The organism is Devosia sp. Root436 (assembly GCF_001426345.1).
Classification (GTDB): domain Bacteria; phylum Pseudomonadota; class Alphaproteobacteria; order Rhizobiales; family Devosiaceae; genus Devosia.
Genome location: NZ_LMEM01000015.1, coordinates 1 through 172,896 on the forward strand (window position 1 = coordinate 1; position 172,896 = coordinate 172,896).

General features: G+C 63.5%; 146 protein-coding genes and 1 pseudogene. 52 read left to right on the forward strand and 95 right to left on the reverse strand.

The features are described from left to right. The first annotated feature begins 126 nt into the window (after nucleotides 1-126). From ASD04_RS17510 to ASD04_RS17540, 5 genes are all read left to right on the forward strand, one after another. Nucleotides 127-1,035, forward strand: coding sequence for a tyrosine-type recombinase/integrase (locus ASD04_RS17510; protein ID WP_056259842.1), 909 nt, complete (start codon nucleotides 127-129; stop codon nucleotides 1,033-1,035). Nucleotide 1,036: 1 nt separating this feature from the next. Next, nucleotides 1,037-2,239, forward strand: coding sequence for an IS91 family transposase (locus ASD04_RS17515; RefSeq protein ID WP_200940295.1), 1,203 nt, complete (start codon nucleotides 1,037-1,039; stop codon nucleotides 2,237-2,239). Between the two features lie 1,341 nt (nucleotides 2,240-3,580). After that, nucleotides 3,581-4,543 carry an ABC-three component system protein gene (locus ASD04_RS17530; RefSeq protein ID WP_056259850.1) on the forward strand — a complete coding sequence of 321 codons (963 nt, stop codon included), beginning with the start codon at nucleotides 3,581-3,583 and terminating at the stop codon, nucleotides 4,541-4,543. After that, on the forward strand, nucleotides 4,530-4,778 hold the full coding sequence (locus ASD04_RS17535) for an ABC-three component system middle component 8 (protein ID WP_056259852.1): 249 nt from the start codon (nucleotides 4,530-4,532) through the stop codon (nucleotides 4,776-4,778). The genes ASD04_RS17530 and ASD04_RS17535 overlap by 14 nt, the downstream gene beginning before the upstream one ends. Continuing rightward, complete coding sequence (locus ASD04_RS17540; RefSeq protein ID WP_056259854.1) at nucleotides 4,765-6,558, forward strand: DUF2326 domain-containing protein; 1,794 nt, start codon at nucleotides 4,765-4,767, stop codon at nucleotides 6,556-6,558. Before ASD04_RS17535 ends, ASD04_RS17540 begins: the two co-directional genes overlap by 14 nt. A 38-nt stretch (nucleotides 6,559-6,596) precedes the next feature. Here ASD04_RS17540 and ASD04_RS17545 read toward each other — a convergent pair whose 3' ends face one another. Next, the gene (locus ASD04_RS17545; protein ID WP_056259856.1) at nucleotides 6,597-6,998 is read right to left on the reverse strand and encodes a hypothetical protein; all 402 of its coding nucleotides are present in this window, start codon (nucleotides 6,996-6,998) and stop codon (nucleotides 6,597-6,599) included. 399 nt (nucleotides 6,999-7,397) lie between these two features. Between ASD04_RS17545 and ASD04_RS17550 the strand changes: the two genes are divergently transcribed. Next, nucleotides 7,398-8,249: a hypothetical protein gene (locus ASD04_RS17550; RefSeq protein WP_056259857.1), complete on the forward strand. Its 852-nt coding sequence runs from the start codon at nucleotides 7,398-7,400 to the stop codon at nucleotides 8,247-8,249. A 128-nt stretch (nucleotides 8,250-8,377) separates the two neighbouring features. Here the strand turns inward: ASD04_RS17550 and ASD04_RS17555 are convergent, their stop codons facing one another. Next, a complete protein-coding gene (locus tag ASD04_RS17555) occupies nucleotides 8,378-9,235 on the reverse strand; it encodes a hypothetical protein (protein WP_056259858.1) in 858 nt (285 codons plus the stop codon). A 120-nt stretch (nucleotides 9,236-9,355) separates the two neighbouring features. Then, nucleotides 9,356-10,009, reverse strand: a complete 654-nt coding sequence (locus ASD04_RS19550) for a hypothetical protein (protein ID WP_156461319.1) — start codon at nucleotides 10,007-10,009, stop codon at nucleotides 9,356-9,358. Between the two features lie 400 nt (nucleotides 10,010-10,409). Here ASD04_RS19550 and ASD04_RS17560 point away from each other — a divergent pair, with 400 nt between their 5' ends. Continuing rightward, the gene (locus ASD04_RS17560) at nucleotides 10,410-10,808 is read left to right on the forward strand and encodes a hypothetical protein (protein WP_156461320.1); all 399 of its coding nucleotides are present in this window, start codon (nucleotides 10,410-10,412) and stop codon (nucleotides 10,806-10,808) included. 186 nt (nucleotides 10,809-10,994) lie between these two features. Here the strand turns inward: ASD04_RS17560 and ASD04_RS17565 are convergent, their stop codons facing one another. The 6 genes from ASD04_RS17565 to ASD04_RS17590 all read right to left on the reverse strand — a co-directional run bounded on the left by ASD04_RS17565 (nucleotide 10,995) and on the right by ASD04_RS17590 (nucleotide 21,224). Further along, the gene (locus ASD04_RS17565; RefSeq protein ID WP_056259862.1) at nucleotides 10,995-11,996 is read right to left on the reverse strand and encodes a tyrosine-type recombinase/integrase; all 1,002 of its coding nucleotides are present in this window, start codon (nucleotides 11,994-11,996) and stop codon (nucleotides 10,995-10,997) included. Between the two features lie 593 nt (nucleotides 11,997-12,589). Beyond that, nucleotides 12,590-13,789 carry a GIY-YIG nuclease family protein gene (locus tag ASD04_RS17570; protein WP_056259864.1) on the reverse strand — a complete coding sequence of 400 codons (1,200 nt, stop codon included), beginning with the start codon at nucleotides 13,787-13,789 and terminating at the stop codon, nucleotides 12,590-12,592. Further along, complete coding sequence (locus ASD04_RS17575; protein WP_056259867.1) at nucleotides 13,782-15,848, reverse strand: pseudomurein-binding repeat-containing protein; 2,067 nt, start codon at nucleotides 15,846-15,848, stop codon at nucleotides 13,782-13,784. The genes ASD04_RS17570 and ASD04_RS17575 overlap by 8 nt, the downstream gene beginning before the upstream one ends. Then, the gene (locus ASD04_RS17580) at nucleotides 15,845-16,057 is read right to left on the reverse strand and encodes a hypothetical protein (RefSeq protein ID WP_056259868.1); all 213 of its coding nucleotides are present in this window, start codon (nucleotides 16,055-16,057) and stop codon (nucleotides 15,845-15,847) included. The genes ASD04_RS17575 and ASD04_RS17580 overlap by 4 nt, the downstream gene beginning before the upstream one ends. After that, a complete protein-coding gene (locus ASD04_RS17585; RefSeq protein ID WP_056259870.1) occupies nucleotides 16,050-18,866 on the reverse strand; it encodes a DNA methyltransferase in 2,817 nt (938 codons plus the stop codon). The genes ASD04_RS17580 and ASD04_RS17585 overlap by 8 nt, the downstream gene beginning before the upstream one ends. Before the next feature lie 114 nt (nucleotides 18,867-18,980). Continuing rightward, on the reverse strand, nucleotides 18,981-21,224 hold the full coding sequence (locus tag ASD04_RS17590) for a DUF262 domain-containing protein (protein ID WP_056259871.1): 2,244 nt from the start codon (nucleotides 21,222-21,224) through the stop codon (nucleotides 18,981-18,983). Nucleotides 21,225-21,535: 311 nt separating this feature from the next. On the opposite strand from ASD04_RS17590, the gene ASD04_RS17595 reads away from it, so the two are divergent. The 4 genes from ASD04_RS17595 to ASD04_RS17610 are packed head-to-tail and all read left to right on the forward strand — an operon-like array spanning nucleotide 21,536 to nucleotide 28,723. Beyond that, complete coding sequence (locus ASD04_RS17595) at nucleotides 21,536-23,392, forward strand: MotA/TolQ/ExbB proton channel family protein (RefSeq protein WP_244488355.1); 1,857 nt, start codon at nucleotides 21,536-21,538, stop codon at nucleotides 23,390-23,392. After that, entirely contained in the window at nucleotides 23,392-24,327 is a 936-nt protein-coding gene (locus ASD04_RS17600; protein WP_056259874.1) for an OmpA family protein, read from the forward strand. Before ASD04_RS17595 ends, ASD04_RS17600 begins: the two co-directional genes overlap by 1 nt. Then, on the forward strand, nucleotides 24,324-25,628 hold the full coding sequence (locus ASD04_RS17605; protein WP_056259876.1) for an EH signature domain-containing protein: 1,305 nt from the start codon (nucleotides 24,324-24,326) through the stop codon (nucleotides 25,626-25,628). The genes ASD04_RS17600 and ASD04_RS17605 overlap by 4 nt, the downstream gene beginning before the upstream one ends. A gap of 8 nt (nucleotides 25,629-25,636) precedes the next feature. Continuing rightward, nucleotides 25,637-28,723, forward strand: coding sequence for a DEAD/DEAH box helicase (locus ASD04_RS17610; RefSeq protein WP_056259878.1), 3,087 nt, complete (start codon nucleotides 25,637-25,639; stop codon nucleotides 28,721-28,723). 400 nt (nucleotides 28,724-29,123) lie between these two features. Here ASD04_RS17610 and ASD04_RS17615 read toward each other — a convergent pair whose 3' ends face one another. The 10 genes from ASD04_RS17615 to ASD04_RS17660 form a co-directional block, all read right to left on the reverse strand. After that, nucleotides 29,124-30,194, reverse strand: coding sequence for a saccharopine dehydrogenase NADP-binding domain-containing protein (locus tag ASD04_RS17615; RefSeq protein WP_056259880.1), 1,071 nt, complete (start codon nucleotides 30,192-30,194; stop codon nucleotides 29,124-29,126). A 12-nt stretch (nucleotides 30,195-30,206) separates the two neighbouring features. After that, complete coding sequence (locus ASD04_RS17620) at nucleotides 30,207-30,974, reverse strand: amino acid ABC transporter ATP-binding protein (RefSeq protein WP_056259882.1); 768 nt, start codon at nucleotides 30,972-30,974, stop codon at nucleotides 30,207-30,209. A 32-nt stretch (nucleotides 30,975-31,006) separates the two neighbouring features. Beyond that, nucleotides 31,007-31,672, reverse strand: coding sequence for an amino acid ABC transporter permease (locus ASD04_RS17625; RefSeq protein ID WP_056259885.1), 666 nt, complete (start codon nucleotides 31,670-31,672; stop codon nucleotides 31,007-31,009). A gap of 52 nt (nucleotides 31,673-31,724) precedes the next feature. After that, nucleotides 31,725-32,555, reverse strand: coding sequence for a transporter substrate-binding domain-containing protein (locus tag ASD04_RS17630; RefSeq protein ID WP_056259887.1), 831 nt, complete (start codon nucleotides 32,553-32,555; stop codon nucleotides 31,725-31,727). A gap of 139 nt (nucleotides 32,556-32,694) precedes the next feature. Continuing rightward, the gene (gene dapA / locus ASD04_RS17635) at nucleotides 32,695-33,594 is read right to left on the reverse strand and encodes a 4-hydroxy-tetrahydrodipicolinate synthase (protein WP_056259889.1); all 900 of its coding nucleotides are present in this window, start codon (nucleotides 33,592-33,594) and stop codon (nucleotides 32,695-32,697) included. A gap of 27 nt (nucleotides 33,595-33,621) precedes the next feature. Then, a complete protein-coding gene (locus ASD04_RS17640; RefSeq protein WP_056259891.1) occupies nucleotides 33,622-34,356 on the reverse strand; it encodes a dihydrodipicolinate reductase C-terminal domain-containing protein in 735 nt (244 codons plus the stop codon). Between the two features lie 72 nt (nucleotides 34,357-34,428). Continuing rightward, a complete protein-coding gene (locus ASD04_RS17645) occupies nucleotides 34,429-35,820 on the reverse strand; it encodes an aldehyde dehydrogenase family protein (protein ID WP_200940297.1) in 1,392 nt (463 codons plus the stop codon). A 14-nt stretch (nucleotides 35,821-35,834) separates the two neighbouring features. Then, nucleotides 35,835-37,151, reverse strand: a complete 1,317-nt coding sequence (locus ASD04_RS17650; protein ID WP_056259895.1) for an FAD-dependent oxidoreductase — start codon at nucleotides 37,149-37,151, stop codon at nucleotides 35,835-35,837. Further along, nucleotides 37,148-37,408 (reverse strand): 2Fe-2S iron-sulfur cluster-binding protein, encoded by a 261-nt coding sequence (locus ASD04_RS17655; RefSeq protein ID WP_056259897.1) that lies wholly within the window; start codon nucleotides 37,406-37,408, stop codon nucleotides 37,148-37,150. The genes ASD04_RS17650 and ASD04_RS17655 overlap by 4 nt, the downstream gene beginning before the upstream one ends. After that, nucleotides 37,405-38,595 carry an FAD-binding oxidoreductase gene (locus tag ASD04_RS17660; protein ID WP_082531329.1) on the reverse strand — a complete coding sequence of 397 codons (1,191 nt, stop codon included), beginning with the start codon at nucleotides 38,593-38,595 and terminating at the stop codon, nucleotides 37,405-37,407. The genes ASD04_RS17655 and ASD04_RS17660 overlap by 4 nt, the downstream gene beginning before the upstream one ends. 165 nt (nucleotides 38,596-38,760) lie before the next feature. On the opposite strand from ASD04_RS17660, the gene ASD04_RS17665 reads away from it, so the two are divergent. The 3 genes from ASD04_RS17665 to ASD04_RS17675 all read left to right on the forward strand — a co-directional run bounded on the left by ASD04_RS17665 (nucleotide 38,761) and on the right by ASD04_RS17675 (nucleotide 42,465). Then, entirely contained in the window at nucleotides 38,761-39,660 is a 900-nt protein-coding gene (locus tag ASD04_RS17665) for a LysR family transcriptional regulator (protein ID WP_056259899.1), read from the forward strand. A gap of 66 nt (nucleotides 39,661-39,726) precedes the next feature. Next, on the forward strand, nucleotides 39,727-40,656 hold the full coding sequence (locus tag ASD04_RS17670) for a helix-turn-helix domain-containing protein (RefSeq protein ID WP_056259901.1): 930 nt from the start codon (nucleotides 39,727-39,729) through the stop codon (nucleotides 40,654-40,656). A 297-nt stretch (nucleotides 40,657-40,953) separates the two neighbouring features. Continuing rightward, a complete protein-coding gene (locus ASD04_RS17675; RefSeq protein ID WP_056259902.1) occupies nucleotides 40,954-42,465 on the forward strand; it encodes an alpha-N-arabinofuranosidase in 1,512 nt (503 codons plus the stop codon). A 55-nt stretch (nucleotides 42,466-42,520) separates the two neighbouring features. Here the strand turns inward: ASD04_RS17675 and ASD04_RS17680 are convergent, their stop codons facing one another. From ASD04_RS17680 to ASD04_RS17750, 15 genes are all read right to left on the reverse strand, one after another. Continuing rightward, complete coding sequence (locus ASD04_RS17680) at nucleotides 42,521-43,039, reverse strand: GNAT family N-acetyltransferase (protein WP_056259903.1); 519 nt, start codon at nucleotides 43,037-43,039, stop codon at nucleotides 42,521-42,523. 177 nt (nucleotides 43,040-43,216) lie between these two features. Next, nucleotides 43,217-44,317, reverse strand: coding sequence for a Xaa-Pro peptidase family protein (locus tag ASD04_RS17685; RefSeq protein ID WP_056259904.1), 1,101 nt, complete (start codon nucleotides 44,315-44,317; stop codon nucleotides 43,217-43,219). A 165-nt stretch (nucleotides 44,318-44,482) separates the two neighbouring features. After that, on the reverse strand, nucleotides 44,483-47,959 hold the full coding sequence (gene putA, locus ASD04_RS17690) for a bifunctional proline dehydrogenase/L-glutamate gamma-semialdehyde dehydrogenase PutA (protein WP_056259905.1): 3,477 nt from the start codon (nucleotides 47,957-47,959) through the stop codon (nucleotides 44,483-44,485). A gap of 204 nt (nucleotides 47,960-48,163) precedes the next feature. Then, nucleotides 48,164-49,744 (reverse strand): peptide ABC transporter substrate-binding protein, encoded by a 1,581-nt coding sequence (locus tag ASD04_RS17695; protein ID WP_056259907.1) that lies wholly within the window; start codon nucleotides 49,742-49,744, stop codon nucleotides 48,164-48,166. A 218-nt stretch (nucleotides 49,745-49,962) separates the two neighbouring features. Next, entirely contained in the window at nucleotides 49,963-50,940 is a 978-nt protein-coding gene (locus ASD04_RS17700; protein WP_056259909.1) for an oligopeptide/dipeptide ABC transporter ATP-binding protein, read from the reverse strand. 193 nt (nucleotides 50,941-51,133) lie between these two features. After that, nucleotides 51,134-52,135 carry an ABC transporter ATP-binding protein gene (locus tag ASD04_RS17705; RefSeq protein WP_056259911.1) on the reverse strand — a complete coding sequence of 334 codons (1,002 nt, stop codon included), beginning with the start codon at nucleotides 52,133-52,135 and terminating at the stop codon, nucleotides 51,134-51,136. A gap of 106 nt (nucleotides 52,136-52,241) precedes the next feature. Next, a complete protein-coding gene (locus tag ASD04_RS17710; protein WP_056259912.1) occupies nucleotides 52,242-53,414 on the reverse strand; it encodes an ABC transporter permease in 1,173 nt (390 codons plus the stop codon). Then, nucleotides 53,411-54,340 (reverse strand): ABC transporter permease, encoded by a 930-nt coding sequence (locus ASD04_RS17715; RefSeq protein WP_056259914.1) that lies wholly within the window; start codon nucleotides 54,338-54,340, stop codon nucleotides 53,411-53,413. The genes ASD04_RS17710 and ASD04_RS17715 overlap by 4 nt, the downstream gene beginning before the upstream one ends. A gap of 267 nt (nucleotides 54,341-54,607) precedes the next feature. Continuing rightward, on the reverse strand, nucleotides 54,608-55,099 hold the full coding sequence (locus ASD04_RS17720; protein WP_056259915.1) for a hypothetical protein: 492 nt from the start codon (nucleotides 55,097-55,099) through the stop codon (nucleotides 54,608-54,610). Beyond that, a complete protein-coding gene (locus tag ASD04_RS17725) occupies nucleotides 55,096-56,718 on the reverse strand; it encodes a GGDEF domain-containing protein (protein ID WP_156461321.1) in 1,623 nt (540 codons plus the stop codon). Before ASD04_RS17725 ends, ASD04_RS17720 begins: the two co-directional genes overlap by 4 nt. Before the next feature lie 232 nt (nucleotides 56,719-56,950). After that, the gene (locus ASD04_RS17730) at nucleotides 56,951-57,988 is read right to left on the reverse strand and encodes a sulfate/molybdate ABC transporter ATP-binding protein (RefSeq protein ID WP_056259919.1); all 1,038 of its coding nucleotides are present in this window, start codon (nucleotides 57,986-57,988) and stop codon (nucleotides 56,951-56,953) included. 16 nt (nucleotides 57,989-58,004) lie between these two features. Continuing rightward, nucleotides 58,005-58,877: a sulfate ABC transporter permease subunit CysW gene (gene cysW, locus ASD04_RS17735; RefSeq protein ID WP_056259921.1), complete on the reverse strand. Its 873-nt coding sequence runs from the start codon at nucleotides 58,875-58,877 to the stop codon at nucleotides 58,005-58,007. Next, nucleotides 58,861-59,727 carry a sulfate ABC transporter permease subunit CysT gene (gene cysT, locus ASD04_RS17740; protein WP_056259923.1) on the reverse strand — a complete coding sequence of 289 codons (867 nt, stop codon included), beginning with the start codon at nucleotides 59,725-59,727 and terminating at the stop codon, nucleotides 58,861-58,863. Before cysT ends, cysW begins: the two co-directional genes overlap by 17 nt. Nucleotides 59,728-60,119: 392 nt before the next feature. Beyond that, entirely contained in the window at nucleotides 60,120-60,611 is a 492-nt protein-coding gene (locus ASD04_RS17745; RefSeq protein ID WP_200940291.1) for a group III truncated hemoglobin, read from the reverse strand. Next, nucleotides 60,608-61,210 (reverse strand): MarR family transcriptional regulator, encoded by a 603-nt coding sequence (locus ASD04_RS17750; protein WP_200940296.1) that lies wholly within the window; start codon nucleotides 61,208-61,210, stop codon nucleotides 60,608-60,610. The genes ASD04_RS17745 and ASD04_RS17750 overlap by 4 nt, the downstream gene beginning before the upstream one ends. Nucleotides 61,211-61,395: 185 nt before the next feature. Between ASD04_RS17750 and ASD04_RS17755 the strand changes: the two genes are divergently transcribed. From ASD04_RS17755 to ASD04_RS17770, 4 genes are all read left to right on the forward strand, one after another. Further along, nucleotides 61,396-61,998 carry a superoxide dismutase gene (locus tag ASD04_RS17755; RefSeq protein WP_056259925.1) on the forward strand — a complete coding sequence of 201 codons (603 nt, stop codon included), beginning with the start codon at nucleotides 61,396-61,398 and terminating at the stop codon, nucleotides 61,996-61,998. Between the two features lie 140 nt (nucleotides 61,999-62,138). Further along, on the forward strand, nucleotides 62,139-62,477 hold the full coding sequence (gene fdxA, locus ASD04_RS17760; RefSeq protein ID WP_056259927.1) for a ferredoxin FdxA: 339 nt from the start codon (nucleotides 62,139-62,141) through the stop codon (nucleotides 62,475-62,477). Then, complete coding sequence (locus ASD04_RS17765) at nucleotides 62,474-63,025, forward strand: flavin reductase family protein (protein ID WP_156461323.1); 552 nt, start codon at nucleotides 62,474-62,476, stop codon at nucleotides 63,023-63,025. The genes fdxA and ASD04_RS17765 overlap by 4 nt, the downstream gene beginning before the upstream one ends. 90 nt (nucleotides 63,026-63,115) lie before the next feature. After that, nucleotides 63,116-63,400, forward strand: a complete 285-nt coding sequence (locus tag ASD04_RS17770) for a hypothetical protein (RefSeq protein ID WP_056259932.1) — start codon at nucleotides 63,116-63,118, stop codon at nucleotides 63,398-63,400. Nucleotides 63,401-63,474: 74 nt separating this feature from the next. Here ASD04_RS17770 and ASD04_RS17775 read toward each other — a convergent pair whose 3' ends face one another. Continuing rightward, the gene (locus tag ASD04_RS17775; protein WP_244488359.1) at nucleotides 63,475-64,452 is read right to left on the reverse strand and encodes a sulfate ABC transporter substrate-binding protein; all 978 of its coding nucleotides are present in this window, start codon (nucleotides 64,450-64,452) and stop codon (nucleotides 63,475-63,477) included. Between the two features lie 361 nt (nucleotides 64,453-64,813). Between ASD04_RS17775 and ASD04_RS17780 the strand changes: the two genes are divergently transcribed. From ASD04_RS17780 to ASD04_RS17815, 8 genes are all read left to right on the forward strand, one after another. Further along, nucleotides 64,814-69,490: an NAD-glutamate dehydrogenase gene (locus ASD04_RS17780; RefSeq protein ID WP_056259935.1), complete on the forward strand. Its 4,677-nt coding sequence runs from the start codon at nucleotides 64,814-64,816 to the stop codon at nucleotides 69,488-69,490. Between the two features lie 160 nt (nucleotides 69,491-69,650). Continuing rightward, on the forward strand, nucleotides 69,651-70,601 hold the full coding sequence (locus tag ASD04_RS17785; RefSeq protein WP_056259936.1) for a class 1 fructose-bisphosphatase: 951 nt from the start codon (nucleotides 69,651-69,653) through the stop codon (nucleotides 70,599-70,601). Between the two features lie 152 nt (nucleotides 70,602-70,753). Further along, a complete protein-coding gene (locus ASD04_RS17790; RefSeq protein ID WP_082531331.1) occupies nucleotides 70,754-72,025 on the forward strand; it encodes an AGE family epimerase/isomerase in 1,272 nt (423 codons plus the stop codon). Nucleotides 72,026-72,205: 180 nt separating this feature from the next. After that, entirely contained in the window at nucleotides 72,206-73,078 is an 873-nt protein-coding gene (gene nadC / locus ASD04_RS17795; protein ID WP_056259938.1) for a carboxylating nicotinate-nucleotide diphosphorylase, read from the forward strand. A gap of 1 nt (nucleotide 73,079) precedes the next feature. Continuing rightward, complete coding sequence (gene cysQ / locus ASD04_RS17800; RefSeq protein ID WP_200940292.1) at nucleotides 73,080-73,910, forward strand: 3'(2'),5'-bisphosphate nucleotidase CysQ; 831 nt, start codon at nucleotides 73,080-73,082, stop codon at nucleotides 73,908-73,910. Between the two features lie 132 nt (nucleotides 73,911-74,042). After that, on the forward strand, nucleotides 74,043-74,591 hold the full coding sequence (locus ASD04_RS17805) for a PadR family transcriptional regulator (RefSeq protein ID WP_056259942.1): 549 nt from the start codon (nucleotides 74,043-74,045) through the stop codon (nucleotides 74,589-74,591). Nucleotides 74,592-74,606: 15 nt separating this feature from the next. Continuing rightward, nucleotides 74,607-75,875, forward strand: coding sequence for an efflux RND transporter periplasmic adaptor subunit (locus tag ASD04_RS17810; protein ID WP_056259944.1), 1,269 nt, complete (start codon nucleotides 74,607-74,609; stop codon nucleotides 75,873-75,875). 2 nt (nucleotides 75,876-75,877) lie between these two features. After that, nucleotides 75,878-79,213 (forward strand): efflux RND transporter permease subunit, encoded by a 3,336-nt coding sequence (locus ASD04_RS17815; protein WP_056259946.1) that lies wholly within the window; start codon nucleotides 75,878-75,880, stop codon nucleotides 79,211-79,213. A gap of 300 nt (nucleotides 79,214-79,513) precedes the next feature. Here the strand turns inward: ASD04_RS17815 and ASD04_RS17820 are convergent, their stop codons facing one another. From ASD04_RS17820 to ASD04_RS17865, 10 genes are all read right to left on the reverse strand, one after another. After that, nucleotides 79,514-81,409, reverse strand: coding sequence for an ABC transporter ATP-binding protein/permease (locus ASD04_RS17820; protein WP_056259947.1), 1,896 nt, complete (start codon nucleotides 81,407-81,409; stop codon nucleotides 79,514-79,516). Beyond that, nucleotides 81,409-81,729, reverse strand: a complete 321-nt coding sequence (locus ASD04_RS17825) for a metalloregulator ArsR/SmtB family transcription factor (protein ID WP_244488356.1) — start codon at nucleotides 81,727-81,729, stop codon at nucleotides 81,409-81,411. The genes ASD04_RS17820 and ASD04_RS17825 overlap by 1 nt, the downstream gene beginning before the upstream one ends. A gap of 160 nt (nucleotides 81,730-81,889) precedes the next feature. Then, complete coding sequence (locus tag ASD04_RS19765; protein ID WP_056259949.1) at nucleotides 81,890-83,608, reverse strand: LysM peptidoglycan-binding domain-containing protein; 1,719 nt, start codon at nucleotides 83,606-83,608, stop codon at nucleotides 81,890-81,892. A gap of 176 nt (nucleotides 83,609-83,784) precedes the next feature. Continuing rightward, the gene (gene cimA, locus ASD04_RS17835) at nucleotides 83,785-85,401 is read right to left on the reverse strand and encodes a citramalate synthase (protein ID WP_056259950.1); all 1,617 of its coding nucleotides are present in this window, start codon (nucleotides 85,399-85,401) and stop codon (nucleotides 83,785-83,787) included. 14 nt (nucleotides 85,402-85,415) lie between these two features. Beyond that, nucleotides 85,416-85,901 (reverse strand): GFA family protein, encoded by a 486-nt coding sequence (locus ASD04_RS17840; RefSeq protein ID WP_056259952.1) that lies wholly within the window; start codon nucleotides 85,899-85,901, stop codon nucleotides 85,416-85,418. Next, nucleotides 85,901-86,374, reverse strand: coding sequence for a GFA family protein (locus ASD04_RS17845; protein ID WP_056259954.1), 474 nt, complete (start codon nucleotides 86,372-86,374; stop codon nucleotides 85,901-85,903). Before ASD04_RS17845 ends, ASD04_RS17840 begins: the two co-directional genes overlap by 1 nt. Further along, nucleotides 86,371-87,006, reverse strand: a complete 636-nt coding sequence (locus ASD04_RS20040) for an endonuclease domain-containing protein (protein WP_082531332.1) — start codon at nucleotides 87,004-87,006, stop codon at nucleotides 86,371-86,373. The genes ASD04_RS17845 and ASD04_RS20040 overlap by 4 nt, the downstream gene beginning before the upstream one ends. Further along, nucleotides 86,988-88,400: a cysteine--tRNA ligase gene (gene cysS / locus ASD04_RS17855; RefSeq protein ID WP_056259961.1), complete on the reverse strand. Its 1,413-nt coding sequence runs from the start codon at nucleotides 88,398-88,400 to the stop codon at nucleotides 86,988-86,990. Before cysS ends, ASD04_RS20040 begins: the two co-directional genes overlap by 19 nt. A gap of 313 nt (nucleotides 88,401-88,713) precedes the next feature. After that, nucleotides 88,714-89,163, reverse strand: coding sequence for a cytochrome c (locus tag ASD04_RS17860; RefSeq protein WP_056259963.1), 450 nt, complete (start codon nucleotides 89,161-89,163; stop codon nucleotides 88,714-88,716). Between the two features lie 187 nt (nucleotides 89,164-89,350). Next, a complete protein-coding gene (locus tag ASD04_RS17865; RefSeq protein ID WP_056259965.1) occupies nucleotides 89,351-90,397 on the reverse strand; it encodes a fumarylacetoacetate hydrolase family protein in 1,047 nt (348 codons plus the stop codon). Between the two features lie 141 nt (nucleotides 90,398-90,538). Between ASD04_RS17865 and ASD04_RS17870 the strand changes: the two genes are divergently transcribed. After that, nucleotides 90,539-91,690 carry a DUF2865 domain-containing protein gene (locus ASD04_RS17870; protein WP_156461324.1) on the forward strand — a complete coding sequence of 384 codons (1,152 nt, stop codon included), beginning with the start codon at nucleotides 90,539-90,541 and terminating at the stop codon, nucleotides 91,688-91,690. Here the strand turns inward: ASD04_RS17870 and gltX are convergent. The 3 genes from gltX to ASD04_RS17885 form a co-directional block, all read right to left on the reverse strand. Then, complete coding sequence (gene gltX / locus ASD04_RS17875) at nucleotides 91,635-92,960, reverse strand: glutamate--tRNA ligase (RefSeq protein ID WP_056259969.1); 1,326 nt, start codon at nucleotides 92,958-92,960, stop codon at nucleotides 91,635-91,637. The two genes, ASD04_RS17870 and gltX, sit on opposite strands and share 56 nt — an antisense overlap. Beyond that, a complete protein-coding gene (locus ASD04_RS17880) occupies nucleotides 92,957-94,672 on the reverse strand; it encodes an NAD+ synthase (RefSeq protein WP_056259971.1) in 1,716 nt (571 codons plus the stop codon). The genes gltX and ASD04_RS17880 overlap by 4 nt, the downstream gene beginning before the upstream one ends. A 277-nt stretch (nucleotides 94,673-94,949) precedes the next feature. Next, entirely contained in the window at nucleotides 94,950-95,915 is a 966-nt protein-coding gene (locus ASD04_RS17885; protein WP_056259973.1) for a hypothetical protein, read from the reverse strand. Between the two features lie 220 nt (nucleotides 95,916-96,135). Here ASD04_RS17885 and ASD04_RS17890 point away from each other — a divergent pair, with 220 nt between their 5' ends. After that, complete coding sequence (locus ASD04_RS17890; protein ID WP_200940293.1) at nucleotides 96,136-96,549, forward strand: response regulator; 414 nt, start codon at nucleotides 96,136-96,138, stop codon at nucleotides 96,547-96,549. A 2-nt stretch (nucleotides 96,550-96,551) separates the two neighbouring features. On the opposite strand, the gene ASD04_RS17895 is transcribed toward ASD04_RS17890, so the two are convergent. The 5 genes from ASD04_RS17895 to rpiA form a co-directional block, all read right to left on the reverse strand. After that, nucleotides 96,552-97,685 carry an HWE histidine kinase domain-containing protein gene (locus ASD04_RS17895; protein ID WP_056259974.1) on the reverse strand — a complete coding sequence of 378 codons (1,134 nt, stop codon included), beginning with the start codon at nucleotides 97,683-97,685 and terminating at the stop codon, nucleotides 96,552-96,554. Nucleotides 97,686-97,792: 107 nt separating this feature from the next. Then, nucleotides 97,793-99,172, reverse strand: coding sequence for a 3-deoxy-7-phosphoheptulonate synthase class II (locus ASD04_RS17900; RefSeq protein ID WP_056259976.1), 1,380 nt, complete (start codon nucleotides 99,170-99,172; stop codon nucleotides 97,793-97,795). A 106-nt stretch (nucleotides 99,173-99,278) separates the two neighbouring features. Then, nucleotides 99,279-100,658 (reverse strand): glutathione-disulfide reductase, encoded by a 1,380-nt coding sequence (gene gor / locus ASD04_RS17905; RefSeq protein ID WP_056259978.1) that lies wholly within the window; start codon nucleotides 100,656-100,658, stop codon nucleotides 99,279-99,281. Between the two features lie 261 nt (nucleotides 100,659-100,919). Next, nucleotides 100,920-101,462 carry a DUF2059 domain-containing protein gene (locus tag ASD04_RS17910; protein ID WP_056259980.1) on the reverse strand — a complete coding sequence of 181 codons (543 nt, stop codon included), beginning with the start codon at nucleotides 101,460-101,462 and terminating at the stop codon, nucleotides 100,920-100,922. Further along, nucleotides 101,462-102,163: a ribose-5-phosphate isomerase RpiA gene (rpiA, locus tag ASD04_RS17915; protein ID WP_056259982.1), complete on the reverse strand. Its 702-nt coding sequence runs from the start codon at nucleotides 102,161-102,163 to the stop codon at nucleotides 101,462-101,464. Before rpiA ends, ASD04_RS17910 begins: the two co-directional genes overlap by 1 nt. A gap of 364 nt (nucleotides 102,164-102,527) precedes the next feature. Between rpiA and ASD04_RS17920 the strand changes: the two genes are divergently transcribed. The 6 genes from ASD04_RS17920 to ASD04_RS17945 all read left to right on the forward strand — a co-directional run bounded on the left by ASD04_RS17920 (nucleotide 102,528) and on the right by ASD04_RS17945 (nucleotide 105,900). Next, entirely contained in the window at nucleotides 102,528-103,010 is a 483-nt protein-coding gene (locus ASD04_RS17920) for a L,D-transpeptidase (protein ID WP_348271030.1), read from the forward strand. 130 nt (nucleotides 103,011-103,140) lie between these two features. Further along, on the forward strand, nucleotides 103,141-104,154 hold the full coding sequence (gene moaA / locus ASD04_RS17925; protein WP_056259986.1) for a GTP 3',8-cyclase MoaA: 1,014 nt from the start codon (nucleotides 103,141-103,143) through the stop codon (nucleotides 104,152-104,154). 1 nt (nucleotide 104,155) lies between these two features. After that, complete coding sequence (locus tag ASD04_RS17930) at nucleotides 104,156-104,830, forward strand: dienelactone hydrolase family protein (protein WP_056259988.1); 675 nt, start codon at nucleotides 104,156-104,158, stop codon at nucleotides 104,828-104,830. Beyond that, entirely contained in the window at nucleotides 104,823-105,251 is a 429-nt protein-coding gene (locus ASD04_RS17935; protein WP_056259990.1) for a hypothetical protein, read from the forward strand. The genes ASD04_RS17930 and ASD04_RS17935 overlap by 8 nt, the downstream gene beginning before the upstream one ends. A gap of 12 nt (nucleotides 105,252-105,263) precedes the next feature. Further along, nucleotides 105,264-105,491, forward strand: a complete 228-nt coding sequence (locus ASD04_RS17940; protein WP_056259991.1) for a DUF4160 domain-containing protein — start codon at nucleotides 105,264-105,266, stop codon at nucleotides 105,489-105,491. After that, nucleotides 105,484-105,900: a DUF2442 domain-containing protein gene (locus tag ASD04_RS17945; RefSeq protein ID WP_056259994.1), complete on the forward strand. Its 417-nt coding sequence runs from the start codon at nucleotides 105,484-105,486 to the stop codon at nucleotides 105,898-105,900. The genes ASD04_RS17940 and ASD04_RS17945 overlap by 8 nt, the downstream gene beginning before the upstream one ends. Here ASD04_RS17945 and ASD04_RS17950 read toward each other — a convergent pair. The 3 genes from ASD04_RS17950 to ASD04_RS17960 form a co-directional block, all read right to left on the reverse strand. Beyond that, the gene (locus tag ASD04_RS17950; protein ID WP_056259996.1) at nucleotides 105,897-106,307 is read right to left on the reverse strand and encodes a VOC family protein; all 411 of its coding nucleotides are present in this window, start codon (nucleotides 106,305-106,307) and stop codon (nucleotides 105,897-105,899) included. The two genes, ASD04_RS17945 and ASD04_RS17950, sit on opposite strands and share 4 nt — an antisense overlap. Beyond that, a complete protein-coding gene (locus ASD04_RS17955) occupies nucleotides 106,304-106,783 on the reverse strand; it encodes an Lrp/AsnC family transcriptional regulator (protein ID WP_056228174.1) in 480 nt (159 codons plus the stop codon). Before ASD04_RS17955 ends, ASD04_RS17950 begins: the two co-directional genes overlap by 4 nt. A 208-nt stretch (nucleotides 106,784-106,991) precedes the next feature. Beyond that, the gene (locus tag ASD04_RS17960; RefSeq protein ID WP_056259998.1) at nucleotides 106,992-107,465 is read right to left on the reverse strand and encodes a thermonuclease family protein; all 474 of its coding nucleotides are present in this window, start codon (nucleotides 107,463-107,465) and stop codon (nucleotides 106,992-106,994) included. Nucleotides 107,466-107,646: 181 nt separating this feature from the next. Between ASD04_RS17960 and ASD04_RS17965 the strand changes: the two genes are divergently transcribed. Beyond that, nucleotides 107,647-109,173, forward strand: coding sequence for a HAMP domain-containing sensor histidine kinase (locus ASD04_RS17965; protein ID WP_056260000.1), 1,527 nt, complete (start codon nucleotides 107,647-107,649; stop codon nucleotides 109,171-109,173). Here ASD04_RS17965 and ASD04_RS17970 read toward each other — a convergent pair. Genes ASD04_RS17970 through cobT form a run of 3 tightly spaced genes read right to left on the reverse strand, consistent with a single transcriptional unit; the run spans nucleotide 109,170 to nucleotide 110,850 of the window. Then, entirely contained in the window at nucleotides 109,170-109,478 is a 309-nt protein-coding gene (locus ASD04_RS17970; RefSeq protein ID WP_056260002.1) for a HigA family addiction module antitoxin, read from the reverse strand. The two genes, ASD04_RS17965 and ASD04_RS17970, sit on opposite strands and share 4 nt — an antisense overlap. An 8-nt stretch (nucleotides 109,479-109,486) precedes the next feature. Then, a complete protein-coding gene (locus ASD04_RS17975; protein WP_056260004.1) occupies nucleotides 109,487-109,777 on the reverse strand; it encodes a type II toxin-antitoxin system RelE/ParE family toxin in 291 nt (96 codons plus the stop codon). Nucleotides 109,778-109,827: 50 nt separating this feature from the next. Continuing rightward, a complete protein-coding gene (gene cobT, locus ASD04_RS17980) occupies nucleotides 109,828-110,850 on the reverse strand; it encodes a nicotinate-nucleotide--dimethylbenzimidazole phosphoribosyltransferase (protein ID WP_056260006.1) in 1,023 nt (340 codons plus the stop codon). Between the two features lie 65 nt (nucleotides 110,851-110,915). Here cobT and ASD04_RS17985 point away from each other — a divergent pair, with 65 nt between their 5' ends. Both ASD04_RS17985 and ASD04_RS17990 read left to right on the forward strand, forming a co-directional pair. Then, nucleotides 110,916-111,746, forward strand: a complete 831-nt coding sequence (locus ASD04_RS17985; RefSeq protein WP_156461325.1) for an adenosylcobinamide-GDP ribazoletransferase — start codon at nucleotides 110,916-110,918, stop codon at nucleotides 111,744-111,746. A 93-nt stretch (nucleotides 111,747-111,839) separates the two neighbouring features. Beyond that, the gene (locus ASD04_RS17990) at nucleotides 111,840-112,526 is read left to right on the forward strand and encodes a TIGR02281 family clan AA aspartic protease (protein WP_056260010.1); all 687 of its coding nucleotides are present in this window, start codon (nucleotides 111,840-111,842) and stop codon (nucleotides 112,524-112,526) included. A gap of 139 nt (nucleotides 112,527-112,665) precedes the next feature. Here ASD04_RS17990 and dusA read toward each other — a convergent pair whose 3' ends face one another. The 8 genes from dusA to ASD04_RS18030 all read right to left on the reverse strand — a co-directional run bounded on the left by dusA (nucleotide 112,666) and on the right by ASD04_RS18030 (nucleotide 120,998). Next, nucleotides 112,666-113,679, reverse strand: a complete 1,014-nt coding sequence (gene dusA, locus ASD04_RS17995; RefSeq protein ID WP_280137689.1) for a tRNA dihydrouridine(20/20a) synthase DusA — start codon at nucleotides 113,677-113,679, stop codon at nucleotides 112,666-112,668. Nucleotides 113,680-113,801: 122 nt separating this feature from the next. Next, nucleotides 113,802-114,647, reverse strand: a complete 846-nt coding sequence (locus ASD04_RS18000; RefSeq protein ID WP_056260012.1) for a fumarylacetoacetate hydrolase family protein — start codon at nucleotides 114,645-114,647, stop codon at nucleotides 113,802-113,804. After that, nucleotides 114,644-116,311, reverse strand: coding sequence for a dihydroxyacetone kinase family protein (locus ASD04_RS18005; protein WP_056260014.1), 1,668 nt, complete (start codon nucleotides 116,309-116,311; stop codon nucleotides 114,644-114,646). The genes ASD04_RS18000 and ASD04_RS18005 overlap by 4 nt, the downstream gene beginning before the upstream one ends. Nucleotides 116,312-116,330: 19 nt before the next feature. Continuing rightward, the gene (locus tag ASD04_RS18010; RefSeq protein WP_056260016.1) at nucleotides 116,331-117,470 is read right to left on the reverse strand and encodes an iron-containing alcohol dehydrogenase; all 1,140 of its coding nucleotides are present in this window, start codon (nucleotides 117,468-117,470) and stop codon (nucleotides 116,331-116,333) included. A 16-nt stretch (nucleotides 117,471-117,486) separates the two neighbouring features. Then, nucleotides 117,487-118,473: an Ldh family oxidoreductase gene (locus ASD04_RS18015; RefSeq protein ID WP_162245158.1), complete on the reverse strand. Its 987-nt coding sequence runs from the start codon at nucleotides 118,471-118,473 to the stop codon at nucleotides 117,487-117,489. 8 nt (nucleotides 118,474-118,481) lie between these two features. Then, entirely contained in the window at nucleotides 118,482-119,111 is a 630-nt protein-coding gene (locus ASD04_RS18020; RefSeq protein WP_056260019.1) for an NIPSNAP family protein, read from the reverse strand. A 1-nt stretch (nucleotide 119,112) separates the two neighbouring features. Beyond that, the gene (locus ASD04_RS18025) at nucleotides 119,113-120,108 is read right to left on the reverse strand and encodes a peptidyl-alpha-hydroxyglycine alpha-amidating lyase family protein (RefSeq protein ID WP_056260022.1); all 996 of its coding nucleotides are present in this window, start codon (nucleotides 120,106-120,108) and stop codon (nucleotides 119,113-119,115) included. Further along, complete coding sequence (locus tag ASD04_RS18030) at nucleotides 120,105-120,998, reverse strand: SMP-30/gluconolactonase/LRE family protein (RefSeq protein ID WP_056260025.1); 894 nt, start codon at nucleotides 120,996-120,998, stop codon at nucleotides 120,105-120,107. Before ASD04_RS18030 ends, ASD04_RS18025 begins: the two co-directional genes overlap by 4 nt. Before the next feature lie 232 nt (nucleotides 120,999-121,230). Between ASD04_RS18030 and ASD04_RS18035 the strand changes: the two genes are divergently transcribed. Continuing rightward, on the forward strand, nucleotides 121,231-122,286 hold the full coding sequence (locus ASD04_RS18035) for a LacI family DNA-binding transcriptional regulator (protein ID WP_056260026.1): 1,056 nt from the start codon (nucleotides 121,231-121,233) through the stop codon (nucleotides 122,284-122,286). Between the two features lie 11 nt (nucleotides 122,287-122,297). Here ASD04_RS18035 and ASD04_RS18040 read toward each other — a convergent pair whose 3' ends face one another. Beyond that, nucleotides 122,298-123,194 carry a LysR family transcriptional regulator gene (locus tag ASD04_RS18040; protein ID WP_056260028.1) on the reverse strand — a complete coding sequence of 299 codons (897 nt, stop codon included), beginning with the start codon at nucleotides 123,192-123,194 and terminating at the stop codon, nucleotides 122,298-122,300. Between the two features lie 150 nt (nucleotides 123,195-123,344). Between ASD04_RS18040 and ASD04_RS18045 the strand changes: the two genes are divergently transcribed. From ASD04_RS18045 to ASD04_RS18075, 7 genes are all read left to right on the forward strand, one after another. After that, entirely contained in the window at nucleotides 123,345-124,964 is a 1,620-nt protein-coding gene (locus tag ASD04_RS18045) for a GMC family oxidoreductase N-terminal domain-containing protein (protein ID WP_056260031.1), read from the forward strand. Further along, the gene (locus ASD04_RS18050; RefSeq protein WP_056260033.1) at nucleotides 124,961-125,632 is read left to right on the forward strand and encodes an amino acid ABC transporter permease; all 672 of its coding nucleotides are present in this window, start codon (nucleotides 124,961-124,963) and stop codon (nucleotides 125,630-125,632) included. The genes ASD04_RS18045 and ASD04_RS18050 overlap by 4 nt, the downstream gene beginning before the upstream one ends. A gap of 3 nt (nucleotides 125,633-125,635) precedes the next feature. After that, the gene (locus tag ASD04_RS18055; protein ID WP_056260035.1) at nucleotides 125,636-126,283 is read left to right on the forward strand and encodes an amino acid ABC transporter permease; all 648 of its coding nucleotides are present in this window, start codon (nucleotides 125,636-125,638) and stop codon (nucleotides 126,281-126,283) included. 32 nt (nucleotides 126,284-126,315) lie between these two features. Continuing rightward, a complete protein-coding gene (locus tag ASD04_RS18060; protein ID WP_056260036.1) occupies nucleotides 126,316-127,131 on the forward strand; it encodes a transporter substrate-binding domain-containing protein in 816 nt (271 codons plus the stop codon). A 62-nt stretch (nucleotides 127,132-127,193) separates the two neighbouring features. Further along, nucleotides 127,194-127,973 carry an amino acid ABC transporter ATP-binding protein gene (locus ASD04_RS18065; protein ID WP_056260038.1) on the forward strand — a complete coding sequence of 260 codons (780 nt, stop codon included), beginning with the start codon at nucleotides 127,194-127,196 and terminating at the stop codon, nucleotides 127,971-127,973. After that, on the forward strand, nucleotides 127,970-128,848 hold the full coding sequence (locus ASD04_RS18070; RefSeq protein ID WP_056260040.1) for an MBL fold metallo-hydrolase: 879 nt from the start codon (nucleotides 127,970-127,972) through the stop codon (nucleotides 128,846-128,848). Before ASD04_RS18065 ends, ASD04_RS18070 begins: the two co-directional genes overlap by 4 nt. A 23-nt stretch (nucleotides 128,849-128,871) precedes the next feature. After that, the gene (locus ASD04_RS18075; protein ID WP_056260042.1) at nucleotides 128,872-129,825 is read left to right on the forward strand and encodes a D-2-hydroxyacid dehydrogenase family protein; all 954 of its coding nucleotides are present in this window, start codon (nucleotides 128,872-128,874) and stop codon (nucleotides 129,823-129,825) included. Here ASD04_RS18075 and ASD04_RS18080 read toward each other — a convergent pair. Beyond that, nucleotides 129,820-130,763 (reverse strand): annotated as a pseudogene (locus ASD04_RS18080) (DUF5054 domain-containing protein); the annotation flags it as partial. The gene ASD04_RS18075 and the pseudogene ASD04_RS18080 overlap by 6 nt on opposite strands. On the opposite strand from ASD04_RS18080, the gene ASD04_RS18085 reads away from it, so the two are divergent. Beyond that, the gene (locus ASD04_RS18085) at nucleotides 130,737-131,105 is read left to right on the forward strand and encodes a hypothetical protein (RefSeq protein ID WP_056260047.1); all 369 of its coding nucleotides are present in this window, start codon (nucleotides 130,737-130,739) and stop codon (nucleotides 131,103-131,105) included. The pseudogene ASD04_RS18080 and the gene ASD04_RS18085 overlap by 27 nt on opposite strands. Nucleotides 131,106-131,108: 3 nt before the next feature. Here the strand turns inward: ASD04_RS18085 and ASD04_RS18090 are convergent, their stop codons facing one another. The 7 genes from ASD04_RS18090 to ASD04_RS18120 all read right to left on the reverse strand — a co-directional run bounded on the left by ASD04_RS18090 (nucleotide 131,109) and on the right by ASD04_RS18120 (nucleotide 138,335). Then, nucleotides 131,109-131,723, reverse strand: a complete 615-nt coding sequence (locus tag ASD04_RS18090) for a flavin reductase family protein (RefSeq protein WP_056260049.1) — start codon at nucleotides 131,721-131,723, stop codon at nucleotides 131,109-131,111. A gap of 21 nt (nucleotides 131,724-131,744) precedes the next feature. Continuing rightward, the gene (locus ASD04_RS18095; protein ID WP_162245159.1) at nucleotides 131,745-132,653 is read right to left on the reverse strand and encodes a 2-hydroxyacid dehydrogenase; all 909 of its coding nucleotides are present in this window, start codon (nucleotides 132,651-132,653) and stop codon (nucleotides 131,745-131,747) included. Then, nucleotides 132,643-134,169, reverse strand: coding sequence for a tripartite tricarboxylate transporter permease (locus ASD04_RS18100; RefSeq protein WP_056260053.1), 1,527 nt, complete (start codon nucleotides 134,167-134,169; stop codon nucleotides 132,643-132,645). The genes ASD04_RS18095 and ASD04_RS18100 overlap by 11 nt, the downstream gene beginning before the upstream one ends. Nucleotides 134,170-134,172: 3 nt before the next feature. Then, nucleotides 134,173-134,634 (reverse strand): tripartite tricarboxylate transporter TctB family protein, encoded by a 462-nt coding sequence (locus tag ASD04_RS18105; RefSeq protein WP_056260055.1) that lies wholly within the window; start codon nucleotides 134,632-134,634, stop codon nucleotides 134,173-134,175. Further along, a complete protein-coding gene (locus ASD04_RS18110; protein ID WP_082531338.1) occupies nucleotides 134,631-135,152 on the reverse strand; it encodes a hypothetical protein in 522 nt (173 codons plus the stop codon). The genes ASD04_RS18105 and ASD04_RS18110 overlap by 4 nt, the downstream gene beginning before the upstream one ends. A 45-nt stretch (nucleotides 135,153-135,197) precedes the next feature. Next, nucleotides 135,198-136,172, reverse strand: a complete 975-nt coding sequence (locus ASD04_RS18115) for a tripartite tricarboxylate transporter substrate binding protein (RefSeq protein WP_056260060.1) — start codon at nucleotides 136,170-136,172, stop codon at nucleotides 135,198-135,200. 102 nt (nucleotides 136,173-136,274) lie between these two features. Continuing rightward, nucleotides 136,275-138,335: a 3-hydroxyacyl-CoA dehydrogenase NAD-binding domain-containing protein gene (locus ASD04_RS18120; RefSeq protein WP_056260063.1), complete on the reverse strand. Its 2,061-nt coding sequence runs from the start codon at nucleotides 138,333-138,335 to the stop codon at nucleotides 136,275-136,277. A gap of 140 nt (nucleotides 138,336-138,475) precedes the next feature. On the opposite strand from ASD04_RS18120, the gene ASD04_RS18125 reads away from it, so the two are divergent. Continuing rightward, on the forward strand, nucleotides 138,476-139,237 hold the full coding sequence (locus ASD04_RS18125; protein WP_056260065.1) for an enoyl-CoA hydratase-related protein: 762 nt from the start codon (nucleotides 138,476-138,478) through the stop codon (nucleotides 139,235-139,237). A 95-nt stretch (nucleotides 139,238-139,332) separates the two neighbouring features. Next, complete coding sequence (locus ASD04_RS18130) at nucleotides 139,333-140,061, forward strand: GntR family transcriptional regulator (protein WP_056260066.1); 729 nt, start codon at nucleotides 139,333-139,335, stop codon at nucleotides 140,059-140,061. Here the strand turns inward: ASD04_RS18130 and ASD04_RS18135 are convergent. From ASD04_RS18135 to ASD04_RS18180, 10 genes are all read right to left on the reverse strand, one after another. Beyond that, nucleotides 140,053-141,324, reverse strand: a complete 1,272-nt coding sequence (locus ASD04_RS18135; RefSeq protein ID WP_056260068.1) for an aconitase family protein — start codon at nucleotides 141,322-141,324, stop codon at nucleotides 140,053-140,055. The two genes, ASD04_RS18130 and ASD04_RS18135, sit on opposite strands and share 9 nt — an antisense overlap. Before the next feature lie 29 nt (nucleotides 141,325-141,353). Then, a complete protein-coding gene (locus ASD04_RS18140; protein ID WP_200940294.1) occupies nucleotides 141,354-141,968 on the reverse strand; it encodes a fumarate hydratase C-terminal domain-containing protein in 615 nt (204 codons plus the stop codon). Between the two features lie 4 nt (nucleotides 141,969-141,972). Continuing rightward, the gene (locus ASD04_RS18145) at nucleotides 141,973-142,842 is read right to left on the reverse strand and encodes a fumarate hydratase (protein ID WP_056260072.1); all 870 of its coding nucleotides are present in this window, start codon (nucleotides 142,840-142,842) and stop codon (nucleotides 141,973-141,975) included. Further along, nucleotides 142,839-143,468: a hypothetical protein gene (locus ASD04_RS18150; RefSeq protein ID WP_056260074.1), complete on the reverse strand. Its 630-nt coding sequence runs from the start codon at nucleotides 143,466-143,468 to the stop codon at nucleotides 142,839-142,841. Before ASD04_RS18150 ends, ASD04_RS18145 begins: the two co-directional genes overlap by 4 nt. 2 nt (nucleotides 143,469-143,470) lie before the next feature. Beyond that, nucleotides 143,471-144,655: a CaiB/BaiF CoA-transferase family protein gene (locus ASD04_RS18155; RefSeq protein ID WP_056260076.1), complete on the reverse strand. Its 1,185-nt coding sequence runs from the start codon at nucleotides 144,653-144,655 to the stop codon at nucleotides 143,471-143,473. Continuing rightward, nucleotides 144,655-145,320: a glutathione S-transferase N-terminal domain-containing protein gene (locus tag ASD04_RS18160; RefSeq protein WP_056260077.1), complete on the reverse strand. Its 666-nt coding sequence runs from the start codon at nucleotides 145,318-145,320 to the stop codon at nucleotides 144,655-144,657. The genes ASD04_RS18155 and ASD04_RS18160 overlap by 1 nt, the downstream gene beginning before the upstream one ends. A gap of 69 nt (nucleotides 145,321-145,389) precedes the next feature. Then, nucleotides 145,390-146,106, reverse strand: coding sequence for an alpha/beta fold hydrolase (locus ASD04_RS18165; RefSeq protein ID WP_056260080.1), 717 nt, complete (start codon nucleotides 146,104-146,106; stop codon nucleotides 145,390-145,392). A 153-nt stretch (nucleotides 146,107-146,259) separates the two neighbouring features. After that, on the reverse strand, nucleotides 146,260-146,934 hold the full coding sequence (locus ASD04_RS18170) for an RNA polymerase sigma factor (protein WP_244488358.1): 675 nt from the start codon (nucleotides 146,932-146,934) through the stop codon (nucleotides 146,260-146,262). 77 nt (nucleotides 146,935-147,011) lie between these two features. Further along, the gene (locus ASD04_RS18175; RefSeq protein WP_156461326.1) at nucleotides 147,012-148,412 is read right to left on the reverse strand and encodes a nitronate monooxygenase; all 1,401 of its coding nucleotides are present in this window, start codon (nucleotides 148,410-148,412) and stop codon (nucleotides 147,012-147,014) included. A 1-nt stretch (nucleotide 148,413) separates the two neighbouring features. Continuing rightward, nucleotides 148,414-148,779 carry a DUF488 domain-containing protein gene (locus tag ASD04_RS18180; RefSeq protein ID WP_056260083.1) on the reverse strand — a complete coding sequence of 122 codons (366 nt, stop codon included), beginning with the start codon at nucleotides 148,777-148,779 and terminating at the stop codon, nucleotides 148,414-148,416. Nucleotides 148,780-148,980: 201 nt separating this feature from the next. Here ASD04_RS18180 and ASD04_RS18185 point away from each other — a divergent pair, with 201 nt between their 5' ends. Then, on the forward strand, nucleotides 148,981-150,372 hold the full coding sequence (locus ASD04_RS18185; RefSeq protein WP_156461327.1) for an FGGY family carbohydrate kinase: 1,392 nt from the start codon (nucleotides 148,981-148,983) through the stop codon (nucleotides 150,370-150,372). Here ASD04_RS18185 and ASD04_RS18190 read toward each other — a convergent pair. Together ASD04_RS18190 and ASD04_RS18195 are read right to left on the reverse strand one after the other, a co-directional pair. Further along, the gene (locus ASD04_RS18190; RefSeq protein ID WP_082531341.1) at nucleotides 150,346-151,263 is read right to left on the reverse strand and encodes a DMT family transporter; all 918 of its coding nucleotides are present in this window, start codon (nucleotides 151,261-151,263) and stop codon (nucleotides 150,346-150,348) included. The two genes, ASD04_RS18185 and ASD04_RS18190, sit on opposite strands and share 27 nt — an antisense overlap. Before the next feature lie 284 nt (nucleotides 151,264-151,547). Further along, nucleotides 151,548-154,022: a glycoside hydrolase family 2 protein gene (locus ASD04_RS18195; RefSeq protein WP_056260087.1), complete on the reverse strand. Its 2,475-nt coding sequence runs from the start codon at nucleotides 154,020-154,022 to the stop codon at nucleotides 151,548-151,550. 261 nt (nucleotides 154,023-154,283) lie between these two features. Between ASD04_RS18195 and ASD04_RS18200 the strand changes: the two genes are divergently transcribed. Then, nucleotides 154,284-156,260, forward strand: a complete 1,977-nt coding sequence (locus ASD04_RS18200) for an EAL domain-containing protein (protein WP_156461328.1) — start codon at nucleotides 154,284-154,286, stop codon at nucleotides 156,258-156,260. A gap of 153 nt (nucleotides 156,261-156,413) precedes the next feature. Here the strand turns inward: ASD04_RS18200 and ASD04_RS18205 are convergent, their stop codons facing one another. Together ASD04_RS18205 and ASD04_RS18210 are read right to left on the reverse strand one after the other, a co-directional pair. Further along, complete coding sequence (locus tag ASD04_RS18205; RefSeq protein WP_056260091.1) at nucleotides 156,414-158,273, reverse strand: ABC transporter ATP-binding protein; 1,860 nt, start codon at nucleotides 158,271-158,273, stop codon at nucleotides 156,414-156,416. Between the two features lie 335 nt (nucleotides 158,274-158,608). Beyond that, a complete protein-coding gene (locus tag ASD04_RS18210) occupies nucleotides 158,609-160,459 on the reverse strand; it encodes an ABC transporter ATP-binding protein (protein ID WP_082531343.1) in 1,851 nt (616 codons plus the stop codon). 309 nt (nucleotides 160,460-160,768) lie between these two features. Here ASD04_RS18210 and pepN point away from each other — a divergent pair, with 309 nt between their 5' ends. Together pepN and ASD04_RS18220 are read left to right on the forward strand one after the other, a co-directional pair. Next, complete coding sequence (gene pepN / locus ASD04_RS18215) at nucleotides 160,769-163,408, forward strand: aminopeptidase N (RefSeq protein ID WP_056260095.1); 2,640 nt, start codon at nucleotides 160,769-160,771, stop codon at nucleotides 163,406-163,408. Between the two features lie 297 nt (nucleotides 163,409-163,705). Beyond that, on the forward strand, nucleotides 163,706-165,262 hold the full coding sequence (locus tag ASD04_RS18220; protein WP_162245160.1) for a PAS domain-containing sensor histidine kinase: 1,557 nt from the start codon (nucleotides 163,706-163,708) through the stop codon (nucleotides 165,260-165,262). Nucleotides 165,263-165,372: 110 nt separating this feature from the next. Here ASD04_RS18220 and ASD04_RS18225 read toward each other — a convergent pair whose 3' ends face one another. The 5 genes from ASD04_RS18225 to ASD04_RS18245 form a co-directional block, all read right to left on the reverse strand. Beyond that, complete coding sequence (locus ASD04_RS18225; RefSeq protein ID WP_056260099.1) at nucleotides 165,373-165,768, reverse strand: hypothetical protein; 396 nt, start codon at nucleotides 165,766-165,768, stop codon at nucleotides 165,373-165,375. After that, a complete protein-coding gene (locus ASD04_RS18230; protein ID WP_056260101.1) occupies nucleotides 165,769-168,651 on the reverse strand; it encodes a bifunctional [glutamine synthetase] adenylyltransferase/[glutamine synthetase]-adenylyl-L-tyrosine phosphorylase in 2,883 nt (960 codons plus the stop codon). It lies immediately after the preceding gene. Nucleotides 168,652-168,857: 206 nt separating this feature from the next. After that, nucleotides 168,858-170,273, reverse strand: coding sequence for an ATP-binding protein (locus ASD04_RS18235; RefSeq protein WP_056260103.1), 1,416 nt, complete (start codon nucleotides 170,271-170,273; stop codon nucleotides 168,858-168,860). A 3-nt stretch (nucleotides 170,274-170,276) separates the two neighbouring features. Then, entirely contained in the window at nucleotides 170,277-170,948 is a 672-nt protein-coding gene (locus ASD04_RS18240; protein WP_056260105.1) for a response regulator transcription factor, read from the reverse strand. Nucleotides 170,949-171,097: 149 nt separating this feature from the next. Then, the gene (locus ASD04_RS18245; RefSeq protein ID WP_056260107.1) at nucleotides 171,098-172,624 is read right to left on the reverse strand and encodes a Do family serine endopeptidase; all 1,527 of its coding nucleotides are present in this window, start codon (nucleotides 172,622-172,624) and stop codon (nucleotides 171,098-171,100) included. Nucleotides 172,625-172,896 lie beyond the last annotated feature (272 nt).

Below are 172,896 nucleotides of genomic sequence, written 5' to 3' on the forward strand. Positions count from 1 at the left end.
GAACTAACCCGCTGCGCGGGAGGGTGCGCGTGGTGAGGTGATGGCAAGGCACCAGCGTCACGGCTTGATTGAGGATCGCCTGGTTCAGGCGTTCCCTTTTGGCTCCTTCAACCCAGGAGCCCAACGATGACAACGCCCCTTCCCAATAGCCCTGTCAGCCCGCTGCGCCAGAAGCTGATCGACGATATGACCATGCGCCACTTCTCGGTGGCGACCCAGCGCAACTACATCCGTGACGTGGGGCGCTTCGCCAGCTTCCTGCGGCGATCGCCGGACACGGCGACCAGCGAGGATGTGCGCCAGTTTCAGCTCGCCCAGAGCGAGGCCGATGTTCCCGTGCCGACCATGAACAGCGTGGTCTCGGCGCTGCGGTTCTTCTTCACCAACACGCTCGACCGACCCGATCTGGCCCGCAAGCTGGTGCGCGTGAGCCGGCCCCGTAACCTGCCGGTGGTATTGAGCCGCGACGAGGTGGCGCGCCTGCTCAACGCAACCACCAGTCTCAAGCACCAGGCGGCGCTGTCGGTCGCCTATGGCGCCGGATTGCGCGTGGGTGAGGTCGCGATGCTCAAGGTGCGCGATATCGACAGCGAACGCATGCTGATCCGGGTCGAGCGCGGCAAAGGTGGGCAATATCGCAATGCCATGCTCTCGCCCGATCTGCTCACCCTGCTGCGCCAGTGGTGGCAGGTCGGCCATCGCCAGGGCGTGCTGCACCGCGACGGCTGGCTGTTTCCGGGCCAGCACGCCCTCAAGCCGATCAGCACCAGGCAACTCTATCGTGTGGTCGTCGAGGCGGCTCATGCGGCCGAGATTACCAGGCGCGTTGGGCCGCACACATTGCGGCACAGCTTTGCCACCCATCTCCTGGAGGACGGCGTCGATATCCGCATTATCCAGGCGCTGCTCGGTCACGCCAAGCTGGAGAACACCGCCCTCTACACCAAGGTGGCAACGCGCACGGTGCGGGCTGTGACCAGTCCGCTCGACCGCCTGGGCATCTTCGTTCCGACGGAGGAACCACCCGACCCCTGAGCTGGTGCGCACCACCATCGAGGTTGCCGATATCTTCCGGGCTGCCGGTCCAGCCTATCGCGCGGCCCAAGCCGGGCATCTGAGCCTCAGCCAGCTCAAGGTCATGTCGGCGATCGAGACCTGCCGCACTGCAGCTCTGGGCGGTCACGTCGAAGCCTGTTCCGACTGCGGGCATCAGCGGATCGCCTACAACTCCTGTCGCAACCGGCACTGTCCGCGGTGCCAGGGCGCGGCGGCACGCACATGGTTGGAGGCCCAGGAGGCCAATCTCCTGCCGGTCGGCTATTTCCACGTCGTGTTCACCCTGCCGGCCGAGGTCGCCGATATCGCCTTCCACAACAAGGCGCTGGTCTACGACCTGCTGTTCAAGGCGGCGTCCGAGACCATGCTGACGATTGCCGCCGACCCAAAACATCTGGGCGTCCGCATCGGCATCACCGCCGTGCTTCACACTTGGGGTTCGGCCATGACCCACCATCCCCATATCCACATGATCGTGCCCGGTGGCGGCATAGCACCGGATGGGCGGTGGCTCTCGTCGCGCCCGGCCTTCCTGCTGCCGGTCAGGGTTCTGGGCGCGCTGTTCCGCCGGTTGTTCCTGATCAGGCTGCTCGACCTCCATGATGCCGGAAAGCTCGGCTTCTTCGGCAAACTGGCAGGGATCAGCGACCGCCGTGCCTTCGTCCGTCACCTCGCCCCGGTCCGCAGAAAGCGTTGGGTGGTCTATGCCAAAGCGCCCTTTGCAGGGCCTGAGGCTGTGCTCGCCTATCTCTCGCGCTATACCCACCGGGTCGCCATCTCCAACAGCCGCCTCATCGCGTTCGACGAGGCCGGGGTGACCTTCCGCTACAAGAACTATCGCCGCAGCGGCGCCGATCGGCAGCAGGTCATGACCCTGACCGCCGACGAGTTCATCCGCCGTTTCCTGATCCACGTTCTGCCGCGCGGGTTCCACCGCATCCGGCATTACGGCCTGCTCGCCGGCTCATCCCGTAAGGACGCTCTCGCCCATGTCCGCGATCTGCTTGAGGTGGCGCCGGCGCCGGACGAACCGCCGACCGCCGAGACTTCAGACCCGCGCCCCCCTTGTCCCTGCTGCGGTGGCACCATGGTGATCATCGAGACCTTCGCTGCATGGTGCCAGCCGCGGGCGCCGCCAACCGCCCGACCACCAACCCGGGAGACCGTCCATGACCCGGCTTAACCGATCACGTCCTCAGACCGCGATAACACCATCGCAGCCTGCGAGAGACCTCGCGCCCCTCCATACATGGATCGTCATCACCCGCTCGCTCGGCCCTATCTGTCGCGGCAGACTCCAACTCAGCGGCCGCAACATTGACCTATCCAACCCTGGCGCTGCAGCCCGATCACACCATTTGGGCGGCCCCCAGACTGGCCAAATCGGGAAAAACCCATAGCTCCCATCCCGTGGCTCGCGGGTTCGTTCTTCGGGGACTTTCGGGCGCCTGCCGGCAGCCGAAACTCTTCACGGAAGCTCTATCTGTCGCGGCAGACTCCAACTCAGCGGCCGCAACATTGACCTATCCACCCCTGGCGCTGCAGCCCGATCACACCATTTGGGCGGCCCCCAGACTGGCCAAATCGGGAAAAACCCATAGCTCCCATCCCGTGGCTCGCGGGTTCGTTCTTCGGGGACTTTCGGGCGCCTGCCGGCAGCCGAAACTCTTCACGGAAGCAGCCTGTCCGCTTCTAGGCAGCGCGTGTTGGAAAGCAGCCATCCGGGGAGCGTTGATCCCGACGGTTCATATGGACGTACGAGAGACTGTCCGCGGTGGGGCGTTCCGCACGCTAACGGACTATGCCAACGCGATCACTGCTGCTGCTGCCGCGGTGCCGGACAGGGTGGTTGGACCGCCGGTGGAGCTTAGGGTGAAGGGAGGCCTGTACGCCGATCTGTTGCGCGCCAACGAACTGACTTCGGCCTAGGGCCACGAGGCCAGCACGCGGTTCCCCCGTTTTGGCCCGTACGAGAAAAATGAGGGTCGCCGCCTTGATTGAGCGGCGGCTCTTTGCCATGCAGGCTCGGCTCGGCTCGGCTCGGCTCGGCTCGGCTTTCGGTGTTGAAATGCCCAGCGTCTCGGGATGCGAGTCGTTGCCGAAGGCGTTGAGACTCCCGATCAGGCGGATCGCCTGTAAGAGTTGGGCTGCGTCCTGGACCAGGATATCTCTACTCGAGACCGTATCTGCGTGCGACCTCGCGCTAATCCTTGTTCATGAATACCTCCTTCGTCCCAAAATTGAGAGCTCATGGGAGATGTCCCGCGAGTAACGACATATCTAACCGCCTGTTGGAAACCGGTTGTGGGCAGAACGGAACGGTGTCCGAGTATTGAGGCCTCAACGACCGGGCAGTAACAGGCAGGCGATTGATGTAGTTGGGACAGCACCCACGCCAGCGGGCCGTTCAGTTGCGCGTGATCAGCCGGCCTCTCTCGACCCCACTGGAAATTTTGCTCAACGATGAAACCATGTTAGCCCATGGTTGGCATAACGAGGCTCGGAATCGACAAGCGGGGGCAATGTGAAGTTCGCATATGAGGACCTCAGCGAAGATCAGTTCGAGGAGCTGATCGTGCTTCTCTGCCAGCATCTGCTCGGCAGTTCTGTCAAAGGTTTCGCAAAAGGACCCGACGGCGGCCGAGACGCCAAGTTCGTCGGCACGGCCGAACTTCATCCCAGCAAGGCCTCTCCCTGGATCGGCACGGTCATCATCCAGGCCAAGCACACGAATGGATATAACCGCCATTTCAGTGAGACCGACTTCTTTAGTGCAAATTCAGCGGACACCGTGGTCGGCAAGGAGGTCCCGCGTGTGAGCAAGCTACGCGCGGCCAACCAGTTGGACCATTACATGCTGTTCGCCAATCGGCGTCTCTCGGGGAATGCCGATCAGGCTATCACCGGGCACATCGCCAAGGCGTGCGGCATCTCCGAAAGCTCAATCTACCTCTGTGGTACCCAGCAGCTTGAATCATACATGAAGCGGTTCCCCAAGGTTCCGGCCCTTGCCGATCTTGACCCGGTGGACTCGCCCCTGATCGTTTCGTCGGACGAGTTAGCCGTTGTCGTGGAGGCCATTGCTGGCCATCAAGCGGACCTGACGGCTGTCCTTGACGCTCCTCCAAGCGAGCGGACCTCCTATGAGCTGAAAAACAAGCTCAACAATATGAGCGAGCAATACGCCAAGGAACTCCGGAAACGTTACCTCAAAGACACGGCGCAGATCCGGGCGTTCCTGGCGGCACCGGAAAACCTGGACATTTTGAAATCATACGAAGTGACTGCAGAAGAATTCCAGTTGAAGATCATCACCAAGCGGAAGGATTTCCAAAATTTCGACTCTGTGATGGAGTATCTGCTCGACCTGTTGTTCGCTCGAGACCCGGTCCTTAGGCAAAAGCAACACAAGCGACTGACGCGCGCTGTGCTGTTCTACATGTACTGGAATTGCGACATTGGGGAGGTCGCCGATGCTGAAGCCTAGCAAACACGCCCATCCCGATCGCACCGTGGTCAATGTCGCTCTTATGATACTGACCCGGCTGCGCGCACTGCGCCTCTGTGGTTACGAGGCGCTGCTCGCTTTTATTCGCAAGAATGTGGTCGGCGGCGACGTCCTGTTCTTGCCCTCGCTCAATTTCCTCTTTCTGCTCGGTCTGATCGAGTACCATCCCAAGACCGACGCGATCGAATATGTAGGGCAGAATGAAGCCATCTAAGCTTTATTCCAGTCGTCCCGACGTGTTCGGGGCCGTGCTGTTCGAACCGGATCTCAACGTAGTCCTGGCCGAAATTCGGCTGCCGGAAAATCGCGATCGCGACACGCATAACCTCGGCAAGAGCACATTGGGGAGGATGCTGGACTTTGGCTTTCTCGCCAGTCGAAACGCCAAGTTCTTCCTGTTCAAACATCTCGAAACTTTTGAAGACTTCGTTTTCTTTCTCGAGATCGAATTGCTCGACGGAAGCTATGTGACGGTCCGGCGCAGCGTTGCGGAAGCCACCAAGATAGCGTTCAAAAAGCATCTCGCGCGCGATCAGGACTTCTCGACGCTTCCTGACCTCGAATGGGACCATTGCGATGTTCCATTCGACCGGGCCAAGGACCTTCTGGACAGTTTCCTCGACTTCCGCGCCGTGAAGCCGTGGCCCTATCGTAAGGGCCTGGGGTATTTCCTGCGGTCGCAGGAAGACTACGGTGACGTTTTCCAGCTAAGCAAATTCGCCAACGCTCATGCCGAATGGAAGCCCTTCCTTGCTCACATTCTCGGTTTCGATGCTGACCTGCTGACGCGGCACTACGCCAAAGAAGCTGAGCTCGAAGAGACCGAGCAAAAGGCTCTGACTATCCGGCAGGAAATGGGCGGTGAAATCGAGGACGCCGGCAAGGTGGATGGCCTCCTCCTGCTTAAGCGGCAGGAAGTCGAGAAGAAGCAGGGGTTGCTGGATGCCTTCGATTTCCGTGGGCAGGACAAGACTGTCACCAAACAGCTCGTCGATCAGGTCGACGAGCGCCTGGCTCTGCTCAATCAACGTCGCTATTCGCTTACCCAGAACCGGAAAAAAGTTATCGCCTCGCTCGAAGAGGATCAAATCCTGTTCGATCCCGAAGACGCCGCCGAATTGTTCCGCGAAGCCGGCGTGCTGTTCGCGGGGCAGATAAAGCGGGATTTCAAGCAGCTCATCGACTTCAACAAGGCGATAACCGAAGAACGGCACGGCTATCTGGTTGAAGAGCGCGCCGAGATCGAGGCGGAGCTGAAATCGTTGAATACCGAGATCAACACCCTGGGCAAGCGACGTTCGGGAATGCTGGCTTTCCTCAGCAGCACGGACGCCTTCGACAAATACAAGCGTCTTGCCAACGAACTGGTCACATTGCGTGCCGATATCGAAGGTTTGGAACGCCAACGCGGCTTCGTGCAGCGCCTGGCCCAGCTCCGGACGGACATCCGTAATCTCAAGGATGACAAGAGCCACCTCCAATCAGCGATTGAGGCCGAAGTGGAAGCGAAGAATGCCGACGAGCAGAGCTTGTTCTCTCGCATCCGCATCTACTTCAACGAAATCGTTCAAGACGTCATCGATCACCAGGCCCTACTCAGCGTCGTCGTGAACCAGTACGGACACTTGGATTTCAGGGCAGAGTTGCTGAACGACGCTGGCATCGCGACCAGTGCAGATCGCGGTTACAGCTACAAAAAGCTATTGTGCATCGCCTTCGACCTTGCAGTATTGCGTGCCCATCTCGACGAAGCGTTTCCGCGCTTTGCTTTCCATGACGGCGTGTTCGAGTCCCTGGACGACCGGAAGAAGGAAAACCTGCTCGCCGTAATCCGCCGCTACACAGGTATGGGCCTGCAGTCGATCATCACGTTGATCGATTCCGACCTGCCTCCGCGTGAAGCGAACGATCCAGTGTTCACGCCGTCGGAGATCGTGCTCCGCCTCCACGATGAAGGTGACGATGGCAGGCTTTTCAAAATGAGCTCCTGGTAGTCCATTGACGCTGGACGCCCGGGAGCCCGGCTGGAGGATCACTTCAGGTCAGACGGCGTCGTGTGGAAAGGGAGTTGCAGCTTCTCGCGTTGCCGGATGTCACGAAGTGCTGCGGCGAACGTCCGTTCGACCTCTTCCAGGCCGTCCAGTGTCCAATGATGCAGGGCCATCTCGTGGACTTGGTCTGTGGTGCGTCCAGGACCGGCGCGCTGGACTACCAAACCGATGAGGCTGTGGATCGTCTCCTCTGTCCTGTACCTCTCAACAAGCGATGCGGACAAACGGCCGCTCGTCGACATGTCCACCTCGTCGATGATGTCGTCGATTTCGACATCCCCGCCGTCGAGTGCCGCCGTCAAGGCCGTGCCGGCGATCTCGGCAAATTCAGTGCCGTCGAAATCACCCAATTGTATGGCTTCTAGAATTTCGTCCTTCGTCATGCTGACCTCCAACAAGGAGGGCTAGAGTGGGTCGCCGGCACTGAGCCGTAAACCTCGCTCGGACCCTCGCGAGACCCTCACAACCCTCTCTTTCCACAGCAATCTCGGTTAAGGACACGCTGCTTGCCCACGGTGACAAGCCATTCCCGTAGCAAGAACCGAGGAACGTAGTGATGTCCCATATCGTCGATGCATCCCCTTGTCCCACCGACAGAGTTCGCACAACCGGGATGGCAAACGAAATGGCAAAAGCGCATCCGTGTCTACTTGCGCCGATGTGTCGGTTATGACGCCTACAATTGAGGCTCGCGAAAGCGATTGCGGTGGCCGAAAGAACTGGCTCAATGAATAAGCTGATCAGCTCATTTTCCGATTCACTAGAATTCTTGAAAAACTGCAATGGCCGAATTCAATCGAATGACTATCGTCGCCGCCGCGGAAGTAATTTCGGACACCCATTCCCATTCCGACATCAACGTCATCGAAGTCGAGTGGAACCTTGCGCATCGCGGTGGTGGCAGCAGTAAGTCTGACAGGATCGCGCGACTATCAAGTGCAGCGATCGAAGAGTTGGGCAAGGTCATCACCACTTCAGGACTCGTTACGATCGAGCGGGCACTGGTAGAGCGAGCGCTGGAAAATTACTCCGGCGCCTACGACAAGCCGTCATGGCTCCGGCTAAAGGCAGGACTTCGTTTCGATGGCTTCGATGTCATTGAACCTGCGCCGCCGGCCCAAACGTTTGGCTTCGGCCGCATGCCGTCGGAACCCGCTACCCTGGTCAGGATGTTGCCGAACGACATCCCAGGTCTCAACATGCGGGAGGCTGAAAGCGAAGTACTGCAGCTCCTTCAGAAGCATGGTCTCGTTGTTGCCGCCGGCCATTTGTCGCGGGCAACGTCCGCCTTTCAGCGCGGCGAATGGTCTGGCGCGAACGGCGAACTCCGCAACTTCTTCGAGAGCTATCTCAACGAGACCGCCGACAGGTTGGGTGCCACCGCCGGCATGGACAGCAAGCAAAAACGGGATTTCCTGGGGTCTGGTGTGACCCCTCCATTCCTTCTTTCAGATTACAACGAATGGCACGCCAACAGTCAAAAGCCGCAGTTCGTCCAAGGATTGATGAATCGCATGCATCCACATGGCGGACATCCGGGTTTGTCGGAGGAGGAGGACGCCACTTTCCGCCTTCAGGTCAACCTGATCACTGCACGCCTGTTTTTGCGTCGGCTGGACCGAGGTCCCTACTGAAGGTAGTCGCCTAAGGATTTAAGATCGCCTTGCCTCGCTTTTCCCCCTCGAAGCGCTCGACGGACGACCTTGCTCGAGGCTCCGACCCCGTAAAGCGATCAACGCGATCGAGGAGCCCGACATGCAGGCTATGCGGTTCGCTCTGCCCTTCCCATCCGGGGCGCTTCCACCGACGGGCTGTCAGGTTCAACGGCAATGTTTATGTGTCGATAGACACGCCCGTCCCTTGGGTGATCGGCGGGCATCAGCATCTTCTTTTGCGAAACGATGACGATGTATCGCAATGTCCTGAGTTCAGTCCCGCCCAATAGGCTGGAGGAGTACGCTTCCGCCTGCAACACCGCATCATGTGCCAAATTTTCTATCTTTTGAGAACGAGCAACCTTCCACTCGGTAAGGATAGAGCCTTGTGTGAACCCCAACGAACCAGTCGAAGGCTGCTCGCCCAACACTAGATCGGTGGCCCTGCCACTCACTGCCTTGAAAGCATAGATTCCGTGCCAAAGCAGGTGGGCGGCACCTAACTTTTCACATTGCGTCTCACCAGAATTGAAAGCCTCCGACCATTTCCTTTTGGCGTCCGGGTCGGCAGCGATAAGCCATTGCAGATGGAGGAAGGCGCGCTCCGAGAGAGACCGAATAATCGCGTCCCGATCGGATATTAGGTAGTTTGTCTCGGCAACAATGCTGTGGAGGAGAACTGCAGCTTCACCGACAAATCCCTCGAGATTGGTTTGCATATCGACCTCGAAGATCGCGCGAAGCCGCAACATTGAGGCCCAATTTATCGAGGTCGAAGGAAGCACAGCTCCTGGCGAACCGGCGTATGCGATCAAAGTGCCGTAGATGCTTTTGGCGATCGGGAACAGCTGCTTTCCCTGGCTGCCATTGGCAATCCCACCGTGGAAGGATGACCACAGCCGCACCGCATCGACAAAACCCTCTACCCTAGCAGCTATCGCCTTCCATTCGCTATTTTCTGTCATCACGCCCCCATGCAAACCAGTTTGTCCGCTTTTGGTTTATCTCAATAACGGTCTCAACGGCTGAAATGGGGCGCTTTACCGCCTAGGTCATCCCAAGCTACCAATTACTATTTGTCGCGCTTATGGAACCTGCGTGCGTTTACGCCTTCGAACAGGAACCATCAGCGCCAGCCCAACCGACCATGATGCGGATATCAGGAACGGCTCAAGGCCAGACCACAAGGGCCAAGCCTGAACGTGTAATTGGGAAAGCGCTTCTAGAGCGGCCGCATGTTCCGCCGAAGCCTCTTCGAGCCGTTCGATGGACTGTCTCCATATCCTGTCGGTGATTTCACTCAAGCCATCATCTGTGGGTGCAAACGGTGAGGATGCAGAATCCCACTGCGTCGTCGCATAGCTTCCAATTTGTTGGAACACATGACAGGCAAGGACCCGCTCCGCGTTGATCTCGTCGAAATCTGAGGGCGACGAAGATGTCTTCACTGCCGGAAAGTTACAGAGATAGTCTTCCGACCATGCAACCCGATCGAGAATTTCCCTGCCTGCCCGGCCCAATCTATCCTTTGCCAATTCCTCTCTGACTGCGTTGACGTCTGTTAGTCCCGAGTGAAAACTCGTGATTAGCGCAGCTCCGCCCAAGAAAAGAGAGCCGTATCCTACCCAAAACCGGAGCTTTTTGTAACGCACGAAGTGAGCCAAGACATGACTCGCGGCAAACACTGACGCTGTGAACCAAAGCAGGGTCCAGCCGTCACCCATCCAGTCAGGGAGCAATTTCAATCTCGTTCGATGTTTGCAAGATGATCGAAGGTAGTAGGACGGCAGTTCATTTTAAGACAGGTTAAGATGACCGAGACACGACGGTGGCGTGTCCCTTGGTAGGTAGTCGCGTGACCCGACTGAACGGCTGGAACGGGGCGCGAGGCTGCTAAGAGCGGTCTCTGGAGACACTGGCTGCCTTGCTGTTGGGCAGCGATGTGATTCGGATATTGCTTCTCCCAGAGCGTGTGGCTTCGCCAATGTGTGTCATTGACGCAACATCGTACTCCTTTGTGACATGTAACTGCATATGCATTTAGTGACAGGAGGGCGTACATCGTCCCTTTGAGGGCTTTACCGAAGGAATATTCTCAGCAAGCTCTTCCTTGGCTACGATATTTTTGGGGCTTGCTGAATGATTGACCACCCAGAATCCCTTTATCCCTCGTTGACACCACTGGCGGTCCAGGCGCGATGGAAGGTGCCAACCGAATTCCCATGCTGCCCAGATGAGTTCACGGACGACGGTCTGATGCTCTACGCCTCAAGATTGTCGTTCGGCACGATTTTCGCCCAGAATAATCTTTCCACCAGCCTAGTGGTGGAACACCGGCTTCGGGACGACGATTTGATCGTGCTCACGCGCTTTGATGGCGAGGCCATGAAGGATTGGGCAGTGGCCCACATCTCTGTCCTCGAAGGCCGCTTCCTTCACCGCAGTGAGTTCACCTTTTACACCCTCCAAGGCGCGTTGAAGCACTTTTGCGCACTGGCCGGGGAGCAGTTTGGGGAATCCATGGACGACTACTGCTAGAGGCCTGCAATCGGCGAAGCGCTGATGCAAGAACGTCACAGCTGTATCAGCCTAATGCTGTCGCCTCTAACCCACTCTGCCGGTAGCGGCCGGTGGGGTGGGACGTCTGCTTTCAGGCATCAGCCAGGGGTGCCTGAACGGCTCAAATGGGCGGGATGAGAGAAAACTCAATCTGTTGTACTTTAACTACGGCTCCGGCTCCTCAAAGGCCAACACATTGGACTTTGGACTTCCCAATTTGGCGTATTCTTCCGGTGTTGGCTTGCCGAACTCCCTCACCTCCCCCGACGTCCACACTGCCGTCATGCTGCCGGTGCCGCTTCCGCCCGATTGCTTTCGAGCGTATCTCCCGCCAGTCCTTGTGGACGCATGCCCCATAGCTTTTGCTACCTCAACGGGTGACCAACCTGCTTTCTTTAGGTCCGCAGAGAACCGGTGACGAAGCGTGTAGGGGCTGATGGTTAGCGGCAACTTTGCTCTCGCGGCTGCTCTTTTGATGTCGTCGCGCAGCAAGTCGGGCCTACGAGAAAACAGCAACTTACCGCCGGCTTTTTTTACCAAAGCCAAAAGCTTTGCGGTGAGGTTCCACTTGCGCGCATCATGCCGTTGAGCGCGGCGCTCGTGACCAGTGGCTTCGGTATGCTTTGCCCCACGTATGTGGATATCCAACCCGTGGTCACCGGACGCCTGCAGCGTAACGCCTCTTTCAATCTCTGCCGGGCGCACACCCGCGATCGAAAGAACAAGTATGCCAATGAGCCCCGCTTTCCCTGCCGCTTCAACAAGTCGGTCCCGAAAATCTCCCGTCTTGCTCAAAGCCTTCAGGCCGATTTTTTTGCTTTTGCCTTTTTGTGAGCGAGACTGTTTTCGGGTTTCAGCCGCTATGCTCTTGACCAGCTCTGCGTACACACGCGCCTGGTCCAGGCGCCACCCGAGGTTGGTCTCACCTCGGGCCGAGGCTTCATCGATGTCGGCTATGCTCTCCGCCAACGAGAACCTTAGGCGCCAAAGGAGTGCAGCTTTCCTTTTGTAGAAAGTGCTGTTGGGTGCCGAACGGAGATAGGCCACGAAGTCACCACCGACCGCCCTATTGATGCGCCCGTAGTCCGCCTGGGTGCTCAGAGCCAAGTCGAATTTCATGTCCTTGATCTGGTCCGCCGAAAATTGGCGTAGCTCGTCGAGCGTCATAACACCCTCGGTGTTTGTCTCTGTGTAAACCAGATAACTCCAGATCTCAGGGTTTCAAGTTTCGCCGCAAATTAATCTGCTCACTCGTAAATTTCGGTCAGCCTGTTCCTGAACCAAGCCCATCTTACCCGACTGCAAAAGGGCATCTTACCCGACTGATAGAAGGTGTTCTTCAGCTCAAAAGCCGGTGTTCTTCCTGGCCGTATTGTCGTGGCGGGAAACCCCACGAGAATACGGCCATTACGATGTCAAACGAGCTTCTTTAGCGAGCTTGCCGCCCTGCTTGCCGAAGGTAAGCGAAGGGCGGTTTGACATTGGAATGGACAGCATCTTTCCCCTTCGGAAAGATGCTCGGATGACCGGCATGACGAACGAAGAGAGCTTGCCGCCCTGCATCACATTGTGATGCGAAGGGCGGTCGTGTCGGGCATTCGACGGCTGGCTCGAACCGGCGAAGCTTGCCGCCCTGCGCATCGCGCGAGGGGCGGCCGGTTCGAGACAGACGCAGAAAGAACACCTCGATCACACCAGAACACCTCACCCATGAGGCGTAGCCGAGAAAGAGAGATGCCCTCTATTGTGAGGAGCAAGCCTCAGTCGACCACAAGCTTGGCGGTCTGGGGATCGTATCGCACCTCAGCAATGGAGCCGTCCTTGATCCGCTCGACAGCCTCGTCAATGACGAACAGTGGCACGAGGAACCACTCCCGCGGCACCACGGGGTTGCCGAACCGATCAGCTATCGACAGATCCAACCGCGCGTGCCGGAACACCCTGTGAATGATATTCTCCAGCTTCGTGCGGTTGATGTTGAACAGGCGATAAGTGGCGACGACTTCGACATCGGCGAGAAGGAACGTCGCATCGAGCCTGGCATTGGCAATACGTTGCTGAACGTCGCCCCCGGTCACCCCTATCTTGTGCAGGAGATCGCGATGCTGGGAGACGTAAGGCTCATCCGACTTGCTGCGCAAGACATAGATGGTGCCGCTTGCCAGGTCATCTTCATCGCGCGTGTCGGCGAAAAGCGGTCCAGCATTGGGCTCGGTTATCCGCCGACCGCCTTCGTCCTTGTACAGTGCCCGCTGCAGCGAACGCAGCAGCAGATTACTCTCAGTGCCATTGGAATAGACGACACGGAGCCTGGCGTCGGTTTCCCCATTGGGTGCCTTGATCGGCTCGCCGACGTCGGCAACATAGGCAACCTGGCCGCCCAAAACGAAGAACTGCCCTTGAGTGATGTCGGCCTTGAGGAACCCGGCGTCCTTCACGAACGGCCGCGTTACCCGGGCTCCAGTGTCGAGATCGTCCTGTACCGCGTCGAACAGCGGCGCAAACCGCTCGAAGTCCTCGCACTTCTCGCGATTGGCGATCTCCTCGGCGGCACGTTTTTCGGTACCTGAGCGCACGAAGCGCAGATTGGTGACGTCGTCGTTACCGATGCCATCCACGCCGAGTTCGGCTAGCAGGGCATCGTCGTCCAGATCCTTGACCGCGGCCGGCGTCGCGGCGACAGAAGACAATATGCCCTGCCGATCGAGCGGCTCCAGCAGTGCGCGACAGTCCGGGAGTTCACGCAAGCGATCCAACCGGACCGCGTACAGCCGCTCGAAGATGTCTTGGTCCTCGCCGTGCAGGGGCGCGCGGCCATGCTCATCGACGAAGCGCTGAATATCCTCAAAGCCTGCGATGATGCGCTCCTCCTTGGGGGAGCGGCTGGCGTGTTGCTCGAGCTCGACCTCGACGCCGAGTTCGCCCAGAAGCGCATCGTCTTCGTCGGTGAATTTAGACACGGGCGGCCTCGGCCTTCATGCGGGCGAGGAAGGCGACGCCTTCGGCCATGCGCTTTTCCCATGGGTCCTGCGCCGCGATTGAGGGCAGCCGTCCCCGCTCCTGCTTGAACCGCAAGGCTCGGCGCGCAAGTTCGCGCGCTTCCTCGGGCGTCAGGCTGGCCTTTTTGCCCGCGATGACGGCAGCAACCTGCTTGAGGCTTTCTTCGCTCATGGCCTTGGCGAGGATCGCATAGGCTTCCCCGAAAGGATTGATGCGGTCGATCAGGTCAATATCGAGTTCTTTGACGCTCATCGCGAAGCGGCGCACGCCCTGAATAAACGCGGTGTTGAGCATTTCCTCATCCCCGCCACCGACAGCGGGACCACCGATCAATGCACCCTTGGCCTGCTGGGTGATGTTCAGTGCGGCAATGGCGTGCTGGCGGATGGCCTCTTGATCTTCCTCGTCGCGCTCGGGGTACATGTCCTTGATGATCTTGCCCATGCGCGCGACCGTCAGCTCTTCGGGCACCATCTCGCTGTCGAACAGGCCGCGCTCCAGGCTGCGCTTATCCTGCACGAAGGTGGCGATGACCTCGTTGAGGTCCTCGCGGCAGATGCGCTTGGCTTCTTCGCTCTTTGGCTCGGCCAGGCCCTTGATTTCGATCTGGATGCGGCCCGTATCTTCGTTGAAGCCGATATTGGCCTTGTCCGGGTCGTAGCCACCCTCGCCATAGTCGAAGCCCGGTGCCGCCTCGTTGTTGGGGTTCTTCGGTCTGAACTCGAAGCGTGGCGTCAGCACCTGCTCCATCAGCAGGCTGGCGGCGATGGCCTTGAGTGTGTCGTTGACCGCCTCGGTCACGGCTTCGCTCGTAGCATCTGGTTCAGCGATCAAATTGCTGAAGCGCGCGCGCGTCTTCCCGGGCGCATCCCGTGTGGCGCGGCCGATGATCTGGACGATCTCGGTGAGGCTGGATCGGTAACCGATGGTCAACGCGTGTTCGCACCAGATCCAGTCAAACCCCTCCTTGGCCATGCCCAGCGCGATGATGATGTCGACATGGTCGCGGTTGTTCTTCTGGGCCGAGTCCTTGAGCGCCGACGAGACGACGTCGCGCTTGCCTGGATCGTCGGTGACCAGGTCGGCTATGCGCAGCAGCTTGCCCTCGCCGGTGCGGACCAGTTGAAAGCCGGTCTTGTCGTCGACGCCCTCCCAGGCGCCCAGCGCGTCGATGATGTGCTCGACCTCCCGGATCTTGTCCTTTGTGCTCTCGCGCGAATTGACGCTAGGGATATGGATGATGGTCTTTTCGTTCGGGTTCAGCACCTTAAGGATGTCGTCGGCATAGGCGCCCGAGTAGAAGAAATAGCCGATGTCGAGGTGCTTGAGATACTCGTAGCCGTTGAGCTGCTCGTAATAGGTGTAGGTCACCGTTTCGAACTTGTCCTCGTCGGTCGGCGACAGGACAGCCTCGGAATCGCCTCGGAAATAAGAGCCCGTCATGGCCACCAGGTGCACCCTGCCGCGGGCTATGAAGGCGCCGAGATGGGCGCCAAGCTTGTTGTCCGGGTTGGACGAGACGTGGTGGAATTCGTCCACGGCGATCAGTCGGTCGTCGAAGGCCTCGATGCCGAAGCGATCAACCGCGAATCGGAAGGTGGCGTGGGTACACACCAGGATACGGTCATCGCTGTCGAGGAAGGCGCGGACCGAATTGACCTTGCCGCCGTCCTCGCCCGGGGCATTGCAGAGGTTCCACTTCGGCACCACCGCCCAGTCGGCCCAGAACCCGTATTGGCTTAAAGGCTCATCGTTGAAGCTCGAACCAATGGATTTTTCGGGCACGACGATAATGGCCTGCTTGAGCCCCTGGTTGTGCAGCTTGTCGAGTGCCACGAACATCAGCGCGCGGCTCTTCCCCGAGGCGGGTGGCGATTTGATCAGCAGATATTGCTCGCCGCGATGATCATAGGCGCGCTCCTGCATCGGGCGCATACCGAGTTCATTGGCCTTGGTCGAGGTGCCATTGCGGGCATAGGAGACCGAAACAGACGGGACGGCTTTGGTCTCAATGCTCATACCTTGTCCTTGCTGAAATGGGCCTCGAAGGCGCGGACGCTGCCATAGCTTTCGACCACGCGGGCCTGAACCTTGCGCATCATATCCGCACCGCGTTCGGGCCAGCCATGATGTTCGAACATCTTGGCATAGTCGTCACTGAAATGGGTTTTGGCGATCTCGGAAATGGCCTTGGCGTCGCCGCCGGGTTGGTAAGTGCGGTCAGCCATCGGCGCGGGCTTTCCGGGCTTTGCCCTTGAGCTTGGCTGCGTCGTTGGCAACCATTTTGGTGTAGAGTTCGAACAGCTTTTCCAGCCGCTCAGTATCGTTGCGGAAGCGGCGGCCGATGTAGATGCGCTCCAGCACTGCGTCATTGCGCTCATGAGCGGCGCGCAGGTCGGCGGGCATGGCTTCGGGGTCGTAGAGATCGGCAATGGTGGCCGGGAAATGCGCCTCGCGGGCGAGGAGGATGTCCTCCGCGCAGCGAGTGAGGTCGGCCTTGTTGCGCTCGGTGAGGGGTGGGACGGGGAAGGTGTTCCAGCCAAGAGTATTGGAGTAGCGGTAGCGAGTCTCTAGCTTGCCACACACAGTAGCAATCCAAATCAAATGCATCCGCGAAGCGATTAATGCCAAATTCCAAGTTGGGGCATCATATAAAGCAAAAGCGTTGTCGGAGACGATTGAATTGCTAGATAATAAACCTACGGGCAAATAGGGACGATTTTCAGAAGTAACTTTTGGCACAACGATAGTTGACCTTACGCCTCGACCCTGAATCTGTTTGAAGCGATGAGGCCTGCTGGCGAAGGCGCGGGTTGACTCTGCGTCACTTGCGAGGCGCATATCGCGCACGTCGGCAAGTCGCTTATCAATGAAAGCGGATTGTCGTGCTTCCAAAACCTGCGAGTCTTCGATCCACAGACAGCGGCGGACGATGCCTTTCACAAACTCCTGCGAACCGACAAAATCCAGAATGAACTTCGCGATCGACGGATCGGCATGTGCAGCTTTATCTGCCTCGTCAGCGGATAGGATAAGGTTGCCTCCGTCCTTGGGCATGTTCCCCAAGTCCATGTATGCGTTCGAAGCTATGGAATAGCGCGATGGTTGAATTTCAATCCCGACACCAGGAATAAGATAGGAGTTGATGTAAGGAACATCTTTGACAACGGTTTGACCATTGTCATCGAGCGAAAATAGACGACGTCTATTTGAACCACGGTTAGATATAGCTACGATCACGACCGTAACTCCAGCATTGTGGCTGGCCAGATTTGCCCACTTAAAACTTGTATGTGCAAATTCGATCTCGTAACCGCACGAAAACAATATGGGCCACAAATACGGAACCTGGACCCCTTGGCAAATTGAGTTGGTTGAAACAAGTGCGGCAACAGTTTTTGTCCGCGTGCCGTATTCCGCTGATTTTAGAAACCAGCCAGCAACGTAATCCAATGACCGCCAGGCGTCCGTATAACTTTCGAAAATGGCCCGAAGATCATCTTTCTGTTGCGCTGATTGCCACTTGCTACCCAAATAAGGAGGATTTCCGCAAATATATGTTTCCCCGCCCTCATTCTCAAAATCAATCTGAGCTTGGTTCAAAGGCGTCTCGAACAGATCATCCGCCCGATGCTTCACGCCGGTGCCCGTCGGCGGACATACGCTTAGCCAGTCCAGCCGTAGTGCATTGCCCTGGACTATCCAGTTTTCCTGATCGAGCGGCAGGAATGCCGCTAAGGCTTCCTTCTGGCCGCGATAGACCACGTCGGCCTGGTATTCGGCGATGATCAGCGCCAACCGCGCAATTTCGGCGGGGAAGTGGCGGAGTTCGATGCCGCGAAAATTGGTCAGTGGGATATCGCTGGCTCTGCCCTCCTCGCCGCGCCGCCGGTTGATCTCGGCCTCAATCTCGCGCATCTGCTTGTAGGCAATGACCAAAAAATTGCCCGAGCCACAGGCCGGGTCGAACACCCGAATGCGGGCCATGCGGTTGCGCAGGTTGAGCAGCTTGCGGCCGTTGTCGCCGGCTTCGTCCAGCTTATCGCGCAGGTCGTCGAGGAACAACGGATTGAGCACCTTGAGGATATTCGGCACCGAGGTGTAGTGCATGCCCAGCGCGCCACGCTCCTCGTCGTCGGCCACCGCCTGGATCATCGAACCGAAAATATCGGGATTGATCCGGGTCCAGTCGAGGCTGCCAATATTGATGAGATAGGAGCGCGCGATCCGCGAGAAGCGCGGTACGTCGGTGCTGCCGGAAAACAGCCCGCCATTCACATAGGGAAAGGCATCGGCCCAGGGCCGCAGGCCCGCCGCCTTGCGATAGCGGCCATCTGGCGCGCCGTCGTGCTGGGTCGGCGTGTTCATAGCGGTGAAGATGGCGCCGATCACCTCGTGGGTGTTGCCGCCATCGCGCTCGGTAAACTGCTCCACCGTGGCCGTGAACAGGCGCTTGCCGTTGAAGATGTCGGTGTCTTCGGCAAAGCAGCAGAAGATCAGCCGGGCCATGAAATGGTTCATGTCCGGCCGCCGCGCCGCCGTGCCCCAATCCGGATTGTCCTTGAGCAGCTCGACATAAAGCCGGTTGAGACGGCTAGTGGCACGAATATCAAAGGTGCTTTCGCGCACCTGCTTGACGGTGGAAATGCCCGCCAGCGCCAGAAAAGACCCGAAGTGGTTAGGAAAATCTGCGAAGGCGCAGATCACCGGCGCCTCATCCGAGGTCAGGTCCTCGGCATAGAGCTCGACCCCATCGGTGGCGAGCACGAACCTCGCCTTGAACCGCTTGGCGGCTGGGCTGGCCTTCAGCGCCTCGAACGCGGCCGCGACAGTGCCGGGCTCGGCGACCTTGATATGGATATGATTGGTCTGCAGCACGCCGTCCAGATCGGACTTGTTGGACTCGCCCGAGCGCAGGCGCTTGATCGTGGTGTCCTTGTTGCCAAAGGCGCGCAGGAACGCGAACGGAAATTCCGCTGCGTCAAATGGCTGCTCGGTCAGCTCGGATACGGCCTGTTCGATCTCGACCGCGTTCATACTGCAAAAATCCTCAACTCATAGCTGTCGTGCCGGACCATTGTCCGGCACCACAGGCAAATCGATAACTAGATGGTCCCGCGACACGGTCCGAACGGCACCGAATCCGATGGATCACGGGAACCTTACCTTCACATAGTCTGTCACGGCATTGCCGGACAACTCGGCAGTCGCATTAGCACCGCGTACGAAAAATCGATGGGCCGCTCCATCCTTGATGAAGGCGGCTTTTGGCCCGGCCTCACAGTGAACCACCATCACCCTTTCGCCCTCCTGCTCATCGAAGTGGGGATGGATGTAGGGCAAGAACAGGTCGCCTATTCGGTCACGGATCAGATTGACCAGGTGAAGCGCCATCTTGTCCTCGCTGGCGAAGCCATCGGCGCTGAGACCAACGACCTTGCCGTCGTCAGCCACACCGATCATCAGCGTGCCGCCCTTGGCATTGAGAAAGCCCGCGAGGGTCTTCAGCATCGCCATGTGCATTTTTTCGTCCACCTCGCCGGTGTGCAGATTGGTGCGCAGGGTAGACTTGTACTCGACGGTGTCTGTTTCACCTGATGCCAAAAGTTCTTGGACTGACAGCTTTACCGCTGCCTCTGGTTCGATATCGCCGCACAACTTCCGATACGCGTCATGGACCAGCTTGCCCATGAGGCTGCGCCGCTCGCGCAGGAAATCCTGGTACTCCATGTTCCACCACTCGGCCGGCAGGGCATGCCAGCGCATCATGTCGGTCCTATCCTTAGAGGAAAGGGCTGCATGCCAGCTCGGCGCGTAAGTGGACGGCGCCTGGTCACTGATCTTGCCGTTGTCCGGCCATTCCACGAGCGCGAAGTTGGCGATCTGGTTGACCTGGCGGAGATCCGTGATCCCAATCTTGGACAGATAGCCACGAGGGAACAGGTGGTGTTGTTCGAACGTGGCCTTCGTCCCTTTGACAGACGGGTCGATCATGTCCGAGATCTTGAGCGGGCTGAACAAGGCCCGAGCGCCCAGCAGGATCAGCGAGGCCTGATACGCAAAGCGCGATGGGCTACGGGATGCCGACGTCGCCAGATCACTGGGCAGGGATATAGACCAGTAATCGCTCGTCAGCGTCGTTGCGCAAATTTCTCGGAGCTTGGCCAGGTATGCCTTCCCGTCCGGAATGCCGCGCAATTGCGCCAGGTCAAAATCGAATTTGGTCTCCGGGCTGCTGGTGTAGCGGCCAGTCAAGGACGCCATGAAAAAGAACTCGGCAATGGCCTGTCGGAGCTCCTGCTTGTCGATCCCATGGTCGACCAATCCGATTAGGTAGAGGACATAGGCATAGATGATCGAAGTTTCAGATGAGATCATACCTTCGTGCCGGTAGCCAGCAAGATTGAGCGCGCTCAGGAAATGGTGCCAGTTTGAGAGGTTGAGGGAGCGAGCTTGGGCCTGTGTGAGCAGATCGAACTGGGCGTCACGCTTGGCGACATCAACCTCGCCTGTCACGGCGTCGCGGCCGCGCAGCACGCTGTAAACGTTCTGGAGACGCGCCCTTTTCAGCCCAAGCCCTACCGTCGCGCGCAGCAACTGGTCGGGTGATGGCTTGAGGTAGTGGTTGAAGCCCGATGGCGTCCCTTGGCCAGCAACAGCTGCCGCTTGGGCAAAATCCTCAAGCTCGGCACGGCCTTTGTCCCAAAACACCGACATCAGCGTCATGATGAAATCGGACTGGTTGAGCTTCTTGCCCTCGCCATTAATGCGGACAAAGACCTCGGCGACCTCTTCCGGCTTGACGGACGCGTTGAGCGTTAGGGCGGTGAATGCATACGAGGTCAAAGCATGCAGGCGGCCTATGGCCTCTTGGGCTAGTTCTTTTTCGGCGTCGGTGAGGGCACGTACGTTCGCCAATTCACTGACATAGGCGCCCGCAATTTTGAATAGGCTCGCTCCAGGCGCCCACAAGACCGAAATGTCGGGAATATAGGCCTTGTCCTTCAAGATCGAAGCATCGGTGACCTCAAAGGTCTCCACCAGCGGATTGAAGGCAATGCGTATGCGCTCTCGCTTGAAATCCGCACGCAAGACCTCTCGTCCCTTAACGACGGCAAAGAGCGATGTCAGTCGCTGCTGGCCGTCGACTATCGCAAGGGCGGGAGCTGAGTGGTGACTACCTTGCCCAATTGTCCTGGCGGTGCTGTCCGCCCCGGTCTCCCAAAATAGCAGGTAGCCGGCAGGATAGCCGCGATAAAGGGAATCAAAGAGGTTTCGGACGTTCTTGTTGGGCCAGACAAAGGGCCGCTGGATATCTGGCAGACCAATCTTGCCGAGCGCAATGTCTTCAACAAGCGAGATAAGCGGATACGCAGTCGTCGTGAATATAGCCAAGAAACACCCCCCTGAAGTGTTGGCACTATGCGCAGGATTCGGATTGGGGTCGAGACAGGCTCCGACAGATTCACGAGTCCGAACTCGCGGACAGGTCGAGAGATTTCGCCCGTTGACCGCGTATAATCTCCTGGAGGAAGCCGGCTGCAGCTTGCGCCGCCCAATCGTAAGGCAATACTAATTCACCGTTGGGTGGGGTCATTATTTTGGATTCATTGGTTTCAATCGGGCTGTATGTCCGCGCACTTGTACTCGGCGTCGCTGGATGGCTCCGGGAGGAATATGCCCCTGGCTTGGTTAGCCTAGCGTTGGTGGCTTTCCTCGCCCTAGCAGTAGGCCTGTTCCTCTTTAGGGTCGGCAGTAAAAGGCGGGCACTGGCCCGCCTTCGGGCCGAGGTGCGCAAATACAAGGACGGAGCCGAGCTGAGCCGAAACATTGCGGAGCTCGACAGTCGGATCAAAAGCTTCGGGCGTCGAGGATCGGCAAAGAGCGTCGCTGAACACTGGACGGAGTTCAGGGAAACCTTGGTCGCTTACGAGACCGGAGAAAATGAATACGTCCTGCGCAATGCGGCACGGCCGTCAATCTTTTTCAACGTTGAGGACTTGGGATTTGGCGCCGGATTCTGGCGGATCGTCCCCGGGCTTTTCGTGACCGCGGGGCTATTCCTTACCTTCCTCGGACTAGTCGCGGCGCTGCAGGGGCTGTCTGACATCAATGAGGAAAGCATGAGCCGGTTAATGAATGTGGCTTCGGCCAAATTCATCATGTCCCTTACCGGCCTGTTTTGCTCCATCATTTTCACGATTGTGCTGCGTATCGGCATGTCTCGCCTGGAAGATACGGCCCACAGCGTCTCAAACAGCCTGGAGCAGCGGCTTTCGTTCATCAGCCTCGAGTCCTTGGCGGTTGAGCAGCTTGCTGCGGTTCGAGAGCAACGGGAGCATTTCCGCGCCATCGGTATGGAACTGGTTGCCGAACTTGGGCGGCCCCTGCGAGAGGATATCCCGCTCGCCATTTCCAATAGCATTTCAGCCGCCATGGCGCCCCTTCTTGACCAAGTGGGCAAAGCGGGGACCGAAGGCGTGGGCAGCTTGGTCCAGGACCTGTCGTCTCGATTTTCTGACGACGTGGGCAAGGCGCTTGGTCAGGCCAGCGACAAACTCGCCCAGGCCGGCGAGCGGATTGGAGCGCTATCGGAGCGAATGGACGCCAGCTCTGGCCGGATGGGCGGCGAGATGGACGCTGCCGTGGCCCGAGTGGCCCAAGCGGTGGACGATCTGCGTTCTACTATGACAGCGGCGGCCGACGCTACCGGTGGTGCATTCAGCCAAGGCGCCGATCGCATGCTGTCGATCATGAACGAGACGCTTCAGGGCATCCGTGAAAATACTGGTGAGGGCGCACGGGCCATGAGCGCGGCCGCAGCGGACTTGAAACAAGCCGGTACCGCATTCAAGGAACAGATGGAAAGCGCTTCGCTGAGTGGAAGCGCAGCGGCGCGCGAGCGGATCGAAGCCTCTGGATCGGAAATAGCCCGCCTGACGGGCGAGCTGACGTCAAAGGCGTCCGAACAATTGCTGGCGCCGCTGGGCGAAATCGCCCGCCAGATGGATGGGTTGGTCGGCCAAGTCGCCGGCGCCAGTTCCGAAATGCGAATGCTCTCGGAAGGCGTGCGCTCGGGCGCCGAGGCATCGGTACAGGCGGCCTCAACTTTCCGCACGGCCAGCCAAGACTTGGTGACAGCCGCTGTCCCGATACGCGCGACCAGCGAGCGGATCGAAGGTTCAATACGGCAGTTGGCAGACAGTACGCAAAATGTCGCCACGACGGTCTCGCGTTCAGCAGAGGCCACCGCCAGCAGCGCGCTCGATGCGCTCAACGCGGCCAAGCAAATCCTTAGCACCGAGGCTCGCGCGATCGAGGCTGGACTCGAGGGCGTGTCGGCAATGTTGGAGCGCCTAAAGGGTCAGGGCGACCGGCTCGACGACATGGATAGCAAGCTCGGTCAGGCTTTCGAGATCTATACCACGCAGGTGGCGAGTGCTGTGGACTCCATGCGCGGCCATGTCAGTGAACTGCAGGGTCGCCTCAATCCGGCGCTTGATGTGATGCAAGCAATTGTCGATCAGGCCGAGCAGTTCGCCCCGCAATCCAGGAAATCCTGATGCGCGGCGGCGCTCGTCGACAACATCGCGAGGAGGAAGAAGAATCTGCTTTCGTGTCGATGACCGACATGACGGTGAGCTTCCTCTTTATCATCATGATCCTGCTCGCCTTCTTCGCCAGCCAGTTCAACCCTGAGGAAACCGTCCTCAAGTCAGACTATGACAAGGCGCTGGCGACAATCGAATTGCAGAAAGTCTTTATCGCCCAGAAAGATCAAACGATTGCTGATCAGACCAGTCAGATCGAAGAATTGCTCAAGCGTATCGCTGAGCTGGAGCTTCGACTGGTGGAAGCGGAGAAGATCGATCCTCTGGAAGTCTATATCGGCCAGACCGCGAGTGAACGTAGGAACATTCTTGAGCGGTTGCGTGACCAATTACTGCAAGAATTTCCTGACCTCAATGTGGTGATCAGTGCCGAGAATGATGCGCTTCGCTTTCAGGGTGATGGCCTGTTTGCCAGTGGCTCATCGGCGTTGCGTGATCAGCGAACCGTTATGGTCGTCCAGCGCATTGCGGCTCGCCTGAACGAGATTTTGCCCTGCTACACGCTTGGCCCCCTCTCTGCCTGGGACACCGGCTGCAACCCCAACGGAGTGATTATCGAGGCGGTGCAAATCGAGGGACATACCGACTCCACAGGTGCTGACATCTCCAATTTGTGGCTTTCTACAGAGCGCGCCAATACCACCTATGCGGAGATGGTAGGAAACCAACCAAATCTGGTTAGCCACCAAAACTATCGCGAACAACCTGTGCTTTCCGTTGCAGGATACGGCAAGATGCGACCGATAGCCGACAACGACACGTCCGAAGGGCGCTCCACCAACCGCCGCATTGATTTGCGTATCATCATGTTCACGCCGGGGAGTTCGGAAGAAATCGAGCGTATTCGTGAGGAGTTGCAAGCTGGCGTGGGATTGGAAAGCCCATGAGCCTCGCGCGCTTTTTGGCTAAGCCGGCAAGCTTTCACCCAATCGCGTTGGCGGCGATAAACAGGTTGGCCTCCACTACTGATCGAATCATGGCTCGCTGGCCGGATGTGGTGGTTGAACCGCCAGATCGAGACCGGGAGCGACTGGTCCAAGAGATGCAAAAGAGGCTGGAAACGGGCGACTGGAGCGACACAAAGATGTCGCTCGTCACCACGGCTGCTGTAGCCTTGTTTGATCAGGCTCGTCGCGAGCGTAGCGACCTTGCCGCCCTGCGAAAATTTTACTGCGAGGAGATCGAAAGCAGCGATCGTCGAACCTTCCTCAACACCATGGTTGCCGTGTTTATCGGTAGCTATGAGCCTGGCGCGGCACACACCGCCGCTTTGGCCAACGCGCTCGATCGGTCCCGCGCCAAGATTGGTGCGCGATGGGCTGCCCTACTCGGGAGTGTTCCCGAACTGCTGGATGCCAGGGTCGCGCCTTCTGCTCTGGCCAGTCGGATGGTTAGAATGGCTGTTCCATGGGACGATCTGCGACATTTAGGGCTGCGCAGTCCGCATGCACCAGGCCTGATGGACCATGTTCATCTTGCCTTCGTCGAGCAACTTGCGCCGCAGCTAGACCACCGCTCGGGTATGGAGCGGTTGATCGGATGGTTGAAGCCCGAAGGTCAACAGGCTCGGGCATCTGGTGCTGCCCAGGCGATTAGCGCGCTGTTGTCCCCATGGCAGAGCCGTGCGCCATCGACCGATGACGAGCGCTTTCTCACCGAAGCGCTTATCACGCTATATGGCGACCCGCGGGTACACCGAGGTGGCGCCTGGGAGACGGTCCCGGAACAGCTGCGAAACGTCATCATCCGTTGGCTGACCGGCGAAAACATCCGCTTTTTCCTCGATGTCGTCTCAGCGGTCGAAGATAATCACATGTGGGAGCCCAGGCGGAAGTTCTGGCTGGGACTACACCAGCAAAAGCGCATAGACGCAGCCTGGGTCGCCTTCAGTCCGGAAGCTGCATCCTATGCCCGCCAAAAAGGCGCAGGCAATAAATTCCTTCGATACGGCAAACAAATCGCAGGCGGTGGCGACAATAAGAAATCTCTTCTCGTACTGCAGATAGGCCAAAAAATCGTAGTCGAAGGCTCACATTCTTTTAAGGTGCATGTCTTTCGAGATGACGGGAAGCGCGTTCCCAAGCTCTATCAAGACCGATACGACTGCCAAGACATCAGAGACTTGCCGGGCTCGTGGTCGACGATGCATTTGGGTGATTGGCAAGGCCGCGTGCTCGAACATATCTAGGAAAACCGATGGCTTTTTCGCTGGCCTACGATGCACATTCCGTCTCCCTTCACTTGGAGAGTGGTGGCGGGTTGTTGCAGCGTCTGATCGGACGCAAGCCGCAGGATCTGGGACGGCTTCCGTTGAGTGACCGCGAACTGATTTACGCTGTTGCCGACCTTCGGGCGCTTGCCGATGAGACGGGCGAGACCCTGGAGATTACCGGCCAACAGATCCGCATGTCGCACCGGCTCGCGGCTGCGGTAACGAGCAAAACCGCCGAGGCACTGAACCTTCCGCCAGTCATCGACCTGACTTTCCGCACCGATGTGGAAGGGGTGATTGGGTCGCCCTCTTTCCGGCTGCGCCATGAGTGGACCAAGGCCGGACAGCGACAGCTGCCCAAGCGCACTGGCGCTATCCTGACCACCTCAGACGGCGACCGACGCGTGCCGCTTTGGCTGCTTGAGGCCGTGGAAGTGGCTGAGCAATTCCAGCCGGGCGGTCAGGACGATGCTGCGCATTGGGAGGCGTTGGCACGCTTTCGCCAAGCGCTCGATCCAGGCGTCCGTGTGGCCGGCGCTGACCACACCGCCAAGGTTTCGATGACTGACTTTCTTTCCGGTCTCTCGGTCAATCTGGCGGATCGATTTTCCATCTCGCCCAACGCCGATGGCTCTGATTTCAATGTCGTCCCCTTCTCGGGCAAGACACTAGAACGCGTTGGGATGGAGGAGGCGGCTACTCCGTTTGAGGCACAAGGCGAATTGCAGGATCGCGACCTGCTGACCTTCCAGCAACGAGTGCGCGACCGCGGCGCACTACCTGCATATCGCATCGCTCCTGGAAGCTATCTGGTCATAGATCGCTCAGCATCGCCGGTGCTTGAGGTGATGGCCAAGATGCAGAGAGCGACGCAATCCGAACGACAGAATTTCATTCGCAATCCGCGTCCTGCCATTACTGCGGCCGTCGAGGATGCATTACGGCGTGACGGCAAGCTCGATGGCCTCGACCCTGTTGGCGAAGAGGAGGCCATAGAGGCGATCGCCGGGCCTGCACTGGTGGAAACACATGAATTTTCGGAGCGTGTGGTTGGCATCAAAATCTTCGAAAAGCGAGCGGCCCCGATCGACTTTGAAGCCAGCACATGGATGCCCGAAGATTTCGGCCGCAAGTTTGCAGAGCTACTGGCAGATATGCCCAGCTCGGCGCTGGACGATCTTCGTGTCGCGATTGCGTCGGCGATCGAAAGTGGCGTTGCACAAGTGCAGGTTGACGATCTCGCTGTTCCCGCACGCGCCGAGACCTTGACTACGATCGACAAACATATTGCCGACCGAGCAGACCTCCCAGAACAGGACGGTCTCCCTGATGCCCAGACCAGACCCATTGTTCTTGAGACCGAAGACAATACTGACGAATTGCACTGGATCGCTAACCTAACCCCAAGGGCACCGGCGATCGGCACTTCAGTGCCTACCATTGTAAAGACGGCTCTTAAGCCTCACCAAGTTGATAGTCTGGCTTGGCAAATTGACGCGTGGACTGCCGGGCTTCCGGGCGTGCTCAACGCGGATGAGCAGGGCCTGGGCAAGACGCTACAAACCATCGCCTTCCTCTCTTGGCTTCAAGACAACATGAGGCAGTCTGGCCGCGCGGCCAGTCGGCCAATTCTGGTCGTGGCGCCAACTTCGCTCCTGATTAATTGGGAACAGGAGGTCAGCGGGCACCTGCAGGAGCCAGGCCTTGGTAGCGTTATCCGCCTCTATGGAGCCGGAACTGGATCGCGCAAGGTGACAGGCGCCAGAGGCATGGACATCGACGACGGCGTCGCCAAGCTTGACCTGAGCTCGCTCCACGAAGCGATCGAAGAAGGTCGCGCGCATCGACAGTGGATACTGACAACCTATACGACCCTGACCAACTACCAGCACTCGCTGGCCCAAATTCCCTTTGCTGCTGTGGTCTTCGACGAAATTCAGGCCATCAAAAATCCCTTTAGCATGCGTGCCGAGGCTGCCCGCACGATCAATGCAGATTTCAGAATTGGCCTGACTGGGACACCGATCGAGAACAGCGCGCAGGATTTGTGGGCGATCATGGATCAGCTGACGCCAGGAAGCCTTGATAGCTTGGGCGAATTCCGCCGAGCCTATTCTGAGACCACTCCGCAAAATATGGCTCAGCTGCATTCACGAGTCTTCATGCCTAGCGGTAAAGTGCCCCCTCTGGCACTGAGACGACTAAAGCAGGCTGCCGCCAACGACCTCCCCGAAAAGACGCGCCAATTACATCCGCGCGAAATGCCGCGCCAACAGGCCGAGAGCTATGAGGATGCCAAGCTAAAGCTGGCCCAAGGCGGGCCAGGTGCCGCGCTCAAGATGCTGCATCACATTCGAAGCGTCTCAGTCCATCCCGATCCTCAGGCCATAGCTGCAAATGAAGACATGATCGCCGCCTCGGCCCGGCTGGAAGCTACATTTGATATCCTGCGGACAATCAAAAAGGAGCAGGAGCGCGCGTTAGTTTTCATTGAACACCGACAGATGCAGTACCGCTTCATGGAGCTGGTCAAGGCAGAATTTGGGCTTGCGCGGGTGGATCTGATCAACGGCGACACTCCCATCAAGAAGCGCCAAGAGATCGTCAACCGCTTCCAGATGTATCGCGATGCGCCCGGCTTTGATCTCTTGGTCCTTGGCCCTAAGGCTGCTGGCACCGGATTGACGCTCACTGCGGCAACCCATGTCATCCACCTTTCTCGTTGGTGGAACCCAGCCGTGGAAGAGCAGTGTAACGACCGTGTTCATCGCATTGGGCAGACTCGGCCAGTCAGCGTGCATGTGCCCATGTCCATTCATCCTGGATTTCGTGAGCACTCTTTCGACTGCCTGTTGCATAGCCTCATGCAGCGCAAGCGGCGTTTAGCGACTTCGGCACTTTGGCCCATGGGCGACACCGAGGCTGATGCTAGTGATCTCCAGCGCATGGTGGCGGATGGAGTGACAAGCAGTGGGGGCGATGCAGTCATGTCAGCCATGACCGCAATGTTTCTGAGAGACAACATTCCAGTACCTGCACTTCGAGCCGACGGATCGCTGCCATTCGATTGAGCCACCATGTCACGGCCTCTGGTGCATGGTACCCGGGCATTGAAGCGGTCACTTGACTACAGTGCCGATTGGGTGGAACTTCCACACAGACTGCCACTCAACCTTCCACACAAGCGTTCTGAGACCGAGTTTTTCTTAGTATTTTCAATTACTTACTGTGAGGACTCGTTCTCACATGGAATCCAGGTTCCCCAGCCAGTTCTTTTTTTAAGTGAAATCAGCGACTTAGATGACAGGCCACCCGGTATAGCCGCCTCTTTTGTTGCATTTTGTGCTGCAATCCAATCCCGGTTTTCCGCGCTGTTCCGTCGTCCCCTGCCATCCAAAGTGAATTGGCGACCCAGTATCGTTTCTGGAGTTGGCAGCTTGGTCAGCATTGTCATGCCCGGTCGCAGGCAGGCTAGTTCAGCAACGGCGCCATGAAGCGGTTTTCGCTGATGAGCTTGAAGGGGATGGTTTCGTGGCGGGCGACGCCCCTGCCCTTTATGTGGCCCTGCTCGATCAGGTCGATCATGGTGCAGAGATGGGCCGCCGAGGTGTGACTGAGGGCGGTGACCGGGAACGGGCTGCGCATCGGCTCGTGGTAAATCTTGCGGACATAGGAGCGCTCCGCCGGCACGCCCTGGTGGAAGCCGCGGACGCTGATGAAGATGACCACGACATCCTGAACCACGTCGGGCACGCCGAAGCGGAGCACCGTGCGCAGCATGTCGCGGCGGCGCTTGAGCCCGAGATCCTCGAAGAGGAACCGTGCCAGGGTCAGGTGGCCGGGATAACGGATGGTGCGGAAGCTGAGATTGCGCACCTTGTGCTGGAGGGCGGCGCAGAGGCTGCCCAGGCCGCCGGCTGTGCTGAAGGCCTCGTAGGGGCGGCCATTGAGCACGAAGCTTTCATATTGCTGCAGGGGCGCGGAGCTGACCAGTTGGCCTTCGACAATGCCCTCGCACAGCCCGGTATATTCGGCGATGAGCCCATCGACGTCCCAGGAGAGACCATAGCCGAAACCATTGGACGGATGCACCGGCAGGCCGCCGACCCGGACGACCATGTCAATGGGGCCTTCGAGCGCGTCGACCAGTTCGGCGGCGAGATTGGCGACCAGGCCCGGCGACAGGCCGCAGCCGGGAAGAATCACCTTGCCATGGGCCGAAGCGGCGGCAAGGTCGCTGACCGGGGCAATGTCTTCGGCGGTATCGACATAGTGGACGCCGGCCGCGATGGCCGCCGCCGCAATAGCCGGAGCGAGCCGAGTCGGCGCAGCATTGACGACGATGTCAAAGCCGGCCAGCGCTTCCACGCAGTCCTTGAGGCGGGACGCGTCGAGATGGCGGGTGCGGAAGCCGCGCTGGCCGGCATGATCCAACGCTTCGCCGGTGATGTCGGCGATTTCCGCCTCATGTCCGCCAGAGCCCGCCAGCAAGCCCGCCACCGCCAGGCCGATGCGGCCACCGCCAATGATCAGGACCTTCATGCCACACTCCGATCAGGCGTTGAACCGGCCGAGGAAGGCCTGCAGCCGTTCGCTGGCGGGATTGCGAATGACGCTTTCGGCCGTGCCAAGCTCGGCGATGACGCCGCCATCGATGAAGGCGACGCGATCGGCCACATCGGCGGCGAAGGCCATTTCGTGGGTGACGATGGCCATGGTCATGCCGTCATGCGCCAGGAGCCGGATGACCTGCAGCACTTCGCCCACCAGTTCGGGATCGAGCGCACTGGTCACTTCGTCGAGCAGCAGCACGTCGGGGCGCATGGCGAGGGCGCGGGCGATGGCGACGCGCTGCTTCTGGCCGCCGGAGAGGTGATTGGGATAGGCATCGCGCTTGTCGAGCAGGCCGACCTTGCCGAGCAGTTCCAGCGCCCGTGCCTCGACCTCCTCGCGCGGCTCCTTGAGCACGGCGACGGGACCTTCACAGATGTTCTGCATTACGGTCTTGTGGGGAAAAAGATTGAAGTGCTGGAACACCATGCCGACATGGCGCCGCAACTCGCCGCAACCGATATTGCCGCCGCGCGACTGGAAGCGGTTTTCGACGCGGCGGCCGTTATAGGCGATCTCGCCGGCGGTCGGCACTTCGAGCAGGTTGAGGCAACGGATCAGCGTCGACTTGCCCGAGCCCGAGGGGCCGATAATGGCCAGCACCTCGCCGCGATGCAGATCGAGATCGACGCCCTTGATCACCCGCAGCTTGTTGTAGCTTTTCTCCAGGCCCCGGACGGTCAGGACCGGCTCGACATCGGTCAGAGGCATGGTCGCTTCTCCTGAAATTGCTGGCGCGTCCATCAGTCACTCACCCGCATGCGATGTTCGACATAGTCGGCAGCCTGCGTCATCGGGAACAGGACCACGAAATAGAGCAGGGCGACGACGGTGAAGGCCTCCAGCGGGCGATAGGTCTGCCCGTTGACGACGGCGGCCATGTAGGCCAGTTCACCCACCGAAATCACCGAGATCAGCGAGGTATTCTTGAACTGGATGACCGACTGGTTGATGAAGGAGGGCAGCACCCGCTTGAAGGCCTGCGGGATGACGATGCGCCACATCACCTGCCGGTCGGACATGGCGATGGCCTTGGCCGCCTCGGTCTGGCCCTTGTCGATGGAGAGGATGCCGCCGCGGAAAATCTCCGAATAGAAGGAGCCCGCATAGAGCGACAGGGTCAGCATGGCCGCGACGTAGTTTTCGATGGTGATGCCAAGCAGCAGAGGCAGCGCGTAGTAGAACCACATCAGTTGCACCAGCAGCGGCGTGCAGCGGAACACCTCCTGATAGGCCCGCGACAGACCGCTGATCACCGGGAAGCGGGACAGCCGCCCGAAGCAGATGATCATGCCGATGACGACGCCAACCACGATGGAGCCGAGCGTATAGGCAAAAGTCAGCCACAGCCCCCAGGCGAACAGGTCCCAATACTGCAGGACCGCACTGAAATCCCATTTGTACGGCATCACATATCCTTCAAGAAGTCAGCCGGGGCGAAACCCGCCCCGGCAGTGCGGACTAGCCGCCGAGATCGAAATTGTCGGGCAGGTCATCGAGCCCGATCTCGAACGGCGCCAGGCCGTTGACGATCCAGGTCTGGTTGTTGCCGACGCGGCGATTGTAGTCGGCCCAGGCCGAGATAAAGGACTTGAACTGCTCATCGGCATTGTAGTTGATGCCGATGACCGAGGGCGAGGACAGTACCGGCTGGGGCACATAGACCTGGCCCAGGGCAGCGTTGCGCTTGACCATCACCACCGAGTTCAGCACCGTGTTGACGATGGCATCGGCCTTGCCGCTGGCGACGGCCAGGATGGCCTCGTCGCGGGTCTTGAAGCGCAGCACATTGGCCTTGGGCAGGTATTGCTGGGTGATCAGATCCTGCGAAGAGCCCAAATCCACCGCCAGGGTGATGGCGGGGTCGTTGAGCGACGCCCAGGTGGCCGAAGCCAGTTCGGGCTTGGGCGAGACGATGACGAAGCTGTTGTAGTAGGTCGGAGCGGAGAACGAGATGGCCAAAGCGCGCGCCGGCAGGGCGGTCAACGCCAGGGCGATATCGGCCTTGCCGGACTGCACGTCGAGAATCGAATTGGCCCAGGTGCTCTCGACCACTTCGAGCTCGACGCCCAATGTGGTGGCGATATCGCTGGCCATGTCGATCACGAAGCCGCGCCATTCGCCGGTGCGCGGATCCTTGTTGAAATAGGGATCCTCGTTGAGAATGGCGGGGACGCGCAGCACGCCGCGTTCCTTGATCTGGTCGATGGTGCTCTGCTGGGCGACAGCCGGGGCGGCCGCGAGGCCCATGGCCACGCAGGCGGCGGCAAGTATCGTAATCAGTCGTTTCATCGTGTTCTCCCTCTGAACGATGTTGGCGGAACGGTCATGACGGACCAATCTTTCCGGTCTTCAGAGTGCAGTTGTGTCCCGGTGGCATCAATGCAAACGGACAGTCCGCACTTGTGGCATTTCTTGGAAGAGCAGGCGGTCATTTCTTCGCCCCGGCGAACCGTTCCAATGCGGCGACCAGCGTCGAACGGCTGGCCGGGGCCAGCGGAGCCAGCGGCGCACGCACGGTTCCGGCCATCTGCCGGTCCAGCGCCAGGGCTTCCTTGACCGGCACCGGATTGCTCTCGATGAACATGGCCTTGGACAGGGCGAACAGCCGATCATGCAAAGCCAGCGCCCTGGCGCGGTCGCCGCGATGCCAGGCCGCGACGAGGTCGACCATTTCCCGAGGCGCATAATTGGAGAGTACGCTGGTCACGCCGATGGCGCCAACCGAAAGGAAGGGCAGCGTCAGTGCATCATCGCCCGAATGGAGGATGAAATCGGGGCCGCAGGCATCGCGCAGATCGCTGATGCGCTCGGCCCGGCCACCGGCCTCCTTGATACCGATGATGTTGCGATGCCGCTCGGCCAGGCGGGCCGCGGTATCGGCCGCGATCTCGACGCCGCAGCGACCCGGCACGCTATAGAGCATGATGGGCAGGCCGGTGCCGCGCGCCACGGCGTCATAGTGCCGCTCGAGGCCTTGCTGGCTGGGCCGGTTGTAATAGGGGGTGACGACAAGGCATCCATCGGCCCCGGCGGCTTCGCAGGCGCGGGCGGCCTCTACGGCCTGCGTAGTATTGTTGGACCCGGCGCCGGCGAGCACGAAGGCCCGCCCGCGCGCCAGCGCGACCGTGCGCGCGACCAGCGCCGCCGCCTCGTTTTTCGATAGCGTCGCCGCTTCACCGGTCGTTCCGACCGGGACGAGGCCCTTCACTCCGGCCTCGATCTGGGATTCCACCAGCCGGTCGAAGGCAGGATAGTCGATGCCGTCGTCGTCGAAGGGCGTCACCAGAGCGGTGAATACGCCGGTGAACACATTGGTCAGTTCGTTCATTGTCGCGGCCTTTATCCCGGAAAAATGTCAGATGTCGAAGGCGTCGTAGCGGCCGGGGCCGGCACCGGACTCGACCAGCCGAATGGCCGCGGCCAGCGCACCACGGGCGTAGGCGGCGATGGTCTGCACCGAAAAGGTGAAGCGGATTTCGGAATCGCCCAGATCGAAACGCACCTCGTTGATGCCGACGGTATCGCCGAGGCGGTGAACGTGGATTTCGGGCGCTGGCAGCTCCATGCCGGATGCGCTGGCCTGTGCTTCGCGCACCGTCCGCGCCAGCAAGAGCGAGGTGCCCGACGGAGCCCGCTTCTTGCGCCGATGGTAGGTCTCTTCGATCATGACCCGGGCGCCCGGATGGGCGGCGGCAAACTGGCAGGCATTGCGGGCGAGTGCGGTGAAGCCCAGAGCAAAATTGGCGCCCATCAGAATGGGGCGGTATCGGGCCGCGGCGTCGATCCGGGCCAGGTCGTCGCTCGAAAAGCCGGTGGTGCCGATGATGATCGGGACCGGGCGCTGGCCGGCCATGCGTTGCAGATAAAGACTGCCTGCGGGCGAGGAGAAATCAATGATCGCATCGCAATGGGCATTGATGGCGGCTTCGGCCGGGCGGTATTCGATGACGGTGCTGCCGACCTGGCGGCCGATCCAGGCCGAGCCGGGCGAGACATGCGCGGCCGCCAGTTCCAGCCCCGGATCGGTGAGGATGGCTTCCACGAGACGGGTGCCGACGCGCCCGGAGGCGCCAAAGACTGCAATGCGCATGATTGGCCGCTATCCTTTTGTTTGCGCGTCGGAATCGCCCGAAAACCGCCGCGCACTTTTTGGTCCGACGCCCTAGTCGATCACGACCTTGGTTTCGCTCATTTCGCGCAGGGCGATGCGCACGCCTTCGCGGCCGAGACCGCTTCTCTTGATGCCACCGAAAGGGACGTGCTCGGCCCGGAAATCGGGGCCTTCGTTGATCATCACGCCGCCGACGCGCAATTCGCGCGCGAAGCGCTTGAGCACGGCATGATCGTTGCTGAACACACCGGCCTGCAGGCCATGAGCGCCGGCATTGACCTCGGCAATAGCGGCGCCGACATCGGTGAAGCGCCGGACCGAAATGACCGGGCCGAAGGTTTCCTCGGCAAAAAGAGCGCTGTGGGGCGGAACGTCGGCAATGACGGTGGGCGCCAGCATGGCCCCCTGCCCCGCGCCGCCTACAAGCAGGCGGGCGCCGGAGGCGGTGGCGGCATCGATGCGGGCGCGGACCTGCGTGGCCGATTGCGCGTCGATGACCGGACCCATCTGGGTTTGAGGGTCGAGCGGATCGCCATGGCGGATGGTACGGGCGGCCTCGACCACGGCGTCGAGCATGTCGTCGTGGATATCGGCGTGGAGATAGAGTTTCTTTACGGCGGCGCAGCTCTGGCCGGCGATCTCGTAGCGCTGGGCGATGGCGGTTTGCACCGCTGCCGCGATATCGGCGTCGGGCATGACGAAAAGCGGGTCATTGCCGCCCAGTTCCATGAGGCAGCGGACGAGGCCGGCGGCGTTCTTGAGGGCAAGGCCGGCGGAAGGACCACCGGTGAAGCTCAGAATGTCGACCGGGGCGCGAGCCAGGGCCACGGCTTCGGCGGCGCCGCCATGGACGACCTGGAACAGACCGACGGGGAAGCCGGCCTGGATGGCCAGCTCGGCCAGGCGCTGGGCGGCGAGCGGCGCCTTGGGCGATGGCTTGGCCACTACCCCATTGCCGGCCGCTATGGCGGGTCCGAGCTTGTGGCAGAGAAGATTGAGCGGATAGTTGAATGGCGTGATGGCGCCGACGACGCCTGCGGGCTCATAGGTGATGACGGCCTGCCGGTTGGCGCCGCCGGCCACGATGCCGCAATGCAGCACTTCGCCATCGAGGAAGGTGGCGGCGTCGCCCGACAGTTTCAGGGTGTTCTGCGCGCGCCGCACCTCGTTGCGCGCTTCGGCAATGGTCTTGCCGACCTCGGCGCAGATGAGCCGGGCCAGCGTTTCCGCCTCGCCGGCAATGGCGGCGGCAAGGGCATCGAGCAGGTCGCGGCGCTGCGCCGGCGTCGAGAAGGCGAATTCGGCCTGTGCGGCATGGGCGCTGAACACCGCATCGGCGATGGCGCCGGGGCCGGCCTGGGCGACCTGGCCTACCATGCGTCCGTCATAGGGAGAGGTGACGTCGATGCGGTCACCATCGGATTTTTTGACAAGCTGGGACAATGGGGACACGGCACTCACTCTGATGGACTGGAAGGGGGGAGGTCGACGAAGGCCGAAACCGGGACCGGTTTGACCGGCCAACGGCTGCCGACGATTTCGGCCACTTGCGGGGGCTGGCCATCGCGCTGGCTGGCCACGAATGCAGCCACCCATTCGGCGCAGAAGCGGCCCTGGCAGGCCCCCATTCCGAAGCGGCCATTGAGCTTGATCTCGCGCGCCGAAACCCGGTCACCCGCTGCCAGCATGCCGCGAAGCTGCCCGAGCGTGCGCCCCTCGCAACGGCAGATCACCGTGTCGTCAGGCAGATGCGCCGCATCGCTGCCGGAATAGTCGAACAGCGTATTGAGGGCCGATTGCGTGCGCCGCTCGCGCCGTAGCGTGGCGGCCGCGCCGGCCAAGTCAGGAGCGGCTTGTCCCAGCCTTGCGAGCACGGCCAGCCCGGCCAGGCGGCCATCGGCAATGGCGGCGACCCCGCCCAGCACTTCCCGGCAATCGCCGGCCAGCACGGTGAACGGGCCGTTGGGCGCGGGGGTGGTGCCGTTGCCGTTGGGCAGCAGGCCATCATGCAGAGCCACCCGGTCGACGACCAGCCGCTGTTCGAGGCCGATAGTGTCGACGATGGTGACCGACAGCCGATCACCGGCCGGCACGATCGAGCGCACCGACGCGCCGCGTTGCAGGCGTATGCCAGCTTTTGTCAGCGGCAACAGATAGCCCGCAGCCTCCCAGAGATAGGCGGGAGCCCGGATCAACCCGGCAAGGGCGCGCAAAGATACTGCGCTGGTGCTGCGCTCCAGAACGGCGACAGGCGCCTTGCCGAGCGCGGTCAACTGCGCGGCGACTGCCACGAGCAGCGGGCCCGAGCCGGCGAGCAATACGTCGCCATCGGGTGCCCTTCCGGTCGATTTCATCATCATCTGCAACCCGCCAGCAGTGACGACGCCCGGCAATTGCCAGCCCGGCACGGGGGTTGCGCGTTCAACGCCGCCCAGCGCCAGCACCAGCGCCGCCGGATGCCGGGTGACGATGCGACCGCTGGCGCGATCTTCAAGCAGCACGGCACCGCTGCCTTCGACACCGGCAAACATGTGCCGGCAGAGGACCGTCACCGGGCTCGCCGCAAGGGCCTCGGCGAGGGCCTGCCAACGCTGTCGCTGCGCCTTGGGCACGCGAACGCGCCTTGACGGATCGTCGGGTTGGCGATGGATGGCGCCGCCGAGCCGGGGGCCCTGCTCGCAGAGCGTTACCTTGAGGCCGCCGCGCGCCATTTCCAGCGCCGCCGCAACGCCGGCCGGGCCACCGCCGATAACGAGAACTTCCCTATCGCTCATAGCGACACCGACGCGATACGCTCGACCTGCAGGCCAATGCGGGCTGGGGTGAGACAGGCTTCCATTCGGGTGCCATCGACCGAGACGGTGCAGGCCTGACAGGTGCCGATGCCGCAGAAATAACGGCCGGTGCTGTTGCCCTGCCCTGCGCCGAGCGTGCGGATGCCGGCGCGATCGAGCGCCATGGCGATGGTTTCGTTGCTATCGAAGGGGATTGCCTTGCCGTCGAACAAGAATGCCTGGCTGGTACTGGTCATGCCGCATCCGCCAGTTTCAGGCCGAAACGGTCGGCACCGAGGGCGGAGATATCCTGGTCTGCCGGCCGGCCGCAGATCATCTGCTGGCACAGGTGTCCCATCAGCGGACCCAGGCAGATGCCATCGCCCTCGAACCCGGTGGCGACCCAAACATTGTCGGCGCCCCCGACGCGACCGACGATCGGCATGCCATCGCGCGTCGCGGCGCGGACGCCGGCAAAGACCCTGATAACCCGAAGCCGGGCAAGCGAGGGGGAGAGCGCCACGGCGTCACGCAGCAGGCTGGCGACGGTATCGGCATCGGCCGTGTCCTTGTCGTCGCGGTCTTCGCGCGAACCGCCAATGAGGAACTGGCCCGTCCTCAGGGGATCGACGACGAGGCCGAGCGAACGGGATTCGGGCAGCTTGCCGGCCGGATGGCTGCCCTTGCTGACCAAGTAGCGGCATGACATCAGCGGTCCGGGAAAGCGCGGCGTATCCCTGCCGGCCCGGTCGGTGACGATCAACTGCCCCTTGCGCGGGCGGATCAGGCCGGAGCCCGCGAGAAAATCCATCGACCCGAGCCCGGCTGCCAGCAGCACGGCATCGGCCGGCTCGACACCCTGTTCGGTCACCACGCCGCTGACGCTGCCGCCGGATTGGCGCAGGCCGACAATCCGGCAGTGCCGCCTGATGGTGAAGCCGCCAAGCCGGCGCAACCGCTCGACGACGCGGTAGCCCACGGCATGGCCTTCGCCTTGCACCTCCACCGCCGCCAGCGCCGAGGGTGCCGCGGCGCCGACCGTTTCGGCAAGGGATTGGCCCTTGAGCAGACGCACCGGCACGCCGGCGGCTTCAAGCTGGGCAGACTGGCTCTCGAGCACGTCCAGTTCGTCGGATTGCGAGGCGATCATGAAGGTCGAGCGGGAGATGAATTCGTCCACCAGCACCCCGGTTTCCGCCAGGTGTTCGTAGAACCGGACGGCCGCGACGGCCAGGGTCATCAGCGGGCCCGGCTTCTTGCTGGCCACGGAAACCGCACCGTCGGCAGAACCGGTGGCGCCCGATGCCACGACGCCGGAATCATAGACCGTGACCCGCCAGCCGGCCCGCGACAGGAAATGAGCCGCGGACATGCCGACGATGCCGGCGCCGATGATGGCTACAGACCCTGGGGAACGAGGCGAAACGCTTGTCGATTGAGGCATTCGGGAACACGAGCTGAACGAGGTCCTGCACAATGGTCCGGGGGCGAGGAAAGCGTCGATACAAATGAAACGGGGGTGAAGCGCAGCATTTTTGTAGACCTTTTGGCCTGCCTCGGCTTGCCCGGCTGCGGGCGGCCTCTATGATCTGCGCCAGGAGCCTGACCCATGGCCGAAATCAACCTGACGCTGATCCAGACCTTCTACCTCGTGGCGAGGCATGGATCCTATTCGGCCGCGGCACGCGAGCTGAACCTGAGCTACCAATCGGCCGCCAATCATGTGCGGCGGCTGGAACAGCAAATGCATGAGCGGCTGGTGGAATCCGACCAGGGCGCCAAGAAAATCCGCCTGACGCCGCGCGGGGTTGCTCTCTACAACCTGCTCCATCCGGAGCTGGAAATCATGCTGGAGCGGCTGTCGCTGGTGGTAGCCAGCCAGCGCCCGGTGCTGCGCATCGGCCTGCCGCAGGCGATTTTTTACTATCTGCTGCCTGCCGTGCTGGCCGAGTTCCATGCGCAGTTCCCCAATGTCGAGGTGATCGCCTATGAACGCGACACCTCGCTCGCCGAACTGGTCAAGAACGGCAGTCTCGATGTCTGCATCAACGAGCGGTTCTTCGGCGATCCGGTGGTGCCGCAGAGCCTGCTCGGAACCTATCATCTCAACCTGGTCTATCCGCGAAGCTGGGGCCCACCGCCGCGGGCGGCCGACATTCCGGAATGGTCGCGCGGACGGCCGCTCGTCACCTATGAGCCGGGGCAGACGCTGCGCAACATGGCCATGGATTTCCTGGCCAAAGGGGGCGGCCAGACCGAGGCCTCGACCTCGGCCTCGGGCAGTTCAAGCCTTAAGAAATGCGTGGAGAGCGGGCTGGGCTTCGCCATCATACCGGCCTGGTGCGTCGGCCCCGAGGACGATGACCTGGTGCAGGTCAAGATCGACGTCATTCCGCCGGTGAAGGTCTATTTCGGGCAGGCGCTGTTCATGGCCAAGAATGTCTATGTGCGGGCGCTGCAGGACCAGTGCCGGCTCAGCCTGATCGGTTCGGCGCTGGAAGCGTCGTAGCTGCCCGGTTGATTGTATCAGGAATGTTGATAGGCATTACTGAAACGAAATCATCCTGGATCGCCCATGAGCCGCAATTTCCTCGTCATCGACCCCGAAGACGGCATCGACGTGCTCAAGGGACTGGCTTCGCCGGTCAGGGTGAGCATCCTCAAGCTGCTGCATATGCAGGGGCCGATGAACGGCAATGACATTGCCCGGCATCTGGCGCTGCCGCAGTCGACCGTATCGACCAATATCCAAATCCTGGAAAGTGCCGGGCTGATCCGCACCGAGACGCAGAAGGCGCGCAAGGGCAGCCAGAAAATCTGCCATTCGCTGTTCGACGAAGTGCTGGTGACGTTCAAGGACGACGTCAAGCCCTTGAAATCGAACACGATCGAGGTGGCGATGCCGATCGGGCTTTATACGAGCTGCGCGGTATCGGCACCGTGCGGGCTGTGCTCGGCCGATGGGATAATCGGCCTGCTGGACGTGCCGGACACGTTTCTCGATCCGGACCGGATGAAGGCCGGGCTGATCTGGTTCACGCGGGGCTATGTGGAATACCAGTTTCCCAACAATGCCAGGCTGAGCCAGAACACGATCGAGACGATGGAATTCTCGATGGAGCTGAGCAGCGAAGTGCCCGGAACCTCGGCGGACTGGCCGAGCGATATCACGCTATCGGTCAACGGCACCGAAATCGGCACCTGGATGAGCCCCGGCGATTTCGGGGACAAGCGCGGAGTCTATACGCCGGACTGGTGGAAGCTGCGGGGCAGCCAATATGGCAAGCTCAAGAGCTGGCGGGTGACGCAAGATGGCAGCTATGTCGACGGGGTCAGGATTTCGCCGGTCTCGCTGGTGGATCTGGACCTCGGCAACCATCACTCGATCCGGTTGCGGATCGGGGTGAAGGATGATGCTAAACATCCGGGGGGCATCAATATTTTCGGGCGCGGGTTTGGCAATTACGACCAGGAGATCATCATGCGGCTGGAGACGGAGCGGTAGGGAAGCGGTAGCTTACGCGATGTCATTCCGGCGAAGGCCGGAATCCATCCTGAGGTCTAGTCACACCCAGCGGAAGCTGAACTATCTCAAGATGGATTCCGGCCTTCGCCGGAATGACATCGTGGTGGAGCTACCAATTGTAAGCCCTGCCCCTCAAGGGGGAGGGTGGGGAAAGAGCGAATAGTTTGTGGGCGGTCGATCGCAAAAGTCATATTTATTCTTGCGCCACCCTGACGGCCTCGTTTAAAACTGTATAACTGATATAAATCAGAACATTGGGATTGGTTGGAGGACAAGGTGAAGGCATCGGTCGTCGCGCACAGGGATTTCACGATCAGCAAGATCGACGACCGGGTCTATGGAGCCTTTCTCGAACATCTGGGACGGGCCATCTACGAAGGCATCTATGAGCCCGACCACCCCACCGCCGACGAAAACGGCATGCGCGGGGATGTGGCCAAGCTGGTCAGGGATATCAATATACCCGTGGTTCGCTACCCCGGGGGTAACTTCGTTTCCGCCTATAACTGGGAGGACGGCATCGGGCCGCGCGAGCAGCGTCCGACGCGGCTCGACCTGGCCTGGCATACGTCCGAGAGCAACGCGGTGGGCGTGCATGAATTCGCCGACTGGTGCGCCAGTGTCGGCACCCAGATGATGCTGGCGGTCAATCTGGGTTCACGCGGGGTCGATGAGGCCCGCAATTTCCTCGAATATGTGAACCATCCCGGCGGCAGCTACTGGAGCGACCTGCGCATCCGGAACGGCCGCAAGGAACCCTGGAACGTCAAAATGTGGTGCCTGGGCAACGAGATGGACGGGCCCTGGCAGGTCGGCCACAAGGATGCGGCCGAATATGGCAAGCTGGCCGCCAACACGGCGCGGGCCATGCGCATGTTCGATAAATCGCTGGAACTGATCGTCTGCGGATCGTCCAATTCGGACATGGCGAGCTATCCCGACTGGGAGCGGATCGTGCTGGAGCATACCTATGATCATGTCGATCATATCAGCCTGCACATGTATTTCGCCAATCGCGAGAAGAACACGGCCAACTATCTGGCGCTGAACCATAAACTGGATCGCTATATCGAGACGGTGGCCTCCACCATCCTGCAGGTGAAGGCCAAGCGGAAGAGCAAGCGCGACGTCACCATTTCGTTCGACGAGTGGAATGTCTGGTACCACTCCAACAAGCAGGACCGGGCCATTCTAGACGGCAATGGCGGCTGGCCGCATGCGCCGGGGCTTTTGGAAGACATCTACAATTTCGAAGACGTGCTGATGGTGGGGCTGATCCTCAACACCTTCATCCGCCGCTCGGATGTGGTGAAGATCGCCTGCATCGCGCAGCTGGTGAATGTGATCGCCCCCATCATGACGGAAAAGGGCGGGCCGGCCTGGGCGCAGACGATCTACTATCCGTACTATTTCGCTTCGCGCTTCGGGCGCGGTACAGCATTGAATCTCATCGTCAATTCGCCGGGCTATGACAGCCTGCACCAGGACGATACGCCCTATGTGGACGTATCAGGGGTGCATGACGAGGCCGAAGGCGTGCTGAGCTTTTTCCTGGTCAACCGGCATGGCACGGAGGCCATCGATGTGGCGGTGAGCCTGCAAGGGTTTGCCGGGGATAAGGTGATCGACCACCAGGTGATGACCCATGGAGACCTGGAGGCGGTGAATACGGCGCGGAACCAGGCGGAAGTGGCGCCGCGCAAGGGCTCCGGCGCCCGGCTGGAGGGTGGATCGCTGAGCGTGACGCTGCCGCCCTACTCGTACCAGATGGTGCGGGTGAAGGTCTGAATCGGGTTCACGCATGGCCGAATAGGTTAGCAGACTGTTAGCATTTGGCGGGTGGTCACGCGCCCCTGCGACGCTCGAACAGGAGCGTCGCATGATCCTTGTAGGTGGTGCCGGCATATTGGGCATAGCCGAGCTTGCCGGCCAGGCTGAGCGAGGCGGTATTGGCGGGATCGATCATGCAGACGGTGCGGGGCATGGACTGGTCTGCCCAGGCGAGGATGGCGGCAAGGGCCTCGTAGGCGAGACCCTTGCCCTGATAGTGCGGCAGCATGGCCCAGCCGGCTTCCGGCGTATCGCCGAAGGACGGCATGATCTCGCGGTGGAAATCGGCGAGGCCGAATTCGCCGACGACGGCCCCAGTGTCGCGGGTGGTAGCAAAGAAATAGCCATAGCCGAGCAATTGCCAATGACCGGCATAGCGCAGGATGCGCGACCAGACTTCCTCGCGCGTACTGGGACGGCCGCCGATGAAGCGGGTGACTTCAGGGTCGGCCCAGAGGGTGCAGCAGGCGGGGAAGTCGGCCGCGGTGTGGGCGCGGAGGATGAGGCGGGGCGTGATGAGCGTTGGGGGCATTGAGGCCTCGGATCGTGGATCAGTCGCAATGTCATCCCGGCCTTGAGCCGGGATCCATCCTGAGATGGCCGTCTTGCCGCCAGATGCCGAGCGATGGACCTTGCGGCTGTAGCTAAATCTCGGGATGGGCCCCGGCTCAAGGCCGGGGTGACACCGAGAGTGTGGAGAGCGTTGTGACTAGCCGCCGACTACGGCCGTTCTGGGCATTTCGGACAGCACCTCGGCCATCCCGTTGCGGATGATGACGATTTCCTCGAGGCGGAGGCCGAACTGGCCTTGCAGGTAGATGCCGGGCTCGATGGAAAAGACCATGCCGTCTTCCAGCACAGTATCTGACGTGGCGGTGATGTAGGGGGTCTCGTGAATGTCGATGCCCAGGCCGTGGCCGGTGCGATGCAGGAAGTTGGGGCCGTAGCCGGCCGCGGTGATGACATCGCGGGCGGCCTTGTCGACGTCGCTGGCCCTGACGCCGGGCCTGGCGGCCTTGATGGCCGCATCGACGGCGCGATCGAGGATGGAGTGAATCTGGCCGAAACCTTCGGGAGCGGAGCCGAGGAAGCCGACGCGCGTCATGTCGGAGGGATAGCCGTGGATGCGGGCGCCGGTATCGATGAGCACGGCGTCGCCGGGCTTGAGCTGGGTATCGCCCGTGTGGTGATGCGGGAAGGCGCCATTGGGGCCGAAGCAGACCGAGCAGAATTCGGTGGTGGCGCCATGGGCCTTGTAGAAGGCGCGGATGGCGGCGGCGACTTCGCGCTCGGTTATGCCGGGGCGCAAGGCGGCAAAGCCGGCCGCCATGGCGGCATCGTTGAGCACGGCCGACCGCTTGAGGGCGTCGTATTCATCCGCGTCCTTGCGGGAGCGGAGATAGCCGACCGTATCCTGGGTGAAGCGCCGGTGGGCGCCGGGGAGCGCGTCGATGACCAGCAGGGCGAAATCGGCGCGCATGGTTTCATCGAGCACGATGGAGGGGCTGATGCGCGGCACGCCCGATGCGTCGAGCAGGGCTTCGAGCGCCGCATGAGGACCATCGGCATCGGCCCACGGAAAGAAGGGCAGATCGGTGTGCTGGCGGGCGCTATCGACATTGAGCGCGGGCATAAGCAGGCCGGCATAGCTGGGCGAGACCATGAGCAGAACGGGGCGCTCATCGCCATGCGGCGAGAGATCGGCCAGGTAGAGCATGTGGCTGGAAGGGCCGATGACGACGAGGTCGGTCCTGGTCGCGGCCATGCGGGCGCGAAGGTTGGCCATGCGGGTGGTGAGAGTGGGGTTCATGATGGGCTCAAACTGGACTGGTTGAAGGTTCTATCACGAGGGCAGGCTCGCGAAAGCGGAACCTCTGTTTCACTATGCCGTATCGTAAGGGAGATTCCCGCTTGCGCGGGAATGACCCGGTGAAATCGGCATAATTGCGCCCGATGAGCTGAATGTCGATTGGCCCTATCCCGCCCGCGCCATGAGGTTGGCATTGCCGCCGGCTGCGGTGGTGTCGATGCAGACGTGGCGCTCGACCAGCAGGCGGGCGCCCTGCCCGGGCGCGGTGATGAGCGGCAGGATGGCGCCGGTGCGGGCGCTGAGGGCGATGCGGATGGCGCGGAGATTGGCGTCGTCGGCGAAATAAGCCGCCGCGTCGAAGGTCGGGGCATTGGTCAGGGTGTCGAGGTCGAGATCGGCCAGGATGGCGGTATTGCCTGACAGAGCGGCCATCGTGGCCTGTTCCTGCTGGTCGGACGGCGTGGGGCCGAGGCAGAGGAGCGTGCCGCGGGGGGCGGTGTGCATGATGTTGCTTTCGCCGGTGGGACCGGGAAGCGGCAGCGGCGCTGTCTGGGCAAGGCCGTGGCCCAAGGTGAAGCGCGGCAGGTAATGCGGGCCGCCGGCCTTGGGGCCGGTGCCGGACAGGCCCTCGCCGCCGAAGGGCTGGGAGCCGACGACGGCGCCGATCTGGTTGCGGTTGATATAGATATTACCGGCGCGGACGGTCGACGAGACCTGGCGGACGCGGGAGGAAATGCGGGTGTGAAGGCCGAAGGTCAGGCCATAGCCCGAAGCGTTGACGGCGGCGATGACCGAATCCAGTTCGTCGGCCTTGAAGGTGGCGACGTGGAGGACGGGGCCGAAGATTTCTTCGGTGAGGTCGGCAATGCCGGTGATGCGCAGGACCGTGGGCAGGACGAAGGTGCCCGACCCCAGCGTGCCCGAACCTCGTGGTTCGAGGCTCGCAAGGGCTCGCGCCTCACCATGAGGTTCTCTGGGTTTTTGGTGGTTGTTCAAGCGATGAATCAGATTCCCGTTTTTCTCGTAAGTATCGATGTGGGCCTGGATTTTTGATCTGGCGGCTTCGTCGATGACGGGGCCGATATCGGTGGCGAGGTGCCAGGGATTGCCCATGGTCAGCTCGTCCATGGCGCCCTTGAGCATTTCCAGGGTGCGCGCGGCGGCGTCTTCCTGGACGTAGAGGACGCGGAGGGCGGAGCAGCGCTGGCCGGCGGACTGGAAGGCGGAGGCGAGGATGTCGCGCACGGCCTGTTCGGGGAGCGCGGTGGAATCCACGATCATGGCGTTGAGGCCGCCGGTTTCGGCGATGAGGGGCGCCGTGGGCGCCAGGTTGCCGGCCATGGCGCAGTCGATCTTGCGGGCGGTGGGCAGCGAGCCGGTGAAGACGACGCCCGCAATGCGCGGATCGGCGGTGAGTGCGGTGCCGACTTCGGCAGCGCCGGGGAGGAGCTGGATGGCGTCGGTGGGGATGCCGGCCCGGTGCATGAGCTGGACGGCGCGGAAGGCGATGAGCGGGGTCTGCGGGGCCGGCTTGGCGAGAACGGGATTGCCAGCGACCAGGGCGGCGGCGATCTGGCCGGTGAAGATGGCGAGCGGGAAATTCCACGGCGAGATGGCGGCGATGGGGCCGCGTGGCGGGGCGAGAGGTTGGGCCTCTGCCTCGGCAGCGTAGTAGCGGAGGAAATCGACGGCTTCGCGGATTTCGGCCACGGCATCGGCCCAGGTCTTGCCGGCCTCGCGGGCGAGGAGGGCGAAGAGTTCGGGGCGGTTGGCTTCGTAGAGCTCGGCGGTGGTGCGGAGGAGATTGGCGCGAGTGGCGACGGGGGTGGAGGCCCAGGAGGAGGCGGAGGCGGCTGATATGGCGGACTGCACATCCTCAGCCGTCGCCTCCTCGACTGTGCCGAGAATGTCGGTGGGGTTGGCTGGGTTCAGGAGCGAAGAGGAAGGCCCCCTCACCCGGCGCTTCGCGCCGACCTCTCCCCCAGAGGGAGAGGTGAAGAGGGGTTCGGCGTGCCATTGGGTGATGGCGAAGGCGGCTCGGGCGGATTCCATGGCAGGGAAGGCGATGGGGTCGGTTAGGTCGAGGCCGGTAGAGTTCTGGCGGGGGGCGAAGATGGACGAGGGGGATGGGATGGCTGGGTTGGGGATCGGGTCGAGAGCGAGGATCCTGGCTATCGGGTCTTCCGCCACGACGCTGGCCGGGATGGCTTCGTCGGCGATCTGGTAAACGAAGGAGCCGTTGGCGCCGTTTTCGAGAAGGCGACGGACGAGATAGGCGAGGAGATCCTTGTGGGCGCCGACCGGGGCGTAGATGCGGGTGCGGGTGCCCGATGTGGTGCGCAGGACGTCGTGCAGGCGCTCGCCCATGCCGTGGAGGCGCTGGAATTCGTAGGTGTCGGGGGCCCTGCCCGCTTCGGCCGCCAGGTGGAGGACGGCGGAGGCCGTGTGGGCGTTGTGGGTGGCGAATTGGGGATAGATGCTCGATGCGGCCAGGAGCTTTCTGGTGGCGGCGATATAGCTGATGTCGGTGGAGGCCTTACGGGTGAAGACCGGGTAGCCCGGCAGGCCGAGCACCTGGGCGCGCTTGATTTCGGCATCCCAATAGGCGCCCTTGACCAGGCGGACCATGATGCGGCGGGAGAGGGATTTTGCCGTGGCGTCAAGCCAGTCGATCAGGGGGAGGACGCGCTTGCCATAGGCCTGGACCACGACGCCGAAGCCGTCCCAGCCTGCCAGATCCGGGGTGGCGAGGACCTGGGCGATGATGTCGAGGGAGAGATCGAGGCGGTCGGCCTCTTCGGCGTCGATGTTAAAGCCCATATTGGCGGCCTTGGCTGACAGGGCCAATTGACGAGTCAGATCAACCAGTTCGGCGATGACGCGGTGGCGCTGGGCGAACTCGTAGCGCGGGTGGAGGGCGGAGAGTTTGACGGAAATGCCGGGATTGTCGCGGACGGATGTGGCCGTGCAATGAGGGGCCAGGGTAGCGATGGCGCGGCCATAGGCGGCGAAATAACGGGACGCGTCGGCGGCGGTGCGGGCGGCTTCGCCGAGCATGTCGTAGGAATAGCGGTAGCCCTGGGCTTCGGGCTTGCGGGCATTGACGATGGCCTCGTCTATGGTGCGGCCGAAGACGAACTGGGAGCCCAGCAGGCGCATGGCCTGGGCGACGGCGGTGCGGATGACCGGTTCGCCGAGGCGGGCTATGGCGCGGTGCAGGGCGTTGCGGGGGCCGATTTCGGGATCGCCGAGCACATCGGCGGTGAGGCTGAGCGCCCAGGAGGAGAAGTTGACCAGTTGATTGGACGAGGCGCCGAAATGGGTGGTCCAGTCGGAACCGCCGACCTTGTCGTGGATGAGGGCGTCTACCGTCTCGGCATCGGGCACGCGGAGCAGCGCTTCGGCCAGGGACATGAGAGCAACGCCCTCGTCGGTGGCGAGGCCGTATTCGGCGAGGAAGGACTCCATCAGGCCGAGCCGGTTGCCCTGGCGGACGGTGGAGACGAGGGCTTCGGCATGGGCGGAGATGGCGGTGCGGGCGTCGGGGTCGAGGCCGGTGGCGGTGATGAGGCCGTGGACGAGCGTGGACTCGTCGGCGAGGTTGTGGGCGCGGAGGGTTTGGCGGATTTCGGTTACGGACATGGGAACCTTCCTTCGCTTCCTCACCCACCGGGTCATTCCGGCGAAGGCCGGAATCCATCCTGAGATGCTTGAACCTGCGAGGACGCGGGGAGACCTCAGGATGGATCCCGGCCTGCGCCGGGATGACATCGTGTTTTTCGGGCGCTTGGGTGAGGCCAGCGCGGTGGTTGATGGGTGCCGGGGCAGACCGACACCCTGTGCTGCTTACTCTTCGATCTTGGCGTCCCGGAAATAGGGAACGTTCAGCGTGGAGCGCCAGAAGCCCATCACCTTGGGGCTCATCATCATGTAGTTGTTGCGGTGGTATTGCGGCAGGATGACGTGGTCGTTCATCAGGATGGCCTCGGCCTTGCGCATTTCGGCCAGGGACTCGGCTTCGTCGCCCGTGGCCTTGGAGGCGGCGATGGCCGCGTCGTAGTCGGCGTTGGACCAGTTGGCCAGGTTGTTGGGGCTGCCCGTGACGAAATTGTCGAGGAAGGTCATGGGGTGCGGATAATCGGCGCCCCAGCCCATCTGGGCGATCTGGTATTCGACCTTCTGCACCTCGGGATAGAAGACCTGCCATTCGGTGGCCTGGATATCGACGTCGATATTGAGGTTCTGCTTCCACATCTGCTGGATGGCTTCGAGCAGCTTTTCGATCGGCGGGGACGAATAGGTGACGAAAAGCGTATCGGGGAAGCCTTCGCCATTGGGATAGCCGGCATCGGCCAGCATAGCCTGGGCTTCTTCGACTTCGGCGGTGGGGGCGAGCCCGAAGGTGTCGCGGCCCTCGGTGAACTCCTCGCCGGCAATGGTCATGCCGGGAGGCACGAGGCCGAGGGCGGGAATGTCGGCCGATTGCAGCACGAATTCGACGATTTCCTCGCGGTCGATGGCCATGGAGAGGGCCTGGCGGACCTTGATATTGTCGAGCGGGGCCTGATGCGGATTGAAGAAGGCATAGGTGGTGCCCAAAGCCGGGACGACCATGAAGGCATCGGACTCGACCGAAAGGCGCGGGATTTCCGGGGCGGGAACGGATTCGATGCCATCGACATCGCCGGCTTCCATGGCGGCGAGTGCGGTAGCGGGATCGGGGATCAGGCGGAAGGTGAGCTTATCGAGGGAAACAGCGTCGGCGTCGTAATATTCCGGGTTTTTCTCGAAGACGACGGATTCACCCTGGTTGAACTCGGTGACGCGGAAGGGGCCGGTGCCGATGAAGGTGGCGGGGTTGCGCGTCCAGCCTTCGGGATCGGCTTCCACGATGTCCTGACGGACGGGGAAGAAGGTCGTGTAGGTCAGCAGTTGCATCATGTAGGGGACGCGCTGCTTTAGGGTGAAGGTCAGCGTCTTGTCGTCGGGGGCGGAGATGGAAATGTCGCCCGCGCCATCGGCACCATAGGCTTCCTCGGCGCCGACGATGGAGAAGAGCATGGGGGCGTTCATGGCGCCGGTGGCCGGGGTGAGAACGCGCTTCCAGGCATAGACGAAATCGCCGGCCAGGACGGGCTTGCCATCGGACCAGTTGGCGTCGCGCAGGTGGAATGTATAGGTCAAGCCATCCTCGGAAATGTCCCAGCTTTCGGCGAGGGCGGGGACGATCTCGTTGTTGGCGTCGAAGCGGACCAGGCCTTCGAACGTGTTGCCGATAATGGGCGCGGCGAAGGTTTCGGCGGTGGTGCCGGGATCGTATTTGGCGCTCTCGTTATTGACCACATAGGTCAGTTCACCGGCGGCGAAGGCACCTGATGCGGAGGCGAGGAAGGCTGCGGTCAGCAGCGGCAGGAAATGCTTGGTCATTTGTTCTCTCCTGTTGTGGGGGTGTCTTGCCCCGGTAGTGTCTTCATCTCTCCCCTCAGGGGAGAGGTCGGTGCGAAGCACCGGGTGAGGGGTTCAGCGGCCGGGCTGATCCGGTGGACTTCATGAGCGCTGAACCCCTCACCCGACCTCCTCTTCGCTCCGGCCACCCTCTCCCCTCAGGGGAGAGGGGCGCAAGAGCCGATGGCTTGGTGACCCGATCATGCCGCCACCTGTTCGGCATAGTGGCAGGCGGCGTGGTGGCCGTGGCCGAGGTCGCGGAGTTCGGGTTCCATGCTAGCACAAAGGTCAGTGGCCAGGGGGCAGCGGGTGCGGAAGCGGCAGCCGGTGGGGATGTGGAGAGGGCTGGGGATTTCGCCGCGCATGGGGTCGGTGGGGCGAGTGGCGGTGGGATCGGGCACCGGAATCGAGGCGAGGAGCGCTTGTGTATAGGGGTGGCTCGGGCGGGCATAGAGATCGGAGACGGAGGCGAGCTCGACAATCCTGCCGAGATACATGACGCCGATGCGGTCGGAGATGTGGCGCACCATGCTGAGATCGTGGGTGATGAAGAGGTAGGTGAGGCCAAGCTGGTCCTGCAGGTCTTCGAGCATGTTGACGACCTGGGCCTGGACGGAGACGTCGAGCGCTGAAATGGGCTCGTCGCAGATGACCAGGTCCGGCTCGAGCGCGATGGCGCGGGCGATGCCGATGCGCTGGCGCTGGCCGCCGGAAAATTCGTGGGCGAAGCGATTGGCGTGATCGGCGTGGAGGCCGACGCGGGCGAGGAGTTCGTGGACCTTTGCGGTGCGCGAGGCCGGGGTACCGATACGGGCGATTTCGAGCGGCTCGGCGATGAGGTCGCGGACGGTCATGCGGGTGTTGAGGGACGCATAGGGGTCCTGGAAGATCATCTGCACGCGCCGGCGGAACGGGCTGAGGTCGCGTTCGGGGGCGGTGGCGATGTCGAGCCCGTCGAAAGCGATGCTGCCGGAGGTGGGGCGGTGGAGGCGGATGAGGGTGCGGGCGAGCGTGGACTTGCCGCAGCCGGATTCGCCGACAAGACCAAGGGTTTCGCCGGGGAAGATGTCGAGGGTGACGCCATCGACGGCGCGCAGGGTAGCGCGCGGGGCGAAGGGCCCGCGGGAGATTGGGAAATGCTTGTGGAGGTCGCGGATGGAAACGAGGGGCTGGGTCATAACGAAGGCCCCTTTACCTCTCCCCTGAGGGGAGAGGTCGCCGCGCAGCGGCGGGTGAGGGGTTCAGGGGTGGTGGTGGCCAGGGAGCGCCTCACGGGCTGTGAACCCCTCACCCGACCTCCGCTACGCTCCGGCCACCCTCTCCCCTCAGGGGAGAGGGGACGCAAGAGCCGACGGATTGGGGAGTAGCCGCTCATGCCGCCACCTCGTTGAGGCCGGTGACCCTGGGCGCGTCGGGGTGGTGCAGCCAGCATCTGGCGCCCTGCCCTGCGCCGAAGATGGGGGGCAGTTCTGCCGCGCATTGGCGCATGGCGTGGGGGCAGCGGGGGGTGAAGGGGCAGCCGGATGGCGGGTGGGCCATGTCCGGGGGAGAGCCGGGGATGGGGGTGAGGCGGCGGTGGGTGTCGTCGCGCAGGTCGGGGACGGAGGCGAGGAGGCCCTGCGTATAGGGGTGCATCGGCGCCTTGAAGAGGTCTCTGACGGGGCCGGTTTCCATGACGAGGCCGCCATACATGACGACGATGCGGTCGGTGACTTCGGCGATGACGCCGAGATCGTGGGTGATGAGGATGATGGCCATGCCGAGGCGAGCCTGCAGGTCCTTGAGGAGGCCGAGAATCTGGCGCTGGATGGTGACGTCGAGGGCGGTGGTGGGCTCGTCGGCGATGAGGAGTTTGGGGTCGCAGGCGAGCGCCATGGCGATCATGACGCGCTGGCGCATGCCGCCGGAAAATTCGTGCGGGTAGGACTTGAGTCGCTCGGCGGCGGAAGGGATGCGGACCAGTTCGAAGAGTTCCACCGCGCGGGCGCGGGCTTCGGCGCGGCTGGCCTTGCGATGGCGCAGGATGGTTTCGATGACCTGCTCGCCCACTGACAGCGTGGGATTGAGGCTGGTCATCGGATCCTGGAAGATCATGCCGATGCGGTTGCCGCGGATGTCGCGCAGATCGGCTTCGGCCAGGTCGGTCAAATCCTGGCCGTCGAAAAAGGTCGAGCCGCCGATGATGCGGCCATTGGATTTGAGCAGGCGCAGGATGGACATGGCGGTGATGGACTTGCCGGAGCCGCTTTCGCCGACAATGCCTAGGATTTCGCCGGGATGGACATCGAAGCTGACGCCGCGCACGGCCTGGACTTCGCCACGCTCGGTGAAGAAGCTGGTCTTGAGATCGCGGACGGAGAGGACGGGGTTCATGGCTGCGACGACGGGGATGGGAGGGTGCCACGCCCTCGTGGTTCGAGGCTCGCGAAGAGCTCGCACCTCACCATGAGGACTACTTTTGGCTCGCTGGACAGAAGGGTCATCGGCGGAACCTTGGGTCGAGTGCGTCGCGCAGGCCATCGCCGAGGAAATTGAAGGCGAACATGGTGAGGCTGATGGCGGCGGCGGGGAAGAAGAGCTGGTGCGGATAGGCGCGCATGGTCTCGACCGCCTCCGAGGTCAGCGTGCCCCAGCTGGCCAGCGGCGGGGTAACGCCGAGGCCGATGAAGCTCATGAAGCTCTCGATGAAGATGGCCGAGGGGATCAGCATGGTCAGGGTAACGATGATGGGGCCGATGGAATTGGGCAGCAGGTGGCGGGTGAGGATGCGGGTGGTGGAAGCGCCCATGGTGCGGGCGGCAGCGACGTAATCCTGGCTCTTGAGGGAAAGAATCTGGCCGCGGACGATGCGGGCCATGTCGACCCAGAAGACCGAGCCGATGGCGATGATGATGGAATAGAGGCCGCTATCGAACACGACCATGAGCAGGACGACGTAGAGGGTCAGCGGAATGGTGGCGATGATCTCGACGATACGCATCATGATGGCGTCGGGCTTGCCGCCGATATAGCCGGCAATGCCGCCATAGAAGATGCCGATGAAGAAGTTCACCAGGGTCGCGACGAAGGCGACGGTGAGGGAAATGCGGGCGCCGTAGAGCTGGCGGACGAGAACGTCGCGGCCGAGCTGGTCGGTGCCGAAGATGTAGGTGCGGTTCCATGACCAGCCGGAGGGGCTGATGGTGGTGCCATCGGCGGCGACCAGCCGGGCGGGGAGCCTGCTGTAGTCGAGCGTGAGCGTGGTATCGCCGAAGATGAAGGCCTGGGACTTTTTCAGCATGTCCTTGCGCTCGCCGCGCAGCAGGCCAAGGACGTGCCCTTCGGCATCGACCTCGTAGAGGTTGAAGTTGGAGGCGTTGAGGAAGAAACGGGTGGTGCCCCCCTGCCCGTCCGTTACCGCATAGGCCTCGAAGGCGGGCGGGATATTGGCGAGGCGCAGGTTCTGGTCCGCGTAGGTAAAGGGGCTGAACAGCGGACCGAAGATGGCGGCCAGGATCAGCAGGGCGATGAAGGCAATCGAGACCATGGCGGGCTTGTTGGCCCAGAGACGGCGGCGGGCATCCTGCCAATAGGTAAGGCTGGGAGCGGTAGTGGCCGCGGCGGCATCGGCGGGCGGCAGGCGTTCCCACATCTGGGGGGCAATATCGCTCATGCGGCGGCGCTCGTCAGCTTGATGCGGGGATCGAGCACGGCATAGAGCAGATCGACAATGAGGATCATCACCATGAGGGCGGCGGCGTAGAAGATGGTGATGCCCATGATGGCGGTATAGTCGCGGTTGGTGATGGAGAGCACGAACTGGCGGCCGATGCCGGGCAAAGCAAAAATCTGCTCGATGACGAAGCTGCCGGTAATGAGATTGGCGACAACCGGGCCCAGCACGGTAACGACCGGGACCAGTGAATTGCGCAGGCCGTGCTTGAACAGCACCTGGCCCGGATGCAGCCCCTTGGCGCGGGCGGTGGTCATGAAATCCTGCTCGAAGGTTTCGAGCAAGGACGAGCGGGTGAGGCGGGCGACGAAGGATATCCAGAAGCCGGACAAGGCGAAGACCGGCAGGATATAGCCGCGCCAGTCGTCGAGCCCAAAGGTGGGGACCCAGCCGAGGCGCAGGGCGAAGATGTAGAGCGTCACGGTGGCGATGACGTAGCTGGGGATGGCGACGCCGATGGTGGCGATCAGCATGACGGTGGTATCGGGCCATTTGTTGCGGTTGAGCGCGGCGACGATGCCGAGGGGCACGCCAAGGGCGACCACGGCAATGACGGCGAGCAGGCCCGTGCGCAGGGTAACCGGCAGGCCCGTAGCGATCATGGTGTTGATGGAAACGCCCGGATATTTGAAGGACGGGCCGAGATCGAGCGTCACGATGCCGCGCAGATAGCTCAGATATTGCGCCCAGATGGGCTGGTCCAGGCCGTATTTGGCATTGAGCGCCGCCTCGATTTCGGGGGCCAGCATGCGCTCGGAGACGAAGGGGCCGCCGGGCACGGCGTGCATGAGGAAGAAGGTCAGCGTGACGATGGCCCAGAGGGTAATCGCCATCATGCCGAGGCGCTGCAGGATGTAGGCGGGCATGTCAGGGCGCCCCGGTGGGTGATGGCGTCGCGGAGGATGGTCGGCCGCAAATGTCTGACATGGCGACTATTCCAGCACCAAAATTTTTTTGCTGCAAGCGGGGGTTAGGGAGATATTTTTTTTGCGGAGGGATTGCGCCACGCCCTCGTGGTTCGAGGCTCGCGAAGGGCTCGCACCTCACCATGAAGGCTACTTGTAGCTCGGTGTTCTAGTAGTCCTCATGGTGAGGAGCGCTTCTTCAGCGCCTCGAACCACGAGGGCGTGGCACTACAGCGCGAAATGACCGCGGAGGATGAGGAACACGGCCGTTGCGGGGATGATCAGGTCGGCGGCCCTGTCGATTGGTTCCGGCGGGTAGCTGCCTTCGGCGTCGAGGGCATTGATGGTGCCGAGCAGATCGTTGCCGGCCATGATGGGGATGCTGAGCGAGCTGTTGCAGCCCAGGGAGCGGATCAGCGTGAGATCGGGGAACTCGCCTTCCATGCCGGCAGCACTGTTGATGGCGGTGATGCGGCGCTCGGTCTGCATGGCGCGGAACCAGTCGTCGATGACGAGCGGCTTGGTGCCGAGCAGCGGATAGACATCGGGGTGGCTGGAATAGACGCGGCGGACCTGCATCGCCGCCATGTCGATGGCGGTGAGGGTGAAGAGCCGGGCCGGTAGGACCGCCGCGGCGAGATCGTGCAGCGCCCTGCCCGTCTCGGCCGGATCGGCATAGCGTGCCAGGCGCTGCTCGAAGGCGCGGAAGGCCGCGGTCATGCGCGCCAGCGACGGCGTTCGCCGGCCAGAGCGGGCATGGGGGCGATGACCGGGCTATCGGTGGACACGAGGCGATCGCGGCCATTGGCCTTGGCGATGTAGAGGCGGTTATCGGCGGTCTGCAGCAGATCGCCCGAGGGCGTGGTGCCATCACCGGTGGCGAGGCCGATACTGATCGTAACGGCGAGGCCGGGCGTGAGATCGGACCAGTTGGTGGCGCCGATGGCGGCCCTGATGCCTTCGCAGAAGGCCGCGGCGGTGGCTTCGGGCGCATCGGGAAAGACCAACGCGAATTCTTCGCCGCCAAGCCGCGCGGCGTGGCCGTGGGGGCCGATCTGGGCTACCAGCGCCCGAGCGACGCGCTGCAGCACCGCATCGCCGACAATGTGGGAGAAGCGGTCGTTGACGGTCTTGAAATGGTCGAGATCGACAATGGCGATGGCGACGGGCGTGCCGGCAAGGCGGTTGAGAATCTGGTCGAAGCTGCGGCGATTGGCGATGCCGGTCAGCGGATCGCTCATGGCCTGATCGGCCAGGGTGGCGGCGCGGCTGCGCAATTGCTGGGTTTCGGCGCGGATTTCCTCGATGCGGGCGCGGCGGCGGGCGGTTTCGCCCGATTGCAGGACATAGAGGGTGTGGAAGCGCTTGTGCAGCGCCAGGGCTGCGGCGGTGTCGCCGATGGCTTCGAGGATGGTGGCGAGCTTGTGGGCGGCGTTGACCTGATGGTCGACCTGGTGGCTTTCATCGGCCAGGGCCAGCGCATCGGTGACGGCGATGCGCGCCTTGTAGAGGTGGCCGGCGCGCAGCAGCACGTCACCCAGCGTATAGAGATAGTGGATGCGCAGGCTGATGCCGGGCTCGCCGGGCAGCCTGGCGCTACGATCCAGATATTGCAGGGCCATGTCGTAGCGTCCCTGCAGGCCGAGCATTTCGGCGGTGTTGCCAAGGGCGACGCGCAGGCTCCAGTAGTCGCCGCTGGCATCGGCTTTTTCGATAGCCTGCGCGGTCAGGTCGATCGCGGCTTCGCGCTCGCCGATGGCCCGCTCCGTCTGGCCGAACTTGTCGGCCTCCTCGGCGATCTTGGCGTGGCAGAAGCCGAGATTGAGCAGGTAATAGGCCTCGGCGGCGATGTTGGCCTGATCGGCGGCAAGCGACACGGCGCGCTCGATCAGCGCCATGCCCATGTCGAGCTCGCGGCAGACCGTCAGCACGATGCCCTTGGCATTGAGCGCGAAAGCAAGCACGGCGGAATCGCCGCCGGCGCCGGCGAGATCGACGGCCTGCTCGGCAAGGTCGAACGCCTCGTCGCTGAAGCCCAGATCGAGAAAGAGGATGGCCTTGACGGCGACGGCGCGGGCAAGCTCGGCCTTGTCGTCCTGCCGCTCGCGCAGCCAGACAGCGCCCATGGCACATTCCAGGCCCTGCTCGACCTGGCCCAGCTTGTAGCAGCACCAGGCCATTTCGCAGAGGCAGGCGGCCATAAGGCCGGCATCGTCGGCGGCTTCGGCATCGGCGTAGACGGCACGAAACTCCACCATGGCCTCATCGCAGAGGCCCGCACGCAACAGGTGCGTTCCCCGCGAAAATCCGTCAGCCAAGGCAGCAACCGGTTCGGACACTGGACTCTCTCGTGCGTCGAGGGCCCGAGCATAGGCCGAAATCCGTCGCCAGAATACTAATGGCAGAAGAGTTTTTGCAGGCAGGCCCGAGGCTTAGCCGGAGACCGGCACCGCCGCCATTGCAATCGATACCATCGAGCAAGCGCCAGAGCGGCGTTCGTTCCATCGAAGGCAATGTGCCGCTCTATCTGTTTGTTGTCGCATCGGATTTTACGCTTTTCGGTCCGATGCCTTAGCCGGCCGGAAACAGTTTCCAGCGGCGGGGACGGAAGGCGAGGCGGGTTTTTTCGCCGGCCGGATGGTCGAAAGGAAGATCGACCTCGACAAGGTGACCGGCGCCGCCGATTTCGAGTTCGACGCGCCGTGTGCCACCAACGCGGCGCGCGGTGCTGACGACGCCGGCCAGCGAGGCATCGGCCTCGATCAGGTCGACATCATGCGGACGGAAGAACAGGCGCGCCTCGCCCGGACTGGCATCGCCGGCGGGGATGCCGATGGCGCGGCCGCCGACCCAGAGCTCGCCATTTTCGACGGTGACCGGGAGGGTGCTGGATTCGCCGATAAAGCCGAAGACGAAGGGCGAGGTCGGGTGGTCGTAGACCGTGTCGGGGGTGCCGACCTGCTCGATCTTGCCCTGGCTCATGACGCAGAGGCGGTCGGAGAGTTCGAGGGCTTCTTCCTGGTCGTGGGTGACGAAGACGGTGGTGTGGCCGGTGCGGTCATGGATCTCGCGCAGCCATTTGCGCAGTTCGCGGCGAACCTGGGCGTCGAGCGCGCCGAAGGGTTCGTCGAGCAGCAGCACCGCCGGCTCGATGGCGAGGGCGCGCGCCAGGGCGACGCGCTGGCGCTGGCCGCCGGAGAGCTGACTGGGGTAGCGCTTTTCGAGGCCGGAGAGTTGGACCAGATCGAGCAGTTCGAGGGCGCGGCGGCGGATTTCGCCTGCCGGCGGGCGGCTGGAGCGGGGGCGGACCTTGAGGCCGAAGGAGATGTTTTCAAGGATCGTCATATGCCGGAACAGGGCATAGTGCTGGAACACGAAGCCGATATTGCGCTCCTGCACGGTCTTTTCGGAAGCGTCGGTATCGCCGAAGAAAATCTTGCCCTGGGTAGGCATTTCGAGGCCGGCAATGAGGCGCAGCAGGGTGGTCTTGCCCGAGCCGGAGGGGCCGAGCAGCGCGATCAGCTCGCCCGAACGAATGTCGAGCGAGACATCATGAAGCGCCGGGAACCGGTCGAATTCCTTGCGCACGTTTTGAACGCGAACTTCCATAAAACCCCAAATCCCTTTAGTGGCCGGCGGCGATTTCGTTGCCGAAACGCCATTCCAGTGCCGTCTTCAGTACCAGCGTGACCAAAGCAAGCAAGGCCAGCAAGGACGCCAGGGCGAAAGCGGCCGAGGCGTTGTATTCGTTGTAGAGCATTTCCACCTGCAGCGGCATGGTGGTGGTCTGGCCGCGGATCTTGCCCGAAACCACGGCAACGGCGCCGAACTCGCCCATGGCGCGGGCATTGCACAGCAGCACGCCATAGAGCAGGCCCCACTTGATATTGGGGAGCGTGACGCGGAAGAAGGTCTGCCAGCCATTGGCGCCGAGCGAGAGCGCGGCTTCCTCGTCGCCGGTGCCCTGATCCTGCATCAGCGGGATCAGCTCGCGGGCGACGAAGGGGAAGGTCACGAAAATGGTAGCCAGCACGATGCCAGGCAAGGCGAACAGCACCTCGATGCCATAGGATTTGAGCCAGGGACCGAGGAAGCTCCCTGCCCCGAACAGCAGCACGTAGACCAGGCCCGAAATCACCGGGGAGACCGAAAAGGGCAGGTCGATCAGGGTGATGAGGAAGGCCTTGCCCTTGAATTCGAATTTGGCGATGGCCCAGGAGGCCGCAAGGCCGAAGGCCACGTTGAGCGGCACGGCGATGGCGGCGACCAGCAGCGTCAGGCGAATGGCGGCCTGCGCATCCTTTTCGCCGAGCGCGGCGAAGAAGGCGCCGACGCCCTTGATGAATGCCTCGTGGAACACGGCATAGAGCGGCAGCAGCAGGATGACGCCCATGAAGGCCAGGGCGATAGCGATCAGCAGGAACTGAACGAGGCGGCTTTCGCTGGTGGGGGAGGTCCGGCGGAGGCGGCGAGCGCGCAGCTTAGTTGCCATAACCATACCTCCGGCGGGACCAGGCCTGGATCAGGTTGATGACGAAGAGCAGCGCGAAGGAGAGCAGCAGCATGACCGTGGCGATGACGGTGGCGCCGACATAGTTGAATTCCTGCAGGCGGATATAGATCAGCAGCGGGGCGATCTCGGACACGAAGGGGATGTTGCCGGCAATGAAGATGATGGAGCCGTATTCGCCCACGCCGCGGGCGAAAGCCAGGGCGAAGCCGGTGAGAATGGCGGGCGTCAGGCTGGGCAGGATAACGCGGGTGATGGTCTGGAGGCGGCTGGCGCCCAGGGTGGCACTGGCTTCCTCGACCTCATGGCTCACCTCTTCCAGAATGGGCTGGATGGTGCGGACGACGAAGGGCAGGCCGATAAAGATCATGGCGATGACGATGCCGGCCGGCGTATAGGCGATGCGCCAGCCGAGTGGGGCGAACAGCGCACCGACGGCGCCATTGGGCGCATAGATGGCCGTCAGCGCGATGCCGGCGACGGCGGTGGGCAATGCGAAAGGCAGATCGATGATGGCATCGAAGATGCGGCGGCCGGGAAAGCGATAGCGCACCAGCACCCAGGCGATCACGGTGCCGAAGATCACGTTGACGCCAGCAGCGATGAGCGCGGTGGCGAAGCTGACGCGGAGCGAGCCGAGCACGCGCGCGTCGGTCGCGGCTTGCCAGAAGCTCTCGGGGCCGAGACCGGCGGAGCGGATGGCCAAGGCGAGCAGCGGGATCAGGATGATCAGCGAGAAATAGGTCAGCGTGAAGCCGAGCGTCAGCCCGAAGCCGGGAATGACGCTGGGCCGGCGAAAGCGGCCGCCCTTACGCGCAGTCGAAACAGCGGTGCTCAAGCGGCAGCCCTGATGGCGGCAGTTTTGGCGGCGCAGTTCATGTCGACCTCTCAACCCGGTTCGGCGCTGGTGACCCTAGTGGAATGGTCGGGTTTATCAAAGCGAGCGGGTGGCGTTTGGGCGAGGCGGGGCGGAAAAAAATTCTGCCGGTGAGGTGTGGGGAAGATTCTGGTGGGGGGTTGCAGGGGAAATCGGCGGGGTGGGCAGCAAATTGTGGCGCGGCTTCTTCCTTCTCCCCTTGCGGGAGAAGGTGCCCGAAGGGCGGATGAGCGTTGGCGCCACAAGCATTAAAGTATGGGATGGCTCAGCACCCCTCACCCCAGAAAAATCCTCTGAACGAGGATTTTCTGACCCTCTCCCTCAAGGGGAGAGGGTTGACGACTGAAGCTCCTTCAGCGCGGCAGCGTCCACACCGGGGTTTCGCGTTCCAGGGGGGCCATGGCGGTGATGTCCTGGCCGCGGCGCATGGCGATGTTCATGCGGAAGGAGTTGCCGATGCGCTCGGAGCGTTCGACGAAGAGCGCGGCAATGTCGGGCGGGCAGAGCTCTTCCACCGTGCGGCGGAACAAGGCGAGCCAGCGCATGAAATGGGGATCGGCCAGTTCGGGGATGGCCATGTGCTTGGGCATCGGGCGACCGCCATAGCGGCCGGTGCCGAGCAGCATGGAACTCCAGAAATCGGCGATGAGATCGAGATGATGCGGCCAGGCTTCGGGGGCGATGATGCGGTTGAAGATGGGGCCGATCAGAGGATCGCGGCGCACATCGGCATAGAAGCGATCGACGACGGCGCGGATCATGGCTTCGTCGAGCCCGGCGGGGGTTTCCCAGCCGACGCGCTGATGGCGCGTGCCGGCGGGCGGGCGGGGATTGCTGTCGCTCATGCGTCTGTCTCGCGGATGACATAGCTGCAGCGGCGGCCGCCGGCGACGATGTGCTCGTCGCGCACCACCTCGGCCTCCGGGCCAAGGACGGAGCGGAAGACGTCGAGCTCGGCGCGGCAGAAGCCCTGGCAGGCGGTGGCTGCGGCGCAGATGGGGCAATGGTTTTCGATGAGGACCAGGGAACCGTCGGCCTCTTCGCGCCAATCGGCCATATAGCCTTCGGCGGAGCGCAGGGCGGCGAGGGCCGCGACCTTGTCGCGCAGGCTGCTGCGATCAGCCAGCGCGGTTTCGTAGACGGCGCGCGTTTCGGCTTCACGGGTCGCGATGAGGGTGTCGAGGGCCGCCTCGCCCAGTGAATTCCGGACAATGCCGAGCAGTTGTACGGTGAGCGCGGCATGGGTGTCGGGGAAGCGGGACTGGGCCGATGGCGTGAGGTTCCAGCTCTGGGTGGGGCGCCCTACCCCGCGCGCCTCGCTGGTGGCAATGACGAGGCCCTCGTCGGCCAGGCGGGCGAGTTGCTGGCGGGCAGCTTCCCCCGTGGTGCCGAGCTTGCCGCCCAGGGCGGCGGCGGACAGCGCGCCGTGCATCTTGAGCGCCATCAGCACCCGCTCGGCAGGGCTGCGCGGCGACCACGATACGTTTCCCGGGGACGGATTTTCCAAGTTCTGGCTTGACATATCGGTGTCAGATGTTTTCAAAGTCATCACTTGGAAATTAGACGGCACAGCATTGGAATGCAAGCGCCGCCGTTGTCGCACCACCAAACGCCTGACAGGAGCCGAAAATGGCCTTTGAACTCCCCGCCCTGCCCTATGCCCACGCCGCCCTTGCCGAGCGCGGCATGAGCCAGGAAACGCTGGAGCTGCATCACGACAAGCACCACCAGGCCTATGTGACGGCGCTGAACGGATTCGTGGAAAAGAATGCGGCGCTGGCCGGCAAGTCGCTGGAGGAAATCATCGCTTTCGCCAACAGCAAGGCGGAGCTGGCGGCGGTGTTCAACAATGCCGGGCAGCACTGGAACCATATCCATTTCTGGAATGCGCTGTCGCCCAAGGGTGGGGCGCTGCCGGGGAAGCTGGAAGCCAAGATCGTCGGTGACCTTGGTTCGGTCGAAGCGTTCAAGGAACAGTTCAAGACCGCGGCGACGAGCCAGTTCGGCTCGGGCTGGGCCTGGCTGGTGCTGGGGAGCGACGGCAAGCTCAAGGTGACCAAGACGGCCAATGGCTCCAATCCGCTGGCGACGGGTGAAGGCAAGCCGCTGCTGGGGCTCGATGTGTGGGAGCACAGCTACTATGTCGATTTCCGCAACCGGCGGCCGGACTATGTGAGCAACTTCCTCGACAAGCTGGCGAATTACGAGTTTGCGGAAGCGAATTTGAGTTAGGTCGCCCCCCACAAACAAACTCGATGTTGTCCCGCCAACGTCCGGTGGAAGAGCGATCCACCTTGCGGCTGTGGCGGGATCTCGGGATGGATCCTGGCTCAAGGCCGGGATGACACCGTGGGTGTAGGAATATTGTGCCGATGACCTATGTCGTTACCGAAGACTGCATTGCCTGCAAGCATATGGATTGCGTGGAGGTTTGCCCCGTGGATTGTTTCTATGAGGGCGAGAACATGCTGGTCATCAATTCGGACGAGTGCATAGATTGCGGCGTGTGCGAGCCGGAATGTCCCATCGACGCCATCAAGCCGGATATGGAGCCGGAACTGGCGCCGTGGATCGCGCTCAATCGCAAATATGCGAGGGTCTGGCCGAACATCACCGAAAAGGGTATTGCGCCGGCCAATGCGAAGGCCATGGAAGGCGTGCCCAACAAGCTCCGCGACCTGTTCTCGGAACAGCCCGGAGAAGGATCGTGACTATAGCAATGGCCGATTTCGACCTGCCCGACGCCATGCGCCTGCGTCCGCCCCGGCAACCGGTGGTGGGCAATGCCGAATTCCGTTCCGCCATGGCGGGCATGGCGACGACGGTGAGCGTGGTGACGGCGCGGCGCGGCAGCGAGCAGATCGGGCGGACGGTGACCTCGATGCTGTCGCTGTCGATGAACCCGCCGACCTTGCTGATTTCCATCGACATCATGAGCCGGCTGGCCGACCTGATCGCCAAGACGGGCGGATTCTCGCTGGCGCTGCTGGCCGATGACCAGGCCGAGGTGGCCGACGCCTTTGCCGGGCGAGTGGAACCGGAAGAGCGGTTCAATACCGGGCAATGGAGCCAGTGGCATTCGGGACATCCGATGCTGCTGGGGGCGGTGACGGCGCTGGATTGCGACGTGATCGGCGCGATCGAGACTGGAACGCATGTGCTGTTCGCCGGGGCGGTCATCGAGGCGGAGACGACGACCGGTCGCTCGCCGCTCTTGTGGCAAAGGCACGGCTATCATGCCGTGGGCGGGCTCGACTGAGCGGCGCGAAGCTGCCAAGCTGCAATCGATTGCGCCGCGCCGGCAACTTCCCTGCCCGCCCTGGCGTTTCCTCCGCCAAGGGAGGCCTTTATGCCCCGGTTCTATTTTCACTATCGCACCGATGACGAGCTGATACCCGACAGGGATGGCAGCGAGTTGCCCGACCTCGAGGCGGCCGAGCACAATGCGGCGGCTTTGGCCAAGGCTATTGTCGAGCAGGCGGCCAGCACCGGCGGCGATACGCGGATTCCGCGCTCGATCGAGATCACCGACGCGGATGGGGAGGAACTGCTGTATCTGGTGTTCTGGGCCGGGCCAAAGACTGGGGCAGACGGGGAAGAGATTGAGCCGGTGGGGCCGACGACGGTGCATTGATTGTGCCACGCCCTCGTGGTTCGAGGCGCTGAAGAAGCGCACCTTACCATGAGGGCGTTTGCATCTTGGGAGGATTATTGCGCCGGGGTGCCGGTGTAGATCTGGTCGAAGATGCCGCCGTCGCCGAAGAAGTGGGGCTGGGCTTCGCGCCAGCCGCCGAAATCGGCGATGGTCACGAGGTTGACGTCGCCGAAGCGGGCGATGTCATCGGGATTGGCCAGTTCCGGCTTGAAGGGGCGGTAATAGTTGGCGGCGGCGATCGCCTGGCCCTCGGGGGAATAGAGATATTCGAGATAGGCCTGGGCCAGGTCGGTATTGCCCTTCTTTTCGGCATTGCCAGTGACCAGAGCGACCGGAGGTTCGGCCAGGATCGAGATCGAGGGGGTCACGATATCGAAGGCGTCGGGGCCGAGTTCGTTGAGGGCCAGATAGGCCTCGTTTTCCCAGGCGAGCAGGACATCGCCGATGCCGCGCTGGACGAAGGTGGTGGTGGAGCCGCGGGCGCCGGTATCGAGCACGGGGACGTGCTTGTAGAGTTCGGTGACGAAGGCCTGCGCGGTTTCATCGGAGCCACCGGGCTGTGCCTTGGCCCAGGCCCAGGCTGCGAGCAGGTTCCAGCGGGCGCCGCCCGAGGTCTTGGGATTGGGCGTGATGACCTCAACGCCATCCTGGATCAGGTCGCCCCAATCCCTGAGGCCTTTGGGATTGCCCTTGCGCACCAGGAACACGATGGTCGAGGTGTAGGGGGCATTGTTGTTTTCGAAGGTGCCGCGCCAGTCGGCCGGGATCAGCGTGGGATCGGCATCGGAAATGGCGTTGATGTCGGATTCGAGCGCCAGGGTCACCACATCGGCCTCAAGGCCATCGATGACGGTGCGGGCCTGGGCGCCGGAGCCGCCATGGGTCGCCTGCACGGCGACGGTCTCGCCGGTGGTTTGCTGCCAGTGGGCGACGAAGGCCTCGTTGAACTGCTGATAGAGTTCACGGGTCGGATCGTAGCTGACATTGATCAGGGTGCGATCCTGGCCGTGCGCCGTGACCGCGAAGCCCATCGTCAGCGATGCGGCAAGGGCGGCGTAGGCAATGAATTTCGGTGCGTTCTTCATCTCTGTCTCCGCTGAGATCGAATGAATAAAAGACTATCAGACCAGTCGGGTATCGCAAGGCGATGGCTCGCACCATCCGCCGCGAGAAGAAAATAGTTTGCTGCCGGGACGCCGAAAACGGGAATGAGCTCGCGACAACCTGCAAATCGGCCGGTCGCGCGCAAACCCATTCCAGAGTATGACCAGAAGGCTAACGCGACCAGGATTGTCATTGGAGGATCGCGCGGCGGCTCTATTGTGCGAAGGGATGGCAGACAGGGGCGCGCGGGCTGCCTAGACTGCGCGTTGCGAGTTGGGGAGTCGTTGAATGGATATGGGACAATCGAACCGTCCGGCGCTGCTGGACCGGGCTGCCGCTTTGGTCATGGAGGATGCGGGCTTTGCGCGCTTTTTCAAGGCCGCCATCCTGGCGACGGACAGCGAGGACCTGGGGCGCCAGTCCCCGCAGCGATTCGAGGCGGCCCTGCGGCACTCCTATGCCCAACTGCTCGCCTATGGGGGGGATAACAGCCGGCTGACGGCCACGCTGCCGCAGAAATCGGGCGATCCGCTGGTGCTCGATATCATCTCGCCGGACATGCCGTTCATCGTCGACAGCGCGCTGGCGGCGCTGCGGGCTGCCGGCGGCACGGTGCGCATGTTCACCCACCCCGTGGTGCGCATCGAGGGCGGCGCGGTGAGCGAAAATGGCAAGGCGCTGAGCGTGCTGCATATCCACAGCGACCCGGTGGCCGATGTCGCGGCGCTGACGGCGGAAATCGAAACCACGATGGCCGAGGTGACGCGCGCGGTGCGCGACTGGCAACCCATGCTGGAGCGGCTGCGCCAGGGCATCGCCACGCTGGAGCGGAGTCCGATCACGCCCAAGGACGAGCCGCTGCGCTTTCTCGACTGGCTGATCGAGCACAACTTCACGTTCCTGGGCATGCGGGACTACCGGCTTGATGGCGACGCGCTGAAGCCGGTGGCCGGGAGCGGGCTGGGCATCCTGCGCGACGCGGATGTGCGGGTGCTGCGCAGCGGAGCCAATTTCGTGGAATCGACGCCGCAGCACGCTGCGTTCATGACGTCGAGCGAGCCGCTGCTGGTGACCAAGGCCAATGTGCGGGCGCAGGTGCATCGGCGCGCGCATATGGACTATGTCGGCATCAAGATTTTCGGCGATGGCGGCAAGGCGGTGGGCGAATTGCGCATTGTCGGGCTGTTCACCGCGCAGGCGCAGGCAACGCCCCATACCGATGTGCCGATCATCAGGCGCAAGATCGCCGAAGTGATGCGCCGGTCGGGTGTCGATCCGCTGGGCCATGACGGGCGGGCGCTGCTGAGTGCGCTGGATTCCTATCCGCGCGATGAGCTGTTTCAGATCGGCATCGAGCAATTGTTCGAATTCGCCACTGTCATTGCCGGGCTCTATGATCGGCCGCGGGTGCGAGTGCTGCCGCGCATCGACCGGTTCGACAATTTCGTCTCCATTCTCGTCTATGTGCCGCGCGACCGCTATGACGGGGAAGCGCGGGCCCGCATCGCGCGCTACCTGGCGCAGGTCTATGACGGGCGCGTCTCGGCCTATTATCCGCATTTCCCGGAAGGGGAACTGGTGCGGCTGCATGTGATCATCGGCCGGGTGGCGGGACCGACGCCGCAGCCAAGCCGGGCGGAACTCGAAGCCCGGGTGGATGCGCTGACATCCAATTTCGGCGACATGCTGGCAGCGACGGCGGACGATCCGGCGGCGATCAGCGATTATCGCGGGGCGTTTTCCACCGCATACCAGTCGCGCAATACCGCCGCCGATGCGCATGCCGATATCGAGGTGCTGCGCGGGCTGGGCGATGGTGCGGGCGTGGCCATAAAGCTGCGGGAGCGCAGCGGGGCCGATGGCTCGCTGGGGCTCAAATTCTATCATCGCGAAAGCGCCATTCCGCTGAGCGACCGCGTGCCGATGCTGGAAGCCTTCGGGTTCCGGGTGATCGACGAGCGGACCTATACGATCGTGCCGCGCGACGGGGTGGAGCGGTATCTGCACGACATGGTGCTGGAACCGGCCGATGGCGTGAGCTTCGATGCGGCGCGCGGCGCAGCGGTCGAGGCGGGGCTGCTGGCGGTGTGGGTCGGACTGGCCGAGAGCGACCAGCTCAATACGCTGGTGAGCCGGACGGAACTGGGCTGGACCGACGCGGCATTGCTGCGGGCGCTGTCGCGCTATCTGCGGCAGGTGGGGACATCCTATTCGCAACGCTATATCGCGGCGGTGCTGGTGAAGCAGGCCGAGGCGGCGGCGGCGCTGGTGGCCTTGTTCAACGCCTTGCATGACCCTGCGCAGGCCGACCGCGAGGCTGGGGCCGAGGCGGCACGGGAGCGCATCGTGGCGGCGCTGGATGCCATGGCATCGCTGGACGAGGACACGATCATCCGCCGGTTCCAGAACCTGGTGGAAGCATCGGTGCGCACCAATGCGTTCCAGCGGGACAGCAATGGCAATCGCATGCCGGCGCTGGCGATCAAGTTCGACAGCGCCAAGGTGGACGGCATGGCGGCGCCGCGGCCCTATCGGGAAATCTCGGTCTATTCGCCGCGCGTAGAAGGCGTGCATCTGCGGTTTGGCGCCATTGCGCGCGGCGGCATCCGCTGGTCGGACCGGCCTGAGGATTTCCGGACCGAAGTGCTGGGGTTGGTCAAGGCGCAGCAGGTCAAGAATGCAGTGATCGTGCCGGTCGGCGCCAAGGGCGGCTTTGCACCCAAGCGCCTGGTGGCCGGCATGGCGCGCGAGGCGTTCCAGGCGGAGGGCACGGCCGCCTATACGATCTTCATCGGGGCCCTGCTCGATGTGACCGACAACCTGGTCAATGGGGCGGTGGTGCCACCCCAGAACGTGGTGCGACGGGATGGGGATGACCCTTATCTCGTGGTGGCGGCCGACAAGGGCACGGCGAGTTTTTCGGACACGGCCAATGGGATCGCCATTTCGCGCGGCTTCTGGCTGGGCGACGCCTTCGCCTCGGGCGGCTCGGCCGGCTATGACCACAAGGAAATGGGCATTACCGCGCGCGGCGGCTGGGAGACGGTGAAGCGCCACTTCCGCGAAATGGACCGCGATATCCAGAAGCAACCGTTCACGGTTGTCGGCGTGGGCGACATGAGCGGTGACGTGTTCGGCAATGGCATGATGCTGTCGCCGCAGACGCGGCTGGTGGCAGCGTTCGACCATCGCGACATCTTCATCGATCCCAATCCCGATGCGGCGGTGAGCATGGCCGAGAGGCAGAGGCTGTTCGCCCTGCCCCGTTCGAGCTGGCAGGATTATGACAAGGGGCTGATTTCGGCAGGTGGCGGCGTGTTTCCGCGCTCGCTCAAATCGATCCCGCTGACACCGGAGATACAGGCGGCCCTGGGACTGACGGCGAGCCATGCGACGCCGGCGGAAGTGATGACGGCCATTCTCAAGGCCGAGGTGGACCTCTTATGGTTCGGCGGCATCGGCACCTATATCCGTGCCAGTCTCGAAACCAATGCCGAGGTGGGCGACCGGGCCAATGACGCGATCCGCATTACCGGCAGCGACGTGCGGGCCAAGGTGGTGGGCGAAGGCGCCAATCTGGGTGTGACGCAGCGCGGGCGCGTGGAATATGCGCTCAAGGGTGGGCGGATCAATACCGATGCCATCGACAATTCGGCCGGGGTGAACTCCTCGGACCTGGAGGTCAACATCAAGATCGCGCTGGCGCCGAAGCTGGCGGACGGATCGCTGGCCATCGCGGCGCGCAACGATTTCCTCGTAACGATGACCGACGAGGTCGCGGCTTTGTGCCTGCGCAACAATTACCTGCAGGGGCTGGCGCTATCGCTGGCCGAGCGCAGCGGGCTGGGCGAATTGCCCGACCATCGCGAGCTGATCGAGCGGCTGGAAGAGCGCGGGCTACTGGACCGGGCGGTGGAATTTTTGCCCGGCGATACGGCGCTGGACGCGCGGGCGGCGAGTGGCAAGGCGCTGACGCGGCCGGAACTGGCCGTGATCCTGGCCTATGCCAAGCTGACGCTCTACGCGGACCTGCTGGAGGGCAAATCGATCGACGACGCGTATCTGGCGGGCGAGCTCTACCGCTATTTCCCCGAGACGCTGCACATGGCCTATCCCGAGGCAGTGGCGCAGCATCGGCTGAAACGCGAGGTGATCGCCACGGTGCTGGCCAATGCGATGATCAATCGCGGCGGGCCGGCCTTCGTCACCGAACTCACGGCGGCGACCAGCGCCAGCCCGGGCGAGGTGGCCTTGGCCTATGCGGCGACGCGCGACGTCTATGGGCTGAGCGAGCTCAACACGGCCATCGACGCGCTGGATGGCCAGGTCGCCGGGGCGGTGCAGCTCGAGCTTTATGCCGAAGTGATGGACCTGCTGCGGCAGGAAAGCCTGTGGTTCCTGCGCAATGCGGATGTGACGCAGGGACTGGCCGGGCTCGTGGAGCGGCATGCGGCGGGCGTCGCAGCGCTCAAGGCCATGCTGGGGACCGCCCTACCCGCTTCACTGGCCGAAGGCATTGCCCGGCGGGTGGCGGAACTGGTGGGCAAGGGCGTGCCCGAGGCGCTGGCGCAACGGATCGCCGAGCTTTCGGTGCTCAGCTATGCCAGCGATATCGTGCTGGTCAGCGAACGTTCCGGCGTGAAGGTGGCAGAAGGGGCGGCGGCGTTCTTTGGGGTGTTCGCGGCATTCGCGCTGTGGCCGGTGATCGAGCAGGGCCGGGAGATCGTGCTCAGCGACCGGTTCGACCGCATGGCGCTGGACCGGGCGCTGGCCAACCTGATGCGGGCGCAGCGCGACCTGACGGCGGATGTGCTCAAGAGCGAGAGCGGACTCGCCGGATGGACGGCACGGCCAGGCATCGCGCGCACGGCCGCGGCGGTGGCGGAACTGACGCAGGGGGAGTTGACGGTGTCGCGGCTGAGCGTGGCGGCGGGGTTGCTGGCGGATCTGGCGCAGGAGGTTTGAGGGGTACAGTGCCACGCCCTCATGGTGAGGCGGAGCGAAGCGACCCTCGAACCACCCTCATCCTGAGCCTGTCGAAGGAGGGCGTGGCACCATGCGAAAGTCGGCCTTGTGTCAGACTGCGGCATCGGGAGACTGAAACCGCCGCTTCCGGAGTGTATTTATGACCACCACCCTTGCCCAATGGCTTGCTGCCCAGCCCGTCGATCCCAAACTCGCTTCGGTTGTCGCCACCATGGCGGCGGCGAGTGCGGGGATTGCCGCCGTGCTGCGGCTGGCGCCGATTGCCGGGCAGACGGGGCTCGCCGGGGCGACCAATGTGCAGGGGGAGGCGCAGAAGGCGCTCGATGTGATCTCAAACGACATTGTTTTGAATCACATAAAGCAAAATCCCGAGATTTCGATTCTGGTGTCGGAAGAGCTGGATGAAGCGGTTCACATCGAGAATCAGGGTGGGTTCATGGTGGCGACGGACCCGTTGGACGGGTCTTCAAATCTGGACGTAAACGTCACTGTCGGCACGATCTTTTCGGTTCTGGATGCCAGCAAAGGGTTGTTGCAGAAGGGTAGTGCGCAACTGGCGGCGGGATATGCCGCCTATGGGCCGGCGACGAGCCTGGTGCTGAGCTTCGGGACATCGACCACGGTGTTCACGCTGGATGGTTCGGGGACGTTTGTGCTGACGCAGGAGCGGGTGACGGTGGCGCCGGCATCGGGCGAATATGCGATCAATACGGCGCGGGAGCGGTTCTGGGACGACGCGACGCGCGGCTATGTGGCCGAGAATGTAGCAGGGGAAACCGGGGCGGCGGGCAAGCGCTACAATATGCGCTGGGTCGGCTCGATGGTGGCGGACATTCATCGGATTTTGATGCGGGGCGGGATTTTCATGTATCCGCTCGACAGTGAGACCGTAAGCAAGGGCGGGCGGCTGCGGCTGCTGTACGAGGCCAATCCGATGGCGATGATCCTCGAAGCGGCGGGCGGGAAATCCACGACCGGGCGGGAGAAGATACTGGAGCTGGTGCCGACGGGGATTCACCAGCGGGTGCCGGTGATTCTGGGGTCGGCAAAAGAGGTTGAGCGGGTCGAGGAGTGGTATCAGCGGGCGTAGTACGGCGCTATCCCCTGGTCGTGGGAGAGATATCAGGATGGATTCCGGCCTTCGCCGAAATGACATCGCGGATGAATTGCAACGTTGCTAAGCCCCCGCTATAGCTCGACTTATGAGGAGCCGGTGCGTGAGATTGCCGGCCGGGAGTTATCATGACCGACGCCAAGCTGACGCTGCCCAAGACCAATTCGAGCCCGTGGCCGAACCGGCCGTTTCACCGGCAGTATCTGATGCGGCAGGCCAATAACCTGTTCGATTTCTTCGAGGCGCCGTCGATGAACCCGAAGGGCGGGTTCTTCGAACTGGACGATGAGGGCAATCCGCTCGATGCCGACAATGCCACCAGGCAAATCCACGTCACCACGCGCATGGTACATTGCGCGGTCATCGGCAGCCTGATCGGGCGGCCCGGATCGGACGAGATCGTCGATCATGGCATGCGCTATATCTGGGACAAGCATCGCGACGCGCGGCGCGGCGGATATGTGTGGAGCCTCGACGATGCCGGGGTGAGCAACGGGTCCAAGCAGGCCTATGGCCATGCCTTCGTGCTGTTGGCCGCGTCGAGTTCCAAGCTGGTGGGGCACCCGCTGGCCGAGCAAATGCTCGCCGACGTGACCGAGGTTATCAATACCCGGTTCTGGGACGACAAGACCGGCACGGTGCGGGACGAGTACAACCACGACTGGTCCCAGCTGCTGCCCTATCGCGGGCAGAATGCGAACATGCACATGACCGAAGCGCTGATGGCGGCGTATGAGGCGACGGGCAATCGCGACTATCTCAATAAGGCCGAGCGGATCGCCGAACGGATCATCCTCAAGAATGCGGTGCCGCTGGGGCACCGGGTGGCCGAGCATTTCGACGAGAACTGGGTGCTCGACAAGAATTACGAGGGCAATGAAATGTTCCGCCCCTCCGGCACGACGCCGGGGCACTGGCTGGAATGGGCGCGGCTGCTGTATCAACTCTGGGTGCTGGGCGAGAAGCGGCTGAGCTGGATGACCGGGGCAGCGCGCGAACTGTTCCAGCAGTCGATCGAACTAGGCTGGGACGACAAGCACGGCGGCTTCTTCTATACGCTGGACTGGGACAACAAGCCGATCATGCGGGAAAAGCTGTGGTGGCCGGTGAGCGAGGCCATCGGGGCGGCGGCCTATATTTCGGCCTTCGACAACGAGGACTATTTCCAGGCCTGGTATCGCAAGCTGTGGGACTATGCCGAGAACCACGTCATCGACCACCAGCGCGGCGGCTGGCTCAGCGAGCTCAAGGAAGACCTGACGCCGACCTCGCGGCTGTTCGTGGGCAAGCCGGATATCTATCACGCGCTGCAGGCCTGCCTGATCCCGCTTTATCCGACGACCGGAAGCCTGACCAAGGGCATCATCGAGGCCGATCATACGATGAAGCACAGCGTTTAGAGGCGGCCTTTCCTTCTCTCCTTTCGGGAAGATTGCTTGAGGGGGGTCTCCCCACATCGAGTCAAGAAAAGGCCCCTCACCCGGCGCTGCGCCGACCTCTCACCCGAAGGGAGAGCCAGGAGACCGTTGCCAGCATGAGCAGTCGCGCGTAGAGCAGCGCCAGAGTTGAGGAACCTGCCGATGTCACGATCCAACCGCCTGCCTGCCCAATTGCCGCGCCTGCTGGTGGAGCGCGCGGTGGCGGCTGCGCTGGAGGAGGATCTGGGGCTGGCGGGTGACCTGACCAGCCAGGCAACGCTGGCGCCCGAGGCAAAAGCCACCGCGAGCCTGTCGGCGCGGGAGCCAGGAGTGATCGCGGGGCTGGACCTGGCGGCGGCGGCGTTCCGGCTGGTGGGCGATGGCGTGGAATTTTCGCCCAAGGTGGGTGACGGCGACAGGATCGCGGCGGGAGGCCTCGTGGCCACGGTAACCGGCCCTGCCCGGCTGGTGATGTCGGCCGAGCGCGTGGCGTTGAATTTCCTCAATCACCTCAGCGGCATCGCCACGCTGACGCGGGACTATGCCGATGCGGTGGCCGGTACGGGCGCGCAAATCTGCGATACGCGCAAGACCACGCCGGGGCTGCGGGCATTCCAGAAATATGCGGTGCGCTGCGGCGGCGGGGCCAACCACCGCTATTCGCTGGATGACGCCATCCTGATCAAGGACAACCACATCGCCGTGGCCGGCGGCGTGACGGCGGCCTACCAGGCGGCGGAGGCATTTGCCGGACATCTGGTGGCCATCGAGATCGAGGTGACCGATCTGGCGGAGCTGGAAGAGGCCCTGGCAGCGGGAGCCCGCGTGGTGCTGCTCGACAATATGAGCAATGAGCTGCTGCGGCAGGCCGTGGCGATCAATGCCGGGCGGGCGAAGCTGGAAGCATCGGGCGGGGTGAAACTGGACCGCGTGCGCTCGATCGGCGAGACTGGAGTCGACTATATTTCGACCAGCCAGATCACCATGGCGGCCAGGCCGCTGGACCTTGGCCTCGACGTGGTGGTGGAACGCTGAGATGGCAGCAACAATGCAGACTTCCACCAGCAGCGACCTGACCACGCTGGCACTCGATGCGGCCATCGCGGCAGCGCGAGTCATCCTCGATGTCTATGCGCGCCCCATCGCCGCAGTGGCCAAGGCCGACGGCTCGCCGGTGACCGAAGCCGATGCTGCCGCGGAGGCGGTGATCCTCGACTATCTCAAGCCGACCGGCATCCCCGTGCTCGGGGAAGAAAGCGTGGCGGCGGGAATCATTCCGGTGCTGGGCGACCGCTACTTCGTGGTCGATCCGCTCGATGGCACCAAGGAGTTCATCAAGCGCAACGGCGAGTTCACGGTGAATATCGCACTGGTGGAACATGGCGTGCCGGTGCTGGGCGTGGTGCTGGCGCCGGTGACGGGCGAGACTTTCATCGGCGATGCGACGGGCGCCTGGTTTTGCGACACGCTGAGCGGAACGGCCAGGGAAAAGCGTTTGATTTCCGTGGCTTCGGCGACGCGGCTGCGGATCGTGGCGAGCCGCTCGCACGGCCACGCGGCGCTGGCATCCCTGTGCCAGACGCTGGATGTGGAGGCCGATGTGTCGGTCGGCTCCTCGCTGAAATTCTGCCTGCTGGCACGCGGCGATGCCCAGCTCTACCCGCGATTTACCCCGACCTCGGAGTGGGACACGGCTGCCGGGCAAGCGGTGCTGGAGGCAGCGGGCGGCGCAGTGGTGACGCTGGACGGCCAGCGCATGCGCTACGGCAAGGGGGAGCTGGGCTTCCTCAATCCGTATTTCGTGGCAGCGTCGAGCAGTGAACTGGCGCAGCGGGCGGCCGCGGAAATGGCCCGATTGCTGGCCTGAAAAGGCGAGCCATGCAACCTGATCTTAACTGCTCTACCCGATCTGTAGTGCCTCAGAACTTGCGCGATTCACGCCGAACCTATAGAGGACCGGCATATATCGGCCCGGCATATGGCCCGGTGGAGTTAGCGCATGAACGTCAGAACCCTTTGTCTTTCGATCCTCTACGAGGGCGAAGCGACCGGATATGAAATCCGGCGGCTTTGCGTCGAAGGCGAATGCTCGTACTTCATCGAAGCGAGCTTCGGCTCGATCTACCCCGCCCTCGCCAAGCTCGAGGACGAGGGCCTGGTCGTCAGCCGGACCGAACAGCAGACCGGCAAGCCGGCCAAGAAGGTCTATTCCATCACCGAAGCGGGCCGTCTGGCCTTTGCCGAGGAACTGGCAGGCCCCCTGGGCGACGACGTTTTCCGCAGCCCGTTCCTGCTGTTTGCCCGCTTCGCGCATATCCTGCCGCGCGAATTGGTGGAAACAAGGGCCAACGAATTCCTGCAACGGACCATAGAGGGTCACAGCAAGCTGGAGGAAGCGTTCGCCGAACGCACCAGCAATGCGGCCGACACATGGGTCATCAATTACGGACGTGCGATGATGGAGGTTGCCGAACGGCATATGCGCTCCCATATGCACGAACTGATCACTTTGGCGCGAGCCGAGCCGAAAAAAGACGCGGCTGAGTAAAGGGGCGAATTCTCTATGCGTGCACTGCTTTCCTATGGCGTAGCCTTGCTGATCCTGCTCGGGATCGGCGGCTGGCTGGCAACGGGTACCCTGGTAATCGGCGGGCAAGGGCCCGGCAATGGCGAAAAGCCCATCATCTCGGTGATCGAAGGCCAGGAAGACGGGCCGCTCCACTCCACGCTGGCCGAAGCCGGCGTGCTGGCCGAGCATCCCCATCCCGCCACCGATCCGCACCTGACCGTTGCCCAGCGCAACGAGGCGGAGAGCGGCGCATCCGCACCCCTGCCGACCGTGCAGACCGTGACCTATGTGGCCCAGCCGATGAAGATCGACGTGCCGCTGCGTGGCCGCACGCAGGCCAAGGCCACGGTCGGAGCCGTGGCGGAGACCGCCGGCATCATCGATACCGTGCATGTGACCAAGGGCCAGTCCGTGGAAGTGGGCGACCTGCTCTGCACGCTTGACCAGGGCACCCGCGTCGCTGCCGTATCGCAAGCGCGTGCCGGCCTGGCCCAGGCCCAGGCCGGGTTGCAGCAGGCTCAGGCCAATTTCGACACCAATGCGGAACTGCGGGCCAAGGGGCTGGCGGCGCCGAACACGGCGCGTGACCTCGAAGTTGCGCTGAGCGGCGCCCAGGCATCGCTGTCGGCGGCCCAGGCCGGGCTCGATAATGCCGAAGCCGAACTCAACCGCACCGAAATCAAGGCGAAGGTCGCCGGCGTCGTGCAGGACCCCCTGGCGACAGCTGGAGCCTTGCTGGGCCAGGGCCAGCCCTGCGCCACCATCGTCCAGCTCAACCCAATGCTGTTCCTCGGCCAGGTGCCGGAAGCCCGCATCGGGCTCGCCAAGGTCGGCCTCGACGCCGTCATCACCACCGTCCCCGGCGCCAAGGTGGATGGCAAGGTGACGTTCATTTCCGCGGTGGCAGACAATGCGACACGCTCATTTCCGGTCGAGATCGAATTCGCCAATGAAGACCTGTCGATCCGTGACGGCGTAACGGCCGAAGCCATCGTGACCCTGGGCACCGCTCCGGGCCACCTGCTGCCGCAGTCGGTGCTGACGCTGGACGATGAAGGCACGCTGGGCGTCCGCACCGTCGAGAACGGCGTGGTGGCGTTCCATCCGATCACCATCGTCAGCGATACCCGCGAGGGCGTGTGGGTCACCGGCCTGCCGCTCAGCGCCGACGTCATCACCGTCGGGCAGGAAAACGTCACCGCCGGCCAGGCCGTGGATGCCACGGCCGCCGAAGCTCCCACCGCTAGCGAAGAAAGCGTCTGATCATGGTCGACTTCATCGTCAAAATCCTCAGGATGCCCCGCGTCGTCCTGACGGTCATGGTCATCATGCTGGGCGCGGGCATTTCGGCCTATGTGTCGTTGCCCAAGGAAAGCTTCCCGGCGATCGACGTGCCGTATCTCTACGTCTCGATCAGCCAGACCGGCGTCTCCCCGCGAGACGCCGAGAACCTTTTGGCCAAGCCGGCCGAAGAAGAACTGGCGAGCCTGCCGGGACTGCAGAATATCAGTTCGACCTCGACCACCGGCCATGCCTCGGTGTTCCTCGAATTCGACATCAACACGGACAAGGACCAGGCCCTGTCGGACACGCGCGCCCGGATGGACGCGCTCAAGTCGAAGCTCCCCGACGACGCCAATGACCCGGTGGTCTCCGAAATCGACCTGGTCGGCATGCCGATCATCTCGGTGGCCGTCTATGGCAGCGCGCCCGAAAAGGAACTGGTGCGCCGCGCCGAAGACCTGCAGGACGCGCTCGAAGGCATTGCCGAAGTGCGTGAGGCCGTGCTGTCGGGCGCCCGAGACGAAATCCTCGAAGTCAAGATCGACCTGCTGCGGCTCGAAGCCTATGGGCTGACTGCAAGCCAGCTGTTCGACGCGCTCAGCAAGAACAACATGGTGGTGGCGGGCGGCACGCTCAATACCGGCCAGGGCTCGTTCAATATCGAAGTTCCGGGCCTCATCACCAACGCGCAGGACGTGTTCGAGCTGCCGCTGAAGACGGACGGCAATACCGTCGTAACCTTCGGCGATGTCGCCACCATCACCAGGACGCTGGCCGACGCCACCGATTATACGACGGTGAACGGTTCGCCGGCGCTGATCATGGGCGTCAGCAAGAAGCTCGGCACCAACATCATCGACGTGTCCGACAAGGTGCGGGCGACGACTGAAGAAGTGGCCAAGGACTGGCCGGCGGGCGTGCATTACAGCTTCTTCCTCGACCAGGCAGAAACCACGACCTCGCTGTTCCGGTCGCTGGAAGCGGCCGTGCTGACCGCCGTGGCGCTGGTGCTCATTACCTGCGTGGCGACGCTGGGCATCCGGCCGGCGATCATGATCGGCATGTCCATCCCGCTCTCGTTCATGATGGCGTTCCTGGTGGCCCAGACCCTGGGCATGACCATCAACATGATGGTGATGTTTGGCCTGGTGATCGCGGTGGGCGTGCTCGTCGACGACCCCGTGGTGGTGGTGGAATATGCCGAGCGAAAGCTGCAGGAAGGCGTTTCCAAGAAGGAAGCGTTCATCCTGGCGGTGCGCAAGATGTTCGTGCCGGTGGTGGGCGCTACGGCGACCACGCTGGGCGCCTTCGTGCCGCTGCTGTTCTGGCCGGGCATTATCGGCAAGTTCATGAGCTACCTGCCGATGATCGTGATCATCGTCATGGTGGCCTCGCTGATCTCGGCGCTGATCTTCATGCCGGTCATCGGCGCGGTCATCGCCTCGAGCCATGTCGACCCCAAGGCCAAGGAAGCCGCGGACACCGTGATGTACGCGGACAAGTTCGATTCCAAGAAGGTCAAGGGCCTGACCGGCATCTATGTGCGGACGCTGGAGCACCTGCTGCACTGGCCGCTGCCGACGCTGGCGGTGGGCTTTGCCATCATCATCGGCATCTTCGCGACCTATGCTACCAATCCAACCGGCACGGAGGCCTTCCCGGCATCCGAGCCCGAATTCGCCACGGTTGCCGTGGTGGGTCGCGGCAACTACTCGCCGGAAGAAATTCGCGACATGATGAGCGATATCGGCGACGAGATCATGCAGGTGCACGGCATCCAGGACGTGATCATGCAGTTCGGCTCGACCGGTGCTTTCGGCACCACGCCGCCGGACACGATCGGCAATTTCCAGCTGCAGCTCGTCAACTACAACAATCGCGTCAAGGCGGCGGAAATCTTCGCCGACATCCGCGAGCGGGTGAAGGGCTTTGCCGGTCTCGATATCCAGGTGCTGGCGGCCGAGAACGGCCCGCCGGCCGGCAAGGACATCAACCTGCGCGTCGAAAGCACGAACTATGACGACCTCGTGCCGGTCGTGGCCGCGATCCGCGAGCATATCGAGGGCATGCCGAATACGGTGGACGTCGAAGACGGCCGTCCCTCCCCCGGCATCGACTGGCAGATCACCATCGACCGCAATGAAGCCGGCAAGTACGGCATCGGCGTGCGCGAGCTGGCGCCCTATGTGCAGCTCGTCACTTCGGGCGTGAACCTGGGCACCTATCGCGATGCCGAGACCGGCAAGGAACTCGACATCAAGGTGCGCCTGCCCGAAGACGAGCGGACGTTCGATGCGCTCGACTCCATGCGCATTGCCACGGCGCAGGGCATGATCCCGGTCAGCAACTTCATCGAGCGGACGGCTGTACCCAAGGTCGCCAATATCTCGCGGCGCAACCAAGTGTACCAGATGCCGGTGGCCGCCGGGCTGGCCGACCTGCCCGAAGGCGTCTATGCCGCCGATCGCGTGGAAGAGCTGAAGGCGTGGATCGATGAGCAGCCGTTCCCCGACACGGTGACGGTCGCCTATGGCGGCGCCGAAGAGCAGATGGGCGACGCCAACGCGTTCATCATCCAGGCCTTCGGCATGGCGATGTTCCTGATCTTCTTCATCCTGCTGCTGGAATATAACAGCTTCTATCAGGTGATGGTGACGCTCTCGACGGTCATCATGTCGGTGGCGGGCGTGCTCCTGGGCATGCTGGCGACCGGGATGAGCTTCTCGGCCATCATGACGGGTCTCGGCATCGTGGCGCTGGCGGGCATCGTGGTGAAGAACGGCATCGTGCTGATCGACACCTACAACGACTATAACCGGCACCAGCATGTGGAGCCGGTCAAGGCGATGCTGCTCACCGCCGCCCAGCGCGTGCGGCCGGTGCTGCTCACCGCCTTCCTGACGGCTTTGGGCGTGATCCCGATGTGGGCGAATATCGAGTTCGATTTCATCCGCCGCGAGATCGTCATCGGCGGCCTTGCCGGGTCGTGGTTCATCCACCTTTCGGCAGCGCTGGTTTCGGGCCTGTTCTTCTCGACCGCGCTGACGCTGATCATGGTGCCAGTCATGATCACCGCGCCCAGCGTGATGTGGAGCCAGATCAAGTGGCTTGGGCATCAGTTCGCCCGGCTGGGCCGCTTTGTCACCGGCCGCGGCCGGACGGCGCAGGCGGTGCCGGCGGGCTTTGACGGCATGGCGGTGGAAATCCCCGAGGATGCCGATGGCGCCAAGCGCTATATCGTCAGCCCGGATGCCGGGCTGGTGGAAAAGGAAAAAAACGGCGTGACCGTGGTCAGCCGACCGGAAGCGGCCGAATAGGCTGGGTTACAGCAAGAGGAGAGGCCCGCAGCGATGCGGGCCTTTTTGTTTTCAGGTCAATCTCTTTGGCGGAGGCGACAATGCGGACCATCAGTGTCGAAACCATCAAGGCAGAGTTCGACGCGAAATACGAGGCAGAGCATCCCGAGTCCGAAGAGGGCTAGAGCTGCAATGTTATGCGCTTGAAAATCCGGCAGAGCCCGTCGAACCACGAGGCGGGGCACCACACAATCACTCGCTCGACCTCGTGGTTTGACAAGCTCACCATGAGGTCTCTGGGGGTGCCAATAGCACCCTGCCCTATTCCGCTGCGGGCAGGCCGCGTTTTACGAAGCCGTCGGGGTCGTTGGCGGTTTGCAGCAGCTTTTCCTCGGCCTCGGTGGCCTCGCGCTGGCGGTTCCACATCTGGGCGTAGAGGCCATCATGGGCCAGCAGCGCCGTGTGGTGGCCGCGCTCGGCGACAACGCCGTCGCGCAGCACCAGGATTTCATCGGCATTGACGACGGTGGAGAGCCGGTGGGCGATGACGACGGTGGTGCGGTTGCGCGACACCACGTCGAGTGCCGACTGAATGTCGCGCTCGGTCTTGGTGTCGAGGGCCGAGGTGGCCTCATCGAGGATGAGGATGGACGGTGCCTTGAGGATGGTGCGGGCGATCGCGACGCGCTGCTTCTCGCCGCCGGAGAGCTTGAGGCCGCGCTCGCCCACCGGGGTCTCGTAGCCTTTGGGCAGGGTTTCGATGAAGGGGCCGACCTGGGCCATGGCGGCAGCGGCGCGCACATCCTCGGCGCTGGCGCCGGGGCGGCCATATTCGATGTTGTAGCCGATGGTGTCGTTGAACAGCACCGTATCCTGGGGGACCATGCCGATGGCCGAGCGCAGGCTTTCCTGCGTGACGTCGCGCAAATCCTGGCCGTCGATGGTGATCGAGCCGGTGCTGACATCGTAGAAGCGATAGAGCAACCGCGAAATGGTGGACTTGCCGGCGCCGGTGGGCCCGACAATGGCGACGGTCTTGCCGGCCGGGACTTCGAAACTGACGCCCTTGAGGATGGGGCGCTCGGGATCGTAGTGGAAGGTCACATTGTCGAAGCGGATGACCGGGCCGGTGACGGCCAGGGGCCGGGCATCGGACTTGTCCTGCACTTCGGGAGCCTGGTCGAGCAGCTTGAACATTTCCTCGATGTCGGTGAGGCCCTGGCGCAATTCGCGGTAGACGAAGCCGATGAAGTTGAGCGGCCGGTAGATCTGCATCAGGAAGGTGTTGAGCAGGACGAAATCACCCAGGGTCAGCGTGCCATCCATGACGCCCAGGATGGACATGATGGCGATGATGAGGAAGCCGGTATAGAAAATGACGGCCTGGCCGAAATTGAGGAAGCCCAGAGAGGTCCAGATACGGATGGCGGAGCGCTCGTAGCCGGCCATGGACTGGTCGTAGCGCTCGGCTTCCATCTTCTCGTTGGCGAAATACTTGACCGTCTCGTAGTTGAGCAGGCTGTCGATGGCCTTGCCATTGGCATCGGTATCGGAATTGTTCATGTCGCGGCGGATAGAAATCCGCCAGTTCGACGCCTTGATGGTGAAGTAGAGATAGCCCCAGATCATCACCACCAGCACGCCGAGATAGCTGATGCCGAACATCCAGACGAAGATGACGGCGGTGATGACGAATTCGACGATGGTCGGGGCGATGTTGAGCATGGCGAACCGGACCACGGTTTCGATGCCCTTGGTGCCGCGCTCGATGACCCGGCTCAGCCCGCCGGTGCGGCGCGCCAGATGGAAGCGCAGCGACAGGCGATGCAGATGATGGAAGGTCTGCAAAGCCAGCTTGCGCACGGCATGCTGGCCGACGCTGGCGAACAGGACGTCGCGCAATTGCTGCAGGCCCGCATCGATGACGTTGCCCAGGACATAGGCGATGACCAGCACGATGGGCACAGCCAGGCCGAGCACCAGCGCGCCGTTGGGCGCCGATCCATCAAGGCTGTCGATAATGCCCTTATAGGCAAAGGGAATGAGGGTAGTCGCGACCTTGCTCAGCAGCAGCGCGCCGACGGCCAGCATCACGCGCAGGCGCAAATCCGGGCGATTGGCGGGCCACATATAGGCCCACAGGTTGCGAACTGTAGAGAACAGCGATCCTTCGTCCGCGCTGACGGACGGCTTCTTCTCGGCGGTGTCAGACGACATCAGGCGGGTTCCGCTTCCAATTTGGATGGAGCGGGACTAAATCCCGCAATCATGCCGGAATAAGCCGCACCCAGGGCGGACAGCCGGTCATGCTGGACAATGTAGCAATTGCGCGTGCCGCGCGGCTTGCGTTCGATCAGGCCCGCATCGAGCAGCACCTTGATATGCTGGCTGACAGTGGACTGGGCCAGGGTCAGCTCGTCGGTGACGTCGGCGCAGCAGCATTCGCCGCGCTCCTGCCTGGCCAGGATGCGCAGGATATTGAGGCGCACCGGGTGGCCCATCGCTCGCATGATGTTGGCAATATCGTCGTCGTGCATGGCCTGATCTTGGTTGATCGTCATTTGACGATAAAATGGGGTCTCGCGGGCAAATAATCAATGGCCCGCCGGAGGGCGGGCCATTTTGTACGATGGTTTTTTGCGTATTGCAGCGCTTCCGAACCTCAATACCGCTCACACTTTTGCTGGAAGCGCTCCGCTAGTTCGGCAGATCGAACACCTGACCGGGGTAGATGCGATCCGGATCGCGGATCTGGCCGGTATTGGCGTCGTAGATGGTGGTGTATTTTATGCCCTCGCCATAGACGCGGCGGGCAATGGTCCAGAGATTGTCGCCACGGCGGATGATGGCCTTGCCGGAAGCGAAACGCTCGGCATCGGGACCACCCACGGCTACCGCGACCAGAGTGGGCACGGCGGGCTCGGCGGCAGGCGCCGGTTCGGCCGCTGGAGCCGGGGCCTTGGGTTCAGCCGCGACGGGAGCGGCCTGGGCGGTGGCGGCAGGGGCCGGTTCGACAGCAGCAGGCTCGGCCGGAGTGGTGGCGGGCGCAGCAGCGGGTTCCGCGGGTGCGGCGGCTGGAACGGCCTCGGCAGCGGGAACAGCCTCGGCGGTGGTGGTTGCGGGCTCGGCGGGTGCGGGTGTGGGCGCCTCGGCGACCGCGGCCGGAGCGTCTGCCACAGGCAGTTCCACGACGAAATCGACCTCGGCACGGGCGGCCACTTCGGCGCTGCCCGCCTGAAGCATGTCGATGCGGACGCGCTGTTCGGGCTGCGTCAGCACCTTGCCGGCCTCGACCAGCCAGCGGCCATCGGTCACCACCGCATCGGCGATGAAACTATCCTCGACATAAAGGCGCATGGTGGCGCCTTCCGGACCGGCACCGGCGAAGAAGGTGCGATCACCCTCGATTTCGATGGCGTCGATGGTCGGCGGCACGGCAACTGCAACAGCGGCCGGAGCTTCGGGAGCGACAGGCTTCGCTACCGGCACGGCAGCAGGCGTTTCGGCAACCGGCGCGGCCGGCGCAGTGGCTGGCTCGACGGCGGCGACCGCGACTGACGGCTCCGGAGCAGGCGCGGACGGCTCGGCCGCCGGTGCAGGTTCGGCTGGTGCCGGTTCTGCGGCAGGCACGGGTTCCGTGGCTGGCGGGGGCTCGCTAGTCGGCGCCGCAGGCGGTTCGGCAGCAGGGGCGGCGGCGGCGGCCGGAGATTCAGGCGCAGCCGGCGGGGTTGCGGCGGGCACGGCCGGCTCGGTCGCTGCGGGCGCAGCAGGCGGTTCGGCCGGAGGGACTGCAGCTGGTTCGGGTGCTGGCGCCGGAGCCGGCGTCGCGGCAGGAGCCGGAGCGGCGGCCGGCGGCGCGACCGGGTCGGCTGCGGCGAGCTGGGTGGTGGTTTCGGCGCCGGGGCGGTCGAGGCCCTGCAGCACTTCGCTGATGGCGCCGGGGGTGCTGGCGACGACCAGCGGCTCGCTGGTCTTGTCGTCGTTGATGACGACGACGAAGGACTGGGCGGCGCGGCCGGTCTTGCCGGCTTCGGCCAGGGTGATTTCGGTGCCGCCGGGCGGGATCGGCGCATCGGGGACAAGCACCCAGTCGCCGCTGGATTCCACGGTGGCTTTGCCCAGGAGGGATTCGCCGGAATAGACCTCGATCTCGGTGCCGGGCGTGCCGCTGCCGGCGATGACCACGGAACCATCGGGCTCGGCGCGGAGCAGGCCGAAGGTGGCGGCGATCAGGTCGTCGGGGATAGCTGGCGCTGGGGTAACATCCAGCGCAGGCTCGCCGACGGTGGCTGCGGCACTGGGCTCCACAACCGCGACTTCGTCGGCCGCAGGCGCTTCGGCTTCGGTCGTGGCGATAGCGGGCGACCTGGGCAGGATGCCGGCATCGGTCATCTTGCCGCGCAGGCAAACGCCCATGCCATCTTCGGAATTGAAACAGGTGACGACGGAAGGACCCGCCAGGACACCGATTATGACTGCGAGGGTAACCGCCGCCGCCCCGATGGTGAGCGCAAGAGGTTGTTTCGGAGCGGTTTCGGCCAGTTTGTCCTCCAGGACGATTGTGGCAGTCGTCCCGCGGACGAGCTACCCGGTTAAGCCACTTTCTCTGTCGTCCCCTGCGCCGCTTCAGTTTTCAACAGCTTGTAGGTGATCGATTCATACAGAGCTTCAAAGGACGCATCAATGATGTTGGGAGAAACGCCGATGGTGTACCAGCGCTCGCCGGTGCCATCGCGGCTTTCGACCAGTACACGGGTGACCGCGCCCGTGCCGCCGTCCAGGATACGCACCTTGAAGTCGACCAGTTCAAGGTCCTCGATGCGGCTCGAATATTTGCCCAAGTCCTTGCGCATGGCCAAATCCAGGGCGTTGACGGGGCCGTTGCCCTCGGCCACCGACATCAGCAATTCGCCCTCGACGCGGATTTTCACCACCGCTTCGGTGACGGTTATCTCCTCGCCCTGGGCGTTGTGGCGGCGCTCGACGCTGGCGCGATAGTTCTCGACGGTGAAGTAGCTGGGCAGCGTGCCGAGCACCTCATGGGCGAGAATGGCGAAGGAAGCGTCGGCGCCGTCATAGGAATAGCCGCGCGATTCGCGCTCCTTGACGGTGGCGAGGAGCTTTTCGAGGCGCCGATCATCCTTGCCGAGTTCGATGCCGTGGCGGGCCAGAGCCGTCAGCAGGTTGGACTTGCCGGCCTGCTGGCTGACCATGATGGAGCGCTCGTTGCCGACGCTTTCGGGCGGCACATGCTCGTAGGTCGAAAAGTCCTTGAGCAGAGCCGAGGCGTGGATGCCGGCCTTGGTGGCGAAGGCGGAGGCGCCGACATAGGGCGCCTGCCGCGCCGGGGCGCGATTGAGCCGGTCGTCGAAGGCGCGCGAAATCTGCGTCAGGCGCGGGAGGCGCGTGGCGTCGATGCCGGTTTCGAACCTGTCGGCATAATAAGGCTTCAGAACCAGGGTGGGGATAAGTGAGACGAGATTGGCATTGCCGCAGCGCTCGCCGATGCCGTTGAGGGTGCCCTGGATGTGGCGAACGCCGGCATCCACGGCCGCCAGCGTGTTGGCGACCGCCTGGCCGGTATCGTCATGGGCGTGAATTCCCAACCGCGACCCCGGCGCTATTGTCAGCACACTGGTAACAATTGCCGCCACCTCGGAGGGCATGGTGCCGCCATTGGTGTCGCAGAGGACGACCCAGCGGGCGCCGGCATCGAGAGCGGTTTTGACACAGGACAGGGCATAATCGGGATTGGCCTTGAAGCCATCGAAGAAGTGCTCGCAATCGATCAGCGCTTCCTTGCCCGCTGCTACGGCGGCGGCGACGGTATCGCGGAGATTGTCGAGATTTTCGTCGAGGGTGATTTCGAGCGCGACCTTGACCTGGTGGTCCCAGCTCTTGGCGACGAAGCAGGTGGCATCTGCCAGCGAATTGAGCAGACCCTGCACGCCCGGATCGTTGGCGGCGGAGCGCCCTGCCCGCTTGGTCATGCCGAAGGCGGTGAACCTGGCCCTGGTGGTGCGCTTGCGGTCGAAAAACTCGGTATCGACCGGGTTGGCGCCGGGATAGCCGCCTTCGACATAGTCCACACCGAGATCATCGAGCATGCGGGCAATGGAAATCTTGTCCTCGAGCGAAAACTCGATTCCGGCCGTCTGCGCGCCATCGCGCAGGGTGGTGTCGAACAGGTAGAGACGGTCTTTGGACATTGGACGTACTCAGGTTACTCGGGCCAGCGATCGGTATCGTGGTCGGGATGCTGGTGATTGGTGGATTTGATGGCGGACGCCCAGGCTTCCTGGCCGGTCTCGGTGGACCCGCCATGTTCGATGCTGGTCAGCGTGTCGAACCAGGGAACGCGGGCCTCATTGCCGGTATTGGCATGGGGCGGGAACAGCTCGGGATGGTCGAGCGAGCCGATGGTGAAATTGACGCGGTTGCCCTCGGTATTGTCGTAGAACAGCGGCGTGCCGCAATCGCGGCAATAGCCGCGGTCGACATGCTCGGAACTGCGGAAGCGCGCCGGGGTGCCGCGGGTCCAGGTGATAGCCTCGCGCGGGGCGGCGACCAGGGCGACAAAGATGTTGCCGACGGCCTTCTGGCACATGCGGCAGTGGCAGATATGGGCATTGTCGAACATTTCGGTGGCGTGATAGCGCACGGCGCCGCATTGGCAGCCGCCACTGACCTCCATGGCGTAGCGGTCCATCAGCGATCTCCACTGGGCGGCCAGTCATCGGTATCGTGGTCGGGATGCTGGTTGGAATGGATGCCGGCGAGGAAATCGCACCACTCGTCGCTGGACTCCCGGCGCTCCGGAAGAGCAGTCAGGCCATCGAAGAAGGGCAGCTTGTCGGCCAGGTTGACCTGGATCACCGGGGCGGCGGCCACCGGATCGTCGAAGGCGCCGATGGCCAGTTCGAGGCCAAAGCGGGTTTCATAGGCCAGCGGGGTGCCGCAATCGCCGCAAAAGGCACGGCGGGCGGCGTTGGACGACTGGAACCATTTGGGTTCGCCACGGGTCCATTGCGCATTGTGGGCGGTGACCAGCGGGCCGAAGAAACCGCCGAACGCCTTCTGGCACATGCGGCAATGGCAGATGGAGGGACGGCCGAGGCGGGTCACGCTGAAGCGCACCGCGCCACATTGGCAGCCGCCGGTGAGGGGCTGGGAACCGGTCATGAGGAGAACTCCGATGGGGTGCCCAAGCCCCCCTCATCCGCCCTTCGGGCACCTTCTCCCACAAGGGGAGAAGGGGAGCCGGTGGGGGTCTGAAGGGCGTGCCAGACGGCTTCGAGGACGAGTTCGGGACGGGCGAGGATGTCGTTGTTCCAGAGGCGGAGAAGGCGGAAACCCTGGGCGCGGAGATAGGCGTCGCGGGCGGGATCGGTCGTGGATTCAGCGTGCTGGGAGCCGTCGGCTTCGACAATGAGCTTGTGCGACAGGCAAACAAGATCCGCGATATAGTCGCCTATCGGAAGCTGGCGGCGAAACTTGTGGTTCGCGAAACGTCTGTCGCGGAGAAGAAGCCATAGCTTGGCTTCGGCATCTGTCGGCTCATGACGCATGGACTTTGCGAACCTACGCAATACAGGCGTCTTATCGGTTCGCCAATCCCTCCGGGCGCGTGGAGACTTCGCAGACCCCTCATCCGCCCTTCGGGCACCTTCTCCCTCAAGGGGAGAAGGGGGTTCCGTGGTTGCCGCAGCCGCGGTGTTCCCCTCTCCCCTTGAGGGAGAGGGTGGATCGGCCGCAGGCCGAGACGGGTGAGGGGTTGGGTCCGCAAACTCAGGCGTCACCGCTTCATCTCCCATTTTGTCTGGCGCTGGCCGGATTCGTCCTTGTAGTCCATCAGGGTGATGCCCTGGCTGGCCAGGTCGTTGCGGATGGAGTCGGCGCGGGCGAAGTCCTTGGTGTTGAGGGCTGCGAGGCGGGCGGCGATGGCCGATGCGATGTGGGGGGGCTCCTGCCAGCCGTCGTCGGAGGTGATGAGGCTGTCGAGGCCGAAGCCGAGGAAGCGCAGGGTGGCGGCGAGGCAATGTTTCGCATTGCCCTCGTCGCGGCCGGCCTTCCTGGCGATGAAGTCCAATGCCACGCTGGCGCGGTGGAAGTTGAGGTCGTCGGCCAGTTCCCCGGCCACGGACGGATCGGGGGCATCGCCGCCGGACAGTTCGGCACCGCGGGCGGCGCGCTGCCAGTCGCGGAGCTTGGCTTCGGCTTCCTCGAGGCGCCGCACCGAGAAATCGATGGGTTCGCGATAATGGGTCATCAGCATGGCGAGGCGCAGCACGTCGCCGCTCCAGGCGCGGCCGCCCATGGCGCCGGTTTCCAGCAGATCGTTGATGGTGACGAAATTGCCCAGGCTCTTGCTCATCTTCTGGCCTTCGACCTGCAGGAAGCCGTTATGCATCCAGACGTTGGCCATGGCGTGAGTGCCATGGGCGCAGCGGGACTGGGCGATCTCGTTTTCGTGGTGCGGGAAGATGAGGTCGAGCCCGCCGCCATGGATGTCGAAGGTCTGGCCGAGATAGCGCTCGGACATGGCCGAACATTCGATGTGCCAGCCGGGGCGGCCGCGGCCCCAGGGGCTGTCCCAGCCGGGTTCGCTATCGGACGACTGTTTCCACAGCACGAAGTCGGCCGGGTTCTTCTTGTGGGCCTCGACGGCAATGCGGGCGCCGGCGAGGTTGTCTTCAAGATTGCGGCCGGAGAGCTGGCCGTAGTCGGGCATGGACTTAACGTCGAAGAGAACTTCGCCCGAGGCATTGTAGGCATGATTGCGGGCGATCAGCTCGGCGATCAGCGTCTGCATCTGGTCGATATTGTCGGTGGCGCGTGGCTGGATGGTCGGCTCGAGCGCGCCGAGCGCCCTGGCGTCGGAGAGGAACTGCGTCTCGGTCTTCTCGGTGACGCGGCGAATGGCCTCGTTGAGCGGCAGATCGGGGAAATCGCGCAAGGCGCGGGCGTTGATCTTGTCGTCGACGTCGGTGATGTTGCGCACATAGGTTACGTGCCCGGCACCGTAGACATGGCGCAGCAGGCGGAACAGCAGGTCGAAGACGATGACCGGGCGGGCATTGCCGATATGGGCGAAGTCATAGACCGTGGGGCCGCAGACATACATGCGCACGTTAGCCGGATCGATCGGACGGAAGTCCTGTTTCTGGCGGGTGAGCGTGTTGTAGAGCTTGAGCTGCGGCGTGGTCATAGCGTCCGTTCCTGGCCATGCGGATTTACGCTGGCAGGCGGGCTCTTCGGGCTATCAAAGAATTCGGGATGAAGAAGACCGCGCCGCCAACGAGTGGTTAGCAGGTAATAATGCAGCGGTTAATCAGAATGATGCCGGTCTTCATGGCGGTGAGATTGGCCGGAGCAGGCAAGGAAATCAAGCCGAAAAGAAAAAAGGGCGGCTCCACCGAGCCGCCCAATCGCTTTGGAGGCGATTCTGAACCAGGAGGAAAGGCCCCCTCACCCGCCTTGCTTCGCAAGTCGACCTCTCCCCCAAGGGAGAGGTGAGAAAGTCAGCTCCGGAATTGCTGGTGGCATTGACCGCAGGTGCCGCCTAGGGCGCGCAGGGCGGTGGCATAGGCCGTCGCGTCGCCGGCTTCGGCGGCGGCTATGGCTTCGGTGGCGGCAGTCTTGCCGGTTTCGAGAATGGCGTTGAAGGCGTCCCAGTTTTCCCAGATGGCGGGCAGCGCCTTGCTGTCGCCGACGATGGAGCCTTCGGGGAAGAGCGCGGGAATATGGGTGTAGTTGGTCAGGACGGTATTGACGGCAGCGGCGGCTTCGGCGCCGGACAGGCCATTGAGCGTGCGCATCAGGCCGCCATCCTCGCGCATCAGGGCCTTGCGCATGGTCACGGCCTCTTCGGGCGTGGCGGGCGGAACGAAAGCGTCCTGCGCCATGGCGGCAACGGCGCCCAGGGCCAGCAGGCCAGCGATGGCCATGGCGGAAATATGCTTGATCGACATGAGTGCACCCTCATTGAGACTGACGGCAAGGTGGCATGGCAGGGCTGCAGGCCCAACGCCTACACGGGAATGTTATCAGCGATTGCAAGGTGTTAGCCTCTAACCTCTCCTTTGGGGGAGAGGTCGACTTGCGAAGCAAGGCAGGTGAGGGGGCCTTCCCCACGCACCTCACCCAGTAAAGGCCCCCTCACCCGGCGCTGCGCGCCGACCTCTCCCCCGAAGGGAGAGGTGAAGAAACCAGTTCCACGGTCTGCATCATATCTCCGAAGGTGGACGTTCCGTCGGGGGAGAGGGCGCCGATGCGGATGGTGTCGCCGGGCTTGAGGAAGGGGGTGCGGGCGCGGCCGTATTTAAGTTTTTCCACGGTGCGAGCCTCGGCAATGCAGCCGAAGCCGATGCCGTCGCGCTTGATGGGCAGGGTTTCGTCATGGCGGTTGGACACGGTGCCGCCGCCGATGATGGTGCCGGCAGCCAGATTGCGGGTGCGGGCGGCTTCGACGATAAGGTCGGCGAAGTCGAAGTGCATGTCGGTGCCGGCATTGGGCTGGCCGTAAAGCGTACCGTTGACCTCGATGCGAATGGGCAGGTGGAGGCGATTATCGCGCCAGGCCGTGCCGAGGCTTTCCGGCGTGGCGACAACGGGCGCGAAGCTGGTGGCGGGCTTGGCGTGGAAGAAGCCGAAGCCGTTCTGCAGGTCATCGGCGACGAGGCGGCGCAAGGAGACGTCGTTGCAGACGGTGACGAGGCGAATGGCAGAGGCGGCCTGGGCCCTGGTGGCGCCCATGGGCACCGGACCGGTGATGACGGCGACTTCAGCCTCGAAATCGAGGGCGAGATCGGGATCGGTGATGGCGATGGGATCGGATGGAGCGAGCAGCGAATCGGAGCCGCCCTGATAGAGCAGCGGGCGGGTCGATTGCAGCTCCTCGTCCTTGCTGCCCTTGAGGCTGCGGACGCGTTCGAGGTGGCTCAGATAGCCCGAGCCGTCGATCCACTGATAGGCGCGTGGCAGCGGCGCCAGTGCCTGGGCGGTGTCGAAGGCCTGACCGGCTATGGCGCCGGCATCGAGCTGAGCGGCAAGGGCGGAAAGGGCCGGGGCGTGGGCGTTCCAGTCGTCCAGGGCGGCCTGCAAAGTGGGGGCGATGCGGGTGGCGGAGACGCAGCGGGTGAGGTCGGCCGAGAGCACGACGAGCTGGCCATCGGGGCGGCCGTTGCGGAGGGTGGCTAACTTCATCGCGGTCAAATCTCGCAAACGTGTGGCCTTGCAGCGCTACCGTGGCAACGGCGGCGCCAGTATAATGTTGCAATCGGTCCTAGCGTTGTCTTAAGGCCGGAACGAACGGCGCGCGGCGCGCCGCGAAGAGGATGGACAGGCTTGGGCAGAAACGGCGTACGCGCCCTGATATTGACGGCGATGGCAGCGATCTGCGTGTTGCTGGATGTCAACGTCGTCTATGCGCAGGCGGCACAATGCTTCCAGCTTGAGGCAGCGTTGCGGCAGTTCGACGGCAATTCGGCCTATCAGCAGATGGGCGGCAATTCGCAGGCGGCGCGGCAAGCGCAGCGCGACGTGCAGGCCATGGAAAGCCGCTATGTGCGCGACGGGTGCAATGACGCCGCCAAGGCGGGCATTCCGCTGACGCCACAATGCCAGCAGATCGGCCAGGAAGTGCTGCGCCTGCGGGAGGTGGCCGCAGGGGTTGCCCAGCAGGTAGAGACCGCCAATGCGGTCGGCGCGCAGCGCGAGGCGATCCTGCAGGAAATGGCGCGATTTGGCTGCGGCGCCAACCAGGGATCGAGTGCGACATTCACCACCGAGCGGCAGTCGGTGTTCGATCGCATTTTCGGCACAACATCGCAGGGCGATTTCACCGACGGGCAGATGATCGACGGCGGGGATTACTGGGGCTATCAGGGCTACCAGACGGTGCGAACGGTCTGCGTGCGGCTGAGCGACGGCTATTTCTGGCCGATCAGCTATTCCACCCTGCCCGACTACGTTGGCAATGACGCGATCACTTGCCAGCAGAGCTGTCCGACGACGGCGGTGGACCTCTATTTCTACGATAATCCGGGCCAGGAGCCCGAGCAGATGCGCAACCAGTATGGCGAGCCCTATACGGCGCTGCCGACGGCCTTTGCCTATCGCGACGCGCTGGACACCAGCCCCGGGGCCAGTTGCAAGGTGGCGCCGCAGGCGGACGGCAAGCTGAGCGTGGCGACGCGGGCCGATGGATCGAGCCGCACGATGATCGAGGTGGAGGGGGTGACCTTCCCGTTGCCACTGCGCGATCCGCGCGGCGTGGCGCCGGTGCAGGCGCCGATCGAAGCGCCACTGGAAACGGCTGTTCTGGTGGATGTGCCCCTGCCCCGCCCGCGTCCGGCCGGCCCCGGCGAAACGCCGGTGACGCGGCCGGTTCAGGCAGAAACCGAGACCGAAATGCGATTGGTGCAGTTCGGCGACAAGGTGGTCAGGGTAGTCGGTCCAGACACGCCTTACGCCCAACCAGTGGGAGCAGGGACTTAAGCTCGGGGCCGTCGTGACGGCCGGTCAGGGCCATGCGCAGCGGCAGGAACAGGGCCTTGCCCTTGCGGCCGGTGGCTGATTTGAGCGCGTCGGTCCACAGGCTCCAGGTGGTTTCGTCCCACGGCTCCGCAGGCAGCATGGCCTTGGCGAGGGCGAGGAAATCGCGGTCCTCGTCGGCAATGACGGGCTCCAGGGGGCCGGTGACCAGTTTGGCCCATTCCTCGATGTCGTGAAACTTGCGCAGGTTGTCGCGCAGCAGCAGCCACATGGCTTCGCCTTCGAGGCCGAGGGCGGAGAGGCGAGGGGCGGCGCCTTCATAGGGCAAGGTGTGCAGCAGGCGGGCATTGAGGCTGTCGAGTTCCGCCGGGTCGAAGCGGGCGGCGCCATGCGAGATCATGGAGAAATCCAGCCGGTTGGCGATTTCGTCCAGGGTTTCGTAGGTCTCGATGGGCAGGCTGGTGCCGGTGAGGCTGGCCATGATGGCCACGGCCATGGATTCATAGCCGGCATCGCGGAAATCGCTGATGGACTGGGAGCCCAGGCGCTTGGAGAAGCCCTGCCCTTCGGCATCGGTGAGCAGGTTATGGTGGCCGAAGGTGGGAATGGCGCCGCCGAGGGCTTCGAAAATTTCGATCTGCGTGCCGGTATTGGAGACGTGGTCCTCGCCGCGGATGACATGGGTGATGCCCAGATCGATGTCATCGACTACGGAGGGAAGCGTATAGAGGTAGGAGCCGTCTTCGCGCACCAGGACCGGGTCGGACATGGAGGCGGTGTTGACGGTCTGCGGACCCTTGATGAGGTCGTCGAAATGGACCGGGCGGCCATCGAGGCGGAAGCGCCAATGGGGCTTGCGGCCTTCGGCTTCGAGGCGGGCGCGATCTTCGGCGGTGAGGCTGAGAGCGGCGCGATCGTAGATGGGCGGCTTGTTGAGAAGGCGGGCGCGTGCACGCTTGCGGTCGAGCTCGTCCTCGGTCTCGTAGCAGGGGTAGAGACGGCCGGCCGCGATCAGGGTCTTGACGGCGGCATCGTAGAGCGCGGTGCGGTCGGACTGGCGGACCAGCAGGTCCGGCGTGATGCCGAGCCAGGCCAGATCGAGTTCGATGCCGTCGGCAAATTCACGGGTAGAGCGAGCATGGTCGGTATCGTCCATGCGCAGGACGTATGTGCCGCCATGGCGGCGGGCATAGAACCAGTTCAGCAGTGCCGGGCGGGCATTGCCGAGATGGATGCGGCCAGTGGGGGACGGCGCCCAACGAACTGATGTCATCCGATCACCCGGTCCTTGTAGCCATTGGTGATGGGATAGCGGCGACCGAGGCCGAAGGCCTTGACGGTGAGCTTGGGGCCCGGCGCGGCCTGGCGGCGCTTGTATTCGGCGATATTGAGCAGGCGCTCGATGCGTTCCACCAGCGGCTGGTCATAGCCCTGGGCGACGATTTCGGCGATGGAGAGTTCATCCTCGACAATGCCTTTCAGGATGGCGTCGAGCACGGGATAGGGCGGCAGGCTGTCCTGATCGGTCTGGTCCGGGCGCAGCTCGGCCGATGGGGCCTTGGCGATGATGGCGGCCGGGATGATCTCGCCCGAGGGGCCGAGGCAATCGCCGGGGACGTGGCGGTTGCGCCAGTCGGCCAGACGATAGACCTCCATCTTGAACATGTCCTTGAGCGGGTTGTAGCCGCCATTCATGTCGCCGTAGATGGTGGCGTAGCCGACGCCCATTTCGGACTTGTTGCCTGTCGTCAGCAGCATGGAGCCGAGCTTGTTGGAAACGGCCATGAGCACGACGCCGCGCATGCGTGACTGGATGTTTTCCTCGGCCAGGCCGGCGGGCCGATTGTCGAAGATGGGGGCCAGCTCGGCCAGCGCATCATCGACCGGATTGCCGATGGAGACGATGTCGTAGCGCACGCCCAGCCGCTCGGCGCAGTCCCTGGCATCCTTGAGGCTGGCTTCCGACGTATAGCGATAGGGCAGCATGATGCAGTGGACGTTTGCGGGGCCGAAGGCATCGACGGCCATGGCGGCGACCACGGCGCTGTCTATGCCGCCAGACAGGCCGAGCACGACCTGTTTGAAGCCGTTCTTGTGGACATAGTCGCGCAGGCCGAGAACGCAGGCGAGCCAGGGGGCTTCGTCGGTGGTGGTCAGTTCGGTGACTGCGCCGCTGGCGCAGGTCCAGCCGCTTTCGCCGCGCACCCAGTCGGAGACGATAAAATCGGTCTGGAAGGACTTGCCCTGGAAGACCAGCCGGTTGCCGGGCTCCATGCCGAAGGAGGCGCCGTCGAAAACCAGCTCGTCCTGGCCGCCGACCTGGTTGAGATAGAGCATGGGCACATCGTCTTCGGCGACGCGGGCGCGAACCAGATCCTTGCGGACATGCTGCTTGTCGGTCCAGTAGGGCGAGCCATTGGGGCAGAGCATGATTTCGGCGCCCCGCATGGCGAGATGCTCGCAGACGCTGGGGTGCCAGATATCCTCGCAGATCGGGATGCCTATGGGGACGCCCTTGATGGTCACCGGCTCGGTCAGCGGGCCTGATGTGAAATAGCGCTTCTCATAGAAGACGTCGGAATTGGGCAATTCGCGCTTGAGCCTGACAGCGATGATCCGGCCATTCTCGGCAACCAGGACGGCATTGTGCAGCCCGGTCTTTTCGAGCCAAACGGTGGGGAGGACAAGGACAACATCGGTGCCCGATGTGTCCGCCACGAGATCGCGCGCGGCCTGCATGGCATCGGCGACGAATTTCGGCTTGAACAGCAGATCATCGGGGAAATAGCCGGTGAGGAACAGTTCGGACAGCATGAGAATGTCGGCTTTGGCGGCGACGGCATCCGATAGCGCTGTGCGGGCCAGCGCCAGATTGCCGGCGATATCGCCGACCTTGGGATTGAGCTGGGCGAGCGCAATACGGAGGCGGTCTGTCACGGGGCTGGGCCTAACTGGTGGGCGAAACGATGTGCCTGCCAATAGCATCGGGATGGGCGATGGGCCATAGGGGTGTGCGGCGGGCCGTCGTTTTGAGGGCTCTCCTGCCTCGCCCTTGCGGTGGAGTGTTTGCTTCTGGCGTTTGGACTCTTTGCCTTCTCCCCTTGAGGGAGAAGGTGCCCGAAGGGCGGATGAGGGGTGCTGCGCTATCCACGAGCATTGAAGCATGGGATGGCGCAGCACCCCTCACCCGGAAATCCGCTGAACGCGGATTTCCACCCTCTCCCTAAAGGGGAGAGGGGCAGGAGCCGATAGAGTAGTGCAGCTAGAACTTGCCGGTGAGTTCGGCGCGGAGGCCGTAGCGGAAGAGGGAGGCATAGGTGGAGGGCAGGGTCATCGTGGGCTGGGCCACGCCACCGGCCGTGCCGTTGAAGACGGCGTCGAGATTGCCTTCGAGATACCAGGCGCGGCCGCCGGCCCGGATGACGAGGTTTTCGGTGGGGTGGAAACCGGCCATGGCTTCGAGCATGACACCCTGCCCCCGGCCGCTGAGCGTGGTCTGGGCATTTTCGTAGACGGGCACGCCAACGCCGGGGAAGTTGAAGCCACCGGGGGCGCTGCCGCCCAGGGCGCCGGTCACATGGGCATAGGGAATCCAGGCGGCTTCGGCCTGGATGTCGAACATGTCGAACTCGGCCGTGCCCCTGACGCCCAGGCGCAGGGCGTGAATATCGAAGTCGTCGGGCGCATCGCCGAGCGTGGCGGGATTGCCGCCAACCGCATACTGGCCGGTGCCGATATCGGGGGCGTCCTTCCAGTAGTGGTAGCCGACAAGGCCGCCGACGGCGAAGCCGTCGGTCATGGTGCCGAAGGGGAGCCAACCGAAGTCGGCGCCGGCATAGCCGATGCGCGAATTCGTGCCGATATTGCCGGCAGCGGCCGGGGAAATATCGTAAGTACCGGTGGTGTGGAAGCCGAGGCCGGCGCGGCCAGCCACATAGGTCTGGGTCGAGAGATCCTCGATCTTGCCGTGCAGTTCGCCGATATGAGTCTGGTCGCGCACGTCAAGACTGACGGGGCCGAAAGCCGAGGTGAAGCCGGCATTCTGGCCACCCCAGGAATACCAGTAGGCGGCGCCGAACTCGAAGCGGATCGAGTCATCGGGCTGCTCCCAGGTATCGGGATAGGCCGGGCGCAGCTCGGGATAGGGCTCGAAATAGTCGGCGGCCAATGCCGGGACAGCCAGGCAGATCGCCAGAATGGCCACGGCGCCACAGAGAGAGCGCTTCATTGAATCCTCCTGGATCTGTCCACTTGCAGGTCGTCCGGTATTTATCGATCATTAGGGTTAAGTTTCCGCTAAGCGCGAAAGGCAGGAAGATTGGGAGTTTAGTAACTGCGTGCGCGCAAGTTTGATCGGACGGCGCCCGAATATGCGCCCGAGCGGGCAACCGACGACACGCTGAGGAGTTGCCCCGAAGCCAGCAGGCGAGTGCGACTGAGAGTAGTGTATGATGACGCGGAAAATATTGGTGGTCGAAGACGAGATTTTCGTCGCAACCGAGATCGAATATGTGATCGAGGAGATGGGCTTTACCGCCATCGGCATCGCCGCGGATGAACGCACGGCGCTGTCGCTGGCGACGCAGGCCGATGTGGCACTGGTCGATCTCAACCTGCAGGACGGCCCCACGGGCATGCGCATCGGCCATATCCTGGCGCAGACGCATGGGGTGACCGTGCTGTTCATGACCGCCAATCCATCTCAACTGGGAGAGGGAGTACCCGGAACGGTGGGCGTGCTGCCCAAGCCGGTAACCGACCCGGAACTGCGGGCCGCCGTGGCCTATGCCGTGGCGCGGCGCGACGCCGCCGAGGCGACGCCCCCTGCCCGCCTCAAGCTATTTGACCTGGCGCTGAGCTGAATTCAGGACTGCTGCAAGCGGGCCGAGCGACGCAGGGCATCGACGGGCAGGTCGATCTCGACACGCAGCCCGTCGGGCTCCCATACCCGCCGCAGCTTGCCGCGCAACTGGCCCTCGATGCTGAGGGCGATCAGGCGCGAGCCGAAGCCGGACAATTCGGCGTCGCCGGCAATGACCGGACCACCCGTTTCCTTCCAGGTCAGGTGATAGCGCTGGCCTTCGGCGCGACCGGTGAGGTCTACCCTGCCCCCGGCGGCGGACAGGGCGCCGTATTTGGCGGCATTGGTACCCAACTCGTGGAACAGCAGCGCCAAGGGCGTGGCGGCGCCATCGTCGATAGCGCCATCTTCGCCGTGGAAGACGATGCGCGCCTGCCCATCGACGCAATAGGGCTGCATCAGCCGGTCGATCAGCGATTGCAGCGACCCCTGGTTGTCGGGTGGGTGGGACACATGACTGTGGGGACGGACGAAGTCGTGCGCCTCGCCCAGGGCATAGATGCGCCGGCGCAGTTCGTCGGCGAAGGTCTTGACCTCGGGGCGGCTCCGCGCCGAGAGGCTGATAATGCCGGTAAGGACGGCGAAGATATTCTTGATGCGGTGGCTGAGCTCCTGGGAGACCAGTTCGCGTTCCTCGGCGAGGGCGACCCGCTCGGTGGTTTCATGCACGGTGCACAGCGTGCCCAGGGGCTGTCCGGCTTCATCGAGAACGGGGCTGTAGTGGAGGTTCATCCAGCCGGATTCGAGCCGGCCATGCCGGTTCAGCACCAGTTCCTGATCATGCAGGATCAGGGATTCGCCCCGCAGGCCCAGATCGAGCTTGTGGCTGTTGAAGTCGGCGATTTCGGGCCAGGCTGCGCGCACCGGCATGCCGAAGATATCGGGGTGACGATTACCGGCGAATGCGGCATAGGCGTTGTTGTAGACGAGGATGCCCTCGGGGCCTATCAGCATGACCATGGGGATGGATGCCGCCATCATGAGCCGCACCGCGCCCTTGAGGCTTTCCGGCCAGGCCGGAATGGGGCCGAGCGGATTTCCCGCCCAATCGAAATCGTTGATCAGCTTGAGCGTGTCGTCCTGCTCGAGGCGCTGGCGCGTCTCGGGGGTGGCTGCCGGGAAGAGAGACTTTGGCATAAGCGGCTTCCATGACGACCGATGCAACGGCAACCTAACACATAAAGAAGGTCGCGCGCCCAACTGGAAACGCGCGGCCTTCCATGCGGTTCACCCGAAAAGGCGAATTATTCGCCGGCTGCCAGATGCTGGCGCGGGGGCTTTTGGGCGTGGACTTCCTCGGCGACGAGAAAGGCCAGTTCAAGGGCCTGACTGGCATTGAGGCGCGGGTCGCAATAGGTGTGGTAGCGATCCGAAAGAGAGGCTTCGGTGACGGCCGAGACGCTGCCGCCGGTGCATTCGGTGACATCGTCGCCAGTCATCTCGATATGCACGCCGCCGGCATAGGTGCCGAGTTCGCGGTGGATTTCGAAGAAGGCCTTCACTTCCGACAGCACGCGATCGAAGGGGCGGGTCTTGAAGCCGGTGGACGCCTTGACAGTGTTGCCGTGCATCGGGTCGGAGCACCAGACCACGGTGCGGCCGGCCTTCTGCACGGTTTCGATGTGGCGCGGCAGGTGATCGTTGATCTTGTCGGAGCCATAGCGGCTGATGAGGGTGATGCGGCCGGCTTCGTCGGTGGGGTTCAGCCGGTCGAGCAGGCGCAGCAGGTCGTCATTGCCCAGCGAGGGGCCGCATTTGATGCCGATGGGATTGTGGATGCCGGCGAAGTATTCAACATGGGCGGCATCGGGCTGGCGGGTGCGGTCGCCGATCCACAGCATGTGGCCCGAGGTGGCGTACCAGTCATTGGTGATGGAGTCGCGGCGGGTCAGGGCTTCCTCGTAGCCGAGCAGCAGGGCTTCGTGGCTGGTGAAGAAGCTGGTCTGGCGCAGGGCCGGCGTATTGTCGGGATTGAGGCCAAGGGCGCCCATGAAGGTGATGGCGTCGTCGATCTTGCGGGCGACTTCCTCGTAGCGCGGATACCAGTTCGAGCCCTTCATGAAACCCACGGTCCATTCGTGGATGCGGGTCAATTCGGCATAGCCGCCCATGGAGAAGGCGCGCAGCAGGTTGAGCGTCGCGGCGGACTGGCGATAGGCCTGCAGCATGCGGTCCGGATCGGGGACGCGGGACTTTTCGGTGAAGGAAATGTCGTTGATGATGTCGCCGCGATAGGAGGGCAGTTCCACCCCATCGATGGTCTCGGTATCGGCGGAGCGCGGCTTGGCGAACTGGCCGGCGACGCGGCCGACCTTGACCACGGGCTTGGATGCGCCGTGGGTCAGCACCACCGCCATCTGCAGGAAGACGCGGAAGAAGTCGCGGATATGGTCGGCGCCGTGTTCGGCAAAGCTCTCGGCGCAGTCGCCGCCCTGCAGCAGGAAGGCTTCGCCTCGCGCCACGGCGGCGAGGCGGGTCCTGAGGTCGCGGGCTTCGCCGGCAAAGACCAGTGGCGGGAAGGACGCGAGTTGACGCTCGGCATTGGCCAATGCGGCGGGATCGGGATAGGCCGGCACCTGGGAAATCGGCTTGGCGCGCCAGCTATCGGGGGTCCAGGTGGTCATATCAGGTCTCGTTCACGCGCGTTACTGCTGCTGAAGGGCGGAATACCAAGGCTGGGGGTGCGGGACAAGGGGAAACGGGGTGGCCATTGGTCGGGGTGGTGCCACGCTAGCCGCCGATCTTTTCGCCGTTGCGGTAGGTGTAAGTGGGGGCCTTGAAGGTGACGAGTTCTTCGGCGGCGCTGGGGTGGAGGGCGATGGCGCGGTCGAAATCGGGTTTGGAGGCGCCCATGCCCACGGGGATGGCGACGAGCTGGATCATTTCGGCGGCGCCGGAGCCCAGGATGTGGCAGCCCAGGACCTTGCCACCGTCCTTTTCGGTGATGAGCTTGAGGATCATCCGTTCGGTGCGGGTGGAGAGCGTATTCATCATCGGGCGGAAGCGGGCGACGTAGACGTCGATATCGCCGTGAGTGGCGGCTTCAGCCTCGGTGAGCCCGATCGTGCCGATTTCGGGATCGGAGAAGACAGCGGTGGGGATCTGGGAGTGATCGACCGCCAGCCTGTTGTTGTTGAATACCGTCTCGGCGAAATACCAGCCCTCGCGGATGGCGACGGGGGTCAGGGCGGCGCGGCCGGTGACGTCGCCCACGGCGTAGATGGAAGGCACGGTGGATTGCGACCAGGCATCGACCTTGATGGCGCCCGAGGATTCGAGCTGGACCCCGGCCTTGTCGAGGCCGAGGCCGCGCACATTGGGGGTGCGGCCGGTGGCGAACATGACGGCGCCAAACGGAGCCGTGACGCCATCGCTGAAGGTAGCGGAAATGTCGTTGCCGTGTTTGGCGAGCGACTTGATGGTGGTCTGGTAGATCAGCTTGATGCCGCGGTCGGTGAGACCGGCTTCGAGGCCGCGGCGCATGTCTTCGTCGAAGCCGCGCAGGACGCAGTCGCCCCGATAGATGATGGTGGTATCGACGCCAAGGCCGGCGAAGATGGTGGCGAACTCCACCGCGATATAGCCGCCGCCTTCGATGAGGATGGAGTGGGGCAAAGCCGGCAGGTCGAAAGCCTCGTTGGAGGTGATGGCCAGTTCGGCGCCGGGAATGTGCGGGATATGCGGATGCGCGCCGGTGGCAATCAGGATAAATTTAGCCGTCAAGTCACGGGCTTGCCTGACGAGGTGGACGCCGTTGGGGCCAGTGACGAGGCCGCGATCCCTGATGATCTCGACGCCAGGCTTTTCGAGATTGGCCACATAGGCGCTTTCGAGCCGGGTGATTTCCTTTTCCTTGGCGGCGACCAGGGTCGGCCAATCGAAGCTGGCATCGACCTGCCAGCCGAAGCTGGACGCCACGTCGAACAGGTCGTGGAAGCGCGAGGCATAGACATAGAGCTTCTTGGGGACGCAGCCGCGGATGACGCAGGTGCCGCCGACGCGGAATTCCTCAATGATCGCGACCTTGGCGCCATAGGTGGCGGCCATGCGGGCGGCGCGGACGCCGCCGGAGCCGGCGCCAATAACGACGAGATCATAGCTATCGGTCATCGGGCGGCTCCCTGTGCAATCATCGGTATATGACGATGAATATCGGTTGGCACTTCGCATAAAAAAAGACCCCGCGCAAGGCGGGGCCTGATTGCTGGTATGCGGTAGGCCAGCGAGGAGGACTGCACTGTCACTGGCCAGGTGGAGGGCGGGCGGTGAACACACCCCCTCCCCAGCTTTGCCAAGGCCATGCGGGCCAGGCGCCCCCCCGCAAAGGGAGGGCGGGCAGGAGCCGACGGACGGCTGCCAGATATCGCGGCGCTAGACTTCGAAGCCCTGGGCGCGCAGCTCGGCGCGGACCTTGGCGAAGAATTCGGAGCGGGTGTTGTTGGTGAAGACCTGGAGAACCGCCTGCAGATCGGTGTTCACCTCGGAATTGGCCTGGGCCAGCTTCTGGCCGGTCGGCGTTTCGTAGAAGGCGACGATTTCCTGCAGTTCTTCGGCGGTGAAGCGCACGGCATAGACGCGCGCGAACTGGTCGAGCAGTTCGCCCTTGCGGTCCTTGTATTCCTCCAGAACCTTGCCGACGGCCAGGTCGGTCTCCTCGGCAATCTCGGGATTCTGCGCGGTGAGCTGACGCAGGGTGCCGATGCCGATCTCGACGAGGGTGACCTCGTAGACGGCGCCGCGGTCGGTCAGGTCGACATATTTGCGGGCCAGCGCCAGTTGCTCGGGCGGAACCTCCTGGGCCATTGCGGGAACCGCAACCACGAGCATGGCAGCGCTCAAAGCCACAGCCAACAGCGCCTTGGCGCGCGTCATAACACCGGTCATCATCGAAATACCCATCTTGTCCCGATCCATCAGTTCGTGCCGTTCGTCAGCGTTTTTACGCCATCCGGGGTCGCCACATAAGCCGTCTTGCACATTTTGAGGAACAGCCCGTGCTGCACTACCCCGGCGATGTCGAGCAAGTCGCGCGACAGCGCTTCTGGCCGCGAAATGCGGCCAAAAAAAGCATCCAGAATGAGGTGTCCGCCGTCGGTGACATAGGACGCGCCCGGCGCGGTCTCGCGCAGGCGCAGCCCACCTTCGGCGCCATGGTCCGCGAGCACCTCGGCCAAGGCACGCCGCGTGGCGCCAAGGCCGAAGCGGTTGACCTCGATGGGCAGCGGGAAGCGGCCGAGCACCGGCACCACTTTCGAGGCGTCGGCGATGACCACCATGGCGTCCGATGCCGCGGCGACGATCTTCTCGCGCAGCAGGGCCCCGCCGGCACCTTTGATGAGATTGAGGTGAGGATCGATCTCGTCGGCGCCATCGATGGTCAGGTCGAGCCGGTCGAGGGTTTCGAGATCGGAAAGGGGAATGTTGAGCGACTGCGCCTGGCGGGCCGTTACCTCGGAGGTGGGAACGCAGATGCACTCGAAGCCCGCCGCGACCTCCTGGCCGAGCAAGTCCACGAAATGGCGGGCAGTGGAGCCGGTGCCGAGGCCAAGCCGCATTCCAGGTCGCAGGTCGGCAATCGCCATCGCGGCCGCCTGACGCTTCAGCTCTTCGCTCATGGTTGCCTCGCACAGTGTATGGCGACGGGCAATTGCAGGGGCCGAGCCATCTGTCAATGCCGCAGCGCAGCAGGGATCACGGATTGGTGAACAGGAACTGTAACTTGCCGGCAACACAATTTTGCGAAGGTGGCGCGAGTGCGGCAAATCCGAGGCATCCGCCTCTTTTCGCTCATATGCAAAGCGCGTAACAACCGCAATTGTCAGGTGGGCGAGTCGAATGCCCATTCTATTCCAGAGGCCAAGTCGTCAGATGTTCAATATCAAGTCAACGATAGCTATAGGGCTTTCGGTTATCTTGTCGGCTAGCAGCGTAGTGCCCGCCACGGCTGCGCTGGTATACGATCGCAGCAGCGGCAATTGGGTGGACGAATCCGTCCTGGCGCCGAGCCCGCGCGGCGGCAGCCCGATCCGCAAGGAAATCGTCACCTACGAAACCAACCACAAGCCTGGCACCATCGTCATCGAGACCGACGAGCGGCGGCTCTATCTCGTGCTGGAAGACGGCAAGGCCATGAAATACGGCATCGGTGTCGGCCGCGACGGATTTACCTGGTCGGGCACGCACCGGATCACCCGCAAGGCCGAATGGCCGGGCTGGACGCCGCCGCCGCAGATGCGCAAGCGCGTGCCGGACCTGCCGGCCTATATGGAAGGCGGCCCCAACAATCCGCTCGGCGCCCGCGCGCTCTATATCGGCTCGACGCTCTATCGCGTGCATGGCACGTCGGAGCCCTGGTCGATCGGCCAGGCCGTGTCCTCCGGCTGCATCCGGCTGACCAATGACGACGTCACCGATCTTTACGAGCGGGTCCAGGTCGGCGCCTTGATCGTCGTCAACCACTAGGACCGGCGTCATTCGGATGATGCCGGGCTGACTTGGTCCTAGCGAAAAATTGCAGGGGCTGCCGTTTTTCGGTGGCCCTTTTTGTTTGTGGCGGCTTTGAAAGCGGCTCGACTGGCGATAGGTTCAGCGCATGACTGTTCACGTGCCCCCTGCCCGGCCGCTTGTCGATACGTTCGGGCGGCGTATTTCCTATCTGCGCATTTCGGTGACGGATCGCTGCGATTTCCGCTGCGTCTATTGCATGGCCGAAGACATGACGTTCCTGCCCAAGAAGGACGTGCTGAGCTTCGAGGAAGTCGAGGCCATTGCCGGGGCGTTCATCGCGCGGGGCGTCAACAGGATCCGGCTGACCGGCGGCGAGCCGCTGGTGCGGCGCGACATCATGGACCTGGTGAGGACGCTGGGCGGGCAGATCGGGCATGGGCTCGATGAGCTGACGCTGACCACCAATGGCAGCCAATTGCGCAAGCATGCGCAGGGCCTGGCCGATGCCGGGGTGCGGCGGCTCAATGTATCGCTCGATACGCTGGATGCGGAGCGCTTCACCGCCATCACGCGGCGGGGGCGGATCGCCGATGTGCTCGACGGCATCGGCGCGGCGCAGGCGGCGGGGCTCGCCATCAAGATCAACATGGTGGCGATGGCGGGGGTCAATGACGACGAGATCGAGCCCATGATGGCCTGGGCGCATGGGCGCGGCATGGGGCTGACGCTGATCGAGGGCATGCCGCTGGGCGAAGTGGGGATTGATCGGGTCGACAGCTATCTGCCGCTGCGCGAACTGCATGAGCGGCTCGCGCGACGCTATACGCTGAGCAAGCTCGACAAGCGCACCGGCGGGCCGGCGCGCTATGTACATGTGGCCGAGACCGGGGGCGTGCTCGGCTTCATCACGCCGATGAGCCACAATTTCTGCGAGAGCTGCAACCGGGTGCGCCTGACGGCGACCGGACAGCTCTATCTGTGCCTGGGGCAGGACGACCAGGTAAATCTGCGTGACGCCTTGCGCGAGGGCGGCATGGCAGCGCTCGATGCGGCGCTGGACCACGCCATGCTGATCAAGCCCAAGGGGCATGATTTCGTGATCGACAGGACGCGGCCGGAACCGGCTTTGGGCCGGCATATGAATGTGACGGGAGGCTAGAATGGGCGAACGGATCAAACTGACAGCCAGCGACGGCTTTACCCTCAATGCCTATCGTGCGGCGCCCGAGGGCAAGCCGCGCGGCGGGGTGGTGCTCATCCAGGAGGTGTGGGGGCTCAATACCTGGATACGGAGCGTGGTGGACCGTTTCGCCCGGCATGGCTATCTGGCGGTGGCGCCAGCCATGTTCGACCGGGTGGAGTTCGGCTACGAGAGCGACAGCTATACGCCCGAACAGTTCGAGGTGATTGGCGGGCTTATGAAGCAGTTCGACCACCAGACGGCGCTGCTCGACGTGGCCGCAGCCATCGAAGCGGCCAAGGCCGGCGGCAAGGTGGGCATTACCGGCTATTGCTTCGGCGGGGCGGTGAGCTGGCGCGCGGCGCATCACGGCATGGGGCTCAGCGCGGCGTCGGGCTATTACGGCGGGGGCGTGCCCAACTATATCGACCTGGCGCCGACCATTCCGCTGGAAATGCACTATGGCGACCAGGACAAGGGCATTCCGCTGGAGCAGATCGAGGCCTTGAAGGCGCGGTATCCGGATGTGGGGATCCATACCTATCCGGCCGGGCACGGCTTCTGTAACAGCGACCGGCCGGGCAATTTCAACGAGGCGGCCTGCACCAAGGCCTCGGCGCGCACGCTCGACTTCTTCCGCAAGCATCTTGGATAGCCTGGACCAGCATCGGGCCTATCTGGCAGCCGAATGTCGGGCAGCGCAGGCCGCGCCGCTGTCGCGGCGCAAGGCGATGCTGGTCGCGGCGCTGGTGGACGCCTATGTGGACCGGATGTTCGCGGCCAGGCCGGATGCGGAGGATGTCCTGGCATTTCGGGCGGAGCTGGCGGCGGGCTCCCCTGCCCTCGGGCTGATCATGGCGCTGTGCGCCGGGTCGACGGATCTGGCTGTCGTGATCGAGGCGGTTGAAGTACCGCTGGCCGAGTATGGCGCCCTTGGCGTCGAGGACTTCATGGTGAGCCTCTATAATGACCACAGCGTGCAACGACTGCGGCTGGCGTTGCCGGATGGCGGGCGGCGGGATTTGCTGGATGTGCTGGGCGAGGCCGTCTCAACCTTGAATAACCCAACGAGTTAGGTTATCTTACCGATGATTACGGTACTCCGCGTCGCTGGCTTCCGGTTTGTCATCTACACCAACGACCATGAACCGGCGCATCTCAATGTCTATGGCGACGGGGAAGCGCGGATCGACATTGTTGAAGTCGCGGCAATTTCCAATCGCGGCATGAGCAGGCGCGACCTCGTCCGGGCGCTCGGCATCGTCCAGGAACACCGCGAAGCGTTCCTTGAAAGGTGGCATGAAATCCATGGGTGACATCAAGCTCGAAGACAGCCGGTACGAGGCGGCGACCCGGCGTGGCGAAGGTGAACGGGCAAATATGCCCGTGCCTGCGGCGGTGCGGTTCGACGAGCGCACGGCACGGCTCATCGTGGAATTCACCAATGGCGCAGCCTTGCTGGTGCCGGCCCGCGCGCTACAGGGCCTGGAGGACGCCACAGATGCAGAACTGGCCGAGGTCGAGTTGGCCGGCGAGACGGGCCTGCATTGGCCAAGCCGGGATATCGATTTTACCATTGCCGGGCTGATGCAGGGCATTTTCGGCACAGCACAATTCATGGCGGGCCAGCGCAAGGGCGGGCAATCCCGCTCGGCAGCCAAGGTGGCCGCCAGTCGCGCCAATGGCGCCAAGGGCGGCCGCCCGCGCAAGGCGAGCCTGTCCTAGCTCCTGCGATCGGCGCGTTCGATCAGTTCGACGATGGTGCCGTCGGGGTCGCGGACGAAGGCGACGCGCTTGATCATTTCGATGAAATAGGCCGGGCGCGGCGGCTCGATGAGCTCGACGCCGGCGGCAGCCAGCTTTTCGAAGATGGCGTCGACGCTCTCGAAGGCGAAGGTCAGGTGGCGCATGCCGGCTTCATGGGGCGGCACGTCGCGCGAGCGGGCGATGTCGGCATCGGGACAGGCGATTTCGAGCATGCCGCTGCCGGTATCGAGAAAGGCCATCTCGCCGCGCTCGTTCTTCTTGCGCAGGGCCAGGGTGAGACCCAGCAATCCGCAATAGAAGGCGATGGTGCGATCCAGGTCCCCACATGTCATGCCGACATGTTCAAAACCGACAAGGCCGTTCATTTGTCGTCGTCGACCACGATGGCGAAATCAAGCGGGAGGGCCGTGGTATATTTGATCTGGCCCATGGCGAAGGCGGAGCTGACATCGGTCAGATTGATCTTGCTGATGAGCCGTTTGTAGAAGGCGTCATAGGCGCCGATATCGGGCACCACGACCCGCATCAAGTAATCGACCTCGCCGCTCATGCGGTAGAACTCGACCACTTCGGGGAATTCATCGATGACGCCGGCGAATTTGCGCATCCAGGCGTCATTGTGCTCGTTGGTCTTGACCGAAACGAAGACGGTGACGCCGACATTGACCTTGGACGGGTCGAGCACGGCGACGCGACGCTGAATGACGCCGTCTTCTTCCATCTTCTGGATGCGGCGCCAGCATGGGGTGGTGGAGAGACCTACCTTGCGGCCGATTTCGGCCACCGGCATCGTGGCATCCTTCTGCAGAAGCGTGAGAATTTTCCGGTCGATCTTGTCCAGCGCCATATTACCCCCGCGAAATCAGATTTCCGATTTCGGTTCAATTCAGTCCGAAATTGGCGAAATACCTGCCACGTCCGCGCCGGATTAGCAATAATCTTGCGCCTGGGAAGTGATGGGACTGCGTGAGGGGTTTGTTAACCATCCGGCTTCGTCCGCCCGACCTCGGGGTTCGACAGGCTCGCTGTGAGGTCTGCGGGCCATCGGGTCAGAAGGCCAGGCCGGAGAGCCAGCCGCTTATGCCCTGCGGGCGCGGGTGGTCGTCGCGCCAGGTGCGAGGGGCAGCGAAGTCGCCGGCCCAGATGCCCAGACGGTCGCGGCGGGCGGCGGCGTCCTCGGTCCAGTAGCGGCCCGAAGCGACGGCAAGGCCTTCGGCCACCATCACGGCGCCCAGATCGCGGCCGGCGACAAGGCAGGTGGCCAGCAGCCGATCATATTGGTCCACATCCTCGGGCCGGCAATCGGCCGGGCCGGCGGCCAGGAGGTCCGCCATTCGGTCGCGCGCCACGCGGCCGCAGGGCCAGTTGCGGCCATCGGCATTGGTGCAGGCCTGGGCCAGTTCGGGCGCATCGAGGCCGAGCAGGCGGATGCGATCGTCGCCGAGGCGGAAGCTGTCGCCATCGCTGGCGCGGCCCCGGCCGGAAACCGGGGAAGGTGGGCGATCGAGCGCAGCGGCAACCAAGGCGAGGACGACCAGGACAACGATGGCCAGGATCGCCCCGCCGGGGCCGCGAAAGATGGTATTGCGCCGACTTCGCCGCTGCAGGATTTCACCGCCCGTTAACTACGCGCTCGCTAGTGTTGAGCGTAGCGTAGCGAATGCGTGTTCTGTTCGCATCATTTAGTAACGAGTAACGAGTTCCATGGCCTCGCAGCCGGCTGTCATCGATGACGTCCGTTCACAGATGGGACGCGACGGCAAGCGCGCGGCGCAGAAGACCGTGCTGGATGCGCGCCAGCGCCTGACCTCGAGCTCGGGCACGCGCGCCGATTTCGATTTCGAACTGATGCACGACTATGCGCAGTCCCGCATCAATGCGGCGCTGCCGATGGCGGCTATCGTGGTCATCCTGTCCGTGGTGTCGAGCCTGTGGGTGCCGGTGGTCTTCACCTCGCTCTGGGCCGGACTGGTGATCCTGAGCCTGCTGATCGTCATCCTGATGGCGCGGCGGTTCAAGACCAGCGATCCCAGCAAGTTCAATGCCAGCCAGTGGACCACGACATTCATTGCCGGCGAACTGGTCTATGGCCTGGCCTGGTCGATGCTGGCCCTGTTCACGCTGGTTGCGCAGCCCGAAACGCTGACGCCTGTGATGTTCGCCATGGTGCTGGTGAGCGTGGCGGCCAATTCGGTGGCAACCCATACCCTGCCCCCGGCCACGCTGATGAGCACGCTGCCGGTGACGCTGACGGTTTCGGCCAACCTCATCGCGCTAGGCGGCACGCTCAACTACACGCTGGGCGCGGTGGCCATCTGCGGCGAAATCTTCTTCGTCTACCTGGCGCGCCAGTTGCACGGGACCGAGCTCGAAACCATTTCGCACCAGGCGGAAAAAGACGCGCTGATCGGCGAGCTGGAAGAAGCGCGGCAGATGTCGGACGAAGCGCGCCGGCATGCCGAACAGGCCAATATCGCCAAGTCGCAATTCCTCGCTACGATGAGCCATGAGCTGCGCACGCCGCTCAACGCCATTATCGGCTTTTCCGAGGTGCTGAAATCGGAACTGCTGGGGCCCCATCAGGTGCCGCAATACAAGGAATATGCCGGGGACATCCATGGCAGCGGCCAGCACCTGCTCAACCTCATCAACGAATTGCTCGACCTGAGCCGCATCGAGGCGGGCAAGTATGAGCTCAATGAGGAAGTGGTGTCGCTGGTGGATATCGCCGAGGATTGCCGCCGCATGATGGAACTGCGCGCCAAGTCCAAGGGCATCGAGCTGGTCTACAATGTCGGCAACAACCTGCCCAAGCTCTGGGGCGACGAGCGCGCCATCCGCCAGGTGGTGCTGAACCTTTTGAGCAACGCCATCAAGTTCACGCCGCAACATGGCAAGGTGACCCTGGTGGTGACGCGCAGCGGGGATGGCGGGCAGTTCATCTCGGTCAAGGATAACGGGCCGGGCATTCCCGAGGATGAGATCGAGACCGTGCTCTCCTCATTCGGCCAGGGCTCGCTGGCGCAGAAGACGGCCGAACAGGGCGCCGGGCTGGGCCTGCCCATCGTGCAGAAGATCATGGAACTGCATCAGGGACGGTTCGACCTGTTCAGCAAGCTGCGCTTCGGCACCGAGGTCATCGCCACCTTCCCGCGGGCGCGGGTCATGGATGCGCTGGCGCCGGTGGTGGAGAAGCGCAACAAGCTCGAAATCTTCTCGGAAGCGGGTTAGGCAGCCGTATTCAGGGGATGCGCGCGCTCGATGCGTTCGCGCTCCTGCGGGTCGTTCATGGCGTTCCAGAGATCGGTGCGACGCTGCACGTTCAGCCAGAAATCGGGCGTCGTACCGAGAACCCGAGCAAGGATGAGCGCCGTCGGCGCCGTGACGCTCCGCCTGTTGTTGCAGAGCTCGTTCACGTGCTTGCGTTGTACGCCCATGGCATCAGCCAAAGCCCCCTGGGTCAGCCCCAATGGCCCGAGAAACTCTTCCAGCAGAATTTCTCCCACCGTTACCGGCCTACGCGTCGTCTGCAACATGATCGACCTCACCTATAGCTGTGATCATCGAGATAAACCTGATCAAGCTGGCCATCGGCCCAACGAAAGATCAGCCGCCAGCGCTGGTTGACCCTGATCGAATGCCAGCCATCAAGCTGACCACGCAGTTTCTCGCAGTGATTGCTCGGCGGCACCCGCAAGTCCTGCTCGGAAACCGCGTCATCCAACATCTGCAACTTCCGAAACAGGCGTTGCTCCAAATCAGGCGGGATGCGCGACGACCTCACGTCATCTACGAAGAACGCTTCAAGCCAGTTGTCGCGAAAGCTGCCGATCATGGATCACCACCATCTGCACCAATGTACCACTCCTAGGTACAAATCGCAAATCAACCTTCCTTGCCGCTGACGGCAGCGCTTTCGAAGGTGGCCATGTTGTTGTGGAGGTGGAGGGCGGTTTTCGCCAGGACGGCGGCCAGGGCGGCGCCGCTGCCTTCGCCGAGGCGCATGCCGAGATCGAGCAGGCCCTTCCGGTCCATGGCCTGCAAGGCGCGGGCGTGGGCGGATTCAGCCGAGACATGGGCGAAAATGCAGTGGTCGATGGCGGCCGGATTGACGGCGTGGGCGATGGCGGCTGCCGCGGTGGCGACGAAGCCATCGACGATGACGGGCACTTTCTGGTGGCGGGCGGCAAGCAGGGCGCCAAGCATGGCGGCGATTTCGCGGCCGCCGAGGCGGGCCAGGATGGCCAGCGGATGATCAAGCTCACCGGCATGGCGGGCCAGGGCGCGATCGACGGCATCGGCCTTGCGGGTCAACCCTGCATCATCGACGCCGGTGCCGCGGCCGACCCAATCGGCGCCGGTGCCGCCATAAAGTGCGGCGTAGATAGCTGCGGCGACAGTGGTATTGCCGATGCCCATTTCGCCGATGCAGATCAGGTCCGGCTTGCCGGCAATGGCTTCCATGCCATAGGCGATGGTGGCGGCGCACATCTTGTCGTCGAGCGCGGGTTCGAGGGTGATATCGCCAGTGGGCAATTCGAGGGCCAGCTCGAACACGCGCAGGTTGATTTCGTGGAGGGCGCAAATCTGGGAGATGGCGGCGCCGCCATTGGTGAAATTGGCGACCATCTGGGCCGTCACTTCGCGCGGAAAGGCGGAGACGCCCTGGTCGGTGACGCCGTGATTGCCGGCGAAGATGGTGACCATGGGGTTGTCGAGCCGGGGCTGTGCCCTGCCCTGCCAGCGCGCGAGAAATTCGACCAGTCCCTCCAGCGCGCCGAGCGATCCGGCCGGCTTGGTAAGTTGCGCATCGCGGGCGCGGACGGCTGCCACCGCGGCTTCGTCGCCATCGGGCGGCAGCGTCAGGAGCTCGATGACATCGGCATAGGCGGGGCTGATCGGGGGCATGGCGAGTCGGTCTGGTTCGGGTTAGGAAGGACGGGACTTGTTGCCGATTGCAGGACGAAAAGCAATTGAACCTGGATGAACCTTCCGTCGAACCAGCCGAACCGAGCGGCCCCCGCGCGCCTGCCGGGGGCATCGGGCTGCGCGATGACTTCATCATGGCTTTGCGTTTCTTTTCGCGGCTGCCGACAGGGGAAACGCCGCATCAGACGCCGGACCTGGGCCGCATCGCCATGGCGCTGCCGCTGGCCAGCGTGGTCATCGGCATCGGGCCCACCTTGCTGCTGATCGGTGGCGTGCTGGTCGGGCTGCCGAGCTATTTTGCAGCGGCGCTGGCGGTGGGCGCCATGGTGACAGCAAGCGGGGCGATGGCCGAGGATGCCCTGGCTGATGCCGCCGATGGGCTGTTTGGCGGGCACACGATCGAGCGACGGCTGGAGATCATGAAGGACAGCCGGCACGGCACCTATGGGGTGGCGGCGCTTTGCCTGTTCCTGCTGCTGCGGGTGACGGCTTTGGGGGCGGTCGCGGCGATCAACCCGCTGGTAGCGGGGGCGATGTGGCTGGCAGCCAGCATTGCCGGACGCTCGGGCGCGCTATGGGTGGCGGTGGCGCTGCCGCCGGCACGGGCGGACGGCGCATCGGCGACGGCGGGGCGGCTGCCGCTGCGGGGCTTTGCGGTGGGCGGGGTGTTTGCATCGGTGCTGCTGTTCCTGCTGGGCGGGCCGGCGACGAGTCTCGTGGGGCTTGGCGTGGCGCTGCTGCTGGCCGTGGCGGTGATCGCGGGGTGGACGGCACTATGCCGGCGACTGGTGGGCGGGCAGACCGGCGACCTGATCGGGGCACTGGGGGCGCTGGTGGAGATTGCGGTGCTGGCGGGATTGCTGCCGTTTGCCTGACAGGGAACCTTCTGCCGGTTCCAGCCTTGAAATTGGCGTGGGCGATGCCTTTATCGTCTTGAAGGACAACACGAACCGGACGGAGGCGCAGGCATGATCTTCATCGGCATTGCGCTGGTCATCGCGGTGGGCATAGCGCTGCTCATCAGCGCCGATGCCGGCAGCATGGTGGGGCTGACGCAGGCGCAGACGGGGCAACTGGTGCCCTTGCTGGTGATCCTGATCGTGTTTGCGGGCGGGCTGTTCACGCGGCGGCGCAAGGCCTCGGAACTGATGGGCGGCGTGTTGCTGTGGGCCGGCATTTTCGGGGTCGCGGCGCTGACCTATGCCTATCGGGATGAGTTGACGGGCGTGGCGGCGCGCATTGCCGGAGAATTCCGCCCGGGCGTGGCGGTGATCGATGCCGAGGCCGGCAGCGCCACGTTCCGCCGCGGCATGGGCGGGCATTTCGAGATCAACGCCACGGTCAACGGGCATACGACGCCAATGATCTTCGACACCGGCGCCAGCGCCGTGGTGCTGACCATCGCCGATGCCAAGGCGGCGGGGATCGATACCAAGGGGCTGGCCTTCACCATTCCGGTATCCACCGCCAATGGCACCGGGCGGGCGGCGCGGGTGCGGCTCGACCGCATCGAGGTGGGCGGCATTGCGCGCGAGGGCGTGGTGGCCTTCATCACCGAAAGCGGCGCGCTGGATACGAGCCTGCTGGGCATGACATTCCTGGAAACGCTCAGCCGCTACAGCGTGACGCAGAATTCGCTGGAGCTGCTGGATTGATGTGCCACGCCCTCGTGGTTCGAGGCTCGCGAAGAGCTCGCACCTCACCATGAGGGCTACTGGAACACCGAGCCAAAAGTAGCCCTCATGGTGAGGCGGGAGCGCAGCGACCCTCGAACCACGAGGGCGTGGTTTGGACCTAACTCGCCTCCGCCAGGCGTGGGCGAGTGACGGCGTCCAGCGCGCGGAACATGATGGACGAATCCGCGCCGGGCCTGCAGGCGTCGACGCTGAGGATCTGGCGAAACTGGCGGGCGCCGGGCAGGCCGTTGGCGAGGCCGAGCATGTGGCGGGCGATATTGTTGATGCGCGTGCCCCCGGCAGCCTCGCGGTCGGCATAGCCGGCCATGGCCTGCATGATGGCCTCGAGCGTGGGGATATCGGTCGTGGCGCCGAAAAAGCGGCGATCGACTTCGGCCAGCAGCATGGGGCTGTGATAGGCGGCGCGGCCGAGCATGACGCCGTCCATGTGGGCCAGTTCGGCTTCGGCGGCTTCGAGGGTTTCGAGGCCGCCATTGATCATCACCGGCAGCGGGGCCAGGCGGGCGCGCAGGCGATGCACGCGCTCGTAATCGAGCGGCGGGATGGTGCGGTTTTCCTTGGGGGAGAGGCCCTTGAGCCAGGCCTTGCGGGCATGGACATAGAGTGCGTCGACGCCTGAGGCGACCATGGCATCGGCGAAGCGGTCGAGGCTTTCCTCGGTATCCTGATCGTCGATGCCGATGCGGCATTTGACGGTCACCGGCCGGTCGGTGACTTCGCGCATGGCGCGCACGCAATCGGCCACCAGGTCGGGTTCGGCCATGAGGCAGGCGCCGAAGCGGCCCGACTGCACGCGATCGGAGGGGCAACCGACATTGAGGTTGATCTCGGCATAGCCGAAGGCCTCGGCGAGGCGCGTGGCATTGGCCAGCTCGGCTGGGTCGGAGCCGCCCAATTGCAGTGCGACGGGCTGCTCGAAGGCGTCAAAGCGCAGATGGCGCTGGGCATCGCCATGCACGATGGCGGCGCTGGTGACCATTTCGGTGAACAGCAAAGCCTCGCGCGTCAGCAGACGGTGGAGGAACCGGCAATGACGATCGGTCCAATCCATCATCGGGGCTACGGAAAAGCGGCGGGCGCGATTCACGATGGCTGTCTGTGCGGTATCAATGCGTTGCACGGTTTGGTGTGCGCTCCGTCCTGCAAGCAAAGGCGACCCGTTCGATCCGAAGCGGGGGCGGTGTTTCGGTTGCGGCGACCTATACTATAGGACCGAGGCGGTACCAAGCCGGTCTAGGCCGGTTCGGCCACGATGGTATTGCCGAGCAGGCCGATACCGGGAATTTCGACTTCCACGCGGTCGCCCGGCTTGAGCCAGCGCGGCGGCTTTTGGGCAAAGCCGACGCCTTCGGGCGTTCCGGTGGCAATGATGTCGCCGGGAGCGAGCGCGATGAAGCCCGAGACATAGGCCACCAGCGCCGCACAATCAAAGATCATGTCCCGGGTAAAGCCGTGCTGGACAGTCTCGCCATTGACCCGCGTCAGCACCTGCAGATCCTGCGGGTCGGGCACCTCGTCGGCCGTCACCATGACCGGGCCAAGGCTGCCGGTTGCGGCAAAGTTCTTCCCGGCCAGCAATGAATGGCCGAACTGGTAGTCGCGCAGCGAGCCATCGTTGAAGCAGGTATAGCCGGCGATATGGGCAAGGGCTTCCGCGGCCGGAATATGGCGGCCGGCCTTGCCGATAACGATGGCGAGTTCGCCTTCATAATCGAAATCCGACGAGAGGCGAGGCAGGATCATGGGTTGGCGGTGGCCAACCAGCGTTTCGGTGAAGCGTGCGAAGAGATTGGGGAAGCTGGCCGGCTCGTCGCCGCTTTCGGCGGCATGGGCCGCATAGTTCTTGCCGACGCAGATCACCTTGCCGGGATCGGGGATGACCGGCAGGTAGGTGAGGTCATGGAGTGGCAGGGTCTCCCCGTTCGCCGCTGCGGCGATCTGATGGAGCGCGTCGTGCGCAATGGCGTGGCGCAGCGAGGGAAAGCGCTGCTGCCATTCGCCGGACACCAATTGCAGGCTATCGGCGCGGACGATGCCATAGCGCGGGCCATGGCCAGTGGAAATGCTGGCAAACTTCATCGGATAGCCTCCGCCAGGGCTCGCAGCCAGGTGGCGACGGCCACGGCGCCACCGTCCGGTGTCCCAATGGCGCGCTCGCCGAGATAGCTGGCGCGACCGAGTGCCGGGTGCATGGCGGTGGTGGCCTCGGCGCCAATTTCGGCGGCAGCCGCGATGCCGGCGAGACTGGCCCCTGCCCGTCCGGCGGCCAAAGCGGGCAGCAGCGCATCGACCATGGTGCGGTCGCCTGCCTTGGCCCCGCCCAGATCGGTGATGGCGGCAATGGCTGCCTCAAGAGCCGCGAGCCAGTCGGAAGCGCGCGGTTCCGGCACGTCGCGCAATTGGGCAGAGGCCCGCAACAAAGCCGTGGCGTAGAAGGGACCGGAGCTGCCGGCGATGGCCCGGCGCAGCGCATTGCCCAGATCGGCCAGCAGGCGGCCTGGATTGGCAAAGCTGTCATCCGGCAAGGCGCGGATGGCAGCGGCGCCGCGCGCCATGCTGGCGCCGAGATCGCCATCGCCCGCCTTGGCATCGAGATCGGTCAGCCGGTCCTCGGCCACTTCCAATGCCTGGGCGACCGCCAAAGCCAGCTTCCGCAGGGTCGGCGTCAATGGACCGGGAATACCGGGCGGTACGGCCGGCGGCGGTGCCGCCGGTACGACGGCGCGTTGGGAGGCTATGCGGCCATTGCCGGGCCAGACCGGTACGTCGGTGGCGGCATCGAACAGTGTGTCACGCTGCGCGTCGAGCGGCAGCAAGGTCAGCGAACAGCCGGGCATTTCGATCGCGGTCATGAAATTGCCCGACCAGGCCCGCTCGACGGCCACGCCACGGCTCCGCAAATTCGCCAGAGCGGCGCGCGCGACGATGGCCAGTTCCATGGGTGCGGTGCCGCCGAGGCCATTGACCAGGAGGGCGACGCGGGCGCCGGGCGCCAATGCCAGATCCGAAACGATGGCATCGAGCAGCGCTTCGACGATGGCATCGGCGCTGCGGATGGCGGTGCGCTCAACGCCCTTTTCGCCATGGATGCCGAGGCCGAATTCAATTTCGTTTTCGCCCAGCGCAAAGCCGGGAACGCCGGCGGCCGGGACGATGCAGGCACCCAGCCCCACCCCCATCGAGCCCATATCGGCGGCGGCGCGGCGGGCGATGTCGGCAATCTCGCCCAGCGGGCGGCCGGCCTCGGCAGCGGCGCCGGCCAGCTTGTGGATCAGCACCGTGCCCGCAATGCCGCGGCGGCGCTCGCGCTCGACCATGGCGCGCAATGAGACGTCGTCGGCCACGACGACGATTTCGACCGGGATGCCCTGCTGCCGCGCCAGTTCGGCAGCCAGCCCGAAATTGAGCCGGTCGCCGGTATAGTTCTTGACCACCAGCAGCGCACCGGCCGGGCCGGAGACGGCGAGGATCGCCGCAAGCACGGCGTCGGTCGAAGGCGAGGTGAAGACGTCCCCGGCAATGGCGGCCGTCAGCATGCCAGCGCCGACATAGCCGGCATGGGCCGGCTCATGCCCGCTGCCGCCGCCCGACAGGACTGCCACCTTGCGCTGGGCCGGTGGCGGCAGCTCGCGGCGGATGACGACATTCTCGCCTTCCAGCAGCGCCAGGCCGGGCGCCAGATCGACGGTCCCCTCCAGCAGTTCCCGCACCAGGTGGCGGGGATCATTGATGAGCTTCTTCATGGCAACTCCTCTGCCGCGGCTAGGCGGCGCGGCGCAATATGTCGCGCACGACGTCGGCGTCGATGGTCCCATTCTCGCCCAGCGGGAACTGTCCGGCCATCGCGATATGATCGACCACCGCGTCCGCGTCGAGGCCGGCGGTGCGCGTGGGGCAGCCCATGCGCGCAAAGAAAGCTTCGGTGGCGGCGATGCCGGCCTCCGCGGCCAAAATGTCATCGGCTATATCAAGCTTCCAGACCCGCCTTGCATAGCGCGCCAGGACCGGCAGCTTGGCATCGAGCTGGCTGCGCAGCACGCTGGGCATCACCATGGTCAGGGTCCGGGCATGATCGGTGCCATGCAGGGCGGTGATGGCATGGCCGATCATATGGGTGGACCAATCCTGCGGCACGCCGGCGCCGATCAGGCCATTCAGCGCCTGGTTGGCCACCCACATGACATTTTCACGGGCCTCGTCGCTGTTCTCGTCGAGCAGTCTCGGGCCCCATTCGATCAGGACATCGAGCAATGTCTCGCTGAAGCCGGACTGCACCGGCGCGTTGACCGGGTAGGTCAGATATTGCTCGAGTATGTGGGTGAAGGCATCGACGACGCCGTTTTCCAGCTGGCGTCGGCTGAGGCTCTTCATGGTCGCGGGATCGAGAATGGCGAAGCGCGGCCGGGCCGCCTGGTTGGCAAAGGGCAGTTTCAGATGCCGGCCGGCATGGGAGATGACCGAAACGGCGTTGCTCTCCGAGCCAGTTGCCGGCAGCGTCAATATGGCGCCCACCGGCAGGACATTGGTGGGGGCCGGCCCGGTACGCAGGGCATCCCAGGCATCACCGCAGGTGATGGGAACGATCGCGGCGAGAAACTTGGCCGCGTCGATGACCGAACCACCGCCAACCCCGAGGATGAAATTGCTGCGCGAGGCGCGCGCCAGGTCCGCCGCTATCGCAATGGTCTCGTAGACCGGGTTGGTTTCGACGCCGCCGAACTCGACCCAGGAATGGCCGGCAAGGCCCGCGACGACGGAATCATAAACGCCATTGGTTTTGATGCTGCCGCCGCCATAGAGCAGCAGCACGCGCGCATCGGCGGGCAGCAGCTCGGGCAAGGCCGCGATCTGCCCTGGCCCGAACAGGATCTCGGTGGGGTTGGAAAGCCGGAAACTGACCATCATCTTCTCCCTTGCATCAGGCGGTGAGCGGAATGCCGACAGTCCTGCCGGTGGCGACGAGCTTTTCATGCAGCCCGGCCGCGACCGGTATGCCGTCGCGGGAACGCTGCTCGAAAATGGCCTGGGCGCGCTGTCCGGGATAGCGCGCATCGGGACCGGAGGCGGCATAGAGATCGAGCCATTGGGTCAGATCGCTCGCAAAGCCGGCATGGCCGGCGGACGGATCGACCACCATGAGGAAGGCGCCAAAGATGTTGCCATTGGCGGCGGGACGGGTGCCGCTGAGACTGCCCGCCAGTGCCTCCACCAGCATGGCCAGCCCAATGCCCTTTGCCCCGCCCGAGGGCAGAAGAATTCCATCCATCGCGGCCCGCGCGTCGTTGGTCGGTCGCCCCTGGCTGTCCATGGCCCAGCCACCGGGAATGGGCTCGTTCCTTGCCGAGGCGCCGAGCAGCTTGCCATAGGCGGCCTCGCTGGTGGCCACGTCGAAGATGACAGGCGGGCGACCGGGCGCCGGTATGCCGAAAGCGATCGGGTTGTTGCCGATAGCGCGCGCGGTCGAGCCCGGCAGGCCCATCAGCGCCGGCCCGTTCTGCAGCACCAGTGCGATCATACCGGCGTCGGTGGCGCGGCGGGCGAAATAGCCCAATGCGCCCAGATGACCCACCTGCCCGATGGTGGCGGCGACCGAGCCGGAAGTGCGGGCCATGTCGATGGCCCGATCCAAAACGCGGGTGACCACCACCTGCCCCAATCCCCGATCCGCATCCACCTTGAGGAAGGCGCCATGCGAAGCGATGTCGACCTGGGGGCGAGGATTGGTCACCCCCTTTTCGAGCAGGTCCAAATAATTGGGCAGCAGGGCGAGGCCATGGGTATCGACGCCGCGCAGGCTCGTATCGACCAGTGCATCGACGACCAGCGCGGCATCCGCCGGCGGCAGGTCGCGGGCGACCAACAAGCGCGTGGCCCAGCCCCGCAGCGCCTGCGGCGCGATGAGCAAGCCGGTACTCATTGCAGCGGCGAGATGGAGGTGGGGAGGTAGCATTCCGACTTCATCTCGGTCATCAGCCATTCCGGCGCCCCCTTGGCCGGCCAGACGCCGAGATCCAGCGCCTTGGCGCGCTTGGCCAGGCGGTCCTCGAAGCTCTTGTAGGCCCAGATATGGGTGAAGCGCGGCGGGCCATCGAGCGCGTACATGACCGTCACCAAAGGCGAGACCTTGACCCGGTTGGGGATGGCCTTGCCCCAGGCTTCCAGCGTCGGCACCAGCCCGCCGATCTTCAGATTATAGGTACGGAACTCATAGACCGGGCCGAAATCGGCAGGCCCGATCGGCGGCAGGTCGGGGAATTGGGCGTAGCTTTCCATGGAAATGGCAACCAGCTCATCGCCGCCGAACGGCTTGGCGAGGCGCAGCACCCGCTCCCGCTCGGCATGGAGCGCATCGTGGCTGTCGAAACCGCGCAGCACCAGGATGCGGTTCTGCGGGCTGAATTCGGAAAGCCAGGAGCCGAGCAGCGTGCCGCCGCAACCCGGTTCGGCCAGGGCATTGGTGACGCCCGAAAGCAGCCGCGCCAGCTTTTCGCCGCGCTGATAGCCGACCGGTGTCGTCAGGGTGGTCAGTTCATAAAATTGCATGTCATTTCTCCTCAGGGGCGGCGCTCTGCGGCGTCTCGATCTTCACGAATTTCTGCAGGCAGCGGAGGCCCTCGGGTATCGGCTCGTTCGGAAACAGCGATGGCCAGCCGGTATAGGACACCTCCCCGACATAGATATCGCCGCGGCTGTCGGCGGCGATGCCGTGGGGCGAGATGAACTGGCCCGGCCCGGTGCCGGCGGAGGGGACGGTGCCGATGCGGGCGAGCAGCGTCCCCTCATAGGACAGGATGCTGACGCGCGGGCCGACATTGGGCCAGCCGAAATTGGCGCGCAGGTAAGGGCCGATCTCGCCGATGAAGCAGATCGGGCATTTGCCCCGGGTCATGTAGAGGCCGCTGGGACGATGCAGGTTGTTCCACTGCGCCACGTATTTGCCGTTGCCGTCGAACACCTGGATGCGGTGGTTCTCGCGGTCGGCGACATAGACATAGCCGTCTTCGTCGCAGACCAGGTTATGCGGCAGGTTGAACTGGCCCGGATCGGTGCCCGGCTCGCCCCAGGACAGGATATGCCGCCCGTCCGGCGCATATTTATGCACGCGGGCATTGCCGTAGCCGTCCGAGACATAGAAATCGCCATTGGGCGCATGGGCGGTGTGGGTACAGCGATTGAATGGCTGTCCGCTCTGGTAGGCCGATGGTTTGCCGGGATAGCCCAGAGTCATCAGCACTTTGCCGTCCAGCGTCAGCTGGCGCATGGTGTGGTCGCCATCGTCGGTGCAAAAGATAGTGTCGTCCGGACCCATGCTGATGCCATGGGGACGGTTGAAGATGTCCTCGCCCCAGGAGCGCAGGAAATTGCCGTCGCGATCGAACACGATCATCGGATGTTCGCCGCGATGGAAGACATAGACATTGTCCTTGCCATCGACGCCGACCGCGGCGACATCGCCGAGCATCCAGCCATCGGGCAGGCGTCCCCAGCCCTCATCGAGGCGATACTGATGCTCGCCGCTGCCGAAAATCGTGGTGGTCATAGGGCAAATCTCGGTTCGGGAAGGCCACGGACGCCGGGAACGATGGAGAGCAGTGCGCCGGCCAGCGGTTCCCTGGCCAGTATGTCGGGCGACAGGCGCTGTCGGGCGGTTGTGACGAAGAGCGTCGCATGGTCGGGACCGCCGAAGGCGACGCAGGTGGGCTGCGTCACCGGCATCGGGATGGTTCCGATCAACTGCCCCTCGGGAGAAAATCGATTGATGGCGGCGGCACCATATTGCGCGCTCCACAGGCAACCCTCGGCATCGACAGTGGCGCCATCGGGAATACCCAAATCGCCGGTATCCACGAAGATGCGGCGATTGGAGGGGTCGCCGGTTCGCGTATCGAAATCGAAGGCCCAGATGATGGGTTCGCGACCATCGGCGAAATACATCACCGTGCCATCGGGCGACCAGCAGAGGCTGTTGGGCACCACTACGAGATCGAGCATGCGCGTCGTGCCGCGCTCGTCGATGCGATAGAGGTGGCCGACCGGCTGGCGGGTGACGTCGTTCATGCTGCCGGCCCAGAAGCGCCCCTGGCGGTCGCAATGGCCATCGTTGAAGCGCATGTCGGGCTGGCCCGGATGCGGCTCGGAGATCATGGCGAAGGCGCCGGTGGCAAAATCGAAAGTGGCGATGCCCTGGCGCAGGCCGACCACCGCCCCGCCCTTGCGGCGCAATGCCAGGCAGCCGATGAGATCGGGCGCGGGCCAGCTTTTCAGTTCGCCGGTCCGATGGTCGCGTCGGCGAATAAGCTTGCCGCGCACATCGATCCAGTAAAGCGCCTCTTCTTCTTCGGCCCAGTTCGGGCATTCGCCAAGGATATCGTCCGACGCCGTGAGAACGGCGATCGGAAGATCGGCGTGCGCTATCGCCCGCTGCTCCATCGGCTCCCTCCCTGCTAATATTATCAACTTTGCAATGGCTACCAGCGCCAATCGAGGATGGCAAGGCCCTGCGGTTCAATCGATTTCATTCGACAATTTCCTTTTGATATCAAAGCATTATCTACCCATCTTTCCAACCATCTAAATTTCTCGTTAGCTCATTGCATGCTCATATTTTTGCGAATATGAATGATCGGAGTGCGCGGAAGGAGACCGCGCCGACGGAGAATCCATGGCAAAGAAAGCGTCCCCCACGGGACCGACCATGATCGATGTGGCGCGGGCGGCGGGGGTATCGCAGTCCTGCGTTTCGCTGGTGCTGAACGATCCGCCGGGCGCGCGGCTTTCGGAGGCAACACGCCAGCATGTGCTGGCGACCGCCAAATCCCTAGGCTACCACCTGCCCGAGCGCCGGGCGCGCAAGAAGGCGGCACCCGCCGCAGGGACCGGCCGCAACATCATCGCCTATGTGGTCGACGAGCTATCGCTGAGCCCGCATCCGGTGCTGCATGTCGATGGCGCGCGCGACGCGGCCTGGGCGGCCGAGTGCCTGCTGCAGGTGCATGTGACGCGGGGCAACCAGGCCATTGAGACCGAAACCCTGGCCGCCATCGCCCGCGAGCCTTCGGTGCTCGGGATCATCTATGCCACGCACTTTACCCGCGAGGTCGAGGCGCCGATCGTGCCGAGGGCTCTGCCGACGGTGCTGGTCAATTGCTATACGGCCGACCGCCTCCACCCTACCCTGCTGCCGGGCGAGGTGGCCGGCGGGTTCGCCGCCACCCAGCATCTGCTGTCCAAGGGTCATCGCCGCATCGCCATCATCGGCGGCGAAGCCTGGATGGACGCCTCGCGCGACCGCCTCAAGGGCTATCGCGAGGCCCTGGCGACCGCCGATATCGGCGCCGACGCGGAATTGGTACGCGAGGGCGACTGGACCTCGGCCAGCGGCTACGACCACACGATCGAGCTGATGAAGCTGCGGCTGCCGCCGACGGCGATTTTCTGCGCCAACGACCTGATGGCGCTGGGCGCCATGGAAGCGATTTCCGACCTCGGGCTCAGCGTGCCCGGCGATGTTTCGGTGATCGGCTACAACGACCTCGAACTCTCGCGCCACCTGCGTCCGCCGCTGACCACCTGCCACGTGCCCAATTACGACATGGGCCGCCGGGCGGTGGAACTGCTGGTGGATATGGCGCTTCTGGACCGCTCGCATCGCGCCATGATCACCAAGCTCGAAATCCCGCTGGTCGAGCGGGCCACCGTGGCGGCGAGGACGCCATGAGGGCCTATGCGCTATCGGGGAAGCTGGAAATGGGGCTCGTCGCGGCAGATGCGTTCGAGAAAGCCCCATACCGCCTTGATGCGCGGCATATTGGACATTTCCTCATGGGCGCTCACCCAATAGGAGCGCTTGAGCAGCACCTCACCGGCCAGCACGACCTGCAGGTCGTCGTCAGGCCCCGCGAGATAGGTGGGCAGCACGCAGAGGCCGAGACCGGCCCGGGTTGCGACAGTCTGGGCGAAAAGGCTCGAACATTGCAGCCTGGCGCGCAGACCGGGCAGCACCTCGCCCAGATAGTCGAGTTCCTTGGTGAAGATGAGTTCGTCGACATAACCGATGAAATCGTGGGCGCTCAGATCCTTGCGCCGCGCAATGGTTTCGGCGCGCTCGGTATAGCCGGCGCCGGCATAGAGCCGCAGATAGTAGTCGGCGAGCTTGCCGACGGCGAAGCGGCCGGTGCGCGGCGGCGACAGCGTTACCGCAATATCGCCTTCGCGCTGGGACAGCGACAGAATCTGCTGGATCGTCACCAGTTCGAGCTGAAGGCGCGGATAGGCCGCGGCGAACGCCCCCAGGTGATGGGCGAGGAAATGATTGCCGAAGCCTTCGGGGGTAACCAGCCGCACCGTTCCGCTCAGGCCGAGCTCCGGCCGGCCCATGCGCGACACCGCCTCGGAGGCACGCGCCTCCATCTGTTCGGCTACCGGCAGGAGTGCCTCGCCATTGGGCGTCAGCATGTAGCCCAATGGGCTACGATGAAAGAGGGTCTGGGACAGGGCCTTTTCGAGCGCCAGAATCCGCCGCGCCACCGTCGCATGATCGGTAGCAAGGGTTCGCGCGGCGGCGCTCAGCGTACCCAGCCGCGCCACTTCCAGAAAATAGCGCATGTCATTCCAGTCGAACCGCATGATCGGTGCTCCAGCCGTCGCAATGAATGTGGTTGTAGCATTTCACCACAGGCTCTGCGCAAACTTTCCTCTACACTAGAATATTTTCGCACACTACAAATCGGGCATCAAGAAAATGGGGGAGGCCGTCATTGTCGTGGCGGTCGGGCCGTGCCGGTAGAACAGGTCGCCGAGAGTTTTGATTTCATTATTGCCGGCGCCGGCTCGGCCGGTTGCGTGCTGGCCAATCGCCTGTCCGAAGGCGGCCGCTATACGGTCGCCCTGATCGAGGGCGGCACGCGCGACAACTGGATCTGGTTCCACATCCCCGTTGGCTACCTCTTTTCCATCGGCAATCCGCGCTCGGACTGGATGTATTCCACCGAAGCGGTGCCGGGCCTAGACAACAGAGTCATCGCCTATCCGCGCGGCAAGGTGCTGGGCGGCTCTTCGGCCATCAATGCCATGATCTACATGCGCGGCCAGGCCGCCGACTATGACGGCTGGCGCGATATGGGCCTTGAGGGCTGGGGCTGGGACGATGTGCTTCCCATCTTCAAGCAGCACGAGAACAGCTGGCGCGGCGAAACGGCGCTGCATGGGGTGGGCGGCGAATGGCGTGTCGACCGCCCGCGCCTTTCCTGGGAAATTCTCGACCGCTTCATCGAGGCGGCCGAAGAAGCCGGCATTCCGCCGACCGCCGATTTCAACACCGGCGACAATGAAGGCTGCGGCTATTTCGATGTCAACCAGAAGGACGGCGTGCGCTGGAGCGCCGCGCGCGGCTTCCTCAGGCCGGCGCTCGCCCGGACCAATCTCAAGGTTTTCACCGGCACCCTGGCCGACAAGGTGCTGTTCGACGGCAAGCGCGCCACCGGCATCGTCGTGCATCAGAACGGCCAGCGCCGCGTGCTGGCGGCGCGGCGCGAGGTGATCCTGTCGGCCGGCGCCGTGTCCAGTCCCGGCATCCTGGAGCGCTCCGGCATTGGCGAGGGCACGCGCCTGGGAGCGCTCGGGATCGATGTAGTGCGCCACGCTCCCGGTGTCGGCGAAAATCTGCAGGACCACCTGCAATTGCGCCCGATCTACAAGGTCGACAACGTCCCTACCCTCAACATGCTCTACCGCTCGCTGGTCCGCCGGGCCTTCATGGGCGTGGACTATGCCCTGCGCCGCCGCGGGCCGCTGACCATGGCGCCGTCGCAGCTCGGAGCCTTCACGCGTTCATCGGACGCCTTTGCGCGGCCCAATATCCAGTTTCATGTGCAGCCGCTGTCGCTCGACAAGTTCGGCGAGGGCATGCACGACTTTCCGGCGATCACGGTCAGCGTCTGCAATCTGCAGCCCAGCAGCCGTGGCTCGATCCATGTGCGCGGCAGCGGCATGAGTGACACTCCGCTGATCGCGCCGAATTATCTGTCGACTGCCGATGATCGCCAGGTCGCGGCCGATTCCATCCGCCGCGCCCGTACCATCATGGCGCAGCCGGCCATGGCACGGTTCAATCCGGTCGAGTACCTGCCCGGCAACCGCTACCAGACCGACGCGGACCTGTTCGAGGCCGCCAGCCGGATCGGCACCACCATTTTTCATCCGGTCGGCACTGCCCGCATGGGCGTGGACGGCGACGGCGATGCCGTGGTCGATGCCTCGCTCAAGGTGATGGGCGTCAGCAGCCTGCGCGTCGTCGATGCTTCGGTAATGCCGCGCATCACCTCGGGCAACACCAATTCGCCCACCATCATGATTGCCGAAAAGGGGGCGCGGATGATCCTCGCCGACGCATCATGACCTACAAGTTCAACTTCGGCCCGATCTTCGAAGCCTGGCCGCTGCTGCTCAATGGCGCGCTGCAGACCATCTGGTTCTCAGCCGCCGCCATGGTGCTGGGCCTGCTCATCGCGGTGATCGGAGCGCTGGGCAAGACATCGGCGCCCAAATGGGTGCGGTTCATCATCAGCGCCTATATCGAGATCATCCGCAATACGCCGTTCCCGGTGCAGCTGTTCATCATCTTTTTCGGCCTGCCCAGCATCGGCATCCGCATGTCGCCCAATGTGACGGCCGTGCTGGCGCTGACGCTCAATTTTGCCGCCTACGGCATCGAGATCGTGCGCGCCGGCATCGAGAGCATCCCCAAGGGGCAGCTCGAGGCCGGGCGGGCACTGGGGCTGCAGCCGCTACAGGTGTTCCGTTACGTCGTGCTGAAGCCGGCCATCCAGGCCATCTATCCGGCCCTGACCAGCCAGTTCATCCTCACCATGCTCTATTCGAGCGTGTGCTCGACCATCGCCGCGACGGAGCTGACCGGAGCGGCCAACGACATCACCTCGCGCACCTTCCGCAGCTTCGAGGGTTATTTCACCGTCACCGTTATCTACTTCCTACTCTCATGCCTGTTCTGGATGCTGTTCCGATTGATCGATCGGCGCTTCCTGGCCAGCCCGCAGGGGAGGTGAGCCATGCGCGAACTCGGACCCAACGAAATCTTCTTCATCATCTTCTCGGTGCGCTGGACGTTCCTGCTGGCCGCCATCGCCCTGGTCGGCAGCGCCATCGGTGGCATGCTGATCGCGCTGGCGCTGACCAGCGGCAAACGTGCCCTCGAATTGCCGGCCATTGCGATCGTGCGGGTATTCCAGGGCACGCCGCTGCTGATGCAGCTGTTCCTCGCCTTCTTCGTGCCGAGCCTGTTCGGCTTCAATATCGACGCGCTGACCGCGGCCGCTATCGGGCTGTCGCTCAACGGCTCGGCATTTTTGGGCGATATCTGGCGCGGCTGCATCCAGACGGTGCCGCGTGGCCAATCCGAGGCCGCTACGGCGCTTGGACTGAGCTACGTGCCGCGCACCTTCGAAATCGTGCTGCCGCAGGCCACGCGCATCGCCATTCCACCCACCATTGGCTATCTGGTGCAGTTGATCAAAGGAACGTCGCTGGCTGCGATTATCGGCTTCGTCGAAGTGACCCGCGCCGGCCAGATCATCAACAACATGACTTTCACCCCATTTGCGATATTCGGCATCGTCGGAGCAGTTTACTTCTGCATCTGCTGGCCGCTGTCGCTTTATTCTTCCTATATGGAAAGAAAACTACTGCTCAACAGGTAGTTGGTTCAACGTTTGAAACGGAGGAGACGCCTATGACTATTCTTGAAAAGATCACCCGCCGCACGGCGAGCCTGATGCTCGTCGCCGGCCTGATGGCCGGCATGGCGCCCGCCGCCTATGCCCTGACGCCCGAAGAAATCACGGCCAAGGGCAAGCTGGTGGTCGGCGTACTGACCGACTTCCCGCCTTTCGCGGGCGTCGACGAGAACCAGAACCCCGCCGGCTATGACGACGATGTCGCCGCTTTGCTGGCCGAAAAGCTGGGCGTCGAACTCGAGCTGGTTCCGGTGACCGGGCCCAATCGCATTCCCTATCTACTGACCAACCGTGTCGACGTGCTGATCGCCGCCCTCGGCATCAATGCCGAGCGCGCCAAGCAGGTCAATTTCTCCAACCCCTACTCCACGCTCGACATCATGGTGATGGCGCCCAAGGAGCGTGAAGTCAAAGGGCCGGAAGACCTGCCGAAATACACTGTCGGCGTCACGCGCGCCGGCAGCCAGGACACTTTCCTGACGCAGGTGGCTCCTGCCGGAACCAACATCATGCGCTTCGAAGACGATCCGGCTTCGCTGCAGGCGCTGATCTCGGGCCAGGTGGAAGTTACCGGCGCCAGCTCGATCCACCTTGCCATGCTGCAGCGCGACCACCCCGAGCTCAATATCGAGCGCAAGTTCCTGCTGCACAGCCAGGGCAATGGCATCGGCATCCGCATGGAGGATACCGAGCTGCTCGACTATGTGAACGCCTTCATCGCCGAGATCGTCGCCAACGGCCAACTCAGCGAGATCAACCAGACGTGGTTCGGCTCGCCGTTGGAAGAACTGCCCCCGATGCCGACGTTCTGATCGATTCGACCAATCCCGCACGGCCGGGCGACCGGCCGTGCAATCTCCAAGGACTATCCGCAATGACCGCGACAGACCCCATCATCAAAGTTACCGGCGTCGACAAATGGTATGGCGGCTCCTTCCAGGTGCTCAAGAATGTCAGCCTGGAAATCGGGCGCGGCGAAAAGGTGGTGATCTGCGGCCCGTCGGGCTCCGGCAAGTCGACGCTGGTCCGCTGCCTCAACCAGCTCGAGGAGCATCAGAAGGGGACGATCGTCATCGATGGCGTGAAGGTCAGCCGCAGCATGCGCAACGTGGCCGATGTGCGCCGCGAGGTGGGCATGGTTTTCCAGAGCTTCAACCTGTTTCCACACCTGACGGCGCTGCAGAACTGTTCGCTCGCGCCCATGCGCGTACGTGGCATGAAGCCTGCCGAGGCCAGCGAACTGGCCATGACCTATCTCGAGCGCGTGCATATCGCCGACCAGGCGCACAAGCTGCCGGCCCAGCTTTCGGGCGGCCAGCAGCAGCGTGTCGCCATTGCCCGCGCCCTCTGCATGAATCCCAAGGTCATGCTGTTCGACGAACCCACCTCGGCGCTGGACCCTGAAATGGTCAAGGAGGTGCTCGACGTGATCGTCGATCTCGCCCGGACCGGCATGACCATGGTGGTCGTGACCCATGAAATGGGCTTTGCCCGCAGCGTCGCCGACCGCGTCATCTTCATGGACCGCGGCGAGATCGCCGAAGTTGCACCGCCGGACGAGTTTTTCGGCGCGCCCAAGAACGAGCGCGCCCGCCAGTTCCTCGGCCAAATCCTGGCCTCTCATCCGCAGATACTGACAGAAGCACCGCTATGACCGACGCACCCACGATCCAAGTTCCCGGAATCTACCGCCGCCGCATCGGCGACATCGTGGTGACCGCCGTCAGCGACGGCGTCGTCCACGCCCAATATGCGATGATGCGCGAAATCGAGCCCGAGGCCGCCGAGGCGCTGCTCAAGGCGGCCTATCGGCCGGCGCCGCCCCATATCTCGGTCAATTGCTTCGTCATTCATTCGGCCGGCCGCGTGGCCATCATCGATACCGGCTGCGGCACGCAGATGACCGACCTGCAGGGCAAGCTGTTCGGCAATCTCAAGCGGGCCGGTGTCGATATCGCCGATATCGACACCGTGATGCTGACCCATATGCATCCTGATCATTCCAACGGCCTGACGGCCGATGACGGCACGGCGAATTTCCCCAATGCCGAGCTGGTGGTGTCGGAGGTCGACGTCAAGCATTGGCACGACGACAGCGCCATGAGCATTGCCGTGCCGCGCCATCAGGATCGCTTCTTCATGGGCGCCCGCTTCCAGATCACGCCCTATATGAACCGGCGCCGCGACAGCGTGGGGGAGGTTTTTCCCGGGGTGACGGCCGTCCCCCTGCCCGGCCATACGCCCGGGCACACCGGCTACATCATCCAGTCGGGCAATGAGCAGCTTTTCGTCTGGGGCGATATCTTCCACATCCCCGATGTGCAGGTGCCGCGCCCCGAGGTGCATGTCGAGCCCGACAGCGATGCGCGCCAGGCCGTGGCAACGCGCCTGCGCGCCTTCGACATGGCATCGACCGATCAATTGCTGGTGGCGGGCATGCATATGCATTTTCCCGGCTTCCTGCACATGACCGGCAACGCCCACAAGGGCTATGAAGTCCATTCCGAAATGTGGGTCCAGAGCCTCTAGGCTCGCCGAGAAAGGCTGACGAGATGGCTTTGCGCTGCGCGATACTCGACGACTACCAGAATGTTGCCCTGACCATGGCCGACTGGAGCAAATCCGGCGCCGACATCACGGTGTTCAACCAAGCGCTTGGCAGCCAGGCGCAGGTGATCGAGGCGCTGCAGGATTTCGACATTGTCTGCCTGATGCGCGAACGCACGCCGTTTCCGCGGGCGGTGATCGAGGCCCTGCCGCGGCTCAAGCTCATCTGCACCACCGGCCTGCGCAACGCCGCCATCGATGTTGCGGCGGCGCGCGAGCGTGGCGTCGTGGTCAGCGGCACGCAATCGGCGGCGCATCCCACCGCCGAACTGGTCTTTGCCCATCTGCTCGAATTCAACCGCAAGGTCGGCTACGAGAATGCCCGCATGAAGGCGGGCGTGCCATGGCAGACGACACTGGGGCATGACCTCGACGGCAAGACGCTGGGTCTTGTCGGCCTGGGACGATTGGGCAGCCGGGTGGCGACGATTGCCAAGGCGTTCAACATGAACGTCATCGCCTGGAGCCAGAACCTGACCGCCGAGAAATGCGAGGGCACCGGCGCCGCCTATGCCGGCAAGGACGAGCTCTTCGCCCGTTCGGACTATATCTCGGTGCATCTGCAGTTGAGCGAGCGCAGCCGGGGCATCATCGGCGCTGCAGACCTGGCACGCATGAAGCCGACGGCCTTCCTCGTCAACACCTCGCGCGGCCCGATCATCGATGAGGCCGCGCTAATCGCCGCATTGCGCGACGGCCGCATCGGCGGCGCCGGTCTTGATGTGTTCGATGTGGAGCCGCTGCCGCTCGACCATCCCTATCGCAGCCTGGAACGCGCTCAGATCAGCCCGCATCTGGGCTATGTCACCGAGGACAATTACCGCCTGAGCTACGGCCAGATCGCCGACAATATCGCCGCCTTCATTTCCGGCGCGCCCTTGCGGACCATCGATTCATGACGCTTGCAGCGCCAGGACCATTCTGAAGACAACCGTGCCCTCCCACCACATGGGAAATTGGTGCCCCACTTGTTGTTGTAGAGGTTGAAACGGAGGCCCCTGGTAAAATCGGGCACTTCGGCTGAAAGGGCATGAAGGGTGCCGACGCCGGCGCCACCAGGGCGCTGTCGAGCGGCGTGGCGGTGAGCATGCCGGTTCCGACGGGCGCGCGCACCGCCGCGACGGCCTGGAGCTGGCCACCGCCGCCGCGGACGATATTCCGCCCATCGTTCCATAGCCCCAGCTTGAACAGGGACCACGGCCCCGTACCTTGAGGCGTATCGAGGCACTGCTCGGCCCATGATTGTTCGGTATAGGCAAAGCGATAGTCGCTGCGTCGTGCTGCCTCGAAGTCGGGGCGGGTCCAAGCCGTTTCGTCGCGTAGATAAGTCTTGATATCGACGCCCCAGGTATGTTCGGCCACCTGCGTCAGCCCGCGGCCGAAGGCGAGGCGCTCGGGGGTGATGGTGTCGAAACCATCACAGAGCCGTTGCAGAGCGCGGAACCGGGCCAGCTTCTCCGGATCGCTGGCGGTGCCATGGATCCAGCTATCGCCGATTTCCTGTTCCAGCACCGGAAATTGCTCCCGTCCCGCCCACATTTCGGCGCCGAAGGCATCGAGGGTCGAGGCGGTGATTTCGGCGTCGGGCCAGGCGTGGCGAATGTGCCGCAATGCTTCGACCGTCTGGCCAGCGCTTTGGGGGCCGATATTGTCGTTGGTATGGGCAAAGCTCAGGCCGATATCGGCCCCGGCAGGAAAATCGGTCGCGCCGTAAGAGGCCTGATACATCACGACCAGTTCCGAACCATCGGGCGCGCCAGCGGAAGATGGGCGGCACGTCGGGGACGGGGCGGGCGGTATTGACGCCCAGATGCAGGAACCGGATGCCGGCTGGCGCCGCAGCCGGTCCGCACCATGCCGGTGCGGCAGGAGGCCGCTGCTGGCCGTCTCCCGGTTTGACGCCGGCATCGAAGTGCTGACCCAAAACCAGCATTTCAAGATGAACTATGACACGCCCTATATCCGCAACCTGCCGACGCGGCTGGAAATCACCTCGTCCAGCGACACCGATACGGGCACCGAAAATCACGGCCCGGTCTACGAAGACCCGTTCCGCGTGGAGCTCGATGCGTTCCGCGACAGCATCGTCAACGGCACGCCGAACCGCATGACGCTAGAGGATTCCCTGGCCGACCTGCTGCTCTTCAAGGCCGTCGGCCGCCATTTCCATGCCCCGTAGTGGCTACCGCCCAAGGTTCCGGTCGTCGGGCCGGATCATGGCGAATATGTCGGTGACGCGCGCATAGTTCCGGTAGCCAAGTCGCGCCACCACGCCCGCCTGCACGATGTCGAACAGCCCGTCGACCAGGCATTCGTCGTTGATGTAGATGCCGGTAACCTGCCCGATCACGAAGCGGTTGCCGGTTGCCAGGCCATCCATGGTGCTTATCTCGGTGACGCTGACCAGCTTGCATTCGAGCGCGGCGGGGGCCGCTGCGACGCGGGGCGGCCGAACGGTGCGGCTGTCGGCGCGCTCCAGCCCGGCAAAGGCGAATTCGTCCTCGCCATGCTGCAGCCGGGCCGAACTCAGATTCATCGCTTCCGCCAGGGCCGAGGTGGCGACGTTGACCACGAACTCGCCGGTCTCGATAATGTTCCTCGCGGTGTCCTTGAGCCCCTCGGAGGCAAAGCCGACCATTGGCGGATGCCCGCACACGGCGTTGAAGAAGCTGTAGGGCGCCAGATTGACCAGCCCATCGGCGCTGACCGACGAAATCCAGCCGATGGGACGCGGGGCGACGAGCGAGGTGAAAGGATCATGGGGCAGGCCATGCCCGTCTTGTGGCTGGTAGAACATGGCTGGAACGGTCCGATCGCGTCAAAACGAGGAAGCAGCGAACTGCTTGCTGATGGCAGCATGCAGCGTGTCGGCCATATCCCGACGGGTTTCATGGGTCACGCTGGCATAGTGGGGCTGGAGCACCACATTCTCCAGCGCGAAGAAGCGCTGGTCGATCTGCGGCTCGCTGGCAAAGACGTCGAGCCCGGCCCCGGCGATGCGGCTTTCCTCCAGCGCCGCGAGCAGCGCGGGCTCATCGACGACCGATCCGCGCGCGATATTGATGAGATAGCCCTGCGGCCCGAGGGCGTCGAGCACAGTTCGATTGGCCAGCCCCGCAGTTTCCGGGCCACCCGGGCAACACAGGACCAGCACATCGACGGCTGCCGCCAACGCCGGGGCATTGGGGTAATAGGCATAGGGCAATTCGGCTTTGGCGGAGCGCGCCGTATAGGACACGTCGAGACCAAGCCCGGCCGCGCGGCGGGCCAGCGCCTTGCCGATCTTGCCCAGGCCGACAATGCCCACATGGCATGAGGACACCCGTCGCGATGGCGTCATGCGCTCGCGGCTCCAGCGGCCCGCGCGCACGAAGCGGTCGGCTTCGGCCACCCGGCGCAGGGTGGCGTAGATCAGGGCAATGCCGAAATCGGCGGTGTCTTCAGTAACGGCGTCGGGCGTGTTGCGGACCAGGATATCCCTTTCACCGGCCGCCTGAAGATCGATGAGATCGAGGCCGGTGCCATTGCAGGCGATGAGCCGCAGATCGGGCAGGCTCTCCATCAGTGCGCGGTCGGCACCCGCCATGCTGGTGGTGACCATGACGCTGTGCGGCAGGGTCTCGCCTACTTTAGGGCGCGCCTTGACGAGCGTGAAATCGGCGGCAAGACGCTGCTCGATTTCGGGCGGAATGGCCGCCACCACCAGAATCTCGGGCCTAGAGCTCACGGCTGGCTTCCTCGGGGGCATGAGCGCCACTGCGAACGCGCAGGAAGATGCCTTTCATCGAATAGGCGATCAGCAGCAGGCTGATCGCCAGCAGAACGGCGCTGATCGGGCGCTGCCAGAAGATATCGAAGGAGCCGCGGGACATCAGCAACGCCCGGCCGAAATGCTCCTCCATCATGGGGCCGAGAACGAAGCCGAGCAGGATCGGTGCCGGGGGATAGCCGAACTTGGTCATGACGAAGCCGATAAAGCCGAACACCATCACCGCGAATACGTCGAACACCTGATAGTTGATGGCGAATACGCCGATGCAGATGAAGAACAGCATGGCCGGATAGAGGAAGCGGTAGGGGATCGCCAGGATGCGGACCCACAGCCCGATCAGGGGAATATTGAGGATCAGCAGGAAGACGTTGCCGATCCAGAAGCTGGCGACCAGGCCCCAGAACATGACGGGTTGGTCGACGAGGAAACGCGGACCCGGAACGATGCCGTGGATCATCATCGCGCCCAGCAGGAAGGCCATCAGCGCGTCGCCGGGTATACCCAGGCTGAGCGTCGGGATGAAAGCGGCCTGCACCGCGGCGTTATTGGCGGATTCGGGAGCGACAATGCCCTCGATGGCGCCCTTGCCGAAGCGTGACGGATCCTTGGCGACCTTCTTCTCGAGGGCATAGGCCATGAAGGTGGCGACGGTGGCGCCGGCGCCCGGCAGCGCGCCGATTGCTGCGCCGATGCCGGTGCCGCGCAGCGTCGGCATGACCGACGCCTTGATCTCGGCCTTGCTGGGCAACATGGAGCGGAAGGAGATATCCTTGGCGACGACGGACTTGCTGACATCGCGCCCGATGCTGGAGATGATCTCGGCCACCCCGAACAGGCCCATGGCGATGGCCACGAGGCTGATGCCGTCACTCAACTGGAGAATGCCGAAGGTGAAGCGCATGGCGCCCGAGCCGGTATCGGTGCCGACGGTGCCCAGCGCCAGGCCCACCACCACCATCATCAGGCTCTTGAGGGTCGAGCCCTGCGAGATGGTGACGGCGGCTATGAGGCCCATCGCCATGATCATGAAATATTCGGCCGAGGAGAACCGCAGGGCGAATGCAGCAATGGTGGGGGTGAACAGCATCATCAGCAAAATGGCGATGGAGCCGCCGATGAACGAGGTCATCGTCACCATGAACAGCGCCACGCCCGCCTTGCCCTGCTGGGCCATCGGATAGCCGTCGAGGCAGGTCACCGCAGAGGTGACGGTACCGGGAATGTTGAGCAGGATGGAAGCCGTGGAACTGCCATATTGCGCACCATAGAAGATGCCGGCCAACATGATCAGGGCGACGGTGGGATCGAGGTAGAAGGTGATCGGCAGGCAGAGCGCCACGGCCGCCATGGCGCCGACGCCGGGCAGCACGCCGACGAAGGTACCGATGGCGACGCCGAGAAAGCAGAAGAGCAGCGCATCAAGCGACAGCGCGCGTTCAAAGCCCAGGGCGACGTTTGCAAACAGGTCCATGGATCACCACCAGAAGGGTTTGAGCGGCAGGTTGAAGCCGACGATGAAGGCAAGCCAGCCGACCAGCGCCAGGCCCGCGGCAAGGATCGCGGAGGCGACGACATTGTTGCCAGGTTCGGCAAAGCGGGCGATGAAGACCACGGCGAAGATGGCCGGGATCAGACCCGCGGTATTGACCAGCAGGGCGAAGGACAGCAGCGCCACCGCAATGACCAGGGTAATGCGCATGGGAATTTTCGGCGCGGCGGCCAGGCTGTGGCGCACCTCGAAGGCCACCCCGACCGACAGGAGCATCAGCAGCACGCCGATGCTGACCGGGAAGAAGCCCGGTCCGATGCGCGTGATCGAGCCGAGGCCGTAGTGGCTCCCCTCGATGGCCATGTAGAGGCCAAGCAGGAAAAAGATGGCGGCGGCCCCCAGTTCCCAACGATTTAGAACCGGGCGGGATTGAGACTGTTCAGTCAATTTACATGCTCCGCGTTGAGACGCAGCTTGAGTGCTGCAGCCAGGCCGCCCGCCCGCCAGACCTCGATCATCTGAGGCGCGAAGGGGCGAAATTGCAGGCTATCTTCTGTCTCGAGATTGCGCACAGTTCCCGCGGCGAGGTCCACCGACACGGTCTGGTGATCAGCGACTATTTTCGTCACGCCTGGGCACGAAACGATCGGCAGGCCGACATTGAGTGCCTTGCGTATGAAGGCGGAGTCCGTGCTGTCGACGATGACGGCGGCGATGCCGCTTTGCTTCATGGCGACACAGGCATGCGGGTGGCTGTGGTGACCGAAATTCTTGCCCGCAACAACCAGGTCGCCGGGACGGACCTCGCCGACGAATTCGGGGCGAAGCGTGCCAAAGCACATGGCCTTGAGAGCCGGAATGTCGAAGCTGCCGAGGTCTGGAACCTGCGAATACTGGATGATGCCGTCATCCGCACTGATATTGTCGCCAAATTTCCAGGCACGGCCTTGAATCGTGGTCACCACTGATCCCCCATGGTCGGGACGCCCGTAGGCGTCCCTTGGTCAGGCTTATTGGGCGTTCTTGACGCCCGAAGACTCGATCAGGCCCAATACGGTTTTCGCATCGGCGGCGACGAAGGCCTCGAAATCGGCAGTGTTCTTGTAGAACAGGTCGACGCCGGACTGCTGCAGGCGTTCCTGCACTTCCGGATTGGCCATCACTTCGCCGATGGCGGCATCGAGCTTGGCGATCACCTCGGGCGGCGTGCCTGCCGGAGCCGAAACACCATACCAGGTGCCCATCTCATAGTCGTTATAACCCAGTTCACCCATGGTCTGGACATCGGGCAACTGGCTGGCGCGAGTGGTGGCCGCAACGGCCAGCGGCACGAGATCGCCGCTCTGGATATGAGCGATCAGCGCCGGGGCGTTGAGGAACCCGGTATCGACATTGCCGGCCAGGATATCCACGGTTGCCGGCGCCACGCCCGGATAGGGGATATGCAGCATCTGGGCACCGATCTCCTCGGAGAACATGAGGCCGGTCAGGTGCGGCAGGCTGCCATTGCCGACCGAGGCGTAGGACACGGTGTCGGGAGCCTCGAGCGCGCGCTCGGCCAGTTGGTCGATCGTGGTGATGCCCGAATTCTTGGACACGACCAGCACGTTGGGAACGCTGGCGACCAGGGAGACGAAGTCGAAATCGGCGATACCGTCATAGCCGGCATCGGGATTGAGGGCGGGCGTGATCACATGCGTCGGCGAGCCGGCCAGCAGCAGCGTATAGCCATCGGCAGGCTGGGCGATAACCGAGGTTGCGGCAATGGCCGTGGCAGCTCCGGTCCGGTTTTCCACCACGACGGGCTGTCCCAGGATGCGGCTCATATATTCGCCGATCGTGCGTGCGATCAGGTCAGCGGACCCGCCGGCAGCATAGGGATTGACCAGCGTAATGGGGCGGGTCGGGTATTCCTGGGCATAGGTGGCCGAGGCTGCGCCCGCCGTCAGAGCTGCGACGACGCTCAACGCGATGAGCTTTTTCATGTTTTCCTCCCAATTAGGTTGCCGTACTTGCGACGACCATTTGACCTATAGATCAGTTTAATAGCCTTTTCAAGGACAGCCGGCGTTGGCGGGCTTTCAAACCTAAGCCGAGTCGCCGGATATCCTTGCCACCACCGCCGCGAAATTCGGCGCGACGGGACGTCCACTGGTTTCAGTTACGCCCGCCAATTGCGCGGCGAGCAGGATCGGGTTCTGGCGCGACGCCCAATAAAGTGGCCCGCCCTCGTGGCGCGGAAAGCCGAAGCCGTTGCCTAGAGCCACGTCGATATCTTCGGGCTGGGCACACACACCTTCATGCACCACCCAGGCCGCCTCATTGCTCATCGCCGTCAGCAGGGAGGTGACGATCTCCTCGTCGGCGAAGCTGCGGCGCGGCCTGCCCTGGCGGCGAGAGGCGTCTTCGATAAGGCTGGCAACCTCGGGGCTCGGCACCGGCTTGCCATCGGCATAGTTGTACCAGCCCTTGCCGGCATTGCGGCCGAAACGACCGCGTTCGCACAACTGGTCGGCAATATCGACATAGCGCTCCGCGCTATCACGGCTGGCCGCCAGGCGCTTGCGCATGGCCCAGGCAATATCCAGACCGGCCAGGTCGAACACCGCGAACGGGCCCATGGCCATGCCGAAATTCTGCATCGCCCGATCGATCTGTTCAGGCAGGCAACCGTCCTCGATGAGATATTCGCACTGCCGGCGATAGGCTGCGAAGATGCGATTGCCGACGAAGCCTTCGCCCACGGCCGTCAGAATCGGCAACTTGCCCAATTGGCGCGCCAGTCCCAGCATGGTGGCGACGACCGCTTCGCTGGTCTGGCCAGCGCGAACGATCTCCACCAGCTTGAGCACGGCAGCGGGATTGAAGAAGTGCATGCCGACCACGCGCTCGCGGCCAGGTATGACTGCGGCAATCGCATCAATATCGAGATAGGAGGTATTGGTCGCCAGGATCGCCTTGGGCCCGACGATGCCGGCAAGAGCCGCCAGCAGCGATTGCTTGGCCGCCAGGTCTTCGGGAATGGCCTCGACCACCAGCTGGCAATCCGCCAATTGTTCGAGCGGCACGATGCCGATGCGATCGAGCAGTTCACTCGCCGAGGCCAGTTCGCCACGCCGGACGAGGCGCCCGGCCCCTTCGGCGATATGCGCCATGGCACGCGCCACGGTCTGGGGATCGGCCTCGACCAGGCGGACTGCCAGGCCGGCGCGGGCAAAGACCAGCGCGATATCGCTGCCCATGCGCCCTGCCCCGACCACACCAACGCGGGTAATCTCGGACGGCGCGACACCGCGGGCCGGCCGGCCGGCCCGGCGCTCGGCCTGGAACAGATAGCGCAAGGCCTTCGACTGCGGCGAGACCCGCAGGCGCAGCGAGTCGGCACGCTCGCGCTGCAGCGCTTCGACAGGCGGCAAATCCAGACCACGCAGAACGGCTTCGGCAGCGGCGGGAGGCGCATCGGCCCCGCGCGATTTCGCTTTGAAAGCCGTGGCTGCCTGCTGCAGCGCCACGGGGTCGAAATCCGGGACCGGGAGGTCGATACAACGCCGCTTGCGTGGATGGGTCTCTATCCAGCGGCGCGCTGCGATGATCAGATCGCCTTCCGCCACCTGATCGACAAGGCCGATGGCGAGAGCCTGCGCGACGTCGAGCCGCCGACCCGTCGTCACCAGGTCCAGTGCCGCTGGCGGCCCGACCAGCCGGGGCAGCCGCACCGTTCCGCCCGCGCCCGGGATGAGGCCGAGCGTCACTTCGGGCAGGCCCAGGACGGCATCGCCGGCAGCGATGCGCCAGTCGCAGCCGAGCGCCAGTTCGCAACCACCCCCCAGGGCCGCGCCGCGGATCGCCGCCGCTACTGGAAACGGCAATTGTTCGATCAGCGCGATGACATCGGGCAGGTGCGGCGCGACAGGTGGAGCGTCGAACTCGCGGATATCGGAGCCGGCGACGAAATTTGCGCCCACCCCGACCAATATGGCGCCATCCAGTTCGCGGCCGCGCAGGTCGAGCAGTGCGTCCTGCAGCGCTGCCCGCATCGCCGATGAACCGATATTGAGCGGCGCAAAGTCGATCAAGACGACGGCAATCCGCTCTGCCCCGCCTGACGCTTCGATCGTGACGATGCCAGCCTCCGGCTTTCTGGACATATTCTCTCTTTTAGACAAAAGTGCACGTTATTGAGCTTTTAAGCTGGGGCAGGCGGATATCGGTTGTCAATTCAAAAATGTTCATTTAGCTAGCTTTATAGCTTTTATGGCCAGAATGATATTTGACGAGGAGATTTGCGATGTCCCTGATCGTGGAGCGCGACGGCAAGATTGCCAAGGTGATCATCGACCGGGCGCCGGCAAACGCCCTGACCATGGAGCTCTATGGCGAGATTGCCGATCGCTTCGACGCGCTGTCCGCGGATGCCGATATCAGCTGCATCATTCTCACCGCCACCGGGACCCGGGCATTCTGCGCGGGGCTCGATCTCAAGGAATTCGTCACTGCCACAGTCGAGCAAGATCCGCATCGGGCCAGGATCGTGCGCCGGACCTTTGCATCGGTGCGCCATGCCGCCGTGCCTGTCATCGCCGCCGTCAACGGCCCGGCACTGGGCGCAGGCTGCGTGCTGGCCTCGGTCTGCGATATCCGCCTCGCCTCGCCCAATGCCACATTCGGCCTGCCCGAGGTCAATGTCGGGCGCTGTGGCGGCACAGCCCATATGGGGCGGCACCTCCCGCAGGGAATTTTGCGGCAGATGGTGTTTACCGCCAAGCCGATTTCCGCCGAGGAGGCGCATCGCTTCGGCTTCGTCAACGCCATCCATTCCGCCGAAACGCTGCTGGCGGCGGCCGAAGAGATGGCGCAGCTGATCGCCAGCAAGGCGCCGCTGGGGCTGCGGCTGGGCAAGGAGTCGATGAACCGGGCCGAATTCATGCCCGTGGATGACGGCTATGAGCTCGAACAGACCTACAGCACTCGCCTGATGGCCACGGCGGATGCTAGAGAAGCGGCGCGAGCCGTTGTCGAGAAAAGATCGCCGGTGTTTGTCGGGCGCTAACGCCAGTGCAGCATCGCTCACAATCGCAGGCCTGTCTGTCGGCCGGCGCGGGAGTATATATCTGAATTGAGCAGGTCGATCGCGAAGGGGCATCAATGAGCGGAGTGGATCTTAATCGGAGCAGCGTCTCGCGTTACATCCAACTGGCCACGCTATTCCGCCAGCGCATCGATTCCGGGCAATGGAAGGTCGGCGCGCAGATTCCGACAGTGGAAGAACTGTCGTCCGAATACGGCGTGGCCCGTGCCACTATCCGGCAGTCGCTCGACCAATTGGAGCGCGATGGCCTGATCGAGCGGTTCCGCGCCAAGGGCACGTTTGTACGGGGCCGTTCGCAGCCCGAATTGTGGTGCACGGTCGGCACCGACTGGTCGGGCCTGCTGCAGCCCACGGTCGACGCCCGCATCGAGGTACTGACCGACGAAGCCAATGTCGAATTGTCCGACGTGCCCTACCTGATCGGCAATCTCGCCCCCGCCTATCGCCGGCTGCAGCGCCGCCATTGGCGGGACGACACGGCATTCCTGTTGACCGAAGTGTGCATAGACGAACGGCTGCGGCAGTACATCACGGCGGAAGATGTCGTCACCAAGACCGCCCTGCGGCTGGTGCACGACATTCCCAACCTCCAGGTTGCCGACGCCCAGCAGACCCTGATCATCAGCACCGCCGATGTCGAAACCGCCTCGGCGCTCGACATGCCGCTCAACGCGCCGGTCGCCCATGTCTATCGCCGGGTCGTCGATGTGGACGGGTTTGCCGTGCTGATTGCCAAGGGCATCTACCAGGGCCATCTGGTGCGGTTCGATATCAAGCTACGCTGAGCCGGCAAGCACCTTGCGCGGATCGACCACCTGCCCCGCCACGGCTGCTGCCGCCACGACGTAGGGGCTGGACAGGTAGGACCGTGACTCACGGCTGCCATTGCGGCCGTGATAGTTCATCTGGTGGGTAGAAAGCTGCACTTCGCCGGGATTGAGGAAGCCCTCATAGCCCCAGCATGTGGTGCAGCCGGGGGCCAGCACGGTAGCGCCCGCCTGCATGAAGATTTCAAACAGTCCCTCACTGGCGGCCTTGGCATAGACCTCGCGGCTGCCGGGCGTGATGTAGAACGTCACATGCGGCGCGATGGTCCGGCCCTTAAGCACTTCGGCCGCGGCGCGCATGTCGTCCAGCCGCGAATTGGCGCAGGAACCGATGGCCGCCTGGTCGATGCGCAAGCCGGCGAAATCGCTGACAGGAGCGGCATTGTGCAGTTCGGGCGGCGGCGAAATCATCGGCTCGACCAGCCCGAGGTCATAGTCCCGCTCATAGTCGAAATGGGCGCCAGCATCGCTGGCAATGGCCTCCACCAGCGTATCGGGTGCGCGCTCGCGTGCATAGGCGAGCGCCAGTTCATCCACTGGCATCAGGGCGCTGTCGGCACCGGCATGATAGGAGCATGCCAGGATGGACTGGCGCTCGTCCAGGCTGATACCGGCAATGGCCGGGCCGGCATATTCGATGCAGGACTGGCTCAATAGATCGGTCTGGGCAAAGTCGCGGATGATGACCTGCACCAGGTCGCGCGTCATGACGCCCCTGGCGAAGGCGCCACGCAGGTTGAAGCGCACCGAGCGAGGCACCATCATCCAGTTCTCGTCGGTCAGCTGGGAGACGACGACTTCCGAGGACATGGCGATGTTGAGCGCGCCGACCACCCCGATGGTGGCAATATTGGGCTCGTCGGAGAAGACCAGGTCGCCCGGCTTGGCAAAGCCGCGCTCGGTCATCACCAGATGGCGCAGGCCCGAACCGGCGCCAAAGAACCTGGCGCCGCTCTCGCGCGCGAAATCCTGCATCTCGCGATGAGCCTGGTAGTAGGGCGTGCCCATGCCGGCCGAGGTGGTGTGGTCCACTACCATCACCACCTTGTCGGGACGCTTGAGCGTCTTGCTGCCCGCCTGCTCCATGATGCGCTTGCGCGGGCCCCAGGAGATTTCCTGACATACGGTATAGGCGGGCGACACCGTCACATATTCGCCGGGTACCACGCTGTCGCGACCGGCGGCGCGGGCGACGATCTTTTCGGCCATGGTGAGTTGCATCTGTCCTCCGGCCAGGTTGCCCTGGATCGTTATTGGCCGGTGGTCCGGCGTTGTGCGAGCTGTTCGAGAATGGCGGCACGCTTCTGCGCGGCGCCGTCATCGAGATTGCGATAGAGACTGTTGCCCCTGGCATCGATGGCCACCGTCAGCGGGCCCAGGGCCTCCACTTCGAGTTCGACCAGCCGATAGTGGGAGATGAAATCATCCCAGGCGACGTGCCGGATCTTGCGAATGGCGGCAGAAAGGATCGGCGCGCCGCCGCCGAGAAACGACAGGTAGACCCCGCCGACATCCCTCAGCGCCCTGGCGCATTCGTCGTCCAGCCCGCCCTTGCCGCCGACGCAGCGCAGGTTGAAATGCCGGATGATCTCGGGCATCAGCGCGTTGAAGCGCGTGCTGGTCGTGGGGTTCATATAGAGAATTTCGAAGCCGTTTTCCGTCTCCCGGCTATAGCTGCCGAGATGGAAGAACGCGGTGTCATTGAGCGCGATCGGCGTCGGCGTGCTACTGCGAATATGCTCGATGATGCGGTGATGGGTTGGAATACCGGCCGTGACCACGATGGGTCCGGTCAGCGTCACCATCTCGCCCAGTTCGAGGCTGGCCACATCTTCGCGCGAGGCTGGCAGGGTAATCGTGCGCACCGGCCTACTCCAGGCGCTCGATGCGCCCATCGCTGTGGATGCGGGCGCGCGAGCGGCGGTTGATCCAGCAGTTGAAAGCGACGGCGACAGGGGTAAAGCCGTGCCCGGCGGCGTAGTTCACATGAACGCCGAGCACCGTCGTATCGCCGCCTGTTCCCATCGGGCCGTAGCCGAGGGCATTGACCGCCTCGTAGAGCCGCGCCTCCATGTCGGCGACCAGCTTTTCGGGATGCGGCGTGCCGATCTCGCGCAAAGTCGCCTCCTTGGCCATCTTGGCGCAATAGTCGAACGTGCCGCCAATGCCGACGCCCATCACCACGGGCGGGCAATGCTGCGAACCGGCCTTGATGGCGACGTCGAGGATATAGGTTTCGATCGTCTCCAGCGTAGGGAAGGTGAACAGCTCCATCGCCGCCCAGCGCCCGGAGCCGAGCGCCTTGGGCGAACAGATGATCTCGATGTAATCGGCATCCTCGATCAGATCATAGGTAATGATGGGCATGTCCTTGCCCTGATAGCCACGCTCCAATGTGAGCGGATTGGTGACATGCTTGAGCAAAGGCGGATCGATGGTCTCGACCAGATGGGCGAAACCGGCCTGGATGGCGGATTTGATATTGGCATTCCAGTCGGCCTTGGTGCCGATCTTGACGAAGTAGACTGGAACCCCGGAATCCGAGCAGACATAGCGGTCGGCGGTTTCGGCTGCATTGGCGCTTGCCAGCATCATGTTGAGCGTCTTGCGCGCCGTCTCGTTGGTTTCGCTCTCGCGCGCCCGCGCCAGCGCCGCCTTGGTGTCGTCGGGAACACGCCGCAGCGCCCAGGAATAGAGATCCTTGGTTGCCTCGAAGATGTGTTCGTCACGAATGGTCATGGCCGGTACTCGCTGGCGGGGAGATCGGTCAATGCCGCGCCGAGCGGTCGGATGCCGGGCCCCTCCCCCTCCGGGATTGGAACAAGATGCGTGTTCACCATCAGGGCGACCATGGAATAATAGCCCACGAGGCCCGTCAGTTCGACCACGCCGCGATCACCCCAGCGCCGGCGGATAGCGGCGTAAACCTCGTCCGACACCTGCCCATGCAGCAGCAGCAGGCGCGAGAACTCGTATACTTCGTGTTCCTCGATATCGGTGAAGGGCACCGTCACCGCATTCTCCAGCGCCGCAATGACGATTTCGGACAGGCCGGCCGCGCTGGCGATCCGACTGTGGATCGCCCATTCGACATCACTGTTCCAGCGCCGGCCGCACACAATAATGGCCAGTTCCGAGAGGCGTTCGGGCAGCACGGTGCGGTAGCGCAGCAACTCGCCGAACTTTTGCCATTTGTCGGCCAGTTCCGGGCTGTGGATCACGGCACGCAGCGGCCCGACCATGCGCCCGCGCGGACCGTTGACCACCGCGTCATGGATCACGCGCTGCTCGGGGGACATGTCCTGCGCCGATGGCAGGGTGACCCTGTCATTGGCCGAGACGGAAAAACCGTAATCCTGACTCATCACTAGACCTTTTCGCTCTCGATCTCTGCCAGGATTTCCGCGGTGTGCTCCCCGAGCCGCGGCGGCACCCGTGTAAAGCTCAGGCTCTGATTGGCAAACTTCATCGGGCTGACGATCTGCGGCACCGTCCGGCCCTGCGCATCGCTCAGCCGCATCAGCATGCCGCGATGGATCACCTGCTCCTCGTTGAACACGCGCTCTATGTCATTGATCGGGCCACAGGGAATGGCGTGTTCCTCGAACCGCCTGAGCCAGTCGTCGAGGCTGTTTTCCAGCAGCTTTTTCGAGATCAGCGGGTGCAGGGTATCGAGGTTGAGCACGCGCGCCGAATTGGTGGCGTAGCGCTCGTCTGTCGCCAGTTCGGGCTGCCCCAGCGCCTCGGCAAAACGGCGGAACTGCTCGTCATTGCCGACGGCCAGCACGATGTGCCCGTCGGCGACGGGGAACACATCCTGCGGCTGGATATTGGGATGGCGGTTGCCGCGCCGCACCGGCTTGTCGCCGGACACCAGATAGTTCATGGCCTGGTTGGCGAGCATGGCCACCGACACGTCGAGCATGCCCACATCGATATGCTCACCCTTGCCGCTGCCGGCGCGGCCGACCAACGCGCCAAGCACGGCGATGGAGGCATACATTCCCGTCATGATATCGACGATCGGCACCCCGACCTTCTGCGGCCCGCCGCCCCGATCGTTGCTTTCGCCGGTCACGCTCATCAGGCCGCTCATGGCCTGAATCATGAAATCATAGGCAATCTGCGACTTGCGCGGTCCCGTCAGGCCGAAGCCGGTGATGGAGCAGTAGATCAGCGCCGGATTGAGCGCCGACAGCTCCTGATAGCCGAGGCCATAGCGCTCCAGCGTGCCGACCTTGAAATTTTCCAGCAGTACGTCGGAGCGGCCCGCCAGGGTCTTGATGATGGCAATATCGGCGGGATCGTTGAAATCGAGCTCGATCGAGCGCTTGCCCCGATTGGCCGACAGGTAATAGCCGGACTCGCGGGAGTCCGCGCCCGCCTCGTCCTTGAGATAGGGCGGGCCCCAGCCGCGGGTGTCGTCGCCGACGCCCTTGCGCTCAACCTTGATCACGTCAGCCCCGAGGTCGGCCAGCACCTGCCCGGCCCAGGGGCCGGCCAGCACGCGGCTGAGGTCGAGAACACGAATTCCAGAAAGTGGTCCAGCCATTACCTGATCTGCAAAAAGTCCAAGAGAGAATGCGTGTCCTCGCCGGTGGGTGGAGCATCGTCCACCACCGCCGTCGCCTTGACGGAGTCACGCTGCGAATAGGCGTCGTACCATCCGGCCAGCGCCGGATAGGCCGCCTGCCAGTTGCTGCCCGCATAGCGGAAGTCGAGCTGACCGATGGCACAGAGAACGCTGATCTGGCCCAGCCCGAACGGCGTCGCGACCCATTGCTCCGCCTCCGCTTCCAAGCGTCCGAAACTGGCAAACAGCTTGCGCCGGAACCCTTCGAGAATGGTCGCATCGGGCTGCGCACGCAGATATTCCGTACGCATCAGCAGCAGGATGTCGGTCACGCCATCGCCAAGCGCCTGCCAGCGCAGATGGGTCAGCCGCGCCTCGCCATCGTCCGGCAGCAGCCTCTGGCCGGCATGCCTCGTATCGAGATATTCGCAGATGACACGGGAATCGAAGAGGCACCGCCCGTCATCGAGAACCAGCGCCGGAATCTTGCCGAGCGGATTGTCATCGAGGATATCGGGCCCCGGCGGGGTGCCGACAGCCACTACCGTTCGAACGCGCTCCACGCGGTCGAGCTGACCGGTTTCGTGCAGCACGATCATCACCTTGCGGACAAAAGGGGATCGCGGTGACCAATGCAGTTTCATTCACCTCTCCCGATGCGTAGTCAGCAACAGGGGTACCGCGGCGCCCTATAAAAGTCAATTACATGGTTTTTAGACTTTATGGGTGGCGAAGAACGAATCCATGGCAGCATTGAAGCGGCCGGGCTGCTCGACATTGGGGATATGCCCTGCCCCCTCGATGATGTTGAACCGCGCGTTGGGGATGGTTTGGGCCATGACCTGCATGGTCTGCGGCATGGCGCCGTCATTGCTGCCGGCCAGCAATTGCACGGGGATGGTGAGCCCCGCCGCCGCGGCAGCGAAATCATAGTCCTGCAACGCCGCGGCGCAGGCGCAATAGCCCTCGACCTGCATCTGTCGCGCCGAAGCCAGCATCGACTCCGCGCCGCCGGCTGCGATGAAATCGGCGGCAAACCAGCGCTGGATGGTATCGCCGGCAACCCAGGGCATGCCGTTCGCCCTGGCCGCGTCGATACGACCCTGCCAGGTCTGGCGACCGGCCGGCTGGGTTGCCATCTGCCCGTCCGACAGAATCATGTGCGACACGCGGCCGGGATGCTGCCTGGTCAGATTGAGCCCGGTGGGAACGCCCATGGAGAGGCCGACATAGATGCAGGTTTCGATCTCGAAATGATCGAGCAGCCGCAGGGCATCGCCTGAAAGCATGTCGAAATCGACCGTCTCGCTCACGCCCGACCGCCCATGTCCGCGCTGGTCGTAGCGCAGCATATTGAACCGCCCGGCAAAGTGGGCGACCTGCGCGTCCCAGATGCGATGATCCGTCATCAGCGAGTTGGAAAATACCATCCAGGGGGCTTGCCCACCCGCCTCGGCGACTGAAACAAAGATCGGACAATCGTCCGAACGGATCGTCAATTCCAACACAGCAAGCTCCATTCAACCGTAGAACTAGCCTATTGAATTTTTAGGCAGCGTTCAAGGCGACATGAAGGGTGGGCTTCAGCCAGCCGCCAGGGCAGCGATGACCCGGTCGGCCATGTTGTCACAGCGGGCCCCGTCGAAGGGAAAGACCTCGGCGAATCCGCCAGCGATTTGCCTTTCCAGGGCGGCCCGCAGCAATTGCCGGGCGCGATGCAGACGTGTCTTGACGGTTTCGGCCTTGATATCGAGCTGGCTGCCGGCCTCGGCTGCCGAGAGGCCCTCTATGTCGCGCAGGATGAAGACAAGCCGGAAGGCCTCCGGCAATTCATCGATGGCGTGTTCAAGCAATTTTCGCATTTCGGTTCGGTCAGCCTCGCTATCGGCCGGAAGGGGCACAAGGGAGATCGGGAACAGGGCGGCGAGGCCCGTATCGGCCTCGGTCGCGGCGTCCAATGCCGTCAGTTCGGTGGTGATCCGGCGCTTGCGCATCCGCCCCAGCGCATCGTTGAGGGCGATGCGGGTGAGCCAGGTGGAGAACTGCGATTCTCCGCGAAAGGTGGCGAGATGGGTGAAGGCCTTCACATAGGTCGCCTGCACCACATCCTCGGCCTCAGCATCATTGCGCAGCACACCGCGCGCCACGCGAAACAGCCGCTGGTTATTGGCCTTGATCAGCCGGCGGATAGCGGGTTCGCTGCCCTGCCGCGCCTGCTCGACGAGGGCCTGTTCACTATCCGTGGCTGTGCCGGTCACTATCATGTCGATGCCGATCGTTCGCTTTTCCGACCATTGGACGACAAGGGGCGCGAAAGGTTCCCCCACGTCTGCGCTCACGCCGAAACGTCGTGCTCTTCTGTTTGAAGGAAAAGCCGCAGCCGGGCCAGCCGGTTGCGCAGGCTTGGCCGCGTGATGCGTGGCACCAGGGCGCCAAGGCCCTGCAGCAGCAAAGCGCGAGGCGGCAGCTTGGCGGAGACGATGGGATGCGATGTGGCAACGCCCTCGCCGGCCGCCAATTGCCGTACCTGCAATGACCAACTGGCGAGCGCCGCCGCATTTGCCGCGAAGGGCGGCTGGCTCGCGGCATCAGGATTGACGCCCTGCGCCAAAGCGGAGCGCAGTGCCGCCTGCATCTGTGCGTCGAGCAGCCAGAGATCGTCGGCCAAATCCGCCTCGCCCATATAGGCGCCGCTCATCTCACCGGCGTAGCAGACGGACGAGCTGACCTCCACATCGTCATAGTCGGTCTCCGCAGGATCGGTCGTCAGCAGCGCCTCGGCCTCGGCGACGATATTTTGCAGCCGCGCCACGGCGCTGCCGATGTCGCGGATGCGGCCAATGCCGGTGCCGGCATAAAGGGCCATGGATTCGAAGTCCCCGGTCATCGAGCGCAAAGGCGAGTCCGTGCTGAACAGGTAGATCGGGCGCCCCTCCTCGTCGCCGATGACCACGCGACCGGGCGCATGCGGATCGCCGCTGGCCCCGCTGGTAACGGCGCTCTTGAGCACGCGGACCGGTGCATTGGGCGGCCAGTTAATGTGGAAGCTGCTGGTCAGCACCGTGTCGCCGGCATCGGCCGCCAGCAGCCGCTGCTTGTGGTAGGCGTGGGCGAAAGATTCTTCGGTGGCCATCAGGGCGGTGCCCAGCACGATGCCGGCGGCGCCGAGCGCCATGGCCGTCACGAGATCGCCGCCGGTCGCCAGGCCGCCCGCCGCCAGGACGGGGATAGTGACCGCGGCGGTTACATCAGGCAGCAGATCGCGAAGCGGCCGCACGCCGCGCACATGGCCACCCGCCTCGCGCCCCTGCGCGATGACGATCTCCACGCCGGCGCGCGCGGCCTCGATGGCCTCGTCGACCGATCCCACCTGATGGACTACCGTGATCCCGGCGTCGCGCAGGCGCCGGGTCACCTGTTCGTCGAGATCCCAGAAGGTGCCGACGACGGGAACAGCCAGTTCGATGCAGGTCGCCACCTGCCGCTCCAGCAAGGCCGGGTCGGTGGCGGCGGGAATGATGTTCACGCCGAAATGCCGATGCCCCGACTGGCGCAGGCGCTCGACTTCCCGTTGGATCAATTCGGGCGGTTCACGCACCATGCCGAGGAAGCCGAAGCCTCCGGCTGCGGTAACGGCAGATACGAGTTCGGCGCGGGCGACCCCACCCATCCCCGCCAGAACGAGGGGAATCCTGCTGCCCAGCAGGTCGCAGACAGGGCTGTGGAGCAAAGTCATTTCAGGCCTTTCGCGGCGATTGCAGAAAATCGAGCAGCACCAGCGCGTGATTGTGCTGCTGGTCATGGGCGGCATAAAGCAGGGTGACCTTGCCATCCATTGCGCGCAACTGGTCGACCACTTCGGCATTGGCGGCGAGTTCTGCGCGGTAGCGCTGGACAAACTCGGCCCAATTGGCAGGGTCGTGCCCGAACCATTTTCGCAGAGCCGGACTGGGCGCCACCGCCTTGAGCCATTGGTCGATCCGGGCCTCGGCTTTGGTCATGCCACGCGGCCACAGCCGATCGATCAGCACGCGCGTTCCATCACCGGGCGCGCGCGGCTCGTAGATGCGCTTGATGGAAAAATGCACACTGGGCTCAGCCATTGCAGTGGAGACTGTTGAACGCGTTCATCTCGAACTCCTCCCACGGGCGATCCACACCGCAACGCTAGCGCCGAAGGATAGATCAGTCCAACGGGTATTATGTCGCGTCCGGTGACGAAGCGGGCCGCCTAACATGTTAGCGATAGCGTGGCGGCGCGATTTCCAGTATTGGCGCTGCAACGGAATCGTCGAGTGCCCGCCATGTCCCTGCCCCGCTCCATTGCCGTCATCGATATCGGCAAGACCAATGCCAAGGTGGTGTTGATCGACGCAACGACGCGCCAGCAGGTCGGGGCGCGCAGCACACCCAATGTCGTGCGGCGCGACGGGCTTTATCCGCATGCCGATGTGGAGATGCTGTGGGGCTTCATCCTCGATAGCCTGGGGGCGCTGCAGGCCGAGCACGGCGTGGACGGGATTTCCATCACCACGCATGGCGCGACGGCTGCCTTGATAGCGGATGGCGGCCTCGCCATGCCGGTGCTGGACTATGAACATAGTGGGGCCGAAGAGACGGCCGCAGCCTATGCCGCCGCGCGGCCGGATTTTGCCGAAAGCCTGTCGCCGCGCCTGCCCAATGGGCTCAATCTGGGGGCGCAGTTATTCTGGCAATCGCGCGCGCATGCGGCGGCTTTTGCGATGACAACGGCGATCCTGACCTATCCGCAATATTGGGCATGGCGACTGACCGGCGTGATGGCGAGTGAGGTGACGTCGCTGGGGTGCCATACCGATTTGTGGGCGCCGGGACGGGGTGCGTTTTCCAGCATGGTCGGAGCGCAGGGCTGGACGGGGCTGTTCCCGGCGATCAAACCGGCGGCCTCGGTGCTGGGGTCCATCTTGCCCGAAGTGGCCGCTGCGACCGGGCTGGCGGCCGATACGCCGGTCGCCTGCGGCATCCACGATTCCAACGCCTCGCTGCTGCCGCATCTGGGCACGCATGAGGCGCCCTTCACCATCCTTTCGACCGGCACCTGGGCTATCGCCATGACGGTTGGCGGCGACACCGGGCGGCTCGATCCGGCGCGGGATAGCCTCGCCAATGTCGACGCCTTCGGGCGGGCGGTGCCGACGGCGCGGTTCATGGGCGGGCGGGAATTCGATCAGCTGGTGCCCGAGATCGTCGAGCCGGATAGCAGTGATCTTGCACGGGTCATCGCGCAGGATATTCGCGTGCAACCGGGGTTCATGCCTGGAGTTGGACCGTTCCCTGCCGGCAGGGGCGGCTGGACGCGGGAGCCGGAGACGGCGGCCGAGCGGACGGCGGCAGCCTCGCTCTACCTGGCGCTCATGACGCGAGCCTGCCTTGACCTCTGCGGACTGGGACGCGAGATCGTCATCGAAGGACCATTGGCGCGCAATGCCCTGTTCGGACAGGCGCTGGCGCGGCTGGCGGGCGTCCCCGTGAGTGCGTCGGGGGATGCGACCGGAACGAGCCTGGGCGCCAGCATGCTGTTTGGCGCGGGCGAGCAGCGGAACGCGCCGGGCAGGCCAATCGAGCCGCTCGAGTTGCCGGGATTCGACGCCTATGCGCAACGCTGGCGAGACGCCATCACCCAGGAAACGCTAGCGTTCACCCACCTCGACGGCTGATTCCGCTTTGGCCAACGCCCGCTCGCGCAGCCAGATGAAGAGGCCGCTCGACACAATGATGCAGACGCCCAGAATGAACCACTGATCTGGCGGCTGCTGGAAAATGAGCCAGCTGGCCAGCGACAGATAAACAAGGCTGAGATAGCTGAACGGCGCCAGGATCGCGGGGGAAGCGAAGCGGTGCGCTACCGAGTTGAGGTAGTGCCCGCCCAGGCCGGCGGCACCCATGATGAAAAAGGCCAGCCAGGATATGGGTTGGCTGGGCCAAGCCCAGTCGGTGAACGCTATGGGCAGGAGCAGAATGACGGGTGTGGCGCCGGCATAGAACTGCTGCGTCTGCGCGGTATCCACGCCGGCAAGCTTACGCGTCATGATCGAGAACAGCGCAAGAAAGAAAGCGCAGCCAAGGCTGAGTAGCGCGGCCGGCTGGAATGCCTCGGTGCCGGGCCGCACAATAACCAGAATACCCAGGAAACCAACGCCGATGGCCATCCAGCGGCGCCAGCCCACCTTGTCGCCAAGCAGGGGCCCAGACATGGCGCAAATCATCAATGGCGAGGTGAACTGTATGGCGCTGGTGACGGTCAGCGGCAAATAGCGCATGGCCAGAAAATTGAGGCCCGTCGTAGCCAGCAGGCACATGCCGCGCAGGACTTCGAGCTTCCAGTTGTTGCTGACGAACAGGCGCGACCCGCTGACCGGCAGGAACAGTAACAGAAGCAGGATCAGGTGCATGCCATAGCGCACGGACACGATTTCCGACGTGGGGAGCCCCTCCACCGACAGCCATTTGGCTGAAACGTCGAGGACGAGCAGCACGAGTTGGGACGCCAGCACCAGCATAATGCCAAGGTTGGCCCGGCTTTCCACGGGTAGGACAGCGTGAGCCATTGGCTAGATCCAGGTCAATATGACGGCACGACGCGAGGCAAGACTGGTCATCGGATATCCGGGGAAGGCGGCATTGCTGGTGACGCCAGCGCGGACGCGGGCCATCAGCGATGGAAGATCGAGGGCACGGAGTCAATGACAACTTGTATGGAAGTTGCAAGAGTCGCTTGCACAGTTGCGTCCCAGGCTTGACCCAAGGACCATTCTCCGCTTGTGCCGTGTTGGGAGTGGCCCTCGGGGCAAGCCCTAGGACGCAACTGTGCATTTAGAGTCGGACTCCTGCCCTAGAATGTCTCGCTGAGATTGCGGACCTTGAGCGACTGGACCAGTTCCGACGGTGAGGGCTTGGCGCCGTGGCGGGGGGTGAAGGTCAGTGCGGTGGGACGGCCCGGCAGCAGGGTCACGGCATTGTCCGAAAAATAGCCCGGCACATCGACCGTCGCGGTGACGAACAAAGCCGGCCTGTCGCTGGCAAGGCTCAGCACGAGCTGGCCATCGACATCGGACCAGGCGGCCCGCACTTTGGGATCGACCAGTTCATAGGCCTTGTAGGGCTTGGGGAAATAATCGTTTTCACCCAGCAGCTTACCGGACGCATCGCGCCAGGAGAAGAACAGGAATTCGTCGGCGGCCAGATCGGCGGCCTGCAAGGTGGTGATGGAAATGGCGGCGTCGGGGCCGATGGCGGTATTGCCCGAGAAGACGACGCGATCGCCGCCGCTCACCTTGACGGCGCGGATTTCGAGCGCGACCGAGATCGGCTTGCCCGTGTCGTTGATGCCGCGGAAGGTGATGTCCGCATTGTCCTTGCTCGGCACGGCGACGATGTTGACCGGCAGGAAGAAGCGCCTGGCCATGTATTGCAGCAGTTTCCACTGCCCGCCGTAATCAAGGCTCGACCAGCTGGCGACCGGCCAGATGTCGTTGATCTGCCAGAACAATGTGCCCATGCAGCGCGGCTTGGTGGAGCGCCAGTATTCGATGGCGGTCTTGATGGCGAGACCCTGCTGGATCTGGCTCAGGAACACCATCTGGTCGAAGTCGCGCGGGAAGCGGAAATAGCGCGTCATGGTTTCGAGGATGCGCGCATTGCCGCCATTGTTGCGCTGGTGGTTTTCCATGACCGGGGAGGATGGATTGCGATCCTTTTCTTCGGCGAAGGTCTCGATGACATTCATCGAGGTGAAGGACTGGAAGCCGAATTCGGAGGCAAAGCGCGGGTTGACCGTGCGATAGGCCTCAAAGGCCTTGGCCGAGTGCCAGACGTCCCAATAATGGGTGTCGCCGCGGGTATCGGCGTGCCAGCCGTCGGAGAAGTCGAGATAGCCCATGGACGGTGAGGACGGCCAGAAACGACGAGCCGGGTCTTCTTCTTCGACGATGTTGCCGAGCATGGAATTGAGACGGTCGTAGTTGGCTACATAGCGCTCGGGCGCGGCCTTGGTTTCTGGGTACCAGTGCAGCGAGCCGATGACTTCGTTGTCGCCGCACCAGAGGGCGATCGAAGCGTGGTGGCTGAGGCGACGGACCTGCTGGGTGATTTCGGTGCGGACATTGTCGAGGAAGGGCCGGTCGGACGGATAGCTCATGCAGGCGAACATGAAATCGTGCCAGATGAGGATGCCGAGCTCGTCGCAGAGCTCGTAGAAATAGTCCGGCTCGTACTGCCCGCCGCCCCAGATGCGGAGCATGTTCATATTGGCGGCCTTGGCGCTGTCGAGCAGGTCGCGGATGACCGGGGGCGTGATGCGCGAGGGGATGGCGTCGGCGGGAATCCAGTTGGCGCCCATCATGGTGATGTCGCGCCCATTGATGCGGCACTTGAAGGAATGGTCGATCTCGTCCTTCTCTACGATCCATTCGAGCTTGCGGAGGCCGATCTGGCGGGTGGTCTTTTCGCCTTCGAGATTGGTCACGAGCTCATAGAGCGGCTGTTCGCCCTGCCCGGCCGGCCACCACAGTTTGGGATCGTGGATGGTGACGTTGTGGGTGAAGACGTTCTCGCCCTTATTGACCACGACCTTGTCGGCGACGACCTGGCCATCGATGGTGTGTTCAAGTTCCACCTCACCATGGGCGAAGGCGAAAAGGCGAGTCTTTATCGACAGTTCCACCGACTTGTTGCCATGGGCCTGGTCAACCTGGACGCTGTCCTGCCGGGCCAGGCGCGACTTACGCAGGCTCATGGTGCCGTAAACACCTATTGGCATGAGGCAGATGCCCCAGTCCCACCCCGCATGGCACGCCGCCTTGCGGATGAAGTTCATATGGATGCCCTTCAAACCATTGGTCTGATAGTTGTAGGTAAAGGGAATGGGGAACGGGTGGGCGTCGGCGCGGGCCTTGGCGACATCGGGGGCAATGTCGAATTCTATGCGCAGCGTATTGTCGCCCTGGCGGACCTTGCCGGTGACGTCGATATCGTTGCGGATAAAGCTGTTCTGCGTCTTGGCGATGACCTCGCCATTGAGCAGGATAGTGGCGATGCAGTCCACCTCGGCCAGGGTCAGCGTAAGGTAACCGTCGATATCGGCGGCGGAAGCGGAGAAGCTGCGCTCGACCGACCAGGCGGTTTCGTTGACCCACATCACCGTCTTTTCGTTTTCGCCGAAATAGGGATCGGGGATGAAGTCGGCGGCCAGCAAAGCGGTATGAACGTCGCCCGGCAGGGTGATTGCCGCGTTGATGTCTCTGGTGGGCGAGGACAGGGAGAAAATGCCTTTGAGATCAAGGGCTGAATAGCTGGCGGCAACGGCCATGGACGTCTCCTCGCGGCATCTGCAATCATGCCGGGTCTGCGCGATGTCGATACCGGGAAATTCCGGTGCAATCGATTGCAAGGGGTTCTAGCCGGTCTCGCGACGCCTTCCAATGGGTGAAGCGATGGAATTTTTTGGCGTATTGCAGCGTTGAGATGGTCGAATTTGGCCGCAAACGCCTGAATCGTGCCTTGCCGTTTACATATGTATTAGGGTTTGGCCGCATAACCTCGAAGGGTGAGCAAGGAGCTCGTCGCGGCCATGTCGGCAGTCAAGAGGTTGGTGCAATACTTTGCCGTTCCGGACAATCCGGAACTGGTGCAGGCACAGGCACTTGCCTTCAGCCAGCAGGTTCCGCTGATGTATGGCATCCTGCTGGTCAATTCGCTGGCGCTGGCCGCGACCCATACCGATGCACCGGACCTGCTGCGGCTCTACATACCTGCATTGCTGGCGCTGGCCTGCGCCATTCGCGTCGTCACCTGGTGGCGGTCGCAAGGCAAGCCCATGAGCTATGCCCGGGCGAGGCGGCTGCTGGCGAGTACGGTGTGGGTTGCGGCCGGGCTGGGCGTGAGTTTCTCGGCCTGGGCACTGAGCCTTTATCCTTATGGCGGGCCATTCCAGCAATCGCATGTCGCGTTCTATATGGGGATTACCAGCATCGGCTGTGTCTATTGCCTGATGCATCTGCGCGGCGCGGCAACAATGGTGGCGCTGTGCGTCGTCATTCCATTCACCGCATTTTTCACAACCAGCGGCAATTGGGTTTTCCTGGCGCTGGCCATCAACCTGCTGCTGGTGATGGCCGCGCTGATGACGGTGCTGCTCAACAATTATCGGGATTTCAGCGCCCTGGTGGCCTCGCGCGCCGAGATGGAACACAAGCAGGCCGAAACCCAGCGTCTGTCGGACGAAAACTACCGGCTCGCCAATATCGACGCGCTGACCGGATTGCCGAACCGGCGCTCCTTCGACCGGCATCTGCAGGCCATTCTGGACAGCGTGGATGGCGAGCACCGACAGATTGCCGTGGCCCGGCTGGATCTCGACAACTTCAAGTCGGTCAACGACATCTTCGGCCAGATCACCGGGGACCGGGTGCTGGCCGAGGTTGCCAACCGCATCAATATGCTGCGCCAAACATCGACCTTCGTAGCCCGGCTGGGTTCGAACAGTTTTGCGCTGATCCTGTCGGGAGCGACCGACGAGGCAGCTTTGCAGGCAAGCGGGGATGTGCTGACCGCGGCCATGCGGCCATCGTTCGAGCTGAAGCTGGGAACGGTGCATCTGTCGGCGTCGGCCGGGTTTGCGGCGTCGAGACCCGGCGATACGGCCGAAACGCTGTTCGATCGTGCGGACTATGTAACCTGGGTGGCCAAGCGGGAAGCGCGCGGGCACGCCCTGGTGTTTTCGGAGCGGCATGCGGATGAACTGAGCCGGGTGCGGCGGATGGAGCATGCCCTGCACACTGCCGATCTCGACCGGGAAATCCACATCCTGTTCCAGCCGCAATTCGATATCGCGCTGAACCGGACGACCGGCTACGAAGTGCTGGCCCGCTGGCGCAGCCCGGTGCTGGGCGAGGTTTCCCCGAGCGAATTCATTCCCCTGGCCGAGCGGACCGGAATGATTTCCAAGATTACCCAGACCGTGTTGCGCAAGGCGCTGGCCGTGTCCGCCAGGTTGCCGAAATCGCTGCGCCTGTCGGTCAACCTTTCGGCCCATGACCTGAGCTCCACCACGGCCATGGAAGCCATCGCCAGGCTGGTGGAACAGGCTGGCAAACCCTGCCGTATCGACTTCGAGATCACCGAAACAGCTGTCATGCGCGACATGGCCCAGGCCAATGAGGGCCTGCTGTCGCTGCTGGCGCTGGGTTCGCGCATCGCACTGGACGATTTCGGCACCGGCCATTCCAGCCTGACGCATGTGCAGAAGCTGCCGCTCGACCGCATCAAGGTGGATCGCAGCTTCGTCGCCGAAGTGACCGATGACCCAACCAGCCGGGCGATTATCAAGACCACCGTCGATCTCTGCCGGAACCTGGGCATTTCCTGCGTGTTCGAAGGCATCGAAACCGAACAGCAGCTCGATGCCCTGCTGGGGCTCGGCGGCACGGTGATGCAGGGTTATCTATTCGGCCGCCCGATGAGCGAAGACAAGGTGTTCGAGCATATTGCCGGCGAGAACAAGGGCTGGCAGCAGCACCGCAGACAGATTTTCGGGGCCGCAGGCTGAGCCGAACCACCATTTCCCTATCTCAACCACCGATGTCATTCCGGCGAAGGCCGGAATCCATCCTGAGATGTTTCATCGCTCAGTGAGCGTGGGACGATCCCAGGATGGCCCCCGGCCTGCCGGGGTAACATCGGGGTTGTGGACGCGGCGGACCTATTGGGCCGCCGCCTCCAGATCGAGGAAACCGCCGGACTGGCGTTCCCAGAGGTGGGCGTAGTGGCCGCCGCAGGCGAGGAGCTGGGCGTGGGTGCCCTCCTCCACGATGCGGCCCTGTTCCAGCACCACCAGGCGATCCATGGCGGCGATGGTGGAGAGGCGATGGGCGATGGCGATCACCGTCTTGCCCTGCATCAGCGTGGTCAGCTGTTCCTGGATCGCCGCCTCCACTTCGGAGTCCAGAGCCGACGTGGCTTCATCCAAGACCAGGAGCGGCGCGTTCTTGAGCAGCACGCGGGCGATGGCGACACGCTGGCGCTGGCCGCCGGACAGCTTGACGCCGCGCTCGCCGACATGGGCGTCGTAGCCCCTGTTACCCTTGGGATCGACCAGCCCCATGATCACGTCATGCACCTTGGCCTGCTCGGCGGCCCGCATCATCTCCTCGTCACTGGCCGACTGGCGGCCGTATTTGAGGTTTTCGCGGACCGAACGATGCAGGAGCGAGGTGTCCTGGCTGACCAGGCCGATGGCGGCGCGCACGCTTTCCTGCGTGACGTCGCGAACATCCTGCCCGTCGATACGGATGGCGCCGTCCTGCACGTCGAACATGCGCAGAGCCAGGTTCACCAGCGTCGACTTGCCCGAGCCTGAGCGGCCGACAAGACCGATCTTCTCGCCCGGCGCGACAGTCAGGTTGAAGGCATCGATGACCGAGCCTTCCTTCCCGCGCCAGTAGTTGAAGCTGACATTGTCGTAGGCCAACTCGCCCTTGCTGACTGCCAGCGGCTTGGCTTCCGGCTTGTCCAGCATGGTCAGGGGCTGGGCGATGGTATCCATCGAGTCCCGGACATTGCCGACCTGGCGGAAGATGTTGGAGCCGATTTCGAGGATCCAGCCGCTCATGTTCATGATCTGGAGGGCGAAGGGAATGGCCGTCGCTACGGCTGCTGCCGTGAGCACGCCATTGTTCCAGCCCGCCAGAGCCAGCCAGGTGACCGAGACCACCAGGCCCGCATTGAGCAGGAACAGTGTCGACCACATGTAGGTGAATACCCGCATCAATTTGCGGAAGCTCACCGCGTGATCATTGATGGAGTCCGCTACGTAGCGGTCTTCGTGGTCGCCGGTGGAGAAGGTCTTGAGCGTCTGGATATTGGTGTAGCTGTCGACGATCCGGCCAGTCATCACCGATTTGCTCTCCGAGAGTTCCTCGGAATAGCGGGCGATGAGCGGCATGGTGATGGTGAAGAGGATCGCATAGAGCAGCAGCCACGCACCGATGGGCACCAGCAGCACCGGATCGAGCTGGGCCAGCACGACAATGGCCACCACTACGAAAACGAGCGCATACCAGGCGGCGTCGATGGTGAGATTGACCCCGATTTCGATGGCTTCGCCGGCCTGGATGATCTTGTTGGCAACGCGGCCGGCAAAGTCGTTCTGGAAGAAGGTCCAGCTCTGGCGGATGACGTGCCAATGGCTCTGCCAGCGCACCAGATCGACCAGGTTGGGAACGATGCCGTGGTTGCGGATCAGGGTGTCGAGCAGGAAGGTCAGCGGGCGAACCAGCACGACGACGAAGATCATCCAGAGAAAGGTCTGGCTGTGGAGGTCGAAGATATCGCCTGGATTGGTCGTGGCCAGCATGCCGACCACGAGGCCGACAAAGACGGGCATCAGCGCATCGGCGATGGAGCCGATAGATACCAGCACGATGCGGATGATGAAGGCCGCGCGGAACTGGGCGATGAAATAGCTGACGAAAGGACGGAGGCCCATGGGCGGCTGGCGATTTTCGGCCAGAGCGGTGGGCGAGTAGAGATGGTCGAAATAGTCGATGACGCGGTTGAACATTTTTCGCTCATTATTTTGAGCCGCGCCTGACGGAGGATGGGTTCTCAGGTCAGGTTCGGTGACGATCGGAGGGTTTCGATTGGCGGGACGCGCCCACACCGGGGTTGGTGGTGCCGTTGGCTCGGATCGTGATGATGTCACCCATCTGGGTTCTCCTTTGGTTTGGCTTCTTCCCTTCTCCCCTTGAGGGAGAAGGTGCCCGAAGGGCGGATGAGGGGTTCTGCGCCCTCCTCGACATTGAAGCAATGGGCGAGCGCAGAACCCCTCACCCTGACAAATTCTGCTGAACGCAGAATTCTGTCGTCCCTCTCCCTCAAGGGGAGAGGGTAGAAAGCCTACTGCGCCGCCTCTTCGGGTTGGTCGGCGTCGATGAAGCCGCCGGACTGGCGGTGCCAGAGCTGGCTGTAGATGCCGCCGGTATCGACGAGCTGGGCATGGCTGCCGGTCTCGACGACGCGGCCTTTGTCCAGAACCACCAGCCGGTCCATCATGGCGATGGTGGAGAGCCGGTGGGCTATGGCGATCACCGTCTTGCCCTTCATCAGCAGTTGCAACTGGCCCTGGATGGCGGCCTCGACTTCGGAATCGAGGGCGGAGGTGGCTTCGTCCAATACCAGGATCGGTGCATTCTTGAGCAGCACGCGGGCGATGGCGATGCGCTGGCGCTGACCGCCGCTGAGCTTGACGCCGCGCTCGCCGACATGGGCGTCGAAACCCTTGCGACCGGAGGCGTCTCCCAGGCCCATGATGAAGTCGGACGCTTCGGCCAGGTCGGCAGCTTCGCGCATCATCGCCTCGGTCGCGTCAGGGCGGCCATAGAGGATGTTGTCGCGCACCGAGCGATGCAGCAGGGACGTGTCCTGCGTCACCACGCCGATATTGGCGCGCAGGCTGTCCTGCGTGACCTTGGCGATATCGTGCCCGTCGATGAGGATATGGCCCTCGGCGCGGTCGTAGAAACGCAGCAGCAGGTTGACGATGGTCGACTTGCCGGCGCCGGACCGGCCGACCAGGCCGATCTTCTCGCCGGGGCGGATATGCAGGTTGAGATCGTCGATCACCCCGGTCTTCTTGCCGTAGTGGAACGAGACCTTCTCGAACTTGATATCCCCATTGACGGTGCCGATCGGCTCGGCGCCGCCATCGTCCGAGACGATGCGCGGCAGCGAGATGGAGGAAATACCATCCTTCACCGTGCCGATATTCTCGAACAGCGACGACATTTCCCACATGACCCACTGGCTCATGCCCTGGAAGCGCATGACCAGGCCCAGCGACACCGCCAATGCACCTGGGGTCATCAGGCCCTGCATCCACAGCCAGATACCCACGCCGCCCACCGAAGCCAGCAGGAGCGCATTGGACCACAGGACCAGCATGTTGAGCACGGTGAAGAGGCGCATCTGCCGGTAGACCGTGTCGAGGAACTGGTCCATCGCCTCCTTGGCATAGGTCTCCTCGCGATTGGAGTGCGAGAAGAGCTTCACCGTGGCGATGTTGGTGTAGCTGTCGACGATACGGCCCGTCATCATCGAGCGGGCATCGGCCTGTGCCTGGGAAATCTTGCCCATGCGCGGGATGAAATAGATCATCATCGACACATAGGCCGCAAGCCAGACCAGGAACGGAACGGCCAGGCGCCAGTCGGCAGCAGCAGCCAGCACCACGGCGCCGGTGAAATAGACGACGACATAGACCAGCATGTCGAGCAGCTTCATGACCACTTCGCGCACGGCGAGCGAGGTCTGCATCAGCTTGGCGCCGATGCGGCCGGCAAACTCGTCCTGGAAGTAGCTCATCGACTGGCGGATGAGGTAGCGATGGCTCATCCAGCGGATGCGCTGGGGGAAATTGCCCAGCAAAGTCTGGTGCATGGTAAGCGTCGAGACCAGCGCGAAGCCGGGCAGGATCAGCACGATCATCGCGCCCATCAGGGCGAGCTTCCAGCCATCGGTCTGGAGGAACGTGTCGGGGTTTGCCCCGGCGAGCCAGTTCACCACGTCGCCGATGAAGCCGAAGATGATGATTTCGCCGATGGCCACCGCGGCGGCGGCAAAGGCCATCAGCGCCAGCCACTTCTTGGCGCCATGGCTGTAATGCAGGCAGAAGGCCAGCAGGCCCTTGGGGGGCTCCACCGGATCGCCGCCGGGATAGGGGTCAAGACGTCGTTCGAACCAACGCAGCATAGTCGTCACCAGTGATTTGCCCATGGCCGCATCGCGAAGACGGCGTCTCCGATTCCAGCCCATGGAACCAGGACGAACGGGCCGATGCGATGCCGACCGGGAATTTCGGATACCGCGCTCGATACGCCCACAATTGGCGCAGAGGAGCAGCGTGCCGCAACCGTCAACAGCCCTCTCCCCAATGCCGTCCCAATTGGCGTAGAAGAGTGGACCGAAGCGGTCGCTGGCCGATCAGGATACACGAAAGCGCCGAGTCTACTGTTGCGGCGCAGACACATTTCAGACCGACGATTTTGCGGAACAAAGTACATGCGCACCGAAACCGAACACACCATCTTTCTCAAGGACTACACACCGAGCCCGTACCGGATCGTGTCAGTAGACCTGGATTTCAAGATCGGCGCCGACAATACGCGGGTGCGGGCGCAACTGACGGTGGAGCCGCGCGAGGGCACCGAGCCGGGCACGCCGCTGGTGCTTGATGGCGACGAGCTGAACCTGAGCTCCATCGCCATCGACGGGCTGCCGCTGGCGCTTTCGGCCTATGCCACCGATGCCAATGGCCTCACCGTGGTCCAGCCGCCTTTGCGCCGCTTCGTGCTGGAAACCGAAGTCACCATCCAGCCCGAGGGCAATACCAAGCTGATGGGGCTTTATCGCTCCAGCGGCACCTGGTGCACGCAATGCGAGCCCGAGGGCTTCCGGCGTATCACCTACTATCTCGACCGGCCGGACAACCTGGCGGTGTTCAAGGTGCGGATGACGGCGCCGCGCGACCTGGCGCCGGTGCTGCTGGCCAATGGCAATCTGATCGACAAAGGCGATGCCGGCGACGGGCTGCATTATGCCGTGTGGGAAGACCCCTTCCCCAAGCCGGCCTATCTGTTCGCGCTGGTAGCGGGGGATCTGGGCTCGATATCGGACAGCTTCACCACCGCCTCCGGCCGCAAAGTGGCCCTCGCCATCTATTGCGAGCATGGCAAGGAGAACCAGTGCCTCTGGGCCATGGACAGCCTCAAGCGCTCGATGGCCTGGGACGAACGCCGCTTCGGCCGCGAATACGATCTCGACGTGTTCAACATCGTGGCCGTCAGCGACTTCAACTTCGGGGCGATGGAAAACAAGGGCCTCAATATCTTCAACGACCGGCTGGTCTTTGCCCAGCCGGACACTGCCACCGACGCTAATTATGACGGCATCGAGCGGGTCATCGCCCATGAATATTTCCACAACTGGACCGGCAACCGCATCACCTGCCGCGACTGGTTCCAGCTCTGCCTCAAGGAAGGGCTGACGGTCTATCGCGACCAGGAATTCACCAGCGACGAGCGCAGCCGGGCGGTGAAACGCATTTCGGACGTGGTGACCTTGCGCTCGGCGCAGTTCCCCGAGGATGGTGGGCCGCTGGCCCATCCGCCGCGGCCGGACCAGTATCGCGAGATCAACAACTTCTACACGACCACGGTTTACGAAAAGGGCGCCGAAATCGTGCGCATGCTGGCGACGCTGCTGGGCGAAGCCGGCTTCCGCAAGGGCATGGACCTCTATTTCGAGCGGCATGACGGGGAAGCCACGACCATCGAGGCATTCCTCGCCGTCTTTGCCGAGGCCAACGATATCGACCTCGACCAGTTCAAGACCTGGTACCTGCAGGCGGGCACGCCGCGGCTTGACGTGGCCGAGCACTACGACGCCGACAAGCAGACCTATACGCTCAAGCTCAAGCAGGAGACCCTGCCGACGCCGGGGCAGCCGACCAAGGCGCCGCTGGTGCTGCCGATCAAGTTCGGGCTGATCGGCCCCAATGGCAGCCCGATGGGCTGGAGCGGGGTCAGCGGCGCCGAAGTGCGCGACGAGATGATCGTGCTCAAGGATGGCGCCGCCGAGGTGACCTTTACCGGCATTCCCAGCCGGCCGGTGCCGTCGCTGCTGCGCGGCTTTTCGGCCCCGGTAATCCTCGAAACCGGCGCGAGCCAGGACGACCAGTTGTTCCTCGCGCGGCATGACAGCGATCCGTTCAACCGCTGGCAGGCCCTGCAGGATGTCGGCATGGCGCTGGCCGTCGATGCGGTGCAGGGCAAGCCGTGGAGCGATGCGGCCGTGGCGGCACTGAGCCAGGCCATGGGCGACACGCTGGCCAGCGATACCCTGGAGAACGCCTTCAAAGCCCTGGCTTTGGCATTGCCGGACGAGCAGCTGATCGGCCGCACTATCGGCAAGGATATCGACCCCGACGCAATCCATGCCGTGCGCAACAGGCTGCTGCGGGCGGTATTCGAACCGCTGGCCCGGCCGATGCTCGCTACCTATAACGCGCTGGCCAGCACCGCCCCCTATGCACCAGATCCGGCCAGCACCGGCCGTCGCGCCTTGCGCAACCGTATGCTGAGTCTGCTCATCGCCAGTGAAGCCTCCGGCGCTGCGCTGCTGGCGGCCCAGCAGTATGACGGGGCGAGCAACATGACCGACCGGCTGGCCGCCCTTTCGGCCAGCGTCTACGGCACGACCGAGCTTGCACCCCGCCTGCTGGCCGACTTCCGGACCAGGTTCGCCGGCGATCCGCTGGTGCTGGACAAGTGGCTGAGCGTGACGGCGGCGGCGCCACGCGATGGTGTGGTGGAGGACATGAAGGCGATCCTGGCCGATCCGGCTTTCCCCCGCACCAACCCCAACCGGCTGCGCTCGCTGGTGGGCACGTTCGTCATGAACAACCCGACGCAGTTCGCCCGCGCCGACGGCGCCGGCTTCCGTTTCGTGGCCGATTTCGTCACCGAGATCGACAAGGTCAATCCGCAGGTGGCGGCACGGGTGCTGACCGGGTTCCGCATCTGGCCGATGCTGGAAAGCACCCGCCGCGAGGCGGCCAAGGCTGCGCTGACGGGCCTCTCCGCCAGTGGCATGCTGAGCCGGAACACCGCTGACATCCTGACACGCATGCTGGCGGGATAAGGCCGCCCTGCCCGGCGCCCTAAACCTCCACCATTGTTAGAAGAATTTTTCTTCACCGCTAAGTGATTCTGACGACTCGCGATTTTGCAGAACGCCCCTCCGGGCCACCGGAAGGGGGTCTGGACAGGCGAGTCGGGGTGATTCATTGTTTGTTAAAGGGCAAATCGGGCGGGCTGCTACAGCCTTACAGATCGGGAGAATTATATGTGGTCGGCGGAGGCATCCGGCGCCAGCGTTACCGGATTCGGCGCTGGCAAGGTTCGGGCGGGTTTGCGCCGCCCGGTGAGCGGGGGGCAAATGCCCTCGACGCAGCCGTTCCGCATCAGCTTTTCCCCGATCACCATCGCCGTGGTACTCACCGCCCTGACGGCCGCCACTTTGTTCGTGGTCTATGACACAGTCCGCACCTTCGATGATGCCCGCCACGAGCTCTCCATTGTCGGTCATGTGCTGGCGTCGGAAATCGAAGGCATGGCGCCGGAAGCGGCCAGCGCGGTCGTCAACGCCTCCAGCCAGCGTTTCCCCGTCGTCGCCCGCGCCAGCCTGCTGGCGCCATCGACGGCGCCGGGCAATGCCCTGACCAGTCAATGGATACCGGCAACGCCGCACGGCGTGCTGTCGCTCGAAACCGAGCAGACCCGTGCCTGGTCCGGTATCGGCCAGCGGGGCGCGGCGGCGTTCGGGCTGGTGGGCCTGATCGTGCTGCTGGCGGCGCGGCGGCGACGTAACGACATGCCCGACATGGTGCAGCGCCACAATTACCGCACGCTGGCAGCCGCGATCCCGATGGGTGTCGCCTGCTGGACCAAGAGCGGCAAGCTCATCGTCTGCAATGAGCAATATCGGAGCCGGCTCGATATCGGCCTCGGCACCAGCTATCCCGACGCGGTGAAACGGCTGACCATGGGCGGCTACATCAAGCTGGTGAACGAGGACGACGGCAACAAGGTGGTGGAGCTGCACCGCGAAGACGGCTCCTGCCTGCTGATCGATGAAAGGCCGCTGGGCGACGGGGCCATCATGACGCTGATCAGCGACGTGACCGAGGCCAGGAAGACCGACACCATGCTCCACGCCATACGACAGGAGCAACGCCTGCTGGCCCGGCGCTACCATGAGGAAAAGCTCAAGGCAGAGGCCGCCAGCCGCTCCAAGACCAATTTCCTCGCCCATCTCAGCCACGATATCCGCACCCCGCTCAACCACATCATCGGCTTTGCCGAGCTGATGCGGCACCAGACCTATGGACCGCTGGGCGATGCGCGCTATGCGGATTATGTGCAGTCGATCAAGAGCTCGGGCGAACACCTGCTGGCGTCGTTTGCCACCATTCTCGATCTTGTCGAACTCGAAAGCGGGCAGAAGCCGCTGCGCAGCGAGCCGGTTTCCATCGATGACCTGCTCGATGCCACCATGCAGCGCTTCCAGGCCCAGGCGTCGCGGGCGGGTGTGCTCTTCATGCTCGGCGAGCCCTGTGCGGCCGTGGTGAACGGCGACCGGCTGGGCCTCTCCCGCATGGTCGCCAATATTGTCGAAAACGCCCTGCGCTTCACGCCATCGGGCGGCAAGGTGGCGCTCAACGCCTTCGCCGCGCGCGATGGCGTGGTCATCGAGATCACCGATACCGGCATGGGCATGGGCGAGGAACGGCTGGCGAGCCTGTCGCAGCCCTTTGCGCTGGGCGATTCCACCTTTACCCGCGAAGGCATAGGGCCGGGCCTGGGTATTTCCATCTCCCGCGCCATAGCCGAGCTGAGCGGGGGAAACCTGGCTATCGACTCCAGTCCGTCACTGGGCACGACCGTCGCGATTTCGCTCCCCTTGCCCGCATCGGAAACCATGAAAGCGGCCTGACATGATCAACCGGGATTGGCACGAAACGCACCGCATGCCCAGGAATGCCAATATCGACCAGCGCATCGAATGGCATATCGAGCATGCCGAACAATGCGGCGGACCGAGACCTAGTCCGGCGATCCAAGCCAGCGTTCGGCCGCTTCTGCCGTATCCGTCGGATTGGAATTGAAGGCAATCCTGGCGCCCGGCGCGAGCGTGTGGACCAGGTTGATCACCTTCTCGAAAAGCAGCAGCAGTTCGGGTGGCTCCCGCAATCCCGCACCGATAACCACGCAGTCGAACGACTTCGACCGCAGCGCCTTTTCGACGACCCGTTCGGCCGTGTCGCCGAGGTCGATAAGGCAGCTCTCGACGTCGTAGCCGAATTCAGCGATGCGATTGATCTGCGCATCGAGATAGGCCCGCACAACGTCTGCAGTAAAGCCAGGCATGGTGCTGAGATCGACGAAGGCTGGGTCGATCCCGATCGCCAGAACCGATTTTGGCGTGTTCTGCTGCACCATCTACAACCTCCGCGCCTTTTCATACCATTTTGCAGCGGCAGCGCTGACTTCGCCGCGCATCTGCACCAGGTCGAGTTCCAGCCGCACAAAATCGGGATAGTGCGTCAGGCTCGCCAGCAATTCCTTGAAAGCACCGGTCCAGGCTTCGTCCTTGAAGGGGCTGATCAGGGCCGAACTCATGACCTGCAGCACCGTTGCATAAATCGCATGGATTTCCGCCAGCCGCGCGCCCTCCGGCACCAGCCCGGCTTCGGCCAGGCGGGCGAGCACGCGGACCGTGGGCGCCTGCGGCAGGCCAATGGTGGCGCCGGCCACCAATTGAGCAGACTGGGCGATGAATTCGAGATCGACCAGTCCGCCTTCGGCGAGCTTGAGATCGAAGGGGTGGCGGGCCGGCCTTTCCCTGGCCATCAGCGCACGCATCGAAACGACATCGTCGATGGTCTTGGGCACGTCACGGGCACGTTCCATCACCTGGGCAATGGCAGCATCGACCTCGGCGCCAAAGGCGTTGTCGGCGGCGATGACGCGGGCACGGCTCAGCGCCAGGTGTTCCCAGGTCCAGGCATTGTCGCGGTGATAGGCGCGGAAGCCGGAAAGGCTGGTGGCCAGCGGGCCGGCATTGCCCGAGGGCCGCAGCCGCATATCGGCCTCGTAGAGCACGCCTTCGGCAGTCGGCGAGGTCACCGCTGCGACGAGGCGCTGGGTCAGGCGCGTATAATAGTGGTTGGTGGTCAGCGGCTTGTCGCCGTCGGATTCCGCATCGGGGGCATCGTAGAGCAGGATAAAATCGAGGTCCGACGTCACCGTCATCTCGCGGCTGGCCATCTTGCCGAAGGCCAGCAGGGCGACGCGCCCGCCAGCAAGCTGGCCGTGGCGGCGCTCGAATTCGGTGCGGACGCTGCCGAACAGGCGATTGACCAGCGTTTCGGCCAGGGCGGCGAACTGCTCGCCCGCCCCCGCCGCGCTGACCGTGCCCGAAAGCAGGCCGGCAGCGATGAGGAATTTCTGCTCCTGCCCGATGATGCGGGCGCGGTCGATGACCTCCTCGTAGGACCGTGACTCGGCCAGGAACGCATCGACCTTGGCCACCAGCACATCGCGATGGGTGATTTCGTTGGCGAAAGCCGGATCGATCAGGCCGTCCATGACATGGGCGCGATGGATCACCGCCTCGGACATGCGCGGCGCCGAGGCCATCAGTTGGACCAGCAATGTGCGCAGGTCGGGATGGGTGCGCAGCAGCGCGAAAAGCTGTACGCCGGACGGCAGGCGAGACAGGAAATCATCGAACTTCGCCAGGGCTTCATCGGCATTGCCGGCGCCGCCCAGCGTATTCAGCAAAGCGGGCAGCAATTCGGTCAGATGCGCCCGGGCGGCGGCGGCGCGGGTGGCGGCATAGCTGCCATAGTGCCACTTGCGCACCATTTCGATGGCCTTGGACGGGTCGGCAAAGCCCATGGCGGACAGCGTCTCGACCGTGCCGGGATCGTCGTCATTGCCGGTGAAAACCAGATTGCCCTCACCGCTGCCCAGTGTCTCGCCTTCGGTGAACAGTTCTGAGTAATAGCCCACTACGCGCTCCAGGGCCGCGCGATAGCTGGTTTCGAAGGCCCGCAGGTCGGGCTCGCCCATCAGCCGTCCGATGATGGCCACCTCTTCGGCCGAGGCCGGCATGATATGGGTCTGCTCGTCGCGCAGCATCTGCAGCCGGTTCTCGACGCCGCGCAGATACCAATAGGTCTGCGTCAGCTCGGTGGCCGCTTTCGGGGTGATCCAGTTGGCGTCGGCCAAGGCCGCCAGCGCATGTGCCGTGGGCTTGACGCGCAGGGTCTTGTCGCGGCCACCGGCGATCAATTGCTGGGTCTGGGTGAAGAACTCGATCTCGCGGATGCCGCCGCGGCCGAGCTTGACGTTATGGCCCTCGACGCGGATATCGCCGACATTCTTGGCGATGTTGATCTGCCGCTTCATGGCCTGGATATCAGCGATGGTGGCGAAGTCGAGATGCTTGCGCCAGACATAGGGCGCCATCTCGCGCAGGAAGGCCTCGCCCACCTGAAGGTCACCGGCGCAGGCGCGGGCCTTGATCCAGGCGGCGCGTTCCCAGTTCTGGCCGCGGCTTTCGTAATAGGCCAGAGCCGCGTCGAAAGAGATGGCGACGGGGGTCGAGCCGGGATCGGGGCGCAGCCGCAGGTCGGTGCGGAACACATAGCCATGCGCCTGCCGGTCTTCCATCAGCGCGACCAGCCGCTGCACCATGCGCGAATAGACCTTGGTCGCCTCGGACGGATCGGCGAGCACGCCCCTGTCGGGATCGTAGAAGGCTACGATGTCGATATCGGACGAATAGTTGAGCTCCTGCCCGCCATGCTTGCCCAGGGCGAAGATGGCGAGGCCCGATCGGGCGGCAGTCGCCTCGGCAGCGGGAATGGCCAGCAGCCCCTTTTCGGCGGCCTGGCGCATCAACAGGTTCAGTGCCGCATCGAGCGCCGCATCGGCGAGATCCGACAGGGCAGCGGTGGATTGGGCAGTCGTCCAGGCGCCACCGGTTTCGGCTATGGCGGCCAGCAGCGCCGTGCGGCCCTTGGCGATGCGCAATACCGGGGCCAGCGCTTCCTCACTGGATGCGGTGCCGCCGAGGGTCTCGACGATATCGATGATGTCGGCAAAGGCGCCGTCCGCCGTATCGGCGAGGGTGGCGACCAGCCATTCGGCGTTCTCCTGCGCCAGCGCCAGCAGATAGGGCGCCGATTCGAGCAGCGAGCCGACAGTGGGCCTAGCGGCGGAAAGCGCCGCCCGCTGGTCCGACGGGAGTTCAGCCAGCCAGGCATCGAAAAACGGCGTCGATATGGGCGGCAGGGCGGAGAGCTTGATGGCCATGAGCGAGGGATAGCTTGGCGGGAGGCGACGAGCAAGGTGGGCTTGCCACCACCTTCCATTCTCCCCTTGAGGGAGAAGGTGCCCGAAGGGCGGATGAGGGGTTGCCTCCACGAACTCCGAAGCATGGGAGAGCGCAGCACCCCTCACCCGGTTTTCCGCTGGACGCGGAAAACCACCCTCTCCCTCAAGGGGCGAGGGGAAGAAGGTCAGGTGGGCAGATCGATCACTGCCCTTACCCCCGGCGCATTATCCTCGATCCGGAATTCCCCGCCATGCAGCCGGGCCACCGCGTCCACCAGCGAAAGGCCGAGGCCCGAACCGTGCTCGGAGCGGCTTTTTTCCAGCCGCACGAAGCGCTCCAACACCCGCTTGCGATCGGCTTCGGGGATGCCCGGCCCGTTATCGGCCACCTCGATCAGCACGCGATCATTCTGCCGGCGCAGGCCGACGGTGATGCGCCCCTGCCCTTCCCCTTCAGGCTTGGCATATTTCACGGCATTTTCAAGCAGGTTGACCATGGCCTGGCCGATCAGCTCGCGATTGGCATGCAGGTGCACATCCGCATCGATGCCGGTTTCCACCACGATGCCTTCGTCTTCCGCCACCGGCCCATAGAGCTCGGCCACATCGGCCACCACGGCGCTGATATCGACATCGGCGAGCGCCCCGGAAGGCGCACCGGCCTCGGCGCGGGCGATCATCAGCAGCGCGTTGAAGGTCTGGATCAGGCGGTCACTCTCGGCGATGGTGGTTTCCAGCGCCTGCTGGCGGGTCTGGTCGCTGGCCCCATCGCGCAAAGCTGTCTCGGCCTGGTTGCGCAGGCGGGTAAGCGGCGTCTTGAGATCGTGGGCGACATTGTCGGTGACCTCCTTGAGCCCCTGCAGCAACTGCTCGATGCGGTCGAGCATGGCGTTCAGATTGGTGGCCAGGCCATCGAATTCGTCGTTGCGCCGGGTCACCGGCACGCGCTCGCTGAGATTGCCCGACATGATCTTGGTCGAGGTATCGCGGATGGTGTCGATGCGCTTGAGCACGCGGCGGGCGGTGACGCCGCCGGCCACCACCGAGAACAGGATGATGCCGAGCACGCCGAACAGGAAGCTCTGCACGATGATGGCGGAAAAACCGCGACGCTCCACCACGTCACGGCCCACGACAAGCCGCATGCCATTGCTGAGTTCGACCGAACGGACCACCGCAAAACCGGATCGCTCTGGCCCGTCGGGATCGGCATTCTCGGGCGGCGGATCGATGAAGGGATTGGCCCGCTCATAGTCGAAACTGTAGATGCCCGGCTCGATCAGCACATTGGCCGGTACATCGGTGACATTGCCGAGCAGGTATTGCCCCGTCGCGTCGCCGAGATAATAGACGCCCGGGCCCGGCGAGCGGGCAATGCGATCGACGGCAAAGGCCAAGGCGCGGATGCCCTGGTTGGCGTCGATGCGCTGCAATACCCGCACCTCGCGGTCGATGTCATCGGCCTGCTGGCGCTGGATGGTGACGCTCGACTGCCAGGTGATGAAGGCCAGCAGCAGGATGGCGAAAATGGAGAAGATCAGGATGAAGGTCGCCGTCAGCCTGACCGTGGAGGTGCGCCAAAGTTGGGCGAAGCGGGTCAATATCTACTCGCGGATCATGTAGCCGGCGCCGCGCACGGTATGCAGCAGCGGGGTCGCGTGGCCCTTGTCGATCTTGGAGCGCAGGCGCGACATGTGAACGTCGATGACATTGGTCTGCGGATCGAAGTGATAGTCCCAGACATTTTCCAGCAGCATGGTGCGCGTCACCACCTTGCCGGCATTCTTCATCAGGTATTCGAGCAGGCGGAATTCGCGCGGCTGCAGCAACACGGTCTCGCCATCCCGCTCGACCTTGCGCGACAACCGGTCGAGGCTGAGGCCGGCTACCTCGTAGCTGGTAGCGGCTTCGGAGGGGCTGGAGCGGCGCGCCAGCACTTCGACGCGGGCCAACAGCTCGGTGAAGGCATAGGGCTTGGTCAGGTAATCGTCGCCGCCGGCCCGCAGGCCCGTGACGCGGTCATCGACCTCGCCAAGGGCGGAAAGAATGAGCACGGGCGTCTTGTCGTCTTCGGCGCGCAGCGACTCGACGATGGAAAGGCCATCCCGGCGCGGCAGCATGCGGTCGACGATGAGCACGTCGTAGTCCATGCCCGAAGCCATGGCATAGCCCGTTTCGCCGTCGGCGGCGTGATGGGTGATGTGGCCGGCTTCGTCGAGGGCCTGGATGAGGTAGCTCGCGGCTTCCCGGTCGTCTTCAATCAGCAGGATTTTCACCACTACGCTCCCATGCCCTGGCCCTGTCACCGCATCATTCCCGCGAAAGCAGGAATCTCCCTTACGATCATAAGGGGGATTCCCGCTTTCGCGGGGATGACCCGGTGAGAATAGGAGGCCCCGGGGGGAACCCCAGGGCCATGCTCATGTTACTCGGCCGCCAGCGGCAGGCCGATAAAGCGATCATTGCCATCGCGGCTGGCCTTGACCAGGGCCGTACCGCGACCCTCGGCCTTGACCGCGTCAAGCGCCGCCTCGAACTCTTCGAGCGTGTTGACCGGCGTATTGTTGACCTCGAGGATTGCATCCCCGACGGCCAGACCCTTTTCGGCAGCAGCCGAGTCCGGCTTGACGTCCTGGATCAGCAGTCCCCCCGAACCATCGGCGTTGGGCACCAGGCTCAGCCCGACGCTGGTCTCGCTCGGCAGCGGAGCCGGCGGCACCGGGTTCTGGCCCTGGCCGGCCTGGGCAAGGGCTTCCTCGTTGAGCTTGCCCAGCTTCACCGAAACCTTGGTCTCGGCGCCGTCACGCCACACCGTCAGTTCGACGGTGGAGTCGGGCGCCTTGCCGGCAATGGTGCGGCTGAGGTCGAGCGCGTCGTCGATCTTGTCGCCATCGACCGCGGTGATGATGTCGCCGGACTTGACGCCCGCCGGGCCGGCAGGGCCATCCTCGGCGACATTGCTGACGATAGCGCCCTTGGCATCGGCAAGGCCGACGCCGTCGGCGATGTCACGGGTCACATCCTGGATGCCGACGCCGAGATAGCCGCGGGTCACGGTACCGCTGTCGATCAGCTGGGCGACGATGCCCTTGACGGTGGCGGCAGGGATAGCGAAGGCGATGCCGACATTGCCGCCATTGGGCGAATAGATGGCGGTATTGACGCCGACGACTTCACCCTTGGTGTTGAAGGCCGGGCCACCCGAATTGCCGGTATTCACCGCGGCGTCGATCTGCAGGAAATCGCCATAGTTGGAACCGCCGATATTGCGGCCGGAGCCCGAGATGACGCCGACGGTAACGGTGCCGCCGAGGCCGAACGGATTGCCCACGGCAACCACCCAGTCGCCGACGCGGCTGGCATCGCTCTCGAAATTGACGAAGGGCAGGTCCGCGCCATCGATCTTGACCACGGCCAGGTCGGTGCGCTCGTCGGTTCCGACGATTTCAGCGACCTTTTCGGTGCCATCGTCGAAGACGACGGTAACCTTGGTTGCATCCTCGACAACATGGTTGTTGGTGACGATGTAGCCGTCAGCCGAGATGATGAAGCCGGAACCCGCGGCCATGTAGTGACGCGGGGCAGATTCCTGGCCGCCGCGTGGGCCCTGGCCACCGAACTGATCGAAGAAGTCGTGGAAGGGGTGCCCTTCGGGCAGGTCGGGGAAGTTGAAATCGAAGTCGCCGCCGCGGCGTTGCACGTTGCGCGGGCTTTCCTCGGCTTCGACAAGGATGGACACCACGGCAGGCTTCACCGCTTCCACGAGGTCGGCAAAGCCGGCCTGCGGCTGTGCCGCCTGTGGTACCGTGATCTGGGCGGCGTTCTGCACCTGGGCAGTCGCGGCCTGACCGGTCATGACGAAAGCGGTGGAAACGCCACCGATACCGACCAGCAGCGCCAGGGCGGACGCCCCGAGCCAGCGGCTGGTACGCTTCAGAATGGTCGAGCGCATGTAATCATTCTCCTTCGGCAAGCCCTCAACAGCTTGTGGGCCTAGGTATGGAACGGGCGATCTTTCTGCGAGGTTGCGCCAACATTAAACCTTGGCAATGTTGGCGGCGGGAATGGGGCGAAGATTGCGGCGGGCCAATGCCACGCCCTCGTGGTTCGAGGGTCGCTGCGCTCCCGCCTCACCATGAGCAACCATTAAGTGATGCGGTCCATGGCTTGTCTCTTTGCAGGACCGTGTTTGCGAAGATGACGAGCTTTCTGGCGCATGCGACG

Bases quoted from the DNA above. Each gene is read 5' to 3' on its own strand.
- ASD04_RS17820 (WP_056259947.1), bottom strand. From the start codon at position 81,409: ATGTCGTCTGACACCGCCGAGAAGAAGCCGTCCGTCAGCGCGGACGAA.
- gor (WP_056259978.1), bottom strand. From the start codon at position 100,658: ATGACCGATAGCTATGATCTCGTCGTTATTGGCGCCGGCTCCGGCGGC.
- ASD04_RS18085 (WP_056260047.1), top strand. From the start codon at position 130,737: ATGCAGGAACCGGATGCCGGCTGGCGCCGCAGCCGGTCCGCACCATGC.
- ASD04_RS18035 (WP_056260026.1), top strand. From the start codon at position 121,231: ATGGCAAAGAAAGCGTCCCCCACGGGACCGACCATGATCGATGTGGCG.
- ASD04_RS17940 (WP_056259991.1), top strand. From the start codon at position 105,264: ATGATTACGGTACTCCGCGTCGCTGGCTTCCGGTTTGTCATCTACACC.
- ASD04_RS17825 (WP_244488356.1), bottom strand. From the start codon at position 81,729: ATGCACGACGACGATATTGCCAACATCATGCGAGCGATGGGCCACCCG.
- ASD04_RS18225 (WP_056260099.1), bottom strand. From the start codon at position 165,768: ATGGTGCAGCAGAACACGCCAAAATCGGTTCTGGCGATCGGGATCGAC.
- ASD04_RS18010 (WP_056260016.1), bottom strand. From the start codon at position 117,470: ATGGTCAGTTTCCGGCTTTCCAACCCCACCGAGATCCTGTTCGGGCCA.
- cimA (WP_056259950.1), bottom strand. From the start codon at position 85,401: ATGTCCAAAGACCGTCTCTACCTGTTCGACACCACCCTGCGCGATGGC.
- ASD04_RS17620 (WP_056259882.1), bottom strand. From the start codon at position 30,974: ATGCCTCTGACCGATGTCGAGCCGGTCCTGACCGTCCGGGGCCTGGAG.
- ASD04_RS18165 (WP_056260080.1), bottom strand. From the start codon at position 146,106: ATGGTATTTTCCAACTCGCTGATGACGGATCATCGCATCTGGGACGCG.
- ASD04_RS18245 (WP_056260107.1), bottom strand. From the start codon at position 172,624: ATGCGCTCGACCATTCTGAAGCGTACCAGCCGCTGGCTCGGGGCGTCC.
- ASD04_RS18135 (WP_056260068.1), bottom strand. From the start codon at position 141,324: ATGCAACTCACCATGGCCGAAAAGATCGTCGCCCGCGCCGCCGGTCGC.
- ASD04_RS17550 (WP_056259857.1), top strand. From the start codon at position 7,398: ATGGCCGAATTCAATCGAATGACTATCGTCGCCGCCGCGGAAGTAATT.
- ASD04_RS18120 (WP_056260063.1), bottom strand. From the start codon at position 138,335: ATGTCCAGAAAGCCGGAGGCTGGCATCGTCACGATCGAAGCGTCAGGC.
- ASD04_RS17745 (WP_200940291.1), bottom strand. From the start codon at position 60,611: ATGAGCGACAGCAATCCCCGCCCGCCCGCCGGCACGCGCCATCAGCGC.
- ASD04_RS17695 (WP_056259907.1), bottom strand. From the start codon at position 49,744: ATGACCAAGCATTTCCTGCCGCTGCTGACCGCAGCCTTCCTCGCCTCC.
- ASD04_RS17535 (WP_056259852.1), top strand. From the start codon at position 4,530: ATGCTGAAGCCTAGCAAACACGCCCATCCCGATCGCACCGTGGTCAAT.
- ASD04_RS17640 (WP_056259891.1), bottom strand. From the start codon at position 34,356: ATGCGCATTGCAGTCTTTGGCGCCTCCGGGCGCGTCGGCACCCGTCTC.
- ASD04_RS18125 (WP_056260065.1), top strand. From the start codon at position 138,476: ATGTCCCTGATCGTGGAGCGCGACGGCAAGATTGCCAAGGTGATCATC.
- ASD04_RS17900 (WP_056259976.1), bottom strand. From the start codon at position 99,172: ATGACCACCTGGACCCCCGATAGCTGGCGCGCCAAGCCGATTTCCCAG.
- ASD04_RS17730 (WP_056259919.1), bottom strand. From the start codon at position 57,988: ATGGAAGTTCGCGTTCAAAACGTGCGCAAGGAATTCGACCGGTTCCCG.
- cobT (WP_056260006.1), bottom strand. From the start codon at position 110,850: ATGCCCCCGATCAGCCCCGCCTATGCCGATGTCATCGAGCTCCTGACG.
- ASD04_RS20040 (WP_082531332.1), bottom strand. From the start codon at position 87,006: ATGGGAGATGAAGCGGTGACGCCTGAGTTTGCGGACCCAACCCCTCAC.
- ASD04_RS17585 (WP_056259870.1), bottom strand. From the start codon at position 18,866: ATGAACGCGGTCGAGATCGAACAGGCCGTATCCGAGCTGACCGAGCAG.
- ASD04_RS18155 (WP_056260076.1), bottom strand. From the start codon at position 144,655: ATGGCTGGACCACTTTCTGGAATTCGTGTTCTCGACCTCAGCCGCGTG.
- ASD04_RS18185 (WP_156461327.1), top strand. From the start codon at position 148,981: ATGTCCCTGCCCCGCTCCATTGCCGTCATCGATATCGGCAAGACCAAT.
- pepN (WP_056260095.1), top strand. From the start codon at position 160,769: ATGCGCACCGAAACCGAACACACCATCTTTCTCAAGGACTACACACCG.
- ASD04_RS17715 (WP_056259914.1), bottom strand. From the start codon at position 54,340: ATGCCCGCCTACATCCTGCAGCGCCTCGGCATGATGGCGATTACCCTC.
- ASD04_RS18030 (WP_056260025.1), bottom strand. From the start codon at position 120,998: ATGGAGCAGCGGGCGATAGCGCACGCCGATCTTCCGATCGCCGTTCTC.
- ASD04_RS17545 (WP_056259856.1), bottom strand. From the start codon at position 6,998: ATGACGAAGGACGAAATTCTAGAAGCCATACAATTGGGTGATTTCGAC.
- ASD04_RS17560 (WP_156461320.1), top strand. From the start codon at position 10,410: ATGATTGACCACCCAGAATCCCTTTATCCCTCGTTGACACCACTGGCG.
- ASD04_RS18040 (WP_056260028.1), bottom strand. From the start codon at position 123,194: ATGCGGTTCGACTGGAATGACATGCGCTATTTTCTGGAAGTGGCGCGG.
- ASD04_RS17700 (WP_056259909.1), bottom strand. From the start codon at position 50,940: ATGACCCAGCCCCTCGTTTCCATCCGCGACCTCCACAAGCATTTCCCA.
- ASD04_RS17750 (WP_200940296.1), bottom strand. From the start codon at position 61,210: ATGGCGCTCAAGATGCACGGCGCGCTGTCCGCCGCCGCCCTGGGCGGC.
- ASD04_RS18190 (WP_082531341.1), bottom strand. From the start codon at position 151,263: ATGGCTCACGCTGTCCTACCCGTGGAAAGCCGGGCCAACCTTGGCATT.
- ASD04_RS18000 (WP_056260012.1), bottom strand. From the start codon at position 114,647: ATGAAGTTTGCCAGCATTTCCACTGGCCATGGCCCGCGCTATGGCATC.
- ASD04_RS17865 (WP_056259965.1), bottom strand. From the start codon at position 90,397: ATGAAGTTAGCCACCCTCCGCAACGGCCGCCCCGATGGCCAGCTCGTC.
- fdxA (WP_056259927.1), top strand. From the start codon at position 62,139: ATGACCTATGTCGTTACCGAAGACTGCATTGCCTGCAAGCATATGGAT.
- ASD04_RS17710 (WP_056259912.1), bottom strand. From the start codon at position 53,414: ATGAGCGATATTGCCCCCCAGATGTGGGAACGCCTGCCGCCCGCCGAT.
- ASD04_RS17755 (WP_056259925.1), top strand. From the start codon at position 61,396: ATGGCCTTTGAACTCCCCGCCCTGCCCTATGCCCACGCCGCCCTTGCC.
- ASD04_RS18130 (WP_056260066.1), top strand. From the start codon at position 139,333: ATGAGCGGAGTGGATCTTAATCGGAGCAGCGTCTCGCGTTACATCCAA.
- ASD04_RS17655 (WP_056259897.1), bottom strand. From the start codon at position 37,408: ATGACCAGTACCAGCCAGGCATTCTTGTTCGACGGCAAGGCAATCCCC.
- ASD04_RS17615 (WP_056259880.1), bottom strand. From the start codon at position 30,194: ATGAAGGTCCTGATCATTGGCGGTGGCCGCATCGGCCTGGCGGTGGCG.
- ASD04_RS17600 (WP_056259874.1), top strand. From the start codon at position 23,392: ATGCGCGGCGGCGCTCGTCGACAACATCGCGAGGAGGAAGAAGAATCT.
- ASD04_RS18210 (WP_082531343.1), bottom strand. From the start codon at position 160,459: ATGCTGCGTTGGTTCGAACGACGTCTTGACCCCTATCCCGGCGGCGAT.
- ASD04_RS17950 (WP_056259996.1), bottom strand. From the start codon at position 106,307: ATGAACGGCCTTGTCGGTTTTGAACATGTCGGCATGACATGTGGGGAC.
- moaA (WP_056259986.1), top strand. From the start codon at position 103,141: ATGACTGTTCACGTGCCCCCTGCCCGGCCGCTTGTCGATACGTTCGGG.
- ASD04_RS18055 (WP_056260035.1), top strand. From the start codon at position 125,636: ATGCGCGAACTCGGACCCAACGAAATCTTCTTCATCATCTTCTCGGTG.
- ASD04_RS18100 (WP_056260053.1), bottom strand. From the start codon at position 134,169: ATGGACCTGTTTGCAAACGTCGCCCTGGGCTTTGAACGCGCGCTGTCG.
- ASD04_RS17860 (WP_056259963.1), bottom strand. From the start codon at position 89,163: ATGTCGATCAAGCATATTTCCGCCATGGCCATCGCTGGCCTGCTGGCC.
- ASD04_RS17780 (WP_056259935.1), top strand. From the start codon at position 64,814: ATGGATATGGGACAATCGAACCGTCCGGCGCTGCTGGACCGGGCTGCC.
- ASD04_RS17910 (WP_056259980.1), bottom strand. From the start codon at position 101,462: ATGGATCGGGACAAGATGGGTATTTCGATGATGACCGGTGTTATGACG.
- ASD04_RS18005 (WP_056260014.1), bottom strand. From the start codon at position 116,311: ATGAAGAAGCTCATCAATGATCCCCGCCACCTGGTGCGGGAACTGCTG.
- ASD04_RS17770 (WP_056259932.1), top strand. From the start codon at position 63,116: ATGCCCCGGTTCTATTTTCACTATCGCACCGATGACGAGCTGATACCC.
- ASD04_RS17965 (WP_056260000.1), top strand. From the start codon at position 107,647: ATGGCCTCGCAGCCGGCTGTCATCGATGACGTCCGTTCACAGATGGGA.
- rpiA (WP_056259982.1), bottom strand. From the start codon at position 102,163: ATGAGCGAAGAGCTGAAGCGTCAGGCGGCCGCGATGGCGATTGCCGAC.
- ASD04_RS17665 (WP_056259899.1), top strand. From the start codon at position 38,761: ATGGCCGAAATCAACCTGACGCTGATCCAGACCTTCTACCTCGTGGCG.
- ASD04_RS17885 (WP_056259973.1), bottom strand. From the start codon at position 95,915: ATGAAGCGCTCTCTCTGTGGCGCCGTGGCCATTCTGGCGATCTGCCTG.
- ASD04_RS18065 (WP_056260038.1), top strand. From the start codon at position 127,194: ATGACCGCGACAGACCCCATCATCAAAGTTACCGGCGTCGACAAATGG.
- ASD04_RS17540 (WP_056259854.1), top strand. From the start codon at position 4,765: ATGAAGCCATCTAAGCTTTATTCCAGTCGTCCCGACGTGTTCGGGGCC.
- ASD04_RS17630 (WP_056259887.1), bottom strand. From the start codon at position 32,555: ATGAAACGACTGATTACGATACTTGCCGCCGCCTGCGTGGCCATGGGC.
- ASD04_RS18115 (WP_056260060.1), bottom strand. From the start codon at position 136,172: ATGAAAAAGCTCATCGCGTTGAGCGTCGTCGCAGCTCTGACGGCGGGC.
- ASD04_RS17650 (WP_056259895.1), bottom strand. From the start codon at position 37,151: ATGAGCGATAGGGAAGTTCTCGTTATCGGCGGTGGCCCGGCCGGCGTT.
- ASD04_RS17605 (WP_056259876.1), top strand. From the start codon at position 24,324: ATGAGCCTCGCGCGCTTTTTGGCTAAGCCGGCAAGCTTTCACCCAATC.
- ASD04_RS17805 (WP_056259942.1), top strand. From the start codon at position 74,043: ATGAACGTCAGAACCCTTTGTCTTTCGATCCTCTACGAGGGCGAAGCG.
- ASD04_RS17790 (WP_082531331.1), top strand. From the start codon at position 70,754: ATGACCGACGCCAAGCTGACGCTGCCCAAGACCAATTCGAGCCCGTGG.
- ASD04_RS17510 (WP_056259842.1), top strand. From the start codon at position 127: ATGACAACGCCCCTTCCCAATAGCCCTGTCAGCCCGCTGCGCCAGAAG.
- gltX (WP_056259969.1), bottom strand. From the start codon at position 92,960: ATGACATCAGTTCGTTGGGCGCCGTCCCCCACTGGCCGCATCCATCTC.
- nadC (WP_056259938.1), top strand. From the start codon at position 72,206: ATGTCACGATCCAACCGCCTGCCTGCCCAATTGCCGCGCCTGCTGGTG.
- ASD04_RS17565 (WP_056259862.1), bottom strand. From the start codon at position 11,996: ATGACGCTCGACGAGCTACGCCAATTTTCGGCGGACCAGATCAAGGAC.
- ASD04_RS18075 (WP_056260042.1), top strand. From the start codon at position 128,872: ATGGCTTTGCGCTGCGCGATACTCGACGACTACCAGAATGTTGCCCTG.
- ASD04_RS17685 (WP_056259904.1), bottom strand. From the start codon at position 44,317: ATGAACCCCACTCTCACCACCCGCATGGCCAACCTTCGCGCCCGCATG.
- ASD04_RS17785 (WP_056259936.1), top strand. From the start codon at position 69,651: ATGACCACCACCCTTGCCCAATGGCTTGCTGCCCAGCCCGTCGATCCC.
- ASD04_RS17890 (WP_200940293.1), top strand. From the start codon at position 96,136: ATGATGACGCGGAAAATATTGGTGGTCGAAGACGAGATTTTCGTCGCA.
- ASD04_RS18220 (WP_162245160.1), top strand. From the start codon at position 163,706: ATGCCCTCGACGCAGCCGTTCCGCATCAGCTTTTCCCCGATCACCATC.
- ASD04_RS18070 (WP_056260040.1), top strand. From the start codon at position 127,970: ATGACCGACGCACCCACGATCCAAGTTCCCGGAATCTACCGCCGCCGC.
- ASD04_RS18200 (WP_156461328.1), top strand. From the start codon at position 154,284: ATGTCGGCAGTCAAGAGGTTGGTGCAATACTTTGCCGTTCCGGACAAT.
- ASD04_RS17970 (WP_056260002.1), bottom strand. From the start codon at position 109,478: ATGTTGCAGACGACGCGTAGGCCGGTAACGGTGGGAGAAATTCTGCTG.
- ASD04_RS17705 (WP_056259911.1), bottom strand. From the start codon at position 52,135: ATGAACCCCGTCCTCTCCGTCCGCGATCTCAAGACCAGCTTCTTCACC.
- cysQ (WP_200940292.1), top strand. From the start codon at position 73,080: ATGGCAGCAACAATGCAGACTTCCACCAGCAGCGACCTGACCACGCTG.
- ASD04_RS18025 (WP_056260022.1), bottom strand. From the start codon at position 120,108: ATGACCACCACGATTTTCGGCAGCGGCGAGCATCAGTATCGCCTCGAT.
- ASD04_RS17580 (WP_056259868.1), bottom strand. From the start codon at position 16,057: ATGGCTGACCGCACTTACCAACCCGGCGGCGACGCCAAGGCCATTTCC.
- cysW (WP_056259921.1), bottom strand. From the start codon at position 58,877: ATGGTTATGGCAACTAAGCTGCGCGCTCGCCGCCTCCGCCGGACCTCC.
- ASD04_RS18150 (WP_056260074.1), bottom strand. From the start codon at position 143,468: ATGAGTCAGGATTACGGTTTTTCCGTCTCGGCCAATGACAGGGTCACC.
- ASD04_RS17660 (WP_082531329.1), bottom strand. From the start codon at position 38,595: ATGCCTCAATCGACAAGCGTTTCGCCTCGTTCCCCAGGGTCTGTAGCC.
- ASD04_RS18175 (WP_156461326.1), bottom strand. From the start codon at position 148,412: ATGACTTTGCTCCACAGCCCTGTCTGCGACCTGCTGGGCAGCAGGATT.
- ASD04_RS17880 (WP_056259971.1), bottom strand. From the start codon at position 94,672: ATGCTATTGGCAGGCACATCGTTTCGCCCACCAGTTAGGCCCAGCCCC.
- ASD04_RS17840 (WP_056259952.1), bottom strand. From the start codon at position 85,901: ATGGACCGCTACGCCATGGAGGTCAGTGGCGGCTGCCAATGCGGCGCC.
- ASD04_RS18160 (WP_056260077.1), bottom strand. From the start codon at position 145,320: ATGAAACTGCATTGGTCACCGCGATCCCCTTTTGTCCGCAAGGTGATG.
- ASD04_RS17895 (WP_056259974.1), bottom strand. From the start codon at position 97,685: ATGCCAAAGTCTCTCTTCCCGGCAGCCACCCCCGAGACGCGCCAGCGC.
- ASD04_RS17815 (WP_056259946.1), top strand. From the start codon at position 75,878: ATGGTCGACTTCATCGTCAAAATCCTCAGGATGCCCCGCGTCGTCCTG.
- ASD04_RS17720 (WP_056259915.1), bottom strand. From the start codon at position 55,099: ATGACCGCGGCCTTCCGCGCCTTCGAGCAGCGCCTGGCACGCTATGCC.
- ASD04_RS17945 (WP_056259994.1), top strand. From the start codon at position 105,484: ATGGGTGACATCAAGCTCGAAGACAGCCGGTACGAGGCGGCGACCCGG.
- ASD04_RS17975 (WP_056260004.1), bottom strand. From the start codon at position 109,777: ATGATCGGCAGCTTTCGCGACAACTGGCTTGAAGCGTTCTTCGTAGAT.
- ASD04_RS18145 (WP_056260072.1), bottom strand. From the start codon at position 142,842: ATGACCATTCGTGACGAACACATCTTCGAGGCAACCAAGGATCTCTAT.
- ASD04_RS19765 (WP_056259949.1), bottom strand. From the start codon at position 83,608: ATGGGCGTTTGCCTGCGCGGCAAGATGACCGATGCCGGCATCCTGCCC.
- dapA (WP_056259889.1), bottom strand. From the start codon at position 33,594: ATGAACGAACTGACCAATGTGTTCACCGGCGTATTCACCGCTCTGGTG.
- ASD04_RS18090 (WP_056260049.1), bottom strand. From the start codon at position 131,723: ATGTTCTACCAGCCACAAGACGGGCATGGCCTGCCCCATGATCCTTTC.
- ASD04_RS17555 (WP_056259858.1), bottom strand. From the start codon at position 9,235: ATGACAGAAAATAGCGAATGGAAGGCGATAGCTGCTAGGGTAGAGGGT.
- ASD04_RS17680 (WP_056259903.1), bottom strand. From the start codon at position 43,039: ATGCCCCCAACGCTCATCACGCCCCGCCTCATCCTCCGCGCCCACACC.
- cysS (WP_056259961.1), bottom strand. From the start codon at position 88,400: ATGACCACGCCGCAGCTCAAGCTCTACAACACGCTCACCCGCCAGAAA.
- ASD04_RS17610 (WP_056259878.1), top strand. From the start codon at position 25,637: ATGGCTTTTTCGCTGGCCTACGATGCACATTCCGTCTCCCTTCACTTG.
- ASD04_RS17930 (WP_056259988.1), top strand. From the start codon at position 104,156: ATGGGCGAACGGATCAAACTGACAGCCAGCGACGGCTTTACCCTCAAT.
- ASD04_RS18230 (WP_056260101.1), bottom strand. From the start codon at position 168,651: ATGGCCATCAAGCTCTCCGCCCTGCCGCCCATATCGACGCCGTTTTTC.
- ASD04_RS18180 (WP_056260083.1), bottom strand. From the start codon at position 148,779: ATGGCTGAGCCCAGTGTGCATTTTTCCATCAAGCGCATCTACGAGCCG.
- ASD04_RS17625 (WP_056259885.1), bottom strand. From the start codon at position 31,672: ATGCCGTACAAATGGGATTTCAGTGCGGTCCTGCAGTATTGGGACCTG.
- ASD04_RS17575 (WP_056259867.1), bottom strand. From the start codon at position 15,848: ATGAGCATTGAGACCAAAGCCGTCCCGTCTGTTTCGGTCTCCTATGCC.
- ASD04_RS18060 (WP_056260036.1), top strand. From the start codon at position 126,316: ATGACTATTCTTGAAAAGATCACCCGCCGCACGGCGAGCCTGATGCTC.
- ASD04_RS17775 (WP_244488359.1), bottom strand. From the start codon at position 64,452: ATGGGCTTCGCGGTCACGGCGCACGGCCAGGATCGCACCCTGATCAAT.
- ASD04_RS18205 (WP_056260091.1), bottom strand. From the start codon at position 158,273: ATGTTCAACCGCGTCATCGACTATTTCGACCATCTCTACTCGCCCACC.
- ASD04_RS17990 (WP_056260010.1), top strand. From the start codon at position 111,840: ATGATCTTCATCGGCATTGCGCTGGTCATCGCGGTGGGCATAGCGCTG.
- ASD04_RS17670 (WP_056259901.1), top strand. From the start codon at position 39,727: ATGAGCCGCAATTTCCTCGTCATCGACCCCGAAGACGGCATCGACGTG.
- putA (WP_056259905.1), bottom strand. From the start codon at position 47,959: ATGTCCGTAACCGAAATCCGCCAAACCCTCCGCGCCCACAACCTCGCC.
- ASD04_RS18020 (WP_056260019.1), bottom strand. From the start codon at position 119,111: ATGCAATTTTATGAACTGACCACCCTGACGACACCGGTCGGCTATCAG.
- ASD04_RS18195 (WP_056260087.1), bottom strand. From the start codon at position 154,022: ATGGCCGTTGCCGCCAGCTATTCAGCCCTTGATCTCAAAGGCATTTTC.
- ASD04_RS17845 (WP_056259954.1), bottom strand. From the start codon at position 86,374: ATGACCGGTTCCCAGCCCCTCACCGGCGGCTGCCAATGTGGCGCGGTG.
- ASD04_RS18050 (WP_056260033.1), top strand. From the start codon at position 124,961: ATGACCTACAAGTTCAACTTCGGCCCGATCTTCGAAGCCTGGCCGCTG.
- ASD04_RS17810 (WP_056259944.1), top strand. From the start codon at position 74,607: ATGCGTGCACTGCTTTCCTATGGCGTAGCCTTGCTGATCCTGCTCGGG.